221 protein-coding genes, 6 tRNA genes, 3 pseudogenes and 2 riboswitches (2 of these 232 only partly in view) are annotated in these 227,699 nt (G+C 55.5%); of the genes and pseudogenes, 121 read left to right on the top strand and 109 right to left on the bottom strand.

The features are described 5' to 3' along the window. The 5 genes from FEE96_RS05660 to FEE96_RS05640 form a co-directional block, all read left to right on the top strand. A protein-coding gene (locus FEE96_RS05660) for a class I fructose-bisphosphate aldolase (RefSeq protein ID WP_138162035.1) crosses the window boundary here: on the top strand, positions 1-208 show its end. Its footprint begins 635 nt before the window's first position; only the last 208 of its 843 coding nucleotides appear in the window; its start codon lies beyond the left edge, outside the window; the stop codon is at positions 206-208. Beyond that, positions 201-1,697: an FGGY-family carbohydrate kinase gene (locus FEE96_RS05655; protein ID WP_212744740.1), complete on the top strand. Its 1,497-nt coding sequence runs from the start codon at positions 201-203 to the stop codon at positions 1,695-1,697. Before FEE96_RS05660 ends, FEE96_RS05655 begins: the two co-directional genes overlap by 8 nt. A 40-nt stretch (positions 1,698-1,737) precedes the next feature. Next, positions 1,738-2,748, top strand: coding sequence for a zinc-binding alcohol dehydrogenase family protein (locus FEE96_RS05650; RefSeq protein ID WP_138162033.1), 1,011 nt, complete (start codon positions 1,738-1,740; stop codon positions 2,746-2,748). Positions 2,749-2,771: 23 nt separating this feature from the next. Then, on the top strand, positions 2,772-4,388 hold the full coding sequence (locus FEE96_RS05645; RefSeq protein WP_138162153.1) for a GMC family oxidoreductase: 1,617 nt from the start codon (positions 2,772-2,774) through the stop codon (positions 4,386-4,388). 628 nt (positions 4,389-5,016) lie between these two features. Further along, positions 5,017-5,331 carry a hypothetical protein gene (locus FEE96_RS05640; protein ID WP_245227147.1) on the top strand — a complete coding sequence of 105 codons (315 nt, stop codon included), beginning with the start codon at positions 5,017-5,019 and terminating at the stop codon, positions 5,329-5,331. 212 nt (positions 5,332-5,543) lie between these two features. Here the strand turns inward: FEE96_RS05640 and FEE96_RS05635 are convergent, their stop codons facing one another. The 9 genes from FEE96_RS05635 to FEE96_RS05595 all read right to left on the bottom strand — a co-directional run bounded on the left by FEE96_RS05635 (position 5,544) and on the right by FEE96_RS05595 (position 14,829). Then, positions 5,544-5,939, bottom strand: coding sequence for a hypothetical protein (locus FEE96_RS05635; protein WP_138162031.1), 396 nt, complete (start codon positions 5,937-5,939; stop codon positions 5,544-5,546). Further along, positions 5,940-6,506 carry a TetR/AcrR family transcriptional regulator gene (locus tag FEE96_RS05630; RefSeq protein ID WP_138162030.1) on the bottom strand — a complete coding sequence of 189 codons (567 nt, stop codon included), beginning with the start codon at positions 6,504-6,506 and terminating at the stop codon, positions 5,940-5,942. A gap of 155 nt (positions 6,507-6,661) precedes the next feature. Then, positions 6,662-8,479: an aminopeptidase P family protein gene (locus tag FEE96_RS05625; protein ID WP_138162029.1), complete on the bottom strand. Its 1,818-nt coding sequence runs from the start codon at positions 8,477-8,479 to the stop codon at positions 6,662-6,664. Then, positions 8,472-9,470 carry an ABC transporter ATP-binding protein gene (locus FEE96_RS05620; RefSeq protein WP_138162028.1) on the bottom strand — a complete coding sequence of 333 codons (999 nt, stop codon included), beginning with the start codon at positions 9,468-9,470 and terminating at the stop codon, positions 8,472-8,474. Before FEE96_RS05620 ends, FEE96_RS05625 begins: the two co-directional genes overlap by 8 nt. Beyond that, a complete protein-coding gene (locus tag FEE96_RS05615) occupies positions 9,467-10,459 on the bottom strand; it encodes an ABC transporter ATP-binding protein (protein WP_138162027.1) in 993 nt (330 codons plus the stop codon). Before FEE96_RS05615 ends, FEE96_RS05620 begins: the two co-directional genes overlap by 4 nt. Positions 10,460-10,468: 9 nt before the next feature. Beyond that, positions 10,469-11,335 carry an ABC transporter permease gene (locus FEE96_RS05610; RefSeq protein WP_138162026.1) on the bottom strand — a complete coding sequence of 289 codons (867 nt, stop codon included), beginning with the start codon at positions 11,333-11,335 and terminating at the stop codon, positions 10,469-10,471. Further along, a complete protein-coding gene (locus tag FEE96_RS05605) occupies positions 11,332-12,273 on the bottom strand; it encodes an ABC transporter permease (protein WP_138162025.1) in 942 nt (313 codons plus the stop codon). Before FEE96_RS05605 ends, FEE96_RS05610 begins: the two co-directional genes overlap by 4 nt. A gap of 63 nt (positions 12,274-12,336) precedes the next feature. Beyond that, positions 12,337-13,923 carry an ABC transporter substrate-binding protein gene (locus FEE96_RS05600; RefSeq protein ID WP_138162024.1) on the bottom strand — a complete coding sequence of 529 codons (1,587 nt, stop codon included), beginning with the start codon at positions 13,921-13,923 and terminating at the stop codon, positions 12,337-12,339. A 303-nt stretch (positions 13,924-14,226) separates the two neighbouring features. After that, positions 14,227-14,829: a helix-turn-helix domain-containing protein gene (locus tag FEE96_RS05595; protein ID WP_138162023.1), complete on the bottom strand. Its 603-nt coding sequence runs from the start codon at positions 14,827-14,829 to the stop codon at positions 14,227-14,229. 664 nt (positions 14,830-15,493) lie between these two features. Here FEE96_RS05595 and FEE96_RS05585 point away from each other — a divergent pair. Beyond that, positions 15,494-16,195 (top strand): annotated as a pseudogene (locus tag FEE96_RS05585) (crotonase/enoyl-CoA hydratase family protein); the annotation flags it as partial. 105 nt (positions 16,196-16,300) lie between these two features. Here FEE96_RS05585 and FEE96_RS05580 read toward each other — a convergent pair. The 4 genes from FEE96_RS05580 to FEE96_RS05565 are packed head-to-tail and all read right to left on the bottom strand — an operon-like array spanning position 16,301 to position 20,328. Next, positions 16,301-18,748: a GcvT family protein gene (locus tag FEE96_RS05580; protein WP_138162022.1), complete on the bottom strand. Its 2,448-nt coding sequence runs from the start codon at positions 18,746-18,748 to the stop codon at positions 16,301-16,303. Positions 18,749-18,752: 4 nt separating this feature from the next. After that, positions 18,753-19,127, bottom strand: a complete 375-nt coding sequence (locus FEE96_RS05575; protein ID WP_138162021.1) for a GFA family protein — start codon at positions 19,125-19,127, stop codon at positions 18,753-18,755. A 3-nt stretch (positions 19,128-19,130) separates the two neighbouring features. Further along, entirely contained in the window at positions 19,131-19,754 is a 624-nt protein-coding gene (locus FEE96_RS05570) for a LysE family translocator (protein WP_138162020.1), read from the bottom strand. Positions 19,755-19,758: 4 nt separating this feature from the next. Then, positions 19,759-20,328 carry a helix-turn-helix domain-containing protein gene (locus FEE96_RS05565; protein WP_138162019.1) on the bottom strand — a complete coding sequence of 190 codons (570 nt, stop codon included), beginning with the start codon at positions 20,326-20,328 and terminating at the stop codon, positions 19,759-19,761. A 285-nt stretch (positions 20,329-20,613) separates the two neighbouring features. On the opposite strand from FEE96_RS05565, the gene FEE96_RS05560 reads away from it, so the two are divergent. The 24 genes from FEE96_RS05560 (at position 20,614) to FEE96_RS05445 (ending at position 48,427) form a co-directional block, all read left to right on the top strand. Beyond that, on the top strand, positions 20,614-22,167 hold the full coding sequence (locus FEE96_RS05560; RefSeq protein WP_138162018.1) for a trimethylamine methyltransferase family protein: 1,554 nt from the start codon (positions 20,614-20,616) through the stop codon (positions 22,165-22,167). Between the two features lie 427 nt (positions 22,168-22,594). Then, on the top strand, positions 22,595-25,540 hold the full coding sequence (locus tag FEE96_RS05555) for an ATP-binding protein (RefSeq protein ID WP_138162017.1): 2,946 nt from the start codon (positions 22,595-22,597) through the stop codon (positions 25,538-25,540). Positions 25,541-25,747: 207 nt separating this feature from the next. Further along, on the top strand, positions 25,748-26,734 hold the full coding sequence (gene nuoH, locus FEE96_RS05550) for an NADH-quinone oxidoreductase subunit NuoH (protein ID WP_138162016.1): 987 nt from the start codon (positions 25,748-25,750) through the stop codon (positions 26,732-26,734). A 17-nt stretch (positions 26,735-26,751) separates the two neighbouring features. After that, the gene (locus FEE96_RS05545) at positions 26,752-27,330 is read left to right on the top strand and encodes a 4Fe-4S dicluster domain-containing protein (RefSeq protein ID WP_138162015.1); all 579 of its coding nucleotides are present in this window, start codon (positions 26,752-26,754) and stop codon (positions 27,328-27,330) included. Positions 27,331-27,390: 60 nt separating this feature from the next. After that, positions 27,391-27,834: a CBS domain-containing protein gene (locus tag FEE96_RS05540; protein WP_138162014.1), complete on the top strand. Its 444-nt coding sequence runs from the start codon at positions 27,391-27,393 to the stop codon at positions 27,832-27,834. Between the two features lie 7 nt (positions 27,835-27,841). Then, positions 27,842-28,447, top strand: a complete 606-nt coding sequence (locus tag FEE96_RS05535) for an NADH-quinone oxidoreductase subunit J (RefSeq protein ID WP_212744738.1) — start codon at positions 27,842-27,844, stop codon at positions 28,445-28,447. Further along, positions 28,444-28,746, top strand: a complete 303-nt coding sequence (gene nuoK / locus FEE96_RS05530; RefSeq protein WP_138162013.1) for an NADH-quinone oxidoreductase subunit NuoK — start codon at positions 28,444-28,446, stop codon at positions 28,744-28,746. Before FEE96_RS05535 ends, nuoK begins: the two co-directional genes overlap by 4 nt. Positions 28,747-28,749: 3 nt before the next feature. After that, positions 28,750-30,246 (top strand): monovalent cation/H+ antiporter subunit D family protein, encoded by a 1,497-nt coding sequence (locus FEE96_RS05525; protein ID WP_138162012.1) that lies wholly within the window; start codon positions 28,750-28,752, stop codon positions 30,244-30,246. Then, on the top strand, positions 30,243-30,497 hold the full coding sequence (locus FEE96_RS05520) for a hypothetical protein (RefSeq protein WP_138162011.1): 255 nt from the start codon (positions 30,243-30,245) through the stop codon (positions 30,495-30,497). The genes FEE96_RS05525 and FEE96_RS05520 overlap by 4 nt, the downstream gene beginning before the upstream one ends. Then, a complete protein-coding gene (locus FEE96_RS05515; RefSeq protein WP_138162010.1) occupies positions 30,490-32,262 on the top strand; it encodes a Na(+)/H(+) antiporter subunit D in 1,773 nt (590 codons plus the stop codon). The genes FEE96_RS05520 and FEE96_RS05515 overlap by 8 nt, the downstream gene beginning before the upstream one ends. Continuing rightward, the gene (locus tag FEE96_RS05510) at positions 32,259-33,737 is read left to right on the top strand and encodes an NADH-quinone oxidoreductase subunit M (protein WP_138162009.1); all 1,479 of its coding nucleotides are present in this window, start codon (positions 32,259-32,261) and stop codon (positions 33,735-33,737) included. The genes FEE96_RS05515 and FEE96_RS05510 overlap by 4 nt, the downstream gene beginning before the upstream one ends. A 10-nt stretch (positions 33,738-33,747) precedes the next feature. Next, positions 33,748-35,199: an NADH-quinone oxidoreductase subunit N gene (locus tag FEE96_RS05505; RefSeq protein ID WP_138162008.1), complete on the top strand. Its 1,452-nt coding sequence runs from the start codon at positions 33,748-33,750 to the stop codon at positions 35,197-35,199. A 107-nt stretch (positions 35,200-35,306) separates the two neighbouring features. Then, positions 35,307-35,669, top strand: a complete 363-nt coding sequence (locus FEE96_RS05500) for an NADH-quinone oxidoreductase subunit A (protein ID WP_138162007.1) — start codon at positions 35,307-35,309, stop codon at positions 35,667-35,669. Continuing rightward, positions 35,657-36,166 (top strand): NuoB/complex I 20 kDa subunit family protein, encoded by a 510-nt coding sequence (locus tag FEE96_RS05495; RefSeq protein WP_138162006.1) that lies wholly within the window; start codon positions 35,657-35,659, stop codon positions 36,164-36,166. The genes FEE96_RS05500 and FEE96_RS05495 overlap by 13 nt, the downstream gene beginning before the upstream one ends. Beyond that, on the top strand, positions 36,166-36,678 hold the full coding sequence (locus FEE96_RS05490; protein ID WP_138162005.1) for an NADH-quinone oxidoreductase subunit C: 513 nt from the start codon (positions 36,166-36,168) through the stop codon (positions 36,676-36,678). The genes FEE96_RS05495 and FEE96_RS05490 overlap by 1 nt, the downstream gene beginning before the upstream one ends. Continuing rightward, positions 36,675-37,892: an NADH dehydrogenase (quinone) subunit D gene (gene nuoD, locus FEE96_RS05485; protein WP_138162004.1), complete on the top strand. Its 1,218-nt coding sequence runs from the start codon at positions 36,675-36,677 to the stop codon at positions 37,890-37,892. Before FEE96_RS05490 ends, nuoD begins: the two co-directional genes overlap by 4 nt. Beyond that, entirely contained in the window at positions 37,889-38,401 is a 513-nt protein-coding gene (locus FEE96_RS05480; protein ID WP_212744737.1) for an NADH-quinone oxidoreductase subunit NuoE family protein, read from the top strand. Before nuoD ends, FEE96_RS05480 begins: the two co-directional genes overlap by 4 nt. Beyond that, on the top strand, positions 38,398-39,657 hold the full coding sequence (gene nuoF, locus FEE96_RS05475; RefSeq protein ID WP_138162003.1) for an NADH-quinone oxidoreductase subunit NuoF: 1,260 nt from the start codon (positions 38,398-38,400) through the stop codon (positions 39,655-39,657). Before FEE96_RS05480 ends, nuoF begins: the two co-directional genes overlap by 4 nt. A 15-nt stretch (positions 39,658-39,672) precedes the next feature. Further along, positions 39,673-42,120 (top strand): NADH-quinone oxidoreductase subunit NuoG, encoded by a 2,448-nt coding sequence (gene nuoG, locus FEE96_RS05470; RefSeq protein WP_138162002.1) that lies wholly within the window; start codon positions 39,673-39,675, stop codon positions 42,118-42,120. 199 nt (positions 42,121-42,319) lie between these two features. After that, positions 42,320-43,312 carry a BMP family protein gene (locus FEE96_RS05465; RefSeq protein ID WP_138162001.1) on the top strand — a complete coding sequence of 331 codons (993 nt, stop codon included), beginning with the start codon at positions 42,320-42,322 and terminating at the stop codon, positions 43,310-43,312. Between the two features lie 146 nt (positions 43,313-43,458). Next, a complete protein-coding gene (locus tag FEE96_RS05460) occupies positions 43,459-44,976 on the top strand; it encodes an ABC transporter ATP-binding protein (protein ID WP_138162000.1) in 1,518 nt (505 codons plus the stop codon). Beyond that, complete coding sequence (locus FEE96_RS05455) at positions 44,976-46,046, top strand: ABC transporter permease (protein ID WP_425467298.1); 1,071 nt, start codon at positions 44,976-44,978, stop codon at positions 46,044-46,046. The genes FEE96_RS05460 and FEE96_RS05455 overlap by 1 nt, the downstream gene beginning before the upstream one ends. Then, positions 46,046-46,987 (top strand): ABC transporter permease, encoded by a 942-nt coding sequence (locus FEE96_RS05450; protein ID WP_138162149.1) that lies wholly within the window; start codon positions 46,046-46,048, stop codon positions 46,985-46,987. Before FEE96_RS05455 ends, FEE96_RS05450 begins: the two co-directional genes overlap by 1 nt. A 147-nt stretch (positions 46,988-47,134) precedes the next feature. Then, entirely contained in the window at positions 47,135-48,427 is a 1,293-nt protein-coding gene (locus FEE96_RS05445; RefSeq protein WP_138161998.1) for an amidohydrolase family protein, read from the top strand. 6 nt (positions 48,428-48,433) lie between these two features. Here the strand turns inward: FEE96_RS05445 and FEE96_RS05440 are convergent, their stop codons facing one another. Both FEE96_RS05440 and FEE96_RS05435 read right to left on the bottom strand, forming a co-directional pair. Continuing rightward, positions 48,434-49,216 (bottom strand): DeoR/GlpR family DNA-binding transcription regulator, encoded by a 783-nt coding sequence (locus FEE96_RS05440; protein WP_138161997.1) that lies wholly within the window; start codon positions 49,214-49,216, stop codon positions 48,434-48,436. 13 nt (positions 49,217-49,229) lie between these two features. After that, positions 49,230-50,033: an inositol monophosphatase family protein gene (locus tag FEE96_RS05435; protein WP_138161996.1), complete on the bottom strand. Its 804-nt coding sequence runs from the start codon at positions 50,031-50,033 to the stop codon at positions 49,230-49,232. A 459-nt stretch (positions 50,034-50,492) separates the two neighbouring features. Between FEE96_RS05435 and FEE96_RS05430 the strand changes: the two genes are divergently transcribed. The 3 genes from FEE96_RS05430 to FEE96_RS05420 all read left to right on the top strand — a co-directional run bounded on the left by FEE96_RS05430 (position 50,493) and on the right by FEE96_RS05420 (position 54,799). Further along, positions 50,493-51,512 (top strand): putative 2-aminoethylphosphonate ABC transporter substrate-binding protein, encoded by a 1,020-nt coding sequence (locus FEE96_RS05430; protein WP_138161995.1) that lies wholly within the window; start codon positions 50,493-50,495, stop codon positions 51,510-51,512. Positions 51,513-51,641: 129 nt separating this feature from the next. Beyond that, entirely contained in the window at positions 51,642-52,778 is a 1,137-nt protein-coding gene (locus FEE96_RS05425) for a putative 2-aminoethylphosphonate ABC transporter ATP-binding protein (RefSeq protein WP_138161994.1), read from the top strand. Then, entirely contained in the window at positions 52,778-54,799 is a 2,022-nt protein-coding gene (locus FEE96_RS05420; protein WP_138161993.1) for a putative 2-aminoethylphosphonate ABC transporter permease subunit, read from the top strand. Before FEE96_RS05425 ends, FEE96_RS05420 begins: the two co-directional genes overlap by 1 nt. 40 nt (positions 54,800-54,839) lie before the next feature. On the opposite strand, the gene FEE96_RS05415 is transcribed toward FEE96_RS05420, so the two are convergent. Continuing rightward, positions 54,840-55,730, bottom strand: coding sequence for a LysR substrate-binding domain-containing protein (locus tag FEE96_RS05415; protein ID WP_138161992.1), 891 nt, complete (start codon positions 55,728-55,730; stop codon positions 54,840-54,842). Between the two features lie 113 nt (positions 55,731-55,843). Here FEE96_RS05415 and FEE96_RS05410 point away from each other — a divergent pair, with 113 nt between their 5' ends. The 7 genes from FEE96_RS05410 (at position 55,844) to FEE96_RS05380 (ending at position 64,076) form a co-directional block, all read left to right on the top strand. Beyond that, entirely contained in the window at positions 55,844-57,031 is a 1,188-nt protein-coding gene (locus FEE96_RS05410; RefSeq protein ID WP_138161991.1) for a 2-aminoethylphosphonate--pyruvate transaminase, read from the top strand. An 18-nt stretch (positions 57,032-57,049) separates the two neighbouring features. Next, positions 57,050-58,294 carry a phosphonoacetate hydrolase gene (phnA, locus tag FEE96_RS05405; protein WP_138161990.1) on the top strand — a complete coding sequence of 415 codons (1,245 nt, stop codon included), beginning with the start codon at positions 57,050-57,052 and terminating at the stop codon, positions 58,292-58,294. A gap of 19 nt (positions 58,295-58,313) precedes the next feature. Next, positions 58,314-59,765 carry a phosphonoacetaldehyde dehydrogenase gene (gene phnY / locus FEE96_RS05400; RefSeq protein ID WP_245227112.1) on the top strand — a complete coding sequence of 484 codons (1,452 nt, stop codon included), beginning with the start codon at positions 58,314-58,316 and terminating at the stop codon, positions 59,763-59,765. 70 nt (positions 59,766-59,835) lie between these two features. Beyond that, a complete protein-coding gene (pbfA, locus tag FEE96_RS05395) occupies positions 59,836-61,194 on the top strand; it encodes a (R)-1-hydroxy-2-aminoethylphosphonate ammonia-lyase (protein WP_138161988.1) in 1,359 nt (452 codons plus the stop codon). Then, entirely contained in the window at positions 61,191-62,030 is an 840-nt protein-coding gene (locus FEE96_RS05390; protein WP_138161987.1) for a DMT family transporter, read from the top strand. The genes pbfA and FEE96_RS05390 overlap by 4 nt, the downstream gene beginning before the upstream one ends. Positions 62,031-62,119: 89 nt before the next feature. Continuing rightward, a complete protein-coding gene (locus FEE96_RS05385; protein WP_212744735.1) occupies positions 62,120-63,049 on the top strand; it encodes a fumarylacetoacetate hydrolase family protein in 930 nt (309 codons plus the stop codon). Between the two features lie 247 nt (positions 63,050-63,296). Further along, complete coding sequence (locus tag FEE96_RS05380) at positions 63,297-64,076, top strand: MBL fold metallo-hydrolase (protein ID WP_138161986.1); 780 nt, start codon at positions 63,297-63,299, stop codon at positions 64,074-64,076. 74 nt (positions 64,077-64,150) lie between these two features. Here FEE96_RS05380 and FEE96_RS05375 read toward each other — a convergent pair whose 3' ends face one another. From FEE96_RS05375 to cbiE, 12 genes are all read right to left on the bottom strand, one after another. After that, positions 64,151-64,555, bottom strand: a complete 405-nt coding sequence (locus tag FEE96_RS05375) for a GFA family protein (protein ID WP_171021614.1) — start codon at positions 64,553-64,555, stop codon at positions 64,151-64,153. 165 nt (positions 64,556-64,720) lie between these two features. Further along, entirely contained in the window at positions 64,721-65,107 is a 387-nt protein-coding gene (locus tag FEE96_RS05370) for a cupin domain-containing protein (protein WP_138161984.1), read from the bottom strand. 120 nt (positions 65,108-65,227) lie between these two features. Beyond that, the gene (gene cobF / locus FEE96_RS05365) at positions 65,228-65,977 is read right to left on the bottom strand and encodes a precorrin-6A synthase (deacetylating) (RefSeq protein WP_138161983.1); all 750 of its coding nucleotides are present in this window, start codon (positions 65,975-65,977) and stop codon (positions 65,228-65,230) included. A gap of 62 nt (positions 65,978-66,039) precedes the next feature. Continuing rightward, positions 66,040-66,540 carry a hypothetical protein gene (locus FEE96_RS05360; protein WP_138161982.1) on the bottom strand — a complete coding sequence of 167 codons (501 nt, stop codon included), beginning with the start codon at positions 66,538-66,540 and terminating at the stop codon, positions 66,040-66,042. A gap of 61 nt (positions 66,541-66,601) precedes the next feature. Next, the gene (locus FEE96_RS05355; protein ID WP_138162147.1) at positions 66,602-67,294 is read right to left on the bottom strand and encodes a CbtA family protein; all 693 of its coding nucleotides are present in this window, start codon (positions 67,292-67,294) and stop codon (positions 66,602-66,604) included. A gap of 4 nt (positions 67,295-67,298) precedes the next feature. Next, complete coding sequence (locus FEE96_RS05350; protein WP_138161981.1) at positions 67,299-67,469, bottom strand: CbtB domain-containing protein; 171 nt, start codon at positions 67,467-67,469, stop codon at positions 67,299-67,301. A 32-nt stretch (positions 67,470-67,501) separates the two neighbouring features. Then, positions 67,502-67,721, bottom strand: a riboswitch (cobalamin riboswitch). A 177-nt stretch (positions 67,722-67,898) separates the two neighbouring features. Next, positions 67,899-68,234, bottom strand: coding sequence for a DUF1636 family protein (locus tag FEE96_RS05345; RefSeq protein WP_138161980.1), 336 nt, complete (start codon positions 68,232-68,234; stop codon positions 67,899-67,901). After that, positions 68,231-68,953, bottom strand: a complete 723-nt coding sequence (cobA, locus tag FEE96_RS05340) for a uroporphyrinogen-III C-methyltransferase (protein ID WP_138161979.1) — start codon at positions 68,951-68,953, stop codon at positions 68,231-68,233. The genes FEE96_RS05345 and cobA overlap by 4 nt, the downstream gene beginning before the upstream one ends. Further along, positions 68,950-70,272, bottom strand: coding sequence for a cobyrinic acid a,c-diamide synthase CobB (locus tag FEE96_RS05335; protein WP_138161978.1), 1,323 nt, complete (start codon positions 70,270-70,272; stop codon positions 68,950-68,952). The genes cobA and FEE96_RS05335 overlap by 4 nt, the downstream gene beginning before the upstream one ends. Next, positions 70,272-71,057 (bottom strand): precorrin-4 C(11)-methyltransferase, encoded by a 786-nt coding sequence (gene cobM, locus FEE96_RS05330; RefSeq protein ID WP_138161977.1) that lies wholly within the window; start codon positions 71,055-71,057, stop codon positions 70,272-70,274. Before cobM ends, FEE96_RS05335 begins: the two co-directional genes overlap by 1 nt. Beyond that, on the bottom strand, positions 71,054-71,434 hold the full coding sequence (locus FEE96_RS05325; protein WP_138161976.1) for a cobalamin biosynthesis protein: 381 nt from the start codon (positions 71,432-71,434) through the stop codon (positions 71,054-71,056). The genes cobM and FEE96_RS05325 overlap by 4 nt, the downstream gene beginning before the upstream one ends. Next, positions 71,431-72,618, bottom strand: a complete 1,188-nt coding sequence (gene cbiE / locus FEE96_RS05320) for a precorrin-6y C5,15-methyltransferase (decarboxylating) subunit CbiE (RefSeq protein WP_138161975.1) — start codon at positions 72,616-72,618, stop codon at positions 71,431-71,433. The genes FEE96_RS05325 and cbiE overlap by 4 nt, the downstream gene beginning before the upstream one ends. Between cbiE and FEE96_RS05315 the strand changes: the two genes are divergently transcribed. Next, positions 72,617-73,351 (top strand): cobalt-precorrin-6A reductase, encoded by a 735-nt coding sequence (locus FEE96_RS05315; RefSeq protein ID WP_138161974.1) that lies wholly within the window; start codon positions 72,617-72,619, stop codon positions 73,349-73,351. The two genes, cbiE and FEE96_RS05315, sit on opposite strands and share 2 nt — an antisense overlap. On the opposite strand, the gene cobJ is transcribed toward FEE96_RS05315, so the two are convergent. The 7 genes from cobJ to FEE96_RS05280 all read right to left on the bottom strand — a co-directional run bounded on the left by cobJ (position 73,348) and on the right by FEE96_RS05280 (position 81,423). Continuing rightward, on the bottom strand, positions 73,348-74,103 hold the full coding sequence (cobJ, locus tag FEE96_RS05310; protein WP_138161973.1) for a precorrin-3B C(17)-methyltransferase: 756 nt from the start codon (positions 74,101-74,103) through the stop codon (positions 73,348-73,350). The genes FEE96_RS05315 and cobJ overlap by 4 nt on opposite strands. Then, positions 74,100-74,816: a precorrin-2 C(20)-methyltransferase gene (gene cobI / locus FEE96_RS05305; protein ID WP_171021613.1), complete on the bottom strand. Its 717-nt coding sequence runs from the start codon at positions 74,814-74,816 to the stop codon at positions 74,100-74,102. The genes cobJ and cobI overlap by 4 nt, the downstream gene beginning before the upstream one ends. 2 nt (positions 74,817-74,818) lie before the next feature. After that, the gene (locus FEE96_RS05300) at positions 74,819-75,448 is read right to left on the bottom strand and encodes a precorrin-8X methylmutase (protein ID WP_138161971.1); all 630 of its coding nucleotides are present in this window, start codon (positions 75,446-75,448) and stop codon (positions 74,819-74,821) included. Position 75,449: 1 nt separating this feature from the next. Further along, complete coding sequence (cobG, locus tag FEE96_RS05295) at positions 75,450-76,610, bottom strand: precorrin-3B synthase (RefSeq protein ID WP_138161970.1); 1,161 nt, start codon at positions 76,608-76,610, stop codon at positions 75,450-75,452. After that, positions 76,607-79,852 (bottom strand): cobaltochelatase subunit CobN, encoded by a 3,246-nt coding sequence (gene cobN, locus FEE96_RS05290; protein WP_138161969.1) that lies wholly within the window; start codon positions 79,850-79,852, stop codon positions 76,607-76,609. Before cobN ends, cobG begins: the two co-directional genes overlap by 4 nt. Positions 79,853-80,009: 157 nt before the next feature. Then, entirely contained in the window at positions 80,010-81,044 is a 1,035-nt protein-coding gene (cobW, locus tag FEE96_RS05285; protein ID WP_138161968.1) for a cobalamin biosynthesis protein CobW, read from the bottom strand. A 4-nt stretch (positions 81,045-81,048) separates the two neighbouring features. Next, entirely contained in the window at positions 81,049-81,423 is a 375-nt protein-coding gene (locus FEE96_RS05280; RefSeq protein WP_138161967.1) for a DUF1636 family protein, read from the bottom strand. Positions 81,424-81,518: 95 nt separating this feature from the next. Further along, positions 81,519-81,727, bottom strand: a riboswitch (cobalamin riboswitch). A gap of 51 nt (positions 81,728-81,778) precedes the next feature. On the opposite strand from FEE96_RS05280, the gene cobO reads away from it, so the two are divergent. Further along, positions 81,779-82,414 carry a cob(I)yrinic acid a,c-diamide adenosyltransferase gene (gene cobO / locus FEE96_RS05275; RefSeq protein ID WP_138161966.1) on the top strand — a complete coding sequence of 212 codons (636 nt, stop codon included), beginning with the start codon at positions 81,779-81,781 and terminating at the stop codon, positions 82,412-82,414. 176 nt (positions 82,415-82,590) lie between these two features. On the opposite strand, the gene glpD is transcribed toward cobO, so the two are convergent. The 13 genes from glpD to metG all read right to left on the bottom strand — a co-directional run bounded on the left by glpD (position 82,591) and on the right by metG (position 95,862). Continuing rightward, on the bottom strand, positions 82,591-84,168 hold the full coding sequence (gene glpD, locus FEE96_RS05270) for a glycerol-3-phosphate dehydrogenase (RefSeq protein ID WP_138161965.1): 1,578 nt from the start codon (positions 84,166-84,168) through the stop codon (positions 82,591-82,593). Beyond that, positions 84,161-84,946, bottom strand: coding sequence for a DeoR/GlpR family DNA-binding transcription regulator (locus tag FEE96_RS05265; RefSeq protein ID WP_138161964.1), 786 nt, complete (start codon positions 84,944-84,946; stop codon positions 84,161-84,163). Before FEE96_RS05265 ends, glpD begins: the two co-directional genes overlap by 8 nt. Positions 84,947-85,054: 108 nt before the next feature. Then, positions 85,055-86,146: a DUF1513 domain-containing protein gene (locus tag FEE96_RS05260; protein WP_138161963.1), complete on the bottom strand. Its 1,092-nt coding sequence runs from the start codon at positions 86,144-86,146 to the stop codon at positions 85,055-85,057. 1 nt (position 86,147) lies between these two features. Further along, complete coding sequence (locus tag FEE96_RS05255; protein WP_138161962.1) at positions 86,148-87,146, bottom strand: imelysin family protein; 999 nt, start codon at positions 87,144-87,146, stop codon at positions 86,148-86,150. A gap of 1 nt (position 87,147) precedes the next feature. After that, positions 87,148-88,698 carry a di-heme oxidoreductase family protein gene (locus tag FEE96_RS05250; protein WP_425467295.1) on the bottom strand — a complete coding sequence of 517 codons (1,551 nt, stop codon included), beginning with the start codon at positions 88,696-88,698 and terminating at the stop codon, positions 87,148-87,150. Next, positions 88,670-89,155 carry a bacterioferritin gene (gene bfr, locus FEE96_RS05245; RefSeq protein ID WP_138161960.1) on the bottom strand — a complete coding sequence of 162 codons (486 nt, stop codon included), beginning with the start codon at positions 89,153-89,155 and terminating at the stop codon, positions 88,670-88,672. Before bfr ends, FEE96_RS05250 begins: the two co-directional genes overlap by 29 nt. Then, positions 89,130-89,396, bottom strand: coding sequence for a (2Fe-2S)-binding protein (locus FEE96_RS05240; protein WP_138161959.1), 267 nt, complete (start codon positions 89,394-89,396; stop codon positions 89,130-89,132). Before FEE96_RS05240 ends, bfr begins: the two co-directional genes overlap by 26 nt. A 280-nt stretch (positions 89,397-89,676) precedes the next feature. Beyond that, entirely contained in the window at positions 89,677-90,909 is a 1,233-nt protein-coding gene (locus FEE96_RS05235; protein WP_138161958.1) for an HlyD family secretion protein, read from the bottom strand. A 3-nt stretch (positions 90,910-90,912) separates the two neighbouring features. After that, positions 90,913-91,326, bottom strand: coding sequence for a hypothetical protein (locus tag FEE96_RS05230; protein WP_246079316.1), 414 nt, complete (start codon positions 91,324-91,326; stop codon positions 90,913-90,915). A gap of 298 nt (positions 91,327-91,624) precedes the next feature. Then, positions 91,625-92,893 carry an imelysin family protein gene (locus FEE96_RS05225; RefSeq protein WP_138161957.1) on the bottom strand — a complete coding sequence of 423 codons (1,269 nt, stop codon included), beginning with the start codon at positions 92,891-92,893 and terminating at the stop codon, positions 91,625-91,627. A 28-nt stretch (positions 92,894-92,921) separates the two neighbouring features. Then, positions 92,922-93,398 carry a hypothetical protein gene (locus FEE96_RS05220; protein WP_138161956.1) on the bottom strand — a complete coding sequence of 159 codons (477 nt, stop codon included), beginning with the start codon at positions 93,396-93,398 and terminating at the stop codon, positions 92,922-92,924. Further along, positions 93,395-93,559, bottom strand: coding sequence for a hemin uptake protein HemP (gene hemP / locus FEE96_RS05215; protein WP_138161955.1), 165 nt, complete (start codon positions 93,557-93,559; stop codon positions 93,395-93,397). Before hemP ends, FEE96_RS05220 begins: the two co-directional genes overlap by 4 nt. A 584-nt stretch (positions 93,560-94,143) precedes the next feature. Then, on the bottom strand, positions 94,144-95,862 hold the full coding sequence (gene metG / locus FEE96_RS05210) for a methionine--tRNA ligase (protein ID WP_138161954.1): 1,719 nt from the start codon (positions 95,860-95,862) through the stop codon (positions 94,144-94,146). A 256-nt stretch (positions 95,863-96,118) separates the two neighbouring features. Here metG and FEE96_RS05205 point away from each other — a divergent pair, with 256 nt between their 5' ends. Both FEE96_RS05205 and FEE96_RS05200 read left to right on the top strand, forming a co-directional pair. Then, positions 96,119-96,856, top strand: coding sequence for an OB-fold-containig protein (locus FEE96_RS05205; protein ID WP_138161953.1), 738 nt, complete (start codon positions 96,119-96,121; stop codon positions 96,854-96,856). A 32-nt stretch (positions 96,857-96,888) separates the two neighbouring features. Continuing rightward, positions 96,889-98,595 carry a flotillin family protein gene (locus FEE96_RS05200; protein WP_138161952.1) on the top strand — a complete coding sequence of 569 codons (1,707 nt, stop codon included), beginning with the start codon at positions 96,889-96,891 and terminating at the stop codon, positions 98,593-98,595. 131 nt (positions 98,596-98,726) lie between these two features. On the opposite strand, the gene FEE96_RS05195 is transcribed toward FEE96_RS05200, so the two are convergent. The 5 genes from FEE96_RS05195 to FEE96_RS05175 all read right to left on the bottom strand — a co-directional run bounded on the left by FEE96_RS05195 (position 98,727) and on the right by FEE96_RS05175 (position 103,498). Continuing rightward, entirely contained in the window at positions 98,727-100,394 is a 1,668-nt protein-coding gene (locus tag FEE96_RS05195; RefSeq protein ID WP_138161951.1) for a saccharopine dehydrogenase family protein, read from the bottom strand. Further along, the gene (locus tag FEE96_RS05190) at positions 100,391-100,849 is read right to left on the bottom strand and encodes a thiol-disulfide oxidoreductase DCC family protein (protein ID WP_138161950.1); all 459 of its coding nucleotides are present in this window, start codon (positions 100,847-100,849) and stop codon (positions 100,391-100,393) included. The genes FEE96_RS05195 and FEE96_RS05190 overlap by 4 nt, the downstream gene beginning before the upstream one ends. An 87-nt stretch (positions 100,850-100,936) precedes the next feature. Beyond that, the gene (locus FEE96_RS05185) at positions 100,937-102,160 is read right to left on the bottom strand and encodes an MFS transporter (RefSeq protein WP_138161949.1); all 1,224 of its coding nucleotides are present in this window, start codon (positions 102,158-102,160) and stop codon (positions 100,937-100,939) included. 83 nt (positions 102,161-102,243) lie between these two features. After that, the gene (locus FEE96_RS05180; RefSeq protein WP_138161948.1) at positions 102,244-102,834 is read right to left on the bottom strand and encodes a YceI family protein; all 591 of its coding nucleotides are present in this window, start codon (positions 102,832-102,834) and stop codon (positions 102,244-102,246) included. Positions 102,835-103,096: 262 nt separating this feature from the next. Further along, positions 103,097-103,498 (bottom strand): rhodanese-like domain-containing protein, encoded by a 402-nt coding sequence (locus tag FEE96_RS05175; RefSeq protein WP_138161947.1) that lies wholly within the window; start codon positions 103,496-103,498, stop codon positions 103,097-103,099. Positions 103,499-103,643: 145 nt separating this feature from the next. On the opposite strand from FEE96_RS05175, the gene FEE96_RS05170 reads away from it, so the two are divergent. Continuing rightward, the gene (locus FEE96_RS05170; RefSeq protein ID WP_138161946.1) at positions 103,644-104,687 is read left to right on the top strand and encodes an aldo/keto reductase; all 1,044 of its coding nucleotides are present in this window, start codon (positions 103,644-103,646) and stop codon (positions 104,685-104,687) included. A 112-nt stretch (positions 104,688-104,799) separates the two neighbouring features. Here the strand turns inward: FEE96_RS05170 and FEE96_RS05165 are convergent, their stop codons facing one another. After that, positions 104,800-105,783: a GlxA family transcriptional regulator gene (locus FEE96_RS05165; RefSeq protein WP_138161945.1), complete on the bottom strand. Its 984-nt coding sequence runs from the start codon at positions 105,781-105,783 to the stop codon at positions 104,800-104,802. 132 nt (positions 105,784-105,915) lie between these two features. On the opposite strand from FEE96_RS05165, the gene bcoG reads away from it, so the two are divergent. From bcoG to FEE96_RS05145, 4 genes are all read left to right on the top strand, one after another. Continuing rightward, on the top strand, positions 105,916-106,833 hold the full coding sequence (bcoG, locus tag FEE96_RS05160; protein WP_138161944.1) for a 3-dehydrocarnitine:acetyl-CoA trimethylamine transferase BcoG: 918 nt from the start codon (positions 105,916-105,918) through the stop codon (positions 106,831-106,833). A gap of 90 nt (positions 106,834-106,923) precedes the next feature. Then, a complete protein-coding gene (locus tag FEE96_RS05155; RefSeq protein WP_138161943.1) occupies positions 106,924-107,316 on the top strand; it encodes a hypothetical protein in 393 nt (130 codons plus the stop codon). Between the two features lie 12 nt (positions 107,317-107,328). Further along, positions 107,329-108,801, top strand: coding sequence for a carnitine 3-dehydrogenase (locus FEE96_RS05150; protein ID WP_138161942.1), 1,473 nt, complete (start codon positions 107,329-107,331; stop codon positions 108,799-108,801). Beyond that, on the top strand, positions 108,801-109,556 hold the full coding sequence (locus FEE96_RS05145) for an SDR family oxidoreductase (protein WP_138161941.1): 756 nt from the start codon (positions 108,801-108,803) through the stop codon (positions 109,554-109,556). Before FEE96_RS05150 ends, FEE96_RS05145 begins: the two co-directional genes overlap by 1 nt. Before the next feature lie 67 nt (positions 109,557-109,623). Here FEE96_RS05145 and FEE96_RS05140 read toward each other — a convergent pair whose 3' ends face one another. After that, positions 109,624-110,487, bottom strand: coding sequence for a helix-turn-helix domain-containing protein (locus tag FEE96_RS05140; protein WP_138161940.1), 864 nt, complete (start codon positions 110,485-110,487; stop codon positions 109,624-109,626). Between the two features lie 164 nt (positions 110,488-110,651). Between FEE96_RS05140 and FEE96_RS05135 the strand changes: the two genes are divergently transcribed. From FEE96_RS05135 to FEE96_RS05125, 3 genes are read left to right on the top strand one after another with little or no spacing between them, the layout of a single operon-like run. Continuing rightward, complete coding sequence (locus FEE96_RS05135; RefSeq protein ID WP_425467297.1) at positions 110,652-110,798, top strand: DUF2061 domain-containing protein; 147 nt, start codon at positions 110,652-110,654, stop codon at positions 110,796-110,798. Further along, entirely contained in the window at positions 110,791-111,693 is a 903-nt protein-coding gene (locus FEE96_RS05130) for a fatty acid desaturase (protein WP_138161938.1), read from the top strand. The genes FEE96_RS05135 and FEE96_RS05130 overlap by 8 nt, the downstream gene beginning before the upstream one ends. A gap of 18 nt (positions 111,694-111,711) precedes the next feature. Further along, positions 111,712-112,614 (top strand): DMT family transporter, encoded by a 903-nt coding sequence (locus tag FEE96_RS05125; protein WP_138161937.1) that lies wholly within the window; start codon positions 111,712-111,714, stop codon positions 112,612-112,614. A gap of 30 nt (positions 112,615-112,644) precedes the next feature. Here FEE96_RS05125 and FEE96_RS05120 read toward each other — a convergent pair whose 3' ends face one another. After that, positions 112,645-113,373, bottom strand: a complete 729-nt coding sequence (locus FEE96_RS05120; protein ID WP_138161936.1) for an NUDIX hydrolase — start codon at positions 113,371-113,373, stop codon at positions 112,645-112,647. 25 nt (positions 113,374-113,398) lie between these two features. Continuing rightward, complete coding sequence (locus tag FEE96_RS05115; protein ID WP_138161935.1) at positions 113,399-113,803, bottom strand: DUF983 domain-containing protein; 405 nt, start codon at positions 113,801-113,803, stop codon at positions 113,399-113,401. Positions 113,804-114,111: 308 nt separating this feature from the next. On the opposite strand from FEE96_RS05115, the gene FEE96_RS05110 reads away from it, so the two are divergent. The 4 genes from FEE96_RS05110 to FEE96_RS05095 all read left to right on the top strand — a co-directional run bounded on the left by FEE96_RS05110 (position 114,112) and on the right by FEE96_RS05095 (position 116,113). Next, positions 114,112-114,603: an EF-hand domain-containing protein gene (locus FEE96_RS05110; protein ID WP_138161934.1), complete on the top strand. Its 492-nt coding sequence runs from the start codon at positions 114,112-114,114 to the stop codon at positions 114,601-114,603. Positions 114,604-114,670: 67 nt separating this feature from the next. Then, positions 114,671-115,252 (top strand): RNA polymerase sigma factor, encoded by a 582-nt coding sequence (locus FEE96_RS05105; RefSeq protein ID WP_138161933.1) that lies wholly within the window; start codon positions 114,671-114,673, stop codon positions 115,250-115,252. Then, on the top strand, positions 115,245-115,628 hold the full coding sequence (locus FEE96_RS05100; protein ID WP_138161932.1) for a hypothetical protein: 384 nt from the start codon (positions 115,245-115,247) through the stop codon (positions 115,626-115,628). Before FEE96_RS05105 ends, FEE96_RS05100 begins: the two co-directional genes overlap by 8 nt. Continuing rightward, a complete protein-coding gene (locus tag FEE96_RS05095; protein ID WP_138161931.1) occupies positions 115,625-116,113 on the top strand; it encodes a periplasmic heavy metal sensor in 489 nt (162 codons plus the stop codon). Before FEE96_RS05100 ends, FEE96_RS05095 begins: the two co-directional genes overlap by 4 nt. A 37-nt stretch (positions 116,114-116,150) precedes the next feature. On the opposite strand, the gene FEE96_RS05090 is transcribed toward FEE96_RS05095, so the two are convergent. Next, the gene (locus FEE96_RS05090; RefSeq protein ID WP_138161930.1) at positions 116,151-117,560 is read right to left on the bottom strand and encodes a diguanylate cyclase; all 1,410 of its coding nucleotides are present in this window, start codon (positions 117,558-117,560) and stop codon (positions 116,151-116,153) included. A gap of 93 nt (positions 117,561-117,653) precedes the next feature. On the opposite strand from FEE96_RS05090, the gene FEE96_RS05085 reads away from it, so the two are divergent. From FEE96_RS05085 to FEE96_RS05060, 6 genes are all read left to right on the top strand, one after another. Then, positions 117,654-117,938, top strand: a complete 285-nt coding sequence (locus tag FEE96_RS05085) for a DUF3572 domain-containing protein (protein WP_138161929.1) — start codon at positions 117,654-117,656, stop codon at positions 117,936-117,938. A gap of 40 nt (positions 117,939-117,978) precedes the next feature. Continuing rightward, complete coding sequence (locus tag FEE96_RS05080) at positions 117,979-118,668, top strand: HAD family hydrolase (RefSeq protein ID WP_138161928.1); 690 nt, start codon at positions 117,979-117,981, stop codon at positions 118,666-118,668. A 193-nt stretch (positions 118,669-118,861) separates the two neighbouring features. Then, on the top strand, positions 118,862-120,421 hold the full coding sequence (locus tag FEE96_RS05075) for a trimethylamine methyltransferase family protein (RefSeq protein ID WP_138161927.1): 1,560 nt from the start codon (positions 118,862-118,864) through the stop codon (positions 120,419-120,421). 137 nt (positions 120,422-120,558) lie between these two features. Further along, complete coding sequence (locus FEE96_RS05070; protein WP_138161926.1) at positions 120,559-122,334, top strand: DUF4153 domain-containing protein; 1,776 nt, start codon at positions 120,559-120,561, stop codon at positions 122,332-122,334. A 104-nt stretch (positions 122,335-122,438) separates the two neighbouring features. Continuing rightward, the gene (locus FEE96_RS05065) at positions 122,439-123,026 is read left to right on the top strand and encodes a heme NO-binding domain-containing protein (protein WP_138161925.1); all 588 of its coding nucleotides are present in this window, start codon (positions 122,439-122,441) and stop codon (positions 123,024-123,026) included. Next, entirely contained in the window at positions 123,023-124,108 is a 1,086-nt protein-coding gene (locus FEE96_RS05060; protein WP_138161924.1) for a GGDEF domain-containing protein, read from the top strand. The genes FEE96_RS05065 and FEE96_RS05060 overlap by 4 nt, the downstream gene beginning before the upstream one ends. 268 nt (positions 124,109-124,376) lie before the next feature. On the opposite strand, the gene FEE96_RS05055 is transcribed toward FEE96_RS05060, so the two are convergent. From FEE96_RS05055 to FEE96_RS05030, 6 genes are all read right to left on the bottom strand, one after another. Further along, positions 124,377-124,451: transfer RNA gene (locus FEE96_RS05055), tRNA-Glu, on the bottom strand. A gap of 167 nt (positions 124,452-124,618) precedes the next feature. After that, positions 124,619-124,693, bottom strand: a tRNA-Glu gene (locus tag FEE96_RS05050). A 100-nt stretch (positions 124,694-124,793) separates the two neighbouring features. Next, on the bottom strand, positions 124,794-126,536 hold the full coding sequence (gene recJ, locus FEE96_RS05045; protein ID WP_138161923.1) for a single-stranded-DNA-specific exonuclease RecJ: 1,743 nt from the start codon (positions 126,534-126,536) through the stop codon (positions 124,794-124,796). Positions 126,537-126,662: 126 nt separating this feature from the next. Beyond that, positions 126,663-127,634, bottom strand: coding sequence for a class II fructose-bisphosphatase (glpX, locus tag FEE96_RS05040; RefSeq protein ID WP_138161922.1), 972 nt, complete (start codon positions 127,632-127,634; stop codon positions 126,663-126,665). 141 nt (positions 127,635-127,775) lie between these two features. Next, positions 127,776-129,062, bottom strand: coding sequence for a homoserine dehydrogenase (locus FEE96_RS05035; protein WP_138161921.1), 1,287 nt, complete (start codon positions 129,060-129,062; stop codon positions 127,776-127,778). A gap of 215 nt (positions 129,063-129,277) precedes the next feature. After that, the gene (locus FEE96_RS05030) at positions 129,278-129,538 is read right to left on the bottom strand and encodes a hypothetical protein (RefSeq protein WP_138161920.1); all 261 of its coding nucleotides are present in this window, start codon (positions 129,536-129,538) and stop codon (positions 129,278-129,280) included. Positions 129,539-129,635: 97 nt separating this feature from the next. Here FEE96_RS05030 and FEE96_RS05025 point away from each other — a divergent pair, with 97 nt between their 5' ends. Continuing rightward, positions 129,636-130,223 (top strand): TetR/AcrR family transcriptional regulator, encoded by a 588-nt coding sequence (locus tag FEE96_RS05025; RefSeq protein WP_138161919.1) that lies wholly within the window; start codon positions 129,636-129,638, stop codon positions 130,221-130,223. Next, positions 130,220-130,720, top strand: a complete 501-nt coding sequence (locus tag FEE96_RS05020) for a GNAT family N-acetyltransferase (protein WP_138161918.1) — start codon at positions 130,220-130,222, stop codon at positions 130,718-130,720. Before FEE96_RS05025 ends, FEE96_RS05020 begins: the two co-directional genes overlap by 4 nt. Here FEE96_RS05020 and FEE96_RS05015 read toward each other — a convergent pair. Both FEE96_RS05015 and FEE96_RS05010 read right to left on the bottom strand, forming a co-directional pair. Beyond that, the gene (locus FEE96_RS05015) at positions 130,711-131,589 is read right to left on the bottom strand and encodes a 1-acyl-sn-glycerol-3-phosphate acyltransferase (protein WP_138161917.1); all 879 of its coding nucleotides are present in this window, start codon (positions 131,587-131,589) and stop codon (positions 130,711-130,713) included. The genes FEE96_RS05020 and FEE96_RS05015 overlap by 10 nt on opposite strands. Before the next feature lie 173 nt (positions 131,590-131,762). Beyond that, on the bottom strand, positions 131,763-132,674 hold the full coding sequence (locus FEE96_RS05010) for a pirin family protein (protein ID WP_138161916.1): 912 nt from the start codon (positions 132,672-132,674) through the stop codon (positions 131,763-131,765). Positions 132,675-132,921: 247 nt separating this feature from the next. Here FEE96_RS05010 and bioB point away from each other — a divergent pair, with 247 nt between their 5' ends. Genes bioB through FEE96_RS04980 form a run of 6 tightly spaced genes read left to right on the top strand, consistent with a single transcriptional unit; the run spans position 132,922 to position 138,448 of the window. After that, positions 132,922-133,899, top strand: a complete 978-nt coding sequence (gene bioB, locus FEE96_RS05005) for a biotin synthase BioB (RefSeq protein WP_138161915.1) — start codon at positions 132,922-132,924, stop codon at positions 133,897-133,899. After that, positions 133,896-135,038, top strand: coding sequence for an 8-amino-7-oxononanoate synthase (locus FEE96_RS05000; RefSeq protein ID WP_246079299.1), 1,143 nt, complete (start codon positions 133,896-133,898; stop codon positions 135,036-135,038). Before bioB ends, FEE96_RS05000 begins: the two co-directional genes overlap by 4 nt. Beyond that, complete coding sequence (gene bioD / locus FEE96_RS04995; protein WP_138161914.1) at positions 135,035-135,748, top strand: dethiobiotin synthase; 714 nt, start codon at positions 135,035-135,037, stop codon at positions 135,746-135,748. The genes FEE96_RS05000 and bioD overlap by 4 nt, the downstream gene beginning before the upstream one ends. Beyond that, positions 135,745-137,043 carry an adenosylmethionine--8-amino-7-oxononanoate transaminase gene (bioA, locus tag FEE96_RS04990; RefSeq protein ID WP_138161913.1) on the top strand — a complete coding sequence of 433 codons (1,299 nt, stop codon included), beginning with the start codon at positions 135,745-135,747 and terminating at the stop codon, positions 137,041-137,043. The genes bioD and bioA overlap by 4 nt, the downstream gene beginning before the upstream one ends. After that, positions 137,043-137,660, top strand: a complete 618-nt coding sequence (locus FEE96_RS04985) for a pimeloyl-ACP methyl esterase BioG family protein (RefSeq protein WP_138161912.1) — start codon at positions 137,043-137,045, stop codon at positions 137,658-137,660. The genes bioA and FEE96_RS04985 overlap by 1 nt, the downstream gene beginning before the upstream one ends. 8 nt (positions 137,661-137,668) lie before the next feature. Further along, on the top strand, positions 137,669-138,448 hold the full coding sequence (locus FEE96_RS04980) for a methyltransferase domain-containing protein (protein WP_138161911.1): 780 nt from the start codon (positions 137,669-137,671) through the stop codon (positions 138,446-138,448). Between the two features lie 46 nt (positions 138,449-138,494). Here FEE96_RS04980 and FEE96_RS04975 read toward each other — a convergent pair whose 3' ends face one another. Continuing rightward, entirely contained in the window at positions 138,495-139,088 is a 594-nt protein-coding gene (locus FEE96_RS04975; RefSeq protein ID WP_138161910.1) for a hypothetical protein, read from the bottom strand. Between the two features lie 421 nt (positions 139,089-139,509). Between FEE96_RS04975 and FEE96_RS04970 the strand changes: the two genes are divergently transcribed. The 5 genes from FEE96_RS04970 to FEE96_RS04950 all read left to right on the top strand — a co-directional run bounded on the left by FEE96_RS04970 (position 139,510) and on the right by FEE96_RS04950 (position 145,033). Then, positions 139,510-140,469: an ABC transporter substrate-binding protein gene (locus tag FEE96_RS04970; protein WP_425467296.1), complete on the top strand. Its 960-nt coding sequence runs from the start codon at positions 139,510-139,512 to the stop codon at positions 140,467-140,469. Positions 140,470-140,479: 10 nt separating this feature from the next. After that, positions 140,480-141,532, top strand: coding sequence for a quaternary amine ABC transporter ATP-binding protein (locus FEE96_RS04965; RefSeq protein ID WP_212744734.1), 1,053 nt, complete (start codon positions 140,480-140,482; stop codon positions 141,530-141,532). Continuing rightward, positions 141,532-143,568 (top strand): ABC transporter permease, encoded by a 2,037-nt coding sequence (locus tag FEE96_RS04960; protein ID WP_138161909.1) that lies wholly within the window; start codon positions 141,532-141,534, stop codon positions 143,566-143,568. Before FEE96_RS04965 ends, FEE96_RS04960 begins: the two co-directional genes overlap by 1 nt. Positions 143,569-143,756: 188 nt before the next feature. After that, entirely contained in the window at positions 143,757-144,422 is a 666-nt protein-coding gene (locus FEE96_RS04955) for an NnrU family protein (protein ID WP_138161908.1), read from the top strand. A 92-nt stretch (positions 144,423-144,514) separates the two neighbouring features. Then, positions 144,515-145,033, top strand: coding sequence for a DUF2478 domain-containing protein (locus FEE96_RS04950; RefSeq protein ID WP_138161907.1), 519 nt, complete (start codon positions 144,515-144,517; stop codon positions 145,031-145,033). A 963-nt stretch (positions 145,034-145,996) separates the two neighbouring features. On the opposite strand, the pseudogene FEE96_RS04945 reads toward FEE96_RS04950, so the two are convergent. Continuing rightward, positions 145,997-146,146, bottom strand: a pseudogene (locus FEE96_RS04945) (IS3 family transposase); the annotation flags it as partial. A gap of 455 nt (positions 146,147-146,601) precedes the next feature. Continuing rightward, positions 146,602-146,685, bottom strand: a tRNA-Tyr gene (locus FEE96_RS23420). A gap of 120 nt (positions 146,686-146,805) precedes the next feature. Between FEE96_RS23420 and rlmB the strand changes: the two genes are divergently transcribed. The 3 genes from rlmB (at position 146,806) to FEE96_RS04930 (ending at position 148,820) form a co-directional block, all read left to right on the top strand. Further along, positions 146,806-147,582 carry a 23S rRNA (guanosine(2251)-2'-O)-methyltransferase RlmB gene (rlmB, locus tag FEE96_RS04940; protein ID WP_138161906.1) on the top strand — a complete coding sequence of 259 codons (777 nt, stop codon included), beginning with the start codon at positions 146,806-146,808 and terminating at the stop codon, positions 147,580-147,582. 124 nt (positions 147,583-147,706) lie between these two features. After that, the gene (locus tag FEE96_RS04935) at positions 147,707-148,156 is read left to right on the top strand and encodes a YHS domain-containing (seleno)protein (RefSeq protein WP_138161905.1); all 450 of its coding nucleotides are present in this window, start codon (positions 147,707-147,709) and stop codon (positions 148,154-148,156) included. 193 nt (positions 148,157-148,349) lie between these two features. Further along, on the top strand, positions 148,350-148,820 hold the full coding sequence (locus FEE96_RS04930) for a CoA-binding protein (RefSeq protein ID WP_138161904.1): 471 nt from the start codon (positions 148,350-148,352) through the stop codon (positions 148,818-148,820). A 73-nt stretch (positions 148,821-148,893) separates the two neighbouring features. Here FEE96_RS04930 and FEE96_RS04925 read toward each other — a convergent pair whose 3' ends face one another. From FEE96_RS04925 to hisA, 7 genes are all read right to left on the bottom strand, one after another. After that, positions 148,894-149,211 (bottom strand): phosphoribosyl-ATP diphosphatase, encoded by a 318-nt coding sequence (locus FEE96_RS04925; RefSeq protein ID WP_138161903.1) that lies wholly within the window; start codon positions 149,209-149,211, stop codon positions 148,894-148,896. Further along, on the bottom strand, positions 149,208-149,468 hold the full coding sequence (locus FEE96_RS04920) for a hypothetical protein (RefSeq protein ID WP_138161902.1): 261 nt from the start codon (positions 149,466-149,468) through the stop codon (positions 149,208-149,210). The genes FEE96_RS04925 and FEE96_RS04920 overlap by 4 nt, the downstream gene beginning before the upstream one ends. Positions 149,469-149,629: 161 nt before the next feature. After that, positions 149,630-150,391, bottom strand: a complete 762-nt coding sequence (gene hisF / locus FEE96_RS04915) for an imidazole glycerol phosphate synthase subunit HisF (RefSeq protein ID WP_138161901.1) — start codon at positions 150,389-150,391, stop codon at positions 149,630-149,632. Positions 150,392-150,978: 587 nt separating this feature from the next. After that, positions 150,979-151,410: a YqaA family protein gene (locus FEE96_RS04910; protein WP_138161900.1), complete on the bottom strand. Its 432-nt coding sequence runs from the start codon at positions 151,408-151,410 to the stop codon at positions 150,979-150,981. Beyond that, complete coding sequence (locus FEE96_RS04905) at positions 151,407-151,865, bottom strand: DUF2867 domain-containing protein (protein WP_138161899.1); 459 nt, start codon at positions 151,863-151,865, stop codon at positions 151,407-151,409. The genes FEE96_RS04910 and FEE96_RS04905 overlap by 4 nt, the downstream gene beginning before the upstream one ends. Positions 151,866-152,001: 136 nt before the next feature. Next, entirely contained in the window at positions 152,002-152,265 is a 264-nt protein-coding gene (locus FEE96_RS04900) for a hypothetical protein (RefSeq protein ID WP_138161898.1), read from the bottom strand. A 26-nt stretch (positions 152,266-152,291) separates the two neighbouring features. After that, entirely contained in the window at positions 152,292-153,014 is a 723-nt protein-coding gene (gene hisA / locus FEE96_RS04895; protein WP_138161897.1) for a 1-(5-phosphoribosyl)-5-[(5-phosphoribosylamino)methylideneamino]imidazole-4-carboxamide isomerase, read from the bottom strand. Between the two features lie 131 nt (positions 153,015-153,145). Here hisA and FEE96_RS04890 point away from each other — a divergent pair, with 131 nt between their 5' ends. Further along, positions 153,146-153,544: a DUF2147 domain-containing protein gene (locus tag FEE96_RS04890; protein WP_138161896.1), complete on the top strand. Its 399-nt coding sequence runs from the start codon at positions 153,146-153,148 to the stop codon at positions 153,542-153,544. Positions 153,545-153,552: 8 nt separating this feature from the next. Here FEE96_RS04890 and FEE96_RS04885 read toward each other — a convergent pair whose 3' ends face one another. Together FEE96_RS04885 and FEE96_RS04880 are read right to left on the bottom strand one after the other, a co-directional pair. Next, complete coding sequence (locus tag FEE96_RS04885) at positions 153,553-153,804, bottom strand: WGR domain-containing protein (RefSeq protein ID WP_138161895.1); 252 nt, start codon at positions 153,802-153,804, stop codon at positions 153,553-153,555. A gap of 78 nt (positions 153,805-153,882) precedes the next feature. Further along, the gene (locus tag FEE96_RS04880; RefSeq protein WP_138161894.1) at positions 153,883-154,419 is read right to left on the bottom strand and encodes a peroxiredoxin-like family protein; all 537 of its coding nucleotides are present in this window, start codon (positions 154,417-154,419) and stop codon (positions 153,883-153,885) included. 88 nt (positions 154,420-154,507) lie between these two features. Between FEE96_RS04880 and FEE96_RS04875 the strand changes: the two genes are divergently transcribed. Then, complete coding sequence (locus FEE96_RS04875; RefSeq protein WP_138161893.1) at positions 154,508-155,236, top strand: AraC family transcriptional regulator; 729 nt, start codon at positions 154,508-154,510, stop codon at positions 155,234-155,236. 348 nt (positions 155,237-155,584) lie between these two features. Beyond that, positions 155,585-156,022: a hypothetical protein gene (locus FEE96_RS04870; protein ID WP_212744733.1), complete on the top strand. Its 438-nt coding sequence runs from the start codon at positions 155,585-155,587 to the stop codon at positions 156,020-156,022. A gap of 54 nt (positions 156,023-156,076) precedes the next feature. Here the strand turns inward: FEE96_RS04870 and hisH are convergent, their stop codons facing one another. Both hisH and FEE96_RS04860 read right to left on the bottom strand, forming a co-directional pair. Beyond that, a complete protein-coding gene (hisH, locus tag FEE96_RS04865) occupies positions 156,077-156,715 on the bottom strand; it encodes an imidazole glycerol phosphate synthase subunit HisH (RefSeq protein ID WP_138161891.1) in 639 nt (212 codons plus the stop codon). Between the two features lie 53 nt (positions 156,716-156,768). Then, positions 156,769-157,386, bottom strand: coding sequence for a TetR/AcrR family transcriptional regulator (locus FEE96_RS04860; RefSeq protein ID WP_138161890.1), 618 nt, complete (start codon positions 157,384-157,386; stop codon positions 156,769-156,771). Positions 157,387-157,471: 85 nt separating this feature from the next. Here FEE96_RS04860 and FEE96_RS04855 point away from each other — a divergent pair, with 85 nt between their 5' ends. Then, positions 157,472-158,086 (top strand): DUF2306 domain-containing protein, encoded by a 615-nt coding sequence (locus FEE96_RS04855; RefSeq protein WP_138161889.1) that lies wholly within the window; start codon positions 157,472-157,474, stop codon positions 158,084-158,086. 25 nt (positions 158,087-158,111) lie between these two features. On the opposite strand, the pseudogene FEE96_RS23760 reads toward FEE96_RS04855, so the two are convergent. The 3 genes and pseudogenes from FEE96_RS23760 to hisB all read right to left on the bottom strand — a co-directional run. Then, a pseudogene (locus tag FEE96_RS23760) lies at positions 158,112-158,195 on the bottom strand (imidazoleglycerol-phosphate dehydratase); the annotation flags it as partial. Positions 158,196-158,230: 35 nt separating this feature from the next. Beyond that, the gene (locus tag FEE96_RS04845) at positions 158,231-158,548 is read right to left on the bottom strand and encodes an imm11 family protein (protein ID WP_138161888.1); all 318 of its coding nucleotides are present in this window, start codon (positions 158,546-158,548) and stop codon (positions 158,231-158,233) included. A gap of 417 nt (positions 158,549-158,965) precedes the next feature. Beyond that, on the bottom strand, positions 158,966-159,553 hold the full coding sequence (gene hisB / locus FEE96_RS04840; RefSeq protein ID WP_138161887.1) for an imidazoleglycerol-phosphate dehydratase HisB: 588 nt from the start codon (positions 159,551-159,553) through the stop codon (positions 158,966-158,968). A 169-nt stretch (positions 159,554-159,722) separates the two neighbouring features. Between hisB and FEE96_RS04835 the strand changes: the two genes are divergently transcribed. Further along, the gene (locus FEE96_RS04835; protein WP_138161886.1) at positions 159,723-159,962 is read left to right on the top strand and encodes an Lrp/AsnC ligand binding domain-containing protein; all 240 of its coding nucleotides are present in this window, start codon (positions 159,723-159,725) and stop codon (positions 159,960-159,962) included. Positions 159,963-160,022: 60 nt separating this feature from the next. Here FEE96_RS04835 and FEE96_RS04830 read toward each other — a convergent pair whose 3' ends face one another. Then, on the bottom strand, positions 160,023-161,375 hold the full coding sequence (locus FEE96_RS04830; protein WP_138161885.1) for an aminotransferase: 1,353 nt from the start codon (positions 161,373-161,375) through the stop codon (positions 160,023-160,025). 172 nt (positions 161,376-161,547) lie between these two features. After that, positions 161,548-161,622, bottom strand: a tRNA-Gly gene (locus tag FEE96_RS04825). A 229-nt stretch (positions 161,623-161,851) separates the two neighbouring features. Between FEE96_RS04825 and FEE96_RS23950 the strand changes: the two genes are divergently transcribed. Continuing rightward, the gene (locus FEE96_RS23950) at positions 161,852-163,231 is read left to right on the top strand and encodes a calcium-binding protein (RefSeq protein WP_138161884.1); all 1,380 of its coding nucleotides are present in this window, start codon (positions 161,852-161,854) and stop codon (positions 163,229-163,231) included. A 110-nt stretch (positions 163,232-163,341) separates the two neighbouring features. Here FEE96_RS23950 and FEE96_RS04815 read toward each other — a convergent pair. From FEE96_RS04815 to FEE96_RS04800, 4 genes are all read right to left on the bottom strand, one after another. Next, a tRNA-Gly gene (locus FEE96_RS04815) sits at positions 163,342-163,416 on the bottom strand. An 85-nt stretch (positions 163,417-163,501) separates the two neighbouring features. Beyond that, a complete protein-coding gene (locus FEE96_RS04810) occupies positions 163,502-164,410 on the bottom strand; it encodes a NaeI family type II restriction endonuclease (RefSeq protein ID WP_138161883.1) in 909 nt (302 codons plus the stop codon). Between the two features lie 99 nt (positions 164,411-164,509). Continuing rightward, positions 164,510-165,469, bottom strand: a complete 960-nt coding sequence (locus FEE96_RS04805; protein ID WP_138161882.1) for a DNA cytosine methyltransferase — start codon at positions 165,467-165,469, stop codon at positions 164,510-164,512. A gap of 143 nt (positions 165,470-165,612) precedes the next feature. Further along, positions 165,613-165,687: transfer RNA gene (locus tag FEE96_RS04800), tRNA-Gly, on the bottom strand. Positions 165,688-165,838: 151 nt separating this feature from the next. Between FEE96_RS04800 and FEE96_RS04795 the strand changes: the two genes are divergently transcribed. Further along, a complete protein-coding gene (locus tag FEE96_RS04795) occupies positions 165,839-166,738 on the top strand; it encodes a YHYH protein (RefSeq protein WP_138161881.1) in 900 nt (299 codons plus the stop codon). A gap of 66 nt (positions 166,739-166,804) precedes the next feature. Here FEE96_RS04795 and FEE96_RS04790 read toward each other — a convergent pair whose 3' ends face one another. Then, positions 166,805-167,707, bottom strand: coding sequence for a LysR family transcriptional regulator (locus FEE96_RS04790; RefSeq protein WP_138161880.1), 903 nt, complete (start codon positions 167,705-167,707; stop codon positions 166,805-166,807). Positions 167,708-167,872: 165 nt separating this feature from the next. Here FEE96_RS04790 and FEE96_RS04785 point away from each other — a divergent pair, with 165 nt between their 5' ends. After that, entirely contained in the window at positions 167,873-168,166 is a 294-nt protein-coding gene (locus tag FEE96_RS04785) for a putative quinol monooxygenase (RefSeq protein WP_138161879.1), read from the top strand. Positions 168,167-168,241: 75 nt separating this feature from the next. Here FEE96_RS04785 and FEE96_RS04780 read toward each other — a convergent pair whose 3' ends face one another. Further along, a complete protein-coding gene (locus FEE96_RS04780) occupies positions 168,242-171,682 on the bottom strand; it encodes a pyruvate carboxylase (protein WP_138161878.1) in 3,441 nt (1,146 codons plus the stop codon). Positions 171,683-171,808: 126 nt separating this feature from the next. Beyond that, complete coding sequence (locus FEE96_RS04775) at positions 171,809-172,969, bottom strand: alpha-hydroxy acid oxidase (protein WP_138161877.1); 1,161 nt, start codon at positions 172,967-172,969, stop codon at positions 171,809-171,811. Between the two features lie 272 nt (positions 172,970-173,241). Here FEE96_RS04775 and FEE96_RS04770 point away from each other — a divergent pair, with 272 nt between their 5' ends. Next, entirely contained in the window at positions 173,242-175,668 is a 2,427-nt protein-coding gene (locus FEE96_RS04770; protein WP_138161876.1) for an ATP-dependent helicase, read from the top strand. A 518-nt stretch (positions 175,669-176,186) separates the two neighbouring features. On the opposite strand, the gene FEE96_RS04765 is transcribed toward FEE96_RS04770, so the two are convergent. Next, positions 176,187-176,405, bottom strand: coding sequence for a DUF1127 domain-containing protein (locus FEE96_RS04765; RefSeq protein ID WP_138161875.1), 219 nt, complete (start codon positions 176,403-176,405; stop codon positions 176,187-176,189). Positions 176,406-176,699: 294 nt separating this feature from the next. Here FEE96_RS04765 and FEE96_RS04760 point away from each other — a divergent pair, with 294 nt between their 5' ends. From FEE96_RS04760 to murD, 10 genes are all read left to right on the top strand, one after another. Then, entirely contained in the window at positions 176,700-177,764 is a 1,065-nt protein-coding gene (locus FEE96_RS04760) for an Mrp/NBP35 family ATP-binding protein (protein ID WP_138161874.1), read from the top strand. A 760-nt stretch (positions 177,765-178,524) separates the two neighbouring features. Continuing rightward, entirely contained in the window at positions 178,525-179,028 is a 504-nt protein-coding gene (gene mraZ / locus FEE96_RS04755; RefSeq protein ID WP_138161873.1) for a division/cell wall cluster transcriptional repressor MraZ, read from the top strand. A 3-nt stretch (positions 179,029-179,031) separates the two neighbouring features. Continuing rightward, a complete protein-coding gene (rsmH, locus tag FEE96_RS04750) occupies positions 179,032-180,021 on the top strand; it encodes a 16S rRNA (cytosine(1402)-N(4))-methyltransferase RsmH (protein ID WP_138161872.1) in 990 nt (329 codons plus the stop codon). Then, positions 180,021-180,374, top strand: a complete 354-nt coding sequence (gene ftsL, locus FEE96_RS04745; protein ID WP_138161871.1) for a cell division protein FtsL — start codon at positions 180,021-180,023, stop codon at positions 180,372-180,374. Before rsmH ends, ftsL begins: the two co-directional genes overlap by 1 nt. Further along, positions 180,371-182,152 carry a peptidoglycan D,D-transpeptidase FtsI family protein gene (locus FEE96_RS04740; protein ID WP_138161870.1) on the top strand — a complete coding sequence of 594 codons (1,782 nt, stop codon included), beginning with the start codon at positions 180,371-180,373 and terminating at the stop codon, positions 182,150-182,152. The genes ftsL and FEE96_RS04740 overlap by 4 nt, the downstream gene beginning before the upstream one ends. A gap of 14 nt (positions 182,153-182,166) precedes the next feature. Next, entirely contained in the window at positions 182,167-183,651 is a 1,485-nt protein-coding gene (locus FEE96_RS04735) for a UDP-N-acetylmuramoyl-L-alanyl-D-glutamate--2,6-diaminopimelate ligase (RefSeq protein ID WP_138161869.1), read from the top strand. Next, positions 183,648-185,051, top strand: a complete 1,404-nt coding sequence (locus FEE96_RS04730; protein WP_138161868.1) for a UDP-N-acetylmuramoyl-tripeptide--D-alanyl-D-alanine ligase — start codon at positions 183,648-183,650, stop codon at positions 185,049-185,051. The genes FEE96_RS04735 and FEE96_RS04730 overlap by 4 nt, the downstream gene beginning before the upstream one ends. Positions 185,052-185,069: 18 nt before the next feature. After that, a complete protein-coding gene (gene mraY, locus FEE96_RS04725) occupies positions 185,070-186,152 on the top strand; it encodes a phospho-N-acetylmuramoyl-pentapeptide-transferase (RefSeq protein ID WP_138161867.1) in 1,083 nt (360 codons plus the stop codon). A gap of 246 nt (positions 186,153-186,398) precedes the next feature. Continuing rightward, positions 186,399-186,830 (top strand): hypothetical protein, encoded by a 432-nt coding sequence (locus FEE96_RS04720; RefSeq protein ID WP_138161866.1) that lies wholly within the window; start codon positions 186,399-186,401, stop codon positions 186,828-186,830. A 245-nt stretch (positions 186,831-187,075) separates the two neighbouring features. After that, a complete protein-coding gene (gene murD / locus FEE96_RS04715; RefSeq protein ID WP_138161865.1) occupies positions 187,076-188,473 on the top strand; it encodes a UDP-N-acetylmuramoyl-L-alanine--D-glutamate ligase in 1,398 nt (465 codons plus the stop codon). A gap of 17 nt (positions 188,474-188,490) precedes the next feature. On the opposite strand, the gene FEE96_RS04710 is transcribed toward murD, so the two are convergent. Continuing rightward, on the bottom strand, positions 188,491-189,672 hold the full coding sequence (locus FEE96_RS04710) for a BaiN/RdsA family NAD(P)/FAD-dependent oxidoreductase (RefSeq protein ID WP_138161864.1): 1,182 nt from the start codon (positions 189,670-189,672) through the stop codon (positions 188,491-188,493). Between the two features lie 131 nt (positions 189,673-189,803). Here FEE96_RS04710 and ftsW point away from each other — a divergent pair, with 131 nt between their 5' ends. The 15 genes from ftsW to FEE96_RS04635 all read left to right on the top strand — a co-directional run bounded on the left by ftsW (position 189,804) and on the right by FEE96_RS04635 (position 206,457). Next, the gene (gene ftsW, locus FEE96_RS04705; protein WP_138161863.1) at positions 189,804-190,973 is read left to right on the top strand and encodes a putative lipid II flippase FtsW; all 1,170 of its coding nucleotides are present in this window, start codon (positions 189,804-189,806) and stop codon (positions 190,971-190,973) included. Between the two features lie 22 nt (positions 190,974-190,995). Continuing rightward, positions 190,996-192,093: a UDP-N-acetylglucosamine--N-acetylmuramyl-(pentapeptide) pyrophosphoryl-undecaprenol N-acetylglucosamine transferase gene (locus tag FEE96_RS04700; protein WP_138161862.1), complete on the top strand. Its 1,098-nt coding sequence runs from the start codon at positions 190,996-190,998 to the stop codon at positions 192,091-192,093. Further along, a complete protein-coding gene (gene murC, locus FEE96_RS04695; protein WP_138161861.1) occupies positions 192,090-193,487 on the top strand; it encodes a UDP-N-acetylmuramate--L-alanine ligase in 1,398 nt (465 codons plus the stop codon). Before FEE96_RS04700 ends, murC begins: the two co-directional genes overlap by 4 nt. 3 nt (positions 193,488-193,490) lie before the next feature. Further along, entirely contained in the window at positions 193,491-193,748 is a 258-nt protein-coding gene (locus FEE96_RS04690; protein WP_138161860.1) for a DUF2484 family protein, read from the top strand. After that, positions 193,745-193,996, top strand: a complete 252-nt coding sequence (locus FEE96_RS04685; protein ID WP_138161859.1) for a DUF2484 family protein — start codon at positions 193,745-193,747, stop codon at positions 193,994-193,996. Before FEE96_RS04690 ends, FEE96_RS04685 begins: the two co-directional genes overlap by 4 nt. Positions 193,997-194,004: 8 nt before the next feature. Then, on the top strand, positions 194,005-194,283 hold the full coding sequence (locus tag FEE96_RS04680; protein ID WP_138161858.1) for a hypothetical protein: 279 nt from the start codon (positions 194,005-194,007) through the stop codon (positions 194,281-194,283). A gap of 95 nt (positions 194,284-194,378) precedes the next feature. Further along, positions 194,379-195,302 carry a UDP-N-acetylmuramate dehydrogenase gene (murB, locus tag FEE96_RS04675; RefSeq protein WP_138162143.1) on the top strand — a complete coding sequence of 308 codons (924 nt, stop codon included), beginning with the start codon at positions 194,379-194,381 and terminating at the stop codon, positions 195,300-195,302. A gap of 281 nt (positions 195,303-195,583) precedes the next feature. Beyond that, positions 195,584-196,519, top strand: a complete 936-nt coding sequence (locus FEE96_RS04670; RefSeq protein ID WP_138161857.1) for a D-alanine--D-alanine ligase — start codon at positions 195,584-195,586, stop codon at positions 196,517-196,519. After that, a complete protein-coding gene (locus FEE96_RS04665; protein WP_138161856.1) occupies positions 196,507-197,397 on the top strand; it encodes a cell division protein FtsQ/DivIB in 891 nt (296 codons plus the stop codon). The genes FEE96_RS04670 and FEE96_RS04665 overlap by 13 nt, the downstream gene beginning before the upstream one ends. 5 nt (positions 197,398-197,402) lie before the next feature. Further along, positions 197,403-198,737, top strand: coding sequence for a cell division protein FtsA (gene ftsA / locus FEE96_RS04660; protein WP_138161855.1), 1,335 nt, complete (start codon positions 197,403-197,405; stop codon positions 198,735-198,737). A gap of 385 nt (positions 198,738-199,122) precedes the next feature. Then, positions 199,123-200,727 carry a cell division protein FtsZ gene (ftsZ, locus tag FEE96_RS04655; RefSeq protein ID WP_138161854.1) on the top strand — a complete coding sequence of 535 codons (1,605 nt, stop codon included), beginning with the start codon at positions 199,123-199,125 and terminating at the stop codon, positions 200,725-200,727. A 231-nt stretch (positions 200,728-200,958) separates the two neighbouring features. Continuing rightward, positions 200,959-201,894, top strand: coding sequence for a UDP-3-O-acyl-N-acetylglucosamine deacetylase (lpxC, locus tag FEE96_RS04650; protein ID WP_138161853.1), 936 nt, complete (start codon positions 200,959-200,961; stop codon positions 201,892-201,894). Positions 201,895-202,134: 240 nt separating this feature from the next. Beyond that, positions 202,135-202,980 (top strand): outer membrane protein assembly factor BamD, encoded by an 846-nt coding sequence (locus FEE96_RS04645; RefSeq protein ID WP_138161852.1) that lies wholly within the window; start codon positions 202,135-202,137, stop codon positions 202,978-202,980. A gap of 40 nt (positions 202,981-203,020) precedes the next feature. Further along, on the top strand, positions 203,021-204,673 hold the full coding sequence (gene recN / locus FEE96_RS04640) for a DNA repair protein RecN (protein ID WP_138161851.1): 1,653 nt from the start codon (positions 203,021-203,023) through the stop codon (positions 204,671-204,673). A gap of 95 nt (positions 204,674-204,768) precedes the next feature. Beyond that, positions 204,769-206,457, top strand: coding sequence for a chloride channel protein (locus tag FEE96_RS04635; RefSeq protein ID WP_138161850.1), 1,689 nt, complete (start codon positions 204,769-204,771; stop codon positions 206,455-206,457). A gap of 33 nt (positions 206,458-206,490) precedes the next feature. On the opposite strand, the gene FEE96_RS04630 is transcribed toward FEE96_RS04635, so the two are convergent. After that, a complete protein-coding gene (locus tag FEE96_RS04630) occupies positions 206,491-207,399 on the bottom strand; it encodes a LysR family transcriptional regulator (protein WP_138161849.1) in 909 nt (302 codons plus the stop codon). Positions 207,400-207,496: 97 nt separating this feature from the next. Here FEE96_RS04630 and FEE96_RS04625 point away from each other — a divergent pair, with 97 nt between their 5' ends. Next, positions 207,497-207,688, top strand: a complete 192-nt coding sequence (locus FEE96_RS04625) for a hypothetical protein (protein ID WP_138161848.1) — start codon at positions 207,497-207,499, stop codon at positions 207,686-207,688. Positions 207,689-207,857: 169 nt separating this feature from the next. On the opposite strand, the gene FEE96_RS04620 is transcribed toward FEE96_RS04625, so the two are convergent. The 5 genes from FEE96_RS04620 to cobS all read right to left on the bottom strand — a co-directional run bounded on the left by FEE96_RS04620 (position 207,858) and on the right by cobS (position 213,411). Beyond that, on the bottom strand, positions 207,858-208,199 hold the full coding sequence (locus FEE96_RS04620) for a DUF427 domain-containing protein (RefSeq protein ID WP_138161847.1): 342 nt from the start codon (positions 208,197-208,199) through the stop codon (positions 207,858-207,860). Positions 208,200-208,258: 59 nt separating this feature from the next. Further along, a complete protein-coding gene (locus FEE96_RS04615; RefSeq protein WP_138161846.1) occupies positions 208,259-210,049 on the bottom strand; it encodes an aminopeptidase P family protein in 1,791 nt (596 codons plus the stop codon). A gap of 97 nt (positions 210,050-210,146) precedes the next feature. Beyond that, entirely contained in the window at positions 210,147-212,021 is a 1,875-nt protein-coding gene (cobT, locus tag FEE96_RS04610) for a cobaltochelatase subunit CobT (protein WP_138161845.1), read from the bottom strand. Continuing rightward, entirely contained in the window at positions 212,018-212,428 is a 411-nt protein-coding gene (locus FEE96_RS04605) for a hypothetical protein (RefSeq protein WP_138161844.1), read from the bottom strand. The genes cobT and FEE96_RS04605 overlap by 4 nt, the downstream gene beginning before the upstream one ends. Beyond that, a complete protein-coding gene (cobS, locus tag FEE96_RS04600) occupies positions 212,425-213,411 on the bottom strand; it encodes a cobaltochelatase subunit CobS (protein WP_138161843.1) in 987 nt (328 codons plus the stop codon). Before cobS ends, FEE96_RS04605 begins: the two co-directional genes overlap by 4 nt. A gap of 290 nt (positions 213,412-213,701) precedes the next feature. On the opposite strand from cobS, the gene FEE96_RS04595 reads away from it, so the two are divergent. The 4 genes from FEE96_RS04595 to FEE96_RS04580 all read left to right on the top strand — a co-directional run bounded on the left by FEE96_RS04595 (position 213,702) and on the right by FEE96_RS04580 (position 217,878). Further along, positions 213,702-214,340, top strand: a complete 639-nt coding sequence (locus FEE96_RS04595) for a DUF1326 domain-containing protein (protein WP_138161842.1) — start codon at positions 213,702-213,704, stop codon at positions 214,338-214,340. Positions 214,341-214,354: 14 nt separating this feature from the next. Further along, entirely contained in the window at positions 214,355-215,137 is a 783-nt protein-coding gene (locus FEE96_RS04590) for a DUF2182 domain-containing protein (protein WP_138161841.1), read from the top strand. A gap of 72 nt (positions 215,138-215,209) precedes the next feature. Further along, positions 215,210-215,542, top strand: coding sequence for a GYD domain-containing protein (locus FEE96_RS04585; protein ID WP_138161840.1), 333 nt, complete (start codon positions 215,210-215,212; stop codon positions 215,540-215,542). A gap of 209 nt (positions 215,543-215,751) precedes the next feature. Beyond that, positions 215,752-217,878, top strand: coding sequence for a DEAD/DEAH box helicase (locus FEE96_RS04580; protein WP_245227154.1), 2,127 nt, complete (start codon positions 215,752-215,754; stop codon positions 217,876-217,878). 50 nt (positions 217,879-217,928) lie between these two features. On the opposite strand, the gene FEE96_RS04575 is transcribed toward FEE96_RS04580, so the two are convergent. Beyond that, complete coding sequence (locus FEE96_RS04575) at positions 217,929-218,294, bottom strand: winged helix-turn-helix transcriptional regulator (protein WP_138161839.1); 366 nt, start codon at positions 218,292-218,294, stop codon at positions 217,929-217,931. A gap of 73 nt (positions 218,295-218,367) precedes the next feature. On the opposite strand from FEE96_RS04575, the gene FEE96_RS04570 reads away from it, so the two are divergent. Further along, positions 218,368-219,258, top strand: a complete 891-nt coding sequence (locus tag FEE96_RS04570; protein ID WP_138161838.1) for a DMT family transporter — start codon at positions 218,368-218,370, stop codon at positions 219,256-219,258. Positions 219,259-219,392: 134 nt separating this feature from the next. On the opposite strand, the gene FEE96_RS04565 is transcribed toward FEE96_RS04570, so the two are convergent. Next, positions 219,393-220,019 (bottom strand): DnaJ domain-containing protein, encoded by a 627-nt coding sequence (locus FEE96_RS04565; RefSeq protein ID WP_138161837.1) that lies wholly within the window; start codon positions 220,017-220,019, stop codon positions 219,393-219,395. Between the two features lie 106 nt (positions 220,020-220,125). Between FEE96_RS04565 and FEE96_RS04560 the strand changes: the two genes are divergently transcribed. After that, positions 220,126-220,380 carry a BolA family protein gene (locus tag FEE96_RS04560; protein WP_138161836.1) on the top strand — a complete coding sequence of 85 codons (255 nt, stop codon included), beginning with the start codon at positions 220,126-220,128 and terminating at the stop codon, positions 220,378-220,380. A gap of 20 nt (positions 220,381-220,400) precedes the next feature. On the opposite strand, the gene FEE96_RS04555 is transcribed toward FEE96_RS04560, so the two are convergent. Then, positions 220,401-220,889: a DUF4177 domain-containing protein gene (locus FEE96_RS04555; protein ID WP_138162141.1), complete on the bottom strand. Its 489-nt coding sequence runs from the start codon at positions 220,887-220,889 to the stop codon at positions 220,401-220,403. 477 nt (positions 220,890-221,366) lie between these two features. Further along, positions 221,367-221,657, bottom strand: a complete 291-nt coding sequence (locus FEE96_RS04550) for a putative quinol monooxygenase (protein ID WP_138161835.1) — start codon at positions 221,655-221,657, stop codon at positions 221,367-221,369. 148 nt (positions 221,658-221,805) lie between these two features. Between FEE96_RS04550 and FEE96_RS04545 the strand changes: the two genes are divergently transcribed. Beyond that, entirely contained in the window at positions 221,806-222,738 is a 933-nt protein-coding gene (locus FEE96_RS04545; protein ID WP_171021607.1) for an AraC family transcriptional regulator, read from the top strand. A 78-nt stretch (positions 222,739-222,816) separates the two neighbouring features. On the opposite strand, the gene pepT is transcribed toward FEE96_RS04545, so the two are convergent. The 3 genes from pepT to FEE96_RS04530 all read right to left on the bottom strand — a co-directional run bounded on the left by pepT (position 222,817) and on the right by FEE96_RS04530 (position 226,524). Then, on the bottom strand, positions 222,817-224,064 hold the full coding sequence (pepT, locus tag FEE96_RS04540) for a peptidase T (protein WP_138161833.1): 1,248 nt from the start codon (positions 224,062-224,064) through the stop codon (positions 222,817-222,819). Positions 224,065-224,182: 118 nt separating this feature from the next. After that, positions 224,183-225,694 (bottom strand): Asp-tRNA(Asn)/Glu-tRNA(Gln) amidotransferase subunit GatB, encoded by a 1,512-nt coding sequence (gatB, locus tag FEE96_RS04535; RefSeq protein WP_138161832.1) that lies wholly within the window; start codon positions 225,692-225,694, stop codon positions 224,183-224,185. Between the two features lie 95 nt (positions 225,695-225,789). Further along, positions 225,790-226,524, bottom strand: coding sequence for a hypothetical protein (locus FEE96_RS04530; RefSeq protein WP_138161831.1), 735 nt, complete (start codon positions 226,522-226,524; stop codon positions 225,790-225,792). A 93-nt stretch (positions 226,525-226,617) separates the two neighbouring features. Between FEE96_RS04530 and FEE96_RS04525 the strand changes: the two genes are divergently transcribed. Continuing rightward, positions 226,618-226,944 carry a winged helix-turn-helix transcriptional regulator gene (locus FEE96_RS04525; RefSeq protein ID WP_138161830.1) on the top strand — a complete coding sequence of 109 codons (327 nt, stop codon included), beginning with the start codon at positions 226,618-226,620 and terminating at the stop codon, positions 226,942-226,944. Between the two features lie 68 nt (positions 226,945-227,012). Here FEE96_RS04525 and FEE96_RS04520 read toward each other — a convergent pair whose 3' ends face one another. After that, positions 227,013-227,411: a hypothetical protein gene (locus tag FEE96_RS04520; protein WP_138161829.1), complete on the bottom strand. Its 399-nt coding sequence runs from the start codon at positions 227,409-227,411 to the stop codon at positions 227,013-227,015. Beyond that, a protein-coding gene (locus tag FEE96_RS04515; protein WP_138161828.1) for a VOC family protein crosses the window boundary here: on the bottom strand, positions 227,408-227,699 show its 3' portion. 62 nt of this gene lie beyond the right edge of the window; only the last 292 of its 354 coding nucleotides appear in the window; the start codon falls outside the window, past its right edge — the gene reads right to left on this strand; it ends in the stop codon at positions 227,408-227,410. The genes FEE96_RS04520 and FEE96_RS04515 overlap by 4 nt, the downstream gene beginning before the upstream one ends.

Raw genomic sequence — 227,699 nt, 5'->3', positions numbered from 1 at the left:
GGTTCTGGTCCGTGGTGGTGGTAAGGAAGACCTGAAAACCGTTCTGACTAAGTCTGCTGCGTTAATCAATCAAGGTGCCAAGGGCATGGTCTATGGCCGCAATATCTATCAGCATGACAATCCAAAAGCCGTGGTCGCTGCATTGATGGCGATGATCCACAATGGCGCCAGTGGCGAAGAAGCATGGGACATTTACAATCGTGAGTGATCAACAGAGATATCTGCTGGGGCTGGATGCGGGCAACACTGTGATCAAGGCAGTGTTGTTTGATCTCCATGGACGTCAGGTGGCAATGCATGCGTTGGATGGGCAATCCTCCACGCCGCAGCCGGGATATGTTGAGCGTGACCTGAACGAGTTGTGGGCCAATGCTAAAACCGCGATCCGCAACTGTATTGATGCGGCCGGTATCGAGCCAAGCCAGATTGCATCGGTTGGCTGTGCCGGTCATGGCAATGGTCTGTATCTGGTGGATCGTGATGGTGAACCACTGATCGGCATTCAGTCACTGGATACCCGTGCGGCGGATCTGGCGGCGGAACTGGCCGAGGTACAAGGTGATGCAATGCATGAGCTTTGCTTGCAAAAACCCTGGCCCTCGCAAACGCCTGTGTTGTTGGCCTGGATCAAACGCCACCGCCCTGAAATCTATGCGCAGGTTGGGTCTGTGATGCTGTGCAAGGACTTCATCAACTTCAAATTGACAGGTCTACGCACAAGCGACATTTCGGACATGTCAGGCTGTGGGCTGCTGCGGATGCCAGATTGCGTTTATGATGACGATCTGCTGGCGCTTTATGGGCTTGAGGACGCTTGCGGCATGTTGCCCAGGTTGTTTGATCCCGCTGATGTTGCGGGCACAGTCAGCACCCAGAGTGCCGAGGCCACAGGATTGGTCGATGGCACACCCGTGGTGGGTGGGTATTTTGACGTGGTCTCTAGCGCGATGGGATCCGGGGTGGTTGAGGCAGGACAAGCCTCGATCATCTGTGGCACCTGGAGCATCAATCAGGTGTTTTCATCCGAGCCTGTGGTGGATCCGGGTGTGTTCATGGTTGCTGGTTTTGGCCGCGCCCGATTTGTGAATATCGAGGCCAGCGCGACCTCGGCTGCCAATCTGGAATGGTATGTTCGTGAATTCATCGAACGTGGCGAACACCATGACGACCCGTTTGGATACTGCAACGCAAAGGTGGGAGAGGTCACGCCGGCGGCAGACGATCCGTATTTCCACCCCTTCCTATATGGATCAGGGCAGGGGGCAGAATATCGCGCTGGGTTCTATGGCATTGCCGGCTGGCATGGCGAAGGTCACATGCTGCGCGCACTGTTTGAGGGCGTGATGTTCGAACACCGCCGCCATATCAAGGTGCTGCGTGGTGCTGGGGTAGCATTCAACTCGGCGGTGCTGTCCGGCGGTGGGTCCCGCAGTCCGGTCTGGCCACAGATGTTTGCCGACGGGCTGGGTGTGCCGGTGACGGTAGCCGAAGCACAGGAAACCGGTGCCTTAGGGGCTGCCATCGGCGCAGGTCTGGGAGCTGGGTTGTTTGCCGATTACGAGGCTGGCATCGCGGCAATGACCCGCAGTCGCGCGTCGTTCACGCCGGATGCAGCGATGCAGTCCCATTATGACACACGCTACAGCCGATATCTGCAGTTAAGCGAAGCCATGAAACCGCTGTGGACCCAGTCCTGACACTAACCGACATCAAGTTTGACAAGTAAGGAGTACAGCCATGCGCGCTGTTGGATTTTTGAATTCGCTACCAATCGAAGAAGCTGAAAGCCTGTTCGATGTGGACCTGCCGGACCCTAAACCAGAAGTGAATGATCTACTGGTCGAGATCGAGGCAGTCTCGGTCAATCCGGCGGATGCCAAACGGCGCATTCGCACCGCTCTAGACACACCACATGAGACACCGTTTATCCTTGGCTATGATGCGGTGGGCATCGTGGTCGAATGCGGAGCTGACGTGACCGGTTTCAAACCGGGCGACCGGGTGTGGTACGCAGGCGATGCCAATCGCCCCGGCTCTTACGCGTCGTTGCAATGTGTTGATCACCGCATTGCCGCCCATGCACCCAAAAGCGTCTCTCCCGAAGCTGCGGCATCTCTGCCACTGGTTTCGCTAACCGCGTGGGAAATCCTGTTTGAACGGTTGCAGGTGCCGCAGGGCGAAACTCCGTTTTCACTGCTGATCATTGGCGGCGCTGGCGGTGTTGGATCAATCACCGCGCAGATTGCCCGCAAATTGACCAATGCAACAGTAATCGCCACAGCTTCGCGGCCTGAAACGGCCAAATGGTGCCGTCAAATGGGCGCTCATCATGTGGTGAACCACCGGGATCTGGTCAAGGATATGAAGCAGGCCGGGTTCGAGCAGTCCGATTACATCGTGCAATATGCCGACACCGCCCAGCACTGGGATGCCATGTGCGAGTTGATCGCGCCTCAGGGCCGGATCGGTACCATTGTCGAGACCTCGGAAAAGCTGGATGTTTCGGCGCTGCAAGGTAAATCTGCCGCGCTGATGTGGGAGCTGATGTTCACACGCTCGCTGTTTGGGACGCCGGATATGTACAAGCAGGGGCAAATCCTGACGCACATGGCACGTATGGTTGATGATGGGACCATTGCCACAACCGAAACCAAGGTCCTCCATGGATTGTCTTCGGACACCTTGAAAGAGGCGCATCAGATTATCGAAGGCGCTGCCATGATTGGCAAGCTGGTGATCAAATACTAACCTCAAGACTCGGATCAATGACTATGGCGCAGGCGCAGCCCCTTGATGGGCAATATGACTATATTATCGTAGGGGCTGGCACTGCCGGCTGCGTGTTGGCCAACCGGCTGAGTGAGAACCCCAAAAACCGGGTGTTGTTGCTAGAGGCCGGGGGGAAGGACAATTACCATTGGGTGCATATCCCGGTGGGCTATCTTTATTGTATTGGTAACCCACGTACTGACTGGATGATGAAAACCGTGCCCGAGCCCGGACTGAATGGACGCAGTCTGGTGTATCCACGGGGTAAAGTGCTGGGCGGCTGTTCGTCCGTCAACGGCATGATCTACATGCGCGGTCAGTCCACGGATTATGACCATTGGCGTCAGCTGGGCAATGTTGGCTGGGCCTGGGACGACGTGCTGCCCTATTTCCTTAAGTCCGAGGATCACCACGGCGGCAGCACTGATCTGCACAGGTCTGGTGGGGAATGGAAGGTCTCAAAGCAGCGGCTTGAATGGGACATTCTGCGAGCGGTGCAGGTGGGGGCTAAGGAATTTGGAGTTATGCCGCGCGAAGATTTCAATGATGGCAGCAACGAAGGCAGCGGCTTTTTTGAGGTCAACCAAAACAATGGCGTGCGCTGGAATACCGCCAAGGGTTTTTTACGTCCGGCAATGAAACGGCCCAACCTGCGTGTGATCACCAAGGCCGAGACTGAGCGGCTGGTGATCGAAAATTACCGCGTTACTGGCGTTCTGTTCCGCCACAAAGGCAAGTTGCTGCAAGCCAATGCCAATGCTGAAGTTCTGCTGGCCGCCGGGGCAATCAACTCACCCAAGGTGCTGGAACTGTCAGGCATCGGCAATCCAGACTTGCTGAGGGGGCTGGGGGTGGATGTAGAGCATAATTTGCCCGCAGTCGGAGAGAACCTGCAAGACCATCTGCAAATTCGCACTGTGTTCAAGTTAGAGAACGCCAAGACGCTGAACACTATGGCCAACAGTCTGTTTGGCAAGGCGCGGATTGCGATGCAATATGCGCTAACCCAAAGTGGGCCAATGTCGATGGCGCCCAGCCAGTTTGGTATGTTCACCAAATCAGATCCGTCGCTAGAGATGCCCGATCTGGAATACCATGTGCAACCGCTGTCCACCGATAGATTAGGTGACCCGTTGCACCCGTTTCCGGCAATTACAGTATCAGTGTGTAATCTGCGCCCTGAAAGCGTCGGCGACTGTCATATTAACAGCGCCGAAAGTAGCAAGCAGCCAAATATCCGTCTGAACTACCTGTCAGCAGAAAAAGACCGGCGCATAGCGGTGCAGTCGATCAAGCAAGCGCGTCAAATTATGACGGCCAAGGCGCTAAGCCCTCACATGCCACAAGAGATCCTGCCTGGCCCAGAGACGCAGACAGATGAAGAGATTTTGCAGCAAGCCGGTAATATCGCCACCACCATTTTCCACCCTGTGGGCACCTGCAGAATGGGCAGTGATGAGCAGTCTGTGGTTGACCCGCAGTTGCGCCTGCGTGGGCTCGACGGATTGCGCATTGTTGATGCTTCGGTGATGCCCAAAATCGTTTCGGGCAATACCGCGTCCCCGGTGGTTATGATCGCCGAAAAAGCCGCTGATATGATTTCCAATGACGCACGCTGAACGGGCTATCTAGAAAACCTGAAAAGTGGCAGCGTTATGGTGTTTCTAGTTGAAAGCGGCGAAGCAGGCCGGTCATGTCCATGTTTCAGGGGAACAATAGTGATGCCCGCTAACGTTCATGTAGCAACACGAGATCATTTGTTTCGTGGGGGTGATGTTTGTGTGGAAAAGTTCAAAAAATTGTCGCCGTCATTGTTGCCTTTTTGCGGACAGCAAGGCAGCTCGCCTGCATTTTGGTGAGGCGAACTATCCTTTTGGACAGGCCGAAAACTCGAAAGACGGGATTGTTCGACTTATGCACTAATAGACAAATAGTGACAATTTTATGTATTTTAATTGCAGAGAGGCACACTAACAAAAGGGAGCCCGTCATGTTCGCCAAACACGCCAAACACGCCAAAGAGCAAGAGCAACACGATGTAACCCTTATGCAGGCCACCTTGGTCAGCAAGAGCTCGAGTACAAAAACGAATGTTTTCTTGCGGATGTGCCGCGAGAACAGGTCTTCAAAGCGCGCAGCTGTCAGGGGCTGCGTCACCGCCTCCTAGGAGAATCTTTAGTTCAGCTAACTTTCAAATGTTCAAACGTCCGAGCAACATCAGCAGTCAAAAATAAGGTAAAAGCCATGATGAAGACTATGATTAAATTGACAATGAGCCTTGGTCTCACCGTAATGGTTGCCCAGCAAGCAACCGCTCAGCAAAATAGAAAATGTGCCCCGCGTGATGCCGTTATCGAACGGTTGGCCAATACATATGGCGAAAGTCGTCAAAGCATTGGCTTGGGTGAACAGGGAATGGTCATCGAAACCTTTGCCTCTTCCAGTACCGGCACTTGGACTATCACGGTGACGACCCCAACTGGTCAGACTTGCCTTGTGGCGTCAGGACGGTCTTGGGAAGAATTAGCTGAGGCTTTGCCTCCACAGGGTAACGACGCGTAATCTTGTTGCAACTGACGCTTAAAGGCGGTTCGATATTCCGATAAACCCCGGCCCAATGGTCGGGGTTTATTCGTTGGCTATCTAACGCGTGAAACGGCGCTCCAGCTAGAAACACAAGTCAGATCTGTTGACCGGTCACTACGTGCTCCACATTGGAAAGCTGACAGGCGCATCTGTTAAGGTCGATCAGAAACATTGACTGCAGGAGACGTTTAGGTGGCTTTGGCAGTTGTGTGGTCTCGTAGGAACAGGCCAATCAACAGGAAAAGCACGGCAAAAGTCGTTTCGATTACAAGCGCTGGGTAGATCTCCGCTCCCACAGCTCCACGCATGTGTTCATAACTGCCAAGCAGCGCCAAGCAAAGCCAAGGCATCGCCAAAGCCAGAGCTGCAATCTTCTGATTGCGATATAGAAACGCTGCAGCAAAAGAAAGTGCCGCTAGGCCAAGGAACATCGCACCGGCGCGGCGGGCGACAAACGCGACTGATGCATCGGTTGGCAGACCAAAGGATGCAATCATAGCCTCAGGGTCAGTAAGGAGCGCATAGCTCAAGTAGCACTGCAACACTCCCGCGAGAAGCGTCGTGGTAAGGAAAAGTTTGGTCATTTAGGTGTCTTTCGAATTGTTAGGGGAAATCAGGCGCAATACGCGCTGGAACATCGATTGACGTTGTTCCGCGGTAGAGCCGCTCATTAAATGTTGAAAGCCAAGAAATGCCGCATACTCTATGGTGGCCAATTCACGCGCCTTTGTCAGTTCCAGCCCGTCAGTTTTTGCAATCAACTGCGCTACAAACCCGATGCGACGTGCATCGACCCTTGCGATCAGCTGGCGGGCAGGGGGCTCGGTATGAGCCCAAACTCGAATGGAGCGTTCCACCCCGTCGTCGAGTTCCGCAGCAATGATTGGGACGGCAATACGCTGTGCCTGCGGGTCGGGTTGCGAGGCAACATAGTCCTCGACCATCTGTGTGTGCTGTACCTCCCAATAGAGGAGCAGCGTCTCTTTGTAGGGATCAATCGAACCAAAGTGGAAGTAGAATGAACCCTTGGAGCGATCCACTTCTTTACAGAGCCGATCAACCGTTAGGGCGGTGGGTCCTTCTGTCTTTAGCAGCATAAGGCCGGTTTGCAGCCAGGTGTCCCTAGATATGCGTTTGGATTTAGGAGGCATGTTACACCAGTTTGGACTTCTATACTGTCAGGTATAGTTTAGCTCAACGATGCGCAAGATCGTTCTTGCATTTACGTGGTTGCGAGGTCTTGGGTAGTTGTTTGGGCTTCGAGGTCGCAAAGCCCAAACAATTCAGTCATTTAAGTGTTACGAAGCTAATGGGCCTCTGACAGAGCCAAGGCACTGCACACAGAAACCAACCAGTCACGTGTAGCTTCGGTTAGAAAGGGCGACAATCTGCTGACCACCTCTTCGTGATAAGTGTTCAACCAATCCAGCTCTGAAGGGCTCAGGCTGCTGAGGTTGAGCATATCGGTCTGGATCGGAGCAAACGTCAGGTTTTGGAAGGACAGAAACCCGTCAGCTTCCTCGACAATTTCAAACAGATTTTCAATACGGATGCCAAATTGGTCAGCTGCATAAAACCCGGGCTCGATCGAAAGGACCATTCCCGGAACAAGATCGACAGGATTTACGTCTTTGCCAATCCTGTGGGGATGTTCATGAACTGAAAGACAATGACCAATCCCATGACCGGTGCCATGGTCATAGTCCAGCCCTAGATCCCAAAGCGGACGACGGCAGATTGCGTCGATATGGTGGCCTTGTGTGCCTTTGGGAAAACGCAGGGTGGCCAGTGCGTGAAATGCTTTGAAGACAGCAGTGTAGGCCCGCCGGTACTCTTCGGAGGCCGCCCCAAAGCAGAAACTACGGGTCACATCGGTTGTGCCAGTGTCGTATTGGCCACCACTATCCAGTAGATAAGGGTTTTCAGGCAGGATTGGCGCATTCTGCTCAGGGGTTGTGGAGTAATGGCACATGGCGGCATTACCCGAAGCGGCCGAGATCGTGTCGAAGCTTTCGCAAATGAAACCAGGTCGGGCCTTGCGCAAGGCAAGGATCTTTTCTTCTGCGTCGCGTTCACGTAACGGACTTCCGGTGGCAGATAGCATAGGGACAGCTTTGGAAATCCAGGCGCAGAATTCCGTCAAAGCAACCCCATCTTGGACATGACAGGCGCGTATCCCCTCTAGTTCTGTCGCGTTCTTTTTGGCCTTTGCCAAAGTCAGAGAGCTAGTTTCATTGACTTCAACCGCCTGAACATCAGCAAGTGCCAAGCGTACAGCAATGGGTGAAAACCCGGGATCCAGCAAAACGGCTTTACCAACACCAACCCGTTCTAAAATTGATTTTAGAAAATCACCCTGCGGTAAGACCACAACTTTTTCGGGAATACTATCGTGCACCAGATCATCAAATTTCGACTGATCGACGGACCAGAATACCTGTCCCGATTGTTCCACCAGAAGAAAGGAATGTGGTACCGGAGTGTAAGTTAGGTCCTCGCCGCGTACATTCATAAGCCAGGCAATATTGTCTGGCTGGGTTTCGACAAAGAAATCTGCGCCAGCGTTCACCATGTGCGCCGTCAGGTCTGACAATTTATCCGCACTGGATTTACCGGAAAATTGCAGCGGGTAGGTTGAGATGAGCCCCTTTGGCTGCGTGGGTTGATTGTGCCAAATCACATCCACTGGATTGCTGTTTTGCGATACAAGCTTGGCCCCCACATTGGTGCAGCTCTGATGGAACTGGTCATGCCATGTGGTTGGCAAGTGCATTGGGTCGAACCCTACAGCCCATTCCGACATAGCATTTGTTGCCAACCATTGCGCTGGCGGTGCATCGTGCAAATGCCAATGTGTAAACAGATCACCTGGGCATTCATTTGCAACCTGCACTGTGTAGCGCCCGTCAACAAAAACCGCGACGGTGCCGTGTGTGACGATGGCCATGCCGGCCGATCCAGAGAAGCCGGTGATAAATTTCAACCGTTCATCATGAGGTGCTACATATTCCCCCAAATGTGCATCAAAACGCGGAATGATAAAGGCGTCCAAACCTCGTGCAGACATCTCGGTACGCAAGGCTGCAATATGCTGAGCTGCCGTAGGAATAGAAGTATCAGGCATTTTCACTGACCTCTTCAGCGTGGTGACAAGCGACTTCACCGCGACCCGGTAACGCACGCAGCTCTGGTACTTCAATTTTGCAAAAATCGGTCGCATGGCGACAACGCACATGAAAGGGACAACCCGGTGGCACGTTCAAAGGAGAAGGCAACTCACCTTGAAGTCGGATCGCACTCCCTTTGTCGTCGGGATCAAGGGACGGTGCGGCGCTAAGAAGGGCTTGCGAATAGGGGTGTGAGGGGTTGGAGAACAGCGTTTCGCTATCTCCCACTTCGACAATTCGGCCCAGATAGATCACTGCCACGCGGTTCGAGACATGGCGGACCAGACGCAAGTCATGGGCGACAAACAGGATTGTCAGGTTCAAACGGTCCTGCAGTTCCAGCAGCAGGTTGACCACCTGCGCTTGCACGGAAACGTCTAGCGCTGACACCAGCTCATCAGCGATCAGCACCTCAGGCTCTACCGCCAATGCCCGGGCGATAGCGATACGTTGGCGTTGCCCGCCGGAGAATTCATGCGGTAGCTTGCCCGCTGCATCCTGTGGCAGGCGAACAAGATCCAACAATTCAGCGACGCGCGACGCAATCTCGCCTTCCGGCCGCATCTTGTGCACGCTGAGAGCTTCGGACAGGATCTGTCCAGTGGTCATGCGTGGATTAAGAGACGAGTACGGGTCCTGAAACATCATCTGAACGCGGCGGTTATAGCTGCGGTCAGCTTTTGCACCCGCAGCGAAAATGTCTTTGCCATCAAAGTGAATGGAACCGCGTTTGGGTTCGTAAAGACGTACGATGCAACGGGCCAGTGTTGACTTTCCGCAGCCGGATTCCCCTACCACGCCAAGGGTCTCTCCCTTGTTCAGCTGCAGGCTGACGCCATTGAGCGCCCGAACAACCCGCCCCGGACGCTGTTTTACAAAGTCGATGAGTGTACGGGACCCTTGGAATTCCAGCTCGATGTCTTTGATGTCCATTACGGGCTGGGTCATGCGGCGGCTCCCTGTGCATCGATGACAGGATTGAAACAGGCAACCGACCGGCCCTGCGCGATGGCTTCAAGCGGCGGGCGCGCGACAAGACAGCCTTCGGTCCGGCCTTGGCAGCGAGGCGCAAAAGCGCATCCTTGCGGTAGTGCTTCGAGACTGGGAGGGGTGCCAGGCACCGTATACAATTGGCTGCGCGGCGGAACATCCTGCGGTACTGAGCGCATCAGGCCCACGGTGTAGGGATGGCGCGGCGCGCGCAAAACCTGGCGCACATCACCCTGTTCGACAACGCGCCCGGCATACATGACTGCAGCCCTTTTGCAGGTCTGGGCGACAACACCAAGATCGTGGGTAACTAGGATCACCCCCATCTCCAACTCATCCGCCAGTGACAGGATCAGATCAAGGATTTGCGCCTGAATGGTGACATCCAGTGCCGTGGTTGGCTCATCGGCCAACAACAGCTTCGGGCTAGCCGCCAGTGCGATAGCAATCATCACCCGCTGACGCATGCCTCCGGAAAACTGGTGCGGGTATTCGTTCAGCCGCGAGGCGGCGGCTGGAATGCCTACGTGATCCAGCATTTCGATCGCGCGATCACGGCGGGCGGCACGGCCCATGTCAGTATGGGCTTTCAGGGTTTCGGTCAGTTGCAGGCCTACCGTCAACAGCGGGTTAAGCGAGGTCATCGGTTCCTGAAAAATCATCGCAATGTCGCGGCCCCGGATGTGGCGCAATTTGCGTTCCGGCATCTGAGCAATATCCTGCCCCATCCATTTAACACTGCCGGTAACATCGCCGTAGCGACGCGATAGACCGAGGATAGAACGCAGGGTGACGCTCTTGCCGGATCCACTTTCACCAACAAGACCAAGCACTTCTCCCTTGCCGACATTAAAGCTAACATCGCGCACCGCGGGGAGTGCGACGCCCCCCCGAGTGAAAGTCGTGCAGAGGTTCTCGACCTCAAGTATTGGCTGGGTATCACTCATTTTCGTTCCTCATCCACGGGGGCGCAGCAGGTCTGCAAGACCGTCACCAAGCAGGGAAAAGCCAAGACCCGTCAGGACAATGGCGATGCCGGGCATCAGACTGAGCCACCAGGCAGTGGTAATGAAGTTGCGACCTTCTGCGATCAACACGCCCCATTCGGCCTGCGGTGGTTGGGCGCCAAGGCCCAAGTAACCCAGCGACGAACCAAGCAGGATCGCCAGAGCCATATCGGTCATCCAATACACAATCACCGGGGTGATCGCGTTGGGCAGCAGATGACGAAAGATAATACGCCGGTCGGAGTATCCCATCACGATACCAGCGCCGGCATAGTCATTTCCCATCTGGGCAATCACTTCGGCCCGCATCAGGCGTGCGTAGTATACCCAGCCCACCAGCGTGATCGCGATATACATATTGATCAGTCCAGGCCCGAGCACGGCGACAACCGAAATCACCAGAACCAGAAATGGAAACGTGATTACGGCATCGACCACCCGGCCAAACACCATATCAGCGACACCGCGGTAATACCCGACCAGAGCGCCAACAATAACACCGATGGTCATTGCGAACACCGTGGCCAAAATCGCCATCTGCATATTGACCGTATAGGCAAAAATCACCCGGCTCAGGCTGTCCCGGCCCAACATGTCAGTGCCAAAAGGGTGGGCCCAGCTTGGTGCCTGCTTCACGGCGACATAGTCGATTAGGTTGGGGTCATAGGGGGCAAAAACGCCCGGCATCAACGCCAGCATGGCTGACACCCCGATGATGAAGGCGCCGACCAGAAAGCCAGGTTTGCGCAGAGCCAACTCAATGCGGGTTTTCTGCGGGATGGTGGCTTCAGCGGAGAGTGCGGTGATATCAGTCATGTCAGGCGCATCCGGGGATCAAGAGTACTTTGGAACAGGTCTGTCAGCAGGAAGACCACTGAAACCAGAACTGCGAAAGTCAGTGTCAGACCCTGGATCAATGGATAGTCACGGGCAAATATCGCCTCGAGCATCAGTCGCCCGACACCTGGTACTGCAAACACAGTTTCAGTCACCAGTGTGCCGCTCATCAAGTTGCCAATCGACAGGCCCAGCAGGGTGACGGTTGAAATCAACGCGTTGCGCAGGACATGCCGACCCAGGACAAGTCGGTCGGGCAATCCCTTGGCGCGGGCAAACTGAACGTACTCGGCATCCAGAACTTCGATGATTGCAGACCGTAGGTTGCGCATGATGATCGCAGAGGTATAGAGCGCAACGGTCACGGCAGGTAAAAACAAGTGATGCAGCCGTTCGATAAAGGTATCGCCATAACCGCCGACCGGAAACCAACGCAGTTGTGCGGCCAGAAAAGTCAGCAGGATCAAACCTATATAGAAAACCGGCATTGATAGCCCGACCTGGAATACAGTGCGGATCACCGCATCAGGCCATTTATTGCGGTTCAGAGCTGCGACAAAAGCCAATGGGCCAGCGATGAGCAGAGACAGAGAAACGGCATAGACCGTCAGGAAAATTGTAGTGGGCAAACGGTCGAAGATTATGTCCGTAACCGGTGCACGCATAAGGATCGAACGGCCCAGATCACCTTGTAGGGTATTGGTCACAAACAGCCAGAATTGCACTAGGAGCGGTTGGTTTAAGCCCAGGCGTTCGCGGATAGCGGCCAGATCGGCATCAGAGGCACGATCACCTGCAATCGCAATCGCCGGGTCTCCGGGTAGAAACCGTACCAGAAGAAAAATGATGATCATGACCAGAAAAAAGGTCGGAATCATCAACAGCAATCGCTTGAGTGTGTATTGGATGATGGCCATTGTCGTCTCTCTTTAAGAAGGTGCCGCCGACACGATCGGTCGACGGCACCAGATCCGCTACTTCTAGCGGCTGACAGTTGCTTCTTCGAAGATATTGTTGCCCAGAGGCGTTTGGACATAGCCTTCGACGGCGTTGGATACTGCCACGGCAAAGGGAGTTTCATACATGAACAGCAAGGGCGCAGAGTCTGCATAGAGTTTCTGCATTTGAGCATACTGATCTGCACGTGTTTCAGCGTTGATTTCGGTCGCTGAAGCTTCGAACAGACTATTGAACTCTGGGTTCTCCCACCCTGTGCCTACTGCTTTAGCGGTGGGTGTATGACCCAACCAGCCAACTACTTGGCTAGGATCGTTTACATCGTTCACCCAGCCATAGGTGTGGATGTCAAACTCACCTGACCGGTTTTTGGCGCCACGTGTCGCTCCATCAACCTGTTCTACTTCCAGCGCAATTCCTAAAGGTGCCCACATCTGCTGGAGCGCCGCAAAGATAGTGCTGTCATCGGCCGATCCAGCCAGAGTGGTAAAGGTGATCTTGGTCCCCGGTGCGACACCTGCATCGGCAATCAGAGCTTTAGCCTTTTCCATGTCATAGCCATAGAGTGGGCCAAGATCCGACGACAGTTGTGTGGCAGCGGCCATCAGCGGTGAGGTCATCGGTTTACCTGCGCCCTGTAGAACCAACCCAATTAGCGCGTCTTTGTTGGTCGCATAGTTGATCGCCTGACGTACCCGTACATCGGCCAGAGGGTTCGGAGTGCCGTCCGCGCGGGCTTCACGTGTGTTGATCGGCGAATAGATGATCCGGGTTGATGGATAGAGGTTCATGTTGATCGACGGATCAGCTTCAAGTTCTGCAACCCGCGAAAACGGGATAAACTCGGCAGCATCTACCTCACCGGCTTGCAGCTTTAGGATCCGTGTCGCGTCGTCTGGGATGATCTGGAACTCAACACCATCAACGTAAGGCAAGGCCTTGCCGTCGGCGCCCACTTTCCAATAATTTGGGTTAGCAGAAAAGCTCATTGAAGAGCCTTGCTCAAAGCCTGAGAGGTAGAAAGGTCCGGACCCAACTCCAGCGCCACCTGCGGCGAAGATCGAAGCAGACTTTTCCTGATCGTTGGCCCCATCTGCGGCCTCAAATACGGATTTTGAAACAATCGCTGTATTGAAAGTAGCCAGCATCGACAGGATTGTGGGATCAGGTGCCTTAAGTGAGATGGTGACGGTAAGGTCGCTTGCTGACACATTGTCGATTGACCCTAGCAAGCCCGCCCAGGGGCTGAGGTCTGGATTGCGAGCCCGGTTCAGCGAAAAGATTACATCATCGCCAGTTAGCGGCGCGCCGTCTGAAAACTGTAGCCCCTCTTGCAGGGTTAGCGTCACGGATAGGCCGTCGTCCGACATTTCGTGGCTTTCGGCCAGACCTGCAACCACTGAATTCCCGTCGGGGCTGGACCGCAATAATGTGTCAAATAGGCTGCCAACCATCCAGATATCCGGATTGCGGTCAGCATAAATTGGATCAATTAGTTTTGAACCGTCATAGCGGGCGAAATTCAAAACCCCGCCGCGATCTTGCGCCATTGCGGGCGTCGTAAGTGCCGTTGCTGCAGCAACGGCCGCCGCCAGTAACTTGCCTCTCATAGTCGTGTCCTCCCAAGACGATTGACTGTGAGCCGGAGTATAAGTCGTTTTATTAGTCTGACTATAATTTTTTTTAGTAGCGCTGAAATCTTGCAGTTTTAAGGCGCTTCTGTGTCGAAACTGGTTGGGTTTTAGAGGTATTTTCAGACCCTTACGGCGGCGCGAACATGTTGTTAAAACGTTTGAGGAGCTCCGGTCTTCCGGTCATTCTGGACAAGAGGCTGCGCCAATCGACACAATCTCAATACTTCCCCCACTGACATCGATTTGCATTTTCGAATCAAATTCAGCGGGGGGCGCAGATCAGATTTTGCTGTTGGCATCGCTCATTGGCGAGGTGCAAACCCAAAGCTCTACAGCTTCGGTGTCGCTCAGAACTTTGGAAAAGTGCGGTTTGGAAGTGTCATGGTGAATAGTGTCGCCCGGGGAAACAACGAATATTTCGTCACCTAAGTGATACTCCAGCTGGCCTGACAGCAGGTAACAAAACACTTCACCATCATGTTGCATCTTCTCAGATATATGCCCCGGTGGCCGGTGAATGATTGATGAATAGAGCAATGACCCAGCAAATCCCGGCCCCAGTTTTTCATATAGGCGGCCAGCCGTACCTAGCGAATAAGTCTGACGTTTATCTTTAGGAGTATATTCGCTTAACTCTTCCGGCACGCTCAAAAGTTGTTCGATGTTGGTCTGAAGGCACGATGCAATGCTCATGAAGGACGACAGCGAAGGTGAGCTGATGCCGCGCTCAACTTGAGAGATAAAGCCCGTGGTCAGACCTGCTTCGTTGGCAACATCTTCCAAAGTTTTCTTCAGCGCTTTCCTGCGGTAACGAATGGCGTTTCCCAACTGGGTAGGTTCTGGGCCAGCTGTACGCTTGCGTCGTTTGTTTGGTCCGTCCATCCGTCTGTCCTTTGTATTCTAAAAGCAATCACAACCTACTATGGAACAGGGCCATACAGGCAATGTGTCAAATAAGGTCGCGTTTTAGCTGTGCTGGTTGGCCACTTTCCTGGCTTAATACCACAAAGTTGAGCATATTTAGGCATTCTAAAATAAATTTTAGTACATGCCGTTCCCTTGAACGGTTTTGTCTGGGTGAAATAGTTGCCCGTCAGCGTGACCCGAGGTGCAACGGGTTTATCGCAAGAAAACTGGCGCATTGCTGTTGTAACCAAAGGCCAAACGTCTGGGCATTCACGTCGTTCTTCATTTTGGGTGGGTAGACAAAGAAGTAGCCGTCTTCAAATTTTGTTCGCCCGCCAAATGGTATGATCAAATCCCCAGAATCGATTTCTCTTTGGACAACCAGATCGGATATCAAGGCAATGCCAATACCACAGCTGGCTGCTCCAATTGCATAAGAGTGGAATTCAAATTTCGGACCGCTCGTGTCCTTGGCGGTTTCGATACCCAGATCTGTGAACTAGTTTTTCCACAACAGGGGCCACGTCGTATGTTGAATAAGAGGGAATTTGAGCAAGTCTTTTGCTGCTTTAATCTCTTGGCCATCCAACAGGCTGGGGGCGCATACCGGGACTACAAAATCGCTCATTAAAGGTAGCAGATGGACATCGACACCATCGAAGAACTGGTAGAGTTCTTTTCTGTCGCCCCGCGTGCCGGGGTGAAGGCGGTGGTCCTTGCTGGTGCTGGCGATCATTTTTGCGCCGGTCTGGACCTGATTGAACACCATGATGCCGACCGCAGCCCGGCGGACTTCATGCATGTCTGCCTGCGCTGGCACGAGGCCTATAACAAAATGGAATACGGTGGGGTGCCGGTGATTGCGGCCCTGCAGGGGGCGGTTGTTGGGGGCGGATTGGAGCTGGCCAGTTCAGCCCACGTCCGGGTGATGGACCAAAGCGCCTATTTTGCTCTGCCCGAAGGGCAACGCGGTCTGTTCACTGGCGGTGGGGCAACCATCCGGGTGACGGATCTGGTTGGCAAATCGCGGATGATCGACATGATGCTGACCGGGCGGGTGTATCAGGGTCAGGAGGCGGTCGATCTTGGTCTGGCCCAGTATATCGTTGACGGATCCAGCCTGGACAAAGCCATGGAACTGGCCCGCCGGGTGGCCGAGAACCTGCCACTGTCAAACTTTGCCATCTGTTCCGCCGTCAGCCATATGCAGAACATGTCAGCGATGGATGCCGCCTATGCCGAAGCCGTGGTGGCCGATGTGGTGAACACCCAACCCGAAGCCCGCGCCCGCCTCGCCGCCTTCGCCGACAAAATCGCAGCCCGCGTGCGGCGCAACGACTAACCCAACCAAGAGCGCGGCAAAACAACCGCGCTCAACATCAAATGGGTGAACAGAACACCAAAAGCTAAAGGTCTGGGGCAGGGCGTTCACCAATTGCGTGGCAAGTTAGGCTCGCAACCTTTCATTTGCAGGGTCCCAAAGCGGTTGATCTTCCTGCACGACAGCAGCGCATTTTTGTCCGTAGATATCGACCTCCAGTTTTGTACCAGGCACCGCAAAATCTGCGCGCACTGTACCCAGTGCTATTGAGGCATTCACGCGGTAGCCCCAGTCTCCACTGGTGGTTTCACCTATGATTTCACCGTCTTTCCAGATGCAGGACATGTAGGGTGCATCGGCAATACCGGCTTCGACAATCAGCGTCACAAAACGCCTCTTCACGCCTTGCTGCTTTTCGGACAGAATAGCTGCTTTGCCGGGGAAATCCTGTGGCTTGTCGAGTTTGACAAAGCGTTCCAGCCCTCCTTCAAGCAGTGAATAGTCTGTCGAAAGATCACCTTTCCACGCGCGATAGCCTTTTTCGATACGCAATGAATTCAGCGCATACATGCCAAACGGCTTGGCTCCGGCCTCCAGTATGGCCGCATAGATCGCAGGTTGGTCACCGTTGGCACAGTGGACTTCCCAGCCTAGCTCACCAGCAAAGGAGACCCGAGCAAGGAATGCAGATTTACCTGCAACTGTAGCCTCCTGATGTGTCAGCCAGCCCAGTGACAGATCAGCGTCCGTCAGAGACGCAAGCAGATCGCGCGATTTTGGACCAGTGACGATCATGGTGCCAAATTCGGTGGTGTGATCCGTCAGGCTAAGACCCGTTGGTAGGGCATTCTTCAGGATCTCAAAGTCGTGCCACTGTGCTGCACCTGCGGTAATCATGGTGAAATGATCTTGACCGTGACGGATGCAGGACATTTCAGTCAGGATCCGGCCGCGGTCATCCGAGAAATACACAAGGTTCATACGGCCCACTTTGGGTAGCCCACCAGTGACCATGCCACGCAGGAATTCGGCTGCACCTTCGCCGGTCAGATTGAAACGCGAAAATCCGGGCAGATCGAGAACACCAACACCGTCACGCACTGCTTCGCACTCTTCTTTGATACGTTGCTGCCAAGGGCCTGAACGACCCCAGGTGTGGGTGGCTTCTTCGGATGTATCATCCCCATCCTGCGCAAACCAGTTGGCACGTTCCCAGCCGTTATACGCGCCCATAACGCCGCCCAACTCCATGACTTTGGTGTGGACCGCACCGGTTTTTTTGTCGCGTCCTGCTGGCCATTCGTGGTGGGGGAAGTGCATTGCATATTCATTGCCATAGACCTCCTTGCCTTTTTGCACGCAGTAGTCGTGATCAGTGTAATCGGTGTAGCGACGCGGATCGACTGCCCACATGTCCCATTCGGTCTGACCATCGACAATCCACTCGGCCAGAACTTTGCCGGCACCGCCGCCTTGGGCAATACCAAAGGTGAAAACACAGGCTTCAAATGCGTTCTTGACGCCGGGCATTGGCCCAAGCAGCGGTAAGCCATCCGGGGCATAGGGGATTGGACCGTTGATGACCCGCGATATGCCCGAGGTCGCCAACGAGGGGACCCGCTCCATGGCGTCCATCATGATGTCTTCGATCCGGTCGAGATCATTCTGCCAGAGCTGAAAACTGAAATCCTCGGGCATCGGGTCATCCTCAGTCTCCCAATGTGCCCGGCAGTTGGGCTCATAAGGGCCAAGGTTGAAGCCATGTTTTTCCTGACGCAGATAATAGGACACATCCACATCCCGCAGCAGAGGCAGTTTTTTCCCGGTTTCTTTGGTATAGGCTTCAATTTCGGGGATTTCTTCTGACAGCAGGTACTGATGGCTCATCACCATCATTGGCACAGTGCGGCCGCCAAAGGGTTTGAACCACTCACCCACACGCTGGGCATAGTACCCGGCTGCGTTGACCACATAATCGCAATCAATATCACCTTTGTCGGTATGTACGGTCCAGCTGCCATCATCATGCTGCGTGACACCAGTTGCCGGGCAGAACCGAATGATTTTGGCCCCCATGTCGCGGGCACCCTTTGCCAAAGCCTGCGTTAGCTGAGCCGGGTCGATGTCCCCATCGTGCGGATCATACAAAGCCCCGGCCATGTCATGGGTTTCAAGGAAGGGATAGCGTTCCTTGGTCTCTTCAGGCGTCAGGATCTTGATGTCCATTCCCTGATAGCGACCCATGGATGCCGCCCGTTCAAACTCCTGCATCCGTTCTGCCGTATGCGCCAGACGGATCGACCCGGTTACATGATAGTTCATCGGATAGTCGACTTCGTCACCCAGGCGCGCATACAGCTCGGTTGAATATCGCTGCATATTCATGATCGACCATGATGTGGAAAAGGTGGGAACATTGCCCGCCGCATGCCAGGTTGACCCGGCCGTCAGCTCGTTCTTCTCCAGCAATACGCAATCGCTCCAGCCTTTCTTGGCCAGATGATACAGTGACGAGGCACCAACAACGCCACCGCCAATAATGACAACCCGTGCCTTGGATGGGAAATCGACCATGAGCTTACTCCTCCTCTTGCGGCACTCCATCCGCGATGTCGTAATAATCACCTTTCGAGGCGACAAAGATGTGTTTGGCAATTTTGATGCCGGTGTCGCCATTAACCGCACCTAGGGCAAAACTGATGGTGTCCTCACCTTTGCCTTTCCAGAACAGGTAAGACCCGCAACGCGAACAGATGCCTCGTTTGGCGATGTCGCTGGCCGCAAACCAAGTGACGGGGCCTGTGATGGTCAGGTCACTGTCAGCAACATGAGCTGAGGCCCAGATGCCGCCCGCCTGCTTGCGGCATTGGCTACAGTGGCACATGGATGGTCCCTGTGGCTCAGCAGCGGTTTCAAACTGGATGTCGCCACACAGGCAGGATCCTTTGATCATCTCTTATCCTTTTAGAGAGGGGGTGCTGCTGGCTCCCAACAGAACCCCGTAGCAAATAAAGCAGACCGCCATCACGCGGCGGATCCAAACATTAAACACGGCTGCCATCGCCGCCCGTCCCAATCCGGCCCCAAGCGCAGTATAGCCGGTGTAGCTAAGTGCGGTGATCGTCAGAGCCGTGGGCATGATCACTCCCATTTGCTGCCAAACCGGAACATCTGGTTGTACAAATTGGGAAAAGGCAGCGAGATACCCGGCAACGCTTTTGGGGTTGATCGTGGCGACTGCGAGTGCGTGGAGGTAGACGTGTCGGGCAGGGCGCTCCGCCGTTGGGGCAGGGTTGCCTGCGTTCATCCAGCCTCGAACGCCCAGATAGATCAAGAAACCTGCGCCAATCAGTTTAGCAATGAAAAACCCGGTCGGCGAAGCCGCGATGAGTGCGGTAACGCCAAAAGCCGAGAGAACAAGAAACAGGGTGGATTGGGTGAGGATTGCGAAAACCCCGATCATTGCTTTTGGAAACGGCAAAGCCATCCCGTTGCTAATGCAGTTCACAGCATTTGGACCGGGCGTGGTGACAAAAACCACCCAGAACAAGGCGAATATGGTCCAGGATTCAAAGCTCATGACGTCAATAAACCGGCGGAGCGATCACCCAGATCGCAACAGCCGGTTGATCATAAGGGTTGGCCCAGTGATAGGGTTCATGGCGGATCCGAAAACTATCGCCTGCGCTTACAGTAAATGCCTGACCGCCAATAACCAGATCAAGGCGACCGGAAATTATGTATCCCACTTCCTGCGTTGGTCGGTCAGCTATGGTTTGCATTTTGGAATGGGCCTGAAAAGTCGAATGCACCATTTCAAAATCATCCGTGAGATCGGGCGAGAGAAGCTCTTCGATCAAGCCTTCTTCGCCTGCTCCCATCGCACGTCGGGCCCCTTCACGTACCACATACCCTTGTTCATGGGCCGGGGCGTGGGTGTGGCCGAACAGCATTGACATAGGCACGTTCAGGCAGGCTGCAATTTGGCGAAGGTCCGAAATTGTCGGCTCGGACATATCCCGCTCCACCTGACTAAGCCAACCAACCGACCGGTCCAAACGCGTTGCGATATCAGTCAGCGTTAACCCTCGCGCCTTACGCAATGCACGTATGTCAGCACCAAGTGATGCAGTTAAGGCGGCCTGTGTGTTCAACGGAAACTCCTAGCAATAGCGCGTGAAAAAATGACCCATGTTTTCACCGTGCGGGTGTTTGGTGAAATTTTCAAGTGGTTTTTCACCAAAGTCGCAAACAGAACAGAATCCATTTTGAACATTGGCATTCTGAACGGACTAGGCTTGGAGGGAATATGCAAAAAGAGCAGTGTTTTGTTAGCCTGATTGGCCGCACAATTGGTGCAGCTAGAGGGCGCGCGGCCCGCGGTAGGCCTGCACGGATCTGACCCACCCTTAGATCCACTTGTACCAATAGGCCTTCATATGAACGATCAGACCAAAACTCCCGCCCGCGCAACTCGTAGTGGAGGCCGGGCCGCTCGTCGTGCTGCCCGTGCAGCCCCACTTGCAGAAAACCTACGCGCCATCCGTCCTGGCATGGAGGGTGGCACGCTCAAACCGCTCAGCGAGCAAGACATGGAGCGTATACATCAAAGTGCGCTGGATGCGCTGGAACAGATTGGCTTAGCTGACGCGCCGCAAAGCGGTATCGACTACCTAGTCGGTGCAGGTTGTATTTTGGGAGACGACGGCCGTATCCGTTTTCCGCGGGCACTGGTTGAAGAGACTATAGCCAAGGCCAATCGTTCGGTCACATTGTTTAGTCGAGATGGAAAGACCGACCTGAATTTATCTGGCAGTCGGGTTCATTACGGCACCGCTGGTGCGGCAGTGCATATGGTGGATGTGCATGGGCGCAATTACCGCGAGTCAACAGTGCAGGATTTGCACGATGCCGCCCGGATTTCGGATAGATTGGACAACATCCACTTTCTGCAACGACCTATGGTCTGTCGTGACATCCCCGACAATCGCGAGATGGATTTGAACTCTATTTACGCGACCACAGCAGGCACAACCAAACATGTGGGTGTTTCCTTCACCGAACCGGACTTTGTCGATGACGCGCTTGAAATGCTGCACATGATTGCAGGTGGTGAAGATAAATGGCGAGAGCGTCCCTTTGTGTCGAATTCCAACTGCTTTGTTGTTCCCCCAATGAAATTCGCTACTGAAAGCTGCGAAGTGATGGAAAAATGCATTGCCGGGGGCATGCCGGTGTTGCTCCTGTCTGCCGGTATGGCAGGTGCGACAGCGCCGTCGACTATTGCTGGTGCAATTGTGCAGGCCTGTGCCGAGTGTTTGGCCGGTCTGGTTTATGTTAACGCCGTCAAACCAGGGGCCCCCGCGATTTTCGGCACTTGGCCTTTTGGTTTGGACCTGCGGACCGGCGCAATGAGTGTTGGATCTGGCGAACAGGCTTTGCTGACGGCTGGATGCGCTCAGATGCATAAGTTTTATGGCGTGCCTGGTGGTGCAGCTGCGGGTGCCTCAGATTCGAAGCTTCCTGATATGCAGGCTGGCTGGGAACAGATGTGCACCGCCGTGATGGCGGGCTTATCCGGTCTCAACATGGTATATGAGGCGGCCGGAATGCATGCTTCACTGCTGGGGTTCTGTCATGAATCCCTGATCTTGGGGGATGATCTTATCGGTCAGGCGCTGCGCTGTGTTCGCGGCATCGAGGTCAACGACGAAACGCTCGCCTTGGATCAAATTAGGGCCACCTGTATTGGCGGCCCCGGTCATTATTTGGGGACGGATCAAACGCTTAGCAGAATGCAATCTGATTACGTCTACCCAGGCCTTGGCGATCGTACTTCCCCCAAAGAATGGGAAGAGTTGCAAAAGCCAGATCTGTTGAAAAAGGCCTCAGCACGTAAAGAACAAATTCTGCGTGAACGATCCCAGGCCCGATTTGATCCTGAAACCGATGCTGCTCTTCGTGCTAGGTTTACTATCCATCTCCCAGCTTAATGTTGGGAGAGGACTGCAACGACGATATTGTTTAACGGCGAGGTGGCGAATTTGGCTTTCGCCACTTCAATTCAGTTTCGTGGGGGAAAATTGCGCATGTATGTATCTCCACGCAAAGCTGTATTGTGTTTGGTTCCTATTCAGCTCCCAAAGCCAGCAAAACTTCTCGTCGAGGGGACTTCAGAACATGTCAAAAGCTTCGGTTGTCGAGTGGACAGGTTTGACCCACAATATTGCTAGCTCTGCCCGAAGAGATCTCTGATATGCGCCTGCTGATATTGTTGAGACAACGGGCAGTGGGCGTTCCGAAGTTGTGATAGGGCCAACCCGACGGAGATGTTGATTCCACTTATTAAGAGCCACTGAACATCTCTCAGGTATGTTGACCAGAAGGCGGTAGTGATTCGTAGTATCAAATAGGTGGTTAATGGCTGTAAGTTTTCAACTCAGCTCAGTGCTGAGGGCATTAAAGAAACGAACTTACCTACCTGCGTTTGTTGCCTTCGTTGTGGTTGTGATTGCATTTGTTTTTGCTGAAAAGCAAAACGCGACCATCCACAATCAAAATCTCCGTGCGGATGTCCAGAACGAAGCCGGGATGGTTGTATCGCGGCTGAAGGGCCAATTGGGGGCGGACCTACAGTTGATACGAGGGTTGGTTGCCGTATTGTCAACCGAACCAACTATGGACCAGGCCCGTTTCGGAAAGCTAGCAGAGCAGGTAATTAGCGGCCATAATGAGGTCCGGCTTGTGGCCGTTGCTCCCGATTTGGTGGTCTCGCTGATTTATCCAGTAGCCGGAAACGAGGCCGCAATTGGCTTGGACTATAACAAGAATGAAGCGCAAAGAGATGCAGCCTATCGTGTTCGCGATAGCGGTGGAGTGGTGCTTGCTGGGCCGGTCAACCTGGTGCAGGGCGGGCGTGGTTTTATTGGCCGGTTTCCAATCTATACAGGTACTGGCCCGCAGCGGAGTTTTTTTGGAATCCTGTCGGCCGTTATCGACGTTGACACACTCTATGCCGAATCGGGGGTGACCGATCCCAATGCAGGTATCGAGCTGGCGCTGATTGGTCATGACGGTATGGGGTCTGAAGGGGCCTTGTTCTTTGGCGATGCTGATATTGTTGACGATAACCCGATTCGGATCGATATTCCCCTAGCGCAAGGAAGCTGGCAGTTGGTGGCCCGACCTCGGGGTGGGTGGACTGCCCAACCTGACAATCTATGGCCGCTACGGATGTCGCTGTTGGCCGCAGGTGCGCTGATCCTTTTCCCGACCATAATGGCTGGTAGCTTGTCGGCAGGCCGACGCGCGGTCATCTATACTCTGAAACGACGTGAGCGCGAACTTGAGACTTTGTCTCGCCGTTTGGAAGTTGCAGTCGAGACCTCAAAAATCGGGATCTGGGAATATGAGCCAGCCAGCGAGCGACTGATTTGGGATCAGCAGATGCGCAGCCTTTATGGTAAAACGCAATCCCCCGAGGAAAACCTCATAGAAACATGGCAGCAACGCTTACACCCATTGGATCGTGATATTGCCATTGAAGCGTTTGAAACTGCGCAAAAAAAACTAGGTGCCTATGCCTCAGATTTCCGAATTGTTTTACCGGACGGCCAGGAAAAGCACATTCGCGCTCTAGGCAGCGTGTTCGCGGATGCAAACGGTCGCAAACGGATTATCGGTGTGAACTGGGATGTGTCGAAGGATGTGCATCTGCGTGAAGAAGTGATGCGTACCAATCAAACTCTCCAGGAGCGTAATGTTGAGTTGTACGACGGGCAAATCGCGCTTGAGCAGGCTCATACAGAACTACAGACAAAACAAGCAGAGTTGCATCGATTATCGTTGGTGGCAAAGCACGCGTCGGATAGCATTATTCTGACAGATGCAGAAGCCCGGATTGTCTGGGTCAATGAGGCTTTTACACGGGTGACGGGCTATTCAGCTGAAGAGGCAATTGGAGCATCTACGGGTAGTTTGCTAAATGGACCAAAAACTGACGCGGCGGTGATTGATGATATCAACGACCATTTATCCATGGGGCAGCGGTTCCATACAGAAGTTCTAAACTACACAAAATCGGGTGCTGAGATCTGGATTGATACAAACTTAGTGCCAATCTTGAATGAGGAAGGTGATGTTGAACTGATCATCGGGATCGAACGCGACATCACTGGGGCCAAAAATCGAGAACGGGAACTGGCTGAAGCCAAGCTGGCGGCAGAGCACGCGGACCGTGCAAAATCCGAATTTTTAGCGAATATGAGTCATGAAATTCGCACTCCGATGAATGGAATTATTGGCATGGCAGGGCTGCTGTCCGAAGCCGACCTACCGGACAATGAACGCCAATTTGTTGATACAATCCAAGACTCCTCGGTCGCACTGCTGAAAATAATTAACGACATTCTAGATCTGTCGCGGTTGGAAGCAGGCAAGCTGGAAATCTCTCCAACAGATTTCAAATTGCGTCACTGTGTGGAAGGCGCAATTGACTTGTTACGTCCCAAGGCTCGCGACAAAGAGATTTCGCTTTCGGTCAACTATGCTGCCGGGTTACCTGAATTGATGCATGGCGATGATGGACGGTTGCGTCAGATTTTGGTCAATTTGGTCGGCAATGCGGTGAAATTTACATCTCAGGGAGGCGTAACTGTGAATGTTGGTTGCGCCAAGAATGATCCTTACCGGTTGCTGGTCGAGATTGATGATACCGGAATCGGCATCTCAACCGAACAGGCCACGCATATTTTCGACCGCTTCTCGCAAGCTGACACCGCGACGACGCGGGCTTTTGGGGGCACCGGTCTTGGCCTGACAATCTCTAGCGTTCTTGCCGAACGAATGGGTGGAGAAATCACTTTACGTTCCGAACTGGGCAAAGGGTGTTGTTTCAGTCTTTCCGTACAACTGGCGCCGGCACAGGGACCACTCGTCAAAGAAGTACCCCGAGTTGACGTGCCAGCTGCTATTCTGGCGGATAGTCTGGTTTTGCTGGCTGAGGATAACAAAGTTAACAGGTTGCTGATCAACAAATACCTGGGTGATCAGCCGCTGGAGTTGATCGAGGCAATAAACGGCCGCGAAGCCGTTACTTTGTGTCAGACACGCGTGCCAGACATTGTGCTTATGGATATGTCGATGCCCGAATTGGATGGCATCTCTGCAACGCGGGAGATCCGGGCGCTGGACATTGTGCAGCCTACAATCGTTGCATTGACCGCCAATGCGTTTGAAAGCGACCGGGATGCCTGTTTGGCGGCTGGGATGGATTGTTTCTTGTCCAAACCCATCAAGAAAGCGCACTTGCTTCGGACGCTTGCAGCCCTGCAAGCCGAGCGCCTAGAGGAAAAGCAAAGGGCTTAGCCGTCCAATGTGACGAAGCGTCGATCCGGTATCCTGTTAAAAAAGGTTGAAAAACTGAGCCTGCGTTTACAGAAAATCTCCGTTGGCGGTGTTTTTTTGCGGCAATTTCTTCCGGTTGCGCCATCTGATTAAGTTAAGCTGCAGGCGTATGTAAAAACCGAGCAACCCGGCAGCCATAAACAACGGCTACTGTGGAGGCTCGCCAACATGGAAAACGTCCTTAGCCTAGTGCCTGTGTTAATTAAAATGGCTATTGTCGTAGGCGTTCTTTTATTGCTGCCACTCCCTTTGACTTGGCTGGAGCGTAAAATAGCTGCACATATCCAGCAGCGACCAGGTCCGATGCGCGTGGGGTGGCACGGGTTACTGCAACCGCTGGCCGATGCCATCAAACTGCTGACCAAAGAAGATCATATCCCAGCCGAGGCTGACCGGATGCTGTTTTCGATCGCCCCGGTGGTGGCACTGGTGCCGCCCTTTCTGGTCTTTGTTGCAATCCCTATTGGCGACCCCATTCAGATGTTTGGCACCGAAATTGCGTTGTCGATATCAGATCTGAACGTTGGATTGCTGTTTATTCTGGCAGTGTCGGGAATAGGAGTGTTTGGCACAATTTTGGCGGGTTGGGCCTCGAACAGTAAATACGCAGTTCTTGGCAGTTTGCGTTCTATTGCTCAGATGATTTCCTACGAGATCCCTATGGGTTTTTCCGTCATAGGCGTGGTGATGCTCGCGGGATCGATGCAGCTGTCCCAAATTGTGTCCTCGCAGCAAGGTTTGTGGAATGTTGTGGTGCAGCCAATTGGTTTTTTTGTTTTTTTTGTTTCAGGTCTGGCCGAGGCACAACGTATTCCGTTTGATCTGCCCGAAGCCGAGGGTGATCTCGGCGCAGGCTACCACACGGAATACAGTGGCATTCGATTTTCGCTCTTTATGCTTGCAGAGTACCTTGTTGTGGTGGTTCTGGCTTTTCTGAACGTGCTGCTGTTTTTTGGCGGTTGGCTGGGTGGTCCGGCATTTTTGCCCGCCACGTTCTGGCTGCTTTTGAAGGTCGGATTCTTCATCTGGGTGTTTATGTGGTTGCGTTTCACGTTTCCGCGCTACCGTTATGATCAGCTGATGACCATCGGCTGGAAGTTACTACTACCGCTCTCATTGCTGAATATTCTGGTGAGCGGATATGTGATGTTGTGAATAGCGAGTGAGTCGTCATGGCAAGGACAGGGGTAAAACGGAGCAACTGGATCGGCAGGGTCCTTCTGGTTGATCTACTGGCCGGGTTACGTTTGACGCTGGGGTATATGGTTTCAAAAACTGTGACCCACCACTACCCAGATTATGAAAAGTGGGTGCCATATCAACGCCATCGCGGCCATCATTTCATCAAGACAAATGATGAGGGTGAGGTGAATTGTGTCGCCTGTGAATTGTGCTCGCAAATCTGCCCCTGCGATTGCATCACTGTTATTCCCTTTGAGAATGAAAAGGGCGACCGCCGCCCCAAAGTGTTCGACATCAATTTGGCACGCTGTCTGTATTGCGGGTTGTGTGAGGATGCCTGTCCTGCGGATGCGATCAAGTTAGGTCAGGAATACGAAGTTGCGACCCACCATCGAGGAACCCTGGTGGTCCATCTCGAAGATCTGGTCAAGGCACCTGGAAAAGCTGGGAATGGGGGCGTGGTGCGCCCCGCGAAACTGGATCGCAACAGTGGTCTGAGGTCAGTCACTCAAACTGGCCCCAAGGATGCCGGGCTGGATTGGTGGTCGCGTATCCGAAGAGAGCGGTAACCAATATATGAAGGCGGCGCCACTACCGCAGTGGGATCAAACCAAGAAAGGGCGAAAAAAATGTATGTCAGCACAGTATTACGCCACAAAGGATCCGAGACCTTTTCGGTCGCGCCAGACGACAGCGTCTTGACGGCCCTTCAGTTGTTTGACGCCAAGAAGATTGGTTTTGCGGTGGTACTGGATCCTGCCGGAAAAGCGTTGGGAGGCGTTTCAGAGCGCGAGATCTGCAAAGCAATGGCGATCCCGGATGGTGGAGGGCGCCAAGCCGCGATCCGCGAGGTGATGACACCCAACGTGGGCACCTGTTCACCAGACGACAACCTGATCCGGATCATGGCTTTAATGACCGAAAAGCGGAATCGCCACATGCTGGTTTGTGATGACGACGGGCTGTGTGGGGTGATCAGTATTGGCGATGTGGTCAAACATCGGCTGGATGAAATCATGCGCGAAGAAGAAGAGCTGCTGAAGTACATCGACGGCACTGGCTACAGCGTTTGATGCAGAGATGATCAGCCTGTTTGTGGTTGGAGAAACGGGAGTTAGGAATAAGAGGTCAAAGATGGAGCGAGAGTTTTTTTTGCTGTTGTCGGGAGTTGCAACTGCATCGGCGCTGCTGGTGATTGTCGCACGCAATCCGGTACATAGCGCCTTGGCACTTGTCGCCTGCCTGGTTCAAATCGCTGCCCTTTACGTCCTTTTGGGTGCGCCCTTCCTGGCCGTGATCCAAATCTTTGTATATGTCGGCGCCGTGATGGTGCTGTTTTTATTCGTCATTATGATGCTGGATGTCCGAAAGGAATCCAAAAGGAGGTACTTGAAACACGCGCTTCTGCCCGGTGTCGTCGTTCTTGTTATCCTCTCGGGCGAACTGATTGTCTTACTGACCCAGAGCACCAAATTGCATGCCGCAATGGGGCCGGGGCAGACGATTACCACTCAGCCATCAGTGGAGGAGCTTAGTCTTTTACTGTTTCAGGATTTCCTGCTGCCGTTTGAAGTTGCCTCGGTAATCCTTCTGGTGGCCTTGATCGGTGCGGTGGTGTTGGCCAGGTCGGAGGCTGACGTAACACCTGTTCGATCTCGAAAAAATCACGGCGAGGTTCGCAGATGATCCCAACAGCCTGGTATCTGATACTTGCCGCCACGCTGTTTGTTATTGGCGGAGCCGGGGTTTTGCTGCGGCGCAATGTACTGATTGTACTGATGTCACTGGAACTCATGCTGAACAGTGTCACCATAAACCTTCTGGCTTTTGGCCATGTTCTGCAAGATTTGCGCGGCCAGATAATCGCCATTTTTGTGATCGCAATCACCGCTGCCGAGGTTGCTGTGGCCCTGGGCATTTTGGTTGCACTGCTGCGCAACAAGAACACGTTGGAAGTGGATGAGTTAACCGTCTTGAAAGGTTGAGTTTTGGAATTTCTACTGTCCATCAGACCTGTCCTTGCCATTGCCGTAAGCCTGACGGCCGCTGTTTTGATCCTTTGTCTGCGCAACCGGGCTAACCTGCGTGATGCAGTTTCGGTTGCCGCGGCTGTAGTGAAATTCCTGATCGTGATCTCTCTGGCGCCACTGGTTTTGGACGGTGGTACCCATGATTTAACATTGTTCGAGGTGCTGCCGGGGGTCGATTTTGCCTTTCGGGTCGATGCATTGGGGATGGTGTTTGCGACCGTTTCCAGCCTGCTGTGGATCCTCGCGGCGCTTTACTCAATTGGTTATATGCGCAGCCAGAACGAATACGCGCAGACCCGCTTTTTTGCCGCCTTTGCGGTGTCGCTTTCGGCGGCAGTTGGCGGTGCCTTTGCCGCTAATCTGTTCACTTTGGTCATTTTTTACGAGCTGCTTAGCCTGATCACCTATCCGCTGGTTTACCACAAAGAAGACAGTGCCAGTTGGGCGGGCAGTCGTCGCTATGTGGTCTATTTGATAGGAGCGTCCAAATCCCTGCTTCTGGCGGCACTGGCGCTGACCTATCATCTGGCCGGAACACTTGATTTTATGCCTCAGGGAGTGTTTGGCGGAACTGATGCCTCAGGGGCGCTGCTGTCAGTGGTGTACCTGTGCTACCTGTTTGGTTTTGCCAAGGCTGCAATTATGCCATTTCACGCCTGGCTGCCAGCGGCGATGGTTGCGCCAACCCCTGTTAGTGCTCTGCTCCATGCAGTGGCGGTGGTCAAAATGGGGGTATTCTGCCTGCTGCGGGTGATTTTCTACGTCATGGGCGTCGATTTGATGAGCAGCCTCGGGTTGGCAATAGCCACTGCATATCTGGTGTCTTTTACCATTGTGATGGCTTCGATCTATGCGTTGACCCGCGATGACCTGAAGGCTCGGCTGGCTTATTCGACGGTCAGTCAGCTATCGTACATCATACTGGGCGCGGTCTTGTTGACACCGATGGCGGCCGTGGGCGGTGTGACCCATATCGCGGCACACGCATTTTCCAAGATCACACTGTTTTTCTGTGCCGGGTCGATCTACTGCGCCTCACATCGTCGTAACATCAGCGATCTGGCCGGCATCGGGCGGCAATTGCCCTGGACGATGGGCGCGTTTTTCATTGGCTCACTTGGTATGATCGGCCTCCCCCCCAGTGGAGGGTTCATTAGTAAATGGTATCTGGTTCTGGGCTCGGTTGAAGCTGGAGAATTGGTTTTTCTGACTGTTCTTCTGGCCAGCGCGGTGCTGAATGCGGCCTATTTCTTACCGGTGACCTACACCGCATTTTTTGAGAAATCCAAGCCACCACAGGACCAAACGCTGGTCGCAATGCAGGACGTCCGTGAAGTTCCAATGGTGGCGGTGCCTTTGCTGATAACTGCGATTTTATCATTGGCGCTGGGTCTGAACCCTGGATTTTTCGTGGAGTTGGCGCAGTTGGTCATGCGCGGAGCGGGGTTAGGATGATTGCACGATTGGTGAATTTCTTTGGCGATGATCGATACAAGCGTTTGCGGTGGCGGTTATTGCTGCTGGTGCTGTTCCTCATAGTGCTGGCCGACGTCTTAGTGCCAAGACCACATGTGGAACATGTCTGGGATGCCATCCCCGGGTGGAGCGCCGCGTTTGGATTTATCAGCTGCGTTGCGATCATTTTTATCAGCAAGTTCATCGGCCACAGTTGCGGCATCATGCGCGATGAGGACTACTATGACTGAGTGGCTGCACCCCGCATTGATCATGGTGTTCGGTGCAGCCTTGCTGCCGATGCTGCACGACACAGGACAAAAGACCGTGTCGGTTTTGGTTCCTTTTCTGGTTTTGCTACGGATGTTGCAAATGGACGTCGGCAGCCAGGGTCAGGTCCAATTTATTGGCGTAGAGTTGGTTCTGTTTCAGGCTGACAAGCTATCACTGGTGTTCGCTTGGGTGTTTTCAATCATGGCGGTGATTGGCAACATTTACGCTTGGCATATCAATGACACTGGCCAACGGGTCTCGGCGTTTTTGTATATTGGCAGTGCTTTTGGCGTCGTGTTTGCTGGCGATTGGTTCACCCTACTTGTCGCATGGGAGGTCATGGCCTTTGCCTCGGCCTATCTGATTTTTGCATCCGCCAACCGCAAGGCTGTCGCAGCCGGTTTCCGCTATCTCATGGTGCATGTCGCCGGAGGAGTCCTGTTGTTCGGTGGCATTGTGTTGCACGGCGTCCAGACCGGCTCTTATCTGGTGGGGCCGCTGGATCATGGACAGGGCGGGCTGGCCTATAACCTGATCCTGATTTCCTTCATGTTGAATGCAGCTGTGCCACCATTAAGCGCCTGGCTCACCGATGCATATCCCGAAGCGACGGTGACCGGAGCGGTATTCCTTAGCGCCTTTACCACTAAAACGGCCGTATACGTGCTGATCCGCAATTACCCAGGTGCCGAGGTGCTGATCGGGTTTGGTGTGGCCATGGCGCTATACGGGGTTGTATTTGCGGTGCTGGAAAACGACTGCCGCAGGCTTTTGGGTTATCACATTATCAGTCAGGTTGGTTACATGGTTGCTGCCGTTGGCATGGGAACCGAGATGGCGCTGAATGGCGCGGCCTCCCATGCCTTTGCCCATATCCTCTACAAGGGATTGTTGTTCATGGGGGTGGGGGCGGTGATCCTGACGACGGGGCGGCGCAAGCTTACCGAGCTGGGAGGTTTGTACCGAACTATGCCAATGACGGTGGTGCTGTATATGATTGGCGCGTTGGCAATCTCGGCCTTTCCACTGTTCAGCGGCTTTGTCAGCAAAAGCATGATCATATCGGCGGCCGCAGGGGATCACCGTGCGGCAGTGACCCTATTATTGACCGTCGCGTCCTCCGGTACCTTTTTGCACACTGGCCTAAAGCTGCCGTATTACATGTTCTTTGGCAAAGACTGCGGCTTGCGCCCGTCTGAACCGCCCGTGAATATGTTATTGGCAATGGGGCTGGCGGCGCTGTTCTGCATTGGCATTGGCGTGTTTCCGCAGCTGTTGTACGATCTGCTGCCTTATCCGGTGGATTACCACCCTTACAGCGGCGCGCACATAACCCAGAGCCTGGGATTGCTGATGTTCACACTGTTAGCCTTTGTTCTGTGTCTGAGGTATCTGGACCCCGAGAAAACCATCAGTTTGGACACCGATTGGCTGTATCGGCGTGGCGCAACGCTCTTCATGTGGTTTGCCCACCATCCGGTTTTACTCTGGGAGAAAATGGTGGTTACTCTGGGTGACGGTGCAGGTCTTCGCATGTTGCACAGGTTGTCACGGGCGAGCCAAAAAGTTGACACCCACTTAGTTGATGCTGCGGTCAATGGGGTTGCCAGAATGGCCTGGCGTTGCGGCCTGCTGTTGCGCCAGTTTCAAACCGGGGTCGTGTCGCATTATGCGCTGGTGATGATAGTTGGGCTGATTGTGATGCTGGTGTTCCCGCTGATCGCAGCACTGGCAGCGCCATGACAGACTTGCCGGTTCTCAGCATTCTGATTTTGCTACCGGCTGTTGGGGCAGTGCTAACACCCTTTCTGCGCAAAGACCCGATTGTACGCTGGTTTTCTTTGCTGGTGCTGTTTGCTGACTTCTTGTTAGCGCTTTGGGTTTTGCTCAATTTTGATCCCAACACGGCTGCGATGCAGTTTGGTGAACACAGGGTTTGGGTGCCGTCTTTGGGTATCAGCTATCGATTGGGGATTGATGGTATCAGCGTTTGGTTTGTGGTGCTGACCAGTCTGCTGGGATGGATTTGCGTTTTGGCGTCTTGGTGGTCGATTTCCACCCGGGTGAAAGAGTTCATGACCTGCTTACTGGCGATGCAAAGCCTGATGATCGGTGTGTTCTGCGCGCTAGACATGATCCTGTTCTACATTCTGTGGGAGGCCATGCTGGTGCCGATGTATCTGATCATCGGTATCTGGGGCGGAGCCAAGCGTGTCTACGCCGCGTTCAAGTTCTTCCTCTACACGTTAGCAGGAAGCCTGCTGTTCCTGATTGGTATCCTGCTGCTTTACTTCGGTGGCGGGCAAACCTTTGATGTGCTGGCCCTGATGGAGGTACAATACCCGTTCCCCCTACAAATTTGGGTGTTCCTTGCCTTCCTTGTCGCCTTTGCCGTCAAGATTCCGATGGTGCCGGTGCATACTTGGTTGCCGGATGCCCATGTGCAGGCCCCCACTGCGGGCAGTATCATTCTTGCCGGTGTGCTGCTCAAGATGGGCGCCTATGGCTTTCTGCGTTTTTCACTGCCAATGCTGCCGGACGCCTCGCAGTATTTCGCCCCGATGATGATTGCCCTGTCCGCCGTAGCTATTGTCTATGGCGGCTTTCTTGCCTTGGCGCAGAGCGACATTAAGAAACTGATCGCCTATTCCAGTGTCAGTCACATGGGGTTCATCACCCTGGGTCTATTTACATTTGATGCCAACGGCATGTCAGGTGCAGTGATCCAGATGTTCAACCACGGTATCACCACCGGGGCGCTGTTCTTGTTCGTTGGTATAATCTACGAGCGCACACATTCACGAGACATCGCAGCTTACGGTGGATTGATTAAGGTGGTGCCGTTGTTTGGTATCCTGTTTGCGGCCTTTTTGCTGGCCTCGATGGCACTACCCGGACTGAACGGATTTATTGGTGAGCTACTGGTGTTGGCTGCGGCTTTTGGGGTCAGCGGTTGGGCCGGGGCTGCCGGGGTGCTGGGCGCCTTGGTTGGTGCAGCCTACCTTTTGGGGGTGTATCGCCAGATGTTGCTGGGTGAGGTGAAGACGCCGGGGGACGTGTTTATCTGGGATCTGGGCCGCCGCGAACTGGCCTGTGCAGCACCTTTGCTTTTGTTTGTTGTGTGGTTTGGCCTGTATCCCAAGCCATTTTTGACAATCCTGCAACCCTCGCTGGACCATCTGATGTCACAGCTTAATCCGACGGCGGTGCTCCCATGAGGAGGCCGCAATGGATCTGACGCAGATCACCTCTTCGGTCCTGGCCTCAGGCCCGGAAATCATCATCATTCTGGGCGCTTGTGTGGCATTGATGTTGTCGCTGGTGCCAAGACCGGGGCAGGGTGCATTGCTGGCGGGGCTTAGCCTGGTGATGATTGGCCTCGCCGCCGCGATGAGCCTGACATTGGCGCAAAATCCACAATCGGCTTATGGCGGAATGTTTGTGAACGATGGTTTTTCAACCTTTTTCAAAATGTTGCTCTATCTGGGAACTGCGCTGACAATTCTCATTTCTGACCGATACCTGGGCACGGAAGATGCCGCCAAAGGTGAGTACTATGTGCTGCTGTTATTTGCCCTGTCAGGTGCGATGATCATGGTGTCGGGCACAGACCTGCTGATCATCTATGTCGGGTTAGAACTGCAGGCGTTGTCGATTTATGTACTGGTTGGATTTCTGACGACAAACACGCGTTCGAATGAGGCCGCATTAAAGTATGTCATCCTCGGGGCGTTCTCTTCGGGGCTGTTTCTCTTTGGCCTGTCGCTGTTTTATGGGCTGACCGGTACCACCCAATTGGATGTTATGGGAGAGGCGTTGGATAAGGTGGACACCAGTTCGCCACTACTGGCGCTGTCCACATTGTTTTTGATTGTAGGGCTATTGTTCAAAGTTGGTGCAGTCCCGTTTCATATGTGGGTCCCCGATATCTACGAGGGTGCGCCATCACCTGTCACCGGTTTCATGTCGACAGTGGGCAAGGTTGCCGCCGTTGCGGTGATCCTGCGTCTGCTGGTGCAAGACCTGGCAATGCTTGACCCAATCTGGCGCAGTAGCGTTGAAGTCATGGCGGTACTGTCGCTCGCCGTGGGCAGCTTTGCTGCGCTTGTGCAAACCAATATCAAGCGGATGTTGGCCTATTCTTCAATTGCTCATGGCGGGTTCTTGTTGCTGGGCCTCTTGGCCGGAGGAAGCGAGGGCCTTGCCAGTGTGATGCTGTATCTGCTGATTTTTACAGTGACCAATTTGGGACTATTTGCTGTGATCGTCCTTATAAACCGAGGCGCAGGTCAGGGTGAGAAAATTCAAGACTTCTCTGGCCTGGCCAAAAGCCACCCAGGGGTGGCCTTAATGGCTTTGGTGTTCCTCTTGTCACTCGCAGGCATACCGCCGACTGGGGGCTTCTTCGCCAAGTTTTATGTGTTGGTGGCATTGGTTGATGCGGGTTTTGTATTGCTGGCAGTACTTGCGGTGCTGTTCAGCGCGATAGCTGCGTGGTTCTACCTTCGTGTCATCATGCTGATGTACATGGAAAAAAATGATCAACCGGCTGTATTTCAGGTCTCCCCTGCAATTGGATGGGCACTGATTGTCACATTCATCGGTACAGTCTTAACCGGGGTCTTGCCTGCCTGGTTTCTGGGGGTGTCAAAAGCTGCGGCAACTGCTGGACTAGGTTGAAAACGCTGGTTTTGGATTACCTTGATCTATGGGGGCCCCGCAGTGGACCAACTGCTTGTTACGGATCGTCGAGGACAAACCGGAACTCTGCCAACAAGGAAGGTGATATGCCAATTGATTTTCTGCCAGTATTCCTGATGGTGGCTGTGGTCATCGTGCTATCGGTATTTATTCTGACACTGTCCCGCTTGATCCGGCCCCACAATCCTTATCCCGAGAAGAACCGCCCCTACGAATGCGGTGTTGACCATGTGGGTGAGGCCTCTGCCGGAATGTTCAAAGTGCAGTATTTTGTCATCGCCATCCTGTTTGTAGTCTTTGATGTCGAGACCATGTTCCTGTTCCCCTGGGCGGTGGTGCTGAAGGACATGGGACTGTTTGGCTATGTCGAGATGTTTGTATTCATCGTTCTTCTGTTGGTTGGCTTTGCCTATGCTTGGATCAAAGGAGCGTTGGAATGGGTCTCCTGACAAACCGTTTTCAGGACAACGTCTTTTTCACCTCGTCAGATGCGATCATTAACTGGAGTCGTAAATCTTCACTTTGGCCTCAGACTTTTGGTATTGCCTGCTGCGCGATTGAGATGATTTCGGCTGGGTGTGCGCGCTACGATCTGGACAGGTTCGGTGTGGTGTTCCGGCCGTCGCCGCGCCAGTCGGATGTGATGATCGTCGCCGGAACAGTGACCCGAAAGATGGCACCAATTGTGCGCCGCCTGTATGATCAAATGGCTGAGCCGCGATATGTCATTGCCATGGGAACATGTGCTATTTCCGGCGGGGTCTATAATACCTATGCCGTGGTGCAGGGGGTAGACCATATTATACCGGTTGATATCCACGTTGCCGGCTGCCCACCGCGCCCAGAGGCGTTGTTACATGGGTTTGTGCAATTGCAGGAACAGATCACAGGTACCAAGGTGCTGCGTCGTCAAGACCCTGCCGATGCCGTGCTGGGACTGTCCTGATGGCCCCAACCGAGCTCTCTCTTGCCCCGGTTTTGCAGCTCTATGAGCAACGGGTTGGCATCGACAATACGGCGGCGGACATGTCCTGCCTGAAGGTGCCCCCTGATGACCTGGTTGAGCTGTGTCGTCACTTGCGCGACGACCCCTTGCTAAATTTTGATTTTCTCTCAGATATCTGCGCGGTGGATTTTCACCCCGAGGCACCGCGTTTCTTATTGGTCTACCACTTATTTTCGATCCGGCATAAGTGGCGCCTTCGGCTAAAGTGCTACTTGGGCGATCCTGCAGTTGCGCCCACTGTCACGCCGGTTTGGACCACCGCCAACTGGCACGAGCGTGAAGCCTTTGACATGTATGGTATCAAGTTCGATGGTCACCCTGATTTACGCCGAATTTACATGTGGGATGGGTTTGACGGCTATCCAATGCGTCGCGATTTTCCGCTGCGTGGATACAAAGATGACTATAACCCCATGGGCGTAGACCAACCTGTTGACTGGGGCAGCGGATGACCGACGTTACTGTCATCAATGAGGTCACAACCGACACCGGCCTGTCGCGTGAGGTATTGATGAACCTTGGTCCTCAGCATCCAAGTACCCATGGCGTATTGCGTTTGCTGCTGCAGATGGATGGCGAAATCATCGAGCGGGTGGAACCGCATATTGGTTTGCTGCACCGCGGTACTGAAAAACTGTTCGAAAGCTTTACCTACACGCAGATTTTCCCGCTGACGGACCGGCTTGACTACCTTTGTCCGCCCTCCAACAATCTGGGCTATGCCTTAGCGGTTGAAGCCTTGCTGGGCATCAAAGCACCTGAGCGGGCACAATATATCAGAGTGATCATGGCCGAGTTGTCGCGGATCTCTGGCCATTTGCTGATCACCGGTGCGCTGCCGATGGATGTAGGGGCAATGACTTCGCTGCTCTACACTATGCGCGACCGTGAAATGGTGATGGATCTGATGGAGATGATCAGTGGCGTGCGGATGCATACCTCGTTCTGTCGGGTTGGTGGCGTACGTGAGGATCTGCCCGAAGGTTGCGCCGCACGCATACTGGAGTTCTGCGATATCTTTGCAGCGCGAATATCAGACTACGAAACCCTGCTGGACAACAATCGCATCTTTCTGGCCCGGGTTGAAAACATTGGAAACATCACTGGCGAAGATGCCATCGCGCTGGGCCTTAGCGGTCCAAACCTGCGCGCGTCTGGGGTGGACTGGGACATCCGCCGTGATGAACCATACGAGATTTACGATCAGCTGGAGTTTGAGGTCATCACCCGAGACGATGGCGATTGCTATGACCGCTGGAAATGCCGCGTCGATGAGATGCGCGAAAGCCTGCGAATGATCCGCCAATGTGTGCGCCAAATGCCTGAAGGTGACATACTGATTGATGACCCCAAAATCGCCTTTCCGGTAGATAAGGATTTGCTCGCGCATTCGATGGAGACCCATATCCATCACTTTGAATTGGCCGCCTATGGGTTCAAGGTGCCAAAAGGCGAAGTCTATACAGCGATCGAGGCCCCTAAGGGAGAGTTGGGATATTACTTGATTTCAGACGGTAGCGAAAAGCCGTTCAGGCTTAAGGTGCGGGCACCGTCTTTTGTTAATCTTCAGGCCCTGACAGAGCGCACCACCAATATTAAATACTTGGCAGATGTAATTGCCATGCTGGGTAGTCTGGATCCGGTGATGGGGGAGGTCGACAAATGAGCGATGCCCGCAGCCTGACCGATATCAAGCGCGACCTCGCAACTGGGGTGCGGCAGATGAGGACGCGTTATCCAACAAGCCGCAGCGCCATAATGCCCGCCCTTGAGCTGGCACAGCAGAAATATGGGCAGCTAGAGGGCCTTACGTATCAGGCCGTGTCTGAACTGCTGGACGTGCCTGAAATCTGGGTGTTTGAGGTTGCCAGTTTCTATAGCCTTTTTGACCGGGCGCAGACTGGTCTCCACCACTTGCGCCTTTGTACAAACCTGTCCTGCATGTTGCGTGGTTCGGATGCGCTGATGCAGCACCTGCAAGACCGGCTAGCCATTAAATCTGGTGAGACAACGTCGGATGGATCCTTTACGCTTACCGCCGTTGAATGCCTCGGAGCTTGTGAAATGGCGCCAGCTCTTATGGTCGACGCCCGCTATCACGGCGATCTGACCACGGACAAACTGGATGGCCTTCTTGCCTCCCTTGCAGGTCGGCCCGCCAAGGAGGCAACATGAGTGAACTTATGCTGCTGAAAAACATCGACAATCCAGACGCGTCCAGAATTGAGACCTACGAAAAATCCGGCGGCTATCAAGGGCTGCGTACAGTGTTACGCGACTACGATCCGGATCAGGTGATCGAAACTGTGAAATCTTCAAACCTGCGCGGCCGCGGCGGGGCCGGGTTTCCAACCGGTTTGAAATGGAGCTTTGTCCCTAAGGATAACCCCTTGCCACGCTATTTGTGTTGCAATGCCGATGAAGGAGAGCCGGGCACATTCAAGGATCGGATCCTGATGGAGCGCGATCCACATCAGCTGATCGAAGGCATGGTGATTGCGGCCTACGCCATCGGGTGCAAGACGGCATACCTATATATTCGTGGCGAATACGATGTGTCGATTGAGCATTGCCAACAGGCCATCGATGAAGCCCATGCGCTGGGGTATTTGGGGCAGAACATTCTGAATAGTGGTCATTCTTTGGACATCCATATCCACAAAGGTGCGGGCGCATACATCTGTGGTGAAGAAACGGCACTGCTGGAATCTATCGAAGGCAAACGCGGCCAACCAAAGTTAAAACCGCCCTTTCCAGCAGTTGCTGGGCTGTATGAATGCCCGACAGTCGTCAATAACGTCGAAACACTGGCGTGCCTACCACATCTGTTTCGTCGTGGAGAAGACTGGTTCTCCTCAATTGGACCCAAAGATGCTCCGGGTCCAAAGCTATTCGGCCTTAGCGGCCATGTTCGAAAACCCGGGCTGTATGAGTTGCCGATGGGGATGCCCTTGGGCGAGATGCTCGAGGAATACGGTGGGGGAGCCTTGAACGGGGCATTTAAGGCAGCCATCCCTGGTGGGGTCTCGGCCCCCATGTTCCCAAGTGATTTGTTTGACGTAAAAATGGACTTCGGATCGCTGGCCGCAGCAGGCAGCATGTTGGGGTCGGCAGCGGTGATTGGGTTGGATGAAACGGCGTCGATCCCGGTGGTTGCGCGGCGTATCACCGAATTTTTCAATCATGAAAGCTGTGGCAAATGCACCCCCTGCCGTGAAGGGCTAACCTGGGCCGCCAAGATCCTGCGCCGGATAGAGGCCGGTCAGGGGCAGGTTGGGGATGTTGAACAGCTTGAAATGCTCTGCGGTGGCATTTTTGGTAAGTCCTTCTGCGCACTCGGTGATGGTGCGGCCTGGGCGCTGGGCGCAACGATCAAACATTTTAGGCATGAATTCGATGCGTTGATCGCGCCGCAAACGATGGTGAGCTGACGAAAGGGCAGATTGATGGTGACAATCACACTGGATGGGCAGCAGATCGAAGTTGAGCCCGGCACCACAATCCTGACCGCCGCCCGCTCGCACGCAATCAATATCCCTACCTTTTGCTATCAGGAGCGACTGTCGATTTCGGCTTCTTGCAGAATGTGCCTGGTCGAAGTTGAGGGCCGCAATAAACTAGAACCCGCCTGCGCCACTGCGGTCGCGCCGGACATGGTGATCCACAGTCATTCGGAAAAGGTTGTTGCCACCCGTGAGGACATGTTGGAAATGCTGCTGGCCAATCATCCGCTGGATTGCCCGATCTGCGACAAAGGTGGTGAATGTGAATTGCAGGACACTGTTTTTGAATACGGCAAAGGCAGTTCGCGGCTGCGCGATTCCAAACGAGTGTTTCGCCAGCGAGACATTGAGCTGAACAAAGTCATCGTATTCAACGCCAATCGCTGCATCCAATGCCAGCGTTGCGTACGCATATGTGAGGAAGTTGTCGGCGACGTGGCGCTTGGGACCGCTGAACGCGGGCTGGATAGCGAAATTACTGGTGTGGGCAATAGTCTGAAAGACTGCAGCCATTGCGGCAATTGCATCGAAGTCTGCCCGGTTGGCGCCCTGATGAGTGTACCGTATCGCTATAAGGCACGCCCCTGGGATTTGGTGGAAACCGAAACGATATGCAACATGTGTGGCACCGGATGCAGTTTGACGGCTCAGGTCCGAGACGGTGAGTTTAAACGGGTCAAAAGCAGTTTAGACACTGGGATCAACGGCGAGCTGCTCTGCGCCAAAGGGCGGTTTGGCTTTGACGCAATTGACGGCGGCGATCGTATTCGAGAGCCGATGATGCGCGTAAATGGTGCCCATGTCCCGGTCAGTTGGAACGAAGCAATCAGGTTTATTGCCACCAAGGCACGGGTAGTTATGGAAAGCGGTGGCCGTATTCAGGGCCATATTTCGCCGCGTGAGAGCAACGAAACCGCATATATGTTTCAAAACCTGATGCGGCGGGTGTTTGGCTCACAGGATATTCGTGCCTCCACCCGATTTAGCGGACTACAAAAAGCGGGTGCGATTGAAGCACTGGGCCATGTTGTCACCGGCTATCTGGATCGAAAACCGCTTAAATCTGTTTTGCAGGCTGAGTGCATTTTTTTGCTGGGGTCAAATATAACTCAGGAAAACCCAGTTTCCGGTTATCTGCTTCGTTCAGCGGTAAGGGACGGGAACAAGAGCCTGTTTATCGCCAGCTCCCGCCCTTGTGGCCTCGATGATCTGGCCGCTGCCTCGATGCGATTGCTGCCAGGAAATGAGGCGCAATTGTTGGGCTTGCTCATGCAGGGCGAGCCAAAGATGGCAGACAGCGCGATCGAAGAATTTGTCTCGGTAATTCAGCCGACTGTTGCAACGGCTGACAGTATTGCCTTTTTGATCGGAACCGAATTCCTGCGCTCCTCGCTGGCAGCACAGTGCCTTCGCAAGATTGCGCAAGTGGTGGACTATTTCAAAGCGCACGGTAAAACCGTATATCTGCAGTTTCTGTTCGACCGTCCAAATCAGCTGGGGCTGTGGGATATGGGCTGCCTTGATGGGGTTGCGCCGGGTTGGCAACGCAGTCCATCCTCACCAAAGACTACGAAAAATCCACCTGACCTGACCTACATTCTTGGCAGTGACCCTCTGCGGAATAGGGCCCGAGATGATCCTGCTACGTTGCCTCAACAGCACAGCACCTGCCTTGTCGTTCACACGTCTCATTACAACAAGTCCGCCGAACAGGCGGATGTGTTGCTGCCAGCCACCCCTTATGGTGAGGAAAGCGGAACCTACACCAATAACGAAGGACGAGTGCAAGTTCTGCGACCAGTTCGGGACGCGGTACAAAGCAAACCTTCGACACGGCAGGTACTTAATCTGATCGCACAAGCATTGGGGCAAGGTGCAGGACCGATTGGATCTGATCAGTTGCACGTGCCAATTGCTGCAGACTTCCCAGGGTTTGGTTCCTTTGGCGATACTGCTGATATGAGGATGGCGGCCAGGAATAGTGGTTGGCCAATCAGTGAAGGGGCTAAGGAAGCCCCAGTTATTCTGCCCGAAAATATAGATGTGAAAGATTGTCGTCGGTACTTGATCACTGGTGATAATCTGTTTCAGTCGGGTCAGTATACTGCCCACTCTGGCGTTTTGTCCTCCCTGGATGCAACTCCGTATGTTGAGCTGAACCCAGGTCCAGGGCCGGATCATGCGTTTGAAGGAATGATGGTTACGCTCTTATCCAGTGGGAACAGTTTCACCGCGCCTCTGAAAATCAACCGAAGTTTTGACAAGCAGACTGTTTTTGTTGCGGAACGGTTTTTGACCGAAGATGGCAAAACGATCCATTTTGACGGGGAATATCCAAAGCTGGTTGATGTTGTGATATCCGGACCCGAGGAGCGAGCTTCGCAAGTGTGATCAAAGCGGCTGGCTTGTCTGGGTGAGAAGCTTAGCGCCAAGAGACGTAAAACCCATTCAAAGTAGTATTTAGGCATGCTGTCGGTCGTTGAACCTTGTCGAAGGTTTGAACACGGAATGGCGCATAGTTGCGAATTTTATTGACCGATTGGTTAAATAAGTGCCTCATTGGGCAATTGATTCAACCGGGGATTGGCAGATGAATAGCAAATTTTCTATCACACGACGGGCGGTGCTGACTGGAACAGCAGCACTGGCGCTTGTGCTACCAGCGGGAATGGCCTTGGCCGGGAACGTTAAGGTCGCCGCCATATACACCCTGCCCGTTGAGCAGCAATGGATCAGTCGTATCCATCTGGCGCTGAATGCCGCCAAGGATCGCGGTGAAATTGATTACGTGTTCTCAGAGAACGTCGCCAACACCGACTATGAACGCGTAATGCGCGAATACGCCGAGCAGGGTGTGCAGCTGGTGGTAGGAGAGGTGTTCGGTTTGGAACGTGCCGCGCGCAAGGTGGCGGCGGACTATCCCGAAACCGCTTTCCTGATGGGGTCGTCCTTTGGCGCAGTCGCGCCCAACTTCTCGGTGTTTGACAACTGGATCCACGAGCCAAGCTATCTGTCCGGCATGGTGGCTGGTGCTGCAACTGAAAGCAACGTGATCGGAATGGTTGGTGGCTATGCCATCCCCGAGGTGAACCGGCTGATGAACGCCTTTATGGAAGGTGCGCGGGCGGTCAATCCGGATGTCAAATTCCTCGTGAACTTTATCGACAGCTGGTACGATCCACCCAAAGCCAAGGAAAGCGCCTTTGCAATGATGGATGCAGGGGCTGACATCATGTTCGCCGAACGGTTCGGTGTCGCCGATGCTGCGGTTGAGCGCGGCGTTAAGGCGGTTGGCAATGTGATCGACACCTCTGGCGATTATCCCAACACCATCCTGACCTCGGCCCTGTGGCACATGGAGCCCACCATTGACCGTGCGATTGCAGCCGTAGCTGGCGGCACGTTTGAGGCGGCAGACTATGGTCAGTATAGCTTTATGGGCTATGGCGGGGGGTCACTGGTGGTCGACAAGACGCTGGTCCCGGCTGAGGTGTTGACCAAGGTTGAAGAAACCGAAAAGTCGATCATGGAGGGCATGTTCCGTGTCAACGTGAACGACGAACGCCCGGTTTCGGATAAGTAATCTGAACTTAGAATAAGAGGTTGGGCCCGGCCGATAGGTCGGGCCGCGCCTGACCTTCCCCCCGGGAAGGCGCTTTGCACCTCCCCAAGGTCAGGCGCGGCCCTTTGCCGGGAAACAATCATTATGATCTGACCCCTGAGAGACTTATGACAGAGTCCAAAGTTCTATCGCTGAACGCACTGTCCAAACGGTTTGGCTCCGTTGTGGCAAATGATGCCGTCAGTCTTGACCTGCACCGCGGCGAAGTTCTGGCCCTGTTGGGTGAAAACGGTGCGGGTAAAACCACGCTGATGAATATGCTGTTTGGTCACTACATGCCCGACGGTGGCAGTATTGATGTGGCGTCGCCTAAAGGTGAGATGCAACCGCTGACCCTCGGCCACCCGCAGGCGGCCTTGTCTGCGGGTATCGGCATGGTGCACCAGCACTTTACCCTGGCGGAAAACCTGTCAGCGCTGAACAATATCACCCTAGGTTCAGAACCTTTGTTCGCCTTGCGCCGCGACCGCGCCGGTGCGCGCGCCAAAGTGCAGGGGGTCATGGATCGCACAGGTCTGGTGGCTCCGCTCGACACACCAGTTGGCAAATTGTCGGTGGGAGAGCGCCAGCGGGTCGAGATCCTCAAGGCACTGTACCGCGATGCCCGTATCTTGGTGCTGGACGAGCCCACCGCCGTGTTGACCCCGCAAGAGGCCGACACCCTGTTTGAAAACATCGGCGCCATGACCGGTGATGGGCTGGCGGTTATCTTTATCTCGCACAAACTGCGCGAGGTGCTGGCCTTTTCTCATCGTATCGCGGTGCTGCGCCATGGCACCAAGGTGGGCGAGATCGCCACCTCGGATGCGGATGAACGGGTGATTGCCCGGATGATGGTGGGCGAGGACACACCCGTAACACAGCGTGACGCAATGACACCCGGTGCACCGGTGCTGACGTTGTCGGGTATCAGCGTGCGCAACCCGTCGGCACGCGATAGTCTTACGGATGTAAACCTGACCGTGCAGGCCCATGAAATCCTTGGCATTGCGGGGGTGTCTGGCAATGGTCAATCGGCGCTGGCCTCTGTCATCTCTGGTCTGCGACGGCCGGATAGTGGCAGCATTCAGGTCGATGGCGATGAAATCCTGCACCCTGATCCCAAGACCATGATCAAGGCAGGCGTTGGCCGCATTCCCGAGGACCGCCATCACGACGGGATTGTTGGCGCCATGTCGGTGGCCGAGAACATGATCATCGAACGGCTGGACGACCCCGAGGTGCAAACCAATGGGTTGCTGAACCGCAGCGCAATGGCCGCCAACGCAGATAGGCTCAGCCAGGCCTATGACGTGCGCGGCCCCGGTATCAACGCCCGTGCCCGGCTTTTGTCTGGCGGCAATATCCAGAAACTGATTCTGGCGCGGGTGTTTGAACAGGGCGCCCGGCTGATCCTTGCCAACCAACCCATCCGAGGGCTCGACATGGGGGCTGCCGCCGAGGTCAGCCGCCGCCTGCTAGAGGCGCGCGCTGGGGGGGCAGGGGTACTGCTGATTTCTGAAGATCTGGATGAAATTCTAGGGTTGGCGGATCGCATCATGGTGATCCACGACGGCCAGCTGACGGAAGTCACCAGTCGAAACCGCGAAGATATTGGTCTGAAAATGGCAGGAGAGCACACATGATCCGTATCGAGCCCCGCACCGCGCCGGGCCGGTGGATGACGCTGGGCGTGCCGGTGTTGTCGGCCGTAATCGCGCTGGCCTTGGCCGCGATCCCGCTGGCCTTGGCCGGGGCTGACATCACCGTGGCCTACGGTGAGATGGTCAAAGGTGTGTTTGGTTCGGTCTTTGCGTTTTCCGAGATGCTGACCCGCGCCACTCCGCTGATGTTCACCGGCCTTGCCGCCGCGCTCGCGTTTCGGGCCAAGCTGTGGAACATCGGAGCAGAGGGTCAGTTATATCTGGGCGCCATGGCTGCCGTCGCCATTGGCGCTGGGGCGGTAGATATTCCCGGTATTTTTCTGGTGCCGCTGATTGTTATCCTTGGCGCCGCCGCTGGTGCCGCTGGAATGGCTGTTCCTGCGCTGCTGAAAACCCGTTTTGGCGCGGATGAGGTGGTGACAACCCTACTGCTCAACTTCATCATCCTGATCTTTGTGCAGATGATGCTGGAGGGCGCGTTGAAAGATCCCATGAGCTTGGGTTGGCCGCAGTCTGCTCCGGTGCTGGATCAGGGCATGTTGCCGCAACTGATGCCTCGGATGCGGGTGCACTCGGGGTTGATACTCGCGCTGGTGCTTGCAGGCATCGCGCAGTTCATGCTGGCGCGATCCGTCTGGGGCTTTCGCCTGCGCGCCGTTGGTGAAAACGCCGCCGCCGCGCGTCATGCAGGCATCGGCGTCAATCGTTCGCTGTTTGGCGTTGCAATCTTGTCCGGCGGGCTGGCCGGGTTGGCTGGCGTCAGCGAGGTTGCAGGGCTCAAGGGCTATCTGACTGCCGATCTGTCGCCGGGCTTTGGTTATACCGGCATCGTCGTTGCTATGCTGGCCGGGTTGTCGCCGGTGGGCGTGGTGATCTCGGCCCTGTTCATCGCGTCCGTCTTTGTAGGTGCCGACAGCATGAGCCGCGCCATAGGCGTGTCGTCTTATCTGGCGGATCTGGTGGTGTCGATGTCGTTGCTTTGCGTGTTGATTGGCGGCTTTGTCGCCCGCTACCGCATCACCCGCACCAAAACGGCAGAGGGCGTCGCATGATGGATATCTTGCAAATTCTACTGTCCGAGAGCTTCTGGGCCGCCTCGCTCCGTATTGCCACGCCGTTGATCTTTGGCGTGATGGGCGCACTGCTGTGTGAAAAATCGGGCGTGCTGAATCTCGGGATTGAGGGCATTTTTGCCGCCGGTGCCATGTGTGGCTGGATGGCGGTCTGGCTGGGTGCTGGCCTGTGGGGCGGAGTGCTGATTGCCGCGCTTGCTGGCGCGTTCTTTGGCCTGATCCATGGGATTCTGACGGTGCCGCTCGGCCTGTCACAGCACGTTTCGGGGTTGGGTGTAACGCTGTTTGCCACCTCGCTGAGCTATTTCACCTACCGCACCGCGTTACCCAATGTGTCGTCTCCACCGCGGATTGAACCGTTCCGTGCGCTGGATATCCCGCTGCTGTCGGATATCCCGTTTCTGGGGCCGGTGCTGTTCCAGCAAACCGCAATGACCATGTTGGCGCTGCTGGTGGTGGGGCTGGTCTGGTACGTCCTGAACCGCACCGCGCTGGGTGTGGCCTTAAAGGCGGTTGGCGACAATCCCGACAGTGTCGATGCCCAAGGCCTGTCCGTCTACGGGCTGCGCATCGGTGCGGTCATGGTTGGATCTGCGCTGATGGCGCTTGGCGGAGCGTTTCTGACCATGTCGGCCTTTGACGCGTTCTTTTTCGGTATGGTCAATGGGCGGGGTTGGATCTGCATCGCGCTGGTGATCTTTGCCAGCTGGAAACCCGGCAAGGCGCTGCTGGGGGCACTGCTGTTTGGCGCCTTTGATGCGCTGCAAGTGCGTTTGCAAACCGAGGTTGGCGCCATGGTGCCTGGGCAGGTGTTCCTGATGGCGCCCTATGTGCTGTCGATCTTCGCCTTGGTGGTGGCCGCGCGTAAGGCGGAATATCCCCGGGCCTTGCTAACTCCTTGGTTCAAGGGGCAGAGATAGAGATTGGTTTGCCCGGCCGATAGGTCGGGCGCGCCTGACCGTCCCGTCAAACCGAAGGTTCACCTTCGGCAAAATGCGAAGGCGCTTTGTACCTCCCCAAGGTCAGGCGCCCCACAAAAAATACAAAGACCAACACGAGGCACCCACATGTTCGATCTGATCCTCAAAAACGCCACTCTGCCGGATGGCCGTACCGGCATCGACATCGCTTGCCAAAATGGCACCATCGCCGCAGTCGAACCGAATATCACCGCCGAGGCGCAAGAGGTGATCGACGCCACCGGCTATCTCGTCTCGCCGCCGTTTGTGGACCCACATTTTCACATGGATGCAACCCTTTCACTGGGCACACCGCGAATGAACACCTCTGGCACGCTGCTCGAAGGCATCGCGCTGTGGGGTGAGCTTAAGCCAATCCAAAGCGTTGATGACATCGTTACCCGCGCCCTGCGTTATTGCGATCTGGCGGTTTCCATGGGCATCGGCGCAATCCGTAGCCATGTGGATGTCTGCGATGATGCGTTGACCGGTGTTCAAGCGTTGCTAGAGGTCCGCAAACAGGTGGCGCCTTATCTGGATCTGCAACTGGTGGCCTTTCCACAAGACGGAGTTCTGCGCGACCCGACCGCGATGGAGAACTTGATCCGCGCACTGGACATGGGCGTCGATGTGGTTGGCGGCATCCCTCATTTCGAGCGCACCATGGCAGACGGGGCGGAATCTGTTCGTCAGCTTTGTGAGATCGCCGAGAAACGCGGGTTGATGGTCGATATGCACTGTGACGAGAGCGACGACCCGCACAGCCGCCATGTTGAATCTCTCGCCAATGAAACCCAGCGTCTGGGGATGCAGGGAAGGGTGGCTGGTTCGCACCTGACCTCAATGCATTCGATGGACAACTACTATGTCTCCAAGCTGATCCCTCTGATTGCTGAAGCGCAGGTGCACGCCATCCCCAATCCGCTGATCAACATTATGTTGCAGGGACGCCACGACAGCTATCCCAAACGTCGCGGGCAAACCCGGGTGCCGCAATTGCGCGAGGCCGGAATCACAGTTGGCTTTGGCTCGGACTGTGTGATGGACCCATGGTATTCGTTGGGGCGCGCTGACATGCTGGATGTGGCCTCTATGGGGCTGCATGTAGGGCAATTATCCAGCCGCGCCGATATGGCCTGGTGTTTTGAGGCTGTGACCAGCAATTCGGCCAAGATCATGGGGCTGCAGGGCTACGGGGTGGACAAGGGCTGTGCTGCCAACATGGTGTTGTTGCAGGCCCACGATACAATCGAGGCTATTCGCCTGCGTGCCACTCGGTTGGCTGTGATCCGAAAGGGAGAGGTTATTGCACGAACTGCTCCGCAAATCAGCGAAATTTCCCTTCCAGGCAGACCTGAAACTGTGAATCCTGCGGACTACAGTCCGCAAGCATCAGGTTAGAACGGGCTATTCGGCAATAATCAGATTTTTGACCAAACCTTTAATTTGGTTTGAAAATTCAGGCTGCTTTCGGATTTGGGCATCTGTGACCAATGTGCCCATCTGATCAAACCGGCAGGATCGGTAATTGCCACTGGTGGTGAACTTACTGGCGTCCGCCAAAACAGCGTTCTCACGACTGTTGTCCAACATTGCTGTGGCAACTTCGGCCTCTTCCTGAACAGCGTTTAAAGCGCCATGGAGGGGATCAATGGCCGTTGGGGACACAAAAGCAATATCAGCTTGAACACGGGATATTTCGCGCACTGTCTGCTGCCCACAGGTGGCAAAATCAAACACGGTTAGATTACCACCCAGCAGGGACACCCGGCTTGAGCTGCGGTTGGCTTGATAGTCTTTTTGCAGTTGGCTGGCAGCTTCCAGTGAATTTGTGATGACATGCAGCCCATGGATTGTGGCCAGCTGGCGGGCCAGGAATATGGTTGTGCTCCCAGTGTCAAAATAGATCACCTTATGATCGGTAATCAGATCACAGGCGGCGCGGGCGATGGCCTGCTTTTCTTTGACCTGCAGTTTCGCACGCACATCCAGCGGTGGTTCTGCCCGTGCATTTGCAGACACGGCCCCGCCATGGACTCGCCGCAGCAATCCGAGCGCCTCCATATCCAGCAAATCCCGGCGCACCGTCTCGCGCGAGACGGACAAATCTTCGACCAGATAGTCGGTGGTCAGGCTCTGCCATTCATCGAGCAGTCTGAAAATTCTTTGATGTCGCTGATTTTTCCACATGCTGCTGCTCGTGTCAGATATCTTGCAACAGGTCCAGCGCTGCGCGGTGCAATTGCGGCGTGGCTGCTGCGACGACTCGTCCGTCTGATCCGTGTTGCAACCGGTTTCCGCTCCAGTCGGTGATGATCCCTCCGGCGCCTTCGACCACCGGAATTAGGGCGAAATAGTCGTAAGGCTCTAGCATCGCTTCAACCACCAGATCCACATGTCCCGAGGCCAGAAGACCGTAGGAATAACAATCACCGCCGAACCGCGGCACAGCAGTTTGTTGCAAAAGAGATTCGATTTTGGGGCGGTCTCTAGTGCCAAAATACAGGATATTGGTGGTATAGAAACGTGCCTGTGCCAGTGTCTCGCAGTCTGAGACCTGACATTGGTGCAGGGTGCCAGTGTTGTCCTCAAATGTGCAACTTTTTCCACAAATACCCACCCACCGTTCGCGAATCGCGGGCATGTCGATCAAGCCAATCTCGGGGAACCCGTTATACAACTTCGCCAATAGGGTGCCCCAAATAGGCCAACCTGTGATGAAACTGCGGGTGCCATCAATAGGATCAACCACCCACAACTCCTCAGCATCGAGGTTCAACGACCCAAATTCCTCCCCCAAGAACCCATGCGAGGGATAGGTTTTTGCAACCATGTCGCGGACATATGATTCAACGTTACGGTCGATTTTCGTAACTGGGCTAAGGTCATTTTTCTGAATTATTTCAACGTTTTTCCTGAAACCGTCCAGTGAAACTTTACGGGCCTGATCAACGAGGGATTTAGCAAATTCCACAGTGCTGTCGGGGATGTCACGATTGTTGGTCATTATGGTTTCCAAAAATTAGCAATTCAGGCTGGCTGGGTGCTGGTGTTTAGGCCGCTTGATTGAAGTGCATCAGGTGTCTGGTTGCCCAAGCATTAGGCAAAAAAACACAAAAATGCAAGAAAACATAGAAATACACAAAATCTGTTGCTACGGTGTTGCTATGGACTGCTCGCAACTCGAGTAACCCGGACATGTAACGCTGATATCTCACGGTGATGAGAATTGACGTACTTTGGCTTGGTGGGTTTGATGTGAGTCAGTCGGAAGCACCGTCAGAGTATGGGGGGTCAAAAGACGGACAGAATCGTAATCATAGGTTTGACTTATGAAGTTGTAGGTTTAATCGATTTTTTTTGTGGCAAAAACCTGCCAGACTGACCGCGGCTTCACTGGGATCTTACCAAAGGGGTGACCAACAACCCCGCATGAAGTTCTTGAAGACTAACAGAGGAGATTAATATGAAACTCAATGTATCTAAAATCACGTCACTTTTGGCAGGCGTTGTTTTTGCCACGTCAGTTGCGGCTGAAACAGAGCTGACGGTATACACTGCTGTCGAAGCTGAAGATCTGGCTCGTTATGCAGCGACCTTCAACGAAACGAACCCTGATATCAAAATCAATTGGGTTCGCGATTCTACTGGTATCATCACTGCCAAACTGTTGGCCGAACGCGATAACCCGCAGGCTGACGTCGTTTGGGGTCTAGCGGCGACATCGTTGCTTCTGTTGAAATCTGAAGGCATGCTCGAGGGCTATTCGCCTATGGGTGTTGAAAAGCTCGACGCCAAATTTGTCGATGGTGACAATCCACCAGCATGGGTTGGCATGGACGCCTGGGTGGCCTCGGTTTGCTACAACACTGTTGAGGCAGAAAAAGCTGGCCTGACACCACCAACTTCATGGCAAGATCTAACCGACCCGCAGTACGCAGGTCATTTGATTATGCCCAACCCGAACTCCTCCGGTACTGGTTTCCTTGATGTGTCCAGCTGGTTGCAGATCTTTGGTGAAGAAGGCGGCTGGGAATATATGGACGCGCTGCACAACAACATCGCACGCTACACTCACTCCGGCTCCAAGCCTTGTAAACTGGCGGCAGCTGGTGAAATCCCAATCGGTATTTCCTTTGCCTTCCGCGGTGCCAAATCTAAGGCCGCAGGCGCTCCTCTGGAAATCATCGTACCAAGCGAAGGCGTTGGCTGGGATATGGAAGCCACTGCTATCGTTGCGGGCACTGCCAACCTAGAAGCCGCACAAAAGCTGGTTGATTTCACCGTCACCCTAGGCGCCAACGAGATGTACAATACTGGTTACGCAGTTGTTGCCTATCCTGGTGTTGCCAAGCCCGTTGAGCATTTCCCCGAAGGTCTTTTGGATAAGATGATCGACAACGATTTTGAGTTCGCCGCCAATAACCGGGCCGCGATCCTGAAAGAGTGGCAGTCGCGTTACGACGGTAAGTCGGACCCCAAGTAAGCACCACAAAGCGAGGGGCAGGTTTGCCCCTCGTCGCCCTAAATCCCCTAAATTATTCCGACAGTGTATGGTGGCCTTGGCCGCGACGTGTCGGCCCGTGCGCAAAGCGCAGACCGAAGGATCAATTCCGTGACGCAAGCAACAGCATCAGGCGAACTCTACCTGAGTATCTCGAACCTCTGGAAAGCCTTTGGCGAATTCCTGGCTCTGAAAGACATATCCCTGGACATACACGAGGGTGAATTTATTTGTTTCCTCGGGCCTTCGGGCTGCGGAAAAACCACCTTGCTGCGGGCGATCGCCGGGTTGGATCTGCAGACCAAAGGCTCTGTTATGCAGGATGGCAAGGATGTGTCGAACCTGCCGCCTTCGGAACGCGATTTCGGTATCGTTTTCCAGTCTTACGCCCTGTTTCCCAATCTGACGATTGAGAAGAACATCGCCTTTGGCCTGGAAAATACCGGACGCGATAAATCAGAAATTGCCGTGCGCGTTCATGAGCTTCTGGAGCTTGTAGGTCTGCCAGAACAGGGCACAAAGTACCCTGCACAACTGTCAGGTGGACAACAACAACGCATCGCATTGGCGCGCGCCATCGCCACCAACCCAGGCTTGCTTTTGCTGGATGAACCGCTGTCGGCGCTGGATGCCAAGGTGCGGGTTCACCTGCGTCATGAAATCAAGGAGCTGCAGCGTAAACTGGGTGTGACCACAGTCATGGTGACACACGACCAGGAAGAAGCGCTGACCATGGCGGACAAGATTGTTGTGATGAACCAGGGGGTGATCGAACAGGTCGGCTCTCCAACCGAGATATATCGCGAACCGGCCAACTTGTTTGTGGCTGATTTCATTGGCGAAATGAACCAGCTTCCGGCAACCGCTAGGGGTAAGGCAGGTATTTCGATTGGCGCAGACAGTGATATTGTAAAAAGCCAGACCCACCACTTCTCCGACGGTGAAACTATTGTAGCGGCCATCCGGCCCGAAGACGTGATCCCCCACGGCAACGGCACAAGTGCGCCCGACGAAACAGACGTTATCGGAGATCCGGAAAACGTATTCACGGTCAAGCTGGCAGAGATGGAGTTTCTAGGATCGTTCTGGCGTTGTCGCTTGCAAAATGAGTACTTTGGCGCATCCGAGCTTATTGCTGATTTCTCCATCAATGCCGTGCGCCGGTTTGAGCTGGAAGAGGGCAAGGACATGGTGGTTGAACTGCCGCAGGACCGTCTGATGGCCTTCCCGCGTGTGGAGGCAAACTGATGACCAGCCCGTCAACCAATATCTCGTCGATGCCACCGGGCCCAGTGATCAAAAGTAAGTTGAGCCGTGATGATATCATCATGCGCAGCGGTATGATTGTGATCGCCTTGTATCTGGTGGTGACGCTGGCCTTTCCGCTCTACGCAATGCTGTCGAAGTCTTTTTCGACCTATCGGTTTGAGCTGTCACAGTATGAAATGCAGGTTTCTGATCAGGACGGCGTGTTTGATGGGGCGATCTTGAACCCTGTCGATTTGAATGTCGCAACGGGTGCCTATTCCGATGCTGATTTGAGCGCCGGCTCAGATAGCCGCCTGCCAGTCACCCAGCTGTTTCCTGATTTCAGTTTCCGCAGTCCGGTGATGTACCAGATCCGCAACGCTCAGCCAGGCGGGCGCTTTCTGGTGGGCTCCACCCTGCATGATGATGCCGAATGGACCACCTTAGACAGTAACAGCTTTCGCCGCGTTCAGCTGCGCCCTGTGAAATCCACGGGCTTCGATAACTTTGTCAATTACTTCTCCACCCCGGCCTTGTTCAACTCGATCAAGAACTCTTTGTTTATCGCAGTTCTCAGCACCGTGGTTACTGTAACGCTGGCCTTTTGGTTTGCCTATGCTCTGAACCGAAGCTGCATGCGGTTCAAAGGAGTGTTCCGGCTGATTGCAATGGCTCCAATCCTGGTACCTTCGCTGCTGCCGGGGATTGCACTGGTCTATCTGTTCGGCAATCAGGGCATGCTCAAGGAACTGCTCTTTGGAGCTAGCATCTATGGCCCAATTGGCATTGTCATCGGTTCAGTGTTCTTCACCTTTCCCCATGCTTTTCTGATCATCTCAACCGCGCTGGCGATTTCTGATGCGCGGCTATACGAGGCAGCGTCGTCGTTACGGGCCACGCCATGGCGCACCTTTTGGACTGTTACCATTCCCGGTGCGCGCTATGGCCTGATTTCCGCCAGCTTTGTGGTGTTCAATCTTGTCATCACCGATTTTGGTTTGCCCAAAGTGATCGGAGGTCAGTTCAACGTACTGGCAGTCGATATCTACAAGCAGGTGATTGGTCAGCAAAACTTTGAGATGGGCGCGGTGGTTTCCGTTGTTCTGATCATTCCGGCCATCTTTGCCTTCGCACTGGATCGGTATGTGCAAAGCAAACAGGTTGCTGCGCTTTCGGCGCGATCAGTTCCCTATCAACCCAATCCCAATCCAAAGATGGATCGGATCTTCTTGGTCTATTCCAGCCTGGTTGGTCTCTTCATTGTCGGAATCCTTGCGGTTTGCCAATTTGCTGCGCTGATCAAGTTTTGGCCCTATGATCTAAGCCTGTCTCTGAACAACTACCAGTTCGACAAAATGGATGGCGGCGGTTGGGGGTCTTACTACAACTCGATCAAGCTTGGTCTGATCACAGCAGTTGTAGGGACCGCAGTTATCTTCTTTGGGGCCTATCTGGTTGAAAAATCCAAAGGCTTTCGGGTTGGGCGATCCCTATTCCAGATGATCGCGATGTTGCCGATGGCTATTCCGGGAATGGTTCTGGGCCTTGCCTACATCTTCTTCTTCAACAACCCATCCAATCCGCTGAATGTGATCTATGGAACCATGGCCATTCTGGTTATTTCCGCTGTCACACACTTCTACACTGTGTCGCACCTGACGGCGGTGACGGCATTGAAGCAGATGGATCGTGAATTTGAATCGGTGTCGGCGTCTCTAAAACAGCCAACCCTGAAACTGTTCAGCCGGGTCACGGTGCCCGTTTGTATGCCAGCGGTGCTTGATATTTCGATCTACCTGTTCGTCAACGCAATGACCACGGTGTCAGCGGTGGTGTTTTTGTACTCACCAAAAACCTCCCTGGCATCAATCGCGGTCCTCAACATGGATGATGCAGGGGATATCGCGCCTGCAGCGGCGATGGGCATGATGATCTTCTACACCAATGCTGCGGCCCGCATTTTGCACCTGATTGCCTCCAAGGGCATTCTGCGGCGGACACAGGCCTGGCGCGCGCGCTAAATACCACTGCGTTGTTAACGAGTATTCCCCCTGTCTAAGGTCAAACTTTGGCAGGGGGTACTTTTTTTGTCTGTATGCCGCGGGCACAATCCATAAAGGCCCGGATCACTTTGACGTCCCGCCGCTGGCCGAGATGAACCAACGATTCACTCATGGCAATATTGGTACCGACGACCTGAATTGGCACCAGTCGTTCATCGTGACCAAACTCTGCCAATGAAACAAACCCAATTCCAGCTCCCGAAGCCACCACTTCGCGTACAGCCTCGCGTCCTTCCGCTTCAATTGCTGGGGTGAGGGCAATACGTTGTTTTGCCGCCTCCTGAACCAGCTTCTCCCGAGTTTTTGAGCCAACTTCTCGGAAAACCAGTGGCATTTTTGACAGTTCCTTCAGGGTTACAGTTGTTTTTCCCGCCGGTAGTAACCCTTTGCTGGCAAATCCAATAATTTCAGTGGCTCCCAGATCCAACACTTCCATGTCTTTTCCCGGTGATGGGCTGCCAGCGACGCCTATCTCGGCGTTATAGGCACGCAGTTCTTCCAGGATTTCGCCAGTGTTACCCACGCGCAAACTGACAGTGACATTGGGATACCTGGTCCGAAAAGTTCGCAAAATGTCCGTAACGTGATGCGCTGAATCTGCGATGATACGCAGGGTGCCATCAATCGCAGCGCTGGTTTCGGACATATAGTCGTGGATATGCTGTTCGATCTCAAAATACTGTTTGGTCATCAGAAACAAGCGTTCGCCAGCATCTGTCAGCCGAACCCGTTTACGATCCCGGCTGAACAATAAAACGTCATGTTCTTGTTCCAATTTGCGAACCTGTTCTGAAATTGCCGGTTGTGTCAGGTGCAGTGATTCAGCCGCACGAGAGAAGCCTCCCAATAGGGCGACATGATGAAATGCCTTCAATTGGCTATGGCGCATGAACAGCTTCCTTGTGCTATAGGGGGAACCTATAGATTAATCGTTTTTTACAATTTTACATATGGGCAGACATGCCGCAATGCTTACCTTGAAAAGAGTGTTCGGAGACCACCATGACCAGCCGAGATAACGCGATAGAATCCCCCCGTCTGGGCGAACCTTACCTGCTGACGCCTGGGCCGCTAACCACCTCATATGCTGTAAAAGAAGCCATGTTGCGCGACTGGGGCAGTTGGGATGATGACTTCCGCGCCATGACTGCTGAAATGCGCAGACGGCTGCTGGCGATGCTGGGGCAGGGCGCAGATGACTTTGACTGCGTTCCAATGCAGGGCAGTGGCACATTTTCGGTTGAGGCAATGTTGGGTAGCTTTGTGCCGCGTGACGGCAAGGTTCTGGTGTTGGCCAATGGAGCTTATGGCCAGCGCACGGCTCAGACCCTTGCATATCTGGGCCGCGATCATGTGATCTTGGACAAAGGTGATTACCTGCCGCCGCGCGGCGACGAAGTGGCGCAGATCCTGGCGGATGATCCGGCCATTACTCATGTGGTGGCGATCCACTGTGAAACCAGTTCTGGTATCTTGAACCCGGTGGAGGAAATTTCGCAGGTGACCTACGCTGCGGGGCGCAAGTTGCTGGTCGACAGCATGTCAGCCTTTGGTGCGATACCGCTGGAAGTGGCACAGGTGCGCTATGAGGCGCTGGTGTCTTCGGCCAACAAGTGTATCGAAGGCGTACCCGGATTTGGCTTTATCATTGCCCGCAAGTCCGAGCTGGAAGCCGCCAAAGGCAACAGCACCTCGATCAGTCTGGACGTGCATGCCCAATGGGCCACTATGAACAAAACCGGCCAGTGGCGGTTCACGCCACCTACTCATGTGGTTGCTGCCTTTCTTGAAGCCCTGCGCGCCCATGAGGCTGAAGGCGGGGTCGAGGGCCGCGGCGCACGCTACACCCGCAACCGCGATGTGATGGTGGCTGGTCTGCGCGAGTTGGGTTTTGAAACCCTGCTCAAAGATCGCTGGCTGTCGCCCATCATCGTTACCTTTTTCTGCCCGGCAGATCCGAAATTCGTCTTTAGCGAATTTTACGATCTGATGAAGGCAAAGGGCTTTATCATCTATCCCGGCAAGCTCACTGTGGTTGAAAGTTTCCGCATAGGCTGCATTGGCCAGATGGATGAACATGTAATGCGGCAGGTGATTGCCGCAGCAAAGGATACTCTGGCAGAGATGGGCGTGAAAACCGCGACACCTCCCGCCCGAGCACTAGAAGAACGCGCCAAATTGGCGGCCTGAATACGTAAAGGAAGACCCATGACTACTATATCCCCTGTCGAAGCCAATGGCCGCATTTATCCCACCCCCAAGGTCTGCGCGATTGCGATCTGTCTGGACGGCTGCGAGCCTGAGTACCTGGATAAGGCCATCGCTGATGGTCTGATGCCAACGCTGAAACGTATGCGTGAAACTGGCACTGACCGGCTAGCCCACTCGGTGATCCCATCGTTCACCAACCCCAACAACCTGTCCATCGCCACCGGTCGTCCGCCAATCGTGCATGGTATCTGTGGTAACTTCCTCTACGAGCCGGAAACCGGTGAGGAAGTTATGATGAACGACGTGCGTTTCCTGCGCGCGCCCACAGTGTTCTCTAAGTTCTACGAGGCCGGTGCTAAGGTGGCGATTGTCACTGCCAAAGACAAGCTGCGCGCATTGCTGGGTGCTGGCCTGTCATTTGACGATGACCGCGCCAAGTGTTTCTCGGCCGAGAAATCCGATACTTCGACGGCTGCGGAGCACGGTCAGGACGAGGCCAGCAAATGGCTGGGCATGGTTCAGCCCGAAGTCTATTCGGCTGATCTGTCCGAATTCGTCTTTGCTGCGGGCGTCAAACTTCTGGCCGAGTGGCAGCCGGACGTGATGTACCTGACCACCACCGACTATGTGCAGCACAAATATGCACCCGATCAGGCCGATGCGAAGTCGTTCTATGAAATGTTCGACAAGTATCTGGCACAGCTGGACGAAATGGGCGCAGCGATTGTTGTCACTGCCGACCACGGCATGAAACCCAAGCATCTGGCCGATGGTTCGCCTGCGGTGATCTATGTGCAGGACGTGTTGGACGAATGGCTGGGTGAGGCCGCAGCGCGGGTGATCCTGCCAATCACTGACCCTTATGTGGTACACCACGGCGCGCTGGGATCTTTTGCCACCGCCTATCTGCCTGATGGCGCTGATCGGAACGACGTGGTCGCTCGCTTGCAGGCCATCCCGGGTATGACCCATGTTCTGACCCGAGAACGTGCTGTCGAAGATTTTGAACTGCCTGCCGACCGTATTGGCGATATCGTCATGGTCTCAGGCGAAAATATCTGCATCGGCACCTCTGAGCACCGTCACGATCTGGCCGCCCTGAATGAACCACTGCGCAGCCATGGCGGATTGACCGAGCAGGTTGTCCCCTTCATCGTCAACCGTGTGATCGATCTGGGCAGCAAACCGGATCTGCGCAATTTTGATGCGTTTTTCTACGCCACCACCGCGGCGGCGCTTTGATATGAAGGATAACCAGACAATGGCAGACAAGATCGAAGTTCGCCACGAAGGTATGCGTATCGGGGGCAAGACAGTCTTTACCGATAACGTGATCGAGGTGAAGTATCCTTACACGGATGAAGTGATCGGAACGGTGCCTGCGGGCACCGCCGAGCACGCCCGGCAGGCCTTTGAAATTGCTGCCAACTATAAGTCCAAACTCACCCGCTATGAGCGCAGCCAGATCCTGCAACGCGCTGGTGAGCTGATTGGCGAGCGGCGCGAGGATCTGGCCAAATGGCTGACACTGGAACTGGGCATCTGCCACCAGCACGCCATTTACGAGACCAAACGCGCGCAGGACGTCTACCAGTTTGCCTCGCATCAGGCGCTGAATGATGACGGTGAGATTTTTTCCTGTGATTTGACCCACAACGGTAAGGACCGCAAGATCTATACCAAGCGGGAACCTGTGCGTACGATCTCAGCGATCACACCGTTTAACCACCCGTTGAACATGGTCAGCCACAAGATCGCACCGTCGATTGCTACCAACAACTGCATGGTCTGCAAACCAACTGAACTGACACCGCTGACGGCAATTGCGTTGGCGGATATTCTGTATGATGCCGGTTTGCCGCCAGAAATGTTCCAGATCGTTACTGGCCTGCCGCAGGACATCGGTGATGAAATGATCACCAATGATAACATCGACATCATCACCTTTACCGGTGGTGTGCCTGTGGGGAAAATCATTGCGGACAAAGCCGGTTACAAGCGCCAAGCGCTGGAATTGGGCGGAAATGACCCGCTGATCATCTGCAACGATCTGAGTGATGAAGACCTGGAAAAGGCCGCAACAATTGCTGTGGCCGGTGCGACTGGAAACTCGGGCCAGCGTTGCACAGCGATCAAGCGTATCCTGGTGCAGGAAAGTGTAGCCGACAAATTTGTGCCGCTGGTTCTGGAAAAAGCCAAGGCGATCAAGTTCGGTGATCCACAGGATCCTGAAACGCAACTGGGCTGTGTGATCCATTCCCAGGCGGCTGAGATTTTTGAAAACCGCGTCTATCAGGCCGAGAAAGAAGGGGCAAAAATCCTCTATCATCCCGGCCGTCAGGGCGCATTGCTGCCTCCCATCGTGGTTGACCACGTACCTCATGACAGCGAGCTGGTGATGGAAGAAACTTTTGGACCCATCGTGCCAATCGTGCGGGTGCCAGACAATGATGAAGAGGTTATGGCAATCTCGAACTCAACCGATTTTGGCCTGTCGTCCGGTGTTTGCACCAATGACCTGAACCGGGCGATTTCTTACATCAATGGGCTGGACGTGGGCACATGCAACATCTGGGAGCAACCCGGATACCGCATTGAAACCTCGCCCTTTGGCGGCATCAAGGACAGCGGTAATGGCGTCAAAGAAGGCGTGACTGAGGCGATGAAGTTCTTCACCAACGTCAAGACTTACTCGCTGCCCTGGCCCAACTAACCCGGAACTCTCCCCGACTGCGGGGCCCCAACTGGGCCCCGCTTTTTTCCACACTACTGGTCGAGGCATCATGACACCCCAGATCGTACACACCGAAGGGGAGTCCAATACCTCGGACGCCCGCAAAGCCTGGCTGAAAAAGTCCATCGGCCCAAAATCCAAACCCCTGCTGGCGCGCGATTCCGAAGCGTTTCTACATCAAAGCCTGTCCAGCCCTTGTGTCAGCACCATCGCCAAGGCGGATGGCATCTGGATTGAGGACAAAGATGGTCACCGGTTCATGGATTTCCATGGCAACTCGGTCCACCATATCGGTTATGGCCACCCCAAACTGATTGCAGCTATTAAGGCCCAGCTGGATGATCTGCCCTTTGCCCCACGTCGTTTCACCAATGATCCGGCTGTGGAACTGGCCGAAAAGCTGACTGAAATAGCTCCCGGCGATTTGAGCAAGATCCTGTTCACCACCGGCGGATCTGACGCTAATGAAGTGGCTCTGAAGATTGCGCGTGCAGCCACTGGCCGATTCAAAACAGTCTCCTTTTGGGATGCCTTTCACGGCGCGGGCCTTGGTGCTTCGTCGGTTGGTGGCGAAGCAACGTTTCGCAGCCATATTGCCGGGCCGCTACTGCCGGGCACTGAACACATCGCACCGTTCCACCCAACTCGTTGCCCCTATGGTCACAAAACGCTCGAAGCCAGTGCCACGGCCTGCGCCAATATGCTCGATTATGTGTTGGAACGTGAAGGGGATGTCTCAGCTGTCATCGCCGAGGCCATGCGCGCAGTGCCGATCGTGCCACCGCCCGGTTTCTGGAAGGCGATCCGCGCGATCTGTGATAAACATGGCGCGCTGTTGATCTTGGATGAAATTCCAACGGGACTGGGCAAAACCGGCAAGATGTTTTGCTGTGAACATGATGAGATTGTTCCGGATATTCTGACTGTGGGCAAGGCCCTTGGCGGTGGGATCTTGCCAATAGCCGCCTGTATCGTGCGTCCTGAACTGGATGTCTGTGGTGACTTTGCCATCGGGCATTACACCCATGAAAAAAACCCGGTTACGGCCCGTGCGGCCCTGACCACAATTCAGATTATCCAAGAAGACGGGCTTGTCGAACGCGCCGCCGAACTTGGAGATTATGCGCTGGCTAAGTTACACAACCAATTGGATGATCTTTCAATTGTCGCGGATATCCGAGGTCGTGGACTGATGTTTGGGGTGGAGATCGTCAATAACAACACCGACAAAACCCCCGATGTCGGCCGTGCTGAAAAGATCTATTACGCCTGTCTGGAGGCAGGGCTCAGCTACAAGATCTCACAGGGGTCAGTGCTGACACTGTCGCCACCACTGACCATATCCCGCGAAGATTTGGACGTCGCACTGGATATCGTCATCGCTGCAATCAAGGATGAAACCGTGTGAGTTCGACCACCTTTCTAATCGTCCTTGGTGCGGCGTTCCTGCACGCTTTTTGGAACGCCGTTGTTAAAGGAGCGGGCGACAAGACGATTATGTTGGGGATGATCGCGCTCGGGCATGTGGTGCCGGGTGTGATACTTGTCATGATGTATCCATCCCCCGGCTGGGGGGCTGTTCCCTATGTCATTGCGTCAACTGTGATCCACTGGGGCTACTATTTCTTGCTGAACGTTGCCTATCGGTTGGGCGATCTAAGCATGATCTACCCAATAACCCGAGGGCTGTCTCCGGTGCTGATTGCATTGGGTGCGCAGTTCTGGGTGGGCGAGACACTGCCCTGGTTGGCCTGGGTTGGTGTGTTCACCATCTCCGGTGGTGTGCTGATCCTGACCAAGGGCATTGTGCGTGGCGGCATACCGCTTGGTGGCGTTTTGGCGGCAGTGGGGGCCGCCGTCATTGTGGCGTCTTATTCACTGGTCGATGGCGTAGGTGTCCGCCAAGCAGACAACGCAATGGGTTACATTGGTTGGCTTTATGTCTCTGAACTGGCAGTCGCGATTTTTGTTTTTGGCACCCGGTGGCAACGGCTGCGGCAAACCAAGGCAAAAACCCTGGTCCTGGGCTATCTAGGTGGGGTGCTATCAGGCACCGCTTATGGGTTAGTGTTATACGCCAACACAATGGCGCCGCTGGGTGTTGTGTCGGCCGTACGCGAAACTTCGGTTATTTTTGCCGCGATGATAGGCGTGATGTGGTTTGGCGAAGGTCCCAAACGTCGACGTTTGCTCGCGGGTGTCATTGTGTCCTTGGGTATCATCTGTATCGGGTTGACCAAATAGCTTAGCAAAAAGAGTGGCGCCTCTTGGATTCCGTTGTAGTTTCAATGGGACACCGGAACGAACAAGCCGGTTGAACAAGGAGGAGCGCCTTGCGACTAGCAACAGTGATGTATGATGGCAAACCCCGCGTTGTTGCCGTGATGGAGCGTGGAACGTTACTGGACTTGGCGCAGTCAGCCACGTTTCTGGAACAGGATCCTACTGCCTTTGCTGATATGCTTTCTCTGATCCACAGCGGTGAGCAAGGGCTTGCACAGGCCACTGCCTTGCTTGATCTTGCACCCGGAGCCGCCTGTCTGCATGTTGAAGAGGTTTCGTTTCTGCCACCAATCTTACCGGTGCAGTATCGCGATTGTCTGGCCTTCAAAAAACACTTGGAAAATAGCTTTGCGGCTGCTGAACGGCTGACCGGTCGGGGGTTCTCCATTCCAAAGGTCTGGTATCGGCAGCCGATTTACTACAAGGGCAATCGGATGTCTTTTGTCGGGCATGGGGCTGACGTGATCTGGCCGCACTACGCAGAACATCTGGATCTTGAACTGGAGCTGGCGATTGTTATCGGCAAGCAGGGTAAAGACATCACGCAGGAGCAAGCACCTGACCATATTTTTGGTTATACAATCCTGAATGACATCTCAGCGCGCGATGCGCAGATGGCGGAAATGGCGGGTCAGCTGGGGCCGGCCAAGGGCAAGGATTTTGATACAGGTAACATCATCGGTCCCTATATTCTAACTGCGGACGAGGTGCTGCATCCAGCCGCATTGGAAATGCAAGTGCGCGTGAACGGAGAGCATTGGGGCGGAGGCAACAGCCGGGATATGCAGCATGATTTTGGTGCCATCCTTGCCCATATTTCTGCGTCGGAAACGATTTACCCAGGTGAGCTTATCGGCTCTGGGGCTGTGGGGACAGGTTGTGGGATGGAAACAGGCAGACGTCTGAACCCCGCAGATCAGTTTGAGCTCGAGATTGAGGGGATCGGTGTTCTGGCCAACCGGATTGTCAAAGAGCGCTGACAAATATGACGAAGGCCGGGTATTGAAAGGAAATGATGTTTGTGGCCTGTCTCATTCGTTACCATGGTCTAGCTATCGAAAGACCCAGATTTGTAGTATGATGGCCCAACATTGGTTCGTGCCCATTTTTCTCCAGGCACAAGCCCGCTTGATTAGACATGACATTAAACCAGTCGCAACTCAGCTGAGTTCGTGACTTACCACCTCGTCCAAGGCTGAATTTCCTGACCCCAAACCGGAGGTAGATATGTTTTCCCGACGTATGTTTTTGCAGTCCACAGTAGCCGCAGCTGGGACAATTTCTGTGTTGCCCTGTCTCGCAAATGCAAGTGGACATGATTTGCAGTTTGCTGATGGCGCTGTTCGTTTGACACCCGTTTCGCATGCCTCCCTTGTTATCGAAACCCCGATGGGTGTGATCTACGCAGATCCAGTAGAGGATCCAGCACAGTATGCGGACTTGCCGCCTGCCGATCTCGTGCTGATCACGCACCATCACGGTGATCACCTGAACAATGAAACACTGGCTGCAGTAATGCGCGAAGGGACAACACTGATCTCAAATAAGGGCGCGTACGACAAAATGACGGGTGAATTGGCGGATCGAGCAGAGGTCATTGGCAACGCGGATACCACCAGATTTGGCCCAATAGGGATTGAAGCAGTTGCAGCCTACAACACCACCGAAGGTCGATTGAAGTTTCACCCCAAAGGGCGCGACAACGGATATGTCCTGACGATTGGAGGTATGCGCCTGTATCTGTCTGCCGATACGGAAGATGTACCCGAAATGAGGGCGTTGAAAGATATTGACGTTGCGCTGTTGTGCATGAACCTGCCGTTTACGATGGATATCAAGGCCGCTGCCAGTGCGGTGAACGAGTTTAAGCCATCCGTGGTCATCCCTTATCATTATCGCGGCAAAGACGGTGGGAGCCAGGACCCTATTGCCTTTGCCGGCCTGCTAGACAGCGCAATTCGAGTTGAACAAGGGGACTGGTACGGCAAGGGGAAAGGTATAGTCTAAAGCTATTTGGCAGCTTGTAAAACCACCGGTTGGTTTTACAAGCTGCCATCGGGGTTTGCGACTATCGCTGCGGCTCAAGCCTCAGGGATATAATCGCCGTCAAACTTCTTCAGGTCATCAACGATTTCATACCAGTCAGGTTTTGACGCGGTGTGGATGTGAACGGTTGGCCGTATCTTGGGATCATCATCCAGAGCAGAGGCCGCAACCACATAGTAATCCCCGGACGCCATGTCGCCGAGTGAGGTGCCGCATGTCTTGCAAAAGCAGCGTTCAAACTTGGCGTCCGTTTCTGGCATGAACCGGGCAATCGCATCCTCTCCTTGCGTGATCGACAGGTCGTCAGCCTTGCCGATTAACACCGCAGAAAACACGCCTGCCGATTTGCGGCACCGGGAGCAGTGGCAGTAGCTCAATGACGACGGCTCGCCCGAGATTTGAAATTTTACAGTGCCGCAAAGGCAGCTTCCGTTGATCACGTGATATCCTTTCAAGGTGCCATTTTGACGTGAACATAACGTGAACACAAGTACGCCGCAAGCCGTTAGCCCCAGTTGAATCCACTTCCGTGAACGAAAGGTGTTCCGAACATTCAGGACGAAAAGAAGAGATGTCGGCCTGTATTCGGTGCAGTTCAGGGGCCGCTATTGCAGCACCACCACAATGGCCAGGGCTTCACCTTGCAGCGGCCTTGCTCCATGACCTTTGCCGGATGTGTCTTCCATCAGTAAACGATCACCGGGCCCAAACACGCGCGTTTCACCACCGCTGGTCCAACCTTCGACTTTGCCCTCAATCACTATGAACAACTGTCTGCTCGGCGAGGGATGGGCGGCATCGGTCCAGTCTCTGGGAAACCTTAGCCAGAAAAAACTGCTCGCGGCTGTAGGTTCAGAAATATCCAGTGCTGGGGCTGGGGGCGCGTATTGGACTGAACTCAGGTTAAACTCAATTTCTTCGAAATGGCTTTCTCCTGCCGGATCAGCATAAAGTCGAGTACATTTTACCGGCGTTGTATCTGGGTTGGCCATGGCTGTCCTATTGGTCGATGAATTACTACCCAATAAGGATTGAAGGAGATATCGGCTCTGTCAAGTTGCGGACTGATGATGGAAGCGCAGGCGTTGACTTAGGGCAAGGATCGCAGAGCGCTACCGGCGCAGCAGGTAGATATCCATAATCCAGCCATGGTCGGCTCGGGCTGCGGCGCGGGTGTCCACAATGCGCTGGCTTACATCACTCAATGAGCCAGAGATCAGGATCTCTTCGGGCATGCCAGCATAGGCCGACCACCAGATATGAGTGTCTGCGGCCTCAATGCTCTGGAACGAGCATTCTCCGTCCAGCATGACCACCAGTGTGTCAGCGCTGTCGGGCCAGCCATGATCGCGAAGCTGACGGCCGGTGGTGATGGTGAACGGCGCGCCGATTTCATTCACCGGGATAGCGTGGCTGGCCGTCAGGGCCTGAATCGAGGTGATACCAGGAACTACAGACAGATTGATCTTTTGCTGACGCTGCAAACGATCGGCAATACGCATGGTGCTGTCATAGAGCGAGGGGTCACCCCAGACCAGGAAACCAACTTTGCCACCTTGGGGCAGGTGGGTGGCGATCTTATCTGCCCAAACCCTTGCAATGGCGTCGTGCCAATCGTCCACGCGCTGACGGTAGTCGGTGGTTTTGGGGTCGCGCGTGGGAAGGTCGAACTCAGTGATTTTGACATCCGGGTTCCGGATCACCTGATCGCAGATCTCGCGACGTAGGCCTGCCAGATCATCCTTGCCCGCGCCCTTGTTGGGGATCAGGATCAGATCTACAGCGTTCAGGGCCTCAATGGCCTGCAACGTCAGGTGCTGTGGGTTGCCGGTGCCGATGCCAATCAGGGTCAGGTCGATCATAGAAAGCTCCAGAAGTAGTACACGGCCCGATAAAGGGCCGTGACGTGTTTTAAACTTGGCCGTTACTCGACCAACAGCGAAACCGAGGCTTCGATCGGTGCACCATCAACCAGCAATGCGCTGTGGCTGTTGGCGTTCAGCGAGACTTTCACTTCGACGTTGCCCTTGGGCAGGTCACCGATGTGCAGCCAGTTACCGTACAGGCGGCCGAGTTTGGTACCATTGATGTAGACATGCGCATGGCCTTCACCGTCGACATCCTCTTTCGAAGCGTTTTCAGGTGAAAAGCGGAAGTTCTGCGGCATGACGTGCAGGTTCCAACCGGCCATCGGATCCTTGGTGACTTTGACTTCCAGACCGGGGGCATTTTCCCCTGCGGGCAGGTTCACCGCAGCGGCATGGTCGTGACTGGACATTTCCGCGTGGCTTTCGTCGCCACCATGTTGGGCAGGATCGTTGTGATCATGGCCAGTAAAGGTAACACCGTTTCCGGCGGCTATGACAAATCCAGCTGCGCCACCAAAAATCAGGCCAATGGCAAATAGTGCGAGAGGGCGGGACATTCTTCTTCCTCATGAATGAAAACCCCTCCGCCAGTTATGGCGAAGGGGGAGGGAGCTTTGATTAGGCTGAGGCCTCGGCTCGTTCACCTTCGGTCTGCCAGAAGTATCCAGCAAAGGTGCCCACCAGGGCCCATGCGGCCAGACCAACGCCAAAGGCGCGGGCGGCAAACAGAGCGCCGATCTCGGTTGGTACCGGACCTGAGAAGCTGTCAGGCTCGGGTGCACCGATCAGGTGCGGTGCCATAAGCAGCGCAACAGCAATCAGGTAGCTGATCTTGTTGCCACCATAGGCAATCAACCACATGGCTGCACCAGCAGTTGCCACTGTTGCAGTCCACCAGACTTGCCGGTCGCCAACATCAGCAGCAGCAACACCCGGAACTTCGGGTGCCAGGGTGAACCCCGGTGCTAGGTGAAAGGCGATGAAACCTGCGATGCCCCAGATCAGGCCGGTACGCGCATTGATCGCGGCCCCACGACCTTCGGCCATGGACATCAGCGCCACCATCACCAGCGTGTAACCTGTATAGGTCAGCATGGTGAACACGATGCTGAGACTATCACGCATCAGGTCAAAACCCGGCAGTTCGGGATGTGCAGAAACAGGTGTGCCGCCGAAATGCACCAGTTCACCGGACTCATAAAGCTCGGCGTGGAGCAGAACAGGCTGCACAAATACCAACTGCAGCAGGGCGGCAATCAGCCCTGCTGCAGCACCAGCGAACAACGCGCTGGTCAAAATTCGGGTGTACATCTGCTTAGTGGCAGGGGAAGCCAGTTGCGTGACGCACGTCATGCGCGGCGTCATGCAGGGCGGCTGCCTGTACGTGGCCAGTCAGGGTAACAACACCCAGGCCCAGAACGATTGCGAATACGGCTGGCAGAAAACCAAGGCCAGCGGCGGAAGCGTTCAGTGTTTTAGTCGTCATATCATCTCTCCTTACCGTCACACCCGACGGCATCAATTGCGTTCCACATGGCCGGTCTCCTGACTCGTGGGTCACAGCCAACTTTCCCCTTCCCACCGGGCAGTTGCCCGACAGTGGTTTGGAAAGCCGCTCGCCACTCACAGTCGCGGGGGCGGTTGAGGTCTCGACGCCGCAATTGGGTCCGCCGTTCCTCATTCCCGTTTCAGTCCTAACGCTTTGCGCTGTGCGGACACCATATAATGCCAATGTGCCTTATTGGGTATCGGGGGGTCAAGTTTGAAACCGACGGTTTGGGAGGGTTGTTGCGACTTAATGCAACTCAACTCGTCACATAGGACGTGCAACTGCGCGGGTGGGCGCAGAATGCGCCCGCCTTGGGGCGGGCAGGCGCATGTCCGGGCCGCAAGCGACCCAGACAAAGAAGTGATGCTAGTCGATGTCCGCAGGGATTCGGGCGATGGCCTTGAACCGCAACCCACTGATTGGGCGAGCATCGGCAAGGTTGCCGTCCTTGGTCTCGGCGAACAGGCGCAGAAAGGTCAGGATGTCGGGAATATCCGCTGTTAAAACCTCGCCAAACAAATAGGCGGTCTTGCCGGCTTGGCGCACCGACAGGGTTTGTGGGCGTTTGCAGCCGGACATGCAGTCAACTTGTTGTAGTTTGACGTCCAGCCCTGCTCCGGTAATGGCCTCGCGCAATTGTTCCGGCAGAGTCGGATCAGCGTCTCGGCAGGTGCGGCACAGGGTCAGGGTTGGGATGGTCATTCCGGGTCAGCCAAAGGCCCATAGAGGATCAGCACCGGCGCGGTAGTTTTGAGTTCCCGTAGCAGTGTGGGCAGCTCACCCACGGTGTGATGCGACAGTTCCTGATCCGGGGTGGAAATGGCCAGCGCCAGCATGGCCGGGGTCTCGGGGGGTAACCCATGGGTTACCAGTAGCTCGGCCAGCGCAGCAAAGGTGCGTTTGCCCATATAGACCACAGTGGTCGCATTGGCATCGGCCAGCGCGGTTAGATTCAGATCCTCGGGCAGCTCTCCGGTCACGTCATGGCCGGTGATATATTGCAACCGTCTTGCGGTCAAGCGGCGGGTCAGAGGGATACCTGCCGCCGCAGCTGCTGCTGAGGCTGCGGTAACGCCGGGAATGACCTCGTATTTGATACCTGCCTCGCGCAGGGCTGTGATTTCTTCCTCCAGCCGACCAAAGACACCGGAATCGCCGGACTTTAGCCGCACAACCTTGGCGCCGGACCGGGCGTAGTCCACCAGCAGTTTACTGACGTGGTCTTGTTTAGGAGAGGGACGACCGGCCCGTTTGCCGACACCAACCAGATCAGCGTCGTCACATGCATGGCTCAGGATCGGCCCGGACGACAGATCATCGAACAGCACAGCATCCGCGGCCTTCAGACGTTTAACAGCCTTGACCGTCAGCAACTCAGGATCGCCCGGGCCTGAAGAGACAAAGCTGACAAATCCACTCATGTGGTTTCTCCGGTGATCAGATGAAAGAAGGTGCCAGTGACATGACCTTTGATTGAGCCGGTTTCTGGCACGGGGTTGCCGTCAGCGTCAAAGACATCTGCCAATGGGGCGTCCGGTTCGTCCAGAATGGTGGAATAATGGAATTCATGCCCACGTAATGCGCAACCTGCCTTAAAACCGGGCATATTTGCGCCCAAAACAGCGCGACGATAGCCCAGATGGAACTTACGTTTTTCGTAGGAGGTCACCAGTCCCAGTAGCCCGGCCATCTGGTGGCGGTTACCTTGCTTGTCGATCAGCGCTTCGCCCAGGGCCATGTAGCCACCACATTCGCCGTGGACAGGTTTGGTCTCTGCATGTTTGCGTAGGCCGGCGCGGTAGGTTTCTGCTGCTGCGAGGGTGCCGCTGTGCAGTTCAGGATAGCCGCCGGGGAGCCAAACCAGATCGGCGTCCGCAGCGGGGGCTTCGTCTGCCAATGGAGAGAACGGCAGGATCTCGGCCCCGGCGTTGCGCCAACCAGTCAGCAGGTGCGGGTAGGTGAACGAGAATGCCGCGTCGCGGGCCAGCGCGATGCGCTGTGCGGGTGGGGTTGGCAGCGGCTGGGCGGTTGGGGCAGGGCCAGACAGGGCGGCAGCTTTGATTGCGTCAAGGTCCACGTTGTCGCGCAGGAAGGTTGCGTAACCTGAAATGGCTTCTTCGAGATCGGGGTGTTCAACCGCCTGGATCAAGCCAAGGTGGCGTTCGGGCAAGGTCAAGTCACCACGGCGGGGTAGTGAGCCAAGCACCTTGATGCCCGCCTTTTCCATGCCCAGCCGAGTGAGCCGCTCATGGCGCGGGCTGGCGACGCGGTTCAGGATGACGCCGGCAAAGGGGACTTCGGGGTCGTAGTTCTTGAAGCCGAGTGCGGTGGCGGCGGCAGACTGCGCCTGACCGCCGACATCAACCACCAGAATGACCGGCCAACCCATGCGTTTGGCGGTTTCGGCGCTGGTGCCAAAGGCGGTTTGGCCCCGGGTGGCAACGCCGTCGTATAGGCCCATCGAGCCTTCGCCGATACAGATTTCAGCGCCCTCGGCCTGTGAGGCGACGGCATCCAGAAGCGTGTCGTCCATCGCCCATGTGTCGAGGTTGAACGAGGCGCGCTTGGCGGCGGCGAGGTGGAAGGCCGGGTCGATATAGTCAGGCCCGGATTTGAAGGGCTGCACAGACAAGCCGTCTTCGGCTAGTGCGCGCAACAGGCCTAGCATTACGGTGGTTTTGCCAGTGCCTGAGGAGGGGGCGGAGATCATCAGGCCGGGGGGATTTTGTGCATGCGCCATTACTCGGTTCCTTCCGGAAAGCGCGGGTCGGTGCCGATGGGGCGATAGCGGCGGTCGTAGTCGCCCGCGTACAGACAGCTTTCGTCAAATTCTTCGGCGCCGATGGCGCGGCCGACCAGGATCAGCGCGGTGCGGCCGCGTTCGCCGCCGGTGGCGTCTTCCAAGGTTTCAAGCGTTGCCTTGATCACGCGCTGGTCAGGCCAGGTGGCGCGCCAGACGATGGCCACGGGGCAGTCGCCGCCGTAATGGGGCGTCAGGCGTGAGATGACTTCCTCGAGCACATGCACCGAGAGGTGAATGGCCAGGGTGGCACCGGTTTTGGCAAAGTTTTCAAGTGTTTCACCGTCGGGCATGGATGACGCGCGGCCCGAAGTGCGGGTCAGAATCAGCGACTGGGCGACACCGGGTAGGGTCAATTCTGCCCCAAGTGCTGCCGAGGCGGCGGCAAAGGCGGGAACGCCGGGGGTGACGTCGTAGGGGATATCCATAGCGCGCAAGCGGCGCAGTTGTTCGCCCATGGCTGACCAGACCGAGAGGTCTCCGGAATGCAGGCGGGCGATGTCGTGACCGGCGTCATGCGCCGTTTTGATCTCAGCGATGATTTCATCCAGCGACATGGATGCCGTGTTGATGATGCGGGCACCGTCCGGGCAGTGCTGCAACAGGGCCTCGGGCACCAAGGAGCCTGCATAGAGGCAAACGGGGCAAGAGGCGATCAGGTCGCGGCCGCGCAGGGTGATCAGGTCGGCGGCGCCGGGGCCAGCGCCGATGAAATGTACGGTCATGTGGGTGTCCTTTGGGCAATTGCCGCAGTGGCAAGGCCATTGTCTGTAATAACGCGGAGGGCCAGCAGTTGCACGGTTGCATCTGGCTGGCCTTGTTTGGCGGCGGCGAGGGCTGTGGCCTCGGCCAGGGATCCGGTGCCAAAACGGGCTTGGATCCGGCTGGATTGGGTCGGCGTTTCAATGCCTTGAATATCGTCTTCGGCCAGCGCGATCACTGGCAGGCCCATGTCGGTGGCCAGTTGCTGCATCTGCGGGGCGCTGGCCTTGGCTGCGATTGAGGCCAGCGCGTCGGGCTGGGCACAGCCGGTTAGCGCAATTGCGGCGCGCAGGTCGGCGGTGCTGGCCGATTGGCGAAATCCGATACCTGCTACCTTCATCGAGTGACGCTCCATTGCAGGACGGGGCGGGCGCGCTCCCAGCCGCGCATGGAGCCCAAGGGGCCTGATTCGGCAATCTCGGCCTTCATCAGATGGCCACCATGTTGGGCGTGGGCAGTCATTAACAGGGTTTCGGTTTCCAAGGTTACGCCATTGGCAATGATGCGAGTGCCAGCGGGCAGGATTTGCCATAGCTGATCTAGCAACGCCTGTGACGCGCCGCCGCCGATGAATACGGTGTCTGGCAGTTCCTGGGTCTCTAGCGATTGCGGGGCCTGTCCGATAACCAGGCTCATGCGATGGGTAAGGCCAAACTTTGCCGCGTTGCGGTTAATATTTTCAGACCTGTGCGTACGCTGTTCAAATATCAACGCACGGGCACCGGGGGCCGCGAGGCACCACTCGACTGAGATTGAGCCAGAGCCACCGCCGATGTCCCACAAGAGCTGGCCGGGGCGCGGAGCGAGGGCTGACAGCGTCAGGGCGCGGATCGGGCGTTTGGTGATCTGGCCGTCGTGGTGGAACAGGTCGTCCGGCAGGCCCGAGGCGCGGGGCAGACCGGGATTACCCATGGCGGCCAGAGCCACGGCAACCGGAGCCTGTATATCGTCGAGGTCAAAAGCATCGGCGCGGGCGCTGCGCACCCGCTGGTTTGGCCCGCCGAGGCGTTCCATCACCGCCATCTGAGTTTCGCCGAAACCTTGTTGGGTAAGCCATGCGGCCAGTTCTACCGGTGCCGCGCCATCGCGTAAGGTGCAGATCAGTTGCGTGTTGGGGGCCAGCACGGGCAGCAGGCGTTCAAAAGGGGCCGCATGGAGGCCAAGGCAGAGCGTATCCTCGATCCGCCAGGCCATGTGATTGGCCACCAGTGCGAAGGTCGAGGGCACCGGATAAGAGATCCATTCACCCGGCGCGAGATGTGTGGCGAGAGAGCCGCCAGCGCCGTGCCAAAATGGGTCGCCTGATGCCAGAACCGCGACCTGTTTGCCACGGGACTGCATTACCGGATCAATGGTGAAGGGCACCTGCCATGCTTGGCCTCGATCCCCGGCATCAACCAATTCCAAATGACGTGGTCCGCCAAAGATGATCTCGGCCTTGTCCAGCGCAGATCGACTTGCATCTGATAGGCCGCTCAGTCCATCTTCGCCCAGACCGATGATCGACAACCAGGGATCAGACATGACACGTATCCTTTTGCTGGGGGGCACAACCGAGGCCTCGGCGCTGGCGAAACAGCTGGCGGTGGCCGGGCGGGACGCGGTGTTTAGTTACGCCGGCCGAACCGCGCGCCCGGCGTCGCAGCCGTTGCCTATGCGGCTGGGCGGGTTTGGCGGTGTGGCTGGGCTGGTCGAGTACCTGCGCAGTGAGGGCATCACCCATGTGGTGGATGCCACCCATCCCTTTGCCGCGCAGATGAGTGCCAATGCGGTTGCAGGTTGTGGCGAGGCAGGCGTTGCGCTCTGTGCGCTGGAGCGGCAGCCGTGGGAGGCTGGAGAAGGGGATAGCTGGGGTCGTGTCGCCGATATGCAGGGGGCTGTGGAGGCGCTGCCCCAGAGTGGCGCGCGGGTGTTTCTGGCGATTGGCAAGCAGAATCTGGATGTCTTTGCTGCCAAGCCGGGCAACCATTACCTGTTGCGGTTGGTGGATGCGCCCGAGGCAGCGCTGCCGCTGCCGGATTGCGCGGTTGTGGTGGCGCGGGGGCCATTTGATGCTGCGGGTGATCAGGCCCTGATGGCAGAGCATGGGATCACCCATGTGGTCGCCAAAAATGCTGGAGGCGTGGGTGCCGAGGCCAAGCTGCATGCCGCGCGGGCACTGGGCGTGCCGATCGTGATGATCGACAGGCCGCAGGTGCCGGATCGGAAGATCCTGCGCAGCCTTGGCGAGGTTATGACGTGGCTGGAGCATTCTTAGCCTTCGGTTGCATAGCGCGGTGTGTAGACATGGCGGCCGACGCGGCGGGTGTCAGCATTGCCCACTATAACAACCGTGCGCATGTCTGCCATCGCGGGTGTTGCTTCATTTAGTGTGACTGTGGTGATCGTCTCGCCCGGTTTGGAGACATCTCGGGCAAAGGAAATGAGTGTGTCGCCGCCGCAGGCCTCGCGCAGTATTTCAAGGGCGCGGCCAAACTGATGTGGGCGGGATTTGGAGCGCGGGTTGTAAAAGCCCATGGCAAAACCGGCCTCACCCGCGAGACGCAGGCGCTTTTCGATCAGGGACCAGGGTTTGAGGTTATCGCTGAGGTTGATGGCGGCAAAGTCGTGGCCCATCGGTGCGCCGATACGGGCGGATGCGGCGAGCATGGCGGTGATGCCGGGTAGGACTTGGATATCGAGATCCAGCCAGTCGGGCTTGCCTACCTCCAAAGCCTCAAACACAGCTGAGGCCATGGCAAAGACGCCGGGATCACCGGAGGAGACCACCGCGACACGCTGGCCTGCGGCGGCCATTTCCAGCGCATGGGTGGCGCGTTCGATTTCAACCCGGTTGTCCGTGGCGTGCAGGGTTAGGCCGGGGCGTTCGGGAATGCGTTTGACGTATGGGATATAGCCGACAACATCGGTGGCCTCGGCCAGAACGTCCTGCACCTGCACGGTGACCATGGTTTCATTGCCGGGGCCAAGGCCAACAATCTTGACCCAACCTGCGTCTGTCTGGGTCATGGGCGGCGTCCTTGGCCGTGCAAGATGACTATCGAGAAATAAGGCACTTTGCCCGTGACATCAGTAAGTTTTTGCACGGTTTGATCTGTCATGGTTCCCCTTTCAACCAGCCAGGCATCCTCAAGGCGACCAGCGCGTTCCAATGCGCGGCGCAGCTTGGGCAGGTTGCGGCCGATCTTCATGATCACCAAAGCGTCGGTATCGGCGGCGCGCTTGGCCAGTTCATCTTCGGAGAGGGTGGCCATGGCGACGGTCAGTACGTCGTCACCCCAGGTGATGGGCAAACCGGTGGCGGTCCAGCAACCAGACATGCCGGTGATGCCGGGAATGATCTCGACCTCGGCGCGGCCTTCTAGGCGGATGTGCAGATGCATGAAAGAGCCGTAGAGGAAGGGGTCGCCCTCGCAGAGCACAACCACATCGTCGGTCTTGGCCATTTCGGTCAGGGTGCCGGCCCATTCGTCATAAAAGGCGCCGAGGATGCGGTTGTATTCCGGGTCCGTGAAGTGGATCTCGGTCGTGACCGGATATTCCATCGGATATTCCGCCGCGCCCTCGGGCAGCATGCCGTCGACCAGACGACGGGCTTGACCCTCGTATCCGGCCTTGCGGAAATAGGCGATGTGGCGCGCGCCCTGAATGGCGCGGTACGAGCGCAGGCTCATCAGGTCGGGGTCGCCGGGGCCGAGGCCTGCGCAGATGATTTTACCCATGGTCACTCTTTCCAGCTGGCAAGCGCGTTGACGGCGGCGACGGTGATGGCAGATCCGCCCAGGCGACCTTTTATGATCATCGAGGGCACTGGCAAGTCCTGCATCAGCGCGTCCTTGGATTCCATCGCGCCGACAAAGCCAACCGGGCAGCCGATGATGGCGGCGGGGCGGGGGCAGGATGGGTCTTGCAGCATGTTCAGCAAGTGAAACAGCGCGGTGGGGGCATTGCCGATGGCGACAACGGCGCCGTCCAGTTTGGGACGCCACAGTTCCAGCGCGGCAGCAGACCGTGTGTTGCTCATTTCTTTGGCCATATCCGGTACCCGGGGGTCGCGCAGGGTACAGATCACCTCGTTATCGGCGGGCAGGCGCGGACGGGTGATGCCCTCGGAGACCATATAAGCGTCGCACAGGATTGGGGCACCGGCGGCCAGTGCGGCGCGGGCGGTTTCAGCCATATCAGGGGAGAAACGGATCTGCTGTTCCAGCCCGACCATGCCAGCGGCGTGGATCATGCGGACGGCGACGCTTTCCTCATCTTTGCTGAAGCGGGACAAGTCGGCCTCACCCCGGATGGTGGCAAAGCTTTCGGCGTAGATGGCGGCGCCGTTGGTTTCATAGGTGTGGAGCATGTTAGCTGCCTTTTGTCAGAATATCGGGTGAGGCGCGCAGTTGAGCGGCACTCAGATGTGTTTGGGCGGGATGATCCGAGGCTTTGCCATTGCGGATCAGGTTGAATGTGTCGGCGGCGGTGGCGGTCAAAGTGAGCGGGGCGGACGCTGGATGGGCGCAGCCTTTGGCGCAACCGGACAGGTGCAGGGTGGACTGGGCTGGGACATGAGGAGCAAGATCGCGGGCCAATTGCCGGGTGGACGAGAGCGCCTGCCTGCAGCCGGGCGCACCGGTGCAAACACTCACCCGCAGGCGGGGATCTGTTGCGTCAAGGATCAGGCCGGGCAGGGGCGCGAGGTTGGACGCATCTTCGACCAGCAGTGCGCGCCATGGGGTGAGGCGGAGTGCGCCGCGGGTGGCCAGGTCAGCAAAGCTGGTGGCGGGGATCTGGCCGAATTCCAGCCCAACGAGTTGGCCAGTGGCGGTTTGGCCCAGAGTTGGGCGTTCTGCGGGGGAGCTAAGGTTCGCCACATGCGCGGAGGGTGGCGTGCGGCGCGCGATGAGCGGTTTCATTCTGCCACGCCCGTCGGGCGCGCCGCCTTGGTCGAGGAACCAGCGGGCGAGGTTTAGAGCCTCTTCGACTGCGGTCTCGGTGGTCACGGGCAGGCCGGACTTAGCCCCATCTGCGAGCAGGACCAGGCTGTCTGCGGTGCGCTCGATGCGGATGTCGGCGGCAGTGTTGCGCAGCACTGGGGCGGGGCCGGTGTCCACGGCAAAGCCGAATTTGCCGGGGAGGTTGAGGTCAGTGGCAGTGACGAGGGCGTCGCTGAGTTGTTGGGCGAGGGCGTGGGTTTTATCGCCTTGGCTCCAGAATGGTGTGACCAGTACGTTGCGGCGGACCTCGGCTGCTGCATCTGTGTCAACCAACCCCAAGTCTTGCAGGGCGGCGATCAGGGCGGGGTGATCTCTCTCAGAGACACCGCGCATTTGCAGGTTGGCGCGGGCGGAAACATCGAGCAGACCATTGCCATAGCTTTGGGATAGATCTGCAACGGCCTGTGCCTGATCCGAGCTGAGCCGTCCGAGAGGCGCGCGGATGCGCACCACCAGCCCGTCGCCGGACATCATTGGACGCAGGGCGCCGGGGCACCAGCCATAGACTTTGGGAGCAACTTCACTCATGCCGCGCCCTCTAGCTCGGCCATGATAGAATTGCGGCGGGTGATCCAGAGGCCTGCGTCAGACAGGGCGCGGAAGCGGTCGCGCATGGCTTGCAAGGCCTGAGGGTTTTCGGCTTCCATGAAATCGACCAGATCCTCGCGGCCCAGGGTGGCCTCAAAATACAGATCGAACAGATGCGGTTGCACCACCTGGGCCAGATGGGCAAAGGCGGCCATGTGGTCGAGGGTGGCGGCAATCTCGGCGCCACCGCGAAAGCCGTGTTCCATCATCGATGTGGCCCAGTCAGGGTTGGCCGCGCGGGCGCGGGTGACGCGGGCGATTTCTTCGCCCAGCGAGCGGGCCTTGGGTTGGTCAGGGCGGGTGGCGTCCATGTGATAGAGCGCTGGCGTGGGTTGGCCGACGCGGGCCATGGCGGCGGCAAAGCCTGCTTCGTGGGCGGCATAATCCGAGGCAATCAGCAGATCAGTTTCGGGCAGATCCTGCAGATGGACAAAGCTGTCAGCGGTTTGAAGGCGGGTTTCCAGCGCTTCGCGGGCGGGGATGATATCACCCTTGGCGTCGATGGCGTGGGAGGAGGCGTTGAGCCAGGCCTCGCCTGCGGCCTCGCGGGCCGTGTCGGTGTAGGTTTCCAGATGTGCGCCCATGTTGAGGCCATACTGCCCCGGTTTGGGGCCAAACACACGGGGGGTTTGGGCTAGGTAGGGGTTGTCGCTGGCGGTTTCTTCACGGGTTGCAAGAGTTGCGGCGGCGGATTCGAACATCTGGGCCAGACCGGGGAAGACATCGCGGAACAGGCCGGAAACGCGCAGGGTCACATCAATGCGGGGGCGGCCAAGCAGGGCCAGCGGGATCACTTCGAACCCCGAAACGCGCTCGGAGTTGTCGTCCCATTTGGGGGCAAGGCCTGCGAGATGCAGTGCCATGGAAAATTCCTCACCTGCGGTGCGCATGGTGGCCGAGCCCCAGAGGTCAATCACCAGCCCGCGCGGCCAGTCGCCGTGGTCCTGAAGGTGGCGGCGCAGCAGCTCTTCCGCCAGCTTGACCCCTTGGGCCTGCGCCGCCCGCGAGGGCACCGCGCGTGGGTCGGTGGTAAAGAGGTTGCGCCCGGTGGGCAGCACGTCGGTGCGGCCACGATACGGAGAGCCGGAGGGGCCGGGGGCCACAAGCTGGCCGTTGAGAGCCGACAGCAGACCGGTTTTTTCGGCCTCGCCACAGTCGCCAGTGCCAAAGATATGCAGGCCCTCGCCGTACTGGCTTTCCTTGATGTCGCAGACAAAGGAGTCGATGCGGGTTAGCGCTTCGGCGGCTGAACTGTCGTCGTTTAGGCCCAGATCGGCCTCGACTCCGGTGGCCTGCGCCTCTGACCGGATGTCATCAATCAGGCGATCGCGGCGGGCGGGGTCCAGACCTTCGGCGGTGGAGTATTCGTCGAGCAGGCTTTCTAGTCGTCCCATGCCTTGTGGCAGGGAGGTCTGGGCCAGTGGCGGCGGTAAGTGGCCAAGGGTGACTGCCCCGATGCGACGCTTGGCCTGGGCGGCCTCGCCGGGGTCGTTGACAATGAAAGGATAGATGACGGGCAGAGTACCGGTCAGCGCTTCGGGCCAGCAGGCGGCGGAGAGCGCGACGGACTTGCCGGGGAGCCATTCCAGTGTGCCATGGGCACCGATGTGGACGACGGCGTCCATCTGTGTCTGTAGCCAGAGGTAAAAGGCGACATAGGCATGACGGGGCGTGCGTTCGACATCATGATAGTCGTCGATGCGGGTGGCGACATCGCCGCGTTCGGGTTGCAGGGCGATTAGGGCGTTGCCCGATTGCAGAGCGCGGAAGTGGAAGGCTTCGTCGGCGAAATCGGGGTCTGACTGCGGGTCGCCCCAGGCTTGGGCCAGGTCATCTTGTAGCGATTGCGGTAGGCGAGAGACGGCGGACTGATAGTCGGTGAGCGGGAAGCTCAGGGTTTCGGACATTAGGCGCGGGGCGAGATCGCCGGGGAGTTCTACGGTATAGCCTGTCTCTGACAGAGAACTCAGGATGTTCTCGGCCGAGGCCAAGGCATCCAACCCCACCGCATGGGCCAGTTGATAGTCTTTGCCGGGGTAGGTGGACAGGATCAGCGCGAGTTGTTTTTCTGCGTTTGCTTTGGTCGACAGCTGGTGCCAGCCCATGACCCGGTTGACCACAGCCGTGATGCGCTTGGTGTCAGCTTGGTGGGCAAAGCGGGAGTACTGCAGGTCGGGATCTTTGCGGCCCGGTGATTTGAAACTGACGACGCCGCCAAACACGCGGCCATCAACCTCGGGCAGGACCACATGCATAGCCAGATCAGCCGGGGAGAGGCCGCGGGTGGCGCTGTCCCAGTCCTTACGGCGGGCGGTGGACAGGGCGACCTGATAGACCGGGCAGCCGGTGGTGTTGAGCGGAGAGGCCTTGCCGTCGCTGCCGATTGCTGAGAAGGCTGTGGCGTTGATGATGGCGGATGGGGCCAGACGTGGCAGGGCTTCGCGTAGCCATTTGGCTGTGGCTGGGGCCTTGAGGCTGGCGGCGAAGAGACCGTAGGCGGCATGACCTCGGCTGCGCAGTTCAGCAATCAGGGCGTCGACTGGGGCGGTGTCGGCAGCTGTTAGGTAAGAGCGGTAGAAGCTGACCAAAAACAGAGGTTTGTTATCTTCGGGGAGCGATGACAGCACGCCTTGGTCCGGGTCATAGAAGCCATGCTCGGGCGTTGATTTCAGACCTAGGACCGGGCTGGCATAGAGACCGGCGGCTAGGGAGAGTTGCGCGAGGGCGGCCTGGGCGGCGACGGCTCCGCCAGCGTCGCACAGGGATTGCAGGCGGCGCAGGGTTGAAACTGGGAGGGTTGAGAGCTCATCCAGACGCGGGTCTTCGCGGCCATCGGCTGGGAGGATGGCCAGTGCAATGCCATTGCGGCGGGCGAGGTCTTGTAGGGTGGCGAGGCCATAGGACCAGTAGCTTTCACCGCCGATCAGGCGGACGAGGATGCCCTTGACGCCCTCTAGCGTTTGCTCAGCATAGACATCGACCGATAGCGGGTGTTTCAGGGCCACCAGATTGGCCAGGCGCAGCGAGGGCAGGGTGCCGTCAGCGCGGTGCCAGCCTGCCGCAAAGGCGCCAAGGTCACTGTCGGAGAAGGACAGCACCACCAGATCAGCCGAGGTTTGGCCCAGATCCTGTGGGGTCTCACTTTCTTCGAGACCGTGGCTTTCGCGGAAGACGACGTGCATGAGATTAAGGTGTTTCCATTATTTGTTATGAGTGACAAGGGCCACAAAGGGGAGTGCCTGACCTTGGGGAGGTGCAAAGCGCCTTCCCGTTTTGTCGTAGGCAAACCTACGGTTTGACGGGAAGGTCAGGCGCGGCCCGGCGGTGCCGGGCCAGAGTTTAGGCCCCCAGTGAGGCGTGGATGGCGGCAGTGTCGATGTTGTCGTGCTCGGCAATCACAACCAGCTGGGTGCGGCGGGTGTCGCTGCCCCAGGGTCTGTCATATTGCGCGCGCAGGCGTTCGCCCACAGCCTGTACCAGCATCCGCATTGGTTTTCCTTCGACCGCGACATAGCCTTTGACGCGCAGGATATTACGCTCGCGGGCAAGTTTTACGATGGCATCTTGCAGCGCCTGTGGATCGGTTACTTCGCCCATTTCGACCACAATGCTCTCAAAATCGTCATGCTCGTGATCGTGGTGGCCATCGTGGTGGCTGGGGCGGGCGTCTAGATCATCCTCAGCCGCCGCGTTCAGGCCCAACACAACGCGGGGATCAATCACACCTTCGGTCATTGGTAGGATCGGCAGCTTGCGCGGGCTTTCCTTCTCGATCACGGCGCGGGCAGTAGCAAGACCGTCTTCGCCTGCCAGATCAGCCTTGGACAGCAGAATGATGTCGGCGCAGGAAATCTGATCTTCGAACACCTCGGACAGCGGTGTTTCGTGGTCCAGGCTGTCGTCCGCATCGCGCTGGGCTTGAACCGCGTCCAGATCAGGGGCGAACTGGCCTTTGGCGACGGCTTCGGCATCGGCGAGGGCAATCACGCCGTCAACGGTGATGCGCGAGCGGATGGCAGGCCATTCAAAGGCCTTCAGCAGCGGCTTGGGCAGCGCCAGACCTGATGTTTCGATCAGGATATGCTCGGGCGGCTGGGGCAGGGCCATCAGCGCCTCGATTGTCGGAATGAAATCATCGGCCACGGTGCAGCAGATGCAGCCATTGGCAAGCTCGACAATGTTGTTTTCCGGGCAGTTTTCATCGGCGCAGGATTTCAGAATGTCGCCATCTACGCCAGCGGTGCCAAATTCGTTGACCAGAACGCCCAAACGCTTGCCCTGTGGGTTCTGCATCAGGTGGCGGATCAGTGTGGTCTTGCCCGCGCCCAGAAATCCGGTGACGACTGTGACGGGGATCTTGTTGAGATCGCTCATGTATTTACTCCTGAGACGGGGCATCGACCGGCGGGATGCGGGCGATGGATTGTTTGCGGAAGACGACGGGGCGCTCGCGCCATGGGACCAAACCGTCTTCGGTTGCGGCATAGGCGGCAGCACCGGCAAGGATGTCGTCAACATGTTCGTTGGGATCAAGGTCACCGTAGACATAGGTCCAGCGTTTGTCGCCGCCGCTCAGCACCATGGAACAGCCGCGTTTGCAGGCGGACAGACATTCGACGCCGCGAATGTTCACGCCTTCGGGCACCCCGGTTTCTTTCAGTGCCTCCAGTAGGATGGATCCCGGACGTGTGGCGTCGGGATCAACATCTGCGCGGCGGCAGGTTGTACAAACAGTTAGTGTTACATCACCCATAGGGGGCCATCTCCTTGTGGTGACAAAAAGGGTAAGGCCAGAAGGGGGACCCATAGTGCAGGAGCCCTCAACCGGTTGCGAAACACCCCGTTCGCCCGTTGATCGTCATGTTGGCAGGTCTCCCGGCTTGCGGAGTCAAAAGGCCAAGGGCCTTTGTGCGGTGCTCTTGCCTTCCCGGCCTAGGCCAGTGGCATCAGAGACCTCTCCGGTCACGGTCGCGGGGGCGGCTGTGCTTGCGCAATTGCGCGCATCACATTCCCTCTTCGCCTGTCGTAAAACAGGAACCAACAAAACCCCCTTGCGTCATCCCCCCGGTCCTTGTCAAGTCATAGCTGGAATCAGCAGGAGACTCGCCGTGAGTGACACCCCGAAAAAAGAAGCGCCCGTCGATGATGAGGCTCGCCATGCGGCCAAGATGGCCAAGAAAAAGGCGGCCCGTGATCGGATGATGGCGACCAAGGATGGTGAGAAGGGGCTGATCATCATTCACACCGGTCCGGGCAAGGGAAAATCTAGTTCCGGCTTTGGTATGATCATGCGCTGTATCGCGCACAAAATGCCGTCGGCTGTGGTACAGTTTATCAAGGGGGGCTGGCAGACGGGTGAGCGGACATTGATCGAAGAGAACTTCGCTGACCTGTGTCAGTTCTATGCGATGGGCGAGGGCTTTACCTGGGAGACGCAGGATAAAGCACGCGATATTGCGGCGGCGCAGGCGGGCTGGGAAAAGGCCAAGGAAATGATCCGGGATGAACGCAACACCATGGTGTTGCTCGACGAGATCAACATCGCGCTGCGCTATGAGTATCTGGATCTGGCTGAGGTGGTCGAGTTTCTGGAGACCGAAAAGCCGCCGATGACCCATGTGGTGCTAACCGGGCGTAATGCCAAGGAAGAGCTGATCGAGATTGCCGATCTGGTGACAGAGATGGGGCAGATCAAGCATCCGTTCCGCGCTGGGATCAAGGCGCAGAAGGGCGTGGAGTTTTAGAACGTAGGCGCGCGATTGCCTACCCGTGGGTGGGCGATCCCACGCTGGTTTGAGGCAGTTTATCTCGGCAAACTCCGTACGAGATTGAATTGACATTCGAAGCATAGCCAAATCGCCTACCCGCCGAGACGGGTAGGCGATCGCGCGGCGGCCTGCGGCCCTGTTCCGCGCAGGGGTTATGCTGCCAACTTGGCCGCTTGCTGCGTTATATACCCATTCACTGTGGCACGCTCTTCTTCGCTTAGTCGCAGGCCCAGTTTGGTGCGGCGCCACAGGTAGTCCTCGCCGGTGCGGACCCATTCCCGCGCAATCGCCCAATCCAGCTCGCGGGCGGTGATGGTGGCACCAAAATCCTGTCCCAGGTCGGAGGCTGAGCTGGCCTCTCCCAGTACCTCCCATGCCTCGGTGCCATAGGCGCGGATCAGGCGGCGGGTGGCATAGGGCGAGAGGTAGGGGTAGTCGGTGGCAAGTTTGGCCTGAAGGGTTTTTACATCCTCGACCGCGAAATCGCCACCGGGCAAGGGCACGCCTGCGGTCCAGTTGGATGTCAAGTTGGGCAGGGCTGAGCTGATCTTGACCATCGCGGCCTCGGCCAGTTTGCGGTAGGTGGTGATTTTGCCGCCAAAAACGTTCAGCAGCGGTGCTGCGTCTTGATTGAGCGACAACACATATTCGCGGGTGGCTGCTGTGGCAGAGCTGGCACCGTCATCATAGAGCGGGCGCACGCCAGAATAGGTCCAGACGATCTGATCGCGCGTGACAGGCGCGTTGAAGTACTCAGATGCAAATTTTACCAGATAGTCCTGTTCGGCTTCGGTGCATTCTGGTGGCGTGTCTACGTCTGTGTGGTCGGCATCAGTCGTGCCGAGCAGTGTATAGTCTTCCTCATACGGGATAGCGAAAATGATCCGTCCGTCAGTGCCTTGGAAGAAATAACAGCGGTCGTGATCATAGAGTTTGGGCACCACAATGTGGCTGCCCCGGACCAGCCGTACGGTTTCGTTGCTTTGGATGTTCAGCTGCTTTTGCAGCAGGTCCGCCACCCAAGGTCCGCCCGCGTTGACCAACATCTTGGCACAGCGGGTGTGGACCTCTCCGCTGTCGCGGTCTTCAAGGGTAATCTCCCAATGATCGGCCATGCGTTTGGTGCCGATAACCTTGGTGCGGGGCAGGATGGTGGCACCACGATCTTGGGCATCGCGGGCGTTGAGCATGACCAGACGGGCGTCCTCGACCCAGCAATCGGAGTATTCAAAAGCGGTTTCGAACTTGGAATTTAGCGGCTTTCCTGCTTCATCTTTGGTCAGGTCGAGCTTTCTGGTGCCGGGCAGAATGCCGCGTTTGCCAAGGGTGTCATACATGAACAGCCCTAGACGGATCAGCCAGGCTGGGCGGCGGCCCTTCATCCAGGGCATGATGCCGGACAGTAGCTTGGAGGTCGGGGTGTCGTTCTCAAACCGCATGTCTGCGTGATAGGGTAGCACAAAGCGCATCGGCCAGGAGATATGCGGCATCGCCATGAGCAGGACCTCGCGTTCGATCAGCGCCTCGCGGACCAGACGAAATTCGAAGTACTCCAGATAGCGTAGGCCGCCGTGAAACAGTTTGGTTGCAGCCGAGGACGTTGCTGAAGCCAAGTCATTCATCTCGGCCAATGTGACGGACATGCCGCGGCCTGCTGCGTCACGGGCAATGCCACAGCCGTTGATGCCACCGCCGATGATGAACAGGTCGGTGATCGGATGATCAGTCATTTTCGCGGCTTTCGTTTTGTGTCACAGTTAGAATGCGAGTGCCTGCCAGTTTGGCAGCTTTGGCAAAATCTTCGGGGACGGGTTGGTCAGTCACCACAACATCAAGGTCGTCAACTGCGCAGATACGGACAGGCGCAGACCGTTCGAATTTGCTGCTATCGCAAACCAGAACCTTAGTGCGGGCGTTCTTCAAAATGGCGCGTGCAACTGAAACTTCGCGCGCATCATGATCCATAATGGCGCCATCGGTGTCCATTGCCGATGCGCCGATGATAGCAAAATCCACTTTATACCGAGAAATGAACTCCACGGCGTCTTCGCCGACAATTGCTCCGTCACTTTGCCTGACAGTGCCGCCAGCTAAGATCAGATTTTTGGTTTTCACCCCCATCATCATATTGATGATATTAATGTTGTTTGAGAGGACGGTGAGGCCTCTGTGCTCTGATAAGGCGCGGGCGACCTGTTCGGTAGACGTGCCGATGTTCAAGGCCAGCGAGCAGTTGTCCGGGATCAATTCTGCAACCAGTGCCGCCATTGCCTGTTTGCCCTGGGCATTCTGCTTGCGTCTGTCGGCATAAACGCGATTGGCAGCGGAGCTCGTGCGGACGGCGCCACCATGTACCCGTGACAGGGCGCCCCGGTCGCTAAGATCACGCAGGTCAGCACGGACCGTTTGCAGCGAAACCTCAAAGCGGCTGGCAAGATCTTCAACCTCGACCCGGTCTTGGGTGTTCAGCAGGTTCAGAATAGTGGCTTGGCGAGTGGAGGCATCCATGGAAAGTCCTTTCGCTGAGGTTTTAGCGAATGACCTTCGTATTGTCACTATTTGATTTCGTAATGCTTTCGATTTGTTGAGTGTGTCTACAGATGCAGGCACTGCTTGTTACAGTTCACCTCGTGTCAGGGGGATGAGATGATTATCCCATCGCATATCGTTTTGTGAAAGTGGGCTGATGTCAGGCCCGCTCAGGGCCGCAACCTGTCCTGTCCCGGTGGTAACAACAAAGCCGCTCTGACCTGTGGCCAGTCCACAGACATCCGGCAGCTGGTGTTCGTACAGCAGTTCACCGCTAACAGCGTCCATGACTTGCGCCACCCCACCACGCGGAGAGGTGACAGCAGCTTGCTTGCCGTCGGCACTAAAACCAATGGAGCCGCCATACCCCTGTAGATTACGGACCCTTGGATCGTCTTCGGCAAGCAGTTGTGGTGTGGTGCCGGACAAGTGCAGCCCGGTGATTGGTACATCAGCACCCGGTTCGCCCTGCCATTGCATGGCAAAGGCTAAGGTGCCGTCAGTATGAATTGCCAGATGTCGAATTGAGTTCTGATGAAGGTCCGGCGGCAAAACCACTTGGTCTTGCACACGACCATTGAAGTCAGTGTAGCTAAGGTTGGGGCGCATCGTCTTCAGGTTCAATTTAGCGCGGCCGCTGCTGGGGTGGGTCTGAATGCCGCCATTGGCAATCACCAATCCCGGCGCGTCTTTGCGGATTAATATATCGTGGGGGCCAATTCCACCCGAGGAAAAACTGCCTATACGTTGGTAGCCACTAGTTGTATCCCAAATCCCTACCACGCCACGGGATTTCACGTAGTCATTTTCAGTGGTATACAGGCGGGTGCCGTCTGAGCTGAAACACCCGTGCCCGTAGAAGTGATGCCCACCAGGTGGATCAAGCCGTGCGAGAGGTGCTCCGTTTCGACAGTTGATCACCTGAGCGAACCGGCCGGGACGCCGGGCAAAGGCTACAATTTCAGGACGTTTTGGATGGGCGCTGGCAGCGTGGCCTCGATCAGGAAGCGGGCAACGGAACAGGATATCGCCTTTTGATGACAGTCCTGCCAGAACAAAGCTGCCGTCGTTTTGCTGACCCGCAGCCAGAAAGCTTGGGCATCCAAGGTCAGCCCAGCTGGCCTGAGGTGCCAGTCCTGTCGCCAGAAGTCCGGCCAGGAAACTGCGGCGAGAGGCCATGTTAGTCACCGTCCAGCGAATTGAACCCGGGAGTAACCCCCAGCGCGGGCCCCAGATCTACGTCCGCGATGCTACGGATATCATTTATTTGTTGTTGCAGTGCTTCGATACGAAAACGATTGCTTGGATCAGAGACCCGGGCAAATACAGGATCCGCCAAGCGGGCGGCACTGATACGGGCTTTGGAAAAACCTGCCTGCAAGTCGGCGGCCAGTGCCAGGTTATCACCAGCCAATGCGATTGCTAGGCTTTCAAGTGATTGCAGCGACAACTCTACATGGCGAAGACTGCGGCCTGAACGGCGCGCTTCAGCCCGGTTTGGCCGGGGATGGTCAAATGTCCCTAATGGGCGACCCAGGCGCATGTCAGAAGTGACTTGCAGGCCGGTGTTCAAGGCCTTGAACAGCTCTTGTTTGACCTCAGAACGGGTTTGGTAACGATCACCGGGCGTGCGCATTTGGGCGACATAGTTCTGTTGCCAATCTTTGAGAATGAGATGAGAGGTGTCGGAAATGTCATCGGCTATGGCACGCACCAATTGGCAGCGATAAGCCTCTTCGCCGAGCGTACTTAGCTCGGTATCATACAGTAGAAATTCGAGTGCATAAAAGCCATGTACCGCAATTGATGATGTCGCAAAATCCGAAGGTGTTTTAACAGCAGGATCTTCGTTTTGGATCATTGCAGACAGGGCTTTGGGGATTTTACCGCGGCTGTCAGGCCAGAACGCCAATGCAAAGGCGCGGTTGTCGGTTTCTGTGGGGCCAAATCGCAGGTGGCTCACTGTGATCCATGCATCAAAAGCGTCAGCGTAGGCCTGCTGCAACTCTGCTGAGTTTGACCTGCAATCCTGAGCCGCAGCTTGCGATAAAGTTTGAGAGTGGCCGGCAAGTGCGCTCATCGATGGCAGGATTTGCTGATCCAATACGTCGTCAACCATATCGGCCTGCACGGCAAAAGCAGACAGCGAGAGGACAAAAGCGAGAGTGAGTGAACGCATGTCAGAGACTTTCCAGAAAACGAATGAGGGCTGCGCGGTCAGCGGGGGGCAGTTCGACAACGGTGTCGCGCGCTGCTTGGGCCTCGCCGCCATGCCATAACACGGCTTCGAGCAGGGTGCGCGCACGGCCATCATGCAAATATCCGGCTTGTGCCGAGACCTGTTGTGTCAGGCCAATCCCCCACAATGGTGGCGTGCGCCATTCGCGGCCGGTGGCACGGGCTTCGGGACGGTGATCTGCCAGTCCTTCACCCATGTCGTGCAGCAACAGGTCGCTGTAGGGCCAGATCAGCTGGAAGCTTTGCTCGGGGCGGTCAGACAGGCGATGGGTGACATATTTGGGAGTGTGGCAACTAATACACCCAGTGTCATAAAAAACCTGTTTGCCGCGCAAAACTTGTGGATCGCCTAGATTTCGGCGAGCAGGCACCGCAAGGTTGCGGCTGTAAAAGGTCACAAGATCCATGTTGGGCTGGTCGATTTCGGTGACGCGGGTATCACCATCACCGTGGCGGGCATTGCGGCAGTCCGCTTGTGCTATAGTACAGTCTCCCCAAGGGTCGGGGAACAGTGGAGTTGAAATACCAATGTCGCCTGCAAAGGCGGCAGCGGATTGTTGATGCACGGTGGGTTGGCCTGCTTTCAAACCAAACCGGCCAAGCATCACTCGCTCGTATTCAGTTGACCAAACCAGATTTGCACGGCCCGAGATGCCATCGTTGTTGGCATCAGTCTCATCAACATTGGCCAGGATGTCATCCACCGGGATCGCCTCGAGTAATCCAAGACCGATCATCGGCGGCGCAACCCGTGGGGACAGCATCGCATCTGCGTGCAACGGGCCGTAGCCAAGATTGAGCGCCTGGTAGGTTGGCTGACGCAGTTTGGTGGTTTCATCACCGGAAAGGGCGATCTCGATCTCCTGATAGGTCACCGAAAAACTATATTCCGGGGCCATGCCAGGAGGCGAGAAATCCTGTAGTTGAGTGCCATAGTTGGGATCTGGTGCGGTGCCGATATAGTCTTTGACAGCAGCCATATGGGCAGGCGTATCTGCGGGAATGGATATCCGCAGGAAGATTGAAACAGCGCTGTCACCCGCATCCAACGGGACATGTCCGCGTCCATCCTTGATATGGCAACGCTGGCACGAGCGGGCATTGTACAGCGGCCCTAAACCATCGGAGGCCAATGTCGAAGCTGGGGAGAACACCCAGAGTTTTTTGAACAACCCATTGCCAAGCTTGAATTCCAGCTGTTGTTCAAAACTGATGTTTGGAGAGTGCTGAGAAAACGCCTCGGTATCGGTGCGGGACCGTATTGTGGCGGCACCCGCCGGCTTGTCTTCATATAGCTCGGTGGCAGAGAAATCATCTGTCAGAGCCACAACCTCAGCGATACGTGACTGTTCAGCTTGGGTGCGGGGGATCAGATCAAGATGTGGATCGCCTAGATCTAGTTTCGTCAGATCCATCGCCGTCAGGGGCGTGGCCGCCAGCAGGGTCGCGGCGGCCAGCAGGGATCTACTCGGCGTTGTCCATTGTCGTGGCATTGAGGAGAGCATAGTTTTCCGCACCAATTCGGTCATGCAGTTCAAGTTGGGTCTCGAGGAAATCGATATGACCTTCTTCATCGGCCATCAGCCCATCGAACAGCGCTTTGGTTACATGGTCGCCAACAGTGTCGCAATGCTCGCGCGCTTCTTTGTACAGGGCCCGAGCCGAGAGTTCCGCAGCCAGATCGCATTCCAGAGTTTCCTTAGGTGTCTGCCCGATTCGCAAGGAATCCAGTTTTTGCAGATTTGGGTGACCTTCGAGAAACAGAATGCGTTCAATCAGCTTGTCAGCGTGCTCCATCTCTTCGATGCTTTCCTCGCGGCTTTTCTTGGCCATTTTGCCAAGTCCCCAATCGTCCTGCAGGCGATAGTGCAGCCAATACTGACTGACGGCCGTCAGCTCGTGTCGCAAGGATTTGTTGAGATATTCAATTACTTTGGGATCGCCCTTCATGGCTATTCTCCTGAGTTACCACGCTGCGCAAATTTTGCAGGTTCCTGGGAACTGTGAGTTTATCATTCCCACGCATGGTGTCCACAAACAGGGGCATGCAACCGCCGCAGTCGGCGGATTTTCCCAATGCGTGATAGATCTTACCGGGTGTGATGATGGTTTGCGGGTCCGCCTTGCGCATCCAGGTGATGGCAGAGTGGATGTCGTGGTCAGTGATGCAAGTACAATGGCAGACGATCATAGCTTGGTCCTACTAACTGGCAAAGTGGGCTGCCCAGCGGTGATTGATTCGATGTGAATTTTATCTGACAGTTTCTATCGGGTTTCAAGAGTTTCTGAGCAAAATAGTCAGAATGACCGATGGGAGAGAGGTTAGCGACAAGAATGGGGTGCACCGCCTGATGAAGTGTTCGCAGGGGCAACAGGTTGTTGGTTGACATCGGATTCTGAAATGCCAAGCAAAAAGGCTATTTCCTGATGTGGAAATAGCCTTTGATCTGTGCATCTGGCTGAACCAGGTGTTAGTGGCCGGTCAGGACCAATGTGTTGACCGGCATCAGGATCAGACGGAGCCGCAAACCTGCGGCATGGACGACGCCAATTGTGTCGACCACATGTAAAAAGGCCTTGTTCCAGATACCCAATCCTTCGGCATGCAGCTTGCTGTGGTTGTCAGTGTAGACATTTGCCAGACAGTTGCTGCCTGGCGGGATCTTTTCGGCAAACCCGTCATATAGAGGTTCCAGGTAGACTAGGACAGTTCCTGGGGTTGCGTTCTTTTGCGGGTCACGCAGCTCGTCGCTGGGTCGGATCTGGCCGGAAGGGATCACATCCTGCACACTTGTCACAACAACCGGAACCACGGTGAATGGGCTTGTCATGCAGCCCAGTTCACCGATCATGCCGGGTTTGATGACCTGTGCAGCCATCTGATTGAAACCGGCTTCGAATCTGGAATGCCCTGAATTCGAAGGAACCATAATACCAGCTGGCCGCAGCAGGGGGCTAACATAATCGCCAACTTGCAGACCAAATTGTTCGATGGTGCCAGTGACACCAGCTTCGACGATGGTTTTGTTCAATTCGGCCTGGGCCGCATCGAGCTGTGCCAGGGCGCTGTTCATCTGGGCCGGGATCAGTTCGTTGATCTGATACTCGACCGCCTCCCGGTGAGCCCGTGCCGCCGCCACTTGGGCCTCGCGCTCTGCAACGAGGTTTTCGAGCCGTTCAATCTCGGTCAAACGCACCGCACTGGATCCCTCGTCACGCAGGATTTGGTTGCGCTGAAGATCGTCTGCGGACTGTGCCAAAGAGGCCTGTGCGCCGGCGATGCCTGCATCAGCTTCGGCCAGATCTGTTTTTGCGACATTGAGCGAGGCCTGAACTTCGGAAATTTGAGCATTGGCAGCCTGCACCTGAGCCTGTTGACTGAAGTCTTCTAGCCTGAGAATGGGTTGTCCGGCGACAATCTTCTGGTTGTTGACCACATAGATTTCAGCAACCCGACCGCCGACTTGGGGCAGAATGGTGACGGTGCGGAAATAGGAGGCAACGCTTGTGGTCGAAGGGTGGAAGTAAAACAGGGTGGTAATAATCGTCAGGGCTAAAATGGCACAGGTGGTCAAACCCCAGCGCAATTCGTACCACAGAGTGAACAGGGTGATTTCCTGGCCGACCCGCTTTCCTTGAACAAAACGCCTAAACAAAAAGTCTGGCAGAATGGTGACTAGCGCACATATCATGGTTTCCAGCATGGCTTAGTGCTCCTGAACCAGATTTTGGGCTTCGGTTGGCGTTGCAGCTGGTTCCGATGTCGTGGTGTCTGGTGCAGTTGGCGCAGTGGCGGGCTGTTGGGGGGCCAAAGAGCGAATGGCGTCGGCGATAGATTTTAATGGCGCTGCGAAATCCGGTATTTGGAAACCTGCAACAAGGATGGCGGCAACCCAAAACAATCCGTTGTGGGTAAACAGCGCAAGCAGAGCCAGAATTCCCACCAGTTGAAACTGAGAATGATTGGAGCTGTGGGCCATTTTTTCAGGGATAGCGTGTAGCGTGAAATAGGCCAAACCGATCAGCACAATCAGGATGATGGTAAAAACGACCATGAAACTGAACAAAAAATCGCTTCCATCTGCCTGGACTACATAAGATGGAATATGGTCCGGTGCCATTGGGTGTAGCTTGGGTGTGCTCACAAATAATCTCCTGAAAAATTTGTAAATTTCATATACAAAATCATACGTCATACAACCCTATAGATGCGTCATCACATAGTGTGTGGCGCTAGGTTGAGTCTGGACATGAAGCGATCAGGCTTCTCACTCCAGTTATCCAGGAAAAAGGGCCGCGAAAAATCGCGACCCTTTGCAAGGCTGTTTTGAAGCCAAGGTATCATTGATAGAAACTCAAAAGCTGTCAAAATGGACTACCGACTTGCCTCTCTCAAGGCGGGCCGAAACAGACCGGTACTTACTGGAATACAGCCGTTGGGTTATCCAGAGAGTCTGAACCTTCGAACGCGATACCGTCAAGTTTCAGCGCGGTGACTACACGCTCAATCGACTGCGTCTGATCAACCAGACCGTTGATGCCGCCCATGACCAGGGCTTCGCCTTCGGCGTTACCTTGCGCCAGCATCTGGTCATAGGAGAAACCGCCGTCAGCTGCGGCTTTGAGAGCGCCAAGTGCATCCATGGTCGCGGTCAACTTGCCGCGCATCTCCGCGTCCAGATCCGAGTTTACGGCCATGACAAGATCGGAGAGCGAGGCACCCGATACAACGTCGCCGTTCACACGGGTGTATTCACCCAGATAGACGTTCTGCACGCCCTTGCCATCATAGTAGTGGCTGTTGTGGGTGTTGTCGGAGAAGCAATCGTGCTCTTCTTCGGGATCGTTGAGCATCAGGCCCAGACGCATGCGCTCACCAGCCTGTTCGCCGTAGGACAGCGAGCCCATACCAGTCAGCATGGCCGATATGCCGGCATTTTCGTCTGCCAGAAGTGAGGTGCGGGCGTCACCGTCGGTGGCCCATTGTGCAGCCATCCATTCCAGATCTGAAATCAGCAGCTCGGTTGCGGCCTTTAGATAGGCACCACGGCGGTCGCAGTTGTCATTGGTGCAATCGTCACCTGCTGCGTAGTCGGTGAATGGACGGTTGCCAGCGCCGTGGTTGGTGCCATTCAGATCTTGACCCCAGAGCAGGAATTCAATGGCGTGGTAGCCAGTGGCGACGTTGGATTCAACGCCTTCGGCCTCGTGCAGTGAGCCTTCCAGCAGGGCAGGGGTGATGTCACTTGCGTCGATGGATTTACCGGACAGCTCAAACGCAGGGTTGGCAACAACGTTCAACACGGCCAAGGCGTTTTCGTCGGAAGGACCGCCATAAGATGCATCAACATAGTCGATCAGGCCTTCGTCGAGTGGCCAGGCGTTTACCTTGCCTTCCCAGTCATCAACGATTGCATTGCCAAAGCGGAACACTTCGGATTGCTGATAAGGAACGCGCGAGTCCAGCCACGCGCCGCGCGCGGCTTCCAGTGTTTCGACAGAGGGAGCAGCCAAAAGGGCCTCAACAGCGGTCTGCAATACCTGCGCAGTGGCAAGGCTGTCCTGAAATTTTGCCTCGGCAATGTTCGAGTAGTTGGTCAGCACAGCAGCTTTATCAGCAGCAAAAGCCGCCGATGAACCAGCAGCAAGTGTTGTCAGTGCTGTGCCGGCAAGAATCAACGTTTTCATAAAGTAATGTCCTTGTGGGTGTTTGGTATCAGTGAAGTGTGGTGGAGATGGATTGACGCGCCGGTGGTGGTGGCGTCGCTGTGGTCATTTGTCTGAGCAAATAACCAAACTCAGAGGCCAGCGGGAGCAGCTGGCGGGCGACCGCGGGACGGACGATAAGGGACGCAAACAACATAGTGTCATCGATCTGACCATCCGCGGCGGCGGCAATCATATTGGCAAAACAGTTTTCGTCAGCCCCGAGGCAGGCGCACTTTATGCCGTGCCGGATCAAGGGGCGGCGGCCATATTGGACACACAGCATACAAAGCTGACCAAAGGTTTCTAGCGCAACCTCTGACAACTCTGGGCCAAGCAGGTTGGTGACATCGTCGCGCATTTCAAGACGCGTTTCGGGACTGGCGAACCATTGACGCAAGTGACGCACAGCGGCTGTTTCAATTGGGGCGAGTTCGGAAAGGGTGCCAACGGTGGCCCCTCCTCGAAGAGATGTCTGCTGGTTCATTTGGTCAGGATCAACTTGCCCGCACGTGTGATGCGGAGGCTGTAAATCTGACCGTTCAGTAGAATGCGTGCCTGGATGCCGCCGCGTGTCAGCTCCTCGGCATGATAGGTCGGGAAAACTTCGGTGGTGGTTGAGGTTGTTTCGGCCACGTGCATGTTCATGAGGGTCGCCCTTTGCTGATGTCCGCCCGATCTGAATGCCGTGTGTCTGGGATGAGATGTTTCGTATTGGCATGGGCGATATGATCTATGATTTGGTTCGGGCTGACCTGTGGCGACACAGGTTGGCTGGATTGAGGAGAACCTGATTTATTTACTCAGGTATGTCAACCTGAGTTTTTTAGTCGGAATTAAATTTCTGAAGAATATTGTCGCTGAATTGCGGTTTATCTTTCGACCGTACAGTGACTGATGCCATAAGGAGGACAATAAGTAGGTGGACTTGGTACCGTCGACTTGTTGCGTAAGTTTGTTGCTGGCAGTGTTGGTTTCAGCCTGTGCAGGGTATCGCTTCCCGACAGCTGAATTGCGGGCACAAAAAGCGTCCTGTGTTGCCGGGGATTTTGTCGCATGTGCAGATATTGGCCACTACTCGCGCCAGCAATTGAATGCGCGGGGCTACTAGCAGTCAACAATTTCTGCTTTGTGGGCGGACTGCATTGTTGCTGAAAACAAAAAAATCGCGCCCAAGTGAGGCGCGTTTTTGTTGGGCAAGCGTAACGGGTTAACGATACGAGGTGCGCAAACTAGTCACGAACACCGGAAAACCGCTGTTGCCACTCTTCACGCTGATCGTCGGTGATCTTGGCAAATAGGACTTCGGGCACCGAGAATTCGTGACCAACCTGCAGGGCGTTCAGCGCTTCGGCTACATCATCAGGCCAACTGGTATTCAGAGTGTCCATTGCGCTGAGCATACTCGCCGTCGCTGTTGGGATGAACGGTGCGCTAAGCACAGCATAGAGCCGGATCAGGTTCAGTCCCATGCGGACCTGAGTGGCGGCTTTTTCCGGGTCACTTTTGAAAGTCGACCAGGGTGCAGCGCTTTGCAGGTATTCGTTTCCTGCAACCCAGATAGCCCGCAACTCTTGCGCTGACTTGCGTATTTCCATCGCTTCCATATGGCCCTCATAGGCGCGGATGCGGGTGGTCAGTTCGGCTATCAAAGCCTGTTCCTGTTCACCATATTCGCCACCTTCGGGAATGGCTTCGCCAAACTTGGAGCGGCAGAACTTGGTGATGCGTGACACGAAGTTGCCCAGAACGTCAGCCAGATCTTTGTTCACCGACTGCTGGAAGTTCTCCCAGGTGAACTCACTGTCACTGCTTTCCGGCGCATGGCTCAACAACCACCAGCGCCAATAGTCGGCAGGCAGGATTTCCAACGCCTGATCCATAAACACCCCACGACCTTTTGAGGTCGAGAACTGGCCACCGTCGTAGTTCAGGTAGTTGAACGATTTCAGGTGATCGACCAGCTTCCACGGCTCACCCGAACCAAGGATAGTGGCGGGGAACGATAGGGTGTGGAAGGGAACATTGTCCTTGCCCATGAACTGGACGTATTTCACATCATCTGCGCCCTTGTCTGTACGCCACCAGCGTTCCCAGTCGGCATCAGACTTGCCGTTGGCTTCGGCCCATTCGTTTGCACAAGCGATGTATTCGATGGGAGCGTCGAACCAGACATAGAAGACCTTACCTTCCATACCTGGCCAATCTGCATCGCCTTTCTTGACCGGGACACCCCAGTCCAAATCACGGGTAATGCCACGGTCCTGCAATCCGTCGCCATCGTGCAGCCATTTCTTGGCAATCGAGGTGGTCAGGATAGGCCAATCACTTTTGGAGTCGATCCACTGGTCCAGCTGATCTCGCATCGCGGACTGGCGCAGGAACAGATGCTTGGTTTCACGTACTTCCAGATCTGTGGACCCGGAAATTGTGGAGCGGGGGTTGATCAAGTCAGTTGGGTCCAGCTGCTTGGTGCATTCTTCGCACTGATCACCACGGGCGCCATCATAGCCGCAGTTGGGGCAGGTGCCTTCGACATAGCGATCAGGTAGGAAACGGCCATCAGCGTTCGAATAGACCTGACGATCAGCAACTTCGGTGATCAGACCGGCGTCGGCCAGTTTGCTGGCAAAATGCTGGGTCAGCTTGTGGTTCTGCGGACTGGATGAGCGGCCAAAGTGATCAAATGACAGGCCAAAGCGGTTGGCGATGTCGGTCTGTACTTTTTGCATATCGGCGCAATAGTCGGCGACTGGCTGGTTTGCCTTAGCAGCGGCCAGTTCGGCCGGGGTGCCGTGTTCGTCCGTGGCACACAGGAACATGACTTCATTGCCGCGACCACGATTGTAACGGGCATACAGGTCCGCCGGCAGCTGGCTGCCGATGAGGTTACCCAAGTGTTTGATCCCATTGATATAGGGAAGTGCCGAAGTAATGAGAATTCGTGCCATATCGCTTTTCCGCCTAGCTGTCTGACGATCCGTCTAACGCAAACCTGTCCGGTTAGAAATCCCCTTGCGAACGGATCACTGTAATTCCCTTTGGTTTGACTGCTGACGAGCTTGCACAGATCGTGTATAAGGCGAAAAATATTGAGTGTAGCTTGTCCTGCGGCTGAGGAGAATTTCACTAACCTCTTGAAAACATGTCATGTGAGGCCCACCTTGACTGTATACCTTTGCATACCAACTGATTGGCGGTCCATATATGTTTGACTTTCTGCTCGGAGGTGCGTTTGCACCTTTTTCCTTTGCTCTGGCGCTTTTGTTCGGCCTGATGGGGCTTGAACTGGTGGCTTTGTTACTGGGTGGCAGTTTGATGACGGGTGACAACGACGTTGCCCCAGACATTGGTGATGCGCCAGACTTGGGTGATTTTGATCTGGATCTTGATCTGGACCCCGAAGGGATGCTGGTAGATCCGGGCGATCTGGAGTTGGCCGAGTTTGATGCTGAAATCGACGTCGAAGGCGGGATTGAAGCCAGCAGTGGTTTGACCAGTTGGTTGGGCCTTGGCAAGATGCCAACGCTGATTTGGCTTGCGGCCTTACTGATGGGCTTTGGCCTGAGTGGTCTGGGTTTACAGGTTGCACTGCAGGAACTGTTTGGCCTGCTGGCCCCGGCTTGGCTTGCGGCTCTGCCTGCTAGTGCTTTTGGGCTTTGGTTCGCGCGTGGCTTTGGCGGGGTCTTTGCCAGGCTATTGCCACAGACTGAAACCGAGGCTTCGTCTATGAACCAGCTAGGGCGCCGTCGCGGTGTGATTTCCCAGGGGACAGCAACCCGGGGACGTGCGGCGGAGGTGCGGGTAAATGATCGGTTTGGCAACGCGCATCACCTGCGGGCCGAACCTCTGCGCGATGACGAAACCCTTGAACAGGGCACAGAGGTATTGGTGCTGCGCGATCGTCGCAGTGGCACCTATGTTTTAGTCGGCCTGTCCGACTGATTGAATTGAAATTCTATTTTTGGAGGTAACTCATGGAGTTGCAGTTTTTGTTGATTTCCGTCGCCAGTGTTCTGGCGTTTCTTATTCTGATGGGACTGGTGCTTGGTCGTCTGTACCGGCGTTCCACACGCGAAGTTAGTTTGGTTAAGACCGGGGCGGGTGGTAAGCGCGTGATTATGGATGGGGGCACTATCGTTGTGCCATTGTTGCACGAAGTAAGCCCAGTCAACATGAAAACCCTGCGTCTGGAGGTGCAACGCAACGGCGATGCCGCTCTGATCACACAAGACCGGATGCGGGTTGATGTTGGTGTGGAATTCTATGTTTCGGTCAATGCTACAGAAGAGGGGATCGCCCGTGCGGCCCAGACCTTGGGCGATCGCACATTTGATGTGAACCAGCTGCGTGAATTGATTGAAGGTAAGCTGATTGACGGCTTGCGGGCAGTTGCTGCGCAGATGACCATGGACGGATTGCACGAAAAACGCGCTGACTTTGTACAGGAAGTGCAGAATGCCGTGTCTGAGGACCTTCTGAAGAACGGTTTGTCTTTGGAATCGGTATCTCTGACTGCGCTGGACCAGACCCCGTTTGAGGCTTTGGATGAGAACAACGCATTTAACGCGGTAGGGATGCGTAAGCTGGCCGAGGTGATAGCCAAATCGAAAAAAGAGCGTGCCCAGATTGAGGCCGATTCTCAGGTCGCGGTGCGTCGTGCCCATATGGAAGCTGAACGTGAGCGCCTGTCAATTGAACAGGACGAAAGACAAGCTGAGATCGAACAGGTCAAACAGGTGGAGCAGATGCGCGCGGCGCAAGAAGCTGAGATCGCCAAACACCATGAAACTTCTGAGCAAGAAAAAGAGCATGCCCGTATTGCTCGCGAAGAGTCCATTCGGTCAGCGGATATTGAGCGTGAGCGCAAAATTCGTGAGGCAGAGATCAACAAAGAGCGTGAGCTGGAAGTGGCCGAGCAGGACCGTCAGGTGATTGTTGCACAAAAGTCTGAAGAGGAAAGCCGGGCTCGTGCATCTGCAGATCTGGCCCGCGCCGAGGCGACCAAGGCGACAGAGTCTGTGATTACCGCTCGCCAAGTTGCTGAAGCCGAGCGCGCGAAACAGATCGTATTGATCGAGGCCACCCAAGAAGCTGAACGTCAGGCCACCGCAATCAGGTTGTCAGCGCTGGCCGAGAAAGACGCTGCCGCCGACCGGGCCGATGCCCGGCGCGAAGAGGCGCAGGCTGAAGCGGATGCTCTGAACATCCGCGCTGAAGCTAAGAAGAACGACATGCTGGCCGAAGCGGAAGGTAAGCGTGCGATTGTCGAAGCCGACAACGTGCTGTCAGGGGAGCAGATCCGCATGCGGGTTGACCTGGCCCGGATTGAGGCAATGCCGACGATCATCGCTGAGATGGTCAAACCAGCCGAGAAGATCGACTCGATTAAAATCCACCAGGTTAGTGGTATTGGCGGCAATGGTGCGGCTGCGTCCGGTGGTTCCGGCGGTGGAGACGGCGATAAGCCAGTGGTCAATCAGGCGCTGGATTCGATAATGGGCATGGCGGTGCAGATGCCTGCGCTCAAGAAACTGGGCGAAGAGTTGGGTCTGTCAATGGAAGATGGGGTAAGCGGTCTGGCTAATGGGGCTTTGTCCCCACAGCCCAAACCCATTGCCGCACCGGAAGATGGGGTCGATGAGGCGTCAGACAAGCCAACACCACAAACGCCAGTGATCTAAGGGCTAAGATATAAAGAAACTTGTCAGGGCCGGATCCTATTCGGCTCTGATTTTTTATGATCAGAAGCACTTTGGACGCCACAAAGAACTCCTAACCGGCTGTCGGTTTCTACTTTGCCTGTGCTTTTTGCCTAGGGTTGCGCGAGGAGTTCCAGAGACCCTTGATAAGCGGCAATCAACCCAATCACTGGGGCGGAAATTTCGACGTCAAAGTGAAAGGTTCCGTCTTTTTGCGTCTCATGGCTGCTGCCTGAAGGTAAGAACACCTTGGGTAAGGGAACTCCCAGCAGCGACCACCTGCGTGGGATGAGGAATAACTTGCCATCATCTATCACCAGGGCAAGTGCGACATTGATAGGGCCAAAACGTTCGACCAACAGCTTGTCGTTGCGACCAGTGCCCGCAAACTGGACTGAGGAAAAGGACTTGTGGCCAAAGGTACGTGTCCATTTCTCGCCGCCCTTGTGGGGTTCGAACTGAACTTTGACCGGGCATTGGTTGGTCGCCTCTGGAAAGCCGAATAGTCTTCCCAATGCCTTGGATAGTAACCCGGCACCTCGCTGCACGCGGGCTATTCCGGCCCATGTGCGTGCTGCTGTGTCGTCGTGTAGAGCCTGAACTTGGGTTGGGAGCCTGTCAAAGGCATGGCCAAGGATCTGCCGGTAAAGGGCGGCATCAGCATTCGGTGGGGCGCGAAACCCCATGTAGATGGTGCGGTTTTCAAATTGCACTTGGTAATCGGCAAGCGTTAGTGCCTGCGTTGCCGGGCGGGCTCCATGTTCGGGGCTCTCAGCCTTCAGATGTTTCCGGACAATGGCCTCAATAGCCATCGAAGGAATATAGGGGCCATCGTCACCTTCAGCCAATAGGTGCCAGCTACGTTCAACGGGCTCACCATCCTGGCGTCCGGTCACATGAACAAACATCCCCCCGCGGTGCTCGCCAAATTTCATGAGGTTCAAGATCTTGTAGAAGATCGACGCTAGGGGAACGAAACTTGGCAGGTTGAATTTTGCCCGTGCCTTCGCCAACATGTTCAGCATGCGGTGCAGAGTTTCGGGAACAGGGCCAGCCCCCATCCAGATGTCTTTAAGTCCAGGTATTTCAGGCGGTAGGACCTGCAATTCAGGTACATCGACTAGAGAAAAACGAATATTCTTCAGCGGCAATAGACCCGGCACAGCAACGGTACATCGCTTGCTTTCGGTCAGCCCGTGCGCTGTTGTCCGCTTGCCATTCCGGGTCAGTTTGACCGGAGCGCCGGCATAGCCAAGCACCGCCCGCATGACGTTCAGGCCAATACCGGCATAGGGTGACGGAGCGATGCCACCTTGAACGGTCTCAATTTCCATCGTTTTGGATATTTCGCGCAGGACCGCTGCGGTCAGGATGGGGAAACTGCTGACACCTGACAGGACAAAGATACCGGCTTCCTTGGCTGCCTGATCGAACTTGGAAATGCCAAACACAAATTCAGCAGCGTCGGCAAAGTCCAGATAACTCACTTTGAAACGAATACAGGTTTCGATCACTCGGTAGCCGTCGTCCCCATAGTTTTGAAACGGTCCGGAGGCATCAATGACCAGATCAGGGCTCAACCTGTCCATATGTTGATCCAGTGCGCTGCGATCCAGTTGAGCAGGCTGAACTGCGGCGACCCCTCGAAAATTATCACAAAACTGCGTCGCTCGATCTAGGTTGCGGCCACATATCAACATGGTGAGGTCGGGGGTATCAGCTAGCAACTCCGCAAGGCGGCCACCAAATACGCCATAGCCACCAAGAATAATGATTTTCACGTTATGAGTCTTTTTTGAACTTCATTGTCTGGCAGGCTGCACAGATCTGCTGTGCCAAACCAGCGGTAGCGGTTTCTGGCTACGGCGCGATATAGGACGTCGCGCAGTCCGCTGGGGACTAGGCGTAGAATGGCCAGAACCTTCCAAATGCGCCCCAGTCGTTGGCCAACATGGATCAAGGCGTCCAGTGAGGCGTAACCGCGCCCCTCAACGAGATAGAGCCAGGAACTTGGATCGTCGGGATCCATACCATAGTGGGTCATCAGGGCGTTGCCCAAGTCTGATTGCAGCGGCACAATCCTGAACTCTGCGTTGCGATCATTGTGGGCAATCCATTTGGCTCCACGGGCGCATAATGCGCACTGGGCATCCATAACACAGATCGGTCCAGCATCGGCAAAGTCGGGGATCTTGTTATCGTTTCGGTAGGAAAAGGGGGGCTTATTCAAATACATGAACGGACCTTAAGCGCAGGTTCCGCTGCAGTTCAATTGTTCAATTGAGATTGCCCAATCTAGGTTGATTCCACGTATTCTACCCGGTCATCGCCTCTCGCGGGACCGCTTCAGCAGGCGGCCGATGACAAAGGATGTGCGTGGGGCGTAGACATATTGTGTACGTTGCTCGGGCGTTGGACGGGCGCGCATTCGGGTCAAGCCAAAGCTGATCAAACCCAAGTGCCCAAGTGCGATCATCGCAAACAGTGCACTTGGTCCGTAATTTTCGATCAGCGCCGAGGCAACAAACGGGCTTGCGATAGCGCCCAGGGCAAAGAAGAACATCAAGGCGGCCGATAGTTCAACCCTTTCGTTTGATTTGGCAAAGTCATGAGCATGTGCGGCCGAGACCGAAAAGATCGGGAAGGTGGTAAAGCCAAACAACGCGGCCGAGGTCATCACAGCTAAGGTGCCCAATCCAGAGGCTCCGATGGTGACACCACTGGATAAAATTGCGGCTACGGACAGCCAAATCAGCACCCAGCGGCGATCGTATTTATCGGCCAGCCAGCCCATCGGGTATTGCGCCAACGCGCCACCCAGCACAAAGGCGGCCAGGAAAAAAGCGATCTGGTCGATCCCCAAACCAACTTCTTGCCCATAAAGTGGCCCGACCATACGAAACGAGGCCGAGCTGAGCGCGGCAACAATCACTCCAGCCACCGCAAGTGGTGAACAGCGCCAGGCCAGCTTAGGGCGCAGGCGCGGTGCCGATGGGGTCTCTGGCTGGCTGGCGCGGGTCAGGGTCAGCGGCAGTAGGGCTGCACAGCACAAGATGGCCAGCAAGTTATACGAAACATAGGCCGCAGGCGGCAGAACAGCGATGATGAGCTGCGCCGCCAGAGAGGCGCCCATATCGACAATCCGATAACTGCCCATAGCCCGACCTCGGGTCTCGTTGGTTACTTTGGCATTCAGCCATGCCTCGATCACCGTGTAACAGCCTGCCACGCAAAGCCCCGATGCAATCCGCATGGCGGCCCAGGCCAGCGGACTATCCGTCAGAGTATGACCGATTAGCCCAATTGCCCCCAGAGCGGTAAAGGCTGCAAAGGCACGTGAGTGCCCAACAGTGCCCATCACCCGTGGCGACCACCAACAGCCAATAAAGAACCCCAGAAAATGCGCCGATCCCAGCAGGCCAATTTGTTCTTTACTAAAGCCCAGAGTCAGCCCCGAAATAGCATCAAGTGGTCCTACGCCACCCGTAGAGAGCTGTAAGAGCACAACAGAAAGAAGCAGGGCGGCAAAAGAAATGATCAGGCGCATAACGGGCAGAATGCTTTCTTGAACTAGGTAGGCTTATCCATTTTCGACAATAATGTCGTATCTGATCGCTGTGCGGGTATTTACTAGTTAGCCCTGATCTGGGCTTGGATGTTCAGAGCCACAGTATCTGAAACCAAATCGGAGAATCCATCTGCGCCAAAGGCTGCGCGGCTGATCCTCCCATTCAGTGTCACGTCAAGCTGGCTCAGATCGTTGGCTGCTGTGCCACGTGAGCGATAGATTGCCGCCTGCAGCGTGACAGGTTTAGTTACCCCGCGCAGGGTCAGATCACCGATAATTTTGGCCCCACCCGACAGACGCCCAGCCGCACCAAGAATGACCCGGCGTGATACAAATCGGATGGTCGGGAAGCGTGTTGCATCTAAGACTTCAGGGCCGGTCATCACCTGAGTGATAAAAATCAAACCAGTGCGCGCTTTGGTTACATTTAAGGTCACCTCCACTCGCGATGCCACCAGTTGCTGTGGGTCAATGGTGATTTTGGCCTGCTCAACTGGAATTGTACCCGTTTGCGCAATGCCGTTTAAATTGAATTGAAAGCCTACACGTGATCCAGACGGAACCAGTGTATAGTGGGTCGGGACAGCCAAGGCAGCTGTTGGCATGGCACAGGTGCTGGCAAGCCCAACTATGATTTGGCGTCTCTGGATCATCTGTGTTCCGCTCTTTGCCGCCCACAAGGGGTGTTGGCCAAGTTGTATACCCTAACTCTGGAATTCGCCAAAACATCAGTCGTTATCTGAGCTGTCGTCATCCCAAGAGCTGGATCTTCATCTAGCTGGAAATATCCCGGGGTTTGGGGCAGAGCCCCAATACTAAACATCCCCAAGAACTGTCGAACTGCTATGTATAAAGCTAAAGGCCGCAGGAACCCTTTGGGGATAGCAGTGGCAATTTGCGCTTGAGCTCAAGGTTCTAGCCGTCGCGTGGTACAACAGGGCCATCCTGTTTCACCCATTCGCTAAATCCACCTTCAAGATGCATGACCGGTTTCAGCCCCATCTCCATTGCCAGTTTAGCGCTGAGTGCAGATCGCCAGGCGCTGGCGCAGTAAAACACATAGGTTTTATCCTGATTGAAGACCGCCTTATGGTACGGGCTGTCCGGGTCGATCCAGAACTCCAACATGCCGCGAGGGCAAGAAAATGCTCCTGGTATCATGCCAGATCGCTGCAGTTCGCGGATGTCGCGCAGGTCGACAAAGACATAGTCTTCACTTGCTGCCAGATCTTTGGCCTCGGCGACTGGCAAAAGGGTAACGCTCTCATTGGCTTCGGCCAACAGCGCCTTGATACCCTTGGTGATGGTTTGCGTCATTGAGATGTCCCTTGCGCGTAGATGAGAGGCGTTTGGTGGCAGGCTGGCTGATTTTCAGGCCAAGCTCAAGTCTTAGCAGTCTTGTGCTTGCGCTCGCAGGTCGGCCCACTACTGTAAGCTCAACAAAATATGAGGAACGCGCGATATGAAAATGAATCCGTTGGGCCGCACAGACCTGCAGATCTCAGAACTCTGCCTGGGTACCATGACGTTTGGCACCCAGACCACTGAAGAAGACTCTCACGCTCAGATCGATTACGCGTTGGCGGCAGGGGTGAACTTTATCGATACTGCCGAAATGTACCCGGTGAACCCGGTAAGCCAAGAAACCGTTGGCCATAGTGAAGAAATCATTGGCAATTGGAATGCCAAAACGGGGCGTCGTGGAGACTACATTCTGGCGACCAAACATTCTGGTGAAGGATTGGCGATTGTACGGGATGGGGCTCCAATCTCCTCCAAAACAATTGCGTCGACAATTGAAGGTTCACTGCAACGGCTAAAAACCGATTACATTGACTTGTATCAGTTCCACTGGCCAAACCGGGGCAGTTACATGTTCCGCAAAAACTGGAGTTATGATCCCTCAGGCCAGAACAAAGAAGAGACGTTGGCCAATATGGTGGATTGTCTGCAGGCCTTGCAACAGCAAGTTGATAAGGGCAACATCCGCGCCTTTGGTCTGTCTAACGAAAGCGCTTGGGGGACAGCGCAATGGCTGCGGCTTGCTGCTGAAGCGAACATGCCACGGGTGGCGTCGATCCAGAACGAATACTCGCTTTTATGCCGGATGTACGACACCGACTTGGCGGAGCTGAGCATCAACGAAGATGTCGGACTGCTGGCCTTTTCGCCGTTGGGAACTGGATTGCTAACCGGAAAATATCAAGGCGGTGTCGTGCCGGAGGGGTCGCGCAAGGCTATCAACCCCGAACTGGGTGGACGCCATTCTCCACGGGTCTATGACGCAGTAGGAGTATATCTGGACATCGCAGACCGGCATGGCTTGGATGTGGTGCATATGGCCCTGGCCTGGTGCCGTACCCGGCCCTTTATGGCCTCGGCGATCTTTGGTGCGACCACGATGGAGCAGTTGAAACATCTGTTAAAATCGGTGGAGGTCGAGCTGAGTAATGAGGTCTTGGCGGAGATAGATCAGGCACAGCGCGCCTATCCAATGCCGTATTAAAGGAAAAGGGGGAGGGGGCGCTGCCCCCTCTTGGCCGGTGGCCAATTCACCTCCGGGATATTTCTGGCTAGATGAAAAGGATGCCCGGCCGATGCAACTGTCAGCCGCCAATTTAGTGGCGAAGGGGTTGCACTGCATCTTGGCGCAGATCACGCGCGGTACTGCCGTGGGCGGTGCGGAACGCGCGGGCAAAGCTGGATTGCGACGTGAAGCCAGTGGCCATGGCCACATCCATTAGCGGCATGCCGGTATCGGTAACCAGTCGGCGGGCCTCGGCCATCCGCAGTTGCAAGTAATGGTCCTGTGGCGTGGTGTTCAGACGCAGGCGGAACTGTTGCTGCAGGCTGCGCGGACTGGTGCCTAGGCTTTCGGCGATATAGCTGAGCGGTAGTGGCTCGTCCAATGAGGATTCCATCAGGGCGTTGGCCCTTGCGGTCAATGCGCTGTGCTTTTGGCTGCCAAGGCGGCTTTGTGGTCGGGTTGGGGCGGCGGGGCCGTCATACAGGAACAGGCCAGCCACGCGCGATGCAAAACCGTGGCCATGGCGCGCGCCGATGATGTGCAACATCATCTCAATCGCTGGGGTGGCCCCACCAGATGTCAGGCGACCTTCGGATAGGGTGAACCGGTCCTGGCGGGTGTCAACTTCGGGGAAACGGTTGGCAAAGTTTTCCAGATCTTCCCAGTGGGTGGTGGCGGCGTGGCCGTCTAGCAAACCAGCCTCGGCCATCAGCCACGGGCCGCCGTCGATGCCCGCGATGGTCGCGCCTGTGGCGGCGATACGGCGCAAGCCAGCCAACAGGCTGGGTGTGGCCTGGCGGGCGAGTTGAAAACCAGCGACAACGATCAACAATTCACAGTCTTGCAGGCGGGCCAATGGAATGCCGGGCACAGTCAACCCGCTGGTCAGCATCGAGGGCTCGTTTGTCGGGGTGACATAATCCCAGTCAAATGCATGACGTCCGGCCAGCCGGTTGGCGGCGCGCATCGGGTCAACCGTGGCCGCAAAGGACAAGGTGTTGCATTCGTCCAGCACCAGAACGGCTGTTTTCAGCGGTCTGTTTTCCGGCTGCAGTATGTTTTTTGCGTATTTCATCAAGTACGATTCGCATATTGTAAAGTTCAGGCCCCAAGGCTGAGCCACAGTGGGGATCAAATCAAACAGGAATCTGGGGAAGAGCCTGGGGATAACTCAGGCAAAACTCTGTACATCGCAGGGAAAAGCGAAATGCCTCTGAATATGAACAAAGACGTCTTTATCACCTGTGCCGTGACAGGGTCCGGCAGCAGCCAGGATCGCAGCCCACACGTGCCGCGTTCACCGGCGCAAATCGCCGATAGTGCGATCGCAGCGGCCAAGGCTGGTGCGGCGGTTGTGCACTGCCATGTGCGTGATCCCGAGACCGGCGTGCCAAGTCGTGATCTGGGATTGTACCGCGAAGTGACCGACCGAATTCGTGAGTCCGAGGTGGACATGGTGTTGAACCTGACCGCTGGCATGGGCGGCGACATGGTATTTGGCGATGTCGAAAACCCGCTGCCAGTGAGCGAGGCGGGCACCGATATGGTTGGCGCGACCGAGCGTATGGCGCATGTTGCGGAATGCCTGCCCGAGATTTGCACACTGGACTGCGGCACCATGAACTTTGCCGAGGCCGACTACGTGATGACCAACACGCCGGGCATGCTGCGGGCGATGGGGCAGATGATGACCGATCTGGGTGTGAAGCCCGAGATTGAGGCCTTTGACACTGGCCATCTGTGGTTTGCCAAAGAGTTGGTGAAAGAAGGTGTGCTGGACGGTCCGGCACTGGTACAGCTGTGCATGGGGGTGCCTTGGGGCGCGCCGAATGATCTGAATACTTTTATGGCGATGGTCAACAATGTGCCGGATGACTGGACGTGGTCGGCGTTCTCGCTGGGCCGCGACCAGATGGCTTATGTTGCGGCGAGCGTTCTGGGCGGCGGCAATGTGCGTGTGGGGCTGGAGGACAATCTGTGGCTGGGTAAGGGTGAGTTGGCTGAGAACTGGCAGCTTGTTGAACGTGCGGGCACCATTATTGAGAACATGGGCGCGCGCGTGATCGGGCCTGATGCGGTGCGTGAGAAACTGGGTCTGGTCAAGCGGGCACCGGTGGCGAAGTAAGCCTATCTCCGATGTGGTGAAAACATGGACAGATCCAGTCTGCCTCGCAATAATCTTTTCCATCAAAGGTATTGGAAAAGGAAATTCGACATGGTTTTGAAAGTGACACGCTATTCTATCTCTGTCCTGCAAAAAGTGATTGCCACTTTGGTTTTGACGACGGCGACTGCTCAGGCCGCGGATGCGCCGCTGTGGGAAGGTCACTGGAGTGGAAACGCAAACTGGTGTGAGCGGGCAGGGGACGTCGGGGACGAAACCCCGACCTATTATGGCAAGGATGGCCTGTTTGGGATGGAATGGAGCTGCGATGTTGCCAAGGTCCAGGAGACAGGTCTGCCGAATTCCTGGGTCCTGAATCTCGACTGTCTGGATGCAGGCTACAGCTATCAGGAACAGATGATGCTTCTGGTGACCCATGAGGATCGTTTGCTGATCCTTGGAGAAAGTGGCGTCACCGAAAATCTGGTCCGATGTAAGAAGTAAAAGGAAGATCAAGTGAAAACAGCAGCAATCATCGGTGGTGGTGTTATCGGCGGCGGATGGGCAGCCCGGTTCTTGTTAAACGGTTGGGATGTGCGGGTGTTTGACCCGGACCCGGAGGCCGAACGCAAGATCGGCGAGGTGCTGAGCAACGCGCGCCGCAGCCTGCCGGGATTGGGTAATGTTGCGCTGCCTGCGGAGGGCGCGTTGACGTTTCATGCGACAATTGCCGAGGCCGTCGAGGGCGCGGCATGGGTGCAGGAAAGCGTACCTGAGAGGTTGGACCTGAAGCAGAAAGTCTATGCTGAATTACAGCAACATTGCGCCGAGGATGCGTTGATTGGCTCTTCTACCAGCGGGTTCAAACCGTCCGAACTGCAAGAGGGCCGTGGTAATGCCAGCCGGATCGTGGTGGCGCATCCGTTTAACCCGGTCTATCTGCTGCCGCTGATTGAACTGGTCGGCACCCACGTAAACCCGGTTGATGTGATTGCACGCGCAAAGGAAATCATCAGCGGCATTGGCATGTATCCACTGCATGTTCGCAAGGAAATCGATGCCCATATCGCTGACCGCTTTCTGGAGGCAGTCTGGCGCGAGGCGTTATGGCTGGTCAAAGACGGCATAGCCTCGACCGAGGAAATCGACAACGCAATCCGCTATGGCTTTGGTATTCGCTGGGCGCAGATGGGGCTGTTTGAAACCTATCGCGTGGCTGGCGGCGAGGCTGGGATGAAGCACTTCATGGCGCAGTTTGGCCCTTGTCTGACGGCGCCCTGGACCAAGTTGATGGATGTGCCCGAGTTCACGGATGAACTGGTGGATCTGATTGCCGATCAATCAGATGAACAGTCGGGGATGCACTCGATCCGCGAACTGGAGCGTATTCGCGACGACAATCTTGTCGGCATGATGCGGGCGATGTCGGCCAATGATTGGGGCGCAGGTGCGCTGCAGAATGTGCAGGATAAGGCGCGTGAAGGTGAGGCGGGGTTGCTGAGCCATATCGACCAGATTGGTGATTTGTCCAAGCCGGTGCTGACTCTGAACCGCACGGTGCCGCTGGATTGGACGGACTATAACGGTCATATGACCGAGAGCCGTTATCTGGATGCCTTTGCGCAATCCACTGATCGGCTGATGTTGTTGATTGGCTGTGATGCCGAGTATATCGCCAGTGGCGGTAGCTATTTCACCGCTGAAACCCATATCCGCCATATCGACGAGGTGCATGCTGGGCATTCCATTCAGGTTCGAACTCAGGTGATACTGGGAGCGGGTAAGAAGATGCACCTTTGGCACGAGATGTATGAGGGAGACCGCTTGCTTGCCACTGGGGAGCACATGTTGCTGCACGTGGACTTGGCGACCCGGCGCTCTGCACCACCTGCAGAACATGTAGAAGCTGCGCTGGTAAAACTGGCAACGGCGCATGCTGCGTTGCCTGCACCAGACGGATTGGGCCGTGCTATCGGAGCGCCACGGTAATGGCGCGGGTTCTGATCACCGCGGGCGCGTCCGGCATTGGCCGCGCCATGGGGGAGGGATTTGCAGCTGCCGGTTATGAGGTCTGGGTCACTGATGTAAACGAGGCCGGACTGGGTGAATTGCCCACTGACTGGATCACTCACCGTGCCAATGCAGCCAGCGAAGAGGATATGCGGGCGGTGTTTGCGGCTATTGCAGCAGCCGGCGGTGTGGATGTGCTCTGTGCCAATGCCGGTGTTGCCGGGCCTACGGCCAAAGTAGAGGATGTGGAACTCGCAGACTGGCAGGCCTGTGTCAGCGTCAATTTGGAGGGGGCGTTTTTGGCAGCGAAATACGCCGCGCCGCTGATGAAGGCGGCGGGGAAGGGGGCCATCGTAGTGACGTCATCGACTGCAGGGCAGTACGGCTATCCTAACCGTGCGCCCTATTCGGCTGCGAAATGGGCGGTGATCGGCTTGACCAAGACGCTGGCAATGGAGCTGGGACCACATGGTATTCGCGCCAATGTCATCTGTCCTGGCGCTGTCGAAGGCCCCCGTATCGAGGGCGTGCTGGAGCGCGAGGCAGCGGCCAAGGGGATGACCCGGGATGAGGTCTATCAGGGCTATGCCTCAGGCACCTCGATGGGGCGGTTTGTCGAAGCCGGTGATATTGCCAATATGGCAGTGTTCCTAGCCTCTGACGCGGCCCGTCTGGTGTCGGGGCAGGTCATCGCAGTGGATGGCCACACAGAAAACCCGGACCCAAAAGTCTAGTGCTCCGGTAGCTCAGGTCACTGCCGCGACCTGAGCCTGAACGCCGCCCTACGGGCGTCGTGCAACCCTAGCTGCCAATGGTTGCCTTAAGTGCGCGCAGATGGCCGGGCAATTGCCGGGCTGTCATGTTGGCCTCGCGAATTAGGGTGTCGAAATGTTTGGTAAAGGTCTCTATCCGGTCGCTATCGCGAAAGGCCATATAGTGGCTACCAGCATAGAAAACACAGAGTAACGGGCCGAAGATGGTCAGCGGTGATGAGTACAATCGTTTGGCATCAAACAGATAGACCCGTAGGCGCGGATACAGTTGGGTGCAGAGGCGCTCAAAATTGTCGAGCTGTTCAATACGAGTTTCAAGTTCCAGGTCCTGATAGTAGCCGGTGCCATGGGCAAAGCTGTGCAGCTCATATATTGGCAGGGCAATTTCATAGTCCGACTGCGATTGCCGCATCCAGGACAAGCGGTCCTCGGACGCACCAATCGCCTGAGTGGCTGTACGCCCCAGATGCGGGGTATACTCCCACTCTAGCATGGCGCGGGTTTTCATCATGTCGGGCAGGGTGGCGGGGACATGACGGATCTTGTACCCCGCTGCTTCACGGTGCCAATCAAAAATACGCGCATCGACCAGGGAGCGTGGGGCTTCGGACAAGGAAAGAGCACCGGCCAGCAGTTCAGCGGCGCTTTCGGGGCGGTCCGACAGGCTGAGCAACCAATCCGCCGAAACCCCCAGTGCAGTTGCACAGGCTCCAACCACATGAGCGTTGGGAAGCCGGGCGCCGTCACCAGTGAGCAGTTGTGAAATTGTTGACCGATCCACGCCGATTTGCCGCGCCAGAGCACTTTGGCTTAGCCCGCTGTCTTGCAATCCACGATTTAGACGGATCCGAAATTGCTCAGCGCGGACGCGTTTGTCGATTTTTGTGTTCATGTGTGGATTAATATCACAGTTGTTGAATTTTGTTAATCAGATACGGAATTTTGAACAGTGCCACGTCGCGGTACACCTGAACAGACATTTGCTCAGGAGGAACAATGGAAACGCGATTACGTTCACTGGTGAAAGCGCTGATCTGGAACGCCATTGGGTTGGTGATGATGGCACTGGTTGGTTTTTTTGCAACGGGATCAGTGGCAATTGGCGGAGTAATAGCGCTGACCAACACGGTCATCGGTTTCTCTTGCTACCTGTTATATGAGCGAATTTGGTCGCGGATCCGGTGGGGGCGTCACCATGTCTAAACCGCTGTCCACAGGTCCGGAGTGGGGTACGTTTCTGCTCATATTGTCCTGCTACGGTCTATGGTTTGCTGCCTTGGCTTTGTTGCCTGATGTGAGCCTGTTTCTGACGATAATTGTGACCTCTGCGCTGGTTGCCTTTCATTCTTCGCTGACACATGAGGCGCTGCATGGGCATCCGTTTCGTAGCAAGGCGTTGAATGAGACGCTGATGGCGGCTCAGCTGAATATGGCGATCCCATACAATCGCTTTCGCGACACCCATCTGGCCCATCATAAGGATGAATCCCTGACCGATCCTTATGACGATCCGGAAAGCAACTTTTTGGATCCTGCGGCCTGGCGAGAAATGCCGCGATGGAAGCGCCACCTTTACCGTGCCAACAATACCCTTTTGGGAAGGATCCTTCTGGGACCGATGATTGGACAGTGTTGTTTTCTTGCCAGTGATGCGAGAGCCGCATGGCGGGGGGACCGCTCAGTGATATGGGCTTGGGCACTACATGTGCCGGGGGTGTTGATGGTGGTGTGGCTGGTCAGCCTGACACCGATGCCATTTTGGGCCTATTGTATCGCCGCCTACCTGGGGCTGGGACTGGTCAAAATCCGCACCTTTCTGGAACATCGTGCGCATGATCAGATGCATGCACGCACCGTTGTAGTCGAAGATCGAGGCCCCTTGGCATTCCTGTTTCTGAACAATAACTTCCATGTGGTTCACCATCTGCACCCAGGCGTGCCCTGGTACGCGTTGCCAAAGTTGTACCGCGAACGACAGGGTGATTTCAGCAATGCCAATGAGGGTTACATCTACCCATCATACCGCGACGTGTTTCGCCGTTATTTTCTGCGTGGCAAGGACCCGGTGCCGCATCCGCTCTGGCACAGCGGCGAATAAGCCGCCATAACCCGACGTATGAGTTTATGGATTCCCGTCGCCATCGCCGCCGCAACGTTTCAGACCGTGCGGTTTATGCTGCAAAAAGTCTTAAGCAGCGTCAGTCTGTCACCAGCGGGCGCTACGTTTTCCCGCTTCATCTACTCGGCGCCATTTATTCTCGCCGGATTGTTCATCTATCTGATGGTTTCTGGACAACAGCTACCGTCACTCCCGCCCAAGTTTTGGATGTTCGCCTCTATTGGCGGATTGTCGCAAATCCTAGCCACGATTTGTGTGGTGGCATTGTTTAAGCAGCGCAATTTCGCAGTAGGCATCACGTTTAAGAAAACCGAAGTGATCCAGACGGCCATTGTTGGTCTGTTGGTGCTCGGTGATCAGATTACGGTCTGGGGCTGGGTTGCGATTGTGGTTGGATTGCTGGCGGTGCTGGTGCTGGCCAAGCCGCCCAATAGTAGCGGGCCCTGGTGGCAACACCTTACCAACAAGGCGGCCCGGTTTGGGCTGGGATCTGGAGTGTTGTTTGCTTTCTCCGCCGTAAGCTATCGTGGAGCCTCACTCCAGTTGGGCGACCTGGACGCAATGTTCCGCGCGGGCGTTACTCTGGCGGTGGTGGTCAGCCTGCAAACTCTGATGATGTTGGCCTGGCTAAGCTGGCGCGACAGGGCTGAGATCACCCGCGTCTGGGCCGCACGTCGCGTTGCGATTTGGGTTGGTCTGACCAGCATGGGTGGCTCGTTTTGTTGGTTTTGGGCTTTCTCTTTGCAAAATGCAGCTTACGTCAAAGCGCTGGGTCAAGTGGAGTTGATCCTGTCGATCCTGGCGACCGTTCTGTTTTTCAAAGAAAAAATCACCTCGCGTGAGATCTTGGGTATGGCACTATTGGTGGTGTCCATTCTAGCGCTGGTGCTGGCCATCTGAAGAGGACGCGCGAGGCCGACCCTGTCAGGGCTATCCAGATTCAGGCATTTCCGTGCCGTGTAGCCGAAGGAACAGGCTGGCCTCGTCGTTGTTTCGAAAATAAGGCACCGAACTGGGCGGCGTCAGATCCGTAATACGAGCGGCGACTTCGGCCAGTACCACCTCGGTAATGAACGGCAGGTCAAACTGGCGGGCCTGGGATAGTTTGATCCACTGCAAATGGGACAGTTCGTCAGACGCCTGTGAAAAATCATCCAGATCACCGGTGATCTGGTCCGCATCAACAAGGAAAAACCGGGCATCAAATCGTCGAGGTCGCCCGGGCGGGGTCAGGGCGCGGAACACATATTGCAGGCCGTTGCCAGACGGCAGAAACCCAGCTGACGCAAAACCGGCCCAATCGGCGGGCGGGACGCCAGGCCAGTCGCCGCGCTCACCCAATACCAACCCAGTTTCTTCCCATAGTTCACGTATTGCAGCCACTGTGAGGGCGGATTGTAGGTCGTCAGGCGCCTGGTCGGCTAGCCGTGTGTGGCAAAGGTCGGAAATGTGAGAGGCTAAAGGGATCTCAGCATCTGCAACATCGACCGCACCGCCTGGAAACACAAACTTGTTGGGCATGAATGCAGCTTTGGCGCCGCGTTGACCCATAAGGATCATTGGATCTTTGCCCATCCGGTCGCGTACTACAATGACTGTGGCCGCATTGCGGATTGCCGTTTTGTCGATCACTGGCTGATTGTCCCGATTTGCGCTCATAAGATTCTTAGCACCTTACTATGGGTTACGAGTCCTTGTCGAACCCATGCATGCGCCGCGCCCATTGGTAGCCAACGACAATACCCTTCATTCGGGGTAAGAGGAACAAGGACAACGAGACGCAACCGAGGGTAACAATGGAAAACATGGCCAGTGGTTCAGGGCGCCAGGTAACATAGGCGAAATGCAACAAAGGGGCCAGCAAGTGTCCAACGATCAAAATGGTCAAATAGGCAGGCCCGTCATCTGCGCGTGCATGCGACAACTGCAATCCGCAGCTGTCACAGTTGTCATTGATTTTGAGATAGGAATGCAACAAAGCACCTTTACCACAGCAGGGACACTTTTTGCGCCACCCTTTTAATAGAGCGGGTGCTGTTGGACGATCATTTTCAATTTCTGATGCGGGTACGGCCTGAGACTCAGTCATGACAAATCCTATGTGTTTGGCACATGTTTGCGCCCTTAAAGCCCCAATGGGTAGAGGCTACGCGAGTGCTGCGGCGTGATGCCGCAAAATTGTTTGCTCTCAACAGGAGTTACTCTGACCATATCAAGGCAGACACGCTTTTGGAAAAGGGTATGCCAAAGGATGTAAGCAAACTGTAACGATCGTGGATAGACACCTTTCATAGTTTCATTGACCTTTTTTCAAACCGGAGCGACGGAACTGCGGCCCTGCTACGTTTGACTACCATGATCGGCGACACTGGGTCGCTTTGGACAAAGGATTTGGACATGAAAAAAGCAGGTATCTTCGCAGTGATCGCCGCTTCGGCTGGACTTGTTGGTGCAGGCGCAGTTCTGGCGAACAGTGGTCCGGGACGTCAGGGTATGAATATGACGTTTGAGAAACTGGATGCCGATGGAAACGGTGAAATTACACAGGCTGAAGTTGACGGGCTAAAGGCCGCACGTTTTGCCGCCGCAGACGCCAATGGTGATGGCGCGCTGTCTCTTGAAGAGCTACAAGCTCAGGGGATGAAGAAAGCAGAACAACGGGCAGCTGGAATGTTGGAGAGGCATGATGCAAACGGCGACGGTGTGTTGAGCCAGGATGAGTTGCCTAAGCCGCGCCGGTCGGGCCATATGTTCGAACGGATGGATGCCGACGGAAATGGCACCATCTCTAAGCAGGAATTCGAAGAAGCGCGCAATCAAATGAGCTCGAACGGAATGGGTAAACACCGTCCGGGGCAATCAGAAATGACAGAACCGGAGCAAAACTGATTAGTCTGACGTGTATCTTAACACAGACATATCCCGGCGGCGGCCTCATGAAATGGGGCCGCTACTGATGGGGGACCCAGATCCCGCGTTAAGCGATGACGCTTTGTTGGTTCTTTATGCCAATGGCGATGGCCGTGCGGCACAAGAGTTAACCAGTCGCCTGGCTCCAAGGTGCCTGGGCGTGGCGATGCGGGTTCTGGGAAATCGGGCAGAAGCTGAAGACGTCACGCAGGAGGCAATGATGCGATTGTGGCGGATGGCGCCCAACTGGCAACCGGGACAGGCGCAACTGTCGACCTGGTTGTACCGGGTAGTGATGAACCTGTGTATTGATCTGAAACGCCGTCAGCGAGGTGGCTATGTGGATCTCGATGCGGTGCCGGAACCGGAAGATACTGCCCGCAGTGCTGCCGAGCAAATACAGGACGATGCACGTCATGACGCGCTGCAAGCCGCCCTGATGCAATTGCCAGAGCGTCAGCGTCAAGCGGTGGTGTTACGCCATATTGAAGAGTTGGCTAATCCTGAAATTGCAGGAATTATGGATGTCAGTGTTGAAGCAGTTGAGAGTTTGACCGCCCGTGGAAAACGGTCATTGGCGGCCATTCTGACCAACAAGCGTCAGGAATTGGGGTATAACGATGGCTGAGTTGGATAAGGCAATGCAAGAGCTTGACGATCTGTTTGCTTCCGCGCGTGAAGCGCCCAGTCATCTACCTGACCACCTGAATAAAGCAATTTTGGCGGATGCAGTGACTGCGCGATCTGAGGCTGCGGTGGCAGAGCCTGCGGTGAAGCCGGTGGTGCTACAACGTCAAGGGTTCTGGAGGCAGTTGTTACTGGCAGTTGGTGGCTTACCGACGATTGGCGGGTTTGCCGTGGCCTGTGCAGCTGGCGTGTGGATAGGTCTGGAGCCGCCGTCATTTTTGCCCGACCCAGCCCAGTTGGTTGGGTATTCAGACAGCACTTCGGTGCCCTATGACAGTTACGACCTGGCGGTGATGCTGGGCGAGGAGGTGCAATGAGCACGACGCAAACGCCAAAAATGAAACTCTGGTTACGGATTGTACTCGCAGGGTCGCTGGGGCTGAATTTAATGGTCGCCGGACTGGCTGTTGGGGCGGCTTTGCGGTTTCGTGATGATGTACGGCCCCGTCCGATGCCCTCATTTGGAGCGATGCTGTTTCGTGAGCTGGATAGCGAGGCAAGACAGTCCCTGCGCCAGCAGGCTGGTGGTGATCACGGTAATTTTCACAAACGGCGGCGGGCAGAAGGCGAATCCGTCCTCGCCCTGTTGCGTGCAGACCCTTTTGTAGTTGAGGCTCTGTCCAGTTTTCTGCAAGAGAAAGCCACCTCAGGTCATGATTTTCAAATGTCGGTCCAGAAAGCCTGGATCGAGAGGGTCGCCGCGATGAGCGAAGCTGAGCGCGAGAGTTATGCTGATGAACTGCAACAGCGTATGCATCGCCCACCCAAGCCACCACGCCATCGTGGTTCATCGCGAAATTGAGAAGAAAGCCGTTGAGGCGGGCCTGGAAAGGCCCGTTTTAGGCCGCGACAGGACTAAGAGTAACCTGGTTTCGACCCGCATGTTTTGCGCAATATAGCGCGCGGTCGGCGTCTGCGATCAGATCGCTAACGCTGGGGTGGGCCGGAGAGGTACGTTTGGAGCAGAGATCACCACCTCCAATGACAACCCCAATGCTGGTGGTGACGGAGATCGGTTCGGCGACGCCCGGAACGTGAAACGGGGCTGAATTAATTTTCCGACACAGCTGTGCGGCAACTTCCGCAGCTTTGGCTTCACCGATGCCGGGTAAGACAATCATAAATTCTTCTCCGCCTACGCGCGCCAATAGATCCACCGGACGCAGCTGTTTTTGCAGCCTATTGGAGGTTTCGATCAATACTGCGTCACCTGCCGGATGACCAAAGCGGTCATTGATCTGTTTGAAGTGGTCAAGGTCGATCAGCATCAAGGCAAAGTTTTCACCACAATCATTGGCATTGCGGGCGACCCGATCGAGGAACGGCTTTGCATAGCGGCGATTATATAGGCCGGTCATGGGGTCTTCGACAGCGGCGCGCAACCCGTTGCGAACCGTGTCACGCAGGCGATCGGTTCTCACTTTGTGCTGCAACTGTGTCGACAACCGCAGGGCCAGTTCCTGAACGTTGAATCCTGATTGCAACACATCATGGGCACCGCGGTCCAACGCTTCTGCCGCGACATGAGGGTTTGCCGGATTGGGAATTGCGATCACTACTGAATTCCGGGTGGCAGCACGCGCGCGCAGATCAGCCAACAATCGTAGTCCTTGGCCGGTTTCAGCCTCGTTCAGTTCTACGACGATGACGTCGGGGACAGGGGCACTCATCAGCTGTTGTATATCGTCAATCTGGTGCGGGTGCAGGTGATAGGGGACCAAGGGTTGCAACCGCGCAGTCCATTGCGCAGCGGTAGGTGCATCATGGGCCACCAGCGCAACTTTGGAACCACGAATTTCTGCGAGGCATTCCCGATTGCTGAGCGGAGGCTCAAAGCTCTGCGCGGCGTCGTGCTGCAGGTGCAGATCCTCGTTACTGTTGCGAACCCGGATCAGGCTGCGGATCCTCGCCTGTAGAATTACATCATCCACTGGTTGAACTAAGACATCATCTATCCCAGAAGCTAGCGCATTTATTCGGGTGGAATTGTCATTTTGTGCTGAAACTGCAATCACAGGGATACCAGATAGAGAGGCGTCACTTGCCAGAGTTCGCTGAACATCAGCGGCAGTCCCATCCGGCAGGGACATGGCGGTCAGAATCAAATCCGGGCGGCAACGCCGCGCCACGGACAACAAATCCGTAACACAATCCGTTTGCACCACGCGGTAATAGGCTGCTGAAAGCTGTACTTTCAACATAATGCGGTTGGTCGCGACGCCATCTATGATCAGGATTGTGCCTTGCACGCGCTTCCCTTTCCGCCCTTGCATTTCACTTGCCTAGAGTCTTTATGACAGGAGTTAACAAACCCTTTCCCAAGCCCGTAAAAGTGTCGCAAAATGCCAGTTTCCGCCCATTCCGCCGAAACCCTTGCCCTGCAGGCGTTGACCTGGCTTGTAGGGAACGAGGATCTACTGTCGGTTTTCCTTGGTGCATCAGGGGCCAGCGAGGCCGATCTGCGTGCAAGCGCAGGTGAGCCAGAGTTCTTGGGGTCAGTGTTGGACTTCCTGATGATGGACGACGCTTGGGTGATTGGGTTCTGTGATGCGCAGGGTATCGCTTATGAGGCTCCGATGCAGGCCCGAATGGTTTTGCCAGGAGGCGCACAGGTCAACTGGACCTGATAGATTTTCATGGAACGCTGCTCCCAGTTAAGGAACTGTCATGCCCGTTGATGCCCTATTGTTCGACAAAGATGGAACCCTGTTTGATTTTGGGGCCACTTGGAACAGTTGGACCGCTAAGACAATTCACCATCTTGCTCAGGGACGAGCCGAAGTGGTGCAGGGGTTGGCCAAGGTGCTGAGCTATGATCTCGACCGGGGTGAGTTTCGTCGGGACAGTATTGCAATTGCGAGTACCAATTCAGAAATCTCGGCTGTGATGGCACCCTACATTGATCATATGGATGTTGCTGAACTTGAACTGTATCTAAGCACAAGTGCTGCGGATGCCACGCTAACCGAGGCAGTGCCTCTGGTCGCGTTTCTTGATGACTTGCTAGCACGTGGCAAAGTGCTGGGTGTCATGACCAACGACTCAGAATTGTCGGCGCGTAACCAACTGCAACAGGCGGGTGTGCTGGATCACTTTGCCTTTATAGCCGGATTTGACAGCGGTCATGGCGCTAAGCCTGATCCTGACCCGCTGCTGGCGTTTTGCAATGCTGTCGGCGTAGATCCATCCCGGACTGCCATGGTTGGCGATAGCCTCCATGATCTGGAGGCAGGGGACGCCGCAGGAATGCGCCGGATTGCAGTCTTGACGGGGATGGCATTGCACGAAGATCTGGCGCCCCTGGCCGACGTGGTGCTGCCGGATATCGGACATATTCAGGCTTGGCTGGACAGCTGACCGAACATCACTGCTGCGGGGGTCTGGCCGAGCTATGTGCTGGTTTACCGGCTGTACTGGGCACTTATGTACAGAAAAGATGAATTGCGCCGTGCTAAGCAATGAAAACGACAGATGATGTCGTGAATGAAGCGGCGACATAGCCAAGAATTAGGCCTGCTGGTATTCAACAGCAGGCCCAAGGGAGATGGTGATGTCGAGGAGCGAGGGACGCAGGCGGCGCGGTGGTGGCCGGGCAGGGGCAACAGCAAGACGGGGTGGTGCCGTCATTGAACAAATGCCCTGGCAAATTCCTGTCAACATTGATCGACCAACAGAACCTCTTGGCCCCGAGGGCATTCAAGCGATCCATGAAGGCGCCATGCGAATACTTGAGGAAATCGGCGTGGTGTTTCTGAACCCCGAAGCCCTGGCGATATTCAAACAGGCGGGCTGTCGTGTCGAAGGGGATTTGGTCCGTATGGACCGTGATTTTGTGATGGAGATGATTGGCAAGGCGCCCAGCACGTTTACCATTACGCCCCGTAATCCAGAGCGTGCCTTGCCCATTGGCGGCAATCATATGTTGTTCGGCAATGTGTCGTCACCACCAAACTACTGGGATCTGGAGCTGGGTAAAAAGGTGTCCGGTACTCGAGAACAGTGCCAAGACCTGTTGAAGCTGACACAATACTTTAACTGTATCCACTTTGCTGGAGGCTATCCGGTTGAGCCGGTCGACCTGCATGCATCCGTCCGCCATCTGGACGTGCTGTATGACAAGCTGACGATCACCGACAAGGTGATGCATGCCTATTCGCTGGGGGCAGAGCGGGTCGAAGATGTGATGGAGATGGTCAAGATCGCCGGTGGGCTGAGTGAAAAGGAGTTTCAGGCTAAACCGAGGATGTACACCAACATCAACTCGACCTCTCCGCTGAAACACGATTATCCGATGATCGATGGATGTCTGCGGCTGGCCCGTCGCGGGCAGGCGATTGTGGTAACGCCGTTTACACTGGCCGGAGCGATGGCGCCGGTAACCATGGCCGGGGCTGTGGCACAGTCTATTGCAGAATCTCTCTGTGCGATTGCTTTGTTCCAGTATGTAGCGCCGGGTACGCCCTGTGTCATTGGAACATTTACCTCAAACGTCGACATGAAAAGTGGTGCACCAGCCTTTGGTACCCCAGAATACATGCGCTCCACCCAGATGACGGGACAGATGGCACGGTTTTATGGGCTTCCGATGCGGTCAAGTGGGGTGTGCACAGCGAATGTACCTGATGGACAGGCGATGTGGGAAACCTCGAACTCGCTGTGGGCTTCTGTTCAGTCAGGGACCAATATGGTCTATCACGCGGCTGGCTGGCTGGAAGGCGGGCTGATTGCCAGCCCAGAAAAATTTATCATGGATTGCGAAGTGCTGCAGCACATTCAGCGCTATATGCAGCCTGCAACCTTTGCCACCACTACGGATGACATTGCATTCGGCGCAATCAAGGAGGTTGGGAACGAAGGTCATTTCTTCGGTATCCAGCATACTCAGGACCGCTACACCGAAGCGTTTTATCAACCGTTTTTGAGCGACTGGCGCAATTATGAGGCTTGGGAAGAGGCGGGGGCGGAATGGACCGCGCAGCGGGCGCACAGAGTGTTCAAGGACATCACCGCCAGCTTTCAGGAACCGGCCATGGATGACACGCTTCGTGGCGAGCTGCAGGAGTTTGTAGCACGCCGTAAGGAAGAGGGTGGTGCGCCGACCGATTTTTGAGCACCGGTTCTGGAGATATGTGATTTTGCCAGTTGGTAGACTTAGGCTGAGCCACAATCTGATGTGACACAAAATGTTGCAGAGGTAAGGGCCTAAGCGCTAGATACATTGCAAATTTCAATCACTAGGTTTCAACCATGTCTCTGAACGCTGCAGTAGAGCTGTCCAAGAACCGTGCCATTTTGTTTGGATTAGGCTTTGTTTCTGGACTTGCGCTTTGGCAGCTGTCCGAACATTGGGATAACCCTGCGTTGCCGCCCTGGCTTTTACTGGCATTGCTGAGCTTTATCGGGAGCTATGCCTCAGTCGCGCTGGCGCTCTGTGGGCCAGTTTCAGTGTTGCGTGCGCTGGGCGGCGCACTCGTTTTGTCAGTACCGTTTACAGCACTGACCTCCTTGGCCGGGCGCCGGTATGAGTTGGCAACCGAAATTCTGGATCAGCCGGTCCCCATCAGCGTCAGCATTCTTGTGTTGCTGTTGGCCACTCCGTTTCTGATCGTCGGTCTTCAGAACCGCCCTGTATGGCGCAGTTACACCGCGCTGTTCGAAACAGCCTGGGCGCTGACCATCCGATACCTGTCAGCATGGGTATTTGTCGGCCTGTTTTGGGTGCTGATGTTTCTGTCCGATGCCTTGCTATCGTTGGTCGAGGTCAAAGTCATCGACTGGATTACCGACGAAGAGTGGTTGGTTTTCGGCTTGACCGGAGGCGTGCTGGGTCTTGCTATGGCAGTGGTGTTCGAACTTCGTGCAGCGGTTTCACCTTTCTTATTGTTACGGTTGTTGCGCCTGTTGGTATTGCCTGTGCTGGCCGTGGTCGCGGTATTTTTGATCGCCATCCCTCTGCGGGGCCTTTCGCAGTTATTTGGTGATTTTTCAGCCGCCGCAACATTAATGAGCGTGGCTACGGTGATGATCACCTTGATCGCAGTGGTGCTAGAACGTGACGATGCAAGAATGCGGGAGAGTGTTACAATCTCGATTTCGACACAGTATTTGGCCGTTCTTTTGCCATTTGTGACTGGTTTGGCGGCTTGGTCGATCTGGCTAAGGGTCTTTGACTATGGCTGGACCCCTGATCGGGTGCTTGCAGCCTGCTTTAGTGCTGTTTTACTGGGGTATGGGGTATTGTATCCATTAGCCGTTTTGCGTCGTACGGGTTGGGAGGAGCGGATTAGGCGCATCAATGTTTGGCTGGCATTGGTTACGATCGCTATTTCGGCGGCCCTACTAACACCTTTGCTGAATCCAGATAAGATTGCGGCAAGTAGCCAGGTTCAGCGATATCAGGATGGGCGTCTTTCGCTGGATAAATTCCCCATCGCACAACTTGAACATGACTGGGGGCGGGCTGGCCAAGAGGCACTAAAGGCACTTGAAGACAGTCCAGAGAGCCAATCTCCAGAGCTAATTAGACGGCTGCAAGACTTTCGGAGTGCGGACAATCGGTGGGCATTTGAACGTGGTGTTACATCCGAAAAGCTGGAGGGACTAAAAGCCGAACTGGTGGAAAAACTGCCGATATTTCCCGAGGGTGAAACTTTGAATATCGAAGATCTAGAAGGTTTGGAGCAGTACGATCTAAGCCTCTGGCTGACCGGTTGTGATTTACCAGTATCGAATGGACGGCCAGGTTGTGTTCTGATCATTGACCAGTTTGATTTGAACTCTGACCGGCAAGGGATGTTATTGTACCGGAACTCCCATTACGCCTTGACGGTTAAGACCCGCTTCCTGACTTTCGCTACTCAGGGCCTAGCTCTTTCTAAAGAAGCTCAGGTGTTGGCAGGGCAAGCGCGACCAAGACTGAACACCATGGCGATAGAGCAAATATTTAGTGGGGAGTACTCGGTTGGCCCCAGTTCACTTAGAGCGCTCCATGTCGGCGGAAGGGAAATCACCACAAGACCGTAAAACCGAAGCTGAAAGGTCACTAAAAACCGACTGCATTTTAATTGTTGGGCCTTTCTTAAGGTTCGCACGTCAATTGTGTGTTACTTAAAACGAGGGGCCTTCTTATGCATGGGCTGATTAATAGGGCAATTCAGGCCTTTGTCTGCAGCACTTATGGTGAATCGCGTTGGCGCGATGTGACGGATTCGGCTGAACTCGGCTTTTCCGAGTTCGAGGCCATGCTGATTTATACGGATGAACAATCGCAAAAAATTCTGACCGCGATGGAGCAAGTTCTTGAGCGGCCACTTCGCGAAATGCTTGAGGATATGGGCACCTTTTTAGTGGCCAATCCGCAGACTGAGGCATTAAGACGTCTGTTGCGATTTGGTGGGGTGAACTATGTCGAATTCCTTCATTCGCTGGATGACCTGCCAGATAGGGTCCGGCTGGCAGTGTCTGATCTGAGTTTACCCGCGTTAGAACTTGTTGAAACGGCACCGGGTCAGTTCAAACTTATTTGCCAGAACGGTCTGCCCGGATATGCCAGTGTTATGATGGGGGTGCTGCGTGCTATGGCCGATGACTATGGGGATCTGGTCATCCTAGAGCATTCTGGAAGCGAAGAGGATGCCGAGGTTATTTCAGTGATGCTGGTCGAGACCGATTTTGCCGAAGGCCGCACATTTGACTTGGGGGCGAACATGCTATGATGAATGTAGATCAACTAGCTGAAATTGCTTCAAAAATTGCACCGATGTTTGTGTTGCTCGACGGCCAGGGAAACATCGGGCAGGTTGGGCCTACACTGCAGAAGTTGCGTCCAGATCAGGACTGGACAGGAAAGCCCTTTCTTGAAGTGTTCGAACTGCGTCGTCCTCGATCGATTGGCAATATGACTGAGCTGCTGCGGACGTCGGGCGTGAAGTTGCATATGCAGTTTCGTGATGAACCTCAAACCGGTCTCAAAGGGGTGTTGGCACCGCTACCAGGGGATATGGGGGCAATTGTAAACCTGTCCTTTGGTATTTCAGTGCTGGATGCAGTGCGTGATTATGATCTGACCAGTGCCGATTTTTCGGCAACCGACCTCACTATCGAGATGTTGTATCTTGTTGAGGCGAAGTCAGCCGCGATGGAGGCGTCGCGACAGCTGAACCTGCGGTTGCAAGGGGCCAAAATTGCCGCGGAAGAACAGGCATTTACTGATACTCTGACCGGGCTTAAAAATCGCCGCGCAATGGACCACATCCTCTCCAGAATGATCAATACTGGCCGTGATTTTTCACTAATGCAGGTCGATTTGGATTTCTTCAAGGCGGTCAATGACACGATGGGCCATGCGGCGGGTGATGCGGTCTTGCAAAAAGTGGCCGGAATCATGGTTGATTGCACACGCTCTACTGACACGGTGGCCCGGGTCGGTGGTGACGAGTTTGTCCTGATCATAGATGGTTTGTTGGATCGGTCTCGCTTGGATAGCATTGCGAACCGATTGATCGAGCAATTGGAAGTACCGATTCCCTTTGGTGGTGAAATGTGCAGAATTTCGGCGAGTATAGGTACGGCACTCTCTCCTTCGGGAGGGGGTGTTGACGCTGCTCGGTTGCTGCATGAGGCAGACGTGGCGCTGTACGCAGCAAAACGGGCCGGGCGTGCCTGTCACTTCTTCTTCGAACCTGGAATGGACAACGACGATAGCGATGAAGCGGATAGTCCAGACGTTGGTTTGCCTGTTTCAAGCGGAAATGGCGACGGGCTTGTCAAAGATGCTGCTCAGCGTACGGGTGGGTAGGTCGGTGTTCGCGTGCACGGTTGGGTGGCGAAGCTCTAGCTAAGTACGAAAGACATTCAGACACTGTGTGTATTTAACTAGAGCATTTACCCCATCGTGCCTTGCGCCGTTCTGTGTCGAGCTTGTGAGAGGGGGAGGCATATCCGAACACGCCGCAGCATCTGCAATATTTGCAAACGGGGCAGTCTGCTACCCGACCAAAAGGAACGCATGCCCGGAAGCGCAAAAGCTAACTACATGGTCTTAAAAATTCGGGTATGATAAGCAATGGCAGCCCGTACGAGAATCGAACTCGTCTTTCCAGGTTGAAAACCTGGCGTCCTAACCGATAGACGAACGGGCCACTTAGTGCTTGAAGCGGTATCTAATTAACCCGCTTCCGGGACGCAAGTGGATATTTTCTAAAAAGTGCAATAATTTCTCACCCAGTGAAACTCAGGCAAGCTTTTGACAAATAACAATAACTTAACCGTCCAAGGGCGGCGTTTTAGTACTTCAGTGGAAGGGATGTGGCAGCCCGTACGAGAATCGAACTCGTCTTTCCAGGTTGAAAACCTGGCGTCCTAACCGATAGACGAACGGGCCACTTAGTGTCAGCGGGTATTAGTAATTCCCGATGCGCACCGCAAGTAAAAAATGCATGGCAGCGAAAATTCTTTGGACCGACCGTTTTTGCTTCGGTGTGTTAGGCGGGGGCGGCATCTTCCAACCGCAGTTGCGCAGTCTGACGGCCACCCCAACTGTTGATCTCCAACCGGCCAGCAAAGTGGAACCTGGCGCCACCATGGTCCAGTAGGTTTTGCCCCATCGCGGTGTCGAAGGCGCCAAAACAGATGGCATCAATGCCGCTGCTTATGCCGTCGCTCAGCGATAGCTTCAAATGTGACTCACCGACACGCTTGGCAAAGCGTACCTGCATATCTGGGAAGGCATACCGCGGTGCAGGTGCACCTGCGCCAAAGGGGCCAGCCTGTTCGATCTGTTCGATCATGCTAACTGTGGCGGCCCCTGGCATCAGAACGCCGTCCAGCTTTAGGTCTGCTGGGCCCAGATCGCCGGCGCCTTGTTTGTCCAAAAGTTCTGCCAGTCGTGCCATGGCCGGCTCCAGCTGGTCGCGGGCCACACTCAGCCCTGCTGCCATCTTGTGGCCTCCACCTTTGATCAGTAGCCCATCACTGGCCAATCGCTGAATAGCTGCACCCAGATCAATACCGCTGACGGAGCGGCCCGACCCTTTGCCCTCGTTGCCATCCAGACCAATCACAACGGCAGGTCGTCCGGCAGCTTCTTTCAGCCGCGACGCAACAATACCCACCACCCCCGGATGCCAGCCCTCGCCAGCGGCCCAGACCAATGGCGCATCCAGCCCACGCTCTTCGGCTTGCTCCATCGCAGCGGCACGTACGGCGTTTTCTATATCGCGGCGTTCTGTGTTCAGCTGGTCCAACCGCTCTGCAATTGAGGCGGCTTCATGTGCGTCATCGGTCGACAACAACCGAGCACCAAGGTCAGCCTTGCCAATCCGCCCGCCTGCATTGACCCGTGGGCCCAGCATAAAGCCGAGACTATAGGTGGATGGCGCCGAATCCATCCGTGATACATCTGCCAGTGCCACCAGACCGGGACGTTTTCGGGCAGCCATTACCTTTAACCCCTGACGTACAAGGGCGCGATTTGCCCCAATCAGAGGCGCCACATCTGCCACTGTTGCCAGTGCGACAAGATCCAGCATGGCCATCAAATCAGGGCCGGTACCATGACCGCCTTCACGCAACTGCCGACGCGCCTCGACCAACATCAAAAACACGACGCCAGCCGCGCAAAAGTAACCCAGCTCGCCGTCCTCGTCTTGTCGGTTGGGGTTCACCACCGCCACGCAGTCGGGCAGCGTCTCTGCGCCAAGGTGGTGGTCCAGAACCACCACATCCGCACCTGCGGCTGCGGCGATTGGGCCATGACTCATTGTGCCGCAATCGACGCAAATGATCAGATCATGATTTTTCGCCAGCGCTGACATGGCTTCGTCATTGGGTCCATAACCCTCGTCGATGCGGTCGGGCACATAAAGCGTTGCACTGAGTCCCATTTGACGTAGCCATACCAGCAACAGGGCTGCCGAGCTGCCACCATCGACGTCATAGTCGGCAAAAACGGCGATCCGTTCGCGTCGCTCTGCAGCCTGTAGAAAGCGCTTTGCAGCGGTCTCCATGTCTTTCATTCGTCGTGGATCTGGTAGCAGGTCTTTCAATTGTGGTGTCAGAAACCCTTTGGCCTCGTGCGTGGGGACACCTCGTCGGGCAAGAACCTGGCACACTGGTGCAGCAATTTCGCTTTGTTGCGCCATAGCTTCCGCTGCGCGTTCAATGTCAATTCCTGGCCCTTGCCAGCACCGTCCAGTCAGGGATTTTTCAACATTCAGAAACGCCACAGCACAATCCTTAGTATAAGAAGGCAAAAGGCCAGGTCTCTCTCAGACCCGGCCTTTCTTCGTATTTAGAAATGCCTTCTCCGGACGTCGCCGGTAGAGGCAGCAGGACCTAGGCCCCGCAACGGGTTAGACCGGGGTGCGATAAGACATCCGACGGACCGAGCCGGATTTGGAGCGCATCAGCAGGGTGCTGGTTTCTACCCATCCGGGTTCGCGTTTGATGGCAGGCAGGAGGGTGCCACCAGTAACGCCAGTGGCCGCAAAAATCACATTTTCAGTGACCATGTCGTCGCGGGCGTAAATCCGGTTCAGGTCGGTGATACCTGCCTTGGCTGCGCGACCGCGTTCGTCGTCGTTGCGGAACAACAACCGACCATAAATCTGACCGCCCATACATTTCAAAGCTGCAGCAGCCAAAACTCCCTCGGGCGCGCCACCAGACCCCATATACATATCGATGCCAGTGGTCTCGCTTTCGGCGCAGTGCATAACACCAGCTACATCGCCGTCTGTGATCAGGCGGATCGCAGCACCAGTTTTGCGCACTTCGGCAATCATGGCTTCGTGGCGTGGACGCTCCAGAATGCAAACCGTAATATCGGATGGGGCACATCCTTTGGCCTTAGCCAAGGCGACGACCCGCTCGGTCGGGCTCATGTCCAAGGTGACAACGCCTTCAGGCAGGCCGGGGCCAACTGCGAGCTTGTCCATATAAACATCAGGCGCGTGCAGCATGGATCCGCGTGGACCCATTGCAATCACCGTCAACGCATTGGGCATGTCTTTTGCAGTCAGCGTGGTGCCTTCCAGCGGGTCCAGCGCAATATCGACACCGGGGCCTTTGCCAGTGCCTACTTCTTCACCGATGAACAGCATCGGCGCCTCGTCGCGCTCACCCTCACCAATGACTACCACGCCAGCGATGTCCAGCAGATTCAATTGCTCACGCATGGCGTTGACGGCCGCTTGGTCAGCGGCTTTCTCGTCTCCACGACCCACCAAAGAGGCTGAGGCCAATGCTGCCTGTTCGGCAACACGGGCCAGGCCCAGGGACAACATGCGGTCGTTAAAGGCCGCGTCGGAAAGGGTCGAATTCATGATCAATATCCTGTCTCAAACAATGAGGGTTACTCGTCGCATACCCCGTGCGGGGCAGGGCTCGCAAGAGGCGAGTATGATCCGGGGCGGGTTGATGCCCTCGCAGCCCGGGCTAATTTCGTTTTTTGTGCAGCGATGTGCTCAAAGCTCTTCGATACGCAGCGCGACCGGCGTTTGGGCGACCACCGCACTGGCCTCGAGCGCCTCCAATGCGACATCCAGCGTTGCCCGGGTGCATTTATGGGTGACGATGAGAACAGGTGCTGTTGGTTCCGAGTGGCTGTACTGGCGCATTCGGTCGATTGAGACGCCCGCATCGCCCAGAGCTGCAGCCACTTTGGCCAGGGCGCCGGGTTTGTCTTGCAATGCCATTCGCAGGTAGTAGGGGGCTGGCATGCCTGTTTGAGCTGCAGGAATTGTTTGCAGGCTGTTGGCGGGCTGGCCAAAGGTGGCAATGCGCAATCCACGTGCTAAGTCGCAGATGTCGCCCAATACGGCGCTGGCTGTTGGGCCCTCACCGGCACCGGGACCGCGCAGAACAATCTGTTCCACTGCATCCCCTTCGATCACGACCATATTGGTGCCGCCTTCCAGCTGCCCAATCGGGGAGCTGGCCGGGACCAAGCAAGGTGACATACGCTGTTCCAAACCGCGGGGAGAGCGTTGAGCTACCCCCAGCAATTTGATGCGAAAGCCCATGTCTGCAGCTTGATTGATGTCTTCCAGTGTGATGCGCTGAATGCCTTCCAGCTGCACGTTTTCAAAATCAGGCTTGGTCCCAAAGGCAATTGCAGCCAGCAGCGCCAGTTTGTGGCCAGCATCGATGCCCCCAACATCCAGGTTGGGATCGGCTTCGAGATAACCAAGCTTGGCGCATTCTTCGAACAAGGCGTTATAGCCCTGTCCGGTGGCCTGCATCTGGGTCAGGATGAAATTGCAGGTGCCGTTCATCACGCCCATTACGCGCGTTACTTCATTGCCTGCCAGCCCTTCGGTCAGGGATTTGATCACTGGGATACCGCCGGCAACTGCAGCTTCAAACCGGATCACCTGGCCTGCGGCTTCGGCCTGTTCAGCCAGTGATTGACCGTGAATGGCCAGCAATGCCTTGTTTGCGGTGACCACGTCCTTGCCCGTTGCCAGAGCGGCTTCGGTCGCTTGCTTGGCTGCGCCTTCATGCCCACCCATCAGTTCCACAAACACGTCAACATCATCGCGTTTGGCCAGTGCGACCGGGTCCGTTTCCCAAGCATAATTGCTGAGAGAGAGGCCGCGGTCCTTGCTCGCATCACGGGCGGAAACAGCGGAAATCACCACTGGACGACCCGTTCGTGCCTCTAGCAGGTCAGCCTGGCGGCGGATGATTTTGATCACGCCCATGCCAACGGTACCTAAACCTGCAATCCCAAGACGAAGCGGCTCTGTCATAGTTGATGATCCCTTATTCTTAATCTTTCCTCCGCCTTAGCCAATTCAGGGGAGAGGCGCAACGGCGCTGAACTTCGGAAGGGAAGGAAACGCATGGCTTGTGTTGTCGATGGCTGTCCGATTTCGGTGCCGAAGTGAGGTTTGACCTAGGTCGAGGAAGAGGTGCCAGACATTACGGGAAGACGATCTAGTGGATGGCGACGACGCAGGTAAGATTAATTAGGTCTTGAGGCCAACGCGTGTGCGCGCGCCTGCAATCGGGCACTTCGTGCAGCCAGTTCTTGTTCCAATGCAGTGCTCTCGATTTCCGGATCAGGCAGGGGAGGGGCAGCACTATCCAATGGGACCAGAATAGGATAGTCGGCCCGCTTCAATGCCGGGGTCAGCTGGTCTTCCAGCTCGGGCACTCGGGTGCAGGCCACAGCCATCAGTGCAACGATGCAGGCGCAGGATTTCAGCGCAGTTTGGCTGCTCATGACGGTTGGTCCTTTTCTCTTTCTCTTTGATGCCTGTTTGACGCAAAAGGCGCAAGCAGGGGTTTTTTCTGAACGTTTGTTCAGATAGTCTAGATGCATGGCTCGAACTCAGGGATCTCATTCTGGCATAACTGGCCCGCGTATTTCTGACGCGGCACTGCGTCTGTTTGCGCAACACGGCTATGCCGCTGTTTCCATGCGTCAGATTGCGCGGGAGGTGGGTGTGCAGGCGGGCGCGTTGTATAACTATACCCCAGACAAGCAAAGCCTGCTGTTTCGGCTGATGGAAAGCCATATGACCGAGCTTCTTGCCTCGTGGCGTGATTTGCCGCGCGATGGTGGGGCATTGTCACAGCTCGAAGCCTTTACACGGTTCCACATCCGGTTCCATATGCGGCGGCCGGACGCTGTATTCATCGCCTATATGGAGCTGCGCAACCTGTCTCCGGACAATTTCACCGCTATCGAATCGCTACGTCGGGAATATGAAATCGCGCTAGAGGTGATCCTTAAACAGGGCGTAAGTGACGGCGTGTTTGTGGTCCCGGATACCAAAATCGCAACGCTGGCGGTGATTGCCATGCTAAATGGGGTCAATACTTGGTATCGCTCTGGTGGGCGTCTTTCCTTGGATGAAGTTGAGACAACATATTGGGAGATGGTGCGGCGGGCGATGGTGTCATGACCCTTTTCGAGGTTAGATCGGAACGCCTGTACTGTGATGATTGGCGCCTACTTTCTCCGGACGATTTGTCTACCTTCTTCATGCCCGAAGTTGTGAAATTCCTACCAGGTGGGTTTCACGATCTTCTAAGTTTTTCAGCACAGCGGGGTTTCCTGACCGAATTATCTCGTGAGGCCGAAGTGGTCGCTTTGTTTGATCTATCGGGTGCAGGGGTTGGACTGCTGGTCCTTTCTTATGCAGAGCCAAGTAGCAAAGAGCGTCATCTTGGCTATCTGTTTGCGCAGGATTATTGGGGGCAAGGGCGGGCAACCGAACTCATTTCGGCGCTGCAGCAGCACTTTGGAGATACTGATACTGTGCTGTGTGGGGGTGTCATGGCCGACAATACAGCGTCTGCTCGCGTGTTGCAGCGGGCCGGATTTCACGGCGAAGGTGGCGGCAACGAAGTGGTCTATCGTTGGTCTGCCACATCCGACATTAGTGCAACTCAGGCTTGATATTGCCCTGGTACAAGAGATTCCGCTGCCTGTTTTAGAGTTGCAGGGTCGGCCCCGGGTGGGAGCAGCTTGCCATAATGAACGTCGTATCGCCCGCCCAGTTTTTCAATCAGCTCAGCCGTATACCGAAGTGACGCTACCATGGCGCCAAAATGGTCATTGCCTCCACTAAGGAACCGGGCAATGGCGCGTATGCGGTAGTAGGCTCTGGAGTTTCTGGCATCTAGTGTTGCGGGTACAATTGGCGCCTGGCTGGCCAAGGAAACCAGTGTGGAGCCGTTTCGCCATGCAGGTTCGACCAATTGACCCTGTTTGGAATCGGGAACCCTTCCTGATCCGAAAATTAGAACGGCCCCATCGTTTGCAAGGTGATTTAGCATCGCCTGCCGGGTTTGTTTGCCCGACACAGCGCGGTTTTGCTTGTTGATCGTGACTGGAATGATGCTTTCTGAACCAAGAAATTTTTCGGTTTCTTGGTTGGCAACGACTTTCATGTCAGGGCGTTTTTCCAACAGGGCTCTTGCGTGGGCAGGAAAGTCAAAGATGCCTGTTGGATGGGTCGATGCGATTATAACTGGACCGGTGGCAGGGATGTTTTGCAGCCCATGAACTGTGATTGTGGTGCCTCCATCTCGTGCCAGCAGGGCGTTGACCAGGGCCTGGCCCTTTAGCCCGTCTACCTGATCGAAAAGGGCTTCGCTTTCACGTAGTGCAATAAGCGGGTGGCCAAACAATGTCCGGCTAACAGTGTCGCTGGTATGGATCAGGCCGCGAATGAGTTTCAGCACAACGGTATTTCCGCTGCGCAGATGCAGACGTTCTCTCATTGCTTTGTCCAGCGGCCGTTCAGCAGTCCGTTGATAACTCATTTGGGAACACCCCAAGGCAAAATGATAAAAAACACTTCGGACAAAAAGGTCCGATTTCAATTTAGAAGAGAGTAACCTTATATTTGCTTACGATGTCAGGTTGCGGCCGCAATTTCCAGAGTCACGTAAGGGAAAATGACTCATTTGGTTGTTGCGACCGCTAATTTTCGTAATTAGTGAGCAGGTCGGATGAAGCTACCATTGCGCAATTCATCGAAGGCCTGTTGCAATTCAGCGCGGGTATTCATCACAATAGGACCATGCCAGGCGACGGGTTCGTCAATTGGTGCACCTGAGATGAGCAGGAACCGAACGCCTTCATGACCTGCCATTACCGTGATTTCATCTCCGCTTCCAAACCGTACCAGCGTCCGGTCGCCTGACATATCGCGAATGTGCAGTTCTTCACCAGCCACTTCTTTTTCCAGCAAGACACCCTGGGGGGCCGAAGCATCGCTAAAGGCGGCCTGGCCATCAAATATATAGGCAAAGGCGCGTCGGTAAGTGTCAATCTTGAAGGTCTTCTTGACCCCGGCGGGGACATAAACGTCTAGGTACTGTGGATCGGCGGCGATGCCATCTACTGGCCCACGCTGTCCCCAGAATTCGCCAACGATGACTTTGACCCGAGTCCCATCGTCATCAATGACCTCAGGGATGTCGCTACTGCCAACATCTTGGTATCGGGGCGCTGTCATTTTTTGGGCGCCGGGCAAGTTGCCCCACAACTGGAAACCATGCATCTGCCCAGACGCGTTCCCGTTGGGCATTTCCTGGTGCATGATCCCCGATCCAGCCGTCATCCACTGCACATCACCTGCACCCAAAGTGCCGGAGTTGCCGAGAGAATCCGTGTGATCAACAGTTCCGGACAGCACATAGGTGATGGTTTCGATGCCGCGATGTGGGTGCCATGGGAATCCCTTTTTGAAATCTTCGGGGTTTTCATTGCGAAAATCGTCGAACAACAGGAATGGGTCCAGCTCACTTGGGTCTTGAAAACCAAAGGCGCGATGCAGCTTGACGCCGGCGCCTTCCATGGTTGCAATTGCGTTGCGGGTTTCGAGTACGGGTCTGAGCGACATGTATTTGCCTCCGGTTCATGTTTGGTTGACCCAAAGATAGTCGTGCGGAGGTGCGGCGCAATCGGCGTCGAGTAACGGATCCTGTGCGAATATGCGCAATAATGCCTGTGACAGGGGGTAAGAAGCGCGACTAATTGCGGCAGTTGCGAGATGGGGCTTGAAACCGACATTAGAAATTATCTATTAACCGATGCAGCCGGGATGGTCTGGCGCGAAAATTATCTATAATTTCCTCTTGGGAGATCACATGTTGGACGCAAGCCCTATCCGTAACGACTGGACACGTGAGCAAGCCGAAGCGATTTACAATCTGCCTTTCATGGATTTGCTGTTTCAGGCGCAGACTGTGCACCGTCAGCATTTTGACCCCAATCAGGTTCAGAAATCGAAATTGCTCAGCATTAAGACTGGTGGCTGCGCCGAGGATTGCGCTTATTGCTCGCAGTCGGCCCGCAATGGCGCGCAATTGTCGGCCAGCAAACTCATCGAAGTCGAACGGGTAATATCTGAAGCCCGTAAGGCCAAAGAGGGCGGCGCGACACGCTATTGCATGGGCGCAGCTTGGCGCTCGCCCAAAGATCGCGACATGGCCGCGCTAGAGGCGATGGTCAAAGGTGTCAAAGATCTGGGCATGGAAACCTGCATGACACTGGGTATGCTGGACGAAGAACAAGTGTTCCGTCTGCGCGATTCCGGTCTGGATTATTACAACCACAACATCGACACCTCTGAGCGCTACTACTCGGAAATCATTACAACCCGTACCTTTGCCGACCGCATCGACACCCTGAATAAAGTACGCGAGGCCGGTATCAAGGTCTGTGCTGGTGGGATCGTTGGCATGGGCGAGCAGCAGATGGACCGTATCGACATGATGCTGGCCCTTGCCACACTCGAAGAACACCCGGATTCGGTTCCAGTCAACATGTTGATCCCAATTGCTGACACGCCGCTGGCCGACGTGGCCAAGCTGGACCCGATCGAATTTGTCCGCACTGTAGCCTTAGCCCGTATCCTGATGCCAAAGTCGCATGTGCGCCTGTCGGCAGGACGCACCGATATGAGTGACGAGATGCAGGCCATGTGTTTCTTTGCTGGGGCCAACTCGATCTTTGTAGGGGAAACCCTGCTGACCGCTGACAATCCCGAAGAAGACAAAGACAGTGCGCTGTTTGCCCGTCTGGGAATTTCTCCCATGGCGGTGGGCTGCGACGGATCTAAATGAGCACGGGCGCTTTCCCGCGCCATCAAAGGGCGCTGGATGCGCTCAGGTCGCGGGGCCGCTATCGCAGTCTGATGCCCCGCGCTGGGCAGGATTTTGCGTCAAACGACTACCTCGGGCTGGCCGGGTCGGATTTGCTGCGCGACGCCGCCAGCGCTGCGCTTGCACGTGGAGTACCTGTTGGGGCAGGCGGCTCACGCCTGTTGCGTGGTAATGCAGACGAACACCAACTATTGGAAACCGAGGCGGCAAGTTTCTTTGGCACGCAGGCCGCCTTGTTCATGGGCGGTGGGTTCCAGGCTAATCTGGCAATCTTCTCGACACTACCGCAGCACGGCGATCTGGTCCTGCATGATGATTTGATTCATGCCAGCGCCCATGATGGAATGCGGCTGGGTCGGGCGCAATCCCGCAGTTTCGCCCATAATGATGTCGCTGCTGCCGAGGCTGAAATTGCAAAATGGCGCGCCAACGGTGGCACCGGGCAAGTCTGGATCGCGGTTGAAGCGGTCTATTCGATGGATGGCGACTGTGCACCTGTGGCGGCGCTTGCAGATTTGGCGACCCGGGTGGGCGCAGTGTTGGTGTTAGACGAAGCCCATTCGACCGGTGTGTTTGGTGACCTGGGGCGAGGCTTGGGCCACAAAGTGGCACATTCACCAAACGTCCTGTCTTTGCACACCTGTGGCAAGGCACTTGGGGCATCGGGCGCCTTGATCTGCGGCGCCTCAGCGCTGATCGAAACCCTGATCAACAAAGCACGCGCTTTTATTTATGCAACAGCACCATCACCTCTGAATGCGGCCTTAGTGCGCGCCGCTTTGTCAGAACTGTTGCACAATCCCATGCGTCAGGATCAGCTGTGGAGCGCAATCCATCATGCTCATAGCGAGGCTGAAACGCACTGTGGCCTCAGCGGGTTTCAAAGTCAGATCCTGCCGATTATCATCGGTGACGACAAACGCACCATGGCAATAGCCCACGCTCTGCAGGACCGCGGCTATGACATTCGCGGAATCCGCCCCCCCACTGTACCGCGCCGTACTTCACGGCTGCGAATTTCGGTGACATTGAACACGTCAAAGCAGGTGATTTCAGCTCTTTTCGCTGATCTCGCCGAGGAACTGGAGGCCGCGACATGAGCGCTATTGTTGTCACAGGCACCGATACCGAGATCGGTAAAACAGTGTTTTCGGCGGGCCTGACCGCCGCTCTCAACGCCACCTATTGGAAACCGGTACAATCCGGTCAAGAAGAGGAAACCGACAGTCAAATCGTTGCCCGCCTGTCCGGCCGACCCATTCTTCCCGAAGGTTATTTACTGCAATTGCCAGCCTCTCCCCATCTGTCAGCCGAGGCCGAAGGTGTTGAGATTGATCCTGCTACGCTGGACTTGCCGAAGGTAGACGGAGTTCTCGTGGCTGAAGGGGCAGGGGGGCTAATGGTCCCGTTGAACCGCGAGATTTTGTACTTGGATCTCTTTACCCGTTGGGGGGCTCCGGTGATCTTATGTGCCCGGACACAATTGGGCACGATCAACCACACTTTGCTGTCCTTGCAGGCCCTTCGTGGCGGGGGCTGCGACGTGATCGGCGTAGCCTTTATTGGTGAGGCAGAAGACGCGGTAGAAGAGACCATTTGCCAATTCGGCAAAGTCGCGAATCTGGGACGCTTACCGATGATCGAGGGATTGAACAACGCAACAGAAGCGCCTGATCTTGGAGAGGTGCAAAGCGCCTTCCCAGGGGGAAGGTCAGGCGCGGACCAGCCTAGCGGCCGGTCTGAAGAACTGCATCAAGCCTTCGCCAAACACATCGACCTCGACACGATCAAAAAGGCGATCCTGCCATGAGCGCATCTGACCTAACCCAGCTGGAATTCGACCAGCAGCATCTCTGGCATCCCTATACTAACGTCACGCAACCGGGGCCGACCTTTGTGGTGAAAGAGTCGCAGGGTGTTCACCTGTCACTGGATGACGGCTGCCAATTGATCGACGCGATGTCGTCCTGGTGGTGCATGATGCATGGGCACCGTAACCCACGGGTTACCCGGGCGATGCACGATCAGCTGGACCGGCTGCCGCATGTGATGTTCGGGGGGTTGACCCATGACCCGGCAATCAACCTTGGTCGCAAACTGCTGGAGATTACGCCAGAGAGCCTGACGCGTATCTTCTATTGTGACAGCGGCTCGGTGTCGGTTGAGGTGGCGATGAAAATGGCCCTGCAATATCAACATGCTATGGGGTTCGAGGGACGATCTCAGTTTGCTACCGTACGTTCCGGATATCACGGCGACACTTGGAAGGCGATGAGCGTCTGTGACCCTGACACCGGCATGCACCACCTGTTCCAGGGTGCGCTAAGTGTGCAGCATTTTGTCAACCGTCCACCGATCCGCCTGAACGAAAATTGGAATGATGATCCGGCGAAAAATGGTTTGGCAGATCTGCGGAGCCTGCTTGTAACGAACAAGGACAAGATTGCGGGGTTCATCCTCGAACCCGTGGTGCAAGGCACTGGCGGGATGTACTTCTATCACCCGGAATACCTCAATCAGGCCCGCGCGATCTGCGATGAGCTGGGTATCCTGTTGATCTTTGACGAGATCGCCACTGGTTTTGTCCGCACGGGTGAGATGTTCGCCACCGATTTCTGTACCATCGAGCCGGATATCATCAGCCTAGGCAAGGGGCTGACTGCAGGTCATATCTCGTTCGCCTGCACAATGACTAATGACCGCGTGGCAGAAGGTATCGGCGGCGGCAATCCGGGTATTTTCATGCATGGCCCCACCTATATGGCCAACCCACTGGCCTGCGTTGCAGCACTGGCCTCGCTGGAACTGCTGACCGAACAGGACACGCGCGCAACCGTTTCTGGCATTGCGGATCAGATGGTGACCGAGCTGGCCCCTGCGCAAGCTCTACCCAATGTGGCGGATGTCAGGGTTCTGGGGGCAATTGGGGTGATTGAGATGAAACACCGTGTTTCGGCCGATCAGGCCCATGGTTTGGCCCGTGAGATGGGCGTGTTCTTGCGCCCCTTTGGCAAAAATATCTATACCATGCCACCCTTTATCACCACGCCCGACCAGTTGACCCAGATCACCGGCGGCATGTTGCGACTGGCACGAGAACTGTAATGGATTTCCGCTGGTTAAAGAGAGAGCACGAGTCCGAAGCCATTGTCATCTTTGGTGGCTGGGCGGTTGGTTCGCAAGTGTTCGACCACCTGACCGGCGCATACGACGTTCTCTTTGCCAGCGACTTTCGTGACCTTAATGCCGAACTGCCGGACCTGTCCGCATACGACAGGATCAACCTGGTCGCTTGGTCCTTTGGTGTAGTGTCTTATGCCCATTGGCAGCAGGGACGCGCCGATCCTTTTGACCACAAGGTTGCTGTGAATGGTACTTTGACGCCGGTTGACCGTATGACTGGCGTGCCGCCTCTGGCTATGAGCAAGACAATCGAAACCTTAAGTCAGGAGTCCTACCAGCTGTTCCTGGCCCGTGCTTTCAACGAACGTCAGCCAAATGTTCCGATTGACTGCGTTGCCCGTCGCGAAGAATTGTCTGAAATTGAAGCCCGTGGCGATGCGCAGGGGATAGAGTTTGATCTTGTCTGGATCAGCGACGCCGACAAGATTTTTCCAACGGCCAATCAAAAACGTGCTTGGCCAGACGGATGGTCCCGACAGGTTTCCGCTCCTCATGCTCCATTCGGACATTTTTCAAATTGGCAGGAGTTATTGTCTTGAGAGACAACATGACCTCAAGTTTGAACCAAAACCGGGTGCGGCAAAGTTTTCGCCGCGGGCTGAGCAGTTACCATATGGGTGCTACGGCACAGGCAAAGATTGCTACCAATCTGGTGCAGATGCTGCGTGAACAAGGTGCTCCAGTCCGGTTTGAAAATGTTCTTGAGTTTGGCTGTGGCACAGGACATTTGACGCGGCCGCTGATTGAGAATTTCGATATCCACCACCTGTCTTTGAATGATCTGGTGGCTGAGGCCGTGTCAGGGTTAAGCGTGCTGACTTCGGATCGGGCTGAGAGAACAGATTTCACTTTTGGCCCAATAGAAACAGTGCCGCTTCCCATAGAATTGGACTTGATCGCTTCCGCTTCCACTGTTCAATGGATCAGTGATGTTCCGGCATTGATGGCGCGGCTGGTGGCCCGGCTATGTCCTGGAGGTTGGCTAGCTGTTTCAGGATTTGGCAGAGCCCAGTTTCACGAGTTACGAAATCTAGGATCAGACGCTGCTGCGCCAAGCTATCATAATGCCCAAGATTGGCCTGCACTGCTGCCTCGCGATGTCGAGCTGATGCATGTAGCGCAAAAGCCGATGGTTCTGCAGTTTGACAGCGCTGTTGAGCTGTTGCGTCACCTGAGAAAAACTGGTGTTAACGCCCAGGCTTCACAACGTTGGAACCGCGGGCGGCTGAGGGAATTTGAAGCCTCTTATCGGCATCAGTTTGGTCAGGATGGAAAGCTGCCGTTGACCTATGATCCAGTCTGCATGATCGCCAGGAAATGTCGCTAACCGGCTTTCACGATTGGAGGAAATGAATTCCAAGCAGTGTAGTTTACTACTGTCCCTTCTTCCTGAAAGGGTCGGATGTGGCAAACGGGTCCGAACTGCCATTCAAAGCTTCGAGGTAAGACCTTTGGCAGGCGACCACCTCATTGAAGGCCTTGCGAGATCCGCGAAGGGTGTAACGACCCAAAGGACTGCTGCCAAAGCTCCAGGTAATTGAACCTTTGCGTTGGAACTCATCAATGAACAACCCTGCTTGATCTGAATTGGCATCGATCAACATGTTTAACCCCGGAAACCCGTCGACCTGAATGCCATCCATTGCCAGTGTCCATGGGCTCTCATTGCCAAATTTAGCCGTGATCGAATATTCACTGCCGTTTTCGATTGATCTCCACCGGTTGTCCAGCAGGGTGATGTCCAGGCTGAGGTTGCCACCGGTATTATCAAAACCGATAAAAAAGGCGGTGTCTTCTTCGAACAGGGAAAAGGCCTGACAGCCTTCGGAACTGGGATAGAAAGAAACATCCCAGCCGCCCACAGTTTTCCAGTCGATTGTGTCGGCGGCAGTACCGCTGCCAATACCAAGTAGCGCGCCGATGATACCGAGACGCAGTACAGATGGAATCGAATAACTGGTTGTCATGAATACCCCCTGATTACCCCTGTCTTTAATAATATTGCGTTTTTGCTGCCTGCCAACTGTTTGGCTCTAGGTTGAAGGCCTTTTGCTGTGGATCAGCAGTTAATCTGAGCTCAAGGCCTCTGGGGGCTGGCAGATTTAGCGACGAAGATAAGTCAAATCTTGATTGCTTGCACCAAAAATTGAACGGCTGAACAAAAAAATGGAGAAATGAGCCGCAATTGCTCGACAAAGTGTCGTTATCTGGTCAAACACTAAGGGGTACACCGGTCAATCTGATGGTGAGACTCATCCTGATCGGGACAAAAAAACAGATTGCGGATCCAGTGGCCTTTTCAGGCTACGAAAATTCAGATTCCAATTAGAATGCCGGTCTGTTCACGGGCGGGTGCAGAACAACAACACTGGGAGTAGATTTATGAAGATGACGAGATATGCGGCGACGCTTGGAGCGGCCACATTTGCAGTAACGACCGGAATGGTACAAGCGGCTGATCTGGGCGCGGTGGACAAGCCGATCCGCCTGGCAGTGAACGAATGGACCGGACAGCACGTTACCACTCATATCGCTGGTGAAATGCTAAAGGCGGCTGGCTATAAGGTTGAGTACGTCTCGGCTGGCATGATGAACCAGTTCCAGGCGATTGCCGATGGCGACATCCACGCGACGCTGGAAATCTGGTCCTCCAACGTGTCCGATGACTATGCCAAGAAAATTGGTGAAGGCACCGTGGTTGAGCTGGGTGATCTGGAACTGGCTGCCCGTGAAGGTATCGCCTATCCGGCACACGTGGGCGAGCTGTGCCCTGGTTTGCCAGCATGGGAAGCGCTAAAAGACTGCGCGCCGCTGTTTGCCTCGGCTGAAACACTGCCAGCCGGTCGTCTGGTTGACTACCCTGCCGATTGGGGCACACCGGGTGCTGACCGCATGACGGGTCTGGATTTGCCCTTCAAAGCAGTTCCTGCTGGTTCTGAGGCTGCACTGATTGTTGAGCTGCGCGCCGCGACTGAGCGTAAGACTCCATTGTTGGTTACCTTCTGGCAGCCGCACTGGGCGATGTCGGCTTATGACGTGAAATTCGTTGATCTGCCAGCCGGTGAAGATGCCTGTTTCTCAGATCCAGCTTGGGGCCCGAACCCCAATGCGATCAACGACTGTGATTTTGCCGCTTCGCGCATCTTTAAGGCTGGTTGGTCCGGTTTGGCTGAAACATGGCCTGCTGCCAGCGAAATCCTGTCAAACTACACCCTAGCTGTTGAAGATCAGCAGCCGATGATGGGTGCCGTCGACGTGGACGGTGGCAAGGTCGAAGAAGTGGTTGCTGCCTGGATGGCCGAGAACGAGGCCACATGGCGCCCGGTTGTCGACGCAGCCACCAAGTAAGCTGACGATCGTGAGCGACAAGCCTCAGGCCGCCATCTCCTGCCAGAATGTCTGGCAGGTGTTTGGCCCCAACGCAGACAGCGCCTTAGCCGAGGCGCTGTCTGTCCATTCCGAACCCGAAGCCGCCGCAGCTGCGCTGCGTGAAAAAGGGCTGATCGCCGCGGTGCAGGACGCCAATTTTGAAGTGGCCGAAGGCGAGTTGTTTGTCATCATGGGGTTGTCCGGTTCGGGCAAGTCCACCCTGATCCGCTGTATTTCGCATCTGTTGCATGCGACCAATGGCGAGATCCGCATTGACGATGAAAACATTGTCGAGGCTACACCTGCGCGGCTGATCGAGCTGCGGCGCAAAAAGCTGGGTATGGTGTTTCAGCATTTTGGTCTGTTCCCGCATATGAGCGTGATTGACAACGTGGCCTATCCGCTGCGGGTGCAGGGGATGAAGCGTAAGGCGCGGCTGGAAAAGGCTCAGAAAGTCATCGATCTGGTTGGCTTGGGCGGGCGTGAAAAACACTACCCGCGCGAACTGTCCGGTGGTCAGCGTCAGCGCGTTGGTATTGCCCGTTCGCTGGTGACCGATTGCTCTGTCTGGTTCCTTGATGAGCCGTTCTCGGCACTTGACCCACTTATCCGTCGTCAGTTGCAGGATGAGTTCTTGCAAATTCAGGCCGAGCTGAAAACGACCATTGTGTTCATCACCCATGACATTAACGAGGCGCTGAAACTGGCCGACCGTATTGCCATTATGCGCGACGGTAAGGTTGTTCAGATTGGCACGCCGTCCGATATCATCCTAAACCCGGTAGATGACTATGTGCGCGAGTTTTCAAAAGATGTAGCCAAGGGGCGTCATGCCCATGTGGCCTCGGTGATGGAACCGGGCGAGGGGCACGTATATGGCGCCGATGATCCGGGCTTGCGGGTGGATATGACGCTGGATGCTGCATTGGCGCGGTGTATGGACCTGTATGAACCGGTTCCGGTACGCGCCGAAGATGGCACGTTGTTGGGTGTTGTGAACCCTGCTGATCTGGCTGCTGCCCTGCATGTGGAAGCCGGGTGATGGCGGGTCTTAGCAAGGGAAGCCTTGCCGCATTGGTGGCCCTGGTCGTGGGTGCATTGTGCCTGCTGCTGGAAACCACATTGCCCTGGCTGGTGACATTCCCCGAAACGCTGGTTGTGCCAGCAACCGATTGGGTTGGCACGGGCATGACCTGGCTGTTGCAACTGATAAAACCAATTGCGCGCGGATTTTCAGCTCTAATGTCCTATCCGATGGAGGCCACAAATCTGGTATTGGGGAGCTCGCCTTGGATCCTGGTGATCGCTGTGGTGACAGCCATTGGCTGGATGCTGGGCGGCGTGTCGATGGCGCTGATGGCCGTTGTGGGGTTGGGCTTTGTGCTGGCCTCGGGCTATTGGGCCGAGAGCATGAACACACTGTCATTGGTTGCGGTTTCGGTGCCTTTGGCCTTGATCGTCGGTGGTGGCATCGGTGTGTTGGCCAATGAATACCCGCGGTTTCGCAAACCGGTGCAGGCGATGCTGGACATCATGCAAACGGTGCCGACCTTTGCCTATCTGACACCGCTACTGGTGCTATTTGGTTTTGGTCCCGTGGTTGGGCTGATTGCCAGTGCGATCTATGCCGCACCACCCATGGCGCGCAATGTGTTGCTGGGGCTGGAGCGGATTGAGCCAGAGATCAAAGAAGCCGCGATTATGGCTGGGGGAACCCGGTTGCAGCAGCTGTTTCAGGTCGAGATCCCCTCGGCGGCGACGCAGATCCTGGTGGGGGTCAACCAATGCCTGATGGCGGCGCTTTCGATGGTGATCATCGCGGCTGTGATCGGTGGTTTTGATGACATCGGCTGGGAAGTACTGCTGACCATGCGCAAGGCGCAGTTTGGTCCTGCGTTGATGGCTGGCTTGGTCATTGTGGTGTTTGCCGTAATCATCGACCGGATGAGCGGCACCTTGGCGCAGGATAATCGCAAACGTTATGATGCACGGGTTGCCTGGGGCATTCTGGCGGTTGGTGTTGTTGCCAGTGCGGTTACATGGAACAGCCTGCCGAACCCATCCGAGTATTCGGCCTTTGATGACGCGGTTGATGCAGTGGATGCGGGGCTTAGCGCCTTTACCACCGCCAATTGGCAATGGTTGGCTGCTGTCAAAAATAATGTGTTGTACTTTGGTCTGTTGCCGCTGCGCATTGGCCTGGATGAGGCCGTGCTGCCGTTCACTTGGGGTTTCCAGTGGACAGCACAATGGAGCCTGGGGCTGTTTGCCGTTGGCGCCGTGACCGGACTGATGCTGGCGCTGCGCGGACAGGTAACCTGGGGGATCATGGTGCTGATCTTTGTTGGTATGCTGGAGACCGGTATCACCAACCTGCCATGGCCGTTTGTTCTGGTCGGCGTTGCGGCGCTGGGCTGGGTGGCGTCGGGGCGTGGGCTGGCAGTGTTGTCGGTTGGGCTGCTGTTGACCATCCTGCTGTCGGGACTGTGGGATCGTGCGATGTTGTCGCTGTACCTTAGTGGCGCTGCGGTATTTGCCTGTGCGATTGTCGGTGGCGGTATCGGTTTGCTGTGCGCGGTGTCACCAATGGCGTGGCGGATCACCCGTCCGATCTGTGACATGTTGCAGACCATTCCGTTGTTCGTGTTCCTGATCCCCGTTCTGATGGTGTTTCAGATCGGCGAATTCTCGGCGTTTCTAGCGATCATCGCGTACGCGATCGTGCCGATGATCCGCTATAGCCGTCATGGGCTGACAGAGACCCCGGACGAGATGATCGAGGCAGCAATTGCATCAGGGGCAACCACTTGGCAGATCCTGCGTGATGTGCGGGCACCCTATGCGGCGCCGACGATCCTGCTGGGGTTGAACCAGACTATCTTGTATGCCTTTGCCATGCTGGTGATCGCGGCGCTAATCGGCACCACCGGTTTGGGGCAGCTGATCTATCTGGCGTTGGGACAGGCGGATGTGGGGCTTGGCATTTCGGCTGGGGCCGCGATGGCGATCCTGGCGCTGATTGCCGACCGTATGGTGCAGGGCTTTGCCGAAGAACGGCGCAAGGTGCTGGGGCTGTGACCAAAACTTGGTTTGGCCCGGCATCGCCGGGCCGCGCCTGACCTTCCCGTCAAACAAATGGTTTGCTTTCAGCAAAATGGGAAGGCGCTTAGCACCTCCCCAAGGTCAAGCGCTCCCCTCATGTGGTGGACGATGCTATAAGCTTGGCCTACACGTTCTCTCAGTTTACAGAGTTTTCGGAAACTGAGATGACAGACTGGCTCGAATTCATTACAGCGCTGACCCTGTTCATGGTGAGCCACATGTTCCCCGTGCGCCCGCCGTTGCGACCCTGGCTGATCGCGCGGTTGGGAACAAAAGGGTACTTCATATCCTATTCCTTTCTATCGTTACTGGTCTTGGGATGGCTGATCGTGGCCGCTGCGCGCGCACCCTTTGTCGCTGTGCTGCCTCAATGGGAGATCTTTCGCTGGGCGCCGCTGGTGGTGATGCCGCTGGCCTGTCTGATCGCTGTGGGCGGCGTGATGGTGCAGAATCCGCTTAGCTTTGGTGGTTTGGGTAAACAGCCTTTTGACCCTGATAAACCCGGCATGCTGGCCGCTACTCGGCATCCGCTGTTGGCGGCGATGGCCCTGTGGGCAGTGGCACATGTGTTGGCCAACGGCGATTTGGCGCATGTAATCCTATTTGGTTTGTTTGCGGGCTTTGCTGTGATGGGCATATTCCTGATCGACCGTCGCAAACAGCGACAATTAGGGCAGGGCGAGTGGCAACGTTTAGCCCGGGGCACTGCACGGTTAAATCTGATACGGTTGCCGCTATCGCCATTGCCGTTGGTCCTCGCAGGAAGTGTCATGTTAGTGTTGATCCTCCTGCATGAGCCGGTCATCGGCTATGTGCCGCTGCCCTGGTAGTGCTTGAAAACGATGCGTGGTACTGCCGCTACTGGTCGGGGTGTGATAAAAGGTCTATCTGTGCCCATACCGAAGCAAGAAAGAGATATGTGATGCATCTGGCCTACGTGATGACCCAAGACCGTGGCGCAACCGATCGGCTGTTAAGCGCGCTGGCCGAGCGCCTTCAAGCGCAGGGGGCCTCCATTGCCGGAATTGTACAGACCAACACAGAATGCCACGATGACGCGTTGTGTGACATGGATGTTCGCGTTCTGCCAAAAGGGGAAACCATTCGTATTTCGCAGTCATTGGGGCCGCAGGCTCGTGGTTGCCGATTGGACCCGGCTGCGCTGGAGCATGCCGTTGCACAGGTCACGAATTCGCTCCATGCCGCGCCTCTACCCGAGGTGCTGATTGTCAATAAGTTTGGCAAGCACGAGGCCGATGGCCGCGGAATGCGCCCGGTAATCGGAGAAGCAATGGCATTGGGAATTCCGGTTGTGTCTGGCGTCAACAAAATGAACGTCGAAGCGTTTAAAGAGTTCTCGGACGGTCTGGCCGTTGCTGTCGAACCCAGTGTTGAGGCTCTGATCAAATGGCTGACTACCGCACAGCAGCCAGAGGTCTAAAGAAAAGTCTGAAGCGAGTTTGAGCAATGGATTTGTTCGTCCGCCAAGCCATAGATAACAGTCATGGATGGCTAGGCTTTGGCCTTGAGTTTTGTTGCGGAATTTCTTTTGGGTGGGGCCATACGCTTGCCGGGCGTCGTCAGAGTGTTTCGACCTTCAGTCGCAGATCCAGCCTGAGTTCAAGCTCGGCATGGTATTTGAGAAGGGGGAGGCTATCTTCGAACAATGGAGCCTGCACGATCGCTTGGTGCGGCGTGGCTGGAGCACTTTCCCGCAACACTTAGTTACTTGCTAGGGCGATAGTTTCGTCGCTGAAGTCTGGGAAGGCGAAGTACAACATTGGTAAATACACGAAAGCTTGCCCAAGCCGCATCGAAACCCGCGCCAAGTTAGCGACACCAACTTATAACGATCATTTACAGTATTTGAGAGCCATAGTCTCAGGTCGTAGTTCGGCGATTGTACCTAGGTATCTTCTAAACTCTGCATTATCCGTGTGGCTGATGCGTGACTAATTGGCCCGTGAGTACACACATCGAAGTATCCTTCTTGCCTGCAGAACCTGAGGATTGCCCGGAGCGTAGAACGGGTGGCCAGCCCATTAACAGACCCGGAATACATCCCTCGAGCCTTCAGTTGTCGTTGCAGTACGAAAACATAAGCCCGTGGCTCAATTGATCTAAGCCTCAGGGCTCCCTTGGCGAGGCCTACTGTGTCTAACCCTTCGAGGTATTCCGCTGACGCTAGCCGAGAACCATAGTAGTCATTCTTGTCGTAAAGCACAGTGATTGTTTCAGCCGCGAGGGCTTCAGGGCCTAACTCCACAGCGTGATCTTCGACAAGTTTTGCCAATTTTGCGCGATCGTCAGAGATGTGGGAGTGTAAATTTCGATAAGCACCTGCGAGCATTCTGGCTGCGAATTCGCTACCGAGATCTGATTGTTGTTCCAGAGAATTCAAAACCTCGCGGCGGCACAGCTCTGCAATGCTGTCTTCGCCACGCAAACCGTCCAAGACAATCCGGATCTTCTCTTCAGAGGAATACTGTTTGCGGGTCGCCCGCTTGATGTCTTTGACGATCTTCTCGCCAGGGCTCTTGGTTGTCTTTCTCATCGGCCACTCCTCAGTGGTTACGATGAGCCAGAAACACTCCCTTATCAAATTATCCTATTTGGACCCACAAGCGCTGACGTCAGACATTGGGACATATTCTCCCCCCCCCGAGAGTGTTTGCCCATGTTTGATATGTAGCGCCGAATTTGCAGTTGACAGCCCTGGGCACGCAGCAACCTGAGTTTTCCTCAAAGCTAGCGCTCCAAAAGAACCGCCGGGCACGTCAGCCTGAGGACGTGAATTGTTAAAAGCCAAAAGAGATTCGAGGCGATCAACTTTGCCGGGCAAGGGGCTATAGCGATGTCTTAGACATGCTCAAAACCTTTGCCAGCCACTGACCGGCCGTGGGAAACAGAAAAATTACGGGATTTTCAACCTAAATCACAAAAGCAAAAACTCATTTTGCCGCAAGTTCTTGATTTTTTTGAATTTTCACTCCTCCGACACGGTAGAAGTGGTGGGCGACCCTGGAATCGAACCAGGCGTGCGTCTCCGCGAGGGAGTTACAGTCCCCTGCCACACCTTGCGGCCTGTCGCCCACTATCAGGTGACTGTTGCACCTGATGTGGGGCGTGACTACAAGCGCACCAACGGAGCGTCAACAGGAAAATCACTGGTTTTTCAGGATGGCTCAAAATTCCTTTTTGCCGGAGAGCAAGATGACCAAAAAACCTAAATGGGTAGTCGAAAAAGAACAGTCCAAAAAGGCCACTGCTGCAGAAACCGTCTGGCTGTTTGGCCTGCATGCGGTGCGTGATGCGCTGCTGAACCCAAAGCGCCAGAAATTGCGATTGATGGTGACGTTGAACGCCCAGACTAAATTGGCTGATGCAATCGCCGAATCTGGAATTGAGGCGGAATTGGTTGACCCTCGCAAGTTCAAGGCACCGATTGATCCGAACTCAGTACACCAGGGTGCCGTGCTGGAAGTGAAACCGTTGCATTGGGGCAGCTTAGCTGAAAATTGCATCGGCGCCGAGGTGCCAAGAGTGCTTCTGCTGGACCGGGTGACTGATCCACACAACGTTGGCGCTATTCTGCGAACTGCTGAAGTTCTGGGGGCCAGTGCGGTGATTGGAACCCGGCACCACTCAGCGCCTGAAACCGGGGCCCTGGCCAAAACCGCCAGCGGTGCTCTGGAACGCCAGCCCTATCTGCGCATGCGCAACCTTGCGGATACAATTGTTGAACTGCAGAACATGGGTTTCATCGTATTAGGCTTGGATGGTGAGGCAGAACAGACAGTCGAAGCGTCCTTGGAGGGACGACGGGATCGCCCGGTGGCACTGGTGTTGGGGGCCGAGGGGCCGGGGTTGCGGCAAAAGACCAAGGAAACGGTGGACCAGCTGGTTAAAATCGACGCGGCCGGTGAGTTTGGATCGCTGAACGTCTCGAACGCGGCAGCACTGGCGCTCTACGCATCTGTGGCGCGGTAACGTGCTTTTGAGGCTCTGTTACGTTGTGTTCACAACTGCGTATCGCGCCTAGGCAGCGTGGGATTGATCCGGCACATTGGTGCAATCCCGCCGCTTGGCGATGCCTTTTTTTATGGAGTATTCCTTGCTACAGCGTTTTGCCATTCTGACCCTTTTTACCCTGCTGTTTCAGCTGCCAGATCGTGCCTACGCGGATCAGCCGATGTTCCATGCAGAACAGGGAGTGGCAATTGATGGCTATGATACCGTGGCGTTTTTTGTCGAAGGGCAGGCAATCAAGGGGCACAGAAAATTCGCAGTCATGTGGAAGGGTGCAGTTTGGCACTTTGTAACTAAAGACAATCAGGTAAGTTTCGAGGCTGATCCACGTGCTTATGCTCCTCGTTTTGGCGGCTATTGTGCGTTTGCCGTGTCACAGGGGTATTTGATGTCGGGAAGTCCCGAATCCTGGCAGATCGTCGGTGGGGAATTGTTCTTGCTGTACGGCCCTGGTGTGCACCAAATTTGGCAATATCAATCCACGGAGCTGATTTCGCAGGCGCGCGACAACTGGCCTTCTGTACTGAAGCAATAAAGCGGGTTGCTCACGAAACCGCGATCTGACCTTTCAATTGCGTGTTATCACCCCATATCATTATTGTGACTGTGGCGCGGAACCACCGCAGATCCTATTTCACTGTCCCTCGTTCCAGACCTTGCGCCCGGGCCCAGACCTGGGCGCTTTTTTATGGGCTTCCCTTTCTCGATCTCACGCGTAGGGTGCCGCTATGACCAATTATAGCGATCCGTTCCTAAAAGATATCCTGCACCGCACCAAGACGGTGGCAGTGGTTGGTGTCTCGATGAACCCTGTGCGTCCAAGCTATTATGTAGCGCGGTATCTGGGCCTGAAGGGGTATCTTGTGATTCCTGTCAATCCTCGCCATGCGGGTGAGCAGCTGTTCGGCCAGGTGGTGCAGGAGAGCCTGACTGCGATAGAAGGTCCGGTGGATATGGTGGATATCTTTCGCCGATCTGAAGCGGTGCCGGACATTGTCGACGAAGCGTTGGCTGTTCTTCCCGATTTGCGGACGATTTGGATGCAGATCGGTGTTGTACATGCTGCAGCGACGGCTAAAGCAGAGGCTTGCGGGGTCGATGTGGTGCAGAATCTTTGCCCAAAGATCGAATACCAGAGATTACATGGCGAGTTGCGAATGGGCGGGTTTGCTACCGGGGTCATCAGTTCCAAACTGTAGAACATAAAGTAGGGGGGCTTTGCCCCCTCGGCCTGCGGCCTCACCCCCAAGGATATTTTTGGCTAGATGAAGATCAGGTGTTTGGGCGAGCAGCCTTCTCGTCGATGCCGCTGAGGCCTTGGCGGCGGGCCAGTTCGTTTAACACATCATCCAGTGGCACGTCGCGAGCCGCGAGCATCACCAAGAAGTGGTAAAGCACATCGGCGCCTTCGGATGTGAGTTTTTCGCGGTTGCCTTTGACGGCTTCGATGATGGCCTCGATGGCTTCTTCACCAAATTTCTCGGCGCATTTTTCCGGGCCCTTGGCGAGCAGTTTTGCGGTCCAGCTGCTAGAGGGATCAGCGCCCTTGCGGGCCTCAATCGTGGCGGCGAGGTCGTGGAGAAGGGTCATTGGCGTATGTGCTCCAGTCGGCTTTCATTCATTAAAACAGCGTCAACGCAGGCCCAGAGCTGCTGTGCATAATCGCTGTTTAATACATCATCTCGATTGAGCGGAGTGAACATGGAAATTTCTTTTTGTTCTTCGGCAGACCAGTCCATCAAAGAGCACCCGCCTTCGTCGTCCTGATGCACTGCAATACGCGTAGCCCATCGGTGGCTTTGGGGGGCATCTTCCCCCCAGTCGCCTGTGTAGATGGTAATGTGCATCGAAATGTCTGGGTGGGCATCAGACCAGAGGGCAGTGTACCATGAATGAAACGAGTTAAGGTGCAGGACATTTCCTGTAACCTCCGTTGTAGAGGAACCGCAACAATCGCAGGGCGTGTCTGTGCGCTCTTCTTCCTCCAAAGAACAGTCTTGCCACCGCACTAGGTGAGCCTCATCGGGATACCGGCTGCCTGCATGTGGGCCTTGGCCTGCTTAATGGTGTAGTCGCCGAAGTGGAAGATTGAGGCTGCCAGCACAGCGCTGGCTCCGCCTTTGGTGACGCCGTCGACCAGGTGATCCAGGTTACCAACGCCGCCCGAGGCGATGACAGGTACATTGACCGCATCCGAGATGGCGCGGGTCAGGGGCAGGTTGAAGCCTGCCTTGGTGCCGTCGCGGTCCATCGAGGTGAGCAGGATCTCTCCGGCGCCTTTAGCGACCACGGTCTTGGCAAACTCAACAGCGTCGATGCCGGTTTCGCGGCGGCCACCATGGGTGAAGATCTCCCATTTTCCGGGGCTCACTGTCTTGGCGTCGATGGCGCAGACGATGCATTGGCTGCCGAACTGGTCAGCGGCCTGGGCGATGACGTCGGGGTTGGCGACAGCAGCCGAATTAAACGAGACCTTATCAGCGCCAGCCAGCAGTAGGGCACGGACGTCTTCCTTGGTGCGCACACCGCCACCCACCGTCAGTGGGATGTAGCATTGTTCGGCAGTGCGTCGCACTACGTCGAACATGGTGCCGCGGTTTTCTTCGGTCGCCATGATGTCGAGAAAGCAGAGTTCATCGGCGCCGGCGGCGTCATAGGCTTTGGCGCTTTCAACCGGGTCGCCCGCATCGCGCAGGCCAACAAAATTAACGCCTTTGACCACACGGCCATCAGCGACATCGAGACAGGGAATGATACGGGTTTTCAGCATGGCTCGCCTCTGGTTACGGCGCATTCATAGAGGGTTGTTTGGTGGATTTCCAGTGCTCAGAAATAAGGTGTTGAACAGGCGAGGGCCAACATCTGGGAAAATGAAAATGGTGTTAGGAAGAACCTGCTAGCCGTTGCGCCAGTGGCGGAATTCGATCCAAACGCAGACAAGGCCTAAGAGCGGGGGGAGGGCGACAAAAACGTACCAAAGTGAAAGGGAGCCATAGCCAGAAACGGCCGATGGAATCCATCCACACTCAGCGAACTGTTGATCAATATGACCTTGATCGCAAAGGCCGGTTGCCAGTGCAAACAGACCAGCGCTGGCGACTGGAACTGTGATGGCGGCAAGGAGTACAAGTCTTAGGATGCAACGCACCTTGGGAGACTTGGTGAACCAGATCCAGGGAATCGCAAGTAAAGCTGGTGAGGTCGTAAGGGCTGTAACAAGAAGTATATAGAGGGCGGAATCCCAGTCAATTTCCATAAATCAAAGCTTTCAATTGTTTATACCTTTATATCAAACGGTCATTTTTGTCCTCTTGTTGTGCAAGAAAGTTAAGTGAGCAAGGCGTGGATTTCCAGCGCTCAGACAAAGCTGTTGAACAGGCTCAACAGGGCAGCATAGCGCAGGGTTTTGGAGAGGGTGACGAGGATCAGGAAGGTGAGCCAGTGCATGCGCATGACACCGGCCGCAACGGTGATTGGGTCGCCAATGATTGGCAGCCATGCACCTAGAACCGACCATTGGCCCCAGCGGGTGAACCAGGCTTGTGCTTTTTGCAGATGTTTGGGGGAGACTGGGAACCAACGGCGGGATTGGAAGTGCAGGGCGTAGCGCCCCAGCGCGTAGTTGACAAGCGAGCCGAGGATGTTGCCGATGCTAGCCACGATGAGCAGCGTCAGCGTGGTGTATGTGCCCTCAGCGGCGAGTAGCAGCAGGGCGGCCTCGGAGCCGCCGGGCAGCAGGGTGGCGGCGGAGAAGGACAGTAGGAACAGGCCGGACAGGGACCAGATCATTTGGTGTCGGGGCGCCAGATCTGGCTGACCGCGTTGCGCACGATCAGCACGTGAAAGGGCATAATCAACGCCAGATAGGCGCGGCCCAGCCAGTTGTTGCGATGCACCCAAGTGGCGCAATAGGCCTGCGTTCCGTCCTTGAGGATGGAAATCCGAAAGTTCAGGTGGGAATCATCCAGGCCGAGAATGATCTCATTCTCAGTACGCTGGTCGATGGGAAAGGGGCCGATCTTTTCACCTTCGGGGAACTCGCTGCGTAGGCCAAGCGGGGCGACCAGAATGTTGCGTAGGCGCAGCAGGCCCTTGGCCCAGCCGGGGAATTCCATGGCGCGGGCTGCGGCCTGATCCACCGATAAATCGGTAGCGCAGGCGTAGCAATCCATGAAATCCCCCTGCTGGACATAGTCATGCAGCAGGGAGTGCTGTGGCAGTTGCGTCTTTTTTGTGTGGGACATTTGTAGTCCTTGATGATTGAAAAGCCACTGAACCCGGTTGAACCGTCGTGCAGACCGATAAATTGATGGCGCTATTCATACGTTCATCTGCGACAAAGGGACTGGGAATGAAGCTAAGTTCCAGAATGCACAATCCCTAATGTCTTCTGAGTGCGCGGAAAATACTGAGCAAGCTCGACTTCAGTAGAACCAACAGAGTAACCGTCGCAACCGGAACCGTGATAATCATGAACCAGCCGGAAGCGAAGGAGTTGTAAAGCTGCTCGCCGTAGTCATGAGCGTTGACGACACAAGGATTCACGAACCCTTCGTGTAGTTTGCAACCATGTTCATCTGCAAAACTACTGGCCCAGTAGACAAGGTAGGCCGGGTAGAGGCAGAGCGCGATGATCGCAATCATTACCACGTATTTGCCTCTCTTCCAGTTCATCCCTTCAGCACCGCCAGTGCCTCTTGGAGGTCAATCGCCCCGTCATAAAGCGCGCGGCCGGAGATGGCGCCGTTGAGATTCGCACCGCAGGATTTCAGCGCGCGCAGGTCGTCGAGCGAGGAGACACCACCCGAGGCAATGACCGGGATCGAGACCGCATTGGCCAGATCTGCGGTCGCGCTGACGTTGGGGCCCTTCATCGCACCGTCGCGCATGATGTCGGTGTAGATAATGGCGGCTACGCCTGCGTCCTCGAACGACTTGGCCAGCTCGGTGACCATGACATCGGTTTCGGTCGCCCAGCCCTTGGTGGCGACTTTGCCGTTGCGGGCATCAATGCCCACGGCAACCCTGCCGGGAAATTCGCGCGCAGCTTCGCGGACCAAATCGGGGTTTTCGACTGCAACGGTGCCAAGAATGACGCGGGCGAGGCCTTTGGTGATCCAGGCCTCAATTGTGGCCATGTCGCGGATGCCACCGCCCAGTTGGGCGGGGACCTTGGTTTGCTTCAGGATTTCCTCGACCGGAGCCGCATTGACCGGCTCACCAGCAAAGGCGCCGTTTAGGTCAACCAAGTGCAGCCATTCGCAGCCAGCCTCGACAAATTCCAGCGCCTGGGCGGCGGGGTTGTCGTTGAACACGGTGGTTTTGTCCATGTCGCCATGCAGCAGCCGCACGGCCTGGCCGTCTTTGAGGTCGATGGCGGGATAGAGGATCATTGCGGTGCCTTTCAGTAGTGCTCGGCAGTGTTTTGCACAAGCGCGGCCCGGAATGCAACGCGACCCCAAGTCAACCTTGCCTGAAATTGGCGGACTGGGTCACAGTGACGCCATCAAAGGGAGGAAGTGAGATGAATAGATGGGTAGTTGGGATGGCGATGGTGGTGGGGCTGGCTGGTGTGGCCTCGGCTGATCCGGTAGCGGGTGTCTGGCGGACAGCGCCGGGTGAAACTGGCGGCTACTTGCATGTGAATATTGCCCCTTGTGGCAGCGCGATCTGCGGCAGAATCGATTCCGCATATGACAAGTCGGGTACGGTTCAGAGCGATTATGAGCATTTGGGCAAGAAAATGCTGTGGGATATGAGCGGTGATGGTGAGGGGTATTACAGCGGTGGTAAGATCTGGGCGCCAGACGCAGACAAGACCTATGCATCGAAGATGTCGTTAAGTGGCAATACTCTGGAGGTCAAAGGCTGCGTCGCGGGGGGATTGATTTGCCGTGGTCAAGACTGGACACGAATTAAGTGACCTAAGTTTTACAGCAGGCCCAATTGCACTGGGATCGGGACAAACCCGCGTTTGACCTGCCTGTCGCGGTGGCTTTCAACGGTGCTCAGCGCCTCGGCATAGCTGCCGAGGTATAGGCGTTTTTGTTGGCCGCCCGGGGCACCAAGAGGGCCTGCAATCCGTTCCACGCACCAGTCTCCAAACAGCGTCTGATACAGGCTCAGCACGCAATAACGATGCTGACCCTGATGGTGGTCAAATTTTTCGAGACGGATCTGCACGGGCTGGACCTGATTTGAAAGCGTCCGGCCCGTATGCCCTTAACTGTTTGGCGTGTCCATCACTTGCCTTCGCTAGGGTTAAACCTCGCCAGTATATTCGCCGCGGGCTGGATAGTCGTTGGCGATGGCGAAATCTAGTGCCCCAACCAACTCTGAGAAATGCGGCCGCACAAATGGCATGGTCTGGACCGAGCCATAGTACAGGGACTGGTCCGGGCTGACCATGAACAAGCCGGGTTCTGAAAACAAAGCGGGTTCTTCGATACCGATGGAGGTGGTGCCGCGCGAGGTTGAGACGTACAGACCCCAGTCCTTGGCAACGCTAAGTGGCAGTCCATAGCCAAAGCGAAGGGATTTCGCTTCGATCTTGTCGGCCATAGCACGGGTACGTTCTTCGCCATCGGTACTGATCGCGATGCAGGACACACCGCGTTCGGCAAAATCAGCGACGCGCTTCTCCAACTCTTTCAGGTAGTTGGCACAAATCGGGCAATGCAGGCCCCGGTAAAAGCAAATCACGGTCCCGCGTTCGCCGCCTTCAGTGGTCAGATCAAATGTCCCGTGATCCAGGGTTTGCAGCGATAGGTTTGGGGTTTTTTGACGTGGAATCAGCATTGGGTGCTCCTGTGAATATGCTTGAGGCCCATCGTAGTTGGGCTTAAGGTCTGTAAAATCCGAAAAACCAAACCGGAACCCCTAAGTCATGGATCGATTGACCACATTGATGGAGCGGTTCCATCTGAAAGTTCGCGGCGCCGCTGTGGCGGATGCCAATTTGCTGGCCCTGTCTGGCGTGACGGGTGTGCCGGAGCGGCTGGTGTTTTTTCCCACGGGTGGAATCCTTGATGCTGTGGAAGGGCAGGTGATCCTCTCTGCGCAGGTGGAGTGGTCGGGGCAGAGCAATCCGTTTCTAGCAGCGCTGCCGCCGGTGGTGGATTATGACCTGATTCAATCCCCGGAGGCGCAGGCCCTTGTTCAATTGATGAGTGATGAGGTGCAGGGCGGGCGCTGTGGCGCGCAATCGGTGGTCAACCGGCTGGGCGAAGTGCTGATGGTGCGACTGCTGCGCGGACAGATCGAACGGGGCGCAACAGAACCCGGGCTGTTGTCCGGGTTGTCGGATGCGCGGTTAAGTCGGGCGATTGTTGCGATGCACGACCATCCGGGGCGGTTGTGGACGAACAATGACCTTGCACAAGAGGCTGGGTTGTCATTGTCGCGGTTCTGCCAACTGTTTTCGACCGAGGTCGGCGAGACGCCGATGGGCTATCTACGTCGGTGGCGATTGATTCTGGCGCATCAGGATCTAGCACGCGGAGACCGGGTTGAAGCAGTGGCGCGGCGCTATGCCTATGGCTCGCCCGAGGGGTTCAGTCGGGCTTTTCGTCGCGCCTATGGTATCGCGCCGGTGGCTTTGCGGCGGGTTGGTTAGAGGATGCTGAATATCTCATGCCGACGACTGATTATTGACATATTTACGGTACACATAGGGCGCGTTTATTAGCTAAGAAATTTGGAGCCCAGCCCTATGTCGACAGCAGATTTTCAAGCGCGTTTACAGCGAATTGGGGCCAATTCTCCGCAGCAGCCAATGGGGCAAGAGCAGAGAAGTCCAAAGCAAGCTGGGGCGCATAAATTGCGCGTGGTTCGGTTGATTGTGGGTGGGATCATTATGACACTTGGCAATCACATTTTGAAGTTCAGTAGCGAGCATTACGAAATGATCCGGGATAGCAGCGAGGCTGGTGTCGCGGTTGGGCTTGGTGTTGCCGGAGCGGTAATGACCTTGTTCGGTGTCTTCATGATGGGCCGCGAAATCCTCAAACATTGGTCTTCCCGCGCCAAAAAATCTTCAACCGTGCATTCTGGAGATTTGAAAACCCCAATGCGACAGACTTCCGGAAGGGCAAAAGTGATCTGTTCTTTGCTGGGAGTTGTCCTTGGGGGACTTGCTTGTCTTTATTTGGCGCTCGTTGCAGCTGCCGGGCAGGTCGAAACCGAACAAGCGTTGCAGATAGCTTTTGGTGGCGTTGCGCTCTCGATATTTCTGTTGCTTGTTGCCGTAACGACGGGAATTGTTGGGATATTCAAGCGTGGCTACGCATTGGGACGAGTGCCAGGTTACTTTGTTATCGGCGCAGTTCTGGCATTCTCAACAATACGGTATTTCAGGATCAACTTGCTCGAATGGCAGCAATTTGCGGAGGTATTGCATTGATCGAGGGGCCTGTTCGGTCCTGGGCAAAGTGGCATCTGAGTGGAAGCCTAGCTCTTACGGCTTCCACGTCAAAAAGTTCCCGATCATCTGCAGCCCCACGTCCTGGCTTTTCTCCGGGTGGAACTGCATACCGACCATGGTGTCGCGGCCAATCACGGCGGTGACGTCGCCGCCATAGTCCACATGAGCAAGACGTTCCGCCGCATTGCGGACCTGAAACTGATAGGAATGCACAAAATAGGTGTGATCCCCTGATTTGATACCGTCAAACATTGCGTGGTCATTGTCGATGACTAGATTGTTCCAACCCATGTGCGGCACTTTTAACATGCTGTCGGTGGGGGTGATCTTGACCACGTCACCGCCGATCCAGCCGATGCCGGCGGTTTCGCTGTACTCGTGGCCGGTGGTGGCCATCAGCTGCATACCGACGCAGATGCCCAAAAAAGGACGGCCCTTGTTTTCGACCGCGTCAACCATGGCGTCATAGATGCCCTTGTGACCGCGCAGCTCGGACGCGCAGGCCGGAAAGGCGCCGTCGCCGGGCAGAACCAGCCGGTCCGCACGGGCCACAAGATCAGCGTCTGAGGTCACGACCACGTCGCCAGCGTTCATTTCCCGCGCCATGCGCTGAAACGCCTTTTCTGCCGAATGCAGGTTTCCGGATTCATAGTCGATGATGGCGGTCAGCATTGTGTATGGTCTCTTGTAAGGTCTCTTTCACCTGTCGTGAATGGCGTTAAAGGTCAAGCCTTGGTAGCGTTGCTGACTACCAGTGCGTCAAGCAAAGACACCACTTGATCAAAAGGGCCGCGCGCTTGATGGCTGAGGTCAACCGGGCCAAACCGGCTGGCCATATACAGGTGGGTGTAGCCGTGGATCAGGGACCAGACCTGAGTTTCAATGATCATCGGGTCCTGGCCGGGCTGAACAAAGGGCGCACAGGCTTTGCGTAATACGTCGTAGGAAAAGGCAGTGCCGGACTTGAGGTTCGATTCCAGACCCTCCATCGGGGCGGAGCTGAAAATCAGGTCAAACAATGCCGGGTTATCAATGGCAAAGTTAAGGTAGCCGCTGCAGATGGCCTTGAGGTGGTCAAGTTCGCTTTGATTTTCGGTGCCACTGGCATTGAGCATGGACAGACGAAATAAGCGAAACCCTTCCTGGGCAATGGCACCGCGCAATCCGCTGATTCCATCAAAATGATGGGCCGGGGCTGCGTGTGATACGCCAGCCCGTGCCGCGCACTTTCGGAGAGTTAGCGAATCTTTGCCACCTTCACTCAGCAAGGCAATGCCAGCCTGAATCAATGCGCTACGCAGATCGCCGTGGTGATGCGGCTTTGAGTTTTGATCATCGGTCATTAGCAGAAATTATCAGCTGACTTGACAGTGTCAAGTTGCTCTGATCTTTACAGTGTCAAGTTCGGCAATGACGCAAGGATGTCTCATGATTTATGTATCGCGGATGCGGGTGTTTCTGGTTTGGTTCTTATGCTTAGGAGTGGTGCTGGCCTCTTGGCGGTTTATGGCCTTGGGAGTCGAAACATCGATGGATTTTGTCGCCTACCACGCCGTCGAGCGGCGATGGGCCTTCTTTGCCCATATCACTTTGGCGCCCTTGGCCCTGATTTTGATGCCGTTTCAATTCTGGAAAGGGCTGCGGACAAAGCGGCCGTACGTGCATCGTTGGATTGGCCGCGTTTATGGGGGAAGCATTCTGCTGGCTGGTATTGGTAGCCTGCTGATGGCATTTGGCACCACATCGGGTCCGGTGGCGGCCTGGGGCTTTGGCTTGCTTGCAGTGGCCTGGTTGGGCAGCACAGGTTACGGAATTTGGTTGGCGCGGCAAGGGCGTATTGCTGAACACCAGCGTTGGATGATCCGCTCGGCTGGTTTGACATTTGCCGCGGTCACATTGCGGGTTTATCTGCCGTTTCTGTTCATGTCACTGGGCGAAGAGGCAGGATATACGCTGGTGGCTTGGCTGTGTTGGGTGCCCAATCTAATGGTCACAGAATGGTTTCTCAGGCGGTCAAACGCGCCGTCACCAGTTGCACCCTAACATCAGGACCTGAGGATGGGGGCGCTTAGAGCGCCCCTTTTGTTGAGGGGATAGCATCTGTTTTGCGTGGATCGGTCTCAACTGCTGGGCGTAGGGCGCGGGCGACGGCAGGTCCAGCATGCGGTCAAAGAAGACCGACCTTAGTTAGACAGTTGCAACGGCATTGAATTTATAAGTTCCGGGGGTAGTGTTCTTGATTTCCTCACGAAATACGTCATCGCAGAACCATTCAGAGGTTTTGGCATCTCTTAAAAGGTGGCGCCCACTAAATGCGCCATTTTTTACTTTGAACTTCTTTACATTCAGAGTGCGCAGTGAAAGTTGATTGCCGATTTTGGGGTTCTTTACTTCCCCCATGGGAGCGGTCGCGTAATCTATTACCTCAGCTGCGTTAAATACATTTAGGACAAAATATCGTTCTGGAACCTTCGCATTGTCATGTAACGACCAAATTTTCTCCATTTCTATAACTTCACAGTTCCCCTCAGCGAACTTCACAAAGACATCGCACACCGCCTTTTTTGCAAAAGGGGCTCCAGTGAAATGGAAGGAATTCAAACTTCTGAAAGTGTCCGGCAAGCTATCGTTTTGTGAAAAGCTTAGCGCCCAGTGATCAGAAATTTCTTCAAGAATTTTGCCTGGGAAAGGCCCAAGCGGAGCGCGATCTGCATCTGTAACTTACCAACGATTGGCATTTGGATCGATCTGTCGCTCTTCTTTGGTTTCAGACCATTTCAGACTACCACCCCGTGCACCCAAGGCTGTTTTAAGCCAGTAATAGTTCATAGCACTAAACCTTTGTAAAATCGATTTGGCTGCGGCCATCGGGCTGGTGACTATTGATGTGCCGCTTACTGAACATGTTCTTTTAAAAGGTGCCTAGAGCGCCCCTTTTGTTGAAGGAATTGCATCGGCCTTGCGTGGGTCGGTTTCAACGGCTGGACGCAGCGCGCGGGCAACGGATTTGAATGCGGCCTCGACGATGTGGTGGCTGTTGAAACCGTGGATTTTGTCGACGTGCAGGGTGATGCCGCCGTGGGTCGCAAAAGCGGTAAAGAATTCACGCACAAGCTCAGTATCGAAGGTGCCGATTTTCTGAGTTGGGATATCCAGGTTCCACACCAAAAACGGCCGTGCCGACAGGTCCAGAGCGCAGCGTACTTGAGCCTCGTCCATTGCAAGGTGGCATTCGCCGTAACGACGGATACCTTTCTTGTCGCCTAATGCGGCGGCCAAGGCTTGCCCCAGGGCGATGCCGGTGTCCTCGACGGTGTGGTGGTCGTCGATGTGATAGTCACCCTCGGCGCGGATGGTCATGTCGATCAGCGAGTGGCGCGACAACTGGTCCAGCATATGGTCGAAAAAGCCAACGCCGGTCTGGTTGTCATAGGTTCCGGTTCCATCCAGATTGATCTCGACACTGATCGAGGTCTCATTGGTCGAGCGGCTGATCTTGGCTGTGCGCATGACGGCAAATCCTTGTTATATCCGGGGCGCTTATAGGGGAAGGAGGTAGGGCGGCTCAAGGGTGTGCCTGTGATTGGTCGACAGGTGTTGCCAAAGGGGCAGGGGATTGCGCCCGGATGGTGGGCGTGCCAGCTTGGGCTAAACTGACCTGACAAACCCGAGGCTATTCATGTCCACCTGTGTTTTCATCCAGATCCGCTGCAAACCCGGCACCACTTACAAAGTCGCCGAGGATATTGCACTGAGAGAAATCCATTCGGAGCTCTATTCGACCAGCGGAGATTATGACCTGATGATGAAGTTATACATCCCCGCCGACGCAGATGTCGGCAAGTTTATCAACGACCACCTATTGGTGATCGAAGGGATCGAGCGGTCTTTGACCACGATGACCTTCAAGGTGTTTTGAGATTTACGCCTGATCTTCCCCGTGGGAGATCAGGCGTATCCGGCGACGTTGGGTCCGGTTTTACCCGGCAATCAGGTCTTTTTCTTTTAACTCAGCATAGGTGCTGTCGATCGCTGCCTTCAGCTTGCCCATCAGCTCATCAACCTCGTCACGTGTGATGATCAACGGCGGACACAGTGCCAAGGCGTTCCCAGCTACTGCACGCAAGATCAGGCCATTGGCCTGACAGAACTTTTGCGATGTGGCCCCGGCGATGCCGCCATCAAAGCTGGCGCCAGTGGTTTTGTTGGAGACCAGCTCTAACGCTGCGATCAGACCTTTGCCGCGAACCTCACCTACCAACGGGTGATCGGTGAATGCTTCCCGCAGCTGTGCTTGCAAATAGTCACCGACATTGGCGGCGTGAACAAACAGGTTGTCGCGCTCATAGATCTCGAGGGTCTTCAAGGCCGCAGCGCAGGCCGCCGGGTGACCGGTATAGGTATAACCTTGGCCAAACACGCCCATCTGATTGGTTTGTTCAATCATCGCTTCGTACATCCAGCCAGGAATGACTGCAGCAGAGATCGGGAAATAGGCCGAGCTGAGCTGTTTGGCAAAGGACATCAGATCGGGTTTGATGCCCATGGTGGTACAGCCAAAATCATTGCCTGTGCGACCAAACCCGGTGATGACCTCGTCCGCCCAGACCAAAATGTCGTGCTTGCGCAGGACCGCCTGCAACTTTTCGTAATACCCTTCGGGGGGGACGATGACGCCAGATGCGCCGGTGATAGGCTCAACAATCATCGCCGCGATGGTGTCGGGGCCTTCAGCTAAAATCTGCTCTTCGAGATTGCTGATGATGCGGTCAACAAACTGCGCTTCGGTCTCGTTGCCCTGACGGTTGGTATAATAGTGCGGGGCATCGGCGCGCAAAACGCCTAAGGCCTCTACCGGGGCGTCAAAGTGGGCCAAGTTGCCGGGCAGCGACGTCAGCGATCCTGCCGCGACTGTCACTCCGTGGTAGCCACGTTCGCGGGTGATGATCTTGCGCTTTTCGGGCTTGCCGATGGCGTTGAAGTAATACCGCAGCATTTTGTAATGGGTGTCGTTGGCATCAGAGCCCGAGTTGCCAAAGAAGAAATAGGCGTCTTCAACCGGCACCATATCGCGCAGTTTATCAGCAAGCTGCTTGATCGGCTCATGCGTCTTGCCACCAAAAGTATGGGTGAACGGCAAGGTATTGAGTTGCTCTGTGATGGCATCGACAACTTCTGTGTTGCTGTATCCCAGTGAAGTACACCACAGGCCAGCCATGCCTTCGATGTATTTGTTCCCGTCGGTGTCATAGACATAAATGCCTTCGCCGCGCTCTAGGCACAGTTGTTCGACGGCGGTGAAATTTGTGTAAGGGTAGATGACTGGGGCCATGCCGGAACTCCTGTTGTGGCGCGGTTGCTTGAGCGCAGGATTGACCGGTTTTTACGTCTTCGTCAAAGGAATTTGATCAAAAAATCCGAAGGTGCAAAATTTGCAGTCCAAAATGCGAAAAGGCCGCCCGAAGGCGGCCTTTCGAAATCCACCCGAGGTAGGGTGGGCCAACTGGAGCGGGCGAAGAGATTCGAACTCTCGACCCTAACCTTGGCAAGGTTATGCTCTACCCCTGAGCTACGCCCGCATTCCGTTGGTGAGGCGCTCAATAGAATTTCCTAGCGGGAGCTGCAAGAGCGAAGTGACGATGGGTGACAAAAAATATCCCAAAGGCCTTGAGGAGAATTACCTGTCGTAAATTCTTTCTTAAGTTGTTTTGAGGGAACGGCAAGCTCGCTTCCCTTTAGATTTGTCGTATCGCTCTGGTTTTTGCCGACCGGGAGAGACCTCTGAGCGCACATTTGAAAGGATCTATTATGCCCTATGGATTGCCGCAGAGATTTGAAACCCTGATCGTAGATTGGCTGGGAACATCAGTAACAGATGTTGTTTCTGACAGTTCAGTGGATGGTGATGGCACAATTCTGGATGGAAGCGGTCAGATAGTGGCATTGTTGGAGGGTGATGACACCTTCACAGGTGCTGGGGACGACACGGCAACAGATGGCGACACTGTCTCAGCTGGGTTGGGTAATGATTTGCTGACTGGAGGAGGGGCCAGTGATTTTCTCTATGGGAATTCTGGTGATGACACTTTGCTGGGCGGAATTGGGTCAGATTATCTAAGTGGGGGCAGCGGAGCTGATCTGTTGATCGCTGGTAGCGGCACGGGGCAGGGGAGTGGTTTTGATACGCTGCTCGGCGGTGTCGGCGAGGATACGTTGTTTGGCGGAGTGGAAGCATCGGTGCTTCTTGGTGGCGTAGGCGCAGACCTCCTCCTCGGATTAGGAGGTGCGGATCTGTTGCAGGGGGGAAATGACAATGATCACCTAACTGCGGGCAGCGGCAATGACAGTCTCTTTGGAAACTCAGGAGATGACACCCTGTTAGGCGATGACGGCAATGACTACCTCAGCGGCCACATTGGCGATAACTACAGCCCCTCAGCTTCCTCTGAATTTGCCGACGGTGGGGCAGGAAACGATAGCATCCTAGGAGCATATGGCGACGACGAGCTATATGGAGGCGCCGGAAATGACTATTTGGAAGGTGGTTCTGGCTTCGATACGCTGGATGGCGGAATCGGCAACGATACTCTGGTAGCGTCTACATGGAATGACAATCTACTGAGAGGGGGCAGTGGCGAAGATTTGATCTTTGGGCATTTTGGTGATGACACCGTCGACGGTGGCGAGGGTAATGACACCATTCGCGTTCGGGCAGGCGAAAACGAGTTGGATGGTGGGGCTGGCGATGGCCATATTACTGGCGGGTATCTAGCCGACGAAATCAATGGCGGTTCAGGGGATGATACGCTGTTAGGCGAGAGCGGAAGCGACACACTTAGGGCCGATGAGGGCAATGATGTGTTGTCTGGTGGTCGCGGCAATGATGCGCTTTATTCAGGTGAGGGCACGACGTTGATGGAAGGCAATGGTGATTCCGATACGTTCTATTTTAACGCGATGGCTGGTGTTGCAAGGATCACCGATTTTGACGTGACTGAGGATGAGTTGAGGATTGCAGTTGGAGCGGGATATGCGCAGGCCAACGCTGCGGATTTGGTTCAGGAAAGCGGTAACGTCGTGCTGTATGGTCAGTCCGATAACAGCGACCCAGCGTCGGCTCCGAGTATTCTGATCATTGAGGATGTTACCATTCAGCAGTTGCTGGACAGCGATGTAATTCTGGTTTGATCGGCAGCAGTTCTGGTGGCCTTTGATAGGGCGCCAACTCGCCTTGTGTTTGGAACACCGCTCCAAATGCAAACAGCCGCCCAATGGGCGGCCGTTTCGCTGGTTCCGATTGGAGCGGGCGAAGAGATTCGAACTCTCGACCCTAACCTTGGCAAGGTTATGCTCTACCCCTGAGCTACGCCCGCACTCCGTATCGGTGAGGCGCTGAATAGAATTTCCCGGCCCCCGCCGCAAGAGGTAAAATAGAAAAAAATGCCAAGGATGTAGATTTCACGGTTGCCCAGCAATCTGGGGCAGATTGAAACCGGCCTGCGCCGCCATACGATGTTGCAAAACGGTGGTTGGTCGACAGGAAATAAACTCGCTGGGCGAGCAGTGGGGCAGGTCCAGCGCCTTGATCAGTTGGCCGTGTAACTGGCCTTGCAGCAGCAGAATGCCGTCCTGTTCCAACAGATCACGCGTTCCATGGCCCTTGTCTGAGCGCACCCTGCGCATGAAGTCTTTTTGCATTGCCACCGCCTCGACCACATCTCGGGAGATCGGTTGGTTCTGCATCGCGCGAAACAGTGCTGCCATGCGGGCGTTGCCCGTGTCGCAGTTGAAAATCTGTTCCACGATGGATTCGTCGACCGTGCGCCAGAAGTTGGCCGGGTAGGGGTGATCACAGAGTAGCCAAAGGATGTGCTGGAACCCATCAGCCGAGATAGACCGCTTAGCGTCTTTGTTTTGACCGGCGGTTAGATAGCCACGTTTCGCGACGATTAGGCCAAGGTAGCAGCGGGCGCGCACCTCATCTGCTGCGACCAGCATGCAGACGTGATCCACCGCTTCGGTTGGGATCATCCAGTTGCTGCCCATGGTGTTCTTGATGTCGACATCCTGGTCCAGGATGACTGTGTCCAGCTTGCCGCGTTTCAAGCGTAGCAAGGCGCGCAGTTCGATTTCGACTCGGGTGCCGATATAGGTCTTTTCTGTCTTCTCCAGTTCTTCGTAACTACGCCGTCCGGTTTTTGGGGTCATGATCACATCGTCGATGCAAGTACGCAGCATGGCGGGGAAATCATCCGCCAAGGCAAGAGCGCCACCAGCACGGGCGGTGATTTCGGTCTGCAGCAATGACAGCAATTTGAAATCTGGGTGGCCTGGTTGGATCAGGCTTGGGGGCATGTTTTTTTTCATTACTGTGCCACTGGTCCGACCGATGAGTCGGACAGCGCCTGACCTTGGGAAGGCGCGTCACGCCTCCCCAAGGTCAGGTACGGTCTTAGATGCAAGGTATCAGGCCCGCACGACATGCAGATTTGGCTTGGAAATGGCTGCTTTCAGTTGAGTGGCGACAGCTTGTGCCACTGGTGGAGGGAAGGCATTTCCAACCTGCTTGTAGGCGTTGGTCTTGGCGCCGGTGAAATGCCAGTCGTCAGGAAAGCCTTGTAGGCGGGCCACCATGCGCACAGTCAGGCGGGGCATATCGTTATGGAACGGATCCGGGGCCTCGGGGGCGATGGTACGGCCCTCGACGCCCAGCGAGGCCCAGGCTTTACGGGCACGGGTTGGACCCAGATCGGGGCCGCCGTGCTTTTTCGATCCGCCAACAATTGTGGGCGCGATCTCATCAGCCTTGGCTGCCCAGTCGTCAGCGCCACGCCAGCCACGTTCCTTCATCAGGTCGATCAGTGTTTCGCCGACGGTGGCTGGGTTATGGGGTAGCGGTTCAGGCCAGCAGAATTGATCGGTGTATTCCTTGCGCAGGGCGACAATCACCACCCGAGGGCGCAGCTGCGGTACGCCGTAGTCCGAAGCGTTCAGCAGCCGCCAGTCGGTGGTGTAGCCCAGCTTTCCCAGTTGCTTTTTCAGCTTCTCGCGGTAGTCCAGAAACACCGCACCCAGAAAACCGCGCACGTTTTCGATCATCACCGCTTTGGGGCGGGTGGCTGCGACAATTTCCAGCGCATCGTCGAACAGGTTACGTTCGTCCTTTTCGCCCAGTTGCTTACCTGCGACCGAGAACGGAGGGCAGGGCAGGCCACCAGCCAGCAGGTCAATACCGGCAAAATCGGACGCGCGCTCTTTGAACAGGCGAACATCTTCTTCGAGCACATTCCAGTTGGGACGGTTGTGGCGAAGGGTGGCGCAGCAATGCTTGTCGATCTCGACCAGAGCGGCGTGATCAAATCCGGCTTTTTCCAGTCCGAGGGCCTGACCGCCCGCACCTGCGCAAAGTTCAACTGATGTCAGCATGCTACCTCGTTGTTATTGGCGCCATGGGTGGCGTTCTTGCTCTGTTCTTAGCGGTTGAGCTGATTCCCCGCAAGGCAGGACACTAGTGCCTGAGCCAGAAATGCGAAAGGGCCGCCCGAAGGCGACCCTGTTCAATTGACCGATGGAGCGGGCGAAGAGATTCGAACTCTCGACCCTAACCTTGGCAAGGTTATGCTCTACCCCTGAGCTACGCCCGCATACCGTCGGTGAGGGCTGAAATAGGAAGTCCGCGCCTGCGCCGCAAGTGCAAAACGAACTGGAAGCAAATATTTTTTAGAAACACCGACGGAGCGGCTTGGGCCCTGCGTAAAACCTTTTAACGTACATTGAAAATCAGAGGAATTGAGCATGCGTGTTTCTGATACAGCCAAGCTGGTAGTTTTAGGCGGACTTATCACTGTTGGGTTTGTTTTGCAGAGCGACGCGCAGGGGCGACGGCCGATGCGGCAGCACACAACGACCGAGGCCCAAAACTTGGACCTTGTGGCAGCAACGGTGCAGTTGCGTGGCAGTAAGGTCAAACTGCGGGCCAGTGGCGATACAGTGAAGATCCGCGCCAATGGTATCCCGGATCACGCAGTGGGGCAGTTCCCCAACCGGGGCAATCCCCATGAGATCAAGTCACAGAACTACCGGTTCTCAACAGATACCGATCAATTGCCACGTGTTGCCAAGGCGTTTGGTATGGCGGGATTGTTTGGCATTGCGGTTAACGGGGTTCCTTTTGATCCGGCGGCGGCAGAGTTCTGGAAAGGGAAACAACAATCTGGCTGGCAATATGAGGCTTTGGGAGGGGCTGTGACACTGGGGCTGGATCAGAACTATGCACATGTGCAACCAAGTGGGGCCTATCACTATCACGGACTTCCCTGGGGGTTGATGCAGCAATTGGGCTGGTCCTCAAACAAGGCGTCGCCTCTGATCGGTTACGCGGCGGACGGTTTCCCGATTTACGCAATGACCGCCAAAGTGAATGGTAAGGTGCGGGAAATGACCAGTTCTTATCGCTTGAAACCGGGCAATCGCCCAGGTGGGGCAGCCCCCAGCGGGCGCCATGACGGGGCCTTTGTGCAGGACTACCAATATCAGGCGGGATCGGGCGCGCTGGACGAATGTAATGGTGCCCAGGTGGTGACAGATGAATTTCCGGGTGGCACTTACGCCTATTTCCTTAGTCAGAGCTTCCCTGTGATTCCGCGCTGCCTGAAAGGCGAGGCGGATCGTAGCTTTACAAAACGGAGAAGATGAACTGCCTTTGGCACACGTCACGTCTAGAATGATTTTGAGCCAGTGAAGCGGAACGGCGAACCTCCGTCAGTTCGCGGTGTCAATTCCAACCTGCTGCTGTTTCATCAATGTGGCAATAGCATTAGCGGTATGACGGACATGTGGAAGCGCGCTGCTGTTTTCATGGGTCACCAGCCACTGTTCGTGAGGAAGGCTAGCAAGTGGATCAGAAACCTGTACCAACCTGCTTTCGTTCACGCCAATAAAGCATGGAAGTATGCAAAGCCCGCCTCCTGCAGCGGCGGCTTCTAGTACTGCCTGAGGCGTGTCGCAGACCAGACGCGCGGTTTCTCCAATTTTTCGCCGCAGCCAGCTGGATGATCCACCCGTTGCGCCGCTTTGTGACGGGATTACCCAGTCGCAGGCTGCATAGCGTTCTTCGGAGTAGCTTTGAGGATGGCTCGTGCAGTAGGTCGGCGACCCAAAAATGGCAAATGTAACGGGCCCAATGCGGTGGCGCTTCAATCCTTGCTGGTCTGGTTGTTTGTTGTGAATAGCAATGTCGGCTTCGCGCCGTGACAAGTTTAAAAATTGCGAACCTGACAACAATTCAATACGTGGGCTTTGTGCACTGGTGAAAAGTCTGTCCAGGTTTCGCGTCAAATAGATGCTGGTCCAGTACCCGACCGTCACCCGCACCAATGGCCGTGGATCTTGGCGCGTGCGCCAGCTGTGGATGGCTTGATTGTGCAGATCCATCTGTTGAACTTTTTCCAGCAGTTCCCGGCCCTGAGGTGTCAGGGTGACACCACCGGGGTGGCGATCGAACAGGATCATGGAAAAAGTGTTTTCCAAGTGACTTATGCGACGGCTGAGTGTTGGTGCACTTACCCCGGATCTGGACACTGCATTGGCTAGGCCGCCCTCACTGGCAACAGCCAAAAACAGTCGTAAGTCATCCCAGCTGTGTGTTCCATTTTTGAAAGGCATGTTTGGAAAATTCCTGTCGTAAAGAAGGGCGGATGGAGAGATGTTGGCGTCAAGTTCAGATCTGGTTAATTCATCTTATAGCTCACCGTTTTGAATTTGAAACGTAACTTGGTTGATCGCGCGGTTGTGTTCTGCGTGTTCCCAAAAAGCAAAGTAGGAAAACCTATGTTTCCAGCACATATTGTTCACGTCACGCTGACGCCCGATCCGGCGCAATTGGCGACATTTCACACGGCCATGGAAGGTGTGCAGGCAAGTTTACCTCAGGTGTCTGGCTGTGAAGGGGTGCGTGTTCTACGCACAGAAGGTTCGACACCGCACTACATCCTGGTCGAAGATTGGCAAAGTCAGATCCAGCATCAGGCGCACCTTGACGCTTTGATTGCTTCTGGAGAGTGGGCGAAACTGAAAAGCATGCTGAGCCAGCCGCCTCAAAGTTGGGTTCTGTCGAAAGTTTAGTCAGGGATGTTTTGATACCAAATTGGGCCACGACAGGGGATGTCGTGGCCCAATTTTGTGTCTCTTAGCTCAGGACTATTCCAGTTCGATCAGAAGATCCTTGGCGTCGATCTGGGTTCCGGCTTGGACATGAACGGCCTTGATCACCGCATCGTATTCGGCGTGGATACCAGTTTCCATTTTCATAGCCTCGATGGTCAAAAGAAGGTCGCCCTCGTGGACTTGCTGGCCAACCTGTACCGCCACTGTGGCGACAACGCCGGGCATTGGCGCGCCAAGGTGGTCGTCATTGCCTGCTTCGGCTTTGGGGCGTTCGGCAGTTGAGGATTTCACCAAGCGGTTAGGTACCCGGATGACGCGGGGCTGACCGTTCAATTCGAAGAACACTTTGACTTCGCCCTTTTCGTCGGTCTCGCCGATGGCCTGCAGGCGGATTTCCAGGGTTTTGCCAGGATCGATTTCCGCCTCGATTTCGTCACCCGGCTCCATGCCGTAAAAGAAGGTCTGGGTGGGCAGCGCGCGCACTGGACCATAGGTTCGGTGGCGCCCCATGTAATCAAGGAAGACCTTGGGGTACATCAAGTAGCCGTTCAGATCCTCGTCGTCGATTGCCTTGCCATTCAACTCTGCGATCAACTCGGCACGGGTGGCTTCGAGATCAACCGGCTTTAGGTGTTTGCCCGGGCGTTCCAGGTTTGGCGCATCACCTTTGAGGACCTTTTTGACGATGCTATCCGGGAAACCCTGAGGAGGTTGGCCCAGATTGCCGCGCATCATGTCGACAACGGAATCCGGGAAAGACAGGTCTGTGCCAGGATCTTCAACCTCGGTGCGGGATAGGCCCTGAGAGACCATCATCAGCGCCATGTCGCCAACCACTTTGGACGACGGCGTCACTTTAACGATGTCACCGAACATCTGGTTTACGTCGGCATAGGTCTGAGCGACCTCGTGCCAGCGCTCCTCCAGGCCGAGGCTGCGGGCCTGTGCTTTGAGGTTGGTGAACTGACCACCGGGCATTTCGTGCAGGTAGACCTCAGAGGCGGGGGCCTGAATGCCGCTTTCAAAGGCTGCATACTGGCCGCGGACCTGCTCCCAGTAATCCGAGATTTCACGCACAGTGGCGATATCAATGCCAGTGTCACGATCGGTGTTGCGCAACCCTTCGACAATCGAGCCAAGGCAGGGCTGTGAGGTGCCGCCTGAAAAGGCGTCCATGGCTGCATCGACCGCATCGACGCCGGCATCCGCAGCGGCCAAGATAGTGGCGCCGGCAATGCCCGAGGTGTCGTGGGTGTGGAAGTGGATCGGCAGACCGACTTCTTCCTTCAGAGCCTTGACCAGTACGCGGGCAGCGGCAGGTTTCAACAGGCCAGCCATGTCTTTCAGCCCCAGAACATGGGCACCGGCGGCTTCCAGCTCTTTGGCCATGCCGATGTAGTATTTTAGGTCATACTTGGCGCGGTTGGGGTCAAGGATGTCACCTGTGTAGCAGATCGTGCCCTCACAGATCTTGCCGCTGTCGACCACGGCATCCATGGCGACGCGCATGTTTTCTACCCAGTTGAGGCTGTCAAACACGCGGAAGACATCAATGCCTTTGGCGGCCTCGGCCACAAAGCTCTGCACCACATTGTCGGGGTAGTTGGTGTAGCCGACGCCGTTAGAAGCGCGTAGCAGCATTTGGGTCATCACATTCGGCATTGCCTCGCGCAGGTCACGCAGGCGCTGCCATGGGCATTCCTGCAAGAAGCGATAGGCCACGTCAAAAGTCGCACCTCCCCAGCATTCGACAGAGAACAGCTGGCTTAGGTTATTGGCATAGGCCGGGGCGACCTTGATCATGTCGATCGAGCGCATCCGAGTGGCCAGAAGCGATTGGTGGCCGTCGCGCATTGTGGTGTCGGTCAGCAGCAATTGCCGTTGGGCCTTCATCCAATCGGCTACGGCTTGTGGGCCTTTTTGTTCCAGCAGGTTACGTGTGCCATAGGGCAGGTTGCCGGGCGCGACCTTGGGTGGGCGTGGGGCCTTGAGGTCGGCGTGCGGTGCAGCGCGGCCTTCAGTTTCCGGGTGCCCGTTGACCGAGATATCAGCGATATAGGTCAACACCTTGGTGCCGCGATCCCGACGCTTGGAGAATTGGAACAGCTCGGGTGTCTCGTCGATGAATTTGGTGGTGTAACTGTTGTCGAGGAAGGTTGGGTGCTTCAGCAGGTTTTCGACAAAGGCGATGTTGGTCGACACACCACGGACTCGGAATTCGCGCAGGGCGCGGTCCATGCGGGCAATCGCCATTTCCGGCGTTGGCGCCTTGGCGGTGATTTTGGTCAACAGGCTGTCATAGTAGCGGGTGATGACGCCGCCTGCATAGGCGGTGCCGCCGTCCAGGCGGATGCCCATACCCGTGGCGGAGCGATAGGCGGTGATGCGGCCGTAGTCGGGGATGAAGTTGTTCTGTGGATCTTCGGTTGTCACACGGGTTTGCAGCGCATGGCCTGTCAGAACGATATCATCCTGGTTGGCCTTGCCGGTGGCCTCGGCAATTGATTTGCCTTCGGCAATCAGGATCTGAGCGCGCACGATGTCGATGCCGGTGACTTCTTCGGTGACGGTGTGTTCCACCTGCACACGTGGGTTCACCTCGATAAAGTAGAATTTGCCGTCGTCCATATCCATCAGGAATTCGACCGTACCGGCGCATTCATAGCCGACAAAGTCGCAAATCTTGCGACCCAACTCGCAGATCTCAGTGCGTTGCTCTTCGCTTAGATAGGGGGCGGGCGCGCGTTCAACCACTTTCTGGTTGCGGCGTTGGACTGAACAATCACGTTCGAACAGGTGATAGATGCCACCTTGCTTGTCGCCCAGGATCTGAACCTCGACGTGACGGGCACGCTGGATCATCTTCTCCAGATAGCCCTCGCCATTGCCGAATGCGGCTTCGGCTTCGCGGCGACCTTCCAAGATCTTCTCTTCCAGCTCATCTTCGCCGTAGATCGGGCGCATGCCGCGACCGCCACCACCCCAAGAGGCTTTGAGCATGAAAGGATAGCCAACTTCCGCTGCTTCCTTGCGGATGGCATCCATGTCATCGCCTAGGACTTCGGTAGCGGGGATCACTGGAACGCCAGCTTTGACAGCAACCCGGCGAGCTGAGGCCTTGTCACCCAATGCGCGCATCGTTTCGGCCTTGGGGCCGATGAAGGTGATGCCATTGCGCGAACAAGCGTCAACAAAATCGGGATTTTCTGACAGTAGGCCATAGCCTGGGTGAATGGCATCTGCACCGCATTCCTTAGCGACACGGATCATCTCGTCGATGCTTAGATAGGCGGCAACCGGCCCCATACCTTCGCCAATGCGGTAAGCCTCGTCCGCCTTAAAGCGATGGAGGCCCAATTTGTCCTCTTCGGCATAGACGGCAACGGTGGCTTTACCCATCTCGTTGGCGGCGCGCATTACGCGGATGGCGATTTCGCCACGGTTGGCAATCAGGATTTTTTTGAAGTCTGTCATGTCACCCTCGGGGTCGTGCAGTTTGGAGGAAGTGTTAGGCACATCTTAAAGGCAGGTATACTCGTAGTACTGGGTATAACCGGCAAGATGGTGTGTTTCTGCGGCTTCTTAATGCTGTATTGTTTCCTATTGGTTCGGGTAGGGCGCGGTTGGGAGCGTATAAGGCGCGGGCAGCTTCAACAGGCTCGAGCAGCCAAGTTGCCCCATATTGGCCTCCAGATCCTTTTTCAAAATGTTGATCAGGTGGGCTGGACCGGATGGGCCAAGCGCGGCCAGAGCAAAGTGAAAAGCTCGTCCGAGCATGACGAAGTTGGCCCCCAATGCCAGTGCGCGCAAGATGTCCAAGCCGCTCTCAACGCCACTGTCAAAAATTAGCGGCAGGTCCGTGACCTGTCGGATCTTTGGTAGCATTTCGATACTGGCCGGGGTTCCATCGAACTGGCGACCAGCATGGTTTGACACCCACAGGGCGTCGGCACCGATCTGTTGCAGGCGCAATGCATCTTCGGGGCGCATTGTTCCTTTGATCACCAGTGGTCCGTCCCAGTGGTCGCGCAGCCATTGGACATAGTCCCAATCCGGCGAGGTGCGCAGTAAATAGCCTACATGAGCGGTAGAAGAGAGATTGCCCATCTCACCACTGATGTATTTATCAAGTGTCCGCATATGCGGCATGCCGCGCTGGGCCATACCCATCGCCCATGCTGGCCGCATCATGACCTGGGCCATTAAACGGGGTGTCAGCTTAGGTGGCTGTGTCAGTCCTGAGCGCACCTGCCGTTCGCGGCGCGATGCCACGGGGACATCAGCAGTCAGGATCAACACTTTAAACCCTGACGCTTTGGCGCGAGCCAACATGTCCTTGCGAATGTCGGGATCTTTTGGGGGATATAGCTGAAACCAACCTTGTTTACCAAGGTGTGGAGCCAGGTCCTCGGGCGATTGTGTCGCCACAGTAGAAAGTGAGTAGGGGATATCTGCCGTTGCAGCGGTGCGGGCCAGATGGCGTTCGGCGTCGGGCCAGATCAACCCAGACATACCCAAGGGGGCAACACCAAAGGGCAGCGGAAGGGTTTCACCAAACAAAGATGTGCTGAGATCGATATCAATAGGACCGTGAAGAATGGAAGGCAAAAAACCAACTTGATCCAACGCCGCCCGGTTGCGGGCCTTGGTCGCCTCGGTTCCTGTACCGCTGTCCAGATACTCCCATACGAACTTGGGCAACCGCCGACGGGCACGGTGGGCTAGGTCGGATACAGCGGGGTAGCGGCTATCTAAATCCATGGCGATTTGTGGGAAGGCTTGCGCGAAAAATCAAGTGCTGCGGTGCAGCAAAATTGAAATTGAAACATTTAGCAAGAAAGCTGCCCGCTTGATATGTCTATATTCCGTTTTGGGGCTCAAAATTGGTCGAATATTGCTGAGTGCAGGTGCGTGGTGGTGCCCATAGGGGACTGGAGACACAATTGATGACTGGGAATGGGCGTGAATAAAACAGGGAACATAGTGGGAACGTCCTCTTTCCCAACCATTGGAATCACGCTAGTGTCACGGTCATGAGCAGTTTTGATGAAATGGACGCCTTTGAGGGCGCCTCGCTATCCTCTCGTGCCATGGCGGCGCGGCCCCAACCCTATCTTGATGCGCTGAACCCGGCGCAGCGTGAAGCTGTGGAATGTCTGCAAGGGCCCGTGTTGATGCTTGCGGGCGCAGGCACCGGTAAGACCAAGGCACTGACTGCACGGATTGTGCATCTGCTAACCACTGGCACCGCCCGCACTAACGAAATCCTGGCGGTGACTTTTACCAACAAGGCTGCGCGCGAAATGAAGGAACGGGTCGGCGGCATGCTGGGCCAACCCGCCGAGGGCATGCCTTGGCTGGGTACCTTCCACGCGATCTGCGTCAAACTGCTGCGCCGTCACGCGGAATTGGTGGGGCTGAAAAACAATTTCACCATTTTGGATACAGATGATGTGATCCGGCTGTTGAAACAGCTGATCCGGGCCGAAGGTATTGATGACAAACGCTGGCCTGCGCGACAGCTGGCCAATATCATTGATGACTGGAAAAACCGCGCATTGATCCCAACTAAGGTGCCGGTGGCAGATGCCTCGGCGTATAACGGTAAGGGTGTAGACCTCTACGCGCAGTACCAGCGCCGCCTGATCGAGCTGAACGCGGTGGATTTTGGTGATTTGCTACTGCACATGGTGACGATTTTCCAGAACCACCCGGATATCTTGGAACAATACCAACGCTGGTTCCGCTTTATCATGGTCGACGAGTATCAGGATACCAACGTCGCCCAGTACCTATGGCTGCGGCTGCTGGCGGGTGGGCACAAGAACATCTGCTGCGTCGGTGATGATGACCAGTCGATCTATGGCTGGCGCGGCGCCGAAGTCGGCAACATTCTGCGCTTTGATAAGGATTTTCCCGGTGCCAAGGTGGTGCGGCTGGAACAGAACTATCGCTCGACCGAACATATATTAGCAGCAGCTTCAGGTGTGATTGCCGGTAACCAAGGGCGTTTGGGCAAAGAACTGTGGACCGATGCAAAGGGCGGTGAAAAGGTTCGCCTGATCGGCCATTGGGACGGCGAGGAAGAAGCGCGCTGGATCGGTGAAGAGATCGAGGCGATGCAACGCGGGACTCGCGGGCAGGGGCCCCGGGACCTCGATCAAATGGCAATTCTGGTCCGCGCCTCACATCAGATGCGTGCGTTCGAGGACCGATTCCTGACCATTGGGTTGCCGTACCGCGTGATTGGTGGGCCGCGATTCTATGAACGGCTCGAGATTCGCGATGCCATGGCCTATTTCCGCGTTGTGACCAGCCCTGATGATGCGCTGGCCTTTGAGCGGATTGTGAATACGCCGAAACGTGGGCTGGGCGACAAGGCACAGCAGACCATTCAGATGACGGCACGTGAAAACGGTGTGTCATTGGTCGAGGGCGCTCGTTTGGCGGTTGAAAACGGCTTGATCAAAGGCAAGGGCGCTGGGCAGTTGCGGCAATTGCTGGACAATTTGGCCCGGTGGAGCGCGATGACGGTTGGTCCGGTTCTTGAAATTGACGATGAGTCGGTGCTCGACGATGGCGGCGCGCCGCAAATGCGGTTCGGCGAACCCGATGTGCCACACTATGAATTGGCGCAGATCATTCTGGACGAGTCTGGCTACACCACCATGTGGCAGAACGACAAAAACCCGGACTCGCCGGGCCGGTTGGAGAACCTCAAGGAATTGGTCAGCCAGCTGGAAAACTTCGAGAACCTGCAGGGGTTTCTGGAGCATGTCAGCCTGATCATGGACAACGCATCCGATGATGCTGGGCAGAAGGTATCCATCATGACCCTGCACGGCTCTAAGGGGTTGGAGTTCCCTGCGGTGTTCCTGCCGGGCTGGGAGGATGGATTGTTCCCGTCTCAGCGGAGTATGGACGAAAGTGGGCTGAAGGGTCTCGAGGAAGAACGGCGTCTAGCTTATGTCGGGATTACACGGGCTGAGGAAGTCTGTACAATTTCCTTTGTTGGTAACAGGCGGGTGTTTGGTCAGTGGCAGTCACAACTACCATCGCGGTTTATTGATGAACTGCCTGACGAGCATGTCGAGGTACTGACGCCTCCGGGGCTGTATGGTGGCGGATATGGTGCTGCGGCGCCATCTGAGGCTCCGGTACGTTCGAGCATCGAAGAGAAGGTGGCGCTTGCGGATGGTTATAATTCACCGGGATGGAAGCGCATGCAATCCAGGGCAGGGCAATATGGGACAGCGCAGCCCAAACCGGCAAAGAATCAAATAATCGACGTCAAAGCCGTGTCCAGTTTTACGCTGGGTGACCGGGTGTTTCATCAGAAATTTGGCTACGGGATGATTGCAGGAATTGACGGTGATAAGCTGGAAGTTGAATTCGACAAGGCCGGGCTGAAGAAAGTCGTGGCCGCGTATGTCTCGGCGAGCGATGATATTCCGTTTTGAGGAAGATGCGCGCAAATTTTGCGCGTTTGACTGAACGATTGAACGCGGCAGTTCTATAGCACCTTGCGGACAACGGCACGGGAACTGACCCTGCCTGCTAATTTGGTTGAGTTTCGATCTCGTCATTACCTAGCTAGGGACAGCGCTAGGACCAGCCAAATCAAGCAAGTTTGACCACTTGGTTAGTCAGGAATGATAATTTTCAGATTCCTCGAAGAGCCGAATATCGCGTGCCCTGAGGCTCTCGTTACCGCACGGGTCACCTGCCAAATGCATGGCTCATGACAGTAAGAGCGCGTGCGGCAGATATTTAGAGAGAACCTCTACAAGATAGAAAAACGGCGGCGCCAGGGAGGAGGCACCGCCGTTCAATACAACACCAGAAACTCAGGGAGGAGGAAGCTCCGGTGTATTCGGATCCGGCTGTGAGCCGGTATAAAATGCGACGACATCAGGGAGGAGGAGGATGCCGCCGCTTAGGACAGGTCTTTAAGGGAGGAGAAAAGACCTGATCTCTATTAGGTGTTCTCGTATGTGGCTGTGTAGGCCACGTGCTGCAGCATGGAACGGTTCAGTCCCAGATCGGCCAGCTCGCGTCGTGTAAGCGCCGACAGCTCATTAAGTGTCTTGCGATATAGCCGGTAGCGGGTAAAGCGCCCCCATGCGGCCTCGACCAATGTGACCGGTGCGCAGAACAGCGAAGGTTTCTGAATGCTGATGTTGTCTACTGCGGCCATGGTTGTCTTCGTCCTTAGTGTATTCTTTTGCTGTGCCACTGTGGCGTTGCTTGATTGCAAAATAGGAATTTGCTGCGCCTGCACAATCCCTTACTTGAGCATTTCTGCTATGCAGCAATTGCATGGGTCGGCCCATCTTTGTCGTTTGGTACCTGTGATGGCGAGAGCGAAAGGTGGCTGTTGGTGTCTTCGAGGAATGTTGAATGAGCGCTCTAAATCAATCCACCTAATTCTGAGGGGTTTTGGCTTGGGTGAGCAGTGCATATATGGGGGGAGAAGGTAGAGGAGGCCAAAATGGCAACAACCCAAACAGATATACAGGCGGCACTTGAACAATTGACGTTGCCAGATGGGGGCACCCTGATCTCACGCGATATGTTGCGGGCACTGCGGATTGATGGAGATAAAGTCAGTTTTGTGATTGAGGCTCCAAGCCCCGAAATAGCAAAGCTGATGGAACCTTTGAGGCGCGCCGCCGAAGCCGTTGTAATGGAACTGGATGGCGTCAGTGCCGTTTCAGCGGCATTGACAGCCCATGGGCCAGCGGCTCCGGCCCCCAGCCTCAAGATTGGCGGTCATGCCAAGCCTCAGGCTGGGCCAATGAAGCCAGCGGGAGTAAAGCGCATTCTTGCCGTTGCCTCAGGGAAGGGTGGGGTTGGAAAGTCTACTGTTGCCTCAAACCTAGCGGTGGCATTGGCTCGGAAGGGTCGCAAGGTTGGGCTGCTAGACGCGGATATCTACGGGCCAAGCCAACCCCGTATGATGGGGGCTTCGGGACGCCCCGCCAGTCCTGACGGCAAGACCATAGAGCCATTGCATGCGCATGGCGTAACGCTGATGTCGATTGGGTTTCTGCTAGCGGAAGATAAAGCGGTAATCTGGCGTGGACCAATGCTGATGGGGGCGCTGCAGCAGATGCTGGGTCAGGTCAACTGGGGTGAGTTAGATGTGTTGATTGTTGATCTGCCGCCGGGAACGGGTGATGTTCAGTTGACACTTTGTACCAAGGCCGAGCTCTCAGGCGCTATTGTGGTTTCAACTCCTCAGGACGTCGCGTTGCTGGATGCCCGCAAAGCGATGGACATGTTCAGCACTTTGAAAACACCGGTGCTGGGGCTGATCGAAAACATGTCGTTCTTTACTTGTCCAGACTGCGGTGGTGAGCATCATATCTTTGGCCATGGGGGGGTAGCCGCTGAGGCCGAGAAAATGGGGTTGCCTTTGTTGGGGGCGCTGCCAATCGATCTGGAGACTCGTTTGGCGGGTGACAGCGGCACACCGGTTGCTGCAGGGGAGGGCGTGATGGCCCAATTCTATGGGCGTATTGCAGAAGGATTGGTCAAGGGTGGTATGGCCTGAGCCTGACCCAAATCTATCAATGAACCAGTTTATCGTTGTGGCCTGCCCATTTGGGTGGGCCATTTTTGTGTCGAGGGTGGCGAGTTTGCCAAGGCAAGTGCCTGCAGTTTGGGAAACCATGGGCCGGATGGGAAATCGTGGGCGGAGAACGGCGATTTGGTGCGAATCTGACAAATTTCCTCGAATCGAATTTGATTCGATGCATTGTAACTCCATTCACCTGTGGGTTGCTTGGGGATAACTTGGAACATTAAGTGAACAATAATTAGAATGCAGATTCGGGGAATTAGTTTTGGGAAATTGAGGGACTTTTTTTGAATTTTTATCATGATCTAGATTTGGTGTATGGTTGATGTGTTTATCCTAAGTGTTGTGCGCACGATCAGAAAAAACACCCCTAAAATAAAAGAAATTTAGATCTTGTTAATAAATGTGGCGGGTGTGTCCGAAAAAAGGCGTTGCCAGACCATGAAGTCCCATAGTATCCCCTATTACATCGAATGAGAGGAAGAGCACGGGGCGCCAAAACGACCCCAGAAAAACAATAAAAGAGCAGGTTTCATACAGGCCTTCACTTTCATCGAACACAGAGATCCGGAGCGCGAGCAAGCAGACATCCCCCCAGGTGGCACGCGCGAACGGACACTCCCGCATAAGCGGGACAAGGCGGCGGGTTGATCAGTGGCAGCAGATCAACCCGCCGTTTTTAATTACTGGGGCACTAATAAGACGCGAGGAACGTAGCAGAAGGGACGTTAGTTTGGGCCGCAGGTTCAGGGGCGAAAGCCACCATAAGGTGGATGCGAAGGGCAGGGTATCGATCCCGGCTTCGTTTCGTCGTGTGCTTGAATCTGGTGATGCCAACTGGCAGTCTGGCAGCAACCCCGAGCTGGTCATCGTATATGGCGATGACGACCGCAATTTTCTGGAATGTTATACGATGGAGGCGATCGACGAAGTCGATGCCAAGATTGATGCTTTGCCGCGTGGCTCCAAGCCACGAAAGGCATTGCAACGCTTATTCCACGGACGTTCCTTTCCAACTACAGTTGATGAGACGGGCCGACTGGTCTTGCCCGCAAAACTGCGCAACAAAATCGATCTTAAAGGCGAGGCTTTCTTTATTGCCGCGGGTGATACCTTCCAAATTTGGAACCCGGATACTTATGAGCAAGATGAAATGGCACAAACTGACGAGTGGCTGGAAGAGCTGCCGGAAGGTTATGATATCATGCAGTTTCTTGATGACGCCGGAGGGGCTTGATCAATGACTTCGGACCAGAATTCCGGTTCCGCCCCCCATATCCCCGTATTGCTGCGCCCTCTGTTAACGGCCGTCGCGCCGGTTTCAGGTCGCTGGCTGGACGGAACTTTTGGTGCAGGCGGTTATACCCGTGGCTTGCTGGAGGCAGGTGCTTCGCAGGTCATTGGTGTTGATCGCGATCCGCTGGCGTTTAAAATGGCGCAAAGCTGGGCTGGTGACTATGGTGACCGTCTGGTGATGCAGCAAGGCGTTTTCTCGCGGATGGATGAATACGCCAATGATCTGGATGGCGTGGTGTTGGATCTCGGTGTTTCATCAATGCAGTTGGATCTTGCGGAGCGTGGCTTTTCCTTTATGCGCGACGGGCCGTTGGACATGCGGATGTCACAGGATGGGCCTTCGGCGGCAGATCTTGTAGCGGAACTTTCCGAAGTTCAACTGGCAGATATTTTGTTCCACTTTGGTGAAGAACGCGCCAGCCGCAGGATTGCGAAGGCAATCGTCAAAGCACGAACATTGGAACCGATCACAACCACACTACAGCTGACAAAAATTGTTGAGGGATGTCTACCACGGTCAAAACCCGGAAAATCACATCCCGCTACCCGCAGTTTTCAAGGACTTCGTATTGCGGTGAATGCCGAATACGAAGAGCTTTTTCAGGGTCTGCTGGCCGCTGAACGGGCGCTAAAGCCCGGCGGTTTGTTGGCGGTTGTGACGTTTCATTCGATTGAAGATCGCATGGTCAAACGGTTTTTTCAGCACCGCGCTGGCAAAACCGGGCGGGCCAATCGGTTTGCCCCTGAAACAGTTGAAATCCCGACTCAGTTTGAATTGGTCACCCGTAAGGCGGTTGGACCAGATGACCAGGAGTTGGAAGAGAACCCCAGATCGCGTTCGTCGCGGTTGCGGGTTGGGCGGCGCAGCGAGGCCCCCGCCACTCCAATTGAGCCCCGCGAGATAGGAATGCCGCAACTAAAAGAGGCGCGCTGATGAAAACTCTGGCTTACATCTTGTCCGCACTGGCGGTGTTTGGTTTGGCTTTTTGGGCCTACCGTGAAAACTATACCACTCAGCAAGTTCTGAAAGAGACCCGCAGCCTGCAACGCCAAATTGGTTCGGCGCAGATCAGGTTAGGGGTTTTGAAGGCAGAATGGGCCTATCTCAACCGGCCTGATCGCTTGAGAGAGCTGGCCGAGCTGAACTTTGATCAACTGGGGTTGTTGCCGCTGCGCCCCGATCAGTTTGGCCGGGTTGACGAAGTGGCCTATCCTCAAGTGCCGCTGTTGCCGATCACCAATGGTGTTGATGTTTCAACTATGGCGGCTGAGGGGGCAAAGCCATGATCCGCACTCCACTCCGCCCGCTAGCTCGTATCCTCGCCGCCCGCGCAAAAGGTGAAAACCCGGACAATATCGAAAAAGAGAACCTGCGTCAGCGTCATGCAGAGATACAAGGGAAGTCTAGACAGCGTTCTGAAGGCCGGTTGCTGGTGTTGGGCGCATTCTTCATTTGTGCCTACGCAATGATTGGTCTTCGCATGGGGATGATGGCAACATCAGAACCAACCGAGCCAGTGGCCAGCGCCTCAGGAAGCGCCATCGCGGCGCAACGGGCTGACATCGTTGATCGCGAAGGTCGCATTCTGGCGACCAATTTCGATACTTATTCGCTCTATGCCCACCCGCAGCAATTGATCGATGCCGAAGCTTCGGCGACCGCACTGGCGCAGATCTTCCCGGATCTGGACCACGCGCGTATTCTGAAGGATTTTACCGGCAAGCGTAAATTCGTCTGGATTAAGAAAAAGATCAGTCCTGAGCAGAAACAAGCGGTGCATGATATCGGTGATCCGGGGCTGCTGTTTGGACCACGTGAAATGCGGCTCTATCCCAATGGTAGTCTGGCTGCACATGTTTTGGGCGGGGCAAGTTTTGGTAAAGAAGATGTCGATGCTGCCGAAGTTATCGGCGTGGCGGGTGTGGAGCGTCAGTTTGACAGCTATCTGCGTGACCCGGCGAACGGTGCAGAACCGCTAGAGCTCTCTCTGGACCTGACCGTTCAGGCTGCTGCTGAGCGTGTTCTTTACGGTGGCATGCGCTTAATGAATGCCAAAGGCGCCACTTCGATCCTGATGGATGTGCACACGGGTGAAGTTATCTCAGTGGTGAGCCTGCCTGACTTTGATCCCAATGAACGTCCACGTCCACCAGTTTCAGGCGATCCGTCTGACAGTCCATTGTTCAACCGGTCGGTGCAGGGTGTCTATGAACTGGGGTCGACTTTCAAAATCTTCACCGCTGCGCAGGCCATGGATCTGGGGTTGGTGAATGCCAGCACAATTGTTGATATCCGCGGTCCATTGCGCTGGGGGCGGTTCTCGATCCGCGATTTCCATAACTATGGCAATAGCTTGTCGGTTGAGCGGATCATCATCAAATCATCAAACATCGGCACGGCCCGGTTGGCGCAGCAGATCGGTGCCGAACGACAGCGGGATTTCCTGTCGCGGTTGGGTATGTTGGAAGCAACACCATTTGAGATTTCTGAAGCGAGTGGGGGTCGGCCGTTGTTGCCGCCCAACTGGTCCGAATTGTCAGCGATGACCATCTCCTACGGCCATGGCTTGTCGACAAGTCCAATGCACCTTGCAGCTGGCTATTCCGCCATTGCAAATGGCGGACATTATGTCAGCCCTACCATTCTGAAGCAAAACGGACCACAACTTGGGCCACGGGTGATGTCCGAAGACTCAGCCGCCGCATCGCGCAGAATGTTGCGGCAGGTTGTGACCGAAGGAACAGCCAGTTTTGGTGAGGTTGCTGGATATCAGGTTGGTGGCAAAACCGGTACAGCTGACAAACCAAAACCAAGCGGTGGGTACTACGACAACAAGGTTATCGCCACGTTTGCGTCTATGTTTCCAGCTCATGATCCAAAATACGTTCTGATCGTGACTTTGGACGAGCCTTCAATCATTGCTTACGGTGAAGAACGCCGCACTGCGGGTTGGACTGCCGTTCCTGTGGCCGCCGAAATGATTGGTCGCATCGCGCCCCTGTTGGGGCTGCGCCCACAAGTTGAACCTGTGTCAGTGACTGATATAACCCTGACCTCTAACTGACAGGTGAGGTCACTATGAGCAGAAACTCCGAGAAAACCCTCGGCCAACTAGGGTTGACCGCGCGAGGCGGTGCTGATCCCGTCATTACAGGGGTAACGGTCGACAGCCGCGCAGTGCAGGAAGGCTATCTGTTCGCAGCGCTTCCCGGCAGTGTGGTGCATGGCGCCAAGTTTATTGCAGGGGCAGTAGACCGAGGCGCTGTGGCGATTCTGACCGACACAGATGGGGCCAAAATCGCTGAGGCCACGCTGCAAAACAGTTCAATCGCTTTGATTGTGGTTGAAGATCCCCGTCAAACTTTAGCCTATGCCGCTGCTTTGTGGTTTGGTGCACAACCCCAGACGATTGTGGCAGTTACCGGCACCAATGGCAAAACTTCAGTGGCCAGTTTTGTCCGCCAGATCTGGGAGGAACTGGGGCATGCGGCGGTCAATCTGGGTACCACAGGTGTCGAGGGGGCCTGGAGCTTCCCATTGGCCCATACCACACCTGACCCCGTAACTTTGCACGATGCGCTGTCGCAAGCAGTGGGCCATGGTGTGACACATGTCGCAATGGAGGCGTCCAGTCATGGGCTGGACCAGCGCCGTCTGGATGGCGTGAGTTTGGCAGCCGCAGGTTTTACCAACTTTAGTCAGGACCATCTGGATTATCACCATACGTTCGAAGCCTATTTTGCCGCCAAAGCAGGCCTGTTCCGTCGGGTGTTAGCTGATGATGGAGTAGCAGTGATCAATGTCGATGACCCTCGCGGCGCAGAAATGCGCGCAGTTGCTGGCGCCCGGGGACAAGAGGTGATCACAGTTGGGCGCGGTCTGGGAGATTTGAGCCTGATGGGGCAACGGTTTGATGCCTCGGGGCAGGACATGCGGTTTAGCTGGCATGACAAACCCTATCAGGCGCGGCTAAGCCTTATTGGTGGGTTTCAGGCAGAAAACATCCTGTTGGCCTGTGGCTTGGTGATTGCCTCGGGCGAAATGCCTGAACGAGTGTTTGAGACCCTTCCACATTTGAAAACTGTACGTGGTCGAATGCAGTTGGCGGCAACGCGAGGAAATGGTGCTGCGGTGTTTGTTGACTTCGCCCATACGCCGGATGCCATAGCAACGGCGCTCAAGGCACTGCGCCCGCATGTTTTGGGGCGCTTGATTGCAATTGTTGGTGCAGGCGGCGACCGGGACGCAACCAAGCGCCCTCTGATGGGGCAGGCGGCCGCGGAAAACGCAGATGTGGTGATTGTTACTGACGATAACCCGCGCAGTGAAGATCCAGCCGAAATCCGCGCGGCGGTTAAAGGTGGCGCACTCGAGGCCATCGAAGTGGGAGATCGCGCCGAAGCGATTTTACGCGGCGTCGATGTACTGGCACCAGGAGATGCATTGCTGATTTGTGGGAAGGGACACGAAAGCGGTCAGATAGTTGGCGATGACATCTTGCCTTTTGATGATGTTGAACAGGCCAGCATGGCCGTCGCAGCGCTGGATGGAGGGCTGGTATGAGCCTGTGGACGATGCAAGAAGCAGTCGCTGCGACTGGCGGGCAGGCTCAGGGTGACTGGAGCGTTGATGGGGTCTCGATTGATACACGGACATTGCAACCCGGTGCTCTGTTTGTTGCGTTGACAGCGGCGCGAGATGGTCACGAGTTTGTTGCGCAGGCATTGGCCAGCGGCGCCGGAGCGGCATTGGTTTCACAGATTCCTGATGGGGTGGATGCCGATGCGCCACTGCTGATAGTCGATGATGTCTTCAGCGGGCTTGAGGCGCTGGGGCGTGCGGCGCGCGCGCGTTGCGATGCAAAGGTGATTGCTGTCACCGGCTCGGTCGGCAAAACCTCGACCAAGGAAATGCTGGCACGGATTTTGTCTGACCAGGGGCGTACTCATGCGGCTGTGGCCAGCTACAACAACCATTGGGGTGTGCCGTTGACATTGGCGCGGATGCCTCGTGAAGCGCAGTATGCCGTGATCGAGATTGGCATGAACCATCCCGGTGAAATTGCGCCACTTGCTGTTCAGGCGCGTCCACATGTGGCGATGATCACAACCGTTGCAGCGGTTCATCTGGAAGCCTTTGAGGATGTTGCAGGAATTGCTCGCGAGAAAGCTTCAATAATGCAAGGGCTTGAGCCCGGCGGCGTTGCTGTTTTGAATGGTGATATAGTCGAGGCCGATGTCTTGAGAAAAGCTGCGGCGGATCTCGGCGTTGCTGTGCAGTGGTTCGGCGCCAGTTCCGAAGACTTCAAGCTCAATTCGGTTGAGATCCAAGGGGAGGAAACCTTGGCCCATGCGAGGGCATTAGGGCGGGACATTGAACTGCACATTCAATCGCTTGGCGCACATTTTGCAATGAACGCTCTGGGCGCACTGGCTTGCATTTCTGCCGTCGGCGCAGATCTGAACAAGGCGTTGAGCAGCTTGGCACTGTGGTCACCGGTCAAAGGGCGTGGTGCACGCGAAGAGATCCAAATAGGTGCGGGCAAGATTACCCTGCTGGATGACAGCTATAACGCCAACCCGACCTCAATGGTGGCTGCTCTCGACGTCTTAGCAGCAACACCCACCAAGGGACGTAGGATTGCCTATCTTGGCGATATGAAAGAACTGGGTCCGGACGAAGTGGCACTTCATGTCATTTTGGCCCAACTGAAGGCGATCACTACAATCGACCAGATCCATTGCGTCGGGCCGCTGATGAAGCAGCTACACGCCGCACTTCCTCAAAGCAAACGTGGCACCTGGTATGGCACTAGTGAGGAGGTCGTGGCGGATCTGACGGATCAGATACAAAGCGGCGATATTGTGCTGGCCAAGGGATCTCTGAGCGTTGCGCTGGCCAAGATTGTTGACGCCATCCGCAAATTGGGCCATGGCGACCCTAAATCCGACACTTCAAAATAGCGAACAGGACTACCTCATATGCTCTATTGGCTCACCGGGCTATCAGACGGCGGCGATTTTTTTAACCTGTTCCGCTACATCACCTTCCGCGCGGGCGGCGCATTCCTGACAGCGCTGGTCTTTGGTTTTGTCTTTGGTAAGCCGCTGATCAATGTGCTGCGTAAGAAGCAGGGTAAGGGCCAACCGATCCGCGATGACGGCCCCGAGGGTCATTTTGTCAAAGCCGGAACTCCAACCATGGGGGGGTTGTTGATCGTTGGAGCGCTGCTCACTTCCACCTTGATCTGGGCGCGCTGGGATAATCCCTTTGTCTGGTTGGTGCTTTTCGTCACGCTTTCCTTTGGCCTGATCGGGTTTGCCGATGACTATGCCAAAGTCTCTAAACAAAACACTGCTGGCGTTCCGGGCAAGGTTCGGCTGCTGTTAGGGATCCTGATTGCAATAATTGCAGCGTTATGGGCCTCGGCCTATCACCCCGAAGCCTTGCAAAACCAGCTGGCGATGCCTGTGTTCAAAGACACGCTGATCAATCTTGGATACTTCTACGTGCCGTTCTCGATCTGTGTTGTCGTGGGTACCGCCAATGCGGTGAACCTAACTGACGGTCTGGACGGCTTGGCCATCATGCCAGTGATGATCGCCGCTACCACACTGGGTATCATCGCCTATGCGGTGGGTCGCGTCGATTTCACTGAATACCTAGACGTGCATTATGTCCCCGGCACTGGTGAGATCCTGATCTTTACCGCTGCCCTCTTTGGCGGAGGCCTTGGCTTTTTGTGGTACAATGCCCCGCCTGCGGCTGTATTCATGGGGGACACCGGATCACTGGCCCTTGGTGGTGCACTGGGCGCCATCGCGCTGGTCATCAAACACGAGCTGGTGCTGGCCATTGTCGGCGGGTTGTTCGTGGTCGAGGCGTTGTCGGTGATTATTCAGGTGCTCTACTACAAGCGCACCGGCAAGCGGGTGTTCCTGATGGCACCGATCCACCACCACTACGAGAAAAAGGGTTGGGCTGAGCCGACCATCGTGATCCGCTTCTGGATCATCTCGCTGATCCTGGCGATGATAGGTCTGGCCACTCTGAAGGTTCGGTAGTCAGACTTCACTGTTTAGCCCGGCCGTCAGGCCGGGCCGCGCCTGACCTTCCCATCAAGCCGCAAGTTTGCCTCCGGCAAAACGGAGAAGGCGCTTTGCACCTCCCCAAGGTCAGGCGCTGCCCTAGGAGGGAACCTTGAGCTTTCAACTTTTCCGTGAACTGCTAGGGTGGTGTGCAATTGAGTTGGAAAACAGCAATCAAAGTTGCCACACTCAATACAGGGCTTGATCAGGAGCGACTTACACGTGCAGAAAAAAAGTGAACTAAAGCAGGTTGAGTATCACGCCGCAGAAAATCCACATGTGGGCGACTTTGAATGCCCAAACTGCACAAAATCCGTTCCGGCGTGGAGGTCATCGGGAATGAGTGACCTCGGACCGCATTTTTATTGTTCTGATTGCAACAACGCTATTTTCCGGCAATCCGATCAAAAACTGATTTGGGAAAAACGCGGCGACGACGAACTTCAGAAAATCACAGAAACTTTGCCAAACTGCGATTGTGGTGGACGGTTCAAGCCGGGCGAAAACCCAAAATGTCCAGATTGCAAGTGGGAGTTCAAACACCAAGGATCAGCAATCGAAAGGCTGTCTGATCCGCATTTAATTTTGGTCGATGGAGCGATTTTGTATGGCGAAGATGGACCAGAATACCAACTGCACATTATCGCAAAATGAAAGCGTGCCAAAGTACAGCCTAAAATGTGCTGAGAAAACGGGAGGCTAGAAAGAGGCTGAACCGCTGTATCGCGAGGCGTTGGTGGTTTTTGAGGCGGCGTCGGGGCAGAGCACCCGAACAGGGTGACGGTGCGGGATAACCTCGAAACCTTCCTCGTCACCCGCCCCATCTAGCCCGCTTGCAATCTCCCACACCTCCGGTGCACTGTGCCGCCGGATTCTAAGGTTAAGGAAAGGGCGCGCCAATGATCCCGGTACAAGGATTTTCAGGGGCCAATGTGGCGGTTCTGGGGTTGGGGCGCTCCGGCCTTGCAACAGCACGGGCTTTGCGCGCGGGGGATGCCACGCCAATTTGCTGGGACGACAACTCAGCCGCGCGTGAGGCGGCTGAGGGCGAGGGATTTACTTGCCGTGATTTGCACAAGCAAGGCGCGTTTGACGATGTCGCCTCGTTGATCGTCTCCCCTGGTATTCCGCATCTCTACCCCACGCCCAATCCGGTGGTGCGAGCAGCACTCGACGCTGGTGTGCCGGTGGACAATGATATCGGTCTCTTCTTTCGCTCGATAGCCACTCCTCAGTGGGACAATTTTGAAACCCTGCCACGGGTGGTGGCGGTGACCGGTTCGAACGGTAAATCCACCACCGTCGCGCTGCTGCACCACATCCTGGAAAGTGCGGGCAAAGAGGTGCAGATGGCCGGCAATATTGGTCGCGGCGTGCTGGATATTGACCCTCCCGGAGAGGGCGGCGTTGTGGTTCTGGAGTTGTCCAGTTACCAGACCGAGCTGGCCCGGTCGCTGACGCCGGATGTGGCGGTATTCACCAATCTTAGTCCCGATCATCTAGATCGCCACGGTGGTTTAGGTGGCTACTTCGCTGCCAAACGGCGCCTGTTCGCCGAGGGTGGACCGGATCGTGCCGTGATTGGTGTGGACGAGGAGGAGGGCGTATTTCTTGCTGGTCAGATGTCCATGGGGGCTGCCGATGACCGGGTGATCCGGGTGTCTGCAGGGCGCAAGCTGGCGGGCGTAGGCTGGAATGTCTTTGCCCGCAAAGGGTTCTTGTCCGAGTACCGCAAGGGCCGTCAGGCGGGATCCATTGATCTGCGTGATATGACTGGCCTGCCCGGTGCGCACAACCACCAGAACGCCTGCGCCGCCTATGCGGCGGCACGTACGTTGGGTCTGGCGCCTCGGATGATTGAAGGTGCGCTGGAAACCTATCCCGGCTTGCCACATCGCAGTCAGATTATCGCTGATCAGGATGGTGTGTGCTATGTGAACGACAGCAAGGCCACAAACGTCGACAGCGCAGCTAAGGCGCTGAGTGCATTTAAAAAGGTCCGATGGATCTGTGGTGGGCTAGAGAAGGATGGCGGGCTGGAGGCTTTAAAGGGGGCCACGAAGCCCGTGCTGAAGGCCTATGTAATTGGTCGAGAAGCTGCGAATTTCGCGTTGCAACTGGATGTGGAGACTGAAGTCTGCGGATCCATGGCCGTGGCGGTTGAACGTGCAATGGCGGATGCGCAAAAGGGCGAGACGGTGTTGCTGGCCCCAGCTGCGGCAAGTTTTGATCAGTACGACAGCTTTGAAAAGCGCGGTGAGGATTTCATTGCCGAAGTGATGGCGCGGTTGGACTAACGCAAGCGGCCTGGAAGTTAGCAGCTGTCGGCGATGGCCGTGCCCGCCGCATGACCTGATGACCAGGCCCATTGAAAGTTGAAGCCCCCCAACCAGCCAGTCACGTCCACGGCCTCGCCGATGACATAAAGGCCGGGCACGGATTTGGCTTCCATAGTTTTGGAAGATAGCGCGTCCGTATCGATCCCCCCCAGTGTGACCTCGGCGGTGCGATAGCCTTCGGTTCCCGACGGGGTGAGTTGCCAATTTGACAACTGGTTGCAGAGTTTTTGCAGGGCGGCGTCGGATTGATCCGCAAGACGTCCCCGAAGATCCAGCTCTTTTGCTAAGTGGTCGACAAGACGCCCGGGTAGTAAACGCGCCATTTCAGTGGTCAGATCTCGGCGGCCTTCGGCCTGGCGTTGGTCGCGCAACAATTCATACAGCGGCAGTTCCGGGATCAGGTTGACGTTGATCGCTTCACCTTCACGCCAATATGATGACAGCTGCAGCACCGCTGGCCCGGACAATCCGCGATGGGTGAACAGCAACGCTTCGTCGAACGAGGTTCGCGCATTGGATAGCCGCGAGGGCAGGGCGATCCCTGCCAGCGGTTTGAAGCGGTCTTCAGCGAAGGTGAAGGGTACCAACCCTGGGCGTGTATCGATGACGGGCACCTCAAATTTCCGGGCGATGTCATAGGCCAGACCGGTTGAACCCATCTTGGGAATGGACTTTCCGCCCGTTGCCAGTACCAGATTGCGACAGGTCACGGTCTGCGGTGTACCGTCGCGATCCAGAGCGACAGAAAACCCTTGCTCAACGCGCGTAACCGAGATTACCGAGGTCTGCAGCCACATCTCGGCCCCAGCGCGTTGCAGCTCACCAGCCAACATGGCGACCACTTGTTTGGCCGACCCATCGCAGAACAATTGGCCCAGGGTTTTCTCATGCCACGCGATGCCATGTTGATCCATCAACTCGATGAAATCCCATTGGGTGTACCGCGCCAATGCGGATTTGCAGAAGTGCGGATTGGCGGACAGGAAGTTTTTGGCCTCGGCATACATATTGGTGAAGTTGCAGCGACCGCCACCCGAAATGCGAATTTTCTCGCCGGGGTTGCGAGCGTGGTCGATCACAAGCGTGCTAGGGCCTGAATAGCGCGCGCACATCATGCCAGCTGCGCCGGCGCCAAGTATGAGGGTTTGATACAACATCGCCAGCCCATGGCGCGGATTCCCGCCAAAAGCAAGAGGAAGAGGCTGGTCTGATTCGCCATTTCAGAGTATGAAAGAAAGATAGACCCCGAAAACGGGGCGATGATGAGGCACAGATTGGCGGTATTCCCATGACTGAGATGGTCTATGGCGCGGTTCCTACGCATGTGGGTGAACCGACTCTTCCCAAATGGTGGCGGACTGTGGACAAATGGACTCTGTCCTGTGTTCTGGGTCTGTTTGTTGTTGGTCTGTTGTTGGGGCTGGCGGCCTCGGTCCCGCTGGCCGAGCGCAATGGCTTTGACAATTTTCACTATGTGCAGCGCCAGGCTGTGTTTGGTTCAGCTGCGCTGGTGGCTATGGTGATGACGTCGATGATGTCGCCAACTCTGGTGCGCAGATTAGCAGTTATTGGATTTGCCTGTGCCTTTGTGGCACTGGCGATGCTGCCGGTGTTTGGTACCGATTTTGGCAAAGGCGCTGTGCGTTGGTATAGCCTTGGCTTCGCGTCGGTGCAGCCATCTGAATTTCTAAAACCCGGGTTTGTCGTCGTGGCGGCCTGGATGATTGCCGCCAGCCAGCATATCAATGGTCCTCCGGGCAAGTTGTGGTCTTTTGGCCTGTGCGTCACGGTGGTCCTGATGCTGGCGATGCAGCCGGACTTTGGTCAGGCCTGTCTGGTGCTGTTTGGCTGGGGTGTTATGTATTTTGTAGCTGGCGCGCCGATGGTGCTGCTGGTGGCAATGGCGGCAGTTGTCGTGTTGGGTGGTATGTTTGCCTACGCCAATTCCGAACACTTTGCCCGTCGTATTGATGGCTTTTTGAACCCCGATGTCGATCCAACTACCCAGCTGGGCTATGCCGCTGATGCAATCCGCGAAGGAGGGTTGTTTGGTGTTGGCGTGGGTGAGGGGCAGGTGAAATGGTCACTTCCCGATGCGCATACTGATTTTATTGTTGCTGTGGCAGCTGAGGAGTACGGGCTGGTCTTGGTGCTGATCCTGATATCGCTATATGCAACTATTGTTGTGCGCTCGCTGTTTCGGCTGATGCGCGAACGTGATACCTTTATTCGATTGGCGGGTACCGGGCTGGTTTGTATGTTTGGTGTTCAGGCGATGATCAACATGGGGGTGGCGGTGCGGTTGCTGCCAGCCAAGGGCATGACGCTGCCGTTTGTCAGCTATGGCGGCTCTTCACTGATTGCAGGCGGCATCGCAGTGGGCATGTTACTCGCGTTTACCCGCTCGCGTCCGCAGGGCGGAATTGCAGATCTGCTGCGTGGACACGAACGCGGCTAATATTTAGGGAATACTGGGGCGGATGGGACAGAAACTGCTATTGATGGCAGCGGGTGGAACCGGTGGGCATATGTTCCCGGCACAAGCCCTGGCGGAAGCGATGCTGAAGAGGGGATGGCGGGTCAAACTGTCAACGGATGCGCGTGGCGCACGGTACACAGGCGGCTTTCCGCACACCACAGAAATAACGGAAGTCTCTTCGGCAACGTTTGCCCGTGGCGGGGTGCTGGCCAAAGCTATGGTCGGCCCAAAGATTGTCGGCGGCGTGCTGAACATGGTGATGCAAATGCGGCGTGATCGGCCCGACGCAGTGATTGGCTTTGGTGGCTATCCTTCGATTCCAGCGCTGGGGGCGGCGACACTCATGGGGTTGCCGCGTATGATCCATGAACAAAACGGCGTCTTGGGTCGGGTGAATAAGCTGTTTGCAAAACGTGTTGCGGGTGTTGCCTGCGGTGTTTGGCCAACAGACCTGCCCGACGACGTACTGGGTGAACATGTTGGGAACCCTGTGCGCGGCGCCGTCCTGGAACGAGCAGGTGCTGCCTATATTCCGCCAGGGGACTATCCGATGTCGATCCTGGTGATGGGAGGCAGTCAAGGAGCCCGAGTTCTGAGTGATGTCGTGCCAGGCGCAATCTCAGCTTTACCGGAAAGCATTCGTCAGCATCTTCGCGTGTCACACCAGGCGCGGGATGAAGACGGCGAGCGCGTAACAGCGTTCTATGCCGAACATGGCATTGATGCTGATGTGCAGCCTTTCTTCCATGATGTGCCAACTCTGATGAGCGAAGCACAGCTGGTGATTTCGCGTGCAGGGGCGTCTTCTTTGGCGGACATTTCTGTGATAGGACGTCCTTCGGTGCTGATCCCGTTTGCGGCCGCTGTGGGGGATCACCAAACAGCGAATGCCCGTGGATTGATCGATGCTGGTGGTGCGATTGTGATCCCGGAAAGCAAGCTTGATCTACAATCTCTGACCGAGCAAATTACCTCCATTTTGAGCAACCCCACTGCAGCGTTGCAAATGTCGGCTGCAGCATTAAGCGTCGGCGTTCCCGACGCCACTGAGCGTTTGGTGGCTTTGGTCGAACAGTTGGCGGAAAAGGATAAATCATGACTCCCACTACCAAGCTTCCCGGTGACGTTGGTCCAATCCATTTTGTCGGCATTGGCGGTATTGGCATGTCGGGCATTGCCGAGGTTCTGTTAAATCAAGGTTACGTGGTGCAGGGCTCGGACTTGAAGTCCTCCAAGCTTACAGATCGTTTGGCGCGCCTAGGTGCGCATGTGTTCATTGGCCAGCAGGCTGAGAATTTGGCAGAAGCGGCGGTTGTGGTGATCTCCTCGGCGATCAAACCGGGCAATCCGGAACTCGATGAAGCCCGTCGTCGCGGCCTGCCTGTGGTGCGACGTGCCGAAATGCTGGCTGAGTTGATGCGGTTGAAATCCAATATTGCGATTGCTGGGACACATGGCAAAACCACCACCACAACTATGATGGCCGAATTGATGGTGGCCGGTAAATTCGACCCGACCGTGGTCAATGGTGGCATCATTCACGCCTATGGCAGTAATGCGCGCGTGGGTGCTGGCGAATGGATGGTGGTCGAAGCAGACGAGAGCGACGGAACCTTTAACCGTCTTCCCGCAACTATCGCCGTTGTCACCAATATCGACCCTGAGCACATGGAGCATTGGGGGGATTTTGATACGCTGCGCGATGGGTTCTATGACTTCGTCAGTAACATCCCGTTTTACGGCGTCGCCGTATGCAATACCGACCACTCTGAAGTGCAGGCTTTGGTCGGCCGGATCACCGACCGCCGTGTCGTGACTTATGGCTTTAACGCGCAAGCCGATGTTCGGGCCAGTGATCTGACTTATAAAGCTGGGGTGGCGCATTTTGACATCCACCTGCAGACTGAAGATGTGGTGATCGAAGGCTGCTCGCTTCCAATGCCGGGTGACCACAATGTGTCAAATGCTTTGGCGGCAGTGGCCGTGGCGCGGCATCTCGGCATGGGCGGCGATGAAATTCGCGAGGCGCTGGCCAATTTTGGTGGCGTCAATCGTCGCTTTACCAAGGTGGGCGAGGTTGATGGTGTAACGATTATCGATGACTATGGTCACCACCCGGTTGAGATTTCAGCGGTGCTCAAAGCTGCGCGCCAGGCCTGTGAAGGTCGGGTGATTGCAGTGCACCAACCGCATCGTTACTCTCGATTGGCCAGCCTGTTCGATGATTTTTGTGCATGTTTTAATGAGGCAGACGTTGTTGCGATATCTGAGGTCTTTGCTGCTGGCGAAGACCCAATCGACGGTGCTGGACGCGATGATCTGGTGGCCGGACTGATCCGCCACGGTCATCGTCACGCGCGGGTGCTGATCGACGAAGATGATCTGGAGCGGCTGGTGCGTGAGCAGGCCCAACCCGGTGATATGGTTGTCTGCTTAGGTGCGGGTACGATCAGCGCTTGGGCAAATGGCCTGCCAGCACGACTTCAGGGGTAAAACATGGCATTGGCTGGGCTCAGTAGTTCTGTCACCCTCGCTGTGATCTGGGCGTTGCTCGCCACGGCGGTGGCTTTTTTGCCGATGCGTTGGCAGATTGTACCGGGGACCATCCTATTAATTGCCGCACCCGCGATCATTATTGCTCTGGGTCTGCAACACGGATGGCTACCTGCTTTGGGTGGTACGGCGGCATGCCTTTCGATGTTTCGTAAGCCGCTGGCCTATTACTGGCGTCGGTTGAGAGGAGTACCTCAATGACTCTGTCGTTGATTTTGGCTGCTATTTGGGCATTGGCGGCCAATGTGCTGGCGATGATCCCAAGCCGCGATAATCTTTGGCGCCGTGCCTATGTGTTAACTGCGCTGGGAATTCCCTTGTTAGGCTATGTCACCTATGAAAACGGTCCATGGTGGGGGCTAGCGGTTCTGCTGGCGGGTATGTCGGTGTTGCGTTGGCCGGTGATCTACTTGGGTCGTTGGCTTCGCAGACAGATGCGACGCGGGTAGAGGCAGCGATGGAAATGCTCGTCTTGATTCTCGTAGGGCTTGGCGCGTCAGTTCTGGCTCATATGCTGTCATTGCGGCGCTTGTATAGCGTGCTCGTTGTTCTGATAGTGCTGACCGGGGGGCTGTATGCGGCGATCCACTGGTATGTTGGCACACTGGAGGGGTGGGATGGACTGACTCTGGCGATTTTCGCCTTAATTGCCGTGATGCCATTTGGTGGTGGCTTGGTTCTGGGTGGGCTTACAGGGTGGCTGCATCTGCGATGGAAAGCGGGCAGAAATAGCTGATGGCTCAACCTGTGCTGACCAACGGATAAGTAGCGTTGTTCTGTTCCGGTGTTAGGGGCTATATGCGCAAAGAACTACATCAAGGGGCAGGTGACATGAACATGGACGGTATCCGAGGGCGTTTGACTCCAAATCGCAACCTGTCGGAATTGACTTGGCTGCGGGTTGGCGGGGCGGCTGACTACTTGTTCCAACCTGCGGATATTGAGGATCTGGCGCTATTTCTAAAACAGCTGGATCCGACGGTGCCAGTGTTTCCCATGGGGGTTGGATCTAATCTGATCGTACGTGATGGTGGGATTCGGGCTGTGGTGATCCGGTTGGGACGCGGCTTTAACAGTATCGAGGTGGATGGGGATCTTGTGACTGCAGGTGCAGCAGCATTGGATGCTCACGTCGCACGTAAAGCAGCGGACGCCGGGCTGGACCTGACATTTTTGCGCACTATTCCAGGGGCGATCGGTGGAGCGGTGCGGATGAATGCAGGCTGTTATGGCAGCTATGTGGCAGATGTTTTTGTATCTGCAACGATGGTGACCCGCGACGGCGAAATCTGTGAAATTTCAGCGGATGACCTGAGTTTTCAGTACCGGCAAACCCAATTGCCCGAAGGAGCTGTCCTGGTGTCCGCAACACTGCGTGCCGGGTTGGGTGATGCCGCTGATTTACATACGCGGATGAAGCAGCAACTGGAAACGCGCGACAAAACACAGCCGACCAAGGACCGCAGCGCTGGATCAACTTTTCGAAATCCTGCAGGTTTTTCATCCACTGGTAAGTCGGATGATGTTCACGATTTGAAGGCCTGGAAGGTGATTGATGACGCCGGAATGCGCGGCGCTTCGCGTGGTGGAGCGCAAATGAGTGAGAAACACTCCAATTTTTTGATCAACAAGGGTGGCGCAACTGCCGCAGATCTTGAGGGATTGGGGGAAGAGGTGCGAAAAAAGGTTTACGCATCAAGCGGGATAACGCTAATGTGGGAAATCATGCGGATCGGTGAGCCGCAGTCAGAATAATCAAAAAACTTATGCCCTGTAGACACTTAAGTGGATGCCAAACAGGAACCCTTTTAGGGATGGCATTCAAAAAAACAGGTCATTGGTAAACATGGTAAACCCAACGTTAATAGGTCGGTAATACCTGTGTTGGTAAGATGGCGTAGGGGCTGGATGGCTTCTGGGACAGCTGGCGGAAACGCCAAAAATAACAAGGGCGAACAATCGCCTTAAAAAACGGACCCTTAAGGGTTCTAATAACCAAAGGGGCGCAAAGCCCTGTGTATATTGAGGCATTTGACGTGGGTAAGTCGAGCGGGACACTCCGGAAAGTGGCGGTATTGATGGGTGGGCCCTCGGCTGAACGCGAGGTTTCCTTATCCAGCGGGCGTGAATGCGTCACCGCACTGCGGGGTGAAGGGTATGAAGTGGTAGAGGTGGACGCCGGTCCAGACCTTGCTGCGCGTTTGCAAGACATCAAACCGGACGTGGTTTTCAACGCCCTGCACGGACGCTGGGGCGAAGACGGATGTGTGCAGGGGATCCTTGAATGGCTAGGCTTGCCTTATACGCACTCCGGAGTGTTGGCCTCGGCGTTGGCGATGGACAAGCAACGTAGCAAAGAAGTGTTTCGTGCTGCGGGGTTGCCGGTGGTTGAAAGCCAGCTGGTCGATAAGGCTTCGGTGATGGCTGCCCATGTGATGGCGCCGCCCTATGTGATCAAGCCAAACAACGAAGGCTCCAGTGTCGGAATTTATTTGGTTCACGAGGTTGCAAACGGACCGCCACAGTTGGCAGATGATATGCCGGATCTGGTCATGGCGGAGACATTTGCACCGGGTCGTGAACTTACGGCAACTGTAGTGGGGGCAGGTGATGCCGATCCAGGTGCACTGACTGTAACTGATATACTGACAGATGGCTGGTATGATTATGACGCCAAGTACCAACCTGGCGGCTCGCGCCATGTGTTGCCGGCAGATCTGCCGCAAGAGATTTTCGACCTATGTCTCGATTACGCGCTGCGAGCACATCGAGCACTTGGCTGTCGTGGCGTTAGCCGCACCGACTTTCGCTGGGACGAAAACCGCGGCGCTTCTGGGCTGATCCTTCTTGAGACCAACACCCAGCCAGGCATGACACCTACTTCTCTGAGTCCCGAACAAGCCGCGCATTGTGGTCTGAGTTTTGGCGCGCTTTGCCGTTGGATGGTGGAGGATGCGACATGCGATCGTTGATTTTCTGGCGCCGTAAGACCGCGGAAATTAAGCAAGACCCCGCCCCCTCAAAGTTGAAATACCGGATGCAGCGCTGGATGTTGACGCCGGGAATTCGGTTGGGGCTACGAATTGGCGTTCCTTTTTGTTTGGTTGCTGTGTTGGGTAGCGCCTACATGGCCAATGAAGTACGCCGCGACGCTCTCAGAAGTTTTGTCGCTGAGATGCGCCAAACGATCCGCAACCGGCCGGAGTTCATGGTCAATATGATTGCGATTGATGGTGCTGGTGGTGATTTGGCGGACGATATTCGCGAAGTTGCATCGCTGCGGTTCCCGGTCAGCTCATTTGACTTAGATGTTGATCTGATACGTGACGTAATTGTTACATTGGATCCCGTGAAATCCGCAACCGTGCGGATCCGATCCGGTGGAGTGTTGCAGGTCGACGTGATCGAGCGCGAGCCTGCTCTCGTTTGGCGCAACCATCAGGGCCTAGCCTTACTGGATGAAACAGGCGCTCATGTGGCCGAGTTGGGTCACCGGTCACTGCATTCAGACTTGCCACTCATAGCTGGCAATGGCGCAGATGCCCATGTTGAAGAGGCTATGCAACTCTATTCTGTAGCGCGACCATTGGGGCAACGTCTGCGGGGATTGGTTCGCGTTGGCGAGCGGCGCTGGGACGTCGTGCTGGACCGTGGCCAGCGTATTATGCTGCCTGCTAAGAACCCGGCTTCCGCGCTTGAGCGTGTGATTGCCGTGAGTGAAGTGCGTGATTTGCTTGAACGGGACATCGCTGCGGTGGATATGCGGCTTGCAGCGCGCGCAACTGTAAGAATGAACGAAACTGCCGTGCAGGAATGGTGGCGGATCAGACAGATGAACGAAGGCGGGTAGTCGGCATGACGGATCTTTATCAATCACAGCGGGCCATGCGGCAGATGCGTCGTCAATCAATGCAACGTGGCGTGGTTGCCGTGTTGGATGTTGGCAGTTCCAAAATCGCATGTCTGGTCTTGCGTTTTGACGGCAGCAGCCGGTTGAGCGAAGACAACTCCATTGGATCATTAGCTGGTCAGTCCGGGTTCAGGGTTATTGGCGCGGCGACTACGCGGTCGCGCGGTGTGCAGTTTGGCGAAATTACGGCGATGCAGGAAACTGAGCGTGCCATTCGTACAGCTGTGCAAGCTGCACAAAAGATGGCCGAAGTTCGGGTCGACCACGTGATCGCTTGTTTTTCCGGTGCAAATCCCAGGTCTTACGGTTTGGATGCGCAGGTAGATTTGCAAGGGCAGGTGGTCACAGAAAACGAAGTTGCCCGGGTACTGGCGGCTTGCGATGTGCCGGAATATGGTCAGGGTCGCGAAGTGCTACATGCACAACCCGTGAACTTTGCGCTCGACAACCGGTCTGGGCTGAGTGATCCCCGCGGACAACTTGGCCAGTCATTGGCAGTTGATATGCATATGCTGACAGTAGATGCGGCTGCAGTTCAGAACCTGGTGCGCTGTATAAAACGTTGCGATCTGGAGCTGGCTGGAATCGCCAGCTCGGCCTATGCATCGGGAATATCAGCACTGGTAGAAGACGAACAGGAATTGGGTGCAGCCTGCGTCGATATGGGCGGCGGATCGACTTCGGTGTCGGTTTTCATGAAGAAACACATGATTTACACCGATGCCGTGCGCATGGGTGGCGACCACGTTACCAGTGACATTTCCATGGGATTGGGTGTGCCAACGGCTGCGGCTGAACGGATCAAGACCTTTTGTGGTGGCGTTCACGCAACAGGCGCAGATGACCGGGATATGATCGATATCGGCGGTGATACTGGTGATTGGGAGCATGACCGTCGTACAGTGTCGCGAGCCGAACTTATTGGTATCATGCGCCCTCGGGTCGAAGAAATACTGGAAGAAGTACGCGCGCGTTTAGATGCCGCCGGATTTGACCAGCTCCCTAGTCAGCAGATCGTTCTAACGGGAGGATCAAGCCAGATTATGGGGCTGGACGGTTTGGCCAGTCGCATTCTGGGTCAACAGGTGCGCTTGGGTCGACCTCTTCGGGTTCACGGGCTGCCACAATCGGCCACTGGACCGGGGTTTTCTAGCGCGGTTGGGCTAAGCTTGTTTGCCGCCAACCCTCAAGATGAATGGTGGGATTTCGATATGCCAAATGATCGCCAGTCGGGCGGATCAATTCGGCGTGCGGTTCGTTGGTTCAAGGACAACTGGTAAGACATGGTCAGCCCGATAATTCCGCCCAACTGCGACGGAATGTCGGGTGACAAAAAGTGAAAGAAACGTTAGGCAGCTATTAACCAGCCGCACAAAGCGGCGGATCCCGCAGGCCGAGCAGTGGTTTGCACGTAAATGAACGAGTGCCAGTTTTTAGTGATTCTGCTATTTGCGGGGTCAATATGTGTGCTTGTGTGTGTCTTCTGAAAAATCGCGAAATATGTCACAGTCGGCGAAATATCGCGGACCAAAAGTCAATTGTGGCCATATTTTGTGGGGAAGTGGGCGTTTTTTTGGTGACGCAAGGCAGATCACGCGGTAGAGTCAAGATGGACAGACAATAATAATGCCTCGGATAGAGGTGCATAATACAGGCGGACAGAGCATGACATTGAACCTTTCAATGCCCGGGCAGGAAGAACTGAAGCCACGGATCACCGTATTCGGCGTCGGCGGCGCTGGCGGCAATGCAGTCAACAACATGATCGAAAAAGAGCTGGACGGCGTCGATTTTGTGGTGGCTAACACCGATGCGCAGGCGCTCCAACAAAGTGCCTCCAAAAGCCGGGTTCAGCTGGGCGTGAAAGTAACCGAAGGTCTGGGCGCCGGTGCGCGCCCCTCGGTTGGTTCTGCCGCTGCCGAAGAAAGTATCGAACAAATTGTTGATCATCTGGCAGGCGCGCACATGTGCTTTATCACTGCTGGTATGGGTGGCGGCACCGGTACAGGTGCAGCCCCGATCATCGCACAGGCTGCCCGTGAGCTGGGTGTTCTGACCGTTGGTGTCGTCACCAAACCATTCCAATTCGAAGGCGCCAAGCGGATGCGCCAGGCCGAAGAGGGCGTCGAAGCCCTGCAAAAGGTCGTCGATACTCTGATCATCATCCCCAACCAGAACTTGTTCCGGTTGGCGAATGAGAAAACCACATTCACCGAAGCCTTCTCGATGGCAGACGATGTTCTGTATCAAGGTGTTAAAGGCGTGACCGACCTGATGGTTCGTCCCGGCCTGATCAACCTCGACTTTGCCGATGTTCGTGCCGTAATGGACGAGATGGGCAAGGCGATGATGGGTACAGGCGAGGCCGACGGCGAAACACGCGCTGTTGAAGCTGCCGAGAAAGCCATTGCCAACCCGCTGCTGGACGAAATCAGCCTGCGCGGCGCCAAAGGCGTTCTTATCAATATCACCGGTGCGCATGACCTGACATTGTTTGAGCTGGACGAAGCCGCCAATCGCATTCGCGAAGAAGTCGACCCAGAGGCCAATATCATTGTCGGTTCGACATTGGATACAGCTATGGAAGGCAAAATGCGGGTTTCCGTTGTTGCCACTGGTATCGACGCAGTTGAAGTGCGCCATGACGCACCGGTTCCGCGCCGCCCCATGTCAGCTCCACTGAAGCAAACCGTCAGCGCAGAAGAACAGCGTCCGGCTCCACTTGAGCTGAATACACCTGTTGAAGTGCCTGCAGTTGCCGCCTCGGAGCCTTCATTGTTCGAGGGTTTGGAAGGTGAAGCCGCGGCTGTTCAGGAGCATGCTGAAGAGGTCTTTGAAGAACCTGAATTGGCGACCGAAGATGGCCTTCCAATGCCTGCATATCAGCCACAGGTCGCTGAGTTCCAACCTCAGGCTGAGGTTGCCGAGGCAGCGGCTGAAAGCTTTGTCGCTCCGAAAGCTCCAGCACCAGGAACTCCCTCACCAGAAGCCATCGTGCGTTTGCAGGCTGCTGCCCAACGGGTTTCCGCCCTTGCGGCAACCGGCGATACTGGCGAAAATCCTGCTAAGCAACGCGCTGGGTTTGGTCTTAATTCACTGATTCACCGGATGACCGGTCAAGCGGGTGACACACCGGCCACTACCCAACCTCGTCAACAGCCAGCCGTTCAGCAACCAGCTGTGCAGCAGGCACCAGCACCGCAGCAAGCAGTTAATCCTGAGCAAGAACGGATCGAAATTCCAGCGTTCTTGCGCCGCCAGGCCAACTGATACAGTTAACTGTTGCGCTGTATCGGTCACTTGTCACTGTATTGGGGTCGCCTTATGGCGGCCCTTTTTCGTTTGAATCCAAAGTGTTAATAAATGTTAAGCGGTGTTCTGCCGATCTGTTACAGTGATGTTTCAATCCGTTACAAAGATTGAGTTGTGGCTTTTTCTTCGACACATTAACTCTGGCTCAACACAGCTCGTGAGGCTGGACATGATGCTACGAGGCACAGAGTGCAAAATACGCTCAAGACATCGGTGACATTTGACGGCGTTGGCCTGCATTCAGGCTTACCCGTGAAAATGATTCTACGTCCTGCGCCAGCGGGACATGGCATCAGCTTTCAGCGCACTGATATCGAATTGGGCAACACGATCATTCCTGCACGGTGGGATATGGTGGAACGCACGGCTCTTTGTACTCGTTTGGTCAACGAAGCGGGCGTGGTTGTCTCCACTGTAGAACACATCATGGCTGCGCTGGCTGGATGTGGTGTCCATAATGCGTTGGTAGAACTTGACGGCCCAGAGGTCCCGATTGTTGACGGATCATCTGCCCCCTTTGTACGCGGCATCATGAAGCAGGGACTGCATCGGCTCACAGACCCGGTCGTCGCTTACGAAGTGTTGAAACCAATAACTGTCGAGCACAACGGCGCTAAGGCAACCTTGCTGCCATCGGATCGTACCCGGATCGAATTCCATATTGACTTCACGGACGAAGCCATTGGACGACAGAGCAAGTCTTTGGATCTGCGTAATGGCGCCTTTGCTCGTGAGCTTTGCGACAGTCGCACCTTCTGCAGCCGCTCAGATGTTGAAACAATGCAGGCCAATGGCTTGGCACTTGGCGGTGTTCCTGGTGAAAACGCCATTGTGTTTGACGGAAAGACTGTCGAAAGCGGCACGGGTCTTCGCCATGAGGACGAGCCCGTACGGCACAAAATGCTTGATGCACTTGGTGATCTGGCTTTAGCAGGCGGCCCTCTGATTGGCCATTATGTCGGTGAACGGGCAGGTCATGCGCTAACCAACACTCTGCTACGTGAACTGTTTGCCACTCCGGGGGCCGTGCGTGAGGTCACCTGCGATTTGGCCATGGCCATGCGTTTGCCTGGCCAGGGTTTGATTTGGTCGGAAATTCCGACCGAGGTTGCGCGCGTCGCCTAACATCCGCCACAGCGTTGGTGTTGAGAATCGCAGAGCTCGGCCAGTCGGCGCGAGCTCTTTTTTCTGCTTTAGGTAAGTCTGTCGTGGTTTGAAGTACTGCCTGCACTTGACGGGGCGCTGCTTTCTTTGCCATGTGAATGCGAAAATGGGTTAAAGGCATTTTGCACCTCTGATGAATGTGCTAGACCCTGCATAACCGGGGTGAACACCCGCAAGTGAATACGGTGAGGTTAGGCGAATATGGTCGGCATCAGGGCAGGGTTCAAAGCCATCGGTGTAGTTCTTCTATTGACTGCTCTTGTCAGCTGCGGCAATGGCCGTGAAGGAGACCGGTCAGTTAATCTGGAAGCGTTCACGCCGGAACAGATTTTTGAGCGAGGCGAGTTTGAATTGTCCCGTAACCGGACCATTGACGCAGCGTATTACTTTTCGGAAATTGAACGACTTTACCCGTATTCTTCGTGGTCGCAGCGAGCTCTGATCATGCAGGCTTTTACCTTTCATCAGGGTAAAGACTATGAAAACAGCCGCGGTGCTGCGCAACGGTTTATTGATTTCTATCCAACCGATGAAGACGCCGCCTATGCTCAATACCTGCTAGCCCTAAGCTATTACGACCAAATTGATGAAGTTGGCCGCGATCAAGGGCTGACGTTTCAGGCATTGCAGGCGTTGCGGACAGTGATCGAAGTCTATCCTGATAGTGAATATGCCAACTCCGCCATTTTAAAATTTGACCTGGCATTCGATCACTTGGCGGGCAAGGAAATGGAAATCGGTCGCTACTATCTACGCAAGGGCCACTATTCATCTGCGATCAACCGGTTCAGGGTTGTGGTCGAAGATTTCCAAACCACCAGCAACACACCGGAAGCTCTGCACCGTCTGGTAGAGGCCTATCTATCCCTGGGCTTAACGGCTGAAGCGCAGTCCGCTGGGGCTATCTTGGGCCATAACTATCGTTCCACTGAATGGTATGAAGACAGCTACAAATTGCTAACGGCCAATGGGCTGAAGATGAAGGACCGTGGAAACAACTGGCTGAGCCAAATCTACCGTCAGTCGATTAAAGGGCAATGGCTCTAAGGAAGGGTGGGGCCGCGTCCCCACCTCACGGATAGCGGTAATGCTGCGCGCACTTGATATTCGAGATATTCTGATCATTGATCACCTAGAACTGGGATTTCAGCCCGGCCTAAATGTGCTGACCGGCGAAACCGGGGCAGGCAAGTCCATCTTGCTTGATTCGTTGGGCTTTGTTCTAGGCTGGCGGGGGCGTGCGGAGTTGGTGCGTCAGGGCGCCAAGCAGGGCGAAGTGGTTGCGGAGTTTGATTTGAATGACGGGCATGCAGCCCATTCAGTGTTGGCCGAAGCCGGGTGGCCACCCTGTGAAGACGGCGAACTGATCCTACGCCGTGTCAATACCTCTGAAGGGCGTAAGACCGCCTGGGTTAATGATCGGCGATGTTCAGGCGAGGTATTGCGGGCGCTTTCTGCCACACTAGTGGAGCTGCACGGCCAACATGATGACCGCGGTCTACTGAATCCAAAGGGCCATCGTTCAATGCTGGACGAGTTTGCTGGTGTGGGCGCTCTTTTAGCGAACACCCGTAAAACCTGGACCGCGATGGCCAAGGCCCGCAATGCGGTGAATGCAACCCGCGCCGCCCTAGATGAAGTCAGAGCCGAAGAAGAATTCCTGCGTCACGCTGTTGCTGAGTTGGATCAACTGAACCCTCAACCCGGTGAAGATGCTGCGTTGGACGTGCAGCGGCGACAGATGCAAGGAGCAGAACGTATCCGCGGCGATGTTGCCCGCGCACATGGTTTCCTGACCGAAGGTGCTGAAAGTGCGATGGGCGAAGCACAACGCTGGCTGGAATCGGTCAGTGGCAGCGATGCAGCTGACTTGGACGCACCGTTAGCAGCGCTAAGCCGAGCCATGTTGGAATTGGGCGAAGCACAGGATGGTGTCGGCCGTGTTCTAAGTGGGCTGGAGTTCAATCCATCCGAACTGGAAGAGTGTGAAGAACGGTTATTTGCCATTCGCGCACTTGCTCGCAAACACGACGTGCTGGCCGATGAGTTGAGCGCATATGGTGAGACATTGCGGGTCAAACTGGCGGCATTGGATGCGGGTGACAAAGATTTAGCTGATCAAGAAGCCACACTATTGGCGGCCGAGGCAGATTACGAGGTAGCCGCAACGTCGCTCAGCGCGAAACGTCAGCAACGCGCCGGGTCTCTAGATGCCGCAGTGATGGCAGAATTGGCACCTCTCAAAATGGAACGCGCTGTATTCCAGACAATGTTCGATATAGCAGAACCGGGCCCCGAAGGTCGAGATGTCGTTGCATTTACAGTGGCCACGAACCCGGGTGCACCTGCTGGACCACTAAACAAAATTGCCTCGGGTGGTGAACTGAGCCGTTTTCTGCTGGCGCTCAAAGTGTGTTTGCACGGGGATGACAGTGGTCAGACACTGATCTTTGATGAGATCGATCGTGGTGTTGGCGGGGCGACCGCTGATGCAGTGGGCCGCCGCCTGTCGGCGCTGGCCGAAGGCGGGCAAGTTCTGGTGGTCACCCATTCCCCCCAAGTTGCGGCGCAAGGCGCCTATCATTGGCGGGTGCAAAAGCAGGTTGTCAATGATTTGACACTCTCCACAGTGGTGCCTCTGGACAGTGATGCGCGCGTTGATGAAATAGCTCGGATGGTTTCTGGCGATACGATTACGGAGGAGGCCCGCGCAGCGGCGCGCTCTCTGTTGGCAAGCTAGCAGAGACAATCTTCTGAGCGTGTTACAAAAATTAACTGTCTTTTTTGTAACGTCACTCTGTTCTAAACAGATTGGGACCGGACCAAAGGCAGGCAATGAAAAAAACCACTCGCTCTCTTATGTTGACCCAGCGGGCGTTGGTACGTGCGGCGCTGCGCGATGGTTGGCGTGTGCTGCGGCACCGTGGCCCCAGTCAGGTGCAGTTCTGGTTCATCGCTTTGATGATTGGTATTGCTGGTGGGTTTGCCGCCTTATTCTTTCGCATGGGTATTACCGCGCTGCAGGCCTGGGTTTACGGGGCAGACGATGTTCTTTTTCTACATACTTTCGCGGAATCTCTGGAGTGGTATTGGGTTTTGTTAATCCCCGCACTTGGTGGTCTGGTGGTTGGGGTGATCCTGCACAATTTTACGCCTGATGGGCGGGTGCGTTCTGTGGCTGATGTGATCGAGGGCTCGGCCCTGAGGGACGGGCGCGTTGAAGTGAAGGAGGGGTTGGCCTCTGCGCTGGCCTCGTTCTTAACGCTCAGTACCGGTGGATCCACCGGTCGCGAGGGACCAGTGGTTCATCTCGCAGCTGTCATATCAACCTGGGTCAGCAATCGCATTCAGGCCGATGGCCTTACAGGGCGAGATTTGCTGGGATGTGCCGTAGCGGCAGCCGTGTCGGCAAGTTTCAATGCTCCAATTGCGGGTGCACTATTCGCGCTTGAAGTGGTTCTGCGACATTTTGCGGTTCATGCCTTTGCCCCAATTGTGATCGCCTCAGTCGCTGGTACGGTGATCAACCGACTGGCTTATGGCGATGTCACAGAATTTGATCTGGTGACGCCAGGCGCTTTGCAATTCTATGTAGAATTACCTGCGTTTCTAATCTTGGGGACCATTTGCGGCCTGGTGGCTGTGGTGTTGATGAGATCTATTTTCTGGGCTGATGCGCTTGCTGGTTTTGTCCAGGATCATTTGCACTTGCCTCGCTGGCTGCGTCCAACCGCAGCGGGAGCATTGCTGGGGCTGATGGCAATCTGGTTCCCCCATATAATTGGCGTTGGATATGAAACGACAGTCTTAGCGCTAACTGGCAGCCTGCTGCTATGGCAGGCAATTCTGTTCGCCATATTCAAAACCGCGGCGGTGGCTGTCACCATGGGTGGCCGTATGGGCGGCGGAGTGTTTTCACCCGCTCTAATGATCGGGGCATTGACCGGACTGGCCTTTGGGCTGATTGCCACATCGGTGCTGCCAGATGTTTCAGGTACGCATACGCTTTATGCCTTTGCTGGCATGGGAGCGGTTGCGGCGGCTGTACTTGGCGCGCCAATTTCAACAACCCTGATCGTTTTTGAGCTCACTGGTGACTGGCAAATTGGGTTGGCGGTAATGGTGGCTGTGTCGATGTCCACCGCACTCGCCTCGCGGCTAGTGGATCGGTCGTTTTTTCTGACCCAGCTGTCAAAGCGTGAAATCCACTGCGCGGCTGGGCCGCAGGCTTACGTATTGGCGCTGATCCGGGCAGGGGCCGTGATGCGGCCCCTGGGTGATCCGCGCTGTGCAACATCTGAGGACTGTGCGGCGCTAATTGATCAGGGGCTGTGTATTGTAGCTGCCGCCAGTCTTGAAGCAGCTATGCCGATTTTTGACCGCGCAGATATCGCATATTTGCCCGTGGTTGTGCGCAACGATGAGGATAGCGATCCAGAAATTCTTGGCGCTCTGTATCACATTGATGCGTTAAAGGCTTACAATCGAGCACTGGCCGCGGCTGCAGCTGAAGAACACAGCTAGCCACAGGTAAGGTCTGACTGGTTCAATTCAAGATTAATCCGAAGATTTAATAGCGTCGCAGATTACACCGCGCAGCCATTTCAGGCGGGCGGAATTATCATAACGCCGATGCCAAACCAGATCAAAATGGAGATCAGCCTGCGGCAACGGAATTGGACAAGATTGCAATCCAGAAAAAGCAGACTGCCCCAACTGTGATGGTAATGTCGCAATCATGTCAGAACCGCGCACCATCTCAGCCAGCAACCAGACATTGGGTACCATGCAGGAAATACGTCGTTTCAGGCCTCTGTCTTCTAGTGACAGCGCCAACTCGCTCTTGCCACTCCCACCAAAATCCAATGCTGCGTGACGGGCATTGCAATAGTCCGAAACTGTGTGGACTGGCTCCGAAACCGAAGCGTCATAAAAAACGACCATCTTACTGGATGACAACGGTGTATGGTTCAGACTAAGTGGATACTTGGCTGGACGCACAGTGATGGCAATGTTTGTGCTGGCGTTGTCGAGCACCGTCTCGACGTTTGTTCGTGACCCAAGTTCGCGAAAAATCACTGTTTTGTCAGGTACTTGCTGCCATATCGCATCTCTGATTCGCGAGACCTCATGGGCCAATGTGCTACCATTGGCTGCAATAGAGAAAGGCTCTGTGTCTGTGTGCGGGTTATAGTCCCCCATGTCGACAAGGGCTTCCATTTCCGCAAGTAAGCCCCGCACTTTCGGGGCCATCAACTCAGCATGGGCACTGGGAATGATGCCTCTGCCGGCTTGAATGAACAGGCTGTCACCCAAAATAACGCGCAGTTTTTCGATGCTATGGCTCACCGTGGATTGACTGATGTCCAGTTGATGCGCCGCCTTGCTGACCGATACATTATCGAAAACAGCGAGAAAGATGCGTAAAACCCTACCATTGATCTGTGATATATCGACATCTTGCATAGGTTAATTTTTTCTTTCGATTGCTAAAATGAGTAAGCTAGCCTCATGATAAAGACGGAACAGTAGTACTACTCACAGGCAAGACGGAAGGAATATCATGTTCTTCTCGAAAAACGGCCCAAAAGAGGCTGATAAGAACAACAAATTGAGCGAGCAAGAAAAAGAGCGAGTGTCACTAGAGGCCCTCATTGATTACGCAATCCGCTGTGCAAACGAGACGCATTTTGTTGGATCGGGTGATGCTATGGAAGCTGCACGACGCCAGTTAAGCAATTCTCTGCTCCATTAACGAAGTTTGGGATGCGACAGGTAGTCGCTCCCGGTATCGTTGTGTTCAAACACCTCACCCTCGCGGCATTGCTCCGCGCGGATGCTCTTTTTAACCCTAGTTTTTAGTTTGAGTATAAAAGCTAGAGTGCCGGAACTCTCAGTAGATCAGGAGTTGCCTGTTTTTGCTGTTAAAGCTGCTCGACCTTGACCGAGTCACTGAGCACAAACGCCAGATAGTTTTTGATTTCAGCAACACTATCGATTGGGTTTTCGTAACTCCAGACCGCGTCTTTTGTGGTTGTAGACATATTAACGATAGAGAAGTAGCTGGCATCACCTTTATAGGGGCAATGGGTTGTTTTATCGCTTCGATCCAGCATGGCCATCGCAATGTCTTCACGAGGAAAATAGATCACAGGCGCAAGGTGTCCTTCGTTCAGCTCCAGCACATTGCTGCTTTCTCCCAGGATGGCACCACCCGAGCGTACGACCCAGTTGCCAGTTACCTTGCGAATGCGGATATCACTCATGTCATCTTCCCTGTGTTCTTGGTTCTCTTCGGCCGAGCAGCTTCTATATCAGTTGAAAATCAAATTGTCGCGGTTGCTTTGACCAGCCAAGCCTGTGCATCAGCAGTGACGTTGGGGCCAATTTTTGCCGCGACTTCTTGATGATAGGCATTCAGCCAGTTGCGTTCTGCTTGCGTCAGCATTTCTACAACGATCAATCGCCGGTCAATTGGAGCAAAGGTGAGTGTCCGCCACACCAGCATTTCCCGTTCTGCATCGGCACTGGCTAATTTGGGCGCAGGTTCAACCACCAAAAGGTTTTCAATACGGATACCAAAAGCCCCTTCACGGTAATACCCGGGTTCATTGGACAGGATCATCCCCGTCTCTAGTGGCACATGGCTAACGCGGCTCAACCGTTGTGGCCCTTCATGGACACTCAGGAACGCACCAACACCGTGGCCTAGTCCGTGGTTGAAGTCCTGACCAGCCAGCCACAAGGGAACCCGACCCACGGCTTCGATATCACGTCCAGCCAGTCCAACGGGCCAGCGTAGACAGGACATGGCGATCATACCTTGCAGGACGCGAGTAAACGCCGCCCTTTCTTGGTCACCAGCCCCCCCAATTGGTACTGTGCGGGTAATATCTGTGGTGCCGTCCAAATACTGGCCCCCACTGTCCAGAACCAGCAAATCGCCTTCGTTCAGAACGGTGTTGGAGTCCTTGGTGACCCGGTAGTGCATGACCGCACCGTTTTCACCCGTGCCTGCGATGGTTTCAAAGCTAATATCGCGTAGGGCGGGGTCGCGCTGGCGCAACTCTTCCAGCTTGGTAACCACTTCAATTTCGGTCAGGCTGCCAGGAGCCTGAGCATCAAGCCAGGCCAGCACCTCCACCACTGCTGCGCCATCCCGCAGATGGGCGGCGGCACTTCCTGCTATTTCAGCGGCGTTTTTGCGGGCCTTAGGCAGGGCGCAGGGATCACCGGCGTTCACCAACCGGTCGCCAAGGTTATCAGCCAGAACTTGAGGCACAGTAGTCGAATCTACGGCAACTGCACCGTTCAAAGCAGCGACAGCTGCTTCAAGGTTGGCCGTAGGGTGGATCGTCACTGAGGCGCCCAGATGTTCGGTGACACCAGCCAGTTTTTGCACTGCCATAAACAGATCTACCCGAGCATCATCGTGGAGAATTGCAAACCCATGCGCGACTGGATTGCGGGCGATATCGGCCCCACGTATGTTCAGCAACCACATGATTGAATCGGGCAGGGTGATTAGTGCCGCTGTTTGGCCCGCATCACTCAGTGTCTTAGCCAATCGCTGACATTTGTCAGCCGCAGCTTCACCGGCATATTGAAGTTCATGAGTGGTGACATCCTGCATCGGGGCAACCGGACGATCTGTCCAGACCCGGTCAACAAGATTGTCGACCTGTACCAGTTCAATTCCGGTTCCAGTTAGGCGCTCCAACAAGGTCTTGATCTGTCCGGCGGCGTGTAGCCAGGGATCAAATCCAACCTTGCCACCCTCTGGTAGTTGCTCGATGAGCCAATCCGCCAGTTGGATCTCGGGCCAGGGTACGGGGGTGTATTCAGCTGCGACCTGTCGTTTGACCTGGGTGCGGTACCGCCCGTCGATAAATACTCCCGCGATACTTGTAAGAACGGCACAAAACCCTGCCGACCCGGTAAATCCGGTCAGCCAGCTCAGCCGTTCATCACAAGGGGCCACATATTCCCCTTGATGTGCATCTGCACGCGGCACCAGAAACCCGTCCAACCCTTCGGCCGTCAATTCTGCCCGCAGAGCCTGCAAACGTGGTGGTCCCTGTTCCGGGCGCGAAGTCACATCAAAAGTCTGATACATGTGGGGTCCTCCGGGGCAAAATCAAAAGGCGCGCCATCTCGATGACGCGCCTTATATCTTCTTGTTTCAAATACCTCTGCCTGTGGCAAGGGTCGGCTTATCCAGCTCGCTTGATCCCCATCACCCGTGCACGCGCGCGCGGGTCAGAATCAAACAAAGCAGCCAGTTGCTCAGTCATAGCGCCAGCCAACTGTTCCACATCCGTGATGGTGACCGCGCGGTTATAATAACGAGTCACATCATGGCCGATCCCAATCGCCAACAGCTCAACGATCTTTTTCTTTTCCACCATGGTGATTACATCGCGCAGGTGTTTTTCGAGATAGTTGGCGGGGTTCACCGACAGGGTACTGTCGTCCACTGGGGCGCCGTCCGAAATCACCATCAGGATTTTGCGTGCCTCTTGCCGTGCGGCCATCCGCCGGTGGGCCCATTCCAGCGCTTCACCGTCGATGTTTTCCTTCAGCAGGCCTTCCTTCATCATCAAACCCAAGTTGGGCCGGGTGCGGCGCATTGGGGCGTCGGCACTTTTGTAGATGATGTGGCGCAGGTCGTTCAGACGGCCCGGCATTTGTGGGCGACCATCGTTCAGCCAAACCTCACGCGCCTGTCCGCCTTTCCAGGCCCGGGTGGTAAAGCCCAGGATTTCGACCTTGACGTTGCAACGTTCCAGCGTTCGGGCCAGAACATCTGCACAGATCGCCGCGATCGAGATCGGTCGACCGCGCATTGAGCCAGAGTTGTCGATTAGCAATGTCACGACCGTGTCTTGGAATTCAGTGTCTTTTTCGATCTTGAACGACAGCGGTGTAGTGGGGCTGACCACCACACGGGCCAAACGGCCGGCATCCAGAATGCCTTCCTCCAGATCAAATTCCCATGACCGGTTCTGCTGCGCTTGTAGGCGGCGTTGCAACTTGTTGGCCAAGCGGTTCACGGCACCTTTCAGCGGCTCTAGTTGCTGATCCAGATAGGCGCGCAATCGTTCCAGCTCGGCTGGTTCTGCCAGATCTTCGGCGCGTATTTCTTCGTCGTGGTCGCTCAGGTAAACCTTATAATCCGGATCGGCATCAGACGGCGGCAACGGGGTAGGCGGCTCCAGCGGCGCCTCACCATCCGGCATCTCGGTTTCTTCGCCAGTTTCTTCGTCGGCCATATCATCGGCCGAAACCTGAGCCTGCTGCTCGTCCTGCTGCTGTTCCTGGCTTTGCTCCGGATTGGCGTCAGCCTCGTCATCCGAAGCATCTTCTTGACCGCTGCTATCGGGATCTTGCTGTTCTTCGGCGTCGTCTTCGGCCTGATCATCCTGATCGTCGATATCGTCGGGGTCATCACCCAACTGATCGCCATAGCCGAGATCACTGATCACCTGACGGGCGAACTTGGCAAATGTGGCCTGGTCAGCGATGGTATCGTCGAGGTTTTCCAGCGTTTCGCCAGCCTGGTTTTCGATAAACCCACGCCATAGTTCCATCACGTTGGCCGCACCTTCAGGCAGGGGGCGTCCGGTGGCCAGATGGCGGATCAGATAGCCGGCTGACACCGCAAGCGGCGCCTCGGACGCGGTTTGGCACTGATCATAGCCCTTGCGCAGAGCTTCGTTGTGGATCTTGACATCAATGTTGCTGGCGGTGCCAGGCATATGCCGCGCGCCCATGGCCTCGCAGCGGGCAGTTTCCATTGACTCGTACAAGTCACGGGCCATGTCACCGGGTGGTGCGTATTTGGCATGCACACCGTCGTCATGGAACCGGTGGCGCAACGCCAAAGCATCGGCGGTGCCACGGGCCAGCAGCACCTCTTGGCGGGTCATCCGGCGCGATACCTGTGGCAAGCGCATTGAATCCCCGGACAGGCCGGATGGGTCAACTGTATACGCAACGCTGAGGTCCGAGTCGTTGGCCATGACCTTGGTGGCCTCGGCGAGGGCCTTCTTGAACGGGTCGGCGGGATTGTCGTTCGGCTTTTTCATTCTTTCCGACTTTCGATCAGATCAAGGCAAATAGCCTTGTCATTCTTAAAGATGGGCATCTCGACATTCCTCTTAGGCCAAACCCCGTGAAAGCTGTTGAGGTATTTCTGGACTAACGACTGTGACCTTGATTTCTCAATCTCAAGTTTAGACGCAAAATCTGAGGGATCAATCTTGAACACAAAAGCAAGAATATCACGTTGCTCTCCATAGGGCGCTGCGGCTGCCCATAGAACCCGCACCGATTCAAAAAATCCGACACATCTGACGTGTTTGTCTGTGATCGAAGATTCTTGTGAAATAGGAGCAAGCTCACCAAGGCTTTTTGCTGTTGTAGTAGCACTCGCAATATTGGCTGCACCGATGGCGAAGCACAGACTTGCGAAGTGCTTTTGCGCTTTCGTCACCCCAAGCTCACGTTCGCAGCACTTTCCGGCAGTTCCTCGTCAAAACAGCGCTGGTAGAACTCGGCTACGGTCTGGCGCTCCAGCTCGTCACATTTGTTCAGGAACGACAGGCGGAACGCATAGCCCACATCACGGAAAATCTCGGCGTTTTGCGCCCAGTTGATCACCGTACGAGGCGACATCACGGTGGACAGATCACCGTTCATAAATGCGGTCCGGGTCAGGTCGGCAACAGTTACCATCTGGCTGACCGTCTTGCGGCCGGCCTCGGTGTTGTAATGCGGTGCCTTGGACAGCACGATCATGGTTTCGGCGTCATGCGACAGATAGTTCAAGGTGGCAACCAGCGACCAGCGGTCCATCTGGGCTTGGTTGATCTGCTGGGTGCCATGGTACAACCCGGTGGTATCACCGAGACCAACAGTGTTGGCGGTAGCGAACAGGCGGAAGTGTGGGTTTGGGGTGATGATTTCGTTCTGATCCATCAGCGTCAGCTTGCCGTCATGTTCCAGTACCCGCTGGATCACAAACATCACGTCGGCACGGCCAGCGTCATATTCATCAAACACAATCGCAACCGGGTTGCGCAGCGCCCAGGGCAGAATGCCTTCGTGGAATTCGGTGACCTGCTTGCCGTCTTTCAGCTTGATCGCGTCTTTACCGATCAGGTCGATCCGGGAAATGTGACTGTCGAGGTTCACACGCACAGCAGGCCAGTTCAGCCGGGCGGCAACCTGTTCAATGTGTGTGGACTTACCCGTGCCGTGATAGCCTTGGATCATAACGCGGCGATTGTGCGAAAATCCGGCGAGAATTGCCATGGTGGTGTCTGGGTCGAATTTATAGGTGCTGTCGATATCCGGCACCCGGTTTGACCCATCGGCAAAACCTTTGATGGTCATGTCGGTGTCGATGCCAAACACATCGCGGACCGAAATGCTCTCGGTGGGTTTAGCAGTGATATCCAGCAAGCCGTTGCTCATGACGCGCGATCCTTATTCTCATATCCCCATCGGCGGGGCCCCGTTTGCCGGATTGGTGCAACATCTTGCGGGCAAGGGCAAGGGGAACTGCACAGGTTCACGACTTGGCGGTGTGTTTACTCACTAACTGGTCTTATCGCAGGCAGGTTGTTGCCTGCAGTGACCCATATAATTGGGTGTTGGCGGTCGCAATCTCAAAAGGCGACCTACCTATAGGTATTGCTGAGTTTGGGCCCGGGCCCCGCATTCGATGTGTTGTTAAATCGGGCTTGTGTTGTGGAGGACTTCTTGTGGAACAGTGGAGTATTCAAGGCGAAGAAATCGCCAATTGTAACTGCAACTTTGGTTGCCCCTGCCAGTTTGGTGTTTTGCCAAGTGATGGAACTTGCGAAGCGGCGGTGTTTTTCCGCATCGACAAGGGCCACTACGGCGATATCCAGTTGGGTGGCCTGTTAGCCGCTGGAGTATACAAATGGCCTGGCCCCATCCACGAAGGCGCAGGCGAAATGCAGCTGATCATTGATGACAAAGCCAGCGCCGAGCAACGCGCCGCATTGCAGGCGATCATGACAGGTCAGGATACTGTCGAAATGGCCACCATGTGGTTTATCTTCAGCGCCATGTGCCCCACCAAGCATGACACCATTGTCTCTCCCATCTCGGTTGAAATAAACGCAGAAGACCGGATCGGCAAAGGCTCCGTTGCCGGAGTGGTAGAGGTCAGTGCAGAGCCGATCCCAAACATCATGTCCGGCGCGCCGCATCGCGTTGGTATCCGATTGCCAAACGGATTTGAGTTTGGCTTTGCCGAGATGGCCAAAGGCAGCACAAAAACCTCGGGTGGCGCGATTGACTTGCTTAAAAACTCGGGAACACATGCGCATTTCGCCAGTCTACATTTGACCGGTGAAGGCCGTGTAGGCGCCTGAGTGCTGGCTCAGACATGGAACATTTGAAGCAAACTCCGGCGCTGGGGCCGGTAGAAAAGTTGGTGCGTCGGGATAAGGTGATTGTCCTGTTTTCAGCATTGCTAATTGCCGTATTAGCGGCGTGGTATACTCTGGCCGGGGCTGGTGTATCAATGTCGATGAACCCGGTCTGGACGACGGATTATGGGCTACTGAACTTTGCCATGTGGTGGGTCATGATGATTGCCATGATGACCCCCAGCGCCGCACCGATGTTGCTTCTCTATGTTGCAGTCAAGCGCATGGGGTCCGAGGCGGACCAAGCTGTCTGGCTCAGCTTGTTGTTTTTAACAGGATATCTATTGGCTTGGGGTGGCTTCAGCCTGATTGCAACTGCTGCACAGTGGCAGATTGAAATCCTAGATCTCTCCATGGGGGCGATGATGCCGCTGACGTCGCGGTCGGTTGCTGGGGCAGTTTTGCTGTTGGCGGGCTGTTATCAGTTTTCTGGTATCAAAGATGCCTGTCTGAGGCATTGTCGCTCTCCCAGCGCATTTCTGGCTGATCACAACCAACCGGGGGCGAAAGGGGCAGTGCGACTGGGAATCCTTCACGGCGGTTATTGTCTGGGCTGCTGTTGGGCAATGATGGCACTGCTGTTTGTTGGGGGGCTGATGAACCTCTATTGGATCGCAGGTCTTGCGTTTTATGTTTTGGCCGAAAAAACATTACCCAAAATGCACAGGTTTTCTGGCGCAACAGGAGCTGTGTTGATCACCTGCGGCGCGTATTTTCTGATCTCGTCCCTGATCAATTAGTCAGTGGTCGTGCTTGGCTCTGGACAGGAATGTCTGGAATTTTCCAACCTCAAACCGAAACAGGAGATGACTATGGCGCTATTTATTACCTATGCGAGCTATTCGCAGGCTGGCATCAAAGGGCTGCTATCCAAGCCCGAAAACCGAACCGGTGCAATTCAAAGCCTACTCGACAGTGTCGGCGGTAAAGTGGTGGCGATTTATAATACCACCGGAACCAATGACATCGTTTTGGTGTCCGAAGCCCCCGACGGCTCGGATGCTGTTGCTTTGGCGATGGCGGTTTCTGCTTCAGGTGCGATTTCCAAAGCTGAGACTGTGCGCGCATGGACCAGTGACGACTTTGAGGGCGTTATCAAAAAGGCTGCTGGCCTGACCGGAGCCTATGTTCCTCCCGGATCGTGATACATGGCATAGACGGGTTGCGCAAAATAGTGCGGCCCTTCGCCTATCACTGAGCGCATAGCTGCCTGTACAATAGAACATCTATACTTTTGCTCCGAAACCTATTACATGCGCCCAATCGGGTCACGTGGGCCCCGCCCACCGTGATGGTGGTGCCGTCAAAATTCCGGGCTGGCTGACCCAATTGCCGTGCCCCGCAGCAAGCGAAAATGAATATCGTGAAAACAGCACTCGCAGATGCGCTTAAGGCGCGCGGTTATGAATCTCTGACCCAGGTCCAGCAAGAGGTCAGCAATCCTGAGCTCGAGCAGTCGGATCTGTTGGTCTCTGCCCAGACTGGTTCGGGCAAAACAGTTGGCTTTGGTCTGGCTATGGCGCCAACATTGCTGGGCGACGACGAAGGTTTTGGTCAGGCGGCCGCGCCGCTGGCGCTGGTCATTGCGCCAACCCGTGAACTGGCCCTTCAGGTCAAGCGCGAGCTGAGCTGGTTGTATCAAGGTGCCGGTGCCCATCTGGCGTCAACTGTCGGCGGGATGGACATGCGCGACGAGCGTCGGGCGCTGGATCGCGGCACTCATATCGTTGTTGCCACTCCGGGCCGTCTGCGCGACCACATCATGCGTGGCTCGATCAATCTGTCCGAAGTCCGTGCTGTTGTGCTGGACGAAGCCGATGAAATGCTCGACCTCGGTTTCCGCGAAGATCTGGAATTTATTCTGGGCGAAACACCTGAAACACGTCGTACCCTGATGTTCTCGGCAACAGTGCCCAAAGGCATCGCACGGCTGGCAGAAACCTATCTGAAAGATCACCAGCGGATCACCACGGTTGCCGAGAAATCACAGCACGCGGATATTGATTATCAACTGCTGGCAGTTTCGCAGCGTGACTCTGAAAATGCCATCATCAACGTGTTGCGCTTCCACGAAGCCCCAAACGCATTGGTGTTTTGTAACACTCGCGCCATGGTCAACCGTCTGACCACACGCCTGTCGAATCGGGGCTTCTCGGTTGTAGCGTTGTCGGGCGAGCTGTCACAGGCAGAACGCTCGAACGCGTTGCAGTCGCTGCGTGATGGTCGTGCCAGCGTTTGTGTGGCTACTGATGTTGCTGCGCGCGGTATCGATCTTCCTAAGTTGGATCTGGTGGTTCATGCCGAACTGCCAAACAGTCACGAAACCCTGCTGCACCGTTCAGGCCGGACCGGCCGGGCAGGGCGCCACGGTGTGTCTGCGTTGATCGTTCCGCCCAAGGCGCGCGGTAAAGCGATGCGCCTGCTGCGTTCGGCCAAACTCACTGCTGAAGAGCTGAATGCGCCAAGCGCCGAAGCTGTTCGCGGCCAGGATGAGGCCCGTATGCTGGGTGATGCATCTTGGAACGAAACCGTGACTGAGGCAGAGGCCACACCTGTTGCGAACCTGCTGGAGAAATTTTCTCCGGAGCAGCTCGCGGCTGCTTACCTGCGTTTGTTCCACTCGCGTCACACTGCGCCGGAAGAACTAAGTGATCCAGGTCAGGACAAAGGCAACCGCAGAGAGCGCGAACCATTTGGACCGTCGGTTTGGTTCTCCGTTGCCGGTGGTCGCGATGCGGGCGCAGAGCCGCGCCGTCTGCTGCCAATGCTGTGCAAGGCCGGTAATCTGTCCAAAGACGACCTCGGTGCGATCCGGGTGCAGGGCAAAGAGAGCTTTGTTGAGTTGCGCCAAAGCAGTGTTGATGGTTTCCTGAAGGCACTTGGTGGCGCTTCAGAAGTTGAAGGCTCCAAGGTAACACAGCTGGATAAGGCCCCAGATATCGCCAATTCGCCACGCCCTAAGTTTGATGGGAAAGGCCCGCGTCGCGATGATCGTGGCGACCGCAAACCACGCGGCCCACGTGAGGATTACAAATCGCGCGGTCCACGAGAAGACCGCAAACCTCGTGAAGACCGGAAGCCTCGTGATGATTACAAGTCTCGTGACGACCGGAAACCACGTGAAGACATGGGCAAAAAGGGTGGCGGATCCGGGTATGGCGGCAAGCCTTCGACCCCACCAACTGATTGGAACGATGCGCCTGCTCCACGTGCGAAAAAGCCGAAGCCTGCCGCGAATAAGGCTGCAAGCAATCCCTCTCAGCGTATGGCGCGTCCAGGTGAAGAGCATGTCACCCCTCTGAAGCGGCGAAAGTCTGGCGATAGCAAACCCTATGCCGGCAAAACACGCAGCGACGGTGAACGCAAAAAAGGTCCACCGCCCCCAAAGGGTCGGGCTGATAGCAAAAAGAACAGGGCCCGCGCAGCGGCCGCAAAAGGTGGCGGTGGCTACGCCAAGAGTAAGCCCCGCAAAGGGAACTAGTACTTTCCGACACTAGAAACATTGATGCAGGGCGGCTTTGGCCGCCCTCTTTATGTGTTGTTGGACGTCGGCTCAGTAGTGTTCTCGACTTGCAGACCTGCCCAGTGTGTCGACCAGTTCCCCAATGGTGCCAGCAACTGGAACAGCTCTTGTCCGGTGTCAGAAAGCTGATACCCGGCGTCCCCGCGCTCAAGAAGCCCGCTTTCCCGCAGCTCTTTGATCCTACGGTTCAAAACAGAGGGAGAAACAGACTCGCAACTTTCCTGAAGGTGCCTGAATGTCATGGGCTGCTGTGACAGTTGCCAGATAATGCCCAAAGCCCAACTCCGCCCCAATAGATCGAACAGTGCCATAATGGGCTTACCAGTTTTTGAGCCGCGGACAGGAGATCCGGGTCGGGGAGTGTGATTTGGCATAGGTTCTCCGTTGCTATCATTTGTGTAGCGCGCTATTGCTACACAAATGATAGCAATTTCGGAGAGGTAAGTCATGTTCTTGTTGCCTGTGTCTGCGGCAATTGCCGCATCAGTTGGCTGGGCCGCTGGGATCGTGTTGGCGCAGGCGCCTGCTCGCCAACTAGGGGCTTTTGAATTCACCCGCATTCAACTGATTGCATGCGCAGCAATTCTATTGTTGGCGTCTACCATGTTAGGGGGGTGGACGACTGTTGCCTGGCAGTATTGGTCGTCTTTTGTTGTCAGCATTGTTGCCGGTATCGTCATCGGCAACCTTGCGATGATTGAATGTCTGCGCCGTGGCGGACCCAGACGTACCGAAGTGCTCTTGTCCCTTAAGGCGCCAATTGTTGCAGCTATGGCCTATCTCTGGCTTGGTGAGACTCTTTCAGCTTTGGGGATATTGGGAGTTGGGGTGGCGATATCCGGGGTCCTGATGGCAGTCCTGTCCCAAACGGACAAACCGGAGCATAACGAGAAAATTTCAGGCTCAATTGGCATGGTTGTCTTATTGGGGCTTATCGCCACCACCAGCCAGGGCGCAGGATTCCTGATCATGAAACCCGCCATGTTGGCAGGAACCGATCCCATTGCAGCCTCGGCGATCCGATTAACCGGAGCTGCTTTTGTGGTTTCGGTGATTGGCCTTTGGCCGGCGCAGGTATTTAGGTGTGAAATCAACATGACACCGGCACTTCTTGGGCGAACCATTCTTCCTGGATTTATTGGCTACGGAGTTTCATCAACCTTGCTTCTGTATGCCTTCGCAAACTTCGAAGCGGGCGCTGCGGCGGTTCTAGGATCACTTTCACCCGTATTGATATTGCCGATCCTGTGGGTCAGGGATGGTGTGCGACCTTCGCTCCAAGCAATTTCGGGTGCTGTTTTTGCGGTACTTGGAACGAGCCTGATTGTTCTAACTTGAAAACCATCGCAAGCCACTGGTTCTGGTTGGTGCAGGGTCTTCAAAAAAAACGGTATACGCCACCCCGCTGTTTGAACCTGCAAAAGGGAAGGCATGTATAAGCGATACTATCGCTTATACATGCGGGATCAGATTTACTTAAAAGTCTTGCTGTCCTTGATCTGGTCCCAGGCCCACATCACTTCTTGCAGCTGCTCTTCTTGTGATCGGTCGCCACCGTTCATGTCAGGGTGCAGCACCTTGATCAGCTTCTTATATGCCTTGCGGATCTCGACCTTGGTCCAGCCGTCATTGGCTTCCAGAATTTCGATTGCGCGACGTTCGGTAGCAGGCAGGCGGCGACCTGTACTGCCACCGTTCTTACCGGGGTTCTGGGTGGCATTGGCGCCCAAGACCTGATGCGGATCCTCGATACCCAAACGCGCCCAAGCGCGGGCCTCAGGATCGCCCAGTGGACGGGTCTCGCGCTCCCAGACCTTATCTTTGGAAGACTGCGCGTTTAGCTCAGCCTCGGTGGTGCCTTCAAAGAAGCTCCACTTGCTGTTGTACTCACGGACGTGTTCCTGGCAGAACCAGAAAAACTCATCCAGCACGTCTGGTGCCTTGGGGGCGCGGAACTTACCGGCCTCCTCGCACCCTTTGTGGTGACATTCTCGGACGGAGGTCTCAGAGGCCCCCGACATGCTGCGCCGCCCGCGCGGGTTTTTCTTCTTGGCGGATCGGACCGACATATCGAAACCGAAAGGATCTGACTTGCTCATGGGGGTGCACCTTCTACGACGCATCTGTTCGACTCGGAGAAGACATTCTAATCTACACAGCGGCAGATAGAAGGGGGTTACAAAAATTAATATGGGAAATGTGACAATGAGCGTCAAAGACGAGATGGAAAACCGGTTACAGGCAGCATTTGAGCCAACTGAACTGGAGGTGGTTGACGATAGCGACAGTCATCGCGGCCACGCGGGTCACGATGGTAAGGGCGAGAGCCATTTTAATGTGCGTATTCGGGCAGCAGGGTTTGCAGGGCAGAATCGGGTGCAGCGCCATCGCATGGTCCATAAGGCACTGGGCGATATTGTGCCCCGCATTCACGCGCTGGCGCTGGACATAGATGTTTGATCACCAGGGGCGACAGCGATTTAGCTGTCGTCGTCACTTTGCTGCTTGGCACGGGTTTTAAGCGCTGCGGTCACACCTGAAACCGGGCTTAGCTCTTCTACACCATCATCTGCCATCATCTCGCGCGCACCGGGACCTGGAACCGGCACCGCATCGGGTGAGGCTTCGGGATCACCCGCGGTCGCGGTTAGCGGCACGGGTTCAGGTTGATGTTGCGGTTCGGCAAAGGGCTGCGGTGCAAACGCGCCGGTTCCAGCCTCTTGGCCTGCGGCTGGTGTGACAGGGCGACGGAATACCATAACATTTCGCCAATTGGTGGTTGATCCGGTCAGACCTGCACGTTCCTCGCTGGGCAACAGCTCAGCCCGCTGAAACTCCCACCCATCTGCCGCCATGTCATTCAACAGCTGTTCAATTGATACGGCAAACCGCCCATGAGGTGTCTTGACCCCTTTGGCCTTGGTGCCCTTGGCGGGGGCGGGAACAACCTTGTACTCGAACATCATCAGGATCCGGATCTTTTGTTTGTTGCAGGTGTTTAGCAAGTGCAGGGCGCTAGGCCAAGGCAGGAAAGCTGATGTTTTGGGAAGTGGGACGGATTGCGCCATAGCATTTGGCATTCGTAGCATACCTAGGAAGTTCGCAGCGACCGTCTCGAAGTCCGGCCGCTGCGATGCGCTAGTGTTATAGGAGTTGTCGTACGAACCCGCCCGTGAAGAACCTTTCGGCGTTCTGCCACTCTTCGATCAGTAGAAAACCGTCCTCTCCCTTTAGAATTTTTTGTGACAGTAGGCCGGATTGGGTGCGACGATTTATTGCTACCTTCAACGGATCAGCGTTTGCGCGAGGGTCCCGTTTTAGTGTTCTGACCTCCACAGTTACAGATCGCCTCGCCATTGCCTCAGCAGGCAAGACAGGAAGTAGAACTGCTGCGCAGCCGCTGGCCAGGATATCGCGACGTGTCAAGAATTTGCGCGGTGTGCCCATCAGATCATGACCCGTTGAAAGTACTTGACCTCAGGCGCACCTGTCATGAACGCCAGCAGCTGCTCCATCACACCATTGGTCGAAATCGCGGCGATATAGGCTTGATGATGGGGCTTTGATTTCCATTCTTCCAACAACAGCAGGCGGTTGGTCTGATCATCAAACAATACCGAGACCGACATTGCGCCCTCAAAACTACGCACCGCAGGAAGTTTCTCGTTCAGAAACACACTTAAGCTCTCATAGGCTCCGGCCTTTACGCCCATCTCCAATGTTACCCAGATACTCATGGTTATCTCCTTTGTTGAGTAGGCGTTTTATGGAGAGAGTGGCAGATTGGGCGGTATCGGAATTGCATCAAAAATGTCAAAAAACGAGCACCAGTTTGTAAAAGGTGATATCCGCGGGACGAATAGGTTTGGGGTACATGGGATTTCTATGAAACAAGCATTTGGGTTAGGGCAACGCACCGGTGGTGCAGTGACGGTCACTGCCTCTGGCGTAAATTGTCTTGTCATTCCTGAGGGTCTAGAGGGGTTCGCAGAAGCCAAGGCCGTGATGAGGCATGGCAGGAACGCGATCTATCACAAGCGAGTTTGCCAAAGTGCGCTGGATGTTGAGTTTTATAACACAGGGCCCTGTTTGTGTTTTGTCATGCGTGGCTGCGAGCGGTTCCTGACGCCGAGTGGGGAGGAAATTGTTGTACAGGCTGGCGAGATGATCCTGTTGCCACGGAACGTTCACATGATTTCAAATTTTTGCAATTCAAACGGTCCGCTCGAGGCCTTTTTGTGTTTCTTCGATCAGACCACTATTGCTGAGTTCGAGAAACGAAGCCCGAGAGCATCTGGGCCTCAGGCAAAATCCGTTGGCAGTTACAAAATCGACGCACACGAGAGTTTTACCGCCTACATGGAAAGCCTGACCAATGTCTATCGGGGCCTCAAGGTCTCGCAGGATCTGCTCCGCAACAAGCTGACCGAGCTATTGTATCTGATCCAAACACTTGATTGCGCTGAGCGCCAAAGTGCCTTTCTGCGAGAGAACAACGAAGATACCGGCAAGAGGAACATTCGCTATCTCATGCAACATCACATGCTGCATAATTTGACCGTTAGCGACTTTGCCAAACTGTCTGGTCGTTCTGTTTCATCCTTCACACGCGAATTTAAACGGCAATTCGATACCACACCGGCTCAATGGCTGATTGGAAAGCGAATGGAACACGCCCGCGCGGCATTGTTAACCAGTGATGCCAGCATTGGTGAGATCGGAACCTCTGTGGGCTACGACAATCCATCCCATTTCATTTCGCAATTCCGTAAGCGGTTTGGCACGACCCCAAGTCGAATGCGTGGCGAGAACATGTGATGTTGGTTTGGGGGTGCGAAGGATACAGCTGGGCGCCAAAATGTGTCAGGCGCCCAATCTCTTTTTTTTAAATGGTGATTATTTCGCCTGCTTTTCTGCCGCCAGTGTCGCAAGCGTCAGACACACATCTGTTGCCGTTGCCATATCCTGGACCGATATCCATTCCAACGGCCCGTGGATGCATTGCATGCCACAAAAAATATTGGGGGTGGGGACGCCCATCTCGGTCAGACGTGATCCGTCGGTGCCACCACGGATGGGGTCTGCTACGGTTTCGATACCATGAGCCTGGCAGGCCTCGATTGCCAGATCTACTGGCGTCATGTCGTCTTCGAGCCAGTAGCGCATGTTGCGGTATTGCGGGGTGATTTCACAGTGGATTTCTGCGCGCGGCTCTGAGGCTTGCACTGCATCACAGACCTTACGCAACAACTCACCCTTGGCCTCTAGCCCGTCGCGTTCAAAGTCGCGCAGGATTAGTTTGATCTCCATTTCCGAAGAGCCACCGTTGAGGTCTGTCACATGCAGGAACCCGTCGCGCCCTTCCGTGGTTTCGGGTGTCAATGTGGCCTGTGGTAGGGTCTGCACAATTTTTGCAGCCAGATGTGCGGCGTTGACCATCTTTTCCTTGGCCCAGCCTGGGTGGATCGACACGCCTTTTACGGTCACAACCGCGCGGTCAGCCGAGAAACTCTCGTAAATGATCTCACCAACCTCGCTGCCATCCAGCGTATAAGCAAAGTCCACTGCCAGATCTTTGGGCAGTTCAGTGCCTACGCCACGGCCGATTTCTTCATCAGGCGTAAATCCGATACGAATGGGACCGCGCTTGATATCGGGGTTTTCCAGTAGATGGCGCGCCATTGTCATGATGATTGACACACCGGCCTTGTCGTCTGCGCCCAGCAGGGTGGTGCCAGAGGCTGTGATCAGGTCATGACCCTGTTTGGTGGCAAGATAGGGGTGCTCAGACGGCGAAAGGGTCAGCTCGGGATCATCAGGGAATGTAATGTCGCCGCCATTGTAACCTTTGATCACCCTTGGTTTGACACCCTCGGCATTAAACTGTGGGGCGGTGTCGACATGGGCCAGGAACCCAATTGTTGGTCCCTCCATAGTTCCTGGAATGGTTGCCAGTACCACACCATAGTCGGTTAGTTCTACGTCCCGTGCCCCAATGGCGTTCAGCTCGTCCCGCAACAGATTGAGCATGTCGAACTGGATCTCGGTGCTGGGCGCGGTGGGGGAGTTCTCGTCGCTTTGGCTGTCGATAGCCGCGTAACGAACCAGACGATCCTGGAGTTCTTGATTGAAGCTGGTGGACATGATCTCTCCTGACATTTTTGCCTACAGAACGGCCCACATGTCCAAGTGTCAAGTTGGGACAGAAAAAAGAAAAGGGCGACCCGAAGACCGCCCTGCATACCTTGCTGTAACCCGTGGGTTACTCGCCCAGTTTCTGTGCCACCAATTGGTTCACAGCCTTTGGGTTTGCCTTGCCGCCGGTGGCTTTCATCACCTGACCGACAAACCAACCTGCCAGTTTTGGGTTCACTTTGGCTTTTTCCACTTGAGCAGGGTTATCTGCGATGATCTGGTCCAGAGCCGCTTCAATCGCGCCGGTGTCAGTCACCTGCTTCATGCCGCGATCTTCGACGATCTGCGCCGGGTCACCGCCTTCGGTGTAGACGATTTCAAACAGGTCTTTGGCGATCTTGCCGGAAATGGTGTCCGCCGAGATCAACTCGATGATACCACCCAACTGCGCCGGGGGGACTGGACAGTTAGAGATATCTTTGTCGTCGGCTTTCAGGCGGCCGAACAGCTCGTTGATCACCCAGTTGGCGGCCAGTTTGCCACTACGGCCTTCAGCGACAGCTTCGAAATAGGCAGCCGATTCAACATCCGCAGTCAGCACCGAGGCGTCATAGTCGGACAGGCCAAAGTCGCTGATGAACCGCAGTTTCTTGGCGTCTGGCAGTTCGGGCAAGGTGGCAGCAATCTGGTCTACCCACTCCTGTTCAATTTCCAGCGGCAGCAGATCGGGGTCAGGGAAGTAGCGATAGTCATGCGCTTCTTCTTTCGATCGCATCGACCGGGTTTCGCCCTTCTCGACGTCATACAGGCGGGTTTCCTGATCGACTTTACCACCAGCCTCGACAATCGCGATCTGACGACGGGCTTCGACCTCGATCGCCTGCTGGATGAACCGCATCGAGTTCATGTTCTTGATTTCGCAGCGGGTGCCGAGATGCGAGAAGTCTTGGGTTTCCTGATACTTCTCGTACTGGCCCGGACGACAGATCGACACGTTCACATCAGCACGCATGTTGCCGTTCTGCATGTTGCCGTCACAGGTGCCCAGGTACCGCATGATCTGGCGCAGCTTGCCAACGAACGCTGCAGCCTCTTCAGGGCCACGGATGTCGGGGCGCGACACGATTTCCATCAGGCAGACGCCAACACGGTTCAGGTCAACGAATGACATGTTCGGATCCATATCGTGGATCGACTTGCCGGCGTCCTGCTCCATGTGGATGCGTTCGATGCGCACGTTGCGGGCCAGGCCGTTGCCCAGCTCAACCAGCACTTCGCCTTCGCCCACAATGGGGTGGTACAACTGCGAGATCTGATAGCCTTGCGGCAGATCCGGGTAGAAATAGTTCTTGCGATCAAAGGCTGAATTCAGGTTGATCTGTGCCTTCAGGCCCAGACCCGTGCGCACAGCCTGTTCGATGCAATATTCGTTGATGACGGGCAGCATGCCGGGCATCGCGGAATCCACAAAGGCCACGTTTGAGTTCGGCTCGGCACCAAACTGGGTCGAGGCCCCCGAGAACAGCTTGGCGTTAGAGCTAACCTGCGCGTGGACCTCAAGACCGATGACCAATTCCCAGTCATGCTTGGCACCCGAGATCACCTTGGGTTTGGGCAGTTCATATGTCAGGTCGAGCATCTCGCACCGGCTCCTTTGATCAGGTTTGCCAGCGTTCTAGGCCAGCCAGCGGAGCGGGGCAAGTGGCCAGAGCATTGTCCGGCCACTTGTAGTGATTATGCGGTAGCGATTTGAGTGCTGCGACGGAGGAGCGCACCCAAGGAGAACAGTTGGAACGCGATAAAGATCGGCACAAAGTATTCGGGAAACAGCGCCAGTGGGTAGGCATTGATGATGTTGGGGCTGTCAAAGGCCATCAGCTGCATGAATCCAACAGAGGTGACGATGCCCAGGCTGACGGCAACAACAAAGTCCAATAATCCGATGATGCTGGCACGGCGCACCAGTTGTTCTGCGTTTGCGTCCCCACGGCTCAGGGCGCGTGTGGCCTGAATAGCTGCGATCCCGGCCATGATGTCTCCGATCCCGGCGGGCAGGGCAAATTGCCAGGGGATAGCCCCCATGGCCCAACCAATCAGGAAGAACCCGCCCATCAGGCGCAGGCTCTGGATGCTGATCAGGTGAATGTGATCAAGGCCGCCCAGAATGGTTCGCCCTGTTTTTGTCCAGCGTCCTAAGGCCCACAAAAGGAAAGCACCGCCCAACAAGGGCATCAGCGCGTAGGGGGGATCGGTTGCCTGCAGCGGCGGCATTAGAATTCCAGCCTTGGCCAGATTGACAGATAAGGCGTGCCAGACACCAAGCAGGGCTGCGACGCCGCCAATTGCAACGACTGTCTTGGCCTTGGACAGGTCAGATCGATGGGCGCCAATGGCGATTAAGCCAATGACAAGGGCAGGCAGGATCACGGCAAATACCTGCACATAGTAAGTTGCGATAGTTTCGAACATTGTGGTCTCCGAGTGTAGTGACTTCAAGTATTGTAGTCACTTCTAAATGAGGAGTTACTTCACATTTGCAAGGGACGACCCTAAATAAAATACATGGAACAGGATGAACGCCGAAATTGCCCGATCCAACGGGCATCGAATGTGATGGGCGACCAGTGGTCACTGCTGATCCTGCGCGAGTTCTTTTTGGAAGGTTCGCGAAGGTTTCAGGACTTGCAGAATGTACTGGGGGTGTCGCCCAACACCTTGTCTGGTCGGCTGCGCAAATTGGAAGAGGGAGGCGTGTTGGGGCGCCGCAACTATTCACAAAATCCACCGCGCTGGGAGTATCACCTGACCGAAAGCGGGCAAGCGCTTGGCCCGATGATGACGGCGCTTCGCGTTTGGGGCGCGGAGCATACGCCTGACCTACCAGATTGAAATAGCTGAACTTTGTTTGCCCGATGCACAGCCTATGAAGGCGGCGCATCGGTATTAGAGTTCGGACTCTATGCGAACTTTCGGTGGATCAATCCTAATAGGATGCCAAACACCACAAATTGGGTCGCACTGGCAATCGCCTCAACCCTGATCCAGGCCATAATAGACGGCACTAGGTATTTGGCAGGTTCCGTCAGGATGATATAGGAGGCCAGAAATAGGCCAAATGCCAAAGAAATGATCATCGCGTCACGCAGGCTTGGCTGTGATGGGGCCCATCGCGACAGAGCAAGGCTTAAGATGAACCCTTGAATGATCATCACGGTAAACCCCATTGGCATTATGGGTGTCTCTCGCAGGAACCCCATTGCGGCAAAGTGATCTGCATTCAGCAGAAAGTGCGAAAATCCCTGCACCGCAAAAGTGACCGCCATAAAGGCAAGAACGGAAATCAGGTGCTTGGTCATGGCGTCGCCATTTCACCTCGTTTCCACAGCGCCAGTGGTGCACCACCGGGATCTTGCATGAACGTCGCGGTTCCGGCGGGGCCAATCAGGTTCTCTGCGATGACTTTTGCGCCATTTGTTACGGCATTGACTACGGCTGGTTCCAGATCATCGACCTCAATATAGGGGACCCACCCGCTGGCACCGTCCATGCTGTCACAGGTCGCGGCAAAGGGCAGTTCACCCTCATCCGTCAGAAATGTCATTGGGCCGATGTCATTGGACGCCCAGCCGAATGTCTTGCCCAGA

It is taken from the genome of Parasedimentitalea maritima (assembly GCF_005771405.1).
Lineage (GTDB): Bacteria > Pseudomonadota > Alphaproteobacteria > Rhodobacterales > Rhodobacteraceae > Parasedimentitalea > Parasedimentitalea maritima.
The sequence above is the reverse complement of the archived record's forward strand: the minus strand, read 5'-3'. Positions and strand labels throughout refer to the sequence as shown.

Excerpts from the sequence above, each read along its gene's own strand:
- FEE96_RS05030 (WP_138161920.1), bottom strand. The coding sequence starts at position 129,538 with ATGAGCAGCCAAACTGCGCTGAAATCCTGCGCCTGCATCGTTGCACTG.
- FEE96_RS04810 (WP_138161883.1), bottom strand. The coding sequence starts at position 164,410 with ATGAAAAAAAACATGCCCCCAAGCCTGATCCAACCAGGCCACCCAGAT.
- FEE96_RS05025 (WP_138161919.1), top strand. The coding sequence starts at position 129,636 with ATGGCTCGAACTCAGGGATCTCATTCTGGCATAACTGGCCCGCGTATT.
- FEE96_RS05300 (WP_138161971.1), bottom strand. The coding sequence starts at position 75,448 with ATGCTCCACACCTATGAAACCAACGGCGCCGCCATCTACGCCGAAAGC.
- FEE96_RS05440 (WP_138161997.1), bottom strand. The coding sequence starts at position 49,216 with ATGTGGAAAAATCAGCGACATCAAAGAATTTTCAGACTGCTCGATGAA.
- FEE96_RS05605 (WP_138162025.1), bottom strand. The coding sequence starts at position 12,273 with ATGGCCATCATCCAATACACACTCAAGCGATTGCTGTTGATGATTCCG.
- FEE96_RS05515 (WP_138162010.1), top strand. The coding sequence starts at position 30,490 with ATGACTGAGTGGCTGCACCCCGCATTGATCATGGTGTTCGGTGCAGCC.
- nuoD (WP_138162004.1), top strand. The coding sequence starts at position 36,675 with ATGACCGACGTTACTGTCATCAATGAGGTCACAACCGACACCGGCCTG.
- FEE96_RS05155 (WP_138161943.1), top strand. The coding sequence starts at position 106,924 with ATGGTTTTGAAAGTGACACGCTATTCTATCTCTGTCCTGCAAAAAGTG.
- hisH (WP_138161891.1), bottom strand. The coding sequence starts at position 156,715 with ATGCTGACCGCCATCATCGACTATGAATCCGGAAACCTGCATTCGGCA.
- FEE96_RS04970 (WP_425467296.1), top strand. The coding sequence starts at position 139,510 with ATGACGAGATATGCGGCGACGCTTGGAGCGGCCACATTTGCAGTAACG.
- FEE96_RS05240 (WP_138161959.1), bottom strand. The coding sequence starts at position 89,396 with ATGATCGTCTGCCATTGTACTTGCATCACTGACCACGACATCCACTCT.
- FEE96_RS05280 (WP_138161967.1), bottom strand. The coding sequence starts at position 81,423 with ATGGGTGATGTAACACTAACTGTTTGTACAACCTGCCGCCGCGCAGAT.
- FEE96_RS04625 (WP_138161848.1), top strand. The coding sequence starts at position 207,497 with ATGTTCTTCTCGAAAAACGGCCCAAAAGAGGCTGATAAGAACAACAAA.
- FEE96_RS04985 (WP_138161912.1), top strand. The coding sequence starts at position 137,043 with ATGGATTTCCGCTGGTTAAAGAGAGAGCACGAGTCCGAAGCCATTGTC.
- FEE96_RS05420 (WP_138161993.1), top strand. The coding sequence starts at position 52,778 with ATGACCAGCCCGTCAACCAATATCTCGTCGATGCCACCGGGCCCAGTG.
- FEE96_RS04550 (WP_138161835.1), bottom strand. The coding sequence starts at position 221,657 with ATGAGTATCTGGGTAACATTGGAGATGGGCGTAAAGGCCGGAGCCTAT.
- FEE96_RS04740 (WP_138161870.1), top strand. The coding sequence starts at position 180,371 with ATGATCCGCACTCCACTCCGCCCGCTAGCTCGTATCCTCGCCGCCCGC.
- FEE96_RS05225 (WP_138161957.1), bottom strand. The coding sequence starts at position 92,893 with ATGAAAACGTTGATTCTTGCCGGCACAGCACTGACAACACTTGCTGCT.
- FEE96_RS04585 (WP_138161840.1), top strand. The coding sequence starts at position 215,210 with ATGGCGCTATTTATTACCTATGCGAGCTATTCGCAGGCTGGCATCAAA.
- FEE96_RS04900 (WP_138161898.1), bottom strand. The coding sequence starts at position 152,265 with ATGATTGCGATCATCGCGCTCTGCCTCTACCCGGCCTACCTTGTCTAC.
- FEE96_RS05430 (WP_138161995.1), top strand. The coding sequence starts at position 50,493 with ATGAAACTCAATGTATCTAAAATCACGTCACTTTTGGCAGGCGTTGTT.
- FEE96_RS04635 (WP_138161850.1), top strand. The coding sequence starts at position 204,769 with ATGAAAAAAACCACTCGCTCTCTTATGTTGACCCAGCGGGCGTTGGTA.
- murB (WP_138162143.1), top strand. The coding sequence starts at position 194,379 with ATGAACATGGACGGTATCCGAGGGCGTTTGACTCCAAATCGCAACCTG.
- pbfA (WP_138161988.1), top strand. The coding sequence starts at position 59,836 with ATGACACCCCAGATCGTACACACCGAAGGGGAGTCCAATACCTCGGAC.
- gatB (WP_138161832.1), bottom strand. The coding sequence starts at position 225,694 with ATGCTCGACCTGACATATGAACTGCCCAAACCCAAGGTGATCTCGGGT.
- FEE96_RS05640 (WP_245227147.1), top strand. The coding sequence starts at position 5,017 with ATGAAGACTATGATTAAATTGACAATGAGCCTTGGTCTCACCGTAATG.
- FEE96_RS05535 (WP_212744738.1), top strand. The coding sequence starts at position 27,842 with ATGATCAGCCTGTTTGTGGTTGGAGAAACGGGAGTTAGGAATAAGAGG.
- FEE96_RS05185 (WP_138161949.1), bottom strand. The coding sequence starts at position 102,160 with ATGCGCCTGATCATTTCTTTTGCCGCCCTGCTTCTTTCTGTTGTGCTC.
- FEE96_RS05190 (WP_138161950.1), bottom strand. The coding sequence starts at position 100,849 with ATGTATTTGAATAAGCCCCCCTTTTCCTACCGAAACGATAACAAGATC.
- FEE96_RS05120 (WP_138161936.1), bottom strand. The coding sequence starts at position 113,373 with ATGAGCGCAAATCGGGACAATCAGCCAGTGATCGACAAAACGGCAATC.
- FEE96_RS05205 (WP_138161953.1), top strand. The coding sequence starts at position 96,119 with ATGTTTGACTTTCTGCTCGGAGGTGCGTTTGCACCTTTTTCCTTTGCT.
- FEE96_RS05620 (WP_138162028.1), bottom strand. The coding sequence starts at position 9,470 with ATGACCCAGCCCGTAATGGACATCAAAGACATCGAGCTGGAATTCCAA.
- FEE96_RS05540 (WP_138162014.1), top strand. The coding sequence starts at position 27,391 with ATGTATGTCAGCACAGTATTACGCCACAAAGGATCCGAGACCTTTTCG.
- FEE96_RS05175 (WP_138161947.1), bottom strand. The coding sequence starts at position 103,498 with ATGACGCAAACCATCACCAAGGGTATCAAGGCGCTGTTGGCCGAAGCC.
- FEE96_RS05325 (WP_138161976.1), bottom strand. The coding sequence starts at position 71,434 with ATGAAGGTAGCAGGTATCGGATTTCGCCAATCGGCCAGCACCGCCGAC.
- glpD (WP_138161965.1), bottom strand. The coding sequence starts at position 84,168 with ATGACTGATCATCCGATCACCGACCTGTTCATCATCGGCGGTGGCATC.
- FEE96_RS05165 (WP_138161945.1), bottom strand. The coding sequence starts at position 105,783 with ATGAAATACGCAAAAAACATACTGCAGCCGGAAAACAGACCGCTGAAA.
- FEE96_RS04925 (WP_138161903.1), bottom strand. The coding sequence starts at position 149,211 with ATGACCCTTCTCCACGACCTCGCCGCCACGATTGAGGCCCGCAAGGGC.
- FEE96_RS05145 (WP_138161941.1), top strand. The coding sequence starts at position 108,801 with ATGGCGCGGGTTCTGATCACCGCGGGCGCGTCCGGCATTGGCCGCGCC.
- FEE96_RS04910 (WP_138161900.1), bottom strand. The coding sequence starts at position 151,410 with ATGATCTGGTCCCTGTCCGGCCTGTTCCTACTGTCCTTCTCCGCCGCC.
- FEE96_RS05315 (WP_138161974.1), top strand. The coding sequence starts at position 72,617 with ATGACACGTATCCTTTTGCTGGGGGGCACAACCGAGGCCTCGGCGCTG.
- FEE96_RS04880 (WP_138161894.1), bottom strand. The coding sequence starts at position 154,419 with ATGCTGATTCCACGTCAAAAAACCCCAAACCTATCGCTGCAAACCCTG.
- metG (WP_138161954.1), bottom strand. The coding sequence starts at position 95,862 with ATGGCACGAATTCTCATTACTTCGGCACTTCCCTATATCAATGGGATC.
- FEE96_RS05645 (WP_138162153.1), top strand. The coding sequence starts at position 2,772 with ATGGCGCAGGCGCAGCCCCTTGATGGGCAATATGACTATATTATCGTA.
- FEE96_RS04760 (WP_138161874.1), top strand. The coding sequence starts at position 176,700 with ATGGCAACAACCCAAACAGATATACAGGCGGCACTTGAACAATTGACG.
- cobJ (WP_138161973.1), bottom strand. The coding sequence starts at position 74,103 with ATGACCCAGACAGACGCAGGTTGGGTCAAGATTGTTGGCCTTGGCCCC.
- FEE96_RS04680 (WP_138161858.1), top strand. The coding sequence starts at position 194,005 with ATGGAAATGCTCGTCTTGATTCTCGTAGGGCTTGGCGCGTCAGTTCTG.
- FEE96_RS05230 (WP_246079316.1), bottom strand. The coding sequence starts at position 91,326 with ATGGCACCGGACCATATTCCATCTTATGTAGTCCAGGCAGATGGAAGC.
- ftsA (WP_138161855.1), top strand. The coding sequence starts at position 197,403 with ATGACGGATCTTTATCAATCACAGCGGGCCATGCGGCAGATGCGTCGT.
- FEE96_RS05410 (WP_138161991.1), top strand. The coding sequence starts at position 55,844 with ATGACCAGCCGAGATAACGCGATAGAATCCCCCCGTCTGGGCGAACCT.
- FEE96_RS04690 (WP_138161860.1), top strand. The coding sequence starts at position 193,491 with ATGGCATTGGCTGGGCTCAGTAGTTCTGTCACCCTCGCTGTGATCTGG.
- glpX (WP_138161922.1), bottom strand. The coding sequence starts at position 127,634 with ATGAATTCGACCCTTTCCGACGCGGCCTTTAACGACCGCATGTTGTCC.
- FEE96_RS04770 (WP_138161876.1), top strand. The coding sequence starts at position 173,242 with ATGAGCAGTTTTGATGAAATGGACGCCTTTGAGGGCGCCTCGCTATCC.
- FEE96_RS05635 (WP_138162031.1), bottom strand. The coding sequence starts at position 5,939 with ATGACCAAACTTTTCCTTACCACGACGCTTCTCGCGGGAGTGTTGCAG.
- FEE96_RS05095 (WP_138161931.1), top strand. The coding sequence starts at position 115,625 with ATGAGCACGACGCAAACGCCAAAAATGAAACTCTGGTTACGGATTGTA.
- FEE96_RS04955 (WP_138161908.1), top strand. The coding sequence starts at position 143,757 with ATGACAGACTGGCTCGAATTCATTACAGCGCTGACCCTGTTCATGGTG.
- FEE96_RS04545 (WP_171021607.1), top strand. The coding sequence starts at position 221,806 with ATGAAACAAGCATTTGGGTTAGGGCAACGCACCGGTGGTGCAGTGACG.
- FEE96_RS05085 (WP_138161929.1), top strand. The coding sequence starts at position 117,654 with ATGCCAGTTTCCGCCCATTCCGCCGAAACCCTTGCCCTGCAGGCGTTG.
- FEE96_RS05580 (WP_138162022.1), bottom strand. The coding sequence starts at position 18,748 with ATGGTCGATTTCCCATCCAAGGCACGGGTTGTCATTATTGGCGGTGGC.
- FEE96_RS05460 (WP_138162000.1), top strand. The coding sequence starts at position 43,459 with ATGACAGAGTCCAAAGTTCTATCGCTGAACGCACTGTCCAAACGGTTT.
- FEE96_RS04905 (WP_138161899.1), bottom strand. The coding sequence starts at position 151,865 with ATGTCCCACACAAAAAAGACGCAACTGCCACAGCACTCCCTGCTGCAT.
- FEE96_RS05180 (WP_138161948.1), bottom strand. The coding sequence starts at position 102,834 with ATGATCCAGAGACGCCAAATCATAGTTGGGCTTGCCAGCACCTGTGCC.
- recN (WP_138161851.1), top strand. The coding sequence starts at position 203,021 with ATGCTGCGCGCACTTGATATTCGAGATATTCTGATCATTGATCACCTA.
- FEE96_RS04775 (WP_138161877.1), bottom strand. The coding sequence starts at position 172,969 with ATGGATTTAGATAGCCGCTACCCCGCTGTATCCGACCTAGCCCACCGT.
- FEE96_RS04630 (WP_138161849.1), bottom strand. The coding sequence starts at position 207,399 with ATGCAAGATGTCGATATATCACAGATCAATGGTAGGGTTTTACGCATC.
- FEE96_RS05465 (WP_138162001.1), top strand. The coding sequence starts at position 42,320 with ATGAATAGCAAATTTTCTATCACACGACGGGCGGTGCTGACTGGAACA.
- FEE96_RS05110 (WP_138161934.1), top strand. The coding sequence starts at position 114,112 with ATGAAAAAAGCAGGTATCTTCGCAGTGATCGCCGCTTCGGCTGGACTT.
- hisF (WP_138161901.1), bottom strand. The coding sequence starts at position 150,391 with ATGCTGAAAACCCGTATCATTCCCTGTCTCGATGTCGCTGATGGCCGT.
- FEE96_RS04730 (WP_138161868.1), top strand. The coding sequence starts at position 183,648 with ATGAGCCTGTGGACGATGCAAGAAGCAGTCGCTGCGACTGGCGGGCAG.
- FEE96_RS04520 (WP_138161829.1), bottom strand. The coding sequence starts at position 227,411 with ATGACCAAGCACCTGATTTCCGTTCTTGCCTTTATGGCGGTCACTTTT.
- cobI (WP_171021613.1), bottom strand. The coding sequence starts at position 74,816 with ATGGGTAAAATCATCTGCGCAGGCCTCGGCCCCGGCGACCCCGACCTG.
- FEE96_RS05575 (WP_138162021.1), bottom strand. The coding sequence starts at position 19,127 with ATGATCAAAGGATCCTGCCTGTGTGGCGACATCCAGTTTGAAACCGCT.
- FEE96_RS05545 (WP_138162015.1), top strand. The coding sequence starts at position 26,752 with ATGGCAAGGACAGGGGTAAAACGGAGCAACTGGATCGGCAGGGTCCTT.
- FEE96_RS05000 (WP_246079299.1), top strand. The coding sequence starts at position 133,896 with ATGAGCACGGGCGCTTTCCCGCGCCATCAAAGGGCGCTGGATGCGCTC.
- FEE96_RS05035 (WP_138161921.1), bottom strand. The coding sequence starts at position 129,062 with ATGACAGAGCCGCTTCGTCTTGGGATTGCAGGTTTAGGTACCGTTGGC.
- FEE96_RS05075 (WP_138161927.1), top strand. The coding sequence starts at position 118,862 with ATGTCGAGGAGCGAGGGACGCAGGCGGCGCGGTGGTGGCCGGGCAGGG.
- FEE96_RS23950 (WP_138161884.1), top strand. The coding sequence starts at position 161,852 with ATGCCCTATGGATTGCCGCAGAGATTTGAAACCCTGATCGTAGATTGG.
- FEE96_RS05235 (WP_138161958.1), bottom strand. The coding sequence starts at position 90,909 with ATGCTGGAAACCATGATATGTGCGCTAGTCACCATTCTGCCAGACTTT.
- FEE96_RS04790 (WP_138161880.1), bottom strand. The coding sequence starts at position 167,707 with ATGCCTTTCAAAAATGGAACACACAGCTGGGATGACTTACGACTGTTT.
- phnY (WP_245227112.1), top strand. The coding sequence starts at position 58,314 with ATGGCAGACAAGATCGAAGTTCGCCACGAAGGTATGCGTATCGGGGGC.
- bioD (WP_138161914.1), top strand. The coding sequence starts at position 135,035 with ATGAGCGCTATTGTTGTCACAGGCACCGATACCGAGATCGGTAAAACA.
- FEE96_RS04735 (WP_138161869.1), top strand. The coding sequence starts at position 182,167 with ATGAGCAGAAACTCCGAGAAAACCCTCGGCCAACTAGGGTTGACCGCG.
- FEE96_RS04930 (WP_138161904.1), top strand. The coding sequence starts at position 148,350 with ATGACCAATTATAGCGATCCGTTCCTAAAAGATATCCTGCACCGCACC.
- FEE96_RS05105 (WP_138161933.1), top strand. The coding sequence starts at position 114,671 with ATGGGGGACCCAGATCCCGCGTTAAGCGATGACGCTTTGTTGGTTCTT.
- FEE96_RS05130 (WP_138161938.1), top strand. The coding sequence starts at position 110,791 with ATGTCTAAACCGCTGTCCACAGGTCCGGAGTGGGGTACGTTTCTGCTC.
- nuoH (WP_138162016.1), top strand. The coding sequence starts at position 25,748 with ATGGAAAACGTCCTTAGCCTAGTGCCTGTGTTAATTAAAATGGCTATT.
- cobM (WP_138161977.1), bottom strand. The coding sequence starts at position 71,057 with ATGACCGTACATTTCATCGGCGCTGGCCCCGGCGCCGCCGACCTGATC.
- FEE96_RS04645 (WP_138161852.1), top strand. The coding sequence starts at position 202,135 with ATGGTCGGCATCAGGGCAGGGTTCAAAGCCATCGGTGTAGTTCTTCTA.
- cobG (WP_138161970.1), bottom strand. The coding sequence starts at position 76,610 with ATGAGTGAAGTTGCTCCCAAAGTCTATGGCTGGTGCCCCGGCGCCCTG.
- FEE96_RS05650 (WP_138162033.1), top strand. The coding sequence starts at position 1,738 with ATGCGCGCTGTTGGATTTTTGAATTCGCTACCAATCGAAGAAGCTGAA.
- FEE96_RS05415 (WP_138161992.1), bottom strand. The coding sequence starts at position 55,730 with ATGCGCCATAGCCAATTGAAGGCATTTCATCATGTCGCCCTATTGGGA.
- FEE96_RS04590 (WP_138161841.1), top strand. The coding sequence starts at position 214,355 with ATGGAACATTTGAAGCAAACTCCGGCGCTGGGGCCGGTAGAAAAGTTG.
- hemP (WP_138161955.1), bottom strand. The coding sequence starts at position 93,559 with ATGAACATGCACGTGGCCGAAACAACCTCAACCACCACCGAAGTTTTC.
- FEE96_RS04620 (WP_138161847.1), bottom strand. The coding sequence starts at position 208,199 with ATGAGTGATATCCGCATTCGCAAGGTAACTGGCAACTGGGTCGTACGC.
- FEE96_RS05570 (WP_138162020.1), bottom strand. The coding sequence starts at position 19,754 with ATGAGCTTTGAATCCTGGACCATATTCGCCTTGTTCTGGGTGGTTTTT.
- FEE96_RS05520 (WP_138162011.1), top strand. The coding sequence starts at position 30,243 with ATGATTGCACGATTGGTGAATTTCTTTGGCGATGATCGATACAAGCGT.
- cobF (WP_138161983.1), bottom strand. The coding sequence starts at position 65,977 with ATGATCGACCTGACCCTGATTGGCATCGGCACCGGCAACCCACAGCAC.
- FEE96_RS04830 (WP_138161885.1), bottom strand. The coding sequence starts at position 161,375 with ATGGCCCCAGTCATCTACCCTTACACAAATTTCACCGCCGTCGAACAA.
- pepT (WP_138161833.1), bottom strand. The coding sequence starts at position 224,064 with ATGTCCACCAGCTTCAATCAAGAACTCCAGGATCGTCTGGTTCGTTAC.
- bioA (WP_138161913.1), top strand. The coding sequence starts at position 135,745 with ATGAGCGCATCTGACCTAACCCAGCTGGAATTCGACCAGCAGCATCTC.
- FEE96_RS05360 (WP_138161982.1), bottom strand. The coding sequence starts at position 66,540 with ATGTCCCGCCCTCTCGCACTATTTGCCATTGGCCTGATTTTTGGTGGC.
- FEE96_RS04710 (WP_138161864.1), bottom strand. The coding sequence starts at position 189,672 with ATGTTGTATCAAACCCTCATACTTGGCGCCGGCGCAGCTGGCATGATG.
- FEE96_RS04765 (WP_138161875.1), bottom strand. The coding sequence starts at position 176,405 with ATGGCCGCAGTAGACAACATCAGCATTCAGAAACCTTCGCTGTTCTGC.
- rlmB (WP_138161906.1), top strand. The coding sequence starts at position 146,806 with ATGACCAAAAAACCTAAATGGGTAGTCGAAAAAGAACAGTCCAAAAAG.
- FEE96_RS05625 (WP_138162029.1), bottom strand. The coding sequence starts at position 8,479 with ATGCCTGATACTTCTATTCCTACGGCAGCTCAGCATATTGCAGCCTTG.
- ftsW (WP_138161863.1), top strand. The coding sequence starts at position 189,804 with ATGACTGAGATGGTCTATGGCGCGGTTCCTACGCATGTGGGTGAACCG.
- FEE96_RS04950 (WP_138161907.1), top strand. The coding sequence starts at position 144,515 with ATGCATCTGGCCTACGTGATGACCCAAGACCGTGGCGCAACCGATCGG.
- FEE96_RS05560 (WP_138162018.1), top strand. The coding sequence starts at position 20,614 with ATGAACGATCAGACCAAAACTCCCGCCCGCGCAACTCGTAGTGGAGGC.
- FEE96_RS04920 (WP_138161902.1), bottom strand. The coding sequence starts at position 149,468 with ATGCACATTACCATCTACACAGGCGACTGGGGGGAAGATGCCCCCCAA.
- FEE96_RS04785 (WP_138161879.1), top strand. The coding sequence starts at position 167,873 with ATGTTTCCAGCACATATTGTTCACGTCACGCTGACGCCCGATCCGGCG.
- FEE96_RS05170 (WP_138161946.1), top strand. The coding sequence starts at position 103,644 with ATGAAAATGAATCCGTTGGGCCGCACAGACCTGCAGATCTCAGAACTC.
- FEE96_RS04855 (WP_138161889.1), top strand. The coding sequence starts at position 157,472 with ATGATTTATGTATCGCGGATGCGGGTGTTTCTGGTTTGGTTCTTATGC.
- FEE96_RS05450 (WP_138162149.1), top strand. The coding sequence starts at position 46,046 with ATGGATATCTTGCAAATTCTACTGTCCGAGAGCTTCTGGGCCGCCTCG.
- FEE96_RS05020 (WP_138161918.1), top strand. The coding sequence starts at position 130,220 with ATGACCCTTTTCGAGGTTAGATCGGAACGCCTGTACTGTGATGATTGG.
- rsmH (WP_138161872.1), top strand. The coding sequence starts at position 179,032 with ATGACTTCGGACCAGAATTCCGGTTCCGCCCCCCATATCCCCGTATTG.
- FEE96_RS04685 (WP_138161859.1), top strand. The coding sequence starts at position 193,745 with ATGACTCTGTCGTTGATTTTGGCTGCTATTTGGGCATTGGCGGCCAAT.
- FEE96_RS04580 (WP_245227154.1), top strand. The coding sequence starts at position 215,752 with ATGAATATCGTGAAAACAGCACTCGCAGATGCGCTTAAGGCGCGCGGT.
- FEE96_RS04960 (WP_138161909.1), top strand. The coding sequence starts at position 141,532 with ATGGCGGGTCTTAGCAAGGGAAGCCTTGCCGCATTGGTGGCCCTGGTC.
- FEE96_RS05370 (WP_138161984.1), bottom strand. The coding sequence starts at position 65,107 with ATGGCCAACCCAGATACAACGCCGGTAAAATGTACTCGACTTTATGCT.
- FEE96_RS05080 (WP_138161928.1), top strand. The coding sequence starts at position 117,979 with ATGCCCGTTGATGCCCTATTGTTCGACAAAGATGGAACCCTGTTTGAT.
- FEE96_RS05555 (WP_138162017.1), top strand. The coding sequence starts at position 22,595 with ATGGCTGTAAGTTTTCAACTCAGCTCAGTGCTGAGGGCATTAAAGAAA.
- FEE96_RS04665 (WP_138161856.1), top strand. The coding sequence starts at position 196,507 with ATGCGATCGTTGATTTTCTGGCGCCGTAAGACCGCGGAAATTAAGCAA.
- FEE96_RS05355 (WP_138162147.1), bottom strand. The coding sequence starts at position 67,294 with ATGTACACCCGAATTTTGACCAGCGCGTTGTTCGCTGGTGCTGCAGCA.
- hisB (WP_138161887.1), bottom strand. The coding sequence starts at position 159,553 with ATGCGCACAGCCAAGATCAGCCGCTCGACCAATGAGACCTCGATCAGT.
- nuoF (WP_138162003.1), top strand. The coding sequence starts at position 38,398 with ATGAGTGAACTTATGCTGCTGAAAAACATCGACAATCCAGACGCGTCC.
- FEE96_RS05505 (WP_138162008.1), top strand. The coding sequence starts at position 33,748 with ATGGATCTGACGCAGATCACCTCTTCGGTCCTGGCCTCAGGCCCGGAA.
- cobW (WP_138161968.1), bottom strand. The coding sequence starts at position 81,044 with ATGAGCGATCTCAACAAGATCCCCGTCACAGTCGTCACCGGATTTCTG.
- FEE96_RS04975 (WP_138161910.1), bottom strand. The coding sequence starts at position 139,088 with ATGACAACCAGTTATTCGATTCCATCTGTACTGCGTCTCGGTATCATC.
- ftsL (WP_138161871.1), top strand. The coding sequence starts at position 180,021 with ATGAAAACTCTGGCTTACATCTTGTCCGCACTGGCGGTGTTTGGTTTG.
- FEE96_RS05335 (WP_138161978.1), bottom strand. The coding sequence starts at position 70,272 with ATGGCGCATGCACAAAATCCCCCCGGCCTGATGATCTCCGCCCCCTCC.
- FEE96_RS05115 (WP_138161935.1), bottom strand. The coding sequence starts at position 113,803 with ATGACTGAGTCTCAGGCCGTACCCGCATCAGAAATTGAAAATGATCGT.
- hisA (WP_138161897.1), bottom strand. The coding sequence starts at position 153,014 with ATGATCCTCTATCCCGCCATCGACCTCAAAGACGGCCAGGCCGTGCGG.
- FEE96_RS04525 (WP_138161830.1), top strand. The coding sequence starts at position 226,618 with ATGGAACAGGATGAACGCCGAAATTGCCCGATCCAACGGGCATCGAAT.
- FEE96_RS05260 (WP_138161963.1), bottom strand. The coding sequence starts at position 86,146 with ATGGCCTCTCGCCGCAGTTTCCTGGCCGGACTTCTGGCGACAGGACTG.
- bcoG (WP_138161944.1), top strand. The coding sequence starts at position 105,916 with ATGCCTCTGAATATGAACAAAGACGTCTTTATCACCTGTGCCGTGACA.
- FEE96_RS05140 (WP_138161940.1), bottom strand. The coding sequence starts at position 110,487 with ATGAACACAAAAATCGACAAACGCGTCCGCGCTGAGCAATTTCGGATC.
- FEE96_RS05220 (WP_138161956.1), bottom strand. The coding sequence starts at position 93,398 with ATGAACCAGCAGACATCTCTTCGAGGAGGGGCCACCGTTGGCACCCTT.
- nuoK (WP_138162013.1), top strand. The coding sequence starts at position 28,444 with ATGATCCCAACAGCCTGGTATCTGATACTTGCCGCCACGCTGTTTGTT.
- murC (WP_138161861.1), top strand. The coding sequence starts at position 192,090 with ATGACTCCCACTACCAAGCTTCCCGGTGACGTTGGTCCAATCCATTTT.
- phnA (WP_138161990.1), top strand. The coding sequence starts at position 57,050 with ATGACTACTATATCCCCTGTCGAAGCCAATGGCCGCATTTATCCCACC.
- FEE96_RS05010 (WP_138161916.1), bottom strand. The coding sequence starts at position 132,674 with ATGTCGCTCAGACCCGTACTCGAAACCCGCAACGCAATTGCAACCATG.
- bioB (WP_138161915.1), top strand. The coding sequence starts at position 132,922 with ATGTTGGACGCAAGCCCTATCCGTAACGACTGGACACGTGAGCAAGCC.
- mraY (WP_138161867.1), top strand. The coding sequence starts at position 185,070 with ATGCTCTATTGGCTCACCGGGCTATCAGACGGCGGCGATTTTTTTAAC.
- FEE96_RS05480 (WP_212744737.1), top strand. The coding sequence starts at position 37,889 with ATGAGCGATGCCCGCAGCCTGACCGATATCAAGCGCGACCTCGCAACT.
- cobS (WP_138161843.1), bottom strand. The coding sequence starts at position 213,411 with ATGAGCAACGGCTTGCTGGATATCACTGCTAAACCCACCGAGAGCATT.
- FEE96_RS04780 (WP_138161878.1), bottom strand. The coding sequence starts at position 171,682 with ATGACAGACTTCAAAAAAATCCTGATTGCCAACCGTGGCGAAATCGCC.
- FEE96_RS05630 (WP_138162030.1), bottom strand. The coding sequence starts at position 6,506 with ATGCCTCCTAAATCCAAACGCATATCTAGGGACACCTGGCTGCAAACC.
- FEE96_RS04870 (WP_212744733.1), top strand. The coding sequence starts at position 155,585 with ATGACCTTGTTCGGTGTCTTCATGATGGGCCGCGAAATCCTCAAACAT.
- FEE96_RS04615 (WP_138161846.1), bottom strand. The coding sequence starts at position 210,049 with ATGTATCAGACTTTTGATGTGACTTCGCGCCCGGAACAGGGACCACCA.
- FEE96_RS04570 (WP_138161838.1), top strand. The coding sequence starts at position 218,368 with ATGTTCTTGTTGCCTGTGTCTGCGGCAATTGCCGCATCAGTTGGCTGG.
- FEE96_RS05125 (WP_138161937.1), top strand. The coding sequence starts at position 111,712 with ATGAGTTTATGGATTCCCGTCGCCATCGCCGCCGCAACGTTTCAGACC.
- FEE96_RS05595 (WP_138162023.1), bottom strand. The coding sequence starts at position 14,829 with ATGGACGGACCAAACAAACGACGCAAGCGTACAGCTGGCCCAGAACCT.
- FEE96_RS04795 (WP_138161881.1), top strand. The coding sequence starts at position 165,839 with ATGCGTGTTTCTGATACAGCCAAGCTGGTAGTTTTAGGCGGACTTATC.
- cbiE (WP_138161975.1), bottom strand. The coding sequence starts at position 72,618 with ATGTCTGATCCCTGGTTGTCGATCATCGGTCTGGGCGAAGATGGACTG.
- FEE96_RS05135 (WP_425467297.1), top strand. The coding sequence starts at position 110,652 with ATGATGGCACTGGTTGGTTTTTTTGCAACGGGATCAGTGGCAATTGGC.
- nuoG (WP_138162002.1), top strand. The coding sequence starts at position 39,673 with ATGGTGACAATCACACTGGATGGGCAGCAGATCGAAGTTGAGCCCGGC.
- FEE96_RS05345 (WP_138161980.1), bottom strand. The coding sequence starts at position 68,234 with ATGACCATCCCAACCCTGACCCTGTGCCGCACCTGCCGAGACGCTGAT.
- FEE96_RS05435 (WP_138161996.1), bottom strand. The coding sequence starts at position 50,033 with ATGACCAACAATCGTGACATCCCCGACAGCACTGTGGAATTTGCTAAA.
- FEE96_RS05100 (WP_138161932.1), top strand. The coding sequence starts at position 115,245 with ATGGCTGAGTTGGATAAGGCAATGCAAGAGCTTGACGATCTGTTTGCT.
- FEE96_RS05490 (WP_138162005.1), top strand. The coding sequence starts at position 36,166 with ATGGCCCCAACCGAGCTCTCTCTTGCCCCGGTTTTGCAGCTCTATGAG.
- FEE96_RS04875 (WP_138161893.1), top strand. The coding sequence starts at position 154,508 with ATGGATCGATTGACCACATTGATGGAGCGGTTCCATCTGAAAGTTCGC.
- FEE96_RS04805 (WP_138161882.1), bottom strand. The coding sequence starts at position 165,469 with ATGCTGACATCAGTTGAACTTTGCGCAGGTGCGGGCGGTCAGGCCCTC.
- FEE96_RS05510 (WP_138162009.1), top strand. The coding sequence starts at position 32,259 with ATGACAGACTTGCCGGTTCTCAGCATTCTGATTTTGCTACCGGCTGTT.
- FEE96_RS04845 (WP_138161888.1), bottom strand. The coding sequence starts at position 158,548 with ATGGAGAAAATTTGGTCGTTACATGACAATGCGAAGGTTCCAGAACGA.
- FEE96_RS05070 (WP_138161926.1), top strand. The coding sequence starts at position 120,559 with ATGTCTCTGAACGCTGCAGTAGAGCTGTCCAAGAACCGTGCCATTTTG.
- FEE96_RS05265 (WP_138161964.1), bottom strand. The coding sequence starts at position 84,946 with ATGGATGCCTCCACTCGCCAAGCCACTATTCTGAACCTGCTGAACACC.
- FEE96_RS05380 (WP_138161986.1), top strand. The coding sequence starts at position 63,297 with ATGTTTTCCCGACGTATGTTTTTGCAGTCCACAGTAGCCGCAGCTGGG.
- cobT (WP_138161845.1), bottom strand. The coding sequence starts at position 212,021 with ATGAAAAAGCCGAACGACAATCCCGCCGACCCGTTCAAGAAGGCCCTC.
- ftsZ (WP_138161854.1), top strand. The coding sequence starts at position 199,123 with ATGACATTGAACCTTTCAATGCCCGGGCAGGAAGAACTGAAGCCACGG.
- FEE96_RS04560 (WP_138161836.1), top strand. The coding sequence starts at position 220,126 with ATGAGCGTCAAAGACGAGATGGAAAACCGGTTACAGGCAGCATTTGAG.
- FEE96_RS05495 (WP_138162006.1), top strand. The coding sequence starts at position 35,657 with ATGGGTCTCCTGACAAACCGTTTTCAGGACAACGTCTTTTTCACCTCG.
- FEE96_RS05200 (WP_138161952.1), top strand. The coding sequence starts at position 96,889 with ATGGAGTTGCAGTTTTTGTTGATTTCCGTCGCCAGTGTTCTGGCGTTT.
- FEE96_RS05500 (WP_138162007.1), top strand. The coding sequence starts at position 35,307 with ATGCCAATTGATTTTCTGCCAGTATTCCTGATGGTGGCTGTGGTCATC.
- FEE96_RS04835 (WP_138161886.1), top strand. The coding sequence starts at position 159,723 with ATGTCCACCTGTGTTTTCATCCAGATCCGCTGCAAACCCGGCACCACT.
- FEE96_RS04700 (WP_138161862.1), top strand. The coding sequence starts at position 190,996 with ATGGGACAGAAACTGCTATTGATGGCAGCGGGTGGAACCGGTGGGCAT.
- FEE96_RS04565 (WP_138161837.1), bottom strand. The coding sequence starts at position 220,019 with ATGAGCAAGTCAGATCCTTTCGGTTTCGATATGTCGGTCCGATCCGCC.
- FEE96_RS05445 (WP_138161998.1), top strand. The coding sequence starts at position 47,135 with ATGTTCGATCTGATCCTCAAAAACGCCACTCTGCCGGATGGCCGTACC.
- FEE96_RS05615 (WP_138162027.1), bottom strand. The coding sequence starts at position 10,459 with ATGAGTGATACCCAGCCAATACTTGAGGTCGAGAACCTCTGCACGACT.
- FEE96_RS05255 (WP_138161962.1), bottom strand. The coding sequence starts at position 87,146 with ATGCGTTCACTCACTCTCGCTTTTGTCCTCTCGCTGTCTGCTTTTGCC.
- bfr (WP_138161960.1), bottom strand. The coding sequence starts at position 89,155 with ATGAAGGGCGATCCCAAAGTAATTGAATATCTCAACAAATCCTTGCGA.
- FEE96_RS05350 (WP_138161981.1), bottom strand. The coding sequence starts at position 67,469 with ATGACGACTAAAACACTGAACGCTTCCGCCGCTGGCCTTGGTTTTCTG.
- murD (WP_138161865.1), top strand. The coding sequence starts at position 187,076 with ATGATCCCGGTACAAGGATTTTCAGGGGCCAATGTGGCGGTTCTGGGG.
- FEE96_RS05015 (WP_138161917.1), bottom strand. The coding sequence starts at position 131,589 with ATGAGTTATCAACGGACTGCTGAACGGCCGCTGGACAAAGCAATGAGA.
- FEE96_RS05060 (WP_138161924.1), top strand. The coding sequence starts at position 123,023 with ATGATGAATGTAGATCAACTAGCTGAAATTGCTTCAAAAATTGCACCG.
- FEE96_RS04980 (WP_138161911.1), top strand. The coding sequence starts at position 137,669 with ATGACCTCAAGTTTGAACCAAAACCGGGTGCGGCAAAGTTTTCGCCGC.
- FEE96_RS04860 (WP_138161890.1), bottom strand. The coding sequence starts at position 157,386 with ATGACCGATGATCAAAACTCAAAGCCGCATCACCACGGCGATCTGCGT.
- cobA (WP_138161979.1), bottom strand. The coding sequence starts at position 68,953 with ATGAGTGGATTTGTCAGCTTTGTCTCTTCAGGCCCGGGCGATCCTGAG.
- cobN (WP_138161969.1), bottom strand. The coding sequence starts at position 79,852 with ATGCACGTCGTCTTCCGCGAAAGCCACGGTCTCGAAGAAAGTGAGACC.
- FEE96_RS05065 (WP_138161925.1), top strand. The coding sequence starts at position 122,439 with ATGCATGGGCTGATTAATAGGGCAATTCAGGCCTTTGTCTGCAGCACT.
- FEE96_RS05610 (WP_138162026.1), bottom strand. The coding sequence starts at position 11,335 with ATGACTGATATCACCGCACTCTCCGCTGAAGCCACCATCCCGCAGAAA.
- FEE96_RS04530 (WP_138161831.1), bottom strand. The coding sequence starts at position 226,524 with ATGTTCGAAACTATCGCAACTTACTATGTGCAGGTATTTGCCGTGATC.
- FEE96_RS04890 (WP_138161896.1), top strand. The coding sequence starts at position 153,146 with ATGAATAGATGGGTAGTTGGGATGGCGATGGTGGTGGGGCTGGCTGGT.
- FEE96_RS05250 (WP_425467295.1), bottom strand. The coding sequence starts at position 88,698 with ATGCCACGACAATGGACAACGCCGAGTAGATCCCTGCTGGCCGCCGCG.
- FEE96_RS05600 (WP_138162024.1), bottom strand. The coding sequence starts at position 13,923 with ATGAGAGGCAAGTTACTGGCGGCGGCCGTTGCTGCAGCAACGGCACTT.
- FEE96_RS04575 (WP_138161839.1), bottom strand. The coding sequence starts at position 218,294 with ATGCCAAATCACACTCCCCGACCCGGATCTCCTGTCCGCGGCTCAAAA.